The sequence below is a fragment of the Streptoalloteichus hindustanus genome, assembly GCF_900129375.1.
GTDB lineage: Bacteria > Actinomycetota > Actinomycetes > Mycobacteriales > Pseudonocardiaceae > Streptoalloteichus > Streptoalloteichus hindustanus.
Genome location: NZ_FQVN01000009.1, coordinates 112613 through 308266 on the forward strand (window position 1 = coordinate 112613; position 195654 = coordinate 308266).

The 195654-nt window shown below is 74.3% G+C and carries 171 protein-coding genes and 1 pseudogene (1 of these 172 running past the window's edge); 83 read left to right on the forward strand and 89 right to left on the reverse strand.

Annotation, left to right across the window (positions count from 1 at the left end; genetic code table 11):
• Nucleotides 1–2024, forward strand: partial view of a hypothetical protein gene (locus BUE43_RS25170; protein WP_073487724.1) — the 3' portion only. It extends 433 nt beyond the left edge of the window; the window shows 2024 of its 2457 coding nt (coding positions 434–2457); its start codon lies beyond the left edge, outside the window; it ends in the stop codon at nucleotides 2022–2024.
• Between the two features lie 601 nt (nucleotides 2025–2625).
• On the opposite strand, the gene BUE43_RS25175 is transcribed toward BUE43_RS25170, so the two are convergent.
• Nucleotides 2626–3975 (reverse strand): glutamate mutase L, encoded by a 1350-nt coding sequence (locus BUE43_RS25175; RefSeq protein ID WP_073487727.1) that lies wholly within the window; start codon nucleotides 3973–3975, stop codon nucleotides 2626–2628.
• A gap of 110 nt (nucleotides 3976–4085) precedes the next feature.
• On the opposite strand from BUE43_RS25175, the gene BUE43_RS25180 reads away from it, so the two are divergent.
• From BUE43_RS25180 to BUE43_RS25200, 5 genes are all read left to right on the forward strand, one after another.
• Nucleotides 4086–4946: an aldo/keto reductase gene (locus BUE43_RS25180; protein WP_073487729.1), complete on the forward strand. Its 861-nt coding sequence runs from the start codon at nucleotides 4086–4088 to the stop codon at nucleotides 4944–4946.
• Entirely contained in the window at nucleotides 4943–5581 is a 639-nt protein-coding gene (locus tag BUE43_RS25185) for a hypothetical protein (protein WP_073487730.1), read from the forward strand. Before BUE43_RS25180 ends, BUE43_RS25185 begins: the two co-directional genes overlap by 4 nt.
• 247 nt (nucleotides 5582–5828) lie before the next feature.
• Complete coding sequence (locus BUE43_RS25190; RefSeq protein ID WP_073487732.1) at nucleotides 5829–6455, forward strand: SCO family protein; 627 nt, start codon at nucleotides 5829–5831, stop codon at nucleotides 6453–6455.
• 19 nt (nucleotides 6456–6474) lie between these two features.
• Complete coding sequence (locus BUE43_RS25195) at nucleotides 6475–7116, forward strand: copper chaperone PCu(A)C (protein ID WP_073487734.1); 642 nt, start codon at nucleotides 6475–6477, stop codon at nucleotides 7114–7116.
• Nucleotides 7103–8404: a Dyp-type peroxidase gene (locus tag BUE43_RS25200; RefSeq protein ID WP_083960132.1), complete on the forward strand. Its 1302-nt coding sequence runs from the start codon at nucleotides 7103–7105 to the stop codon at nucleotides 8402–8404. Before BUE43_RS25195 ends, BUE43_RS25200 begins: the two co-directional genes overlap by 14 nt.
• A 123-nt stretch (nucleotides 8405–8527) precedes the next feature.
• Here the strand turns inward: BUE43_RS25200 and BUE43_RS25205 are convergent, their stop codons facing one another.
• The 7 genes from BUE43_RS25205 to BUE43_RS25235 all read right to left on the reverse strand — a co-directional run bounded on the left by BUE43_RS25205 (nucleotide 8528) and on the right by BUE43_RS25235 (nucleotide 16430).
• Nucleotides 8528–10048, reverse strand: coding sequence for an amino acid permease (locus BUE43_RS25205; protein ID WP_073487736.1), 1521 nt, complete (start codon nucleotides 10046–10048; stop codon nucleotides 8528–8530).
• Between the two features lie 165 nt (nucleotides 10049–10213).
• The gene (locus BUE43_RS25210) at nucleotides 10214–11140 is read right to left on the reverse strand and encodes a cation diffusion facilitator family transporter (protein ID WP_073487738.1); all 927 of its coding nucleotides are present in this window, start codon (nucleotides 11138–11140) and stop codon (nucleotides 10214–10216) included.
• A gap of 146 nt (nucleotides 11141–11286) precedes the next feature.
• Nucleotides 11287–12537 (reverse strand): mannose-6-phosphate isomerase, class I, encoded by a 1251-nt coding sequence (manA, locus tag BUE43_RS25215; protein ID WP_073487740.1) that lies wholly within the window; start codon nucleotides 12535–12537, stop codon nucleotides 11287–11289.
• Between the two features lie 729 nt (nucleotides 12538–13266).
• Complete coding sequence (locus BUE43_RS25220; protein WP_073487742.1) at nucleotides 13267–14346, reverse strand: SIS domain-containing protein; 1080 nt, start codon at nucleotides 14344–14346, stop codon at nucleotides 13267–13269.
• Between the two features lie 7 nt (nucleotides 14347–14353).
• Nucleotides 14354–14590, reverse strand: coding sequence for a Trm112 family protein (locus BUE43_RS25225; protein ID WP_073488088.1), 237 nt, complete (start codon nucleotides 14588–14590; stop codon nucleotides 14354–14356).
• 19 nt (nucleotides 14591–14609) lie between these two features.
• The gene (locus tag BUE43_RS25230; protein ID WP_073487745.1) at nucleotides 14610–15959 is read right to left on the reverse strand and encodes a phosphomannomutase/phosphoglucomutase; all 1350 of its coding nucleotides are present in this window, start codon (nucleotides 15957–15959) and stop codon (nucleotides 14610–14612) included.
• A 120-nt stretch (nucleotides 15960–16079) separates the two neighbouring features.
• Nucleotides 16080–16430: a DUF3499 domain-containing protein gene (locus BUE43_RS25235; protein WP_073487747.1), complete on the reverse strand. Its 351-nt coding sequence runs from the start codon at nucleotides 16428–16430 to the stop codon at nucleotides 16080–16082.
• Between the two features lie 91 nt (nucleotides 16431–16521).
• Here BUE43_RS25235 and BUE43_RS25240 point away from each other — a divergent pair, with 91 nt between their 5' ends.
• Nucleotides 16522–17061 (forward strand): metallopeptidase family protein, encoded by a 540-nt coding sequence (locus BUE43_RS25240; protein WP_083960160.1) that lies wholly within the window; start codon nucleotides 16522–16524, stop codon nucleotides 17059–17061.
• Here BUE43_RS25240 and BUE43_RS25245 read toward each other — a convergent pair.
• Together BUE43_RS25245 and BUE43_RS25250 are read right to left on the reverse strand one after the other, a co-directional pair.
• On the reverse strand, nucleotides 17022–20498 hold the full coding sequence (locus BUE43_RS25245; protein WP_234995910.1) for a glycosyltransferase: 3477 nt from the start codon (nucleotides 20496–20498) through the stop codon (nucleotides 17022–17024). The genes BUE43_RS25240 and BUE43_RS25245 overlap by 40 nt on opposite strands.
• Nucleotides 20499–20604: 106 nt before the next feature.
• Complete coding sequence (locus BUE43_RS25250; protein ID WP_073487751.1) at nucleotides 20605–20919, reverse strand: WhiB family transcriptional regulator; 315 nt, start codon at nucleotides 20917–20919, stop codon at nucleotides 20605–20607.
• A 175-nt stretch (nucleotides 20920–21094) separates the two neighbouring features.
• On the opposite strand from BUE43_RS25250, the gene BUE43_RS25255 reads away from it, so the two are divergent.
• From BUE43_RS25255 to BUE43_RS25270, 4 genes are read left to right on the forward strand one after another with little or no spacing between them, the layout of a single operon-like run.
• Nucleotides 21095–21847: a site-2 protease family protein gene (locus BUE43_RS25255; RefSeq protein WP_073487753.1), complete on the forward strand. Its 753-nt coding sequence runs from the start codon at nucleotides 21095–21097 to the stop codon at nucleotides 21845–21847.
• A gap of 49 nt (nucleotides 21848–21896) precedes the next feature.
• Nucleotides 21897–22907 (forward strand): 2-phospho-L-lactate transferase, encoded by a 1011-nt coding sequence (cofD, locus tag BUE43_RS25260; protein ID WP_073487755.1) that lies wholly within the window; start codon nucleotides 21897–21899, stop codon nucleotides 22905–22907.
• Nucleotides 22900–24255 (forward strand): coenzyme F420-0:L-glutamate ligase, encoded by a 1356-nt coding sequence (locus BUE43_RS25265; protein WP_073487757.1) that lies wholly within the window; start codon nucleotides 22900–22902, stop codon nucleotides 24253–24255. Before cofD ends, BUE43_RS25265 begins: the two co-directional genes overlap by 8 nt.
• Nucleotides 24252–24800 (forward strand): NUDIX hydrolase, encoded by a 549-nt coding sequence (locus BUE43_RS25270; protein WP_073487759.1) that lies wholly within the window; start codon nucleotides 24252–24254, stop codon nucleotides 24798–24800. Before BUE43_RS25265 ends, BUE43_RS25270 begins: the two co-directional genes overlap by 4 nt.
• On the opposite strand, the gene BUE43_RS25275 is transcribed toward BUE43_RS25270, so the two are convergent.
• Nucleotides 24785–25645 carry a DNA-3-methyladenine glycosylase family protein gene (locus BUE43_RS25275; protein WP_073488092.1) on the reverse strand — a complete coding sequence of 287 codons (861 nt, stop codon included), beginning with the start codon at nucleotides 25643–25645 and terminating at the stop codon, nucleotides 24785–24787. The two genes, BUE43_RS25270 and BUE43_RS25275, sit on opposite strands and share 16 nt — an antisense overlap.
• A 185-nt stretch (nucleotides 25646–25830) precedes the next feature.
• Entirely contained in the window at nucleotides 25831–26934 is a 1104-nt protein-coding gene (gene manB / locus BUE43_RS25280; RefSeq protein ID WP_073487761.1) for a mannose-1-phosphate guanylyltransferase, read from the reverse strand.
• Nucleotides 26935–27045: 111 nt separating this feature from the next.
• On the opposite strand from manB, the gene BUE43_RS25285 reads away from it, so the two are divergent.
• The gene (locus tag BUE43_RS25285; RefSeq protein WP_073487763.1) at nucleotides 27046–27423 is read left to right on the forward strand and encodes a hypothetical protein; all 378 of its coding nucleotides are present in this window, start codon (nucleotides 27046–27048) and stop codon (nucleotides 27421–27423) included.
• A gap of 108 nt (nucleotides 27424–27531) precedes the next feature.
• Here BUE43_RS25285 and BUE43_RS25290 read toward each other — a convergent pair whose 3' ends face one another.
• From BUE43_RS25290 to BUE43_RS25300, 3 genes are all read right to left on the reverse strand, one after another.
• Complete coding sequence (locus tag BUE43_RS25290) at nucleotides 27532–28410, reverse strand: glycosyltransferase family 2 protein (protein ID WP_073487765.1); 879 nt, start codon at nucleotides 28408–28410, stop codon at nucleotides 27532–27534.
• 61 nt (nucleotides 28411–28471) lie between these two features.
• Nucleotides 28472–29602: a glycosyltransferase family 4 protein gene (locus tag BUE43_RS25295; RefSeq protein WP_073488094.1), complete on the reverse strand. Its 1131-nt coding sequence runs from the start codon at nucleotides 29600–29602 to the stop codon at nucleotides 28472–28474.
• 122 nt (nucleotides 29603–29724) lie between these two features.
• A complete protein-coding gene (locus BUE43_RS25300) occupies nucleotides 29725–30861 on the reverse strand; it encodes a glycosyltransferase family 4 protein (RefSeq protein WP_073488096.1) in 1137 nt (378 codons plus the stop codon).
• 450 nt (nucleotides 30862–31311) lie between these two features.
• On the opposite strand from BUE43_RS25300, the gene BUE43_RS25305 reads away from it, so the two are divergent.
• The 3 genes from BUE43_RS25305 to BUE43_RS25315 all read left to right on the forward strand — a co-directional run bounded on the left by BUE43_RS25305 (nucleotide 31312) and on the right by BUE43_RS25315 (nucleotide 36131).
• Nucleotides 31312–32292, forward strand: coding sequence for a glycosyltransferase family 2 protein (locus BUE43_RS25305; RefSeq protein WP_234995911.1), 981 nt, complete (start codon nucleotides 31312–31314; stop codon nucleotides 32290–32292).
• A 235-nt stretch (nucleotides 32293–32527) separates the two neighbouring features.
• Nucleotides 32528–35044, forward strand: coding sequence for a glycosyltransferase (locus BUE43_RS25310; RefSeq protein ID WP_073488100.1), 2517 nt, complete (start codon nucleotides 32528–32530; stop codon nucleotides 35042–35044).
• Entirely contained in the window at nucleotides 35031–36131 is a 1101-nt protein-coding gene (locus tag BUE43_RS25315; RefSeq protein WP_073487767.1) for a glycosyltransferase family 4 protein, read from the forward strand. The genes BUE43_RS25310 and BUE43_RS25315 overlap by 14 nt, the downstream gene beginning before the upstream one ends.
• A gap of 105 nt (nucleotides 36132–36236) precedes the next feature.
• Here the strand turns inward: BUE43_RS25315 and rfbD are convergent, their stop codons facing one another.
• Nucleotides 36237–37145 carry a dTDP-4-dehydrorhamnose reductase gene (gene rfbD, locus BUE43_RS25320; protein ID WP_073487769.1) on the reverse strand — a complete coding sequence of 303 codons (909 nt, stop codon included), beginning with the start codon at nucleotides 37143–37145 and terminating at the stop codon, nucleotides 36237–36239.
• A 57-nt stretch (nucleotides 37146–37202) separates the two neighbouring features.
• Nucleotides 37203–38198, reverse strand: coding sequence for a dTDP-glucose 4,6-dehydratase (gene rfbB / locus BUE43_RS25325; protein ID WP_073488102.1), 996 nt, complete (start codon nucleotides 38196–38198; stop codon nucleotides 37203–37205).
• A gap of 355 nt (nucleotides 38199–38553) precedes the next feature.
• Here rfbB and BUE43_RS25330 point away from each other — a divergent pair, with 355 nt between their 5' ends.
• From BUE43_RS25330 to BUE43_RS25340, 3 genes are all read left to right on the forward strand, one after another.
• Nucleotides 38554–40401 (forward strand): LCP family protein, encoded by a 1848-nt coding sequence (locus BUE43_RS25330; protein ID WP_234995912.1) that lies wholly within the window; start codon nucleotides 38554–38556, stop codon nucleotides 40399–40401.
• Between the two features lie 137 nt (nucleotides 40402–40538).
• Nucleotides 40539–41939, forward strand: a complete 1401-nt coding sequence (locus BUE43_RS25335) for an LCP family protein (protein WP_234995913.1) — start codon at nucleotides 40539–40541, stop codon at nucleotides 41937–41939.
• Nucleotides 41940–42049: 110 nt separating this feature from the next.
• A complete protein-coding gene (locus BUE43_RS25340; protein ID WP_073487772.1) occupies nucleotides 42050–42811 on the forward strand; it encodes a TIGR03089 family protein in 762 nt (253 codons plus the stop codon).
• Here the strand turns inward: BUE43_RS25340 and BUE43_RS25345 are convergent.
• The 5 genes from BUE43_RS25345 to BUE43_RS25365 form a co-directional block, all read right to left on the reverse strand.
• The gene (locus tag BUE43_RS25345) at nucleotides 42780–43217 is read right to left on the reverse strand and encodes a DoxX family protein (protein ID WP_073487774.1); all 438 of its coding nucleotides are present in this window, start codon (nucleotides 43215–43217) and stop codon (nucleotides 42780–42782) included. The two genes, BUE43_RS25340 and BUE43_RS25345, sit on opposite strands and share 32 nt — an antisense overlap.
• An 823-nt stretch (nucleotides 43218–44040) precedes the next feature.
• Nucleotides 44041–45204, reverse strand: a complete 1164-nt coding sequence (locus tag BUE43_RS25350) for an acyl-CoA dehydrogenase family protein (RefSeq protein ID WP_073487776.1) — start codon at nucleotides 45202–45204, stop codon at nucleotides 44041–44043.
• A gap of 239 nt (nucleotides 45205–45443) precedes the next feature.
• Nucleotides 45444–45920: a 5-(carboxyamino)imidazole ribonucleotide mutase gene (gene purE / locus BUE43_RS25355; protein WP_073488107.1), complete on the reverse strand. Its 477-nt coding sequence runs from the start codon at nucleotides 45918–45920 to the stop codon at nucleotides 45444–45446.
• Between the two features lie 156 nt (nucleotides 45921–46076).
• Nucleotides 46077–47261, reverse strand: a complete 1185-nt coding sequence (locus BUE43_RS25360; RefSeq protein ID WP_073487778.1) for a 5-(carboxyamino)imidazole ribonucleotide synthase — start codon at nucleotides 47259–47261, stop codon at nucleotides 46077–46079.
• A gap of 328 nt (nucleotides 47262–47589) precedes the next feature.
• Nucleotides 47590–47796, reverse strand: a complete 207-nt coding sequence (locus BUE43_RS25365; RefSeq protein WP_073487780.1) for a hypothetical protein — start codon at nucleotides 47794–47796, stop codon at nucleotides 47590–47592.
• 226 nt (nucleotides 47797–48022) lie between these two features.
• Here BUE43_RS25365 and BUE43_RS25370 point away from each other — a divergent pair, with 226 nt between their 5' ends.
• Together BUE43_RS25370 and BUE43_RS25375 are read left to right on the forward strand one after the other, a co-directional pair.
• The gene (locus BUE43_RS25370; RefSeq protein WP_073487782.1) at nucleotides 48023–50491 is read left to right on the forward strand and encodes a sigma-70 family RNA polymerase sigma factor; all 2469 of its coding nucleotides are present in this window, start codon (nucleotides 48023–48025) and stop codon (nucleotides 50489–50491) included.
• Nucleotides 50492–50578: 87 nt separating this feature from the next.
• Nucleotides 50579–51124 (forward strand): GtrA family protein, encoded by a 546-nt coding sequence (locus tag BUE43_RS25375; protein ID WP_073487784.1) that lies wholly within the window; start codon nucleotides 50579–50581, stop codon nucleotides 51122–51124.
• A 100-nt stretch (nucleotides 51125–51224) separates the two neighbouring features.
• On the opposite strand, the gene BUE43_RS25380 is transcribed toward BUE43_RS25375, so the two are convergent.
• Both BUE43_RS25380 and BUE43_RS25385 read right to left on the reverse strand, forming a co-directional pair.
• Nucleotides 51225–52502, reverse strand: coding sequence for a sensor histidine kinase (locus tag BUE43_RS25380; protein ID WP_073487786.1), 1278 nt, complete (start codon nucleotides 52500–52502; stop codon nucleotides 51225–51227).
• 22 nt (nucleotides 52503–52524) lie between these two features.
• Nucleotides 52525–53193 (reverse strand): response regulator transcription factor, encoded by a 669-nt coding sequence (locus BUE43_RS25385; RefSeq protein WP_073487789.1) that lies wholly within the window; start codon nucleotides 53191–53193, stop codon nucleotides 52525–52527.
• Between the two features lie 32 nt (nucleotides 53194–53225).
• Here BUE43_RS25385 and hisN point away from each other — a divergent pair, with 32 nt between their 5' ends.
• Nucleotides 53226–54011 carry a histidinol-phosphatase gene (gene hisN, locus BUE43_RS25390; protein ID WP_073487791.1) on the forward strand — a complete coding sequence of 262 codons (786 nt, stop codon included), beginning with the start codon at nucleotides 53226–53228 and terminating at the stop codon, nucleotides 54009–54011.
• Between the two features lie 217 nt (nucleotides 54012–54228).
• Here hisN and BUE43_RS25395 read toward each other — a convergent pair whose 3' ends face one another.
• Genes BUE43_RS25395 through BUE43_RS25410 form a run of 4 tightly spaced genes read right to left on the reverse strand, consistent with a single transcriptional unit; the run spans nucleotide 54229 to nucleotide 58223 of the window.
• Nucleotides 54229–54501, reverse strand: coding sequence for a hypothetical protein (locus BUE43_RS25395; protein WP_073487793.1), 273 nt, complete (start codon nucleotides 54499–54501; stop codon nucleotides 54229–54231).
• Complete coding sequence (locus tag BUE43_RS35665; RefSeq protein ID WP_073487795.1) at nucleotides 54498–57392, reverse strand: glycohydrolase toxin TNT-related protein; 2895 nt, start codon at nucleotides 57390–57392, stop codon at nucleotides 54498–54500. Before BUE43_RS35665 ends, BUE43_RS25395 begins: the two co-directional genes overlap by 4 nt.
• 10 nt (nucleotides 57393–57402) lie before the next feature.
• Complete coding sequence (locus tag BUE43_RS25405) at nucleotides 57403–57729, reverse strand: hypothetical protein (RefSeq protein ID WP_073487797.1); 327 nt, start codon at nucleotides 57727–57729, stop codon at nucleotides 57403–57405.
• On the reverse strand, nucleotides 57726–58223 hold the full coding sequence (locus BUE43_RS25410) for a YbaB/EbfC family nucleoid-associated protein (RefSeq protein WP_073488108.1): 498 nt from the start codon (nucleotides 58221–58223) through the stop codon (nucleotides 57726–57728). The genes BUE43_RS25405 and BUE43_RS25410 overlap by 4 nt, the downstream gene beginning before the upstream one ends.
• 278 nt (nucleotides 58224–58501) lie before the next feature.
• Here BUE43_RS25410 and BUE43_RS25415 point away from each other — a divergent pair, with 278 nt between their 5' ends.
• Nucleotides 58502–58966 carry a MaoC family dehydratase gene (locus tag BUE43_RS25415; RefSeq protein WP_073487799.1) on the forward strand — a complete coding sequence of 155 codons (465 nt, stop codon included), beginning with the start codon at nucleotides 58502–58504 and terminating at the stop codon, nucleotides 58964–58966.
• Here the strand turns inward: BUE43_RS25415 and BUE43_RS25420 are convergent.
• From BUE43_RS25420 to BUE43_RS25430, 3 genes are all read right to left on the reverse strand, one after another.
• Nucleotides 58932–59639 carry an adenosylcobinamide amidohydrolase gene (locus BUE43_RS25420; protein ID WP_456114875.1) on the reverse strand — a complete coding sequence of 236 codons (708 nt, stop codon included), beginning with the start codon at nucleotides 59637–59639 and terminating at the stop codon, nucleotides 58932–58934. The two genes, BUE43_RS25415 and BUE43_RS25420, sit on opposite strands and share 35 nt — an antisense overlap.
• Nucleotides 59636–60166 (reverse strand): PH domain-containing protein, encoded by a 531-nt coding sequence (locus tag BUE43_RS25425; protein ID WP_073487802.1) that lies wholly within the window; start codon nucleotides 60164–60166, stop codon nucleotides 59636–59638. The genes BUE43_RS25420 and BUE43_RS25425 overlap by 4 nt, the downstream gene beginning before the upstream one ends.
• Before the next feature lie 107 nt (nucleotides 60167–60273).
• The gene (locus BUE43_RS25430; RefSeq protein WP_234995914.1) at nucleotides 60274–61116 is read right to left on the reverse strand and encodes a biotin--[acetyl-CoA-carboxylase] ligase; all 843 of its coding nucleotides are present in this window, start codon (nucleotides 61114–61116) and stop codon (nucleotides 60274–60276) included.
• Nucleotides 61117–61195: 79 nt separating this feature from the next.
• Between BUE43_RS25430 and BUE43_RS25435 the strand changes: the two genes are divergently transcribed.
• The 9 genes from BUE43_RS25435 (at nucleotide 61196) to BUE43_RS25475 (ending at nucleotide 70513) form a co-directional block, all read left to right on the forward strand.
• Nucleotides 61196–62842 (forward strand): acyl-CoA carboxylase subunit beta, encoded by a 1647-nt coding sequence (locus BUE43_RS25435; RefSeq protein ID WP_073487804.1) that lies wholly within the window; start codon nucleotides 61196–61198, stop codon nucleotides 62840–62842.
• Nucleotides 62839–63084 (forward strand): acyl-CoA carboxylase subunit epsilon, encoded by a 246-nt coding sequence (locus BUE43_RS25440; protein WP_234995915.1) that lies wholly within the window; start codon nucleotides 62839–62841, stop codon nucleotides 63082–63084. Before BUE43_RS25435 ends, BUE43_RS25440 begins: the two co-directional genes overlap by 4 nt.
• A 62-nt stretch (nucleotides 63085–63146) precedes the next feature.
• Nucleotides 63147–63380 (forward strand): DUF6364 family protein, encoded by a 234-nt coding sequence (locus BUE43_RS25445; RefSeq protein WP_143174373.1) that lies wholly within the window; start codon nucleotides 63147–63149, stop codon nucleotides 63378–63380.
• A gap of 260 nt (nucleotides 63381–63640) precedes the next feature.
• On the forward strand, nucleotides 63641–65560 hold the full coding sequence (locus BUE43_RS25450; protein WP_073487808.1) for a Xaa-Pro dipeptidyl-peptidase: 1920 nt from the start codon (nucleotides 63641–63643) through the stop codon (nucleotides 65558–65560).
• Between the two features lie 177 nt (nucleotides 65561–65737).
• Nucleotides 65738–66376, forward strand: coding sequence for a PadR family transcriptional regulator (locus BUE43_RS25455; RefSeq protein WP_073487810.1), 639 nt, complete (start codon nucleotides 65738–65740; stop codon nucleotides 66374–66376).
• Entirely contained in the window at nucleotides 66373–68067 is a 1695-nt protein-coding gene (locus BUE43_RS25460) for an MFS transporter (RefSeq protein WP_073487812.1), read from the forward strand. The genes BUE43_RS25455 and BUE43_RS25460 overlap by 4 nt, the downstream gene beginning before the upstream one ends.
• 73 nt (nucleotides 68068–68140) lie before the next feature.
• Nucleotides 68141–68782, forward strand: coding sequence for a Maf family protein (locus BUE43_RS25465; protein WP_073487815.1), 642 nt, complete (start codon nucleotides 68141–68143; stop codon nucleotides 68780–68782).
• A gap of 299 nt (nucleotides 68783–69081) precedes the next feature.
• A complete protein-coding gene (locus BUE43_RS36045; RefSeq protein WP_143174386.1) occupies nucleotides 69082–69159 on the forward strand; it encodes a putative leader peptide in 78 nt (25 codons plus the stop codon).
• A gap of 49 nt (nucleotides 69160–69208) precedes the next feature.
• A complete protein-coding gene (locus BUE43_RS25475; RefSeq protein WP_073487819.1) occupies nucleotides 69209–70513 on the forward strand; it encodes a dicarboxylate/amino acid:cation symporter in 1305 nt (434 codons plus the stop codon).
• A 196-nt stretch (nucleotides 70514–70709) separates the two neighbouring features.
• Here BUE43_RS25475 and BUE43_RS25480 read toward each other — a convergent pair whose 3' ends face one another.
• Nucleotides 70710–71435, reverse strand: a complete 726-nt coding sequence (locus BUE43_RS25480; protein WP_073487821.1) for a hypothetical protein — start codon at nucleotides 71433–71435, stop codon at nucleotides 70710–70712.
• Nucleotides 71436–71567: 132 nt separating this feature from the next.
• On the opposite strand from BUE43_RS25480, the gene BUE43_RS25485 reads away from it, so the two are divergent.
• From BUE43_RS25485 to BUE43_RS25520, 8 genes are all read left to right on the forward strand, one after another.
• Nucleotides 71568–73361 carry an acetyl/propionyl/methylcrotonyl-CoA carboxylase subunit alpha gene (locus BUE43_RS25485; protein ID WP_073487823.1) on the forward strand — a complete coding sequence of 598 codons (1794 nt, stop codon included), beginning with the start codon at nucleotides 71568–71570 and terminating at the stop codon, nucleotides 73359–73361.
• A gap of 128 nt (nucleotides 73362–73489) precedes the next feature.
• Nucleotides 73490–73870 carry a DUF1707 SHOCT-like domain-containing protein gene (locus tag BUE43_RS25490; RefSeq protein WP_073487826.1) on the forward strand — a complete coding sequence of 127 codons (381 nt, stop codon included), beginning with the start codon at nucleotides 73490–73492 and terminating at the stop codon, nucleotides 73868–73870.
• On the forward strand, nucleotides 73863–74756 hold the full coding sequence (locus tag BUE43_RS25495) for an HAD family hydrolase (protein ID WP_073487828.1): 894 nt from the start codon (nucleotides 73863–73865) through the stop codon (nucleotides 74754–74756). Before BUE43_RS25490 ends, BUE43_RS25495 begins: the two co-directional genes overlap by 8 nt.
• 80 nt (nucleotides 74757–74836) lie before the next feature.
• On the forward strand, nucleotides 74837–75391 hold the full coding sequence (locus BUE43_RS25500) for a GNAT family N-acetyltransferase (RefSeq protein ID WP_143174374.1): 555 nt from the start codon (nucleotides 74837–74839) through the stop codon (nucleotides 75389–75391).
• Between the two features lie 423 nt (nucleotides 75392–75814).
• The gene (locus BUE43_RS25505) at nucleotides 75815–76429 is read left to right on the forward strand and encodes a DUF3558 domain-containing protein (RefSeq protein ID WP_083960138.1); all 615 of its coding nucleotides are present in this window, start codon (nucleotides 75815–75817) and stop codon (nucleotides 76427–76429) included.
• A 158-nt stretch (nucleotides 76430–76587) separates the two neighbouring features.
• Nucleotides 76588–76938 (forward strand): transcriptional regulator, encoded by a 351-nt coding sequence (locus BUE43_RS25510; RefSeq protein ID WP_143174375.1) that lies wholly within the window; start codon nucleotides 76588–76590, stop codon nucleotides 76936–76938.
• A gap of 19 nt (nucleotides 76939–76957) precedes the next feature.
• Nucleotides 76958–78349 carry a PPE domain-containing protein gene (locus tag BUE43_RS25515; RefSeq protein ID WP_073487837.1) on the forward strand — a complete coding sequence of 464 codons (1392 nt, stop codon included), beginning with the start codon at nucleotides 76958–76960 and terminating at the stop codon, nucleotides 78347–78349.
• Nucleotides 78346–79143, forward strand: coding sequence for an ESX secretion-associated protein EspG (locus tag BUE43_RS25520; protein WP_234995916.1), 798 nt, complete (start codon nucleotides 78346–78348; stop codon nucleotides 79141–79143). Before BUE43_RS25515 ends, BUE43_RS25520 begins: the two co-directional genes overlap by 4 nt.
• A gap of 71 nt (nucleotides 79144–79214) precedes the next feature.
• Here BUE43_RS25520 and glpD read toward each other — a convergent pair whose 3' ends face one another.
• A complete protein-coding gene (gene glpD / locus BUE43_RS25525) occupies nucleotides 79215–80927 on the reverse strand; it encodes a glycerol-3-phosphate dehydrogenase (protein ID WP_234995928.1) in 1713 nt (570 codons plus the stop codon).
• Nucleotides 80928–81218: 291 nt separating this feature from the next.
• On the opposite strand from glpD, the gene BUE43_RS25530 reads away from it, so the two are divergent.
• Complete coding sequence (locus BUE43_RS25530) at nucleotides 81219–81959, forward strand: MIP/aquaporin family protein (RefSeq protein ID WP_073487843.1); 741 nt, start codon at nucleotides 81219–81221, stop codon at nucleotides 81957–81959.
• Nucleotides 81960–82032: 73 nt separating this feature from the next.
• The gene (gene glpK, locus BUE43_RS25535; protein WP_073487846.1) at nucleotides 82033–83538 is read left to right on the forward strand and encodes a glycerol kinase GlpK; all 1506 of its coding nucleotides are present in this window, start codon (nucleotides 82033–82035) and stop codon (nucleotides 83536–83538) included.
• Nucleotides 83539–83624: 86 nt separating this feature from the next.
• Here the strand turns inward: glpK and BUE43_RS25540 are convergent, their stop codons facing one another.
• On the reverse strand, nucleotides 83625–85028 hold the full coding sequence (locus BUE43_RS25540; RefSeq protein WP_073487849.1) for an NAD(P)H-quinone dehydrogenase: 1404 nt from the start codon (nucleotides 85026–85028) through the stop codon (nucleotides 83625–83627).
• A 157-nt stretch (nucleotides 85029–85185) separates the two neighbouring features.
• On the opposite strand from BUE43_RS25540, the gene BUE43_RS25545 reads away from it, so the two are divergent.
• Nucleotides 85186–85638: a gamma-glutamylcyclotransferase gene (locus BUE43_RS25545; RefSeq protein ID WP_073487852.1), complete on the forward strand. Its 453-nt coding sequence runs from the start codon at nucleotides 85186–85188 to the stop codon at nucleotides 85636–85638.
• A 437-nt stretch (nucleotides 85639–86075) separates the two neighbouring features.
• Here BUE43_RS25545 and BUE43_RS25550 read toward each other — a convergent pair whose 3' ends face one another.
• From BUE43_RS25550 to BUE43_RS25560, 3 genes are all read right to left on the reverse strand, one after another.
• Nucleotides 86076–87389 carry an amidohydrolase gene (locus BUE43_RS25550; protein ID WP_073487856.1) on the reverse strand — a complete coding sequence of 438 codons (1314 nt, stop codon included), beginning with the start codon at nucleotides 87387–87389 and terminating at the stop codon, nucleotides 86076–86078.
• Complete coding sequence (locus BUE43_RS25555; protein ID WP_073487859.1) at nucleotides 87386–88627, reverse strand: M20 family metallopeptidase; 1242 nt, start codon at nucleotides 88625–88627, stop codon at nucleotides 87386–87388. Before BUE43_RS25555 ends, BUE43_RS25550 begins: the two co-directional genes overlap by 4 nt.
• A gap of 228 nt (nucleotides 88628–88855) precedes the next feature.
• Nucleotides 88856–89212 carry a hypothetical protein gene (locus BUE43_RS25560; protein ID WP_073487862.1) on the reverse strand — a complete coding sequence of 119 codons (357 nt, stop codon included), beginning with the start codon at nucleotides 89210–89212 and terminating at the stop codon, nucleotides 88856–88858.
• Between the two features lie 733 nt (nucleotides 89213–89945).
• On the opposite strand from BUE43_RS25560, the gene BUE43_RS25565 reads away from it, so the two are divergent.
• The 3 genes from BUE43_RS25565 (at nucleotide 89946) to BUE43_RS25575 (ending at nucleotide 94516) form a co-directional block, all read left to right on the forward strand.
• Nucleotides 89946–91904: a serine/threonine-protein kinase gene (locus BUE43_RS25565; protein WP_073488116.1), complete on the forward strand. Its 1959-nt coding sequence runs from the start codon at nucleotides 89946–89948 to the stop codon at nucleotides 91902–91904.
• A 162-nt stretch (nucleotides 91905–92066) separates the two neighbouring features.
• A complete protein-coding gene (locus BUE43_RS25570; protein WP_073488118.1) occupies nucleotides 92067–92843 on the forward strand; it encodes a purine-nucleoside phosphorylase in 777 nt (258 codons plus the stop codon).
• The gene (locus BUE43_RS25575; RefSeq protein WP_234995917.1) at nucleotides 92840–94516 is read left to right on the forward strand and encodes a phospho-sugar mutase; all 1677 of its coding nucleotides are present in this window, start codon (nucleotides 92840–92842) and stop codon (nucleotides 94514–94516) included. The genes BUE43_RS25570 and BUE43_RS25575 overlap by 4 nt, the downstream gene beginning before the upstream one ends.
• A gap of 266 nt (nucleotides 94517–94782) precedes the next feature.
• Here the strand turns inward: BUE43_RS25575 and BUE43_RS25580 are convergent, their stop codons facing one another.
• From BUE43_RS25580 to BUE43_RS25590, 3 genes are all read right to left on the reverse strand, one after another.
• On the reverse strand, nucleotides 94783–95781 hold the full coding sequence (locus BUE43_RS25580) for an aldo/keto reductase (RefSeq protein ID WP_073487865.1): 999 nt from the start codon (nucleotides 95779–95781) through the stop codon (nucleotides 94783–94785).
• On the reverse strand, nucleotides 95778–96173 hold the full coding sequence (locus BUE43_RS25585; RefSeq protein ID WP_073487869.1) for a MerR family transcriptional regulator: 396 nt from the start codon (nucleotides 96171–96173) through the stop codon (nucleotides 95778–95780). Before BUE43_RS25585 ends, BUE43_RS25580 begins: the two co-directional genes overlap by 4 nt.
• A 78-nt stretch (nucleotides 96174–96251) precedes the next feature.
• Complete coding sequence (locus BUE43_RS25590) at nucleotides 96252–96746, reverse strand: DUF4188 domain-containing protein (protein ID WP_200797667.1); 495 nt, start codon at nucleotides 96744–96746, stop codon at nucleotides 96252–96254.
• 53 nt (nucleotides 96747–96799) lie between these two features.
• Between BUE43_RS25590 and BUE43_RS25595 the strand changes: the two genes are divergently transcribed.
• Nucleotides 96800–97396, forward strand: coding sequence for a TetR/AcrR family transcriptional regulator (locus tag BUE43_RS25595; protein WP_073487872.1), 597 nt, complete (start codon nucleotides 96800–96802; stop codon nucleotides 97394–97396).
• A 70-nt stretch (nucleotides 97397–97466) separates the two neighbouring features.
• On the opposite strand, the gene BUE43_RS25600 is transcribed toward BUE43_RS25595, so the two are convergent.
• From BUE43_RS25600 to upp, 3 genes are all read right to left on the reverse strand, one after another.
• Nucleotides 97467–99416 (reverse strand): glycoside hydrolase family 18 chitinase, encoded by a 1950-nt coding sequence (locus tag BUE43_RS25600; RefSeq protein ID WP_073487874.1) that lies wholly within the window; start codon nucleotides 99414–99416, stop codon nucleotides 97467–97469.
• A gap of 969 nt (nucleotides 99417–100385) precedes the next feature.
• Complete coding sequence (locus BUE43_RS25605) at nucleotides 100386–101024, reverse strand: winged helix-turn-helix transcriptional regulator (RefSeq protein ID WP_073487877.1); 639 nt, start codon at nucleotides 101022–101024, stop codon at nucleotides 100386–100388.
• A gap of 229 nt (nucleotides 101025–101253) precedes the next feature.
• Nucleotides 101254–101877 carry a uracil phosphoribosyltransferase gene (gene upp / locus BUE43_RS25610; RefSeq protein ID WP_073487880.1) on the reverse strand — a complete coding sequence of 208 codons (624 nt, stop codon included), beginning with the start codon at nucleotides 101875–101877 and terminating at the stop codon, nucleotides 101254–101256.
• A gap of 31 nt (nucleotides 101878–101908) precedes the next feature.
• Between upp and BUE43_RS25615 the strand changes: the two genes are divergently transcribed.
• From BUE43_RS25615 to BUE43_RS25630, 4 genes are all read left to right on the forward strand, one after another.
• Nucleotides 101909–102568: a maleylpyruvate isomerase family mycothiol-dependent enzyme gene (locus BUE43_RS25615; protein WP_073488124.1), complete on the forward strand. Its 660-nt coding sequence runs from the start codon at nucleotides 101909–101911 to the stop codon at nucleotides 102566–102568.
• 63 nt (nucleotides 102569–102631) lie between these two features.
• On the forward strand, nucleotides 102632–103639 hold the full coding sequence (deoC, locus tag BUE43_RS25620) for a deoxyribose-phosphate aldolase (RefSeq protein ID WP_073487883.1): 1008 nt from the start codon (nucleotides 102632–102634) through the stop codon (nucleotides 103637–103639).
• A 2-nt stretch (nucleotides 103640–103641) separates the two neighbouring features.
• Nucleotides 103642–105102, forward strand: coding sequence for an aldehyde dehydrogenase family protein (locus BUE43_RS25625; RefSeq protein WP_073487886.1), 1461 nt, complete (start codon nucleotides 103642–103644; stop codon nucleotides 105100–105102).
• 134 nt (nucleotides 105103–105236) lie between these two features.
• Nucleotides 105237–106091 (forward strand): aldehyde dehydrogenase family protein, encoded by an 855-nt coding sequence (locus BUE43_RS25630; protein WP_456114876.1) that lies wholly within the window; start codon nucleotides 105237–105239, stop codon nucleotides 106089–106091.
• Nucleotides 106092–106220: 129 nt separating this feature from the next.
• On the opposite strand, the gene BUE43_RS25635 is transcribed toward BUE43_RS25630, so the two are convergent.
• The gene (locus BUE43_RS25635) at nucleotides 106221–106802 is read right to left on the reverse strand and encodes an SMI1/KNR4 family protein (RefSeq protein WP_073487890.1); all 582 of its coding nucleotides are present in this window, start codon (nucleotides 106800–106802) and stop codon (nucleotides 106221–106223) included.
• A gap of 201 nt (nucleotides 106803–107003) precedes the next feature.
• On the opposite strand from BUE43_RS25635, the gene BUE43_RS25640 reads away from it, so the two are divergent.
• The 6 genes from BUE43_RS25640 to BUE43_RS25665 all read left to right on the forward strand — a co-directional run bounded on the left by BUE43_RS25640 (nucleotide 107004) and on the right by BUE43_RS25665 (nucleotide 111515).
• Entirely contained in the window at nucleotides 107004–107330 is a 327-nt protein-coding gene (locus BUE43_RS25640; protein ID WP_073487893.1) for a type VII secretion target, read from the forward strand.
• 26 nt (nucleotides 107331–107356) lie between these two features.
• Nucleotides 107357–108565 carry a bifunctional WXG100 family type VII secretion target/C40 family peptidase gene (locus BUE43_RS25645; protein WP_073487896.1) on the forward strand — a complete coding sequence of 403 codons (1209 nt, stop codon included), beginning with the start codon at nucleotides 107357–107359 and terminating at the stop codon, nucleotides 108563–108565.
• Between the two features lie 19 nt (nucleotides 108566–108584).
• The gene (locus BUE43_RS25650) at nucleotides 108585–108992 is read left to right on the forward strand and encodes a YbaB/EbfC family nucleoid-associated protein (protein WP_234995918.1); all 408 of its coding nucleotides are present in this window, start codon (nucleotides 108585–108587) and stop codon (nucleotides 108990–108992) included.
• The gene (locus BUE43_RS25655; protein WP_073487900.1) at nucleotides 108989–109567 is read left to right on the forward strand and encodes a YbaB/EbfC family nucleoid-associated protein; all 579 of its coding nucleotides are present in this window, start codon (nucleotides 108989–108991) and stop codon (nucleotides 109565–109567) included. The genes BUE43_RS25650 and BUE43_RS25655 overlap by 4 nt, the downstream gene beginning before the upstream one ends.
• 77 nt (nucleotides 109568–109644) lie before the next feature.
• Nucleotides 109645–110916, forward strand: coding sequence for a primosomal protein (locus BUE43_RS25660; RefSeq protein WP_073487903.1), 1272 nt, complete (start codon nucleotides 109645–109647; stop codon nucleotides 110914–110916).
• A 242-nt stretch (nucleotides 110917–111158) separates the two neighbouring features.
• Entirely contained in the window at nucleotides 111159–111515 is a 357-nt protein-coding gene (locus BUE43_RS25665; protein ID WP_073487907.1) for a YbaB/EbfC family nucleoid-associated protein, read from the forward strand.
• Between the two features lie 64 nt (nucleotides 111516–111579).
• Here the strand turns inward: BUE43_RS25665 and BUE43_RS25670 are convergent, their stop codons facing one another.
• Nucleotides 111580–112668 carry an adenosine deaminase gene (locus tag BUE43_RS25670; protein WP_073487910.1) on the reverse strand — a complete coding sequence of 363 codons (1089 nt, stop codon included), beginning with the start codon at nucleotides 112666–112668 and terminating at the stop codon, nucleotides 111580–111582.
• 398 nt (nucleotides 112669–113066) lie between these two features.
• Between BUE43_RS25670 and BUE43_RS25675 the strand changes: the two genes are divergently transcribed.
• Nucleotides 113067–114263, forward strand: coding sequence for an apolipoprotein A1/A4/E domain-containing protein (locus tag BUE43_RS25675; protein ID WP_073488130.1), 1197 nt, complete (start codon nucleotides 113067–113069; stop codon nucleotides 114261–114263).
• A gap of 487 nt (nucleotides 114264–114750) precedes the next feature.
• Here BUE43_RS25675 and BUE43_RS25680 read toward each other — a convergent pair whose 3' ends face one another.
• From BUE43_RS25680 to BUE43_RS25705, 6 genes are all read right to left on the reverse strand, one after another.
• Nucleotides 114751–116046: a thymidine phosphorylase gene (locus BUE43_RS25680; protein WP_073487913.1), complete on the reverse strand. Its 1296-nt coding sequence runs from the start codon at nucleotides 116044–116046 to the stop codon at nucleotides 114751–114753.
• A 119-nt stretch (nucleotides 116047–116165) separates the two neighbouring features.
• Nucleotides 116166–116552, reverse strand: coding sequence for a cytidine deaminase (locus tag BUE43_RS25685; protein WP_083960168.1), 387 nt, complete (start codon nucleotides 116550–116552; stop codon nucleotides 116166–116168).
• Nucleotides 116553–116648: 96 nt separating this feature from the next.
• The gene (locus BUE43_RS25690) at nucleotides 116649–117908 is read right to left on the reverse strand and encodes an ABC transporter permease (RefSeq protein ID WP_073488135.1); all 1260 of its coding nucleotides are present in this window, start codon (nucleotides 117906–117908) and stop codon (nucleotides 116649–116651) included.
• A gap of 11 nt (nucleotides 117909–117919) precedes the next feature.
• Complete coding sequence (locus BUE43_RS25695) at nucleotides 117920–119041, reverse strand: ABC transporter permease (RefSeq protein WP_073488132.1); 1122 nt, start codon at nucleotides 119039–119041, stop codon at nucleotides 117920–117922.
• Nucleotides 119041–120630: an ABC transporter ATP-binding protein gene (locus tag BUE43_RS25700; protein ID WP_073487918.1), complete on the reverse strand. Its 1590-nt coding sequence runs from the start codon at nucleotides 120628–120630 to the stop codon at nucleotides 119041–119043. Before BUE43_RS25700 ends, BUE43_RS25695 begins: the two co-directional genes overlap by 1 nt.
• Before the next feature lie 263 nt (nucleotides 120631–120893).
• On the reverse strand, nucleotides 120894–122033 hold the full coding sequence (locus BUE43_RS25705; RefSeq protein WP_073487921.1) for a BMP family lipoprotein: 1140 nt from the start codon (nucleotides 122031–122033) through the stop codon (nucleotides 120894–120896).
• A gap of 324 nt (nucleotides 122034–122357) precedes the next feature.
• On the opposite strand from BUE43_RS25705, the gene BUE43_RS25710 reads away from it, so the two are divergent.
• The 5 genes from BUE43_RS25710 to BUE43_RS25730 all read left to right on the forward strand — a co-directional run bounded on the left by BUE43_RS25710 (nucleotide 122358) and on the right by BUE43_RS25730 (nucleotide 127030).
• Nucleotides 122358–123101: a hypothetical protein gene (locus BUE43_RS25710; protein ID WP_143174376.1), complete on the forward strand. Its 744-nt coding sequence runs from the start codon at nucleotides 122358–122360 to the stop codon at nucleotides 123099–123101.
• Between the two features lie 450 nt (nucleotides 123102–123551).
• Nucleotides 123552–123998: a succinate dehydrogenase, cytochrome b556 subunit gene (gene sdhC, locus BUE43_RS25715; RefSeq protein ID WP_073487927.1), complete on the forward strand. Its 447-nt coding sequence runs from the start codon at nucleotides 123552–123554 to the stop codon at nucleotides 123996–123998.
• A 3-nt stretch (nucleotides 123999–124001) separates the two neighbouring features.
• Complete coding sequence (locus BUE43_RS25720) at nucleotides 124002–124427, forward strand: succinate dehydrogenase hydrophobic membrane anchor subunit (RefSeq protein WP_073487930.1); 426 nt, start codon at nucleotides 124002–124004, stop codon at nucleotides 124425–124427.
• Between the two features lie 27 nt (nucleotides 124428–124454).
• Nucleotides 124455–126242, forward strand: coding sequence for a succinate dehydrogenase flavoprotein subunit (gene sdhA / locus BUE43_RS25725; RefSeq protein ID WP_073487933.1), 1788 nt, complete (start codon nucleotides 124455–124457; stop codon nucleotides 126240–126242).
• Nucleotides 126242–127030, forward strand: a complete 789-nt coding sequence (locus tag BUE43_RS25730; RefSeq protein WP_073487936.1) for a succinate dehydrogenase iron-sulfur subunit — start codon at nucleotides 126242–126244, stop codon at nucleotides 127028–127030. The genes sdhA and BUE43_RS25730 overlap by 1 nt, the downstream gene beginning before the upstream one ends.
• A gap of 326 nt (nucleotides 127031–127356) precedes the next feature.
• On the opposite strand, the gene BUE43_RS25735 is transcribed toward BUE43_RS25730, so the two are convergent.
• Together BUE43_RS25735 and BUE43_RS25740 are read right to left on the reverse strand one after the other, a co-directional pair.
• Complete coding sequence (locus BUE43_RS25735) at nucleotides 127357–127704, reverse strand: hypothetical protein (protein WP_073487939.1); 348 nt, start codon at nucleotides 127702–127704, stop codon at nucleotides 127357–127359.
• A gap of 35 nt (nucleotides 127705–127739) precedes the next feature.
• The gene (locus BUE43_RS25740; protein ID WP_073487941.1) at nucleotides 127740–127982 is read right to left on the reverse strand and encodes an SCO4848 family membrane protein; all 243 of its coding nucleotides are present in this window, start codon (nucleotides 127980–127982) and stop codon (nucleotides 127740–127742) included.
• Between the two features lie 61 nt (nucleotides 127983–128043).
• Between BUE43_RS25740 and BUE43_RS25745 the strand changes: the two genes are divergently transcribed.
• On the forward strand, nucleotides 128044–129360 hold the full coding sequence (locus BUE43_RS25745) for a D-alanyl-D-alanine carboxypeptidase family protein (protein WP_073487944.1): 1317 nt from the start codon (nucleotides 128044–128046) through the stop codon (nucleotides 129358–129360).
• Between the two features lie 280 nt (nucleotides 129361–129640).
• Here BUE43_RS25745 and yhjD read toward each other — a convergent pair whose 3' ends face one another.
• From yhjD to BUE43_RS25810, 13 genes are all read right to left on the reverse strand, one after another.
• Nucleotides 129641–130690, reverse strand: a complete 1050-nt coding sequence (yhjD, locus tag BUE43_RS25750; RefSeq protein ID WP_073487948.1) for an inner membrane protein YhjD — start codon at nucleotides 130688–130690, stop codon at nucleotides 129641–129643.
• Between the two features lie 28 nt (nucleotides 130691–130718).
• Nucleotides 130719–131708, reverse strand: coding sequence for a tryptophan--tRNA ligase (gene trpS, locus BUE43_RS25755; protein WP_073488137.1), 990 nt, complete (start codon nucleotides 131706–131708; stop codon nucleotides 130719–130721).
• A gap of 117 nt (nucleotides 131709–131825) precedes the next feature.
• On the reverse strand, nucleotides 131826–132119 hold the full coding sequence (locus tag BUE43_RS25760) for a hypothetical protein (RefSeq protein ID WP_143174377.1): 294 nt from the start codon (nucleotides 132117–132119) through the stop codon (nucleotides 131826–131828).
• 239 nt (nucleotides 132120–132358) lie between these two features.
• A complete protein-coding gene (locus BUE43_RS25765; RefSeq protein WP_073487954.1) occupies nucleotides 132359–134857 on the reverse strand; it encodes a bifunctional FO biosynthesis protein CofGH in 2499 nt (832 codons plus the stop codon).
• Between the two features lie 187 nt (nucleotides 134858–135044).
• Entirely contained in the window at nucleotides 135045–135671 is a 627-nt protein-coding gene (lipB, locus tag BUE43_RS25770; RefSeq protein WP_234995919.1) for a lipoyl(octanoyl) transferase LipB, read from the reverse strand.
• Between the two features lie 108 nt (nucleotides 135672–135779).
• The gene (locus BUE43_RS25775) at nucleotides 135780–136580 is read right to left on the reverse strand and encodes an exodeoxyribonuclease III (protein ID WP_073487958.1); all 801 of its coding nucleotides are present in this window, start codon (nucleotides 136578–136580) and stop codon (nucleotides 135780–135782) included.
• A gap of 71 nt (nucleotides 136581–136651) precedes the next feature.
• Complete coding sequence (locus BUE43_RS25780; RefSeq protein ID WP_073488141.1) at nucleotides 136652–136969, reverse strand: hypothetical protein; 318 nt, start codon at nucleotides 136967–136969, stop codon at nucleotides 136652–136654.
• A 304-nt stretch (nucleotides 136970–137273) separates the two neighbouring features.
• Complete coding sequence (locus BUE43_RS25785; RefSeq protein WP_073487961.1) at nucleotides 137274–138494, reverse strand: NADP-dependent isocitrate dehydrogenase; 1221 nt, start codon at nucleotides 138492–138494, stop codon at nucleotides 137274–137276.
• 150 nt (nucleotides 138495–138644) lie between these two features.
• The gene (locus tag BUE43_RS25790) at nucleotides 138645–139427 is read right to left on the reverse strand and encodes an ESX secretion-associated protein EspG (protein WP_073487964.1); all 783 of its coding nucleotides are present in this window, start codon (nucleotides 139425–139427) and stop codon (nucleotides 138645–138647) included.
• A gap of 58 nt (nucleotides 139428–139485) precedes the next feature.
• Nucleotides 139486–140922, reverse strand: coding sequence for a PPE domain-containing protein (locus tag BUE43_RS35670; RefSeq protein ID WP_073487967.1), 1437 nt, complete (start codon nucleotides 140920–140922; stop codon nucleotides 139486–139488).
• On the reverse strand, nucleotides 140922–141512 hold the full coding sequence (locus tag BUE43_RS25800) for a DUF3558 domain-containing protein (RefSeq protein WP_083960145.1): 591 nt from the start codon (nucleotides 141510–141512) through the stop codon (nucleotides 140922–140924). The genes BUE43_RS35670 and BUE43_RS25800 overlap by 1 nt, the downstream gene beginning before the upstream one ends.
• A 58-nt stretch (nucleotides 141513–141570) precedes the next feature.
• Complete coding sequence (locus BUE43_RS25805; protein ID WP_083960146.1) at nucleotides 141571–142185, reverse strand: DUF3558 domain-containing protein; 615 nt, start codon at nucleotides 142183–142185, stop codon at nucleotides 141571–141573.
• Between the two features lie 3 nt (nucleotides 142186–142188).
• Nucleotides 142189–142656 (reverse strand): PE domain-containing protein, encoded by a 468-nt coding sequence (locus tag BUE43_RS25810; RefSeq protein ID WP_073487976.1) that lies wholly within the window; start codon nucleotides 142654–142656, stop codon nucleotides 142189–142191.
• Nucleotides 142657–142814: 158 nt separating this feature from the next.
• On the opposite strand from BUE43_RS25810, the gene BUE43_RS25815 reads away from it, so the two are divergent.
• The 4 genes from BUE43_RS25815 to BUE43_RS25830 all read left to right on the forward strand — a co-directional run bounded on the left by BUE43_RS25815 (nucleotide 142815) and on the right by BUE43_RS25830 (nucleotide 144681).
• Nucleotides 142815–143642: a metal-dependent hydrolase gene (locus BUE43_RS25815; RefSeq protein ID WP_073487979.1), complete on the forward strand. Its 828-nt coding sequence runs from the start codon at nucleotides 142815–142817 to the stop codon at nucleotides 143640–143642.
• A 55-nt stretch (nucleotides 143643–143697) separates the two neighbouring features.
• Entirely contained in the window at nucleotides 143698–144090 is a 393-nt protein-coding gene (locus tag BUE43_RS25820; protein WP_073488143.1) for a hypothetical protein, read from the forward strand.
• 80 nt (nucleotides 144091–144170) lie between these two features.
• Complete coding sequence (locus tag BUE43_RS25825; protein WP_073487981.1) at nucleotides 144171–144365, forward strand: DUF1918 domain-containing protein; 195 nt, start codon at nucleotides 144171–144173, stop codon at nucleotides 144363–144365.
• A 121-nt stretch (nucleotides 144366–144486) separates the two neighbouring features.
• The gene (locus BUE43_RS25830) at nucleotides 144487–144681 is read left to right on the forward strand and encodes a DUF1918 domain-containing protein (protein ID WP_073487984.1); all 195 of its coding nucleotides are present in this window, start codon (nucleotides 144487–144489) and stop codon (nucleotides 144679–144681) included.
• Nucleotides 144682–144885: 204 nt separating this feature from the next.
• On the opposite strand, the gene BUE43_RS25835 is transcribed toward BUE43_RS25830, so the two are convergent.
• Complete coding sequence (locus tag BUE43_RS25835) at nucleotides 144886–145569, reverse strand: TetR/AcrR family transcriptional regulator (RefSeq protein ID WP_083960148.1); 684 nt, start codon at nucleotides 145567–145569, stop codon at nucleotides 144886–144888.
• Between the two features lie 96 nt (nucleotides 145570–145665).
• Between BUE43_RS25835 and BUE43_RS25840 the strand changes: the two genes are divergently transcribed.
• Complete coding sequence (locus BUE43_RS25840) at nucleotides 145666–146685, forward strand: medium chain dehydrogenase/reductase family protein (RefSeq protein ID WP_234995920.1); 1020 nt, start codon at nucleotides 145666–145668, stop codon at nucleotides 146683–146685.
• Between the two features lie 108 nt (nucleotides 146686–146793).
• On the opposite strand, the gene BUE43_RS25845 is transcribed toward BUE43_RS25840, so the two are convergent.
• The 5 genes from BUE43_RS25845 to BUE43_RS25865 form a co-directional block, all read right to left on the reverse strand.
• Nucleotides 146794–147081 carry a DUF3017 domain-containing protein gene (locus BUE43_RS25845; RefSeq protein ID WP_073487987.1) on the reverse strand — a complete coding sequence of 96 codons (288 nt, stop codon included), beginning with the start codon at nucleotides 147079–147081 and terminating at the stop codon, nucleotides 146794–146796.
• Complete coding sequence (locus BUE43_RS25850; protein WP_073488149.1) at nucleotides 147078–147935, reverse strand: bifunctional methylenetetrahydrofolate dehydrogenase/methenyltetrahydrofolate cyclohydrolase; 858 nt, start codon at nucleotides 147933–147935, stop codon at nucleotides 147078–147080. The genes BUE43_RS25845 and BUE43_RS25850 overlap by 4 nt, the downstream gene beginning before the upstream one ends.
• Nucleotides 147936–148161: 226 nt before the next feature.
• Nucleotides 148162–149169, reverse strand: coding sequence for a DMT family transporter (locus tag BUE43_RS25855; protein ID WP_327083487.1), 1008 nt, complete (start codon nucleotides 149167–149169; stop codon nucleotides 148162–148164).
• Nucleotides 149166–150404, reverse strand: coding sequence for an MFS transporter (locus tag BUE43_RS25860; protein ID WP_073487990.1), 1239 nt, complete (start codon nucleotides 150402–150404; stop codon nucleotides 149166–149168). Before BUE43_RS25860 ends, BUE43_RS25855 begins: the two co-directional genes overlap by 4 nt.
• Nucleotides 150405–150487: 83 nt before the next feature.
• Complete coding sequence (locus tag BUE43_RS25865; protein WP_143174379.1) at nucleotides 150488–151084, reverse strand: pentapeptide repeat-containing protein; 597 nt, start codon at nucleotides 151082–151084, stop codon at nucleotides 150488–150490.
• Nucleotides 151085–151236: 152 nt separating this feature from the next.
• Between BUE43_RS25865 and BUE43_RS34805 the strand changes: the two genes are divergently transcribed.
• The 6 genes and pseudogenes from BUE43_RS34805 to BUE43_RS25895 form a co-directional block, all read left to right on the forward strand.
• The gene (locus tag BUE43_RS34805) at nucleotides 151237–151800 is read left to right on the forward strand and encodes a hypothetical protein (protein WP_200797668.1); all 564 of its coding nucleotides are present in this window, start codon (nucleotides 151237–151239) and stop codon (nucleotides 151798–151800) included.
• The gene (locus tag BUE43_RS34810) at nucleotides 151797–153296 is read left to right on the forward strand and encodes a TNT domain-containing protein (protein ID WP_073487995.1); all 1500 of its coding nucleotides are present in this window, start codon (nucleotides 151797–151799) and stop codon (nucleotides 153294–153296) included. The genes BUE43_RS34805 and BUE43_RS34810 overlap by 4 nt, the downstream gene beginning before the upstream one ends.
• Entirely contained in the window at nucleotides 153293–156082 is a 2790-nt protein-coding gene (locus BUE43_RS25880) for a glycohydrolase toxin TNT-related protein (protein WP_073487998.1), read from the forward strand. The genes BUE43_RS34810 and BUE43_RS25880 overlap by 4 nt, the downstream gene beginning before the upstream one ends.
• A gap of 71 nt (nucleotides 156083–156153) precedes the next feature.
• On the forward strand, nucleotides 156154–157923 hold the full coding sequence (locus BUE43_RS25885) for a hypothetical protein (protein ID WP_073488001.1): 1770 nt from the start codon (nucleotides 156154–156156) through the stop codon (nucleotides 157921–157923).
• Nucleotides 157924–158004: 81 nt separating this feature from the next.
• Nucleotides 158005–159486: a TNT domain-containing protein gene (locus BUE43_RS25890; protein ID WP_073488003.1), complete on the forward strand. Its 1482-nt coding sequence runs from the start codon at nucleotides 158005–158007 to the stop codon at nucleotides 159484–159486.
• 63 nt (nucleotides 159487–159549) lie between these two features.
• Nucleotides 159550–160164 (forward strand): annotated as a pseudogene (locus tag BUE43_RS25895) (carbon-nitrogen hydrolase family protein); the annotation flags it as partial.
• Nucleotides 160165–160254: 90 nt separating this feature from the next.
• On the opposite strand, the gene BUE43_RS25900 reads toward BUE43_RS25895, so the two are convergent.
• From BUE43_RS25900 to BUE43_RS25955, 12 genes are all read right to left on the reverse strand, one after another.
• Complete coding sequence (locus BUE43_RS25900) at nucleotides 160255–163692, reverse strand: error-prone DNA polymerase (protein ID WP_073488009.1); 3438 nt, start codon at nucleotides 163690–163692, stop codon at nucleotides 160255–160257.
• A gap of 340 nt (nucleotides 163693–164032) precedes the next feature.
• Nucleotides 164033–165706, reverse strand: coding sequence for a Y-family DNA polymerase (locus tag BUE43_RS25905; protein WP_073488155.1), 1674 nt, complete (start codon nucleotides 165704–165706; stop codon nucleotides 164033–164035).
• Between the two features lie 189 nt (nucleotides 165707–165895).
• Nucleotides 165896–166669: a hypothetical protein gene (locus BUE43_RS25910; RefSeq protein ID WP_073488012.1), complete on the reverse strand. Its 774-nt coding sequence runs from the start codon at nucleotides 166667–166669 to the stop codon at nucleotides 165896–165898.
• Nucleotides 166670–167150: 481 nt separating this feature from the next.
• On the reverse strand, nucleotides 167151–168743 hold the full coding sequence (purH, locus tag BUE43_RS25915; RefSeq protein ID WP_073488015.1) for a bifunctional phosphoribosylaminoimidazolecarboxamide formyltransferase/IMP cyclohydrolase: 1593 nt from the start codon (nucleotides 168741–168743) through the stop codon (nucleotides 167151–167153).
• On the reverse strand, nucleotides 168740–169357 hold the full coding sequence (gene purN / locus BUE43_RS25920) for a phosphoribosylglycinamide formyltransferase (RefSeq protein WP_073488157.1): 618 nt from the start codon (nucleotides 169355–169357) through the stop codon (nucleotides 168740–168742). Before purN ends, purH begins: the two co-directional genes overlap by 4 nt.
• Nucleotides 169358–169657: 300 nt before the next feature.
• Complete coding sequence (locus BUE43_RS33690) at nucleotides 169658–170362, reverse strand: lipoprotein (RefSeq protein WP_143174380.1); 705 nt, start codon at nucleotides 170360–170362, stop codon at nucleotides 169658–169660.
• 424 nt (nucleotides 170363–170786) lie between these two features.
• Nucleotides 170787–172376, reverse strand: coding sequence for a cell division protein PerM (locus BUE43_RS25930; RefSeq protein ID WP_073488018.1), 1590 nt, complete (start codon nucleotides 172374–172376; stop codon nucleotides 170787–170789).
• A gap of 135 nt (nucleotides 172377–172511) precedes the next feature.
• Complete coding sequence (locus BUE43_RS25935) at nucleotides 172512–173288, reverse strand: DUF5336 domain-containing protein (protein WP_073488021.1); 777 nt, start codon at nucleotides 173286–173288, stop codon at nucleotides 172512–172514.
• Between the two features lie 200 nt (nucleotides 173289–173488).
• Nucleotides 173489–174379: a succinate--CoA ligase subunit alpha gene (gene sucD, locus BUE43_RS25940; protein ID WP_073488024.1), complete on the reverse strand. Its 891-nt coding sequence runs from the start codon at nucleotides 174377–174379 to the stop codon at nucleotides 173489–173491.
• A 13-nt stretch (nucleotides 174380–174392) separates the two neighbouring features.
• Entirely contained in the window at nucleotides 174393–175559 is a 1167-nt protein-coding gene (sucC, locus tag BUE43_RS25945) for an ADP-forming succinate--CoA ligase subunit beta (protein WP_073488027.1), read from the reverse strand.
• 746 nt (nucleotides 175560–176305) lie between these two features.
• Entirely contained in the window at nucleotides 176306–176713 is a 408-nt protein-coding gene (locus tag BUE43_RS25950) for a coenzyme B12-dependent isobutyryl CoA mutase small subunit (RefSeq protein ID WP_073488029.1), read from the reverse strand.
• Between the two features lie 181 nt (nucleotides 176714–176894).
• Nucleotides 176895–178763 (reverse strand): hypothetical protein, encoded by a 1869-nt coding sequence (locus tag BUE43_RS25955; RefSeq protein ID WP_143174381.1) that lies wholly within the window; start codon nucleotides 178761–178763, stop codon nucleotides 176895–176897.
• A gap of 354 nt (nucleotides 178764–179117) precedes the next feature.
• Here BUE43_RS25955 and BUE43_RS25960 point away from each other — a divergent pair, with 354 nt between their 5' ends.
• Nucleotides 179118–180083: an esterase/lipase family protein gene (locus BUE43_RS25960; RefSeq protein WP_234995921.1), complete on the forward strand. Its 966-nt coding sequence runs from the start codon at nucleotides 179118–179120 to the stop codon at nucleotides 180081–180083.
• A gap of 232 nt (nucleotides 180084–180315) precedes the next feature.
• On the forward strand, nucleotides 180316–181098 hold the full coding sequence (locus BUE43_RS25965) for a M23 family metallopeptidase (RefSeq protein ID WP_234995922.1): 783 nt from the start codon (nucleotides 180316–180318) through the stop codon (nucleotides 181096–181098).
• 1202 nt (nucleotides 181099–182300) lie between these two features.
• Here the strand turns inward: BUE43_RS25965 and BUE43_RS25970 are convergent.
• Nucleotides 182301–183053 (reverse strand): thioesterase II family protein, encoded by a 753-nt coding sequence (locus tag BUE43_RS25970; protein WP_073488034.1) that lies wholly within the window; start codon nucleotides 183051–183053, stop codon nucleotides 182301–182303.
• Nucleotides 183054–183372: 319 nt separating this feature from the next.
• Between BUE43_RS25970 and trxA the strand changes: the two genes are divergently transcribed.
• Complete coding sequence (gene trxA / locus BUE43_RS25975; protein ID WP_073488036.1) at nucleotides 183373–183705, forward strand: thioredoxin; 333 nt, start codon at nucleotides 183373–183375, stop codon at nucleotides 183703–183705.
• A 156-nt stretch (nucleotides 183706–183861) separates the two neighbouring features.
• Here trxA and pcrA read toward each other — a convergent pair whose 3' ends face one another.
• On the reverse strand, nucleotides 183862–186327 hold the full coding sequence (gene pcrA / locus BUE43_RS25980) for a DNA helicase PcrA (RefSeq protein WP_073488038.1): 2466 nt from the start codon (nucleotides 186325–186327) through the stop codon (nucleotides 183862–183864).
• Between the two features lie 243 nt (nucleotides 186328–186570).
• On the opposite strand from pcrA, the gene BUE43_RS25985 reads away from it, so the two are divergent.
• On the forward strand, nucleotides 186571–187242 hold the full coding sequence (locus BUE43_RS25985) for a DedA family protein (protein ID WP_073488041.1): 672 nt from the start codon (nucleotides 186571–186573) through the stop codon (nucleotides 187240–187242).
• A gap of 306 nt (nucleotides 187243–187548) precedes the next feature.
• Nucleotides 187549–187860: a chorismate mutase gene (locus BUE43_RS25990; RefSeq protein ID WP_073488044.1), complete on the forward strand. Its 312-nt coding sequence runs from the start codon at nucleotides 187549–187551 to the stop codon at nucleotides 187858–187860.
• A 37-nt stretch (nucleotides 187861–187897) separates the two neighbouring features.
• On the opposite strand, the gene BUE43_RS25995 is transcribed toward BUE43_RS25990, so the two are convergent.
• From BUE43_RS25995 to BUE43_RS26005, 3 genes are all read right to left on the reverse strand, one after another.
• Nucleotides 187898–189283: a PucR family transcriptional regulator gene (locus BUE43_RS25995; protein WP_073488047.1), complete on the reverse strand. Its 1386-nt coding sequence runs from the start codon at nucleotides 189281–189283 to the stop codon at nucleotides 187898–187900.
• 57 nt (nucleotides 189284–189340) lie between these two features.
• Entirely contained in the window at nucleotides 189341–190099 is a 759-nt protein-coding gene (locus tag BUE43_RS26000; RefSeq protein WP_073488050.1) for a 3-hydroxybutyrate dehydrogenase, read from the reverse strand.
• 105 nt (nucleotides 190100–190204) lie between these two features.
• Nucleotides 190205–191338 carry an arginase family protein gene (locus tag BUE43_RS26005; protein ID WP_234995923.1) on the reverse strand — a complete coding sequence of 378 codons (1134 nt, stop codon included), beginning with the start codon at nucleotides 191336–191338 and terminating at the stop codon, nucleotides 190205–190207.
• A 96-nt stretch (nucleotides 191339–191434) separates the two neighbouring features.
• Here BUE43_RS26005 and BUE43_RS26010 point away from each other — a divergent pair, with 96 nt between their 5' ends.
• The 4 genes from BUE43_RS26010 to BUE43_RS34385 all read left to right on the forward strand — a co-directional run bounded on the left by BUE43_RS26010 (nucleotide 191435) and on the right by BUE43_RS34385 (nucleotide 195048).
• Nucleotides 191435–191740, forward strand: coding sequence for a hypothetical protein (locus BUE43_RS26010; protein ID WP_073488053.1), 306 nt, complete (start codon nucleotides 191435–191437; stop codon nucleotides 191738–191740).
• 443 nt (nucleotides 191741–192183) lie between these two features.
• Nucleotides 192184–192921, forward strand: a complete 738-nt coding sequence (locus BUE43_RS26015; RefSeq protein ID WP_073488055.1) for a PIG-L deacetylase family protein — start codon at nucleotides 192184–192186, stop codon at nucleotides 192919–192921.
• A 27-nt stretch (nucleotides 192922–192948) separates the two neighbouring features.
• On the forward strand, nucleotides 192949–194031 hold the full coding sequence (locus BUE43_RS26020; RefSeq protein ID WP_073488057.1) for a hypothetical protein: 1083 nt from the start codon (nucleotides 192949–192951) through the stop codon (nucleotides 194029–194031).
• Between the two features lie 156 nt (nucleotides 194032–194187).
• Entirely contained in the window at nucleotides 194188–195048 is an 861-nt protein-coding gene (locus tag BUE43_RS34385; RefSeq protein ID WP_073488059.1) for a hypothetical protein, read from the forward strand.
• Nucleotides 195049–195654: the final 606 nt, after the last annotated feature.

Consider the following 195654-nt stretch of genomic DNA (forward strand, 5'->3'; position numbering starts at 1 on the left):
CGCAGTGGGCGGTGGTGTGCCTGGACCTGGTCGCGGCGCAGTGCCTCGCCCCCGGCGCGTCCTGCCTGCCGTCGGCCCCCGACTGGCTGCGCGAGCTGACCGTGCTCCGTGCGCTGCTGGGCATGGCGCCGGTGGCGCTGGTCGTCCTCGGGCTGCACCGGGTCTCGGCGGTCGACTGGAGATCGCGCGAGACCCGGCTGACCGCGCCGGCGCGTCAGCTCCGGCGGATGCCGGCGGCCAGCGTCGTCGCCGACCCCGACACCCCCGCGCTGCGGTCGCTGCACACGACCGCGGCACTCGCCGTCACCACGCTCCTGACGACCGGCGGGCCGACAGGCCCGGCGGTCGGGGGCGCGGTCGCGGTGCTGTGGTGGGCGTCGGTCGCCCTGCTCCTGGCCAGCGTGGCCGGTGTGCTGGCGCTGGACGACCCGACGGGCGCCGCCGAGGAGGACCGGATCCGCCGCGTTCTCGGCCCCGGGCCGCGCGCGGTGCTGCTGACCTGCGCGGGCGTGTTGTTCGCGCTCACCGCCCTGACCCCGCCGCCGATGACCGGCGCGCTGCCCGGGTCGGACGACACGGTGCTCGCCGTCGCGGTCGGGCTGGCGGTGTGCTGCGGGCTGGTGGCGGCGCTGCTGGCGCCCGCGGCGTGGCTGGCGCGCGGCGAGTGGGCGGGGCAGCCCCGCGATTTGCGCCCGTGGGCGGGTGGCTGGATGGCCGCCCCGGTGCTGGCACTGGCCGGACTGCTCGGCGGCGGGTTCGGCGCGGGCGTGGCGATCACCACCCGGCAGGTTCTTCGGTCACCGGAACTGGTGCTGCCCCCCGGCTACACCGGGATCACGTTGCTGTGGGGCGCGGGCGCGGCGCTGGGCCTGGTCGCCACCCTCGCGCTGGTCGCCGTCCTCGCGGTGCTGCGGCGGATCGCCGAGCGGCGGGGCCGGTTCGTGCCGCCGGAGGTGGAGCTGCTGCACGCCGGCCGGCCGGAGGACGCGCGGGTGGCCGCGCGCGCCTGGTGGCTGGCCGAGCTGCAACGCCGGTACGGGCACCGCGTGCTGGTGGGGTTCACCGGGCTGCTCTCGGCCGGCGCGATCACCGCCGGCGCGATCAAGCTGGGCGGCCGGGGAATGCCAGGGTGGGCCGCGCCGCTGTCCGGCATCGGCGTGGTCGCGCTCGCCGCGCTGGCGGTGGGGTTGCTGCGGATCGTCTACGTGGCCGCGTGCCGGCCGGACGCCGCGCGCCGGGTCGGGCTGCTCGCCGACCTGGCCTCGTTCTGGCCCCGGGAGGCGCACCCGACCGTGCCGCCCTGCTACGCGTTGAAGGTGGTGCCCGAGCTGACGGCCAGGGCGCTGGAGCACCTGGACCGGCCCGGCACCCGGGTCGTGCTGGTCGGCCACAGCCAGGGCAGCCTGCTGGCGACGGTGACGGCGGCCAGGGTGCTGCAGGCGCTGCCGGAGTCGGAGCGGGGCCGGATCGGCCTGGTCACCGCCGGCTCGCAGCTCCAGTGGGCGTACCCGAGGGCGTTCCCCGCCGTGGTGCCGCACTCCTCCCTGGTGGAGCTCAGCGGCGAGCTGCGCGGTCGCTGGCGGTCGCTGTGCCGGGGCACCGACCCGCTGGGCGGCGCGGTGTCGACGTGGAGTCGCCAGGTCTACGGCGGCAAGCTGCTCGGCGTCGGGTTCCGCCAGGACGGGGCCGAGGGGCCGTTGCCGTCGGCGGTCCGCAGCGACACGGGCGCGCTGGTCCTGGGCGGGGACCACTGGCTGCCCGACCCGCAGGCAGCCCCGGTGGACGGCCGGCGGTGGACCCCGGGCGTTCTCGGCCACCGCGACTACTTCGCCGACCCGGAGTGGGACCGGGCGATCGCGATGGCAGCGGGCCTGGAACGGCCGCCGACGCCCCGGGAGCGCAAGCGGACCACGCCCGAGCCGCCCCCGTCCGGCGCCCTGCCCAGGACCCGGACGGTCCTCACCCGGCCAGCGGTCCTGCGGCCGCCCGTCCCGGAAGTGCCGGAACAGGCGAAACCGCACTAGGCAACCAGTTCGCGCCGCACGCGGGCATCCCGTAGGAGTTCCTGGCGCAGCAGTGGGAACACGGCTCTGGCATGACCCGTGAGCGGCTGCTGCGGAGCTGGCAGGCCACAGGAGTGCGGCAGCGACGGCACGAGCTGCCGGTGGCGAAGACTTGTGGCACAGGGCATTCCACGATCACGACGTGCGTGGAAGTCCTGCACGCCGAGTTGGGCCGGCCAACCGGCGCAAGCCCGGCCGAACGCCGAACGCCGAACGCCGAACCGATGGTCACCGAGGGATTCCCAGCCTGGCCTGCTCGGACACCCGCGTGCGAGAGCTCGTTCCAAACTGACCACTGAGTCCACTGAGGACAAATGTTCGTCAGTGAATGACGGCCTGCAGAAGCAGGTCAGCTCAGAACGAGCTGGCGTGACGGCTTGCTTGTGACGCAGGACGTTCCGCGTTCATTCCCTTCCCAGAACCCCCGGCGTCACCTCATCTTCCGCCGCGGGTCGACCGGCTTTGGTGTGGACAGCAGTGTTTCCGTCGACCCCGCCTTGCACACCGGGCGCTCAACCGATGGTCACCGGGCCGAGCTCCAGGCCGTTCGAGGCTTGCTCGATCAGACCGCGAGTCGCCCCGCGGTGGCGAGGTGCTCGCGGAGCAGACCGTCCGCGAGGTCGGGCTGGTCGGCGGCGAGCAGCCCGGCCGGGGCGAGGACGTACCGCCGGTCCACGACGACGGCCGCGTGCCGCAGGACGGGACGGAGCACCGGGTCGGCGCGCAGGGTCTCCTCGACGGCGGCCAGCGCGGCGGCGTCGGCGTGGCGGAACACGCCGCCCGAGAGGACCAGCAGGCCGGCGCCGCGCGGGCCGAGCCGGCCGTCGACCAGCCGCAGGTGCCGGCGCAGCGCCACGACGGCGGCGAGCGCGGCCAGACGGGTGTCGTACGCGACCTCCTCGGGGTCGTCCGCGCCGGCGGGCACCCAGTGCACCCGCTCCGCGCGCCGGTCGGCCGCCGACCGCAGGAGCTCCGCCTCGCCGGGAACGAGCAGCCGCTCGGCCTCGGCCTCGGCCACCACTCCGGGCGCCGACCACCGCATCCCGAGGTCGCCCTCGACCGTGCGCCGGTCCGGCGGCAGGTCGACCGTGCGCCGCCCGCGCTCTTCGTCCACTGTGGACACAGCGGAGTAGACGTCGGTGGTGGCCCCGCCGACGTCGGTCACCAGCACCGCGCCCGGGGCGTCGGCGCCGTCGGCGAGCACGGCCGCGAGCCGGGACACGCCGTGGAGGACGGCGTCCGGGGTGACGGCGCGCACCAGGCTCCGGAACCGCGGCCCCCGGGACAGGCCCTTCCCCCCGATCACGTGCCGGAGGAAGACCTCGCGGATCGCGGTCCTGGCCGGCCCCGGCGCCAGCTCGCCCACGTCGGGCAGCACGTTGTCGGTGGGGACGACGGTGCGGCCGGTGGCCAGGAGGAGCGCCTCCGCCTCCGCGCGGGCCTCGCGGTTGCCGGCGAGCACGACCGGGCACCGGACGCGGTTGGCGGCCAGCCGCCGGGCGTTGTGCAGCAGCACCCTGGTGTCGCCGCCGTCGGTGCCGCCCACCAGCAACACCACGTCCGGAGCCGCCGCGCGCAGCGCCCGGATCCCGGCGCCCGTGAGCTCGCCGGAGGACACGTGCACCACCCTCGCGCCGGCCGACAGCGCGACCCGGTGCCCGGCCTCGGCGCTGACCAGCCGCTCCTGGCCCACGACCGCCAGCCGCAGGCCACCGCCCGCCGAGGAGCAGGCGAGCACCGCACAGTCCGCCGCGCCCAGCTCGTCGACCAAGGACCGCACCCCGTGCAGCACCTCGGGCGGGGTCGTCCGGTGCTGCGCCGTGCCCACCAGCGCGCCGGCGGCGTCGACCAGCGCGGCCTTGGTCCACGTCGACCCCACGTCCAGGCAGAGCAACCGCCCTCGTCCGCTCATCCGAACGCCCCGTCCGCCGACGACAACGAGGAGGTCATGTCCGGCACGCTACCGCTGGCGGGCGGGCCGCGGTTGGGAAAAGCTGGTGGCGGGACCGGCGAGGAGGAGCGATGCAGCGACGCAGTGTCGGCGGCGTGCCCGTGTCCGAGATCGGCCTCGGCGCGATGCCGCTGTCCGTGAACGGCCGCCCGGACCGGCAGCGGGCGACCGACACCGTCCACGCCGCCCTGGAGGTCGGGATCACGCTGGTCGACACCGCCGACGCCTACTCGCTGGGCGCCGACGACTTCGGGCACAACGAGGAGCTGGTCGCCGAGGCGCTGCACAACCACCCACTGGGCGTGGACGTGCTGGTGGCCACCAAGGGCGGGCACACCAGGGGCGCCGACGGCTCGTGGGAGCTGGACGGCCGGCCCGAGCACCTGGTGGCCGCGTGCGAGGCGTCGCTGCGCCGGCTCGGCCTGGAGGCGGTCGGGCTCTACCAGTTGCACCGCCCCGACCCGAAGGTGCCCTTCGCCGAGTCGGTCGGCGCGCTCGCCGAGCTGCTCGACGCCGGCAAGATCCGGCTCGCCGGGGTGTCCAACGTGGACGTCGACCAGATCCGGGAGGCCAACGCGGTGCTGGGCGGGCGCCTGGCCGCCGTGCAGAACGAGTTCTCGCCGCGGTTCCGGGGCAGTGAGCCGGAGTTGCGGTTGTGCGCGGAGCTGGGGATCGCGTTCCTGCCGTGGGGTCCGTTCGGCGGCATCGACGAGGCCGGGGAGCTGGGCCGGCGGCACGCGGCGTTCGCGGAGGTGGCCCGGCGGCACCGGGTCAGCCCGCACCGGGTGTGCCTGGCCTGGCTGCTCGCGAAGGCGCCGGTCGTCATCCCGATCCCCGGTTCCACGCGTCCCGAGACCGTCCTGGACTCCGCGGCGGCGGCGGAGCTCCGGTTGACCCCCGAGGAGATCGCGGCGTTGGACTCCCCGGCGTGACCCCGCCACCGAAGCTGTGCCCCAAGGTGATCCTGGAGGGCACCCGGCTGACGGGGAAGACCGACCTCGCGTTCGCGCTCAACGAGCACCCCCGGGTGGTCGGGCCCCGGCGTTACCGCTACCACTCGCCGCTGGTGTCCGCGGAGTGGTGCGGCTTCACGAACCGGCCGTGGGGCCGCGGCCTGATCAACTTCGAGCCGGCGGAGGAGGAGCTGGCGCTGGAGACCTACCGCACCTGGGCGCGGATGTTCGAGCTCCAGCGGTACTACTCCTGGATCGTCGACCGGTTCCACCTGTCCACGCAGGCGTTCCAGGCGCGCGCCGGGCGGCGCTACGACTTCGGGTGGCTGGAGGACCGGTTGCGCCCGCTGAACTTCGGGCTGGTGTTGTGCGTCCGCGACCCGGACACGTTTCCCGAGGCCCGACTGGAGCGGCTCGCGGTCTCCGGGAACCCGGCGCAGTACGACGACCTGTCGGTGTTCGTGCGGGAGCAGGAGGAGCTGCGCGCCCTGGCGGCGCGGAGCACCCTGCCGGTGCTGGAGCTGGAGGTGTCCCGGCGGTCCGTGGCGGAGCTGGCGGACGTCGTGGCCGACTGGCTGGCCGAGAACGACCTGCTCGGGCTGCGCGACGAGTGAGAGCGCCCGCGATGGGCGCGCTGCGGCCCGGAACCCCGTAATCCATAAGCGGAAACCCGCTCGCCGGCGCCAGCGGTGCGCCCGGGTGATCCACCCTTCAACGATCTTGCCGGGCCCGTGTGAGCTGGGTCGCGGGTGGCCCCCTCACCCCGGATAACCACCGGTCGGATGAGTAGGCTGCCGAGAGGTTGCCGACCGGCGGCCGCGACGACGCGGCGGGAGACGCCGCGCATCCTGGAGGAGGAACGTGCGAGCACTGCGCTGCGTGGTGTCGGCCCTGCTCGCCGGGCTGTTGCTGGCGTCCTGCGGTGACGCGGGCCCCGCTCCGACCGGCGCCACGACGACGAGCACGCCCCCGCTCAAGGCGGCCGCCTTCCCCTCGCCGCTGGACGCGCCCAAGCAGAACCTCGTCGACCTCCAGGGCCGGCCGTTCGACTTCGGCCAGCGCCTGCGCGACCGGGTCACCCTGCTGTACTTCGGCTACGCCAACTGCCCCGACGTCTGCCCGACCACGATGGGCGACATCTCGCAGGCGATGCGCGGGCTCGACGAGGGGCAGCGGAAGCGGGTCCAGGTCGTGATGGTCACCTCCGACCCGGCCAGGGACACCCCGGAGGCGTTCGGGACCTGGCTGCGCCAGTTCGGCCCGGACTTCGTCGGCCTGACCGGGAAGATCGACGACATCGTCGCCGCCGCGCACTCCGTGAACATCGGCATCGAGCCGCCGAAGACCGACGCCGGCGGCGACTACGAGGTCACGCACGGCGCGCAGGTCCTGCTCTTCACGCCGGACGGGAAGGGCGCCGGCTACTACCGCAGCGGCACCAGCTCGGCCGACATGCTGAGCGACCTGCGCACGCTTCTCAACCGTTGACCGGAAGGAGAACCCACCCATGGCGCACGCCAGAACCCGGCTGGCCCCGCTGGTGGCCGCGGCGGCCGTGGCGGCCGGCGCGTTGCTCACCGCGTGCAGCAACAGCGAGGAAGCCAGCACGCTGACCACCACGGTCACCCCGCCCAGGGCCACGAGGTCGGTCGCCGACCCGAGCGGGACGGCGCCCGCGCCCGCGCTGGCCAGCGCCACCGCGGACACCCTCCAGATCAGCGGCGGGTGGGTGAAGCTGCCGCCGAAGAAGGACGTCACGGCCGGCTACCTCAAGCTGCGCAACGCCGGCCCCGCGGCCGACGCCCTGGTCGGCGTGACCACCGACGTCGCCACCAAGGCCGAGCTGCACACCATGCAGCCCACCGGCAACGGCGCCGAGAAGATGGTGCAGGTCAACGAGATCCCGCTGCCGCCGGGACAGGAGATCGAACTGCGCTCCGGTGGGCTGCACCTCATGCTGGTTGGCATGAAGAAGGACCTCGTCGCCGGTGAGCAGGTCCCGGTCGAGCTGGCCTTCGCCAGCGGGAAGAAGGTTCCGCTGCGGCTCCCGGTGCTCTCGCCGGAGCAGGCGCCGCGGGGTTCCCAGCAGACGCCGTCCGGCGGGGCGGCGACGCCTTCGGCGGGTGGCAGCGGGCATGGCGGGCACTGACGAGCCCTCGGCCGCGGCCGAGCAGCCGGCGACTCGGCAGAGCCCGCCCGTGGTGGGCCGCCGCCGGCTGTTCGGCCTGCTCGGCGCCGCCGGCGTGACCGGCGTGGCGCTGGGCGGCTCCGCCGGGGCGGGGATCACCGCCTCGCGCCTCGCGCCGGAGGCGGCGCCAGCGGCGGCCCAGCCCTCGTCCGCGCCCGCGCCGGCCGCCGCCGACCCCCGCCGCCAGCCGGGGGTCGCCACCCCCCTTCCGGCCCAGCTCCGGATGCTCGCCTTCGATCTCGACCCGGCCGTCGCCGACCGCCGCGACCGCCGCGCCCTCGCCACCGTGCTCACCGGGTGGCGCCGGCTCGCCGAACGGCTCCGCGCCGGCGAACTCGCCCGCGAGGCCGAGGCGCTGCCGATGGCCGGGCTGCCGACCGAGAACGCCACCCTCACCATCGGGTTCGGCCCGAGCCTGCTGACCAGGCTCGGCCTGGACGCCCAGCGCCCGGAGGCGCTCGCCGACCTGCCGGTGTTCCCCGGCGACCAGCTCGACCCCGCGCGCTGCGGCGGCGACGTGCTCGTGCAGGTGTGCGCCGAGGACGAGCTGGTGGCCAGCGGCGTCGCCGACCTGGTGCGCAGGCAGGCCGCCGGCGTGCTGCGCCCGCGCTGGTCCCAGAACGGTTTCCGCGCGCTGAACGCCGCGCCGCAGCCCAATCCCCCGGCTCGCAACCTGATGGGCCAGGTCGACGGGATCAACAACCCGCAGCCGGGCAGCGGTCTGTTCGACACCACGGTGTGGGTGCCGGAGTGGGAACGTCCACAGTGGATGGTGAACGGGACCTACCTGGTGGTGCGGCGGATCAGGATGCTGCTCGACGAGTGGTACGCGCTGCCGGTGGACCGCCGCGACGAGGTGATCGGCCGGCACACCGGCTCCGGCGCGCCACTGGGCCGCCAGTCGCTGACCGACCAGATCGACCTGGTCGCCAAGCGGCCGGACGGCCAGCCGCACATCCCCCGGGACGCCCACGTCCGCGTGTCCAACCCGAGCACCAACGGCGGCGCGCGGATGTTCCGCCGCCCGTTCAACTACGACGACGGCGCCCGTCCTGACGGGACACGCGACGCCGGGCTGCTGTTCCTCGCCTTCCAGGCGGACCCGCGGCGCGGGTTCGTGCCGGTGATGCGCAGCATGGCCACCGGCGGCGACGCGCTCAACCGCTTCATCGTGCACGAGGCGAGCGCGTTGTTCGCCATTCCACCGGCCGGCGACGGCTACGTGGGCCAGCCGCTCCTCGAAGGCTGACCCGACGCCGTTCCGGTCCCCCGACTCGGACCGCGCCACCGAGAACGCCGAAGCGGGTCCCGTCCACATCGGACAGGACCCGCTTCCGGCGTGATCAGCGTCAGCGTGATCCGTGGGCCGGGGTCAGCCGCCGGCGATCTCCGTGCCCTCCCGCTGCCGGCGCGCCAGCACCGAATGCGTTCGCCCGTAGGCGAAGTAGACGACCACGCCGGCGACCATCCACAGTCCGAACCGGACCCAGGTCATCACCGTGAGGTTCAGCATCAGCCACACGCAGGTGAGGATCGCCAGGATCGGCACCACCGGCACCCACGGGGTGCGGAACGCGCGCGGCAGGTCGGGGCGGGTCCTGCGCAGCACCAGCACGCCGGCGGAGACCAGCACGAAGGCGAACAACGTGCCGACGTTGACCATCTCCTCCAGCTTCGTGGCCGGGAAGAAGCCCGCGGCGACGGCCACCACGGCGGCCACCAGGACCGTGGCCCGCACCGGGGTGCCGTGCTGGCCGGTGCGCGCGAGACCGCGCGGCACGAGGCCGTCGCGGGACATGGCGAACAGCACCCGGGTCTGGCCCAGCAGCAGCACCATGACCACCGTGGTCAGGCCGGCGAGCGCGCCGACCGCGATGATCTTCGCGGCCCAGTCCACGCCGTGCGCGGCGAACGCGGTGGCCAGGTTGGCCTTCTGCTTCGTCCCGTCCGGCAACGTCTTCGTGGCCAGGTCCTTGTAGGACTGCATCCCGGTCAGCACGAAGGACACCGCGACGTAGAGCACGGTCACGATCGACAGGGAGCCGATGATGCCGCGCGGGATGGCGCGCTGCGGGTTGCGGGTCTCCTCGGCGGTGGTCGCCACGATGTCGAAGCCGATGAAGGCGAAGAACACGATGGACGCGCCGGCCAGCAGGCCGTAGACGCCGAAGTGGCTGGTCTCCCCGCCCAGGATCAGGGAGACGAGGGACTGGTCGAGCCCGGTGTGGCCGGCGCTGGCCTCGGCGGCCGGCGGCACGAACGGCTTGTAGTTGTCGGTGTTGACGTAGCCGATGCCGAGCACGATGACGAACAGCACCACCGCGACCTTGATCGCCGTGATCACCTGGCTGACCCGCGAGGACAGCTTGGTGCCGATCGCGAGCAGCAGGCAGAGCACGCCGACGAGCAGCACCGCGCCCCAGTCGAAATCGATCCCGCCGATGTGCACCACGGTCGGCACCCGCACGCCGAACAACGTCGTCGTCTGGTCCAGGTACCCCGACCAGCCCTTCGCGACCACGGCGGCGGCCAACGCGAACTCCAGCACCAGGTCCCAGCCGAGGATCCAGGCGACGAACTCGCCGAAGGTCGCGTAGGAGAAGGTGTAGGCGCTGCCCGCCGCCGGAACCGTCGAGGCGAACTCCGCGTAGCACAACGCGGCGAGCCCGCACGCGATGGCGGCGAAGACGAACGACAGCGAGACGGCGGGACCGGCGACGTCACCCGCCGTGCTCGCCGCCACCGTGAAGATGCCCGCTCCGACCACGACCGCGACCCCGAAGACCGTGAGGTCCCACGCCGTGAGGTCCTTCCGAAGTCGCGTGTCGGGTTCGTCGGTGTCCGCGATGGACTGCTCGACGGACTTGGTGCGCCAAAGTCCTGTGCCCGGCACGAGTGCCCTCCTGTCGTGGTCCGGATCACGTACGAACGAGGGAACACCCTAGCCGGCCTGTAGTGATGTTTCGCACCCAGTCCCTGGGAACCGTCCGATTAACGGACACTCCGCCGGCGCAAATCGGGTGAGGTGTCCGATAAACGGACACCTCACCCGGTCGGCTCAGCCGTTCGTCGTGAGCCGATCGCGGTACAGGTCGGGTTCCAGGTAGATGAGCCGCGCCTCCGGAACCCGGGCGCGCACCCGGGTCTCCGCGTCGTCGATCGCCTGGGCCACGTCCTCCACGGACAGCCCCGGCACCATGGCCACCTTCGCCGCGACCAGCAGCTCCTCCGGCCCGAGGTACTGCGTCCGGATGTGGATCACCCGGTCCACCCGGCCCGCCTCCAGGGCGTCGGAGATGACGGAGAGCACGTCCGGCGTGACGCCCTCGCCGATCAGCAGGCTCTTGGTCTCCACGATCAGCGTGATCGCGATCAGGCCCAGCAGGACGCCGATGCACAGCGTGCCGATCCCGTCCCAGACCGGGTCGCCGGTGGCCAGCGTCAGGCCGACGCCACCGAGCGCGAGCACCAGGCCGAACAACGCGCCCGCGTCCTCCAGCAGCACGACCGGCAGTTCGGGCGTCTTGGCCTGCCGGATGAACTGGACCCAGCTCGCCCCACCCTTGAGCTCGCGGGACTCGACGATCGCCGTCCGGAAGCTCCACGCCTCCAACGCGATGGCGACCACCAGGATCACCACGGCGACCACCGGGTTGTGCAGCGGCTCCGGGTGCTCGATCTTGTGGATGCCCTCGTAGACGGCGAACACCGAGCCCAGGGTGAACAACAGCAGGGCGACGACGAAGGAGTAGAAGAACCGCTCCCTGCCGTAGCCGAACGGGTGCGCCGCCGTCGCCGCGCGCCGCGACTTCTTCCGCCCCAGCAGCAACAGTCCCTGGTTCGAGGTGTCCGCCACCGAGTGCACGGCCTCGGCCAGCATCGACGACGACCCGGTGACCGCGAAGCCGACGAACTTGGCGACCGCGATGCCCGCGTTGGCCAGCAACGCGGCGACGATCGCCCGCGCACCGCCTCCTGCAGCCACGACTACTCCTCAGTGTGTCTCGGGGCCTCGCGGCCGCCGTGCCCGGATTGTCGGAGTGACCCTAGAACAGGACCAGCCGTTTCTCCGGTCGATCGGCCGGATGAGCACTGTGGACACAGCTCACAGGACCGGCGGCGGGACGGTCGTCAGGACACCCCCGCCGTGGCGCGGAAGAGCTGGACCCGGCCGCTCGCGGCGAGGTCGACCGGCTGGACGAGCACCGGAGGGTCCCCGGCCGCCACCCACACCGACTGGCCCCTGACCACCTCGATCTCCCGGCCGTCGGCCGTCGTCAGCCGGGCTCGGCCGTGGGCGCACAGCAGGATCTGCGGCCCGGCCGAGTCGATCCACTCGCCCTCGGCGTCGTCGCCCTCGGCGGAGCCGCCCACCGACCAGTCCAAAGTGGACAGATGGAACTCCGGAGCCGGAGTCCGGTACGCGGTCTGGTGTCCCACGACGTCGCCCCGCAGCACCGGCACGTCCCCGCAGCGGAAGTCCAGCACCCGCAACAACTCCGGCACGTCGACGTGCTTCGGCGTCAGCCCGCCCCTGAGCACGTTGTCGGAGTTCGCCATGATTTCCACGCCGGTGCCGTGCAGGTAGGCGTGCAGGTTCCCGGCCGGCAGGTAGATCGCCTCGCCCGGGTGGAGCACGATCCGGTTCAGCAACAGCGCGGCGAGCACCCCGGCGTCGCCCGGGTACGCCTCGGCCAGCTCCAACGCGCTGCGGCACTCGCGGTCGAACGGGCCGTGCTCCTTCAGGTGCGCCACGCAGCCGTCCAGCACCTGCGGCACCAGCTTGTCCAGCGCCGGCTGCGGCAGGGTGATCCAGGTCGTGAACAGGGCGCGCAGCCCGTCGGCGTCCGGCTGGGCCGCGAGCAGCTCGATGTGCGCGCGCAGCGCCGGCACCTCCAGCGACTTCAACAACTCCAGCGTGCGGTGGGCGTCCCGGAACCCGGCCAGCGCGTGGAACTCGGTGAGCGCGCAGATCAGCTCGGGCTTGTGGTTGGGGTCCTTGTAGTTGCGGTTCGGCGCGTCCAGCGGGATGCCGGCCGCCTCCTCCCTGGCGAACCCCTCCGCGGCCTGGGCGGCCGACGGGTGGGCCTGCAGGCTCAACGGCTCCTCGGCGGCCAGCACCTTCATCAGGAACGGCAACCGGTTGCCCCAGCGGTCCGCGCAGTCCGAGCCGAGCTGGCCCTCCGGGTCCTCGGTCAGCCGGTCCAGCAGCGAGACCTCCGAACCGTCCGCGCCGACCAGCAGGGACGGGTCGGCCGGGTGCGCGCCCAGCCACAGCTCCGCCTCGGGATGCGGCGCCGGCACCGGGCGCCCGAGCAGGTCGGCGATCGCGGTACGCGACCCCCACGCGTAGGGGCGCACCGCGTTGCGCAGCAGATCCACGATTGTCGTCTCGCTCCTTAGTCCGGCGGCCGCCACGCCCTGCCGGGCGTCGAGGTCGCTACCTGCCCTCCGGCCACCCGGTGCCTCCGGGCGGCGGGGCCGTGCTGAGCCGGTCGTCGCCGGCCGTCAACGCTCCTGTGGTTCACGGGCACGCCCTCGCGGCGCCGACCGCCGGCCGCGCGACCCGGGATCCTCCGGGCGACATCTCCGCCGGCTCGCCGGGCCGCCGCAGCGCCACGCGCCCCGGGACACCGACCACTCCCCGTCCGCGGGCCCGAAGCCCTCCCGACCAGTCATGGGACGTCCTCCACAAAGCCGTCCTGCGGCACCCACCCGGCCCCGCGCGTCCAGAATGCCGGCCGAGCACGGGACAGGTCCCGCACAAGCCCCCCGGTCCAGCACCGAACGAACGCCCGCGCACCCACCGAACCGCACCCACCCGGCCCTCGCCACGGGACTCCGGAGGGCCATCCGGCTGGACGTGGGGCGCAGCCGCACAACCGCCTCGAACCGGCGCCGGGCGGTCCCCCGAATCCACCGCGGGCACCCACCCGGCCCCGACCGAGGAGGTCCTGAGGCCACCCCAGCCGAACGTGGAGCGGATTCCGCGGAACCGCCCCGTTCCGCGCGGAGAAACCCCACGAAACCCACCCAGCGGTACCCACCGACCCCCCTGCCAAGGAGGACCGGGGGGCACCCCGGCCGGGTGTGGGGCGGGCCCCACACGTTTCAGTCCACAACGGCGCTGAGGACACCGGGGCCGCCCAGCGCGCCCGTCGCGAGTCCCAGGTAGAGCGCGGCGGTGTCGAACCGCGAGGCCAGCACCGCGGCGCACAACGCCTCGTCCCCGGTCACCTCCTCCGGCACGGCGACGACGTCCGCCCCCGGCAGGGTGTCGGCGGCGGCGGCCCTGGCGGCCTCGGCGGCCGCGCCCCGGCGCACGGCGAGCAACAGCACCCTGGGCCGCCCGGCCGGGGTCTCCTCCGGGTCGGCGAACAGGTCCTCGCCCGAGCCGGACCGCACCGCGGAGCGGTGCAGCACCGGCCGGGACATCGCCCGGGGGTAGCCCACGGCGTCCGCCACCACGCCGGCGAACCCGGCCAGGGCGTCCGCCGCGTGGCCGGCCACCGCCGTCGCGACCGGGTCCAGCCCCCACAGCAGCGGGGTCCGCTCGGCCAGCCGGAACGCCAGCGCCTTCGCCGGGTTGACCAACGACTCGTGCGCCACGTAGTTGCGCTCCGCCTCGCGGTCCAGCTCGTCGGCCAGCGCCGCCAGGTCGGTCCGCAGCAGCCCGAGGGCGGTGACCGCCAGCAGCCCGCCCGCGAAGGCCCTGCTGAACGTCAGTCCCGGCGGGGAGGACACCCTGGGGGCCAGCAACACCGCCTGACCAGCGGCGGCCGCCGCCACCGGTCCCTCTCCCGGCGCGGTGAGCAGCACCCGGCAGCCCCGCCGCGCGGCCAGGTCGACCGACTCGGCCAACACCGCGTCGCCGGGGTCGTCGGTGTGCGCCACGACCGCGTCCAACGCGCCGACCCAGCTCGGCGCCGCGTCGGACAGCACCACCGGCACCGGGCAGGACGGCCCGAGCATCGCGGCCAGCAGGCGCGCGGCGGTCGTGCCCGCGCCGGGTCTGGTCAACAGCACGAGGGCCCTCGGCCGCTCACCGCCGAACGCGTCCAGGCCGGCCTCGGCCGCGCTCTCCACGGTGGACCGGACCTGGGCGCCCGCGCTGGCGGCCGCCCTGAGCAGCCCGCCGGTGTCCGCCGCGGCCAGTCGGTCGGGGTCGTCGAGCAGGCTGTCGTCCAGCACGGCTACCTCACCCCACCGCCGGGTCTCCGTCGCCCGTCCCGTCCGGCGCGCCCGCCGGCGGTCGCTCGGCCTCGTCGAGCAGCAGCACCGGGATGCCGTCCCTGACGGGGAAGCGACGCCCGCAGGCGGTGCAGGTCAGGTAGTCCGCCTGCGCGTCCTCCGGGGTCCCCACCCGCAGCGGGGCGTGCTCCGGGCACGGGCAGGCCAGGATCTCCAGCAGCTGGGGGGCCAGTCGCACGGCCACGGTCTCTCCCTCCCGCAGGTCAGCCACGGACGATCGCCAGCACCGCGTCGCGCAGCGCCGCGACCGCCTCGGCGTCCCTGGCCTCGACGTTCAACCGCAGCAGCGGCTCGGTGTTGGACGGGCGCAGGTTGAACCAGGAGCCGTCCGCGAACTCCACGGTCAGGCCGTCCAGGTCGTCCACGGTCACGCCGTCCCTGCCCTCGTGGGCGGCCCGGACCGCCGCCATCCTCGCGGCCTGGTCGTCCACCGTCGAGTTGACCTCGCCGGAGCTGGCATAGCGGTCGAAGACGCTGGTCAGCTCGGACAGCGGGCGCTCCTGCTCGCCCAGCGCGGCCAGCACGTGCAGCGCGGCCAGCATGCCGGTGTCGGCGCGCCAGAAGTCGCGGAAGTAGTAGTGGGCGGAGTGCTCGCCACCGAAGATCGCGCCGGTCTCGGCCATCTTCTCCTTGATGAAGGAGTGGCCGACGCGGGTGCGCACGGGCTTGCCGCCGTGCTCCGCGACGATCTCTGGGACCGCCCTGGAGGTGATCAGGTTGTGGATCACCGTGCCGCCGGGGTCCTTGGCCAGCTCGCGCACGGCGACCAGCGCGGTGACGGCGCTGGGCGAGACCGGGTCGCCGTTCTCGTCCACCACGAAGCAGCGGTCGGCGTCGCCGTCGAAGGCCAGGCCGGCGTCCGCGCCCGTCTCGCGCACCTTCGCCTGCAGGTCGACCAGGTTCTTCGGGTCCAGCGGGTTGGCCTCGTGGTTGGGGAACGTGCCGTCGAGCTCGAAGTACATCGGCACGACGTCCACCGGCAGGCCGGCGAAGACCTCGGGCACCGTGTGGCCGCCCATGCCGTTGCCGGCGTCGACCACGACCTTCAGCGGTCGGATCCCGGACAGGTCCACCAGCGTGCGCAGGTGCGCGGCGTACTCGACGAGCATGTCGCGCTCGGAGACCGAGCCGCGCTGGCCGAGGAACTCCGGCACGCCCTGCTCGACCATCTGCCGGATCTCGGCGAGGCCGCTGTCCTGACCCACCGGAGCCGCGCCCGAGCGGCACAGCTTGATGCCGTTGTACTGGGCGGGGTTGTGGCTGGCGGTGAACATCGCGCCGGGCAGCTCCAGCCGGCCCGAGGCGAAGTAGAGCATGTCGGTGCTGGCCAGGCCGATGCTGACCACGTCGACGCCCTGCGCGGTGACGCCCTCGGCGAACGCGGCCGCCAAGCCGGGCGAGGAGTCGCGCATGTCGTGGCCGACGACCACCGCGGGGCCGCCGACGAGTCGGGCGAACGCGGCGCCGATGTCCCGCACCACGTCCGCGTCGAGCTGGTCCCCCACAACGCCCCTGACGTCGTAGGCCTTGACGATGCCGGACAGGTCGCGCACGCCTTCTCCCGTTGCTCCTCGCTCGTGCTGCCAGCGGCAGCCTACCGACGGGAGCTGATCGCGCGCTGCGCCACCGGTGGGCTCGTCACCTCGTACGACACCGCGGACGAGGTTGCCGCCTCAATCATCGGCCGGGTTGGGCAGCACCCGGAGATGACCCCGTCGACCGGTGCCGCTGGTCGGCTCCGGCGTCTCCACCGGCCGGTCCGCCCGACCGGCCTCCCGCACCGCCTCGGCCAGCGCGGTCAGGTCGTCCACCGAGGGCTGCGGGACGGCGAACTCACCCTCATGCCGCACCACCTCCCAACCGCGGGGGACGGTCAACCGCATCGCGTGCTGCTCGCACAGGTCGTAACTGTGCGGCTCCGCGTACGTGGCGAGTGGACCGACCACGGCTGTGGAGTCGGCGTAGGCGTAGGTGAGCGTCGCAACGGCCGGGTTCGTGCACCCGGTCCGCGAGCACCGCCTCACGCTCCGCACGGTGGCGACGATAGCGCCACCGGGTCCCCGAGCGTGGCAGGCACGCGGGTGACACGCACGGCGTACCCTCTCCGCCGTGGTGATGGCACGCGGTTCGGCCGGCTCCGCGGGACACCCGTACCCGGGCCCCGCGCGACACCCGCACCCGGGCGCGGCGGGGCGACCGCGGCCGGGCGGCGGCCGGCGGCGCCGGGACCGGCGCGGCCGGGGGCTGCGCGGCCCGCTCTACCCCGCGTCCCTGCCGGCGGCCAGGACCAGGGCCGAGCGGTTCGACCAGCTCGTGCTGGAGGCGCTGGAGCCCATCGAGCAGCGCTGGCACACCGAGCTGACCCAGCTCGACGTGGCGGTGGACGACGTCCCCGAGGTGAACGTCACCTCTCCGGAGGACCTCATGTGGGGCAGCGACGTCGTCGAGGACGGCAACGTGCCCCTGGCCCGGCTGGTGCCGGCCGGCGTGGACGGGCGCGGGCTGCCCACCCGGGCGCGCATCGTGCTCTACCGCCGGCCGCTGGAGGCGCGCGCCAGGGACGGCAACGACCTGGCCGACCTCGTGCACGACGTGCTCGTCGAGCAGGTCGCCACCTACCTCGGGCTGGACCCCGACGTCGTCGAGGGCGAGTAGGCCGCCGACCGCCCGGCGGCGTCGTCCCGGCCCCGACGCGTCGGGATGGCCGTGACCACGCCGAACAGGGCGACCGCGAGCTGGGCGAGCAGCAGGAACGGGCGGGCCCCGCCCGGAGGGGACAACCGGACCTCGGCCGACCGGGCGGGCACCGGCACCGCCACCTGGTGCCCCCACGCGGTCGCCAGCGGGACCGGGACACCGTCGACCGTCGCCCGCCACCCCGGCTCCCGCTCCGCCGCGAGGACCAGCAGCCGGCCGTCCGCGCCCTCCGACACCCGCACGCCGAGGGCGGGCGGAACCGCGGCGACGGGCGCGACGCCCGGGTCGTCCGGCTCCGCGGGCGGCAACCCACCCGTGCGAGCCCGGATCGCCTGCTCGGGTGAGAGCACCGCCGCCGGGGCGTTGGGCAGCAGCAGCCGGAGCACCGGCCGCCCGTCCGTGGTCGGCGGCGCGTCGGTCACCCGCTCCCCGGCGAGGGCCCGCACCCGGTCCGCCGGCTCCCGCTCGGGCAGGACCACGAACCGCACCCCGGCCGCGGCCAGCTCGGCGACGCCGGCGCGCACCTCGTCCTCGTCGCCGTGGAGCAGGTGGTCCGCCCAGCGCTCCAGCCGCCCGGGGACGGCAGGGAGCGGGGCGAGGTCGTCGTCCCCGAAGGCGGGGAGGCGGCCCGCGCTGAGCCCGGTCCGCTCGTCACCGACCGTCAGTACTCCACACCCGCTTCGGGTGACCTCTTGCGCGACCGGGCCCGCCAGGGCGGGACGTCCATCCATCCGGAGCGGACCGCCCCGTCCGGCGAGCAGGACGCCGGCGGCCAACGCCAGCAGCACCGCGCCCCCGACGACCACCGCGGTCTTCGGCGAGAGCGCGGGCACCCATTTCGCGGTCGGTGTCACACCCTCCTGGCAGACCGCGAGCGCGGCCCACAGCAAGCCACAACCGAGCACCAACAGGGGAACACCCGCCCATCCCGGCTGGGCGGGACCTCCCGCCACCGGGACGGCGGACACCGTCCGCACGACCACGAGCGCCAGGGTCGCCAGACCCGCGACGGCGAGCCCCGGAAGCGCCGCCCGGCAGGGACGGGCCGCCACCAGCGCCAGCGCTCCGAGGAGGACGAGCGCGCCCGCCCAGGAAGCGCCACCAGCACCACCGGGGTGGAGCGCGACCAGCGCCGTCACGGGAGCCGGCTCCTCCGGGACGACCGCGCCCACGCCGTGCAGCACCACCGCGGGGTACCGCACCACCTGCGCCGGCCAGGGCAACAACAACGCCACCGGCGCGAGCACCACGGCGAACAGGGCCGCACAGCGGCGCCGGCCGTCGCCCCGTCGTCCTGGCAGCGCGACGAACCCCACCAACGCCACCACCAACACGAGGAGGTGGGTCAGCGGCGAGAACGCCCCGATCGCGCCGAGCGCCAACGCGGTCCCGGCCGCCACGGGCAGCCAGGCCGCCGAACCCTCCGCGCGGCGCGGGGGGCGCACGCTCGAGACCACGCCGGCCAACACCGGTGGGAGCAACAGGTGCACGACCACCGCGTCGAGCCGTCCCTCGATGACGCCCACCGTCGCCGCCGGCGCCAGCGCGTACACCGCCGCGAGCGCGGCGCGGACGGGTCGCCGGACCCGAGCCCGGCGCGACGCGACGTAGGCGGCGAGCCCGGCCAGCGGCATCTCGCACAGGAGGAGGACGGCGATCGCGGCGGGCGGCCCGCCGAACACCCCGAGCAGGCCGACGAAAGCGAGCGCTGGTGGCGCGGGCGCGGCGGTGCCGCCCGCGACGGGGTGCCACGGGGCCAGGTAGGCACGCCAGGTCCCGGCGAGGTCCGCGAGCGGCAGGAGTCGTCCGCCCGCGGGGTCCAGGCCGAGGCGCCCGGCGTGCGTGGCGAACGCGAGCACCGCGAGCGCCACGACCAGGAGCACGGGCGGGGCGAGCAGGAACTCCCGCGCCAGTCGGCCGGCCCGAACGTCGACCACCACGAGTTCGGGGGAGGGCGACGGGGGACGGCCGTCCCGTGGCACGGGTGAAGGTCGTTGCGCCGCACCGGAATCCCCGTCGTCCCGCGCGTTCCCGACCGGGACCACCACGGTCCTCGCGGGGCGGCGCATCCCTCCGGCGACCGGCCGTCGGGTCCTGCCCAGCGCGCCGGCCGGCAACGCCTCCGGTCCCACCGGTGTGCGCTGCCGCAGGAGCTCCGGCGGTGTCCACACGGCGAGCCGTCCCGCCTCCGCCGGTAACCGCCCGAGCGCGACGTCCGCCTGCACGCGCCGTCGGACCATGTGGGTCACCGCGCGGTGGAAGGCGTTGCGGAGCCGGGTGATCCGTCCCGTCAGCAGGCCGCGCACATCCCCCTGGTCGGAGCCCCGCGAGGGCCCCCGACTTCGGCGTGCGGTCCGCAGGTTCGCGGCCCCGCCGAGGAGGTGCGCGACCGCGACCAGTTCCGCCCGCGCGCGGCCGAACCGCCGCGTCACGGCGAAACCCAGTGCCCGCAACAAGGTGAAGACGGTCAGCCGGGGAACGCCGACCAGGAATGACATGAGGGAACAACGCGTGAGGAACGTTCGGATCCCGTGAGCGCGATCCGCGCTCCAGGGGCGGCCCCCGCGTGCGGGGCGAAGCCGTGACGGCAGTGCGTCGAGCGCGCGTTCACCCCGGAAACCCGCGCGGGCGTGGCGAATCCGCGCGGCCGGGACGCACAGCACCACGTGCCCCGCCGAGTTGGCCCGCCACCCGAAGTCGACGTCGTCCCACAACATCGGCAGAGCCGGGTCGAAGCCGCCCAGGTCGGTCCAGACGTCGCGGCGGACCAGCATCCCGGCCGACCCGACGGCGAGCACCTCCGTGCTCTGCTCGAAATGCCCGCCCAGGACGGGAAATCCGACGTCTCCCCCGTCGGCTCCCGCCCACAGCCGGGCCCAGTCCGGCTCCGCCGGGCCGATCCCGGTCTGCCGGTGGCCCGCCGCGTCGGCGGACAGCCCGGCCTCGACCACCAGCCGCGGATCGGCCCAGTCGAGCCCGAGCGGGCCGAGCACGGCCGCCGACGGCGCGGCGTCGGCGGCGGCGAGCAGGGCGACCAACGCGTCCGGTTCCGGAGCGCAGTCGTCGTGCAGCAACCAGATCCACCGGCCGGGGTCACCCCACCGCTCGACCGCGTGATCCACCGCGTGCCGCACGGCGGCGCCGAAACCGGTGTCCCGCGCCAGGGTCAGCACACCGTCGACCAGACGGTCGCCGGGCCCGCCCTCGGCCGCCTCGGCGAGCAGACGCGGTCCGCCGTCCCGGGAACCCGTGTCCACCACCAGCAGGTGGCGGGGGCGAACTGTCAGGCGCCGCAACGCCAACAAGGCGGTGGGCAGCCACGGTTCCCCGTCGTGGCACACCAACACCGCCAACACCGGCGCGGTCCGCAGCAGGGGCGGGGTTCGTCTCGACACCAACCTCTCCCCGTCGCCTCGGTCAGCCAGCTCGGGGGTCTCCCCTACCCCGTGTGGCTGCCCACGGTACGACTTCGGGAGGAAGCCGGGACGTGGCCCCGCTCACTCACACCGCGCGTCGCTTGAGCTTCCGCCGCTCCCGCTCGGACAGACCGCCCCAGATCCCAAAGCGCTCGTCGTGCGCCAGTGCGTACTCCAGGCACTCGGCACGGACCTCGCACCCCGCGCAGATCCGCTTCGCCTCCCTGGTCGATCCGCCCTTCTCCGGGAAGAACGCCTCCGGGTCGGTCTGCGCGCACAGAGCGCGTTCCTGCCAGTCCTGTTCCTCTGCCGCGCCGAACAGTTCAGCCAGCACGTCCACGCTGGCCGGTTCGGCGCCCCCCCGCTCCGTCACCAGGCTCCCTAGGATCCACTGCTGCATGTCGTCCGCCTCCTCGCCTTCCGCACTCCCCGGTTGGCGGACTCGCCGTCCCTACAGCGAATGACACCGATGTGATTACACCTGTGTCACAGCAACGACGCAAGCGGGGAACACCCGTCCGGGGAAGACTCCGAACGGAGTAGGTGGAGCTCCGCTAGCTGGGCAGACTGGACCAGTGACGCGTTCTCACGTCCGACCGAGCCCCCTGTTCCTCGGCATCCTCGCCGCCACCGCGGCGGGGGGTGTCCTGTCCACTCTCGCCACCCCGACCGCGCGGACCGCCGGCATCGTCGTCCTGGTCCTCGGCGGGTGGGCGGTCTCGCTGTGCCTGCATGAGTTCGGGCACGCGTTCGTCGCCTACCGCGGCGGCGACCACGCCGTGCGCGCGAAGGGCTACCTCACCCTCGACCCCCGCCACTACACCGATCCCGTCCTGAGCCTGCTGATCCCGTTGCTGCTCCTGGTGGTCGGCGGCGTTCCGCTGCCCGGCGGCGCCGTCTGGATCAACCACCACGCGCTGCGCTCGCGGGGCGTGGAGTCCCTGGTGTCGCTGGCCGGACCGCTGGCGAACCTCGTCGTGGGCGGGCTGCTCACCGCGGTGGTCGCCGCGGTGGACCTGCCGACCGGGTTGTGGTGGGGGCTGTCCTACCTGGCGCTGCTGCAGATCGCGGCGTTCGTCCTGAACATCCTCCCGGTGCCCGGACTGGACGGTTTCGGCGTCCTGGAGCCCTACCTCTCCTACGGGGCGCGCGAGTTCGCGGCGAAGGTCCGCCCGTGGGCGCCGCTGGCGCTGTTCGCGGCGCTGTTCGCCGTCCCCGAGCTCAACGCCCTCTTCTGGGATCTGGTGTTCACCGTGTTCGACACCGTGGGCGGCGACTTCCGCGGCGCGGCGAACGGCATGCGCGAGTTCATGTTCTGGCGGCGGTGACCCGTCCGGTCCCGGATCGGGCCGCTCCGCCGCGTGCGAGGATCGCGCCGTGAAGGTGGTTGTGCTGGTTGGGGGCGTGGGCGGCGCGCGTTTCCTCATGGGCGTGAAGGCCGCGTTGGGCATGCCCGCTGTGGGAACAGCGGAAACGGCGGGCGGGCCCGGGGACGGTCCGGCGCACGAGGTCGTGGCGGTGGTCAACACCGGCGACGACGTGTGGATGCACGGGTTGCGGATCTGCCCCGACCTGGACACCTGCATGTACACCCTCGGCGGTGGCATCGACACCGAGCGGGGCTGGGGCCGGGCGGGCGAGTCCTGGACGGTCAAGGAGGAGCTGGCCGCCTACGGCGCCGACCCGACCTGGTTCGGGCTCGGCGACCGGGACATCGCCACCCACCTGGTCCGCTCCCGGATGCTGCGGGCCGGCTACCCGCTCTCGGCGGTGACCGAGGCGTTGTGCGACCGGTGGAAGCCCGGGGTGCGGCTGCTGCCGATGACCGACGAGCGCGCGGAGACGCACGTCGTGGTCGACGACCCGGACAGCGGGGAGCAGCGGGCGATCCACTTCCAGGAGTGGTGGGTGCGCCACCGCGCCGGGCTGCGCGCGCACGCGTTCGTGCCCGTGGGCACGGACGAGGCCGAGCCGGCGCCCGGCGTGGTGGAGGCCATCGCGTCGGCGGACGCGGTGCTGCTCGCGCCGTCCAACCCCGTGGTGAGCGTCGGCACCGTCCTGGCCGTGCCGGGAATCCGCCGGGCGCTGCTGGAGGGCCCGGCGAAGATCGTCGGGCTGTCGCCGATCGTGGGCGACCGGCCGCTGCGGGGAATGGCCGACGCCTGCCTGGACGCGATCGGCGTGGCCACGACGGCCGAGGCCGTGGGCCGGCACTACGGAGCCAGGGGCCAGGGCGGGATTCTGGACGGCTGGCTGGTGCACGAGGGCGACCGGGCCGAGGTGCCGGGGGTGACCGTGCGCGCGGTTCCCCTGCTGATGTCCGATGTGGACGCGACCGCCGAGATGGCGCGGGACGCGTTGCGGCTGGCGGGGGTGTGGCATGACTGAGCGGGTGCCCGGCGACCACGCGGCCGACCGGATCGAGCTGCTGCCGGTCCTCGGCCTGCCCGAGTTCCGGCCGGGCGACGACCTCACGGCGGCGATCGCCGAGGCCGCGCCCTGGCTGGCCGACGGCGACGTCCTCGTCGTCACCAGCAAGGTCCTGTCCAAGGTGGAGGGACGGCTGGTCCCGTCTCCCGACGACCCCGAGGAGCGCGACGCGCTGCGCCGGCGGCTGGTCGAGCAGGAGGCGGTGCGGGTGATCGCCCGCTTCCGGCGCACCCTCATCACGGAGAACCGGCTGGGCATCGTGCAGGCCGCCTCCGGGATCGACTCGTCCAACGTCTTCGGCAACGAGCTCGCCCTGCTGCCCGAGGACCCGGACGGCTCGGCCGCCCGGTTGCGGGCCGGGCTGCGGGAGCGGCTCGGCGTCGAGGTCGCCGTCGTCGTCACCGACACGATGGGCCGCGTGTGGCGGGTGGGCCAGACCGACATGGCGATCGGCTCGTCGGGGCTGTCCGTGCTGCACCGCTACGCCGGCCGGGTCGACGCGCAGGGCAACGAGCTGGCGGTGACCAGCGTCGCGGTGGCCGACGAGGTGGCCGCCGCCGCCGACCTGGTCAAGGGCAAGCTGGGCGGGGTCCCGGTCGCCGTGCTGCGCGGTCTGTCCTATGTGGACGACGGCTCCACGGTGCGCGACCTGCTGCGGCCGGTCGAGGAGGACATGTTCCGCCTCGGCACGCGGGAGGCGATCGCCCAGGGCCGCCGCGAGGCGGTGCTGGTGCGCCGTTCCGTGCGCTCCTTCGCCGACGAGCCCGTCGACGAGGACGCGCTGCGGCGCGCGGTCGGCGCGGCGCTCACCGCTCCCGCGCCGCACCACACCCGGCCGGTGCGGTTCGTCTGGCTCCGCGACCGTCCACTGAGGACGAAGCTGCTGGAGGCGATGCGCGCGGCGTGGCGGTCCGACCTGGAGCGCGACGGGCTGCCCCCGGAGCGGGTCGAGCGGCGCGTGCGGCGGGGCGACCTGCTGTTCGCCGCGCCCGAGCTGGTGCTGCCCTTCCTCGTCCGCGAGGGGGCGCACGACTACCCCGACCCGCGGCGGGCCGCCGCCGAGCGGACGATGTTCACCATCGCGGGCGGCGCCGCCGTGCAGGGCCTGCTGGTCGCGCTCGCGGCCGAGCAGCTGGCCTCCTGCTGGGTCTCCTCGACCCTCTTCTGCGCGGACGTGGTGCGGTCGGTGCTCGACCTGCCCCCGACGTGGGAGCCGCTGGGCTCGGTCGCGGTGGGCCACCCGGCCGACAACCCGCTGGAGCCGCGCCCGCCGCGGGAGCTGACCGAAGGACTGGTGGAACTGTGACGAACGCGCTGCACGCCGACGCGGTGCGCACCCTCACCGGGTGGCGGACGGGCGACAGCGGCCAGGAAGCGCTCCGGCACGGGTTCCTCGCCTTCCTCGCCGCGCGGGAGGACGGCTGCCTGCGGTCCTGCGCGCCCGGGCACCTGACCGCATCGGCGCTCGTGGTGGACGCCGACGCCGAGAACGTGCTGCTGACCCTGCACCCCCGGGTGGGGCGGTGGCTCCAGCTCGGCGGGCACTGCGAGCCGGAGGACGACTCGCTGGTCGGCGCCGCGCTGCGCGAGGCCACCGAGGAGTCCGGCATCGCCGGGCTGGAGATCGACCCGACGCCGCTCCAGCTCGACGTGCACCCGATCACCTGCTCGCTCGGCGTGCCCACCCGGCACCTGGACGTGCGGTTCCTGGTGCGGGCGCCGTTCGGCGCGGCGGCGGTGCGCAGCGACGAGTCGCTCGACCTCCAGTGGTGGCCCGTCGACCAGCTTCCGTCCAATGTGGACACCGTGCCGGAGCTCGTCCGGCTCGCGCTGGCTCAGATCGCGCGGTAGTCGCGGGCGCCGAACCGGGGTCCGCGGCGCTCGCGGCGGACCCCGGACGCCTCGACGTAGCGGACGGCGCGCTGCCGCTGCGGCGCGTAGGGCGCGAGCACCGCCAACATCCCGTCGTCGTCGAGGGGCCGCCCGAGCAACGCGTGCCCCACCACGCTCGGGACGTGGTAGTCGCCGACGCTCACCGCATCCGCGTCGCCCCAGGCCCGCTGGGCGACCTCCGCCGCGGTCCACACCCCGACGCCCGGCACGAGCCGCAGGAGCCGCCGCCCCTCCTCACCCCGCAGCAGCACCGCGCGTTCGAGCCGGTTCGCCACGCCCGCGACGGCGATCAGCGTGCGGCGGCGCGCCCCGTCGACCCCCGCGCGGTGCCACTCCCAGTCCGTGACGGCCCGCAACGCCTGTGCCGTCGGCGGGACGCGGGTGCCCTCCGGCGCCGGCCCGGGCGCGGGAGTCCCGAACCAGCGGCACAGCTCCCGCCACGACCGCCACGCCTCCCGCAGGGTGACCTTCTGCTCCAGCACGGCGGCCACGAGCACGTCCCACACCCGACCGGTCGCTCCGAGCCGCAGCCCCGGATTCCGCCGGCGCGTCTCGGCCACCAGCGGGTGGTGCGCCTCGAAACCGCTGTCGTCGTCGTGCGCGCCGAGCAACGCGGGAACCCCGTCGAGTGCCCACGCCGCGCCCGGCCCCCACGCCGTGGCGTCGACCGCGTCAGCCGCGCGCCGCACCAGGAGGGTCGCCGGCCCGGCGGGCGTCGTCATCGCCCGCCACACGCCTCCGCCGCCGTCCACCCGGAACGCGGGGTCGCCCGAGCCCTTCCGCAACGGGCCCAACACCGCCATCAGGTCCAGCGGGAACTCCGGCCGCCACAACCGGCTCGCCGGCCGCTCGCCCACGACCCCGACAACGCTGACCACCCGCGAAGTCTAGGACCGCCGCGCACCGCCCCCGCACCGCGCTCCACCGCGCTGAGCTCGATCAACGTGCCCGTCGCGGTCCCCGAGCCGGTGCGGGCGGACCCGGCGGGTCAGGCGTCGGTGGAGAAGCGCACGGCGCCGTCGGGCAGGGAGACGCCCGGCCAGACGCGGGCGCCGTCGAGCAGCTCGCAGCGCGCGCCGATGACCGCGTCGTCGCCGATCACGACGTCCCGCAGGACCGCGCCATCGCCGATCCGCGCGTTGGCGCCGACGACACAGCGCTCCACGACCGCGCCGGCGCCCACGACCGCGCCGTCGAACAGGACCGAGCCGTCGATCCGGGCGCCGGAGCCGACCATGCAGCCCGCGCCGACGGTGGAGCCGCCGACCAGCGCGGCGTCATCCCGCACCAGAGCGCCGTCCAGCACGATCGCGCCGCCCGGCTCGCCGGGGAGCGCGGCCGAGGGCGCAATGCCGCGCACCAGGTCCGCGCTGCCCTGCACGAACGCGGCCGGCGTTCCGAGGTCCAGCCAGTAGGAGGCGTCCACGTGCCCCTGCAGGCGCGCGCCGGCGGCCAGCAGGCCGGGGAAGGTCTCCCGCTCCACCGACACCGGGCGCCCGGCGGGGATCTCTTCGATCACCTCGCGGCGGAACACGTAGCAGCCGGCGTTGATCTGGTCGGTCGGCGGGTTCTCGGTCTTCTCCAGGAAGGCCGTCACCCTGCCCTCGGCGTCCGTGGGCACGCAGCCGAACCGGCGGGGGTCGGTCACCTTCACCAGGTGCAGCGTGACGTCCGCGTTGACCTCGCGGTGCGTGCCGACCACGGCGGGCAGGTCCACGCCGGAGAGGATGTCGCCGTTGAACACCATCACGTCGTCGGCGCGCAGGCGGTCGGCGACGTTGCGGATGGCGCCCGCGGTGTCCAGCGGCTCGCTCTCGACCACGTACTCCAGGTCCAACCCCAACGCGGCCCCGTCACCGAAGTGCTCCTCGAACACCGACGCCTTGTACGAGGTGCCGAGCACCACGTGCGTGATGCCGGCGGCGCGGATGCGGGAGAGCAGGTGGGTGAGGAAGGGCACGCCCGCGGTCGGCAGCATCGGCTTGGGCGCGGACAGCGTGAGCGGGCGCAGCCGGGTGCCCTTGCCACCGACCAACACGACCGCGTCCACCCCCCGCAGCGGTTCCGGCGACGGACGCTGGGTGGCCGACATGCCGTTGACTCCTCCTCATTCCTACGGGACCCCGTTAGGGGGAATACTCTGGCAGAGCAATCTCAGCACGCGGGCGTCGGACCCGCCGCAATACACCTGGAGAGGTCAGCGATGGACCCTCGCGAGCGTGCCGACGAACTCCTGGCGAGGGCCAGGGCCCGTGGTGGCTTCGTCGTCACGCCGGACTCCGCCACCTCGCCGATGGACGCGGCGAACACCATCCAGATTCCGCGCATCGTGGTCGACTCGGTCGATCCGCGCAACGCGGGCGACCTGGAGTCAACGCTCATCCTCCCGCCGACACCGTCGCCGGCCCGTCCCCCGGCGCCCGGAGCCGGCGGCCAGAACCCGGCGCTGCCGCCACCGCCCGGCCAGTCCGGCCACCTCGCGCCCCCACCCGGCCAACCCGGCGGGTTCGGGCCGCAGGGCTCGCAGGCGGCCCCGAAGCCGTACACACCCCCGCAGCGTCGGCCGCAGGGCGGTCGCTGAACTCCCCCCTCGCATCGCTCCCCGGGCATGATGACGTGACCCGGGGACCTCGGGTGGCCCTCACCAGGGAAAACGTGGTGAAGGCCACCTCGGGAGCCGGACCGCGCCTCAGCGCTCACCGGCGCGCGCCTCCAGCCGGGACCGCACCGCGAGCCCCGCCTTCACCGCCAGCCGCAGCGGCGCCCAGACCGGACCGCGGTGCCGGTCGGCGATGAACTGGTAGGCGCTGTCGTGGTGCGCGGCGAGCATCCGGGCCGACGAGTGCCGCGTGGAGTGGCCGCCGATGTGCGTCACCTCGGCCGTGGGCACGTAGACGTTCTGCCACCCGGCCCTGGCGAGCCGGTCCCCGAGGTCGACGTCCTCGAAGTACATGAAGTAGCGCGGGTCGAACCCGTCGACGGAGTCGAAGGCCGTGCGCCGCAGCAACAGGCACGAGCCGGACAGCCACCCGGCGGCGCGCTCGACGACCGCCGTGTCGGACTGGCGGTAGGCCCGGCTCCACGGGTTGGCCGGCCAGACCCTGCCGAGCACCGCGTGGCCGACACCCTTGCCCAGCGAGGGAACCAGCCGCGCCGACGGGTAGACCGCACCATCCGGCTCCCGCACCAGCGGCCCGAACGCGCCGCCGCGCCGCCACCGCCCGGCCGCCGCCAGCAGCTCGTCCAGCGAGCCGGGCGCCCACTCGACGTCCGGGTTCGCCACGACGACCCAGCCGACCTCGGGGGGAAGCTGCGCGATCGCCCGGTTCGCCGCCGTGCCGTACCCCAGGTTCGCGCCGGTGCGGAACAGCTCGACGCCGTCCCGCTCCGCGGCGCGCTCGGGCGCGCCGTCCACCGAGCCGTTGTCGGCGAGCACCACCCGGACCTGGCGCGTTGTCGCCGTGGCGAGGGTGTCCAGGAAGCGCTCCAGCGCCTCTCCTGGCGAGTAGGTGACGGTCACGACGGCGAGCTCGTCGCCGTAGGGCGTGGTCTGCTGGGGCTGGCTCACGCCGCCACATTCTGCCGCTGCCGCGTGGCGGCCACCCGCACCGCCGTCCCGCCGGGCACGGTCACCGACCGCGGCGGCGCAGCACGTGCGCCCGCCCGTACGCCTCGCGGTGCCGGACCGAGCTCGCCGCCCAGGAGAACTCCTTGGACCGCCGCTGCGCGGCGCTGGCGAGCGCCGACCGGCGCGCGGGGTCGTCCAGCAGGTCGCCGAGCGCGCCGGCGATGTCGCCGGCCCCGACGCCGCAGTAGGCCACCGTGTCCCCGCCCACCTCGGGCAGGCTCAGCCGCCGCGTGGTCAGCACGCACGCGCCGCAGGCCATCGCCTCCAGCACCGGCAGGCCGAACCCCTCGCCGAGGCTCGGGTAGGCGACCAGCTCCGCCCCGCCCAGGAACCCGGCGAGCCCCTCGAACGGCAGGTAGCCGGCCCGGATCACCCGGACCCGGTGCGGCACGGTGTCCAGGGCGCGCTCCACCTGGCCGTCCCAGCCGGGCTGGCCGGCGAGCACGAGCGCGGGCGCGTCGGCCCTGCCCTGGCAGGCCCTGGCGAACCCGCGGATCAACGCGGGCACGTTCTTGCGCGGCTCCAGCGCGCCCAGGAACGCCACGTACGGGGTTCCCTCCAGGGCCAGGTCGCGCCGGACGGCGGCGACCTCCTCGGGCGTCGGCGGGTGGAACCGCTCGGTGTCGACGCCGTGGTGCGCGACCTGGAGCGCCCTGCGGTCGGCCCCGGCCACCCGCACCAGCTCGTCGGCGGTGGCCCTGCTGGGCACGATGTTCAGCTCGGCCCGCCGCAGCGACGCCCTGGTCCACGCCCGGAAGAACCGGGCCTTGACCGAGGAGTGCAGACCGGCGTCGGTGAAGAAGGTCGCGTCGTGCAGCGTAACGACGGAGGCGACCGGATTGGCCAACGGCGTGGTGTAGTGCGGTGAGTGCAGCACGTCCACGTTCAGTCGGCGGACCAGCCTGGGCAGGGTGGTCTGCTCCCAGGTGAGCCGGGCGGTGCGGGTGGCGACCGACTCGGCGGCCGGCACCACCCTGGACCCCGGCGCGAGCCGGGTGAACAACTCGGCGTCCCTGGGCTGGCAGACGACCGTCAGGCGGGCGCCGTCGGAGTCCAACGCGGCCACCAACGCGTCCACGTAACGGCCGACGCCACCGCGGTCGGCAGGGACGGCGGTCGCGTCGACGAGCACGCTGGGGTCGGCGAGTGGCACCAGGGAAGCCTAAGGCTCGCGGTGACCGGCCAGGTCCCGTTTGGTCGAGTCGCGCACCACTTGGCGGCACCCCCGGCGCCGGCGCGGCCGGCCGTCGTCGCTCAGCGCAACCCCCCGCGCCGGGCTCCGTGCAATTCCAGGTGTACTCGCCAGACGGCCTCGGCCGCGCTGGTCCACGCGAACCCGGCGGCGCGCCGCCGTCCGGCCTCGGCCATCTCCGCGCGCCGTGCCGGGTCGTCGGCGACCGCCCGCAGGGCGCGGGCCAGCCCGGCGGCGTCGCCCCGCTTGACCACCACCCCCGCGCCGCCGGCGACCTCGACCAGGGCCGGCGCGTCGGAGTGCACGACCGGCACGCCGGCGGCCATCGCCTCCAGCACCGGCAGGCCGAACCCCTCGGCCATGCTCGGCGCGGCCAGCACCCTGGCCCGGTGCAGCACGACGGCGAGCTCCTCGTCGCTGACCCGCCCCAGCACGACCAGGCGCTCCGCCGGCAGGTAGTGCCGCCGGGCCAGCGCCACCGGGTCCACCCCGCCCCAGCCGGGCGCGCCGGCCAGGACCAGCGGCAGGTCCGGCGCGTCGGCCCGGCCCATCGCCTCTACCAGGGTCTCGACGCCCTTGCGCGGCTCGATCGTGCCCACCGCGAGCACGTACTCCGCGGGCAGCCCGAGCCGGGCCACGACACCGTCGGCCACCCCGGCCGGCGGCGGCGTCGCGAGCGCCGCGGGCACGCCCTCGCCGACCACGTGCACCCGGGCCCCGCCCGGGGCGTGCCGGCCGAGCTCGGCGGCGACGGCGGACGTCGGCACGACCAGGGCGTCCGCCCGGTCCGCCGCCCGCCGGATCACCTTCCGGTGCCACAGGGCGCCCCGGCGGGTGAGGGTCTCCGGGTGGGTCCACGGCACGGTGTCGTGCACCGTCACGACCAGGGGGCGGTTCCGCCGGCTGGCGGGCGGCGCGAGCGGCGTCGGCGCGTGCACGGCGTCCCCACCCGGCCACAGCGGCACGCCCTGCTCCCATGCGGCCACCAGGGCCCGGCGGGGCAGCGGCAGCACCCGGGGGCCGGCCACGCCGGGGATGACCGCGGCGGACGGGTCGGCGTGCCGGGAGACCACCCCGCCGACCTCCCAGCCCGCCGGCGCGGTCGCGGCCAGCGCCGCGGCCAGTTCCGCGGTGTAGCGGCCGGTCCCGCCCGGCACCGGGGCCAGGAGCTGCTCGGTGATCACGACGAGCTGGGGCACGGCGGCCAGCCTCCCACAGGCGGACGCGCACGGCGGGCACCGCCACCGCGCTCCCCGCGGCCAGTCGGCGGTCCCGCCGACCTCGTCCCGTCGGCCCGTTCCCACCCGACGGCCGGCCCATGCCCAGAACCAGGGCGTGCTCGCGGGGGTGATGCGAGAGAAGGCATCGTCGACCAGTAGGCCCTTGGTGATGGCCTCGCGATTGCCGCTGGTCAGTCACATCGTCAGAAGAACGCCGTCGCCCGCACTGATCAGTTGGCACGTGCGGCCGGGGCGAGCCCGGTCGACGCGCGAAGGGGCACAGCGCCGCCATCCCGGGAGCGGGGGCGCCACGGCGTGCGGAGCTGGCCGGGGGCCACCTCGATCAGCGGGCTCGATCGGGGGGTGGGTCGGACGGCGGAGCCACCCGGGGCGCGCCCGGGCCGGAAGCGGCTCCTAGGGTTTCCGCCCGTGGCGGAACAGGCGGAACAGGCCGCGCAGGTGGAACACCGGACGGCTCGCACCACCGTGGTGGTCGTGACGTGGCGGGGCCGCGAGCACGTCGGGGAGTGCCTGGACGCGCTCGCCGCCCAGGATCGTCCACACCGGACACTCGTGGTCGACAACGCCTCCGACGACGGCACCGCCGCGGTGCTGGCCGCGCACCCCGGCCGGCCGCACGTGCTCCGCCTCGGCCGCAACCTCGGGTACGCCGGCGGACTCGCCGCAGCTCTGTCCACTGTGGACACTCCGCTGGTCGCGTGGCTCAACGACGACGCCGCCCCGGAGCCGGGCTGGCTCGCCGCGCTGGAGGACGCCCTCGACGCCGACCCCGGCGTCGCCGCCGCCGGCTCGCTCCTGCTGTCCGCCGACGGCTCCGTCCAGTCCGCCGGCGTGCGGCTCACCGCCGACGGGCACGGCGCGGACCTGCCCGAGCCCCCGCCCAGCGACGACGAGCCGTTCGGCTTCTGCGGCGGCGCGGCGCTGACCCGCGTCGACGCGCTGCGCGCGGTGGGGGGCGTGCCCGCCGACTTCTTCTGCTACTACGAGGACACCGACACCGCGTGGCGGCTCCGCCTGGCCGGCCGGCGGATCGTGACCGTCCGCACCGCCAGGGTCGGCCACCGGCACGGGGCGAGCAGCCAGCCCGGTTCTGTGCGGTTCCACCGGTGGAACGAGCGCAACCGCCTGCTGATGCTGCTGCGCTGCGCGCCGGCCGGCGTCGCGGCCCGGGAGCTGGCCCGCTTCGCGCTGATCACCGCCCTGCTCCCGGCGCGCCGCGCGCTGGGCCGTCCGGTGCCCGACGCCGCGAACTTCCGCCTCTCCCTGCGCCTGGGCGTGCTGGGCCAGGTGCTGTCGCGGCTGCCGGCGACCGTGGCCGCCCGGCGGGAGATCGGGCGGCACGCCGCTGTGAGCCGCGCCACCGTCTGGCGGCGGTGGGCCGGCCGCTGAGCGGCTTCCCCGGCTGGTGCGGGTGGCCGCCCGACGCGGACCGTGGCCGACGTCACGGGGCGCGGGCGCGGGCCGACCGGCGGTCGGCGGACCAACCTTCCGGTACCCGCCCCGCCACCCGACGTGATGAGGCACGCTATGCGCACCGAAGAACCGCCCGTGGGCCCAGCGCCGGCGACGTCGGTTCGAGGGGGAACCGACGTGACGGAAGGAGCCCGAGGTGCCGGAGCAGGGGATGCTGCCCCTGGTGTCCGTGGTGGTGGTCAACTACCGCGGGGCCGACGACACCATCACCTGCCTGCGCGCCCTGCGCTCGGAGGTGGACTACCCGGCCGACCGGCTGCAGGTGATCTGCGTCGACAACGCGTCGGGTGACGGGAGCGCTGAGCGCATCCGCCAGGCGGTGCCCGACGTCGACCTGATCGAGTCCGAGGACAACCTGGGCTTCGCCGGTGGCTGCAACCTGGGCGTCGGGTACGCCAGGGGCGAGGTGCTCGCCTTCCTCAACAACGACGCCCGCCCCGACCGCGACTGGGTGCGCGCGGCGGTCGCCGCGCTGCGCGCCGAGCCCACGGTCGGCGCGGTGGCCAGCAAGGTCCTCGACTGGGACGGCACGACCGTCGACTTCGTCGACGGCGGCCTGACCTGGTTCGGCATGGGCTACAAGCGGCACGCGGGGCAGCCGGTGGCCGAGGTCTCCCCCGACCAGGTCGACGCCCCGAGGGACGTGCTGTTCGGCACCGGGTCGGCGATGTTCGTGCGCACCGAGCTGTTCCGCGAGCTCGGCGGGTTCGACGACCGCTACTTCATGTTCTACGAGGACGTCGACCTGGGCTGGCGGCTCAACCTGCGCGGCTGGCGCGTGCGGTACGAGCCGCGGTCGCTGACCTACCACCGGCACCACGGCTCGATGGGCGAGGTGCACTCCGCGCGCGAGTTCTACCTGCTGGAGCGCAACGCGCTCGCCACCCTCTACAAGAACCTCTCCGACGAGAGCCTGGCCAGGGTGCTGCCCGCCGCGCTGGCGCTGGCCGTGCGCAGGGCGACCGCCAGGGGCGACCTGGACGCCACCCAGCTGGAGATCACCCGCCGGCCGGCCAGCCGCGCCGAGGACGAGGCCCCGGTGGCGGTGCCCAGGGAGGCGCTGGCCGGCGTGCTGGCGATCGACCAGTTCGTCGAGCTGCTGCCGTCGCTGGCCGAGTCGCGGCGGGTGGAGCAGGCCTCGCGCGTGCGCACCGACGCGGACCTGGTCCCGTTGATGCGCAAGGCGATGGAGCCCGCCTACCCGCTGCCGCGCTACCTCGCCGCGCACGACGTGCTGGTCGAGGCGTTCGGGCTGGAGGAGGTGTTCGGCCGGCCGCGGCGGATCGTCGTGATCACCGGCGACGCGATCGGCGAGCGGATGGCCGGCCCGGCGATTCGCGCGTGGCACATGGCCGACGTGCTGTCCGGCGAGCACGACGTGCGCCTGGTGACGGTGAACCCGCAGTGCGCGCCGCCGCGCTCGGCGTTCCCCGTGCTGCACAGTCGGCCCAGGGATCTGGGCGAGCACGTCGACTGGGCCGACGTGGTCGTGCTGCAGGGCCACGTGCTGGAGATGGTGCCCCAGCTCAAGCAGGCCGACTCGACGAAGATCGTCGTCTGCGACGTCTACGACCCGATGCACCTGGAGCTGCTGGAGCAGGGCAAGGACGGCGACGACGAGCGGCGCCGGCTGGACCTGATCGGCGTGACCAACGTGCTCAACGCGCAGCTCCAGCGCGGGGACTTCTTCCTGTGCGCCTCGCAGCGGCAACGGCACTTCTGGCTCGGCCACCTGGCCGCGCTCGGCCGGCTCACCCCGGCGCTGTACGACACCGACCCCACCGTCCGGTCGCTGCTCGCCGAGGTGCCCTTCGGCCTGCCGGGCAAGGCCCCCGAGCGCACCCGGTCGGCGATCAAGGGCGTCGTGCCGGGCATCGGCGAGGACGACAAGGTCGTGCTGTGGGCGGGCGGCGTCTACAACTGGTTCGACCCGCTCACGCTGGTCCACGCGGTCGACCGCCTGCGCGGCTCGCACGACGACGTGCGGCTGTTCTTCCTCGGCATGAAGCACCCCAACCCGGACGTGCCCGAGATGGGGGTCGCCGGGCAGACCCGCCGGCTGGCCCAGCGGCTCGGCCTGGTCGACCGGCACGTCTTCTTCAACGAGACCTGGGTCCCGTACCACGAGCGGCAGAACTGGCTGCTGGACGGCGACTGCGGCGTCACGACGCACTACGAGCACGTGGAGACCGAGTTCGCGTTCCGCACCCGCGTGCTGGACTACCTGTGGGCCGGGCTGCCGATCGTGACCACGGACGGCGACTCGTTCGCCGACCTGGTGCGCCGCGAGCGGTTGGGCGTGGTGGTCCCCGCCGAGGACCCCGAGGCGCTGGCCGACGCGTTGGAGCGGGTCCTCTACGACACGGAGTTCGCCGCCGGCTGCCAGGAGCGCATCGCCCTGGTGCGCGAGCGGTTCACCTGGGAGCACGTCCTGTCCCCGCTGGTCGACTTCTGCCGCAACCCCCGGCCGGCCGCCGACCGGCTGCGCGGCAGCCACGCGCCGCTGGTGCGCCCGGCGCCGCTGGGCGTGTCCGGCCGCATCCGACGGGACCTCTCGCTGGTCAAGGAGTACCTGGACGCCGGGGGCGCGGCCGAGGTGGCCAAGCGCGCCACCGGTCGGCTGCGCCGGATCGCCTCGGAACGGTTGCGCGGCAATGGCTCGCGGTAGCCGACGGGTGCGGGTGCTGCTCGACGGCACCCCGTTGTTGGGGCACCGCACCGGAATCGGCCGCTACACGGCCGCGCTCGCCGAGGAGCTCGCGAGTATGTCCACTGTGGACGTACGTGCGGTGGCGTTCACGGTGCGGGGCTGGCGGGCACTGAGGTCCGTGCTGCCGCACGGGTTGCGGGCGCGGGGCCTGCCCGCGTCGGCCCGCCTGCTGCGGCAGTGCTGGCTGCGCGGCCCCTTCCCGCCGGTCGAGCTGCTCGCCGGCCCGGCCGACGTCGTGCACGCGACCAACTTCGTGCTGCCGCCGGCCGTGCGCGCCGGCGGCGTGCTGACGATCCACGACCTGGCCTTCCTCGACCGGCCGGACGAGCTGCCCCCGGTTGAGCGGGACCTGCCCGAGCTCGTCCGGCGCTCGGCCCAGCGGGCCGCCGTCGTCTGCACGCCGACCGCGGCCGTGGCCCGCGTGGTGGTGGACCGGCTGGCGGTGCCGGAGGACAAGGTGACGGTGACCCCGCTGGGCGTCGACCCGGCGTGGTTCGCCGCGCGCGCCCCCGGCGAGCAGCTCCGCCGCCGCCTCGGCCTGCCGGAGCGGTACCTGCTCTTCGTCGGCGCGGACGGGCCGCGCAAGGGGCTGCCGCACCTGCTGGCCGCGCACCGGGCCCGCCCCGAGCTGCCGCCCCTGGTGCTCACCGGCCCGAGCGGCGGGCTTCGCGTGTCCAATGTGGACGGTCGCGTGCTGCGAACCGGCTACCTGTCCGATGTGGACCTCAGGAGCGTCGTCGCCGGGGCCGCCGCGCTGGTGCTGCCCTCCAGGGACGAGGGTTTCGGGCTGCCCGTCCTGGAGGCGCTGGCGTGCAGCGTGCCGGTGGTGTGCTCGGACGTCCCCGCGCTGCGGGAGGTGGCCGGCGGCCACGCCTGGCACGTGCCCGTCGGCGACGTCGAGGCACTTGGCGCGGCGTTGACCGAGGCCCTGGAGTCCACCGAGGACGCCCAGACGTTGGCGGCCCGCCGCGCCCGCGCGTCGGAGTTCACGTGGCGTCGGTGCGCGGAGACCACCATCGCCGCCTACCACCGCGCCGCGCCCTGACCGGTCCGGGTCCGGTGGTGGCGCGCGCCGCCGGACCCGGTCAGCCCCCGTCAGAACTCCGGGGGCAGAACTCAGCGGCCGGAGCCGAAGAGTCGGAGCTGGGGGTCAGGCGAAGGCGCCCGCGGCGAACGCGGCGGTGAGCGCCTCGCGCCAGGGCCGCAACGGCGTCAGGCCGGCGTCCCGCCACGCGGCGCCCGAGAGCACCGAGTAGGCCGGGCGCGGCGCGGTCCGCGGGAAGTCGGCGGTCGTGCAGGGACGGACGCGGGTCACGTCCGCGCCCAACTCCTCGAACACGGCGCGGGCGAGCCCGAACCAGGTGGTGTCGCCGGCGTTCGTGCAGTGCAGCACCCGCGCGGCCGGGCCACGGCCGACGGCGACCGCGCGCGCCAGCTCCAGCAGGCCGGCGGCGAGGTCGGCCGACCAGGTCGGCGTCCCGCGCTGGTCGTCGACGACGGCCAGCGTCTCCCGCTCCCGCTCCAGCCGGCACATCGTCTTCACGAAGTTGGCGCCGTGCGCGCCGTAGACCCAGGCGGTGCGCACCACCCAGCCGCGCTCGCAGCCCCGCAGCACCTCCCGCTCGCCGGCGAGCTTGCTGCGCCCGTAGACCGACTGCGGCCCGGTCGGGTCCTCGGGCTCGTAGGGCCGGTCGCCGTCGCCGGGGAACACGTAGTCGGTGGAGACGTGGAGCAGCGGGACGCCCTGCGCGGCGCACGTCGTCGCCAGCAGCCGCGGCCCGTCCGAGTTCACCTGGAACGCCCGCTCGACGTCCGACTCGGCCGCGTCCACCGCCGTGTACGCCGAGGCGTTCACCACCACCGGCCGCAGCCCGGCGTCCCGCGCCGCCGCGGCCAGGACGGCGACCGCGTCGGCGACCGCCTCCCGGTCCGTGACGTCCAGCTCGCCGGAGCCGGGGGCGTGGGCGAAGCCCACCTCCGGGGCCGCGTCGGCCAGGACGGCCAGGTCGCGGCCGAGCTGACCGCGGCCCCCGGCCACCAGGAGTGCCAGACCCGTCATCACGAGACCTGCCTACGGGATCGAGTTCGGTGTGCGGACCGGGTGGGCGCTCGGCGCTCAGCCGCGACCGAGCGCCGAGCGCCGCTTGAGCGGCTCCCACCACTCGCGGTTCTCGCGGTACCAGGCCACCGTGCGGGCCAGGCCCTCCTCGAACGGCACGCGCGGCCGGTACCCCAGCTCGCCGGAGATCTTGCTGATGTCGACCGAGTACCGGCGGTCGTGGCCCTTGCGGTCGGTCACGTGCTCGACCATCGACCAGTCGGCGCCCATGGCGGTCAGCAGCCGCTCGGTGAGCTCCCGGTTGGTCAGCTCGGTGCCGCCCCCGATGTTGTAGACCTCGCCCGGCCGGCCGCCCTCGACCACGAGCTGGATGCCCCGGCAGTGGTCGTCGACGTGCAGCCAGTCCCGCACGTTCAGGCCGTCGCCGTAGAGCGGCACCTTCGCCCCGTCCATGAGGTTGGTCACGAACAGGGGGATGACCTTCTCGGGGAACTGGTACGGACCGTAGTTGTTCGAGCACCGCGTGACGCAGACCGGGAGGCCGTGCGTGCGGTGGAAGGCCCTGGCGAGCAGGTCGGAGCTGGCCTTGGACGCCGAGTAGGGCGAGTTCGGCTCCAGCGGGTGGTCCTCCGGCCAGGACCCGCTGTCGATCGAGCCGTACACCTCGTCCGTGGAGACGTGCACGAACTTGCCCACGCCGGCCTCCAGCGCCGCCTGCAGCAGCGTCTGGGTACCCAGGACGTTGGTGAGGACGAACTCGGCGGAGCCCAGGATCGAGCGGTCCACGTGCGACTCGGCCGCGAAGTGCACCACGACGTCGACCTCGGTCATGAGCTTGCCGACCAGCTCGGCGTCGCAGATGTCGCCCCGGACGAACCGCAGCCGGTCGCCGGCGTCGGCGACGGGAGCGAGGTTGGCCTCGTTGCCGGCGTAGGTGAGCTTGTCGAGCACGACGACCTCGGCGTCGGCGAACGCCGGGTAGGCGCCCCCGAGCAGCTCCCGCACGTAGTGCGACCCGATGAAGCCGGCACCACCCGTGACCAGGACTCGCATGTCACCCTTCCTCGCGCCGCTGGCGAGCGTCGGCGTGTCGTCGGCTCGCGCGTCGACCCGGGCGGACGCGCGGAGCGCGTCGCGACATCCGAGCCCGACCTCCTGCCCCCGGGTGATTCCACGGGTTCCTCCGTGTCGGAACACGGGCCCACGGGCAGTCCTCCGGTGCAGTCTGTCACGTCCGAGACAACCCGTACGGCGGGGGCGACGTCTAGTTGTGACGAGAAGCTGCCACGGATCTCACACCGGGTCGTTAGCCTGAACCCCACCGGCCCGGGCTTCGAGCGCCCCGGGCCGGCTTGCGATGTCCTGACGGCGGACACGACGGCGGACGCCGGCTCTGGGAGGTGCACGCGTGAACGAACGGCCACCGCGGCCGGGGGGATCCGGTGGGTTCCCCGGTCAGGGAGTTCCGCCACGCGGACCGGGACCGGCTCGGACGCCGCCGGCCGGCCCCCCGCCGGCCGCCCGGCCCGGTGGTCCGGTCCGCGGCCAGGGTCAGGGCCGACCCGGCCCGCCGCCGGCCGGAGACCCGACCGTCGCCCGCTCCCGCGCCGGCCGCGTCCCGCCGCCCGCCGTCGAGCCGCCCGACCCGAGGACCTCACGTCCGGGTGAGCCGATCGCCCGGCCCGAGCGGATTCACCCCCGCCCCACGAAGGCGCTGCCGACCAGGGCGCTGTCGACCGGCGGGGACCGCCGCCCCGACCGCGACCCCGCCCCGGCGCGGGAGCGGGACCGGCCCCGGCACGGCCTGCGGGCCGTCCTGGTCGCCGGCAAGACCGCGGTGACGCTGGTCTCGGTGGTCGTGCTGGGGGTCACCGGCTACGCGTGGGCCACCTACAAGGACCTCAGCAGCGGCATGACCACCACGAACGTCATCGCCAAGCGGGAGGGCCCGAAGCCGGCCGACGGCGCCACGGACATCCTGCTGGTGGGCAACGACAGCCGCACCGACCCCCAGGGCAACCCGCTGCCCAAGGACGTGCTGGAGCAGCTGCGCGCCGGCGCGAACGAGGGCGAGCTCACCGACACGCTGATCCTGCTGCGCCTGCCGAACGACGGGCGCAAGGCGGTGGCGTTCTCCTTCCCCCGCGACTCCTACGTCCACATCCCGGGCGGCTACGGCCAGCACAAGATCAACTCGGCGTTCGGCCGGTCCAAGCGGGACGCCTTCGAGCGGCTGACCAAGCAGGGCGTGCCCAAGCAGAAGGCCGAGCAGGAGGCGCAGGCCGAGGGCCGCAAGACCACGATCCAGACGATCGAGCAGGTCAGCGGCGTCAAGATCGACCACTTCGCCGAGGTCAACCTGCTCGGCTTCTTCAAGATCACGCAGGCCATCGGCGGCGTCGAGGTCTGCCTCAAGCGCAACACCAAGGACTACAAGTCGGGCGCGGACTTCAAGGCCGGGGTGCAGACCATCTCCGGCGGCGACGCGCTCGCCTTCGTCCGCCAGCGCGAGGACCTGCCGCGCTCGGACCTCGACCGCGTGGTGCGGCAGCAGGTGTTCATGGCCGGTCTGGCCAAGAAGATGCTCTCGGCGGGCGTGCTCACCGACTCGAAGAAGCTCAACGAGCTCATCGAGGCCCTGAAGCAGACGGTGGTGCTGGACGAGGGCTGGGACGTGCTCGGCTTCGCCCAGCAGATGCAGGGCATCACCGGCGGCAGCATCAGCTTCGAGACCATCCCCACCGGACGGCCCGACCTGCCCACCGGCGACGGCCAGGCGGTCCAGGTCGACCCCGCCCAGGTGAAGGCCGCGGTGGCGAAGGCCATCGGCGAGGAGAACGCCGGCAAGTCCGGCGGCTCCCCCTCGCCGACGCCGGCCGCCGACAACTCGCGGGTCACCGTCGACGTGCGGAACTCCTCCGGCGCGGTCGGACTGGCCACGCGGGTGCTGGACTCGTTGGGCGCCAAGGGTTTCACCGCCGGCGACGCGGCGAACGCCCCGTCCCGCAAGGCGTCGGTGGTGCGGCACGCCAAGGGCGAGGAGCCGGCGGCGCGACGCGTCGCCGACGCGCTCGGCGGCCTCGCCGTGGAGCCCGACACCAACCTGCCCGCGGGCCGGGTCCGGGTCTTCCTGGGCGCCGACTACGCCGGCCCCGGCGCGAACGGACTGCTGGCCGGGGGCCTGTTCCAGGCCGAGGCGCCGCAGTCGCCCGCGGAGCCGCAGATCACCGCCAACGGGGTCACCTGCGTCGACTGACCCCGCTCCGGGGCGGGAGTCCGGTGACCCACCGCTCCCGCCTCACCCGGTCGCCCGATCACGAGTACCCTCGTTCGGTTTACCCTCTTTCAGGGGGAAGCACAGGCCGCCGCGTCGCGGCGGGAGAGGGGCAGAAGGTGGAGGACCGGCCCACGCGGACCGGCCCGGACGACGGGCTGCCGGAGGGGGAGGCGCCGTCGGCGCCGGTGGCGCCCGACGTCGTCGAGGCCGCGGCGCCCGCCGCGCGCCGCCCCGGCCGGGGCGGGAAGATCGCGTTGGCGGCCGCGCGCACGGTCGTGGCGCTGGCGTCGGTGGCGGCGCTGACCGTGACCGGTATCGCGTGGTCCAAAGTGGACAGTTTCAACGAGGAGCTGCCCACGACCGACATCCTCGCGAACATCCCGGTCCCGCCCAGCACACCGGCCGACGACGGTGCCGTCGACATCCTCCTGGTGGGCAGCGACAGCCGGACCGATGTGCAGGGGAACCCGTTGCCGGCCAACGTTCTCCGCAAGCTGCGCACCGAGGGAACCGCCACCCTCAACACCGACACGGTGATCCTCGTGCGGGTGCCGCGCTCCGGCGGGCAGGCGCACGCGGTGTCGATCCCGCGGGACACGTCCGTGCCCATCCCGGACTACCGCGAGGACAAGATCAACGCGGCGTACGGGGTCACCAAGGCCCGTGCGGCGCAACGACTCCGGGACCAGGGCGAGCGCGACTCCGCCCGGGTCGAGCAGGAGTCCGACCAGGCCGGCCGGCGCGCGCTGGTGCAGGTCGTGCAGGAGCTGACCGGCGTGCGCGTCGACCACTACGCCGAGGTCAACCTCTACGGGTTCTACCTGCTCACCGAGGCGCTGGGCGGAGTGGACGTGTGCCTGCTGCACGCGACGAGCGACCCGAACTCGGGCGCCCGGTTCCGGGCGGGCCCGCAGACCGTCTCCGGCGGGGACGCGCTGGCCTTCGTCCGCCAGCGGGACGGGCTCCCCCGCTCCGACCTCGACCGGATCGTGCGGCAGCAGGCGTTCCTGGCCTCGGCGGTGAACAAGGTGCTGTCCACCGGCACGCTCACCGACCCGGACCGGCTGTCCGGGCTGCTGGAGGCCGCGCGGCGGTCGGTGGTGCTGGACCAGGGCTGGGACGTGCTCGGCTTCGCCCAGCAGATGCAGGGCATCACCGCCGGCAACGTGGACTTCACCACGATCCCGGTGGGCCAGGTGGGCGTCCTGAACGAGCGGAAGCAGAGCATCATCACCGTCGACGTCGACCAGGTGCGGCGGTTCGTGGCCGGGCTCGCCCCGACCTCGGGCGGCTCGCCCGCCGGGTCGTCCGCGCCGAGCGCGACCTCCTCCGCCAGCGCCCCGCCGAGCTCGGGGGCGCCGGGGACCCCGGATGGCGGGCAGCGGTTGGCGGGCGGGACGATGTTCCGGCCGGACGGCCTCGGCCCCGTCGCGGGTCGGGGAGCGCGCATCCAGCCGGCCGCCGACCCGAACAACGCGGCGCCGATCGCGGCGGGTGGCGTGCCGTGCGTGAACTGAGCTGAGCCAGCGGTGGACCGCGGGCAAGGGATGATCACGCGCGTGGAGCGCGTGGCGGTAGGAGCACGACGCGGGCGACCGGGACGCGGGCGACAGGGGAGCGGACGACGATGAGCATCACCGACAGGCTGCTGGGCGCGCTGCTCGCGGCGGACCCGGGTCGACCGCTGATCACCTACTACGACGACGCCACGGGCGCGAGGGTGGAGCTGTCCCGCGCGACCATCGCGAACTGGGCGGCCAAGACGGCCAACTGGCTCGTGGACGAGCTGGACGCGGAGCCGGGCAGCCCGGTGGCCGTGGCGCTGCCGGCGCACTGGCAGACCGTGGGCGTCCTGCTCGGCGCCTGGTGGTGCGGCGCCGAGGTGACCGACGACCCCGCCGGCGCGCTGGTCGCGTTCACGCGGCCGGACGCCGAGTCGGTCGCGGCGGCCGGCGCGGCCGACCTGGTCGCCGCCGTCGCGCTGGACCCCATGGGGCGCGGGCTGACCGAGCCGCCGGCCGGGTCGGTGGACTACATCTCCTCGGCCAGGGTGCACGGCGACGCGTTCCGCCCCCCGCTGCCGGTCGACGGCGACACCCCCGCCCTCGTAGGGTCCACTGTGGACGAGGTACTGGCCGCGACTCGGGGCCGTGCCGAGGAGTTCGGTCTCGGCGCCGACGACCGCGTTCTGTCCACTGTGGAATGGGAGCTGCCGGGCGGCGTGCTCGACGGCCTGCTCGCGGTGCTGGCGGGCAGCGCCTCGCTGGTCCAGGTCGGCAACCCGGACGTGTCGGCGCTGCCCGCCAGGGCGGCCAGCGAGCGGGTGACCGCGACGCTGGGGGTCGAGCTGCCCGGCGTCAGGCGGCTGCCGGCTCCGACGCGCGGCTGACCGCGCGGCGTCCGAACAGGACGCGGTCCAGGCTGTAGGCGCCGCCGTTGAAACCCAACGCGATCGCGGCGGCGGCCAGCACCAGGACGTACTCGAAACCCTTCGGCAGGAACAAGCCGTTGGAGTGCACGAAGAACAACGCGCCGAACATGGCGAACGCCTGGAGCAGGCCGACCAGCGGGAGCAGGAGCCCGACGATCAGCGCCGCCCCGCCGGCGAACTCGACGAGCGCGGTGAACCAGGCCGACAGGGTCGGCAACGGAATGCCGATCTTGTCGAAGCCCGTCGCCGTGGCGCCCATGCCGTTGGTGACGAGCTTCTGCCACCCGTGGGCCATGAAGACCACGCCGATGGCGATGCGGGCGAACAACAATGCGAGGTCACGGATCCACGCCGGCAACTGCATCTGTCATCTCCTCGGATGCTGGGTGGTGGCAGGCGACCAGCCAGATCGGGGACGCCCGTTCGGGAACGAGGGATGTCGAGCCACGGCGGTCCGCCGATCAAACCGCAGCGGGCGCGACGGGCACAAGACTGCCCGGGGTTAGGTGAAATTTCAATCAAACCGGTCGGTCCGTGGCCCCGGTCACGCCTCCGGCCACGGCCCACGGGATCGTCGCGCCCTGGAGCCGCACGCCTTCGGCTCTGGCGAGCGAAAACCGGCGAGAGCTCACGCCGTGTGCCTGCCGGTCGCGCGGTGGTGGCGTGCAGTAGCGGCGCGTCGCCCACTGGCGTGGTGCTGTGTCTCCCGATCCGGTGATGACGCGTTCACCCGTCAGGACTGGCGGGAACGGCGGGTGATGCGTGCTCCGGAGGGGAGGTGTCTGTCATGGAGCCGTTCGAGGAGATCACACCGTGTGAGCCGGACGTGGTGCCGGTTACTGGTACCGCGTCATACGTGGTTGCTGTCATCCGCGGCCACGGGCTCGGGTCACAGCACGAAGAAGGGGCGGACCAGACATCCACCCCTTCCTGTTGACCCCGCCGGCCGGAACTGGCGACGCCTGCCGAAGTCCTCGCAGGGTCAGCCGGTCAGCGCGGCGATCCGCCATCCCGACTGGCCGAGCCCGGGGGGGCGCTCCTAGTGGAACACCGAGCGCCTCCAGCACTTCCGCGTGGGCCAACGTGGCCGTGGGCGGACTGTTCACGACCCCGGAACGACCGACGGCCCGGAGGCGTCCCGAACACGAGGAACGGGGAGCCTCCGGGCCGTCGGCGAGATCGTCGACCTAGCCCCGGAGCAGGGCGCGGGACATGACGACCCGCTGGATCTGGTTGGTGCCCTCGTAGATCTGGGTGATCTTGGCGTCGCGCATCATGCGCTCCACCGGGAAGTCCCTGGTGTAGCCGGCGCCGCCGAACAGCTGCACCGCGTTCGTGGTGACCTCCATCGCCACGTCCGAGGCGAAGCACTTGGCGGCGGCGGAGATGAAGCCGAGGTTCGGCTCGCCCCGCTCGGCCCGCGCCGCCGACACGTAGACCATGTGCCGCGCGGCCTCGACCTTCATCGCCATGTCGGCGAGCATGAACTGCACGCCCTGGAAGTCGCCGATCGCGCGGCCGAACTGCTTGCGGTCCCTGACGTAGGCGATCGAGGCGTCCAACGCGCCCTGCGCGATGCCCACCGCCTGCGCGCCGATCGTCGGCCGCGTGTGGTCGAGGGTGGCCAGCGCCGTCCTCAGACCGGTGCCGGGCTCACCGATGATCCGGTCCACCGGGATCGCGCAGTCCTGGAAGTGGATCTCCCTGGTCGGCGAGCCCTTGATCCCGAGCTTGCGCTCCTTCGACCCCACCTCGAAGCCGGGGTCGTCCCTGTGCACCACGAACGCGGAGATCCCCTGCGACGGCTTCGCCGCGTTCGGGTCGGTCACCGCCATCACGGTGTACCAGGTCGACTCGCCGGCGTTGGTGATCCAGCACTTGGTGCCGTTGAGCACCCAGTGGTCACCGTCCAGCCGGGCCCTGGTGCGCATCGAGGCGGTGTCCGAGCCGGCCTCCCGCTCGCTCAGCGCGTACGAGGCCATGGCCTCCCCGCTGGCGACCGAGGGCAGGACCTGCTTCTTCAGCTCCTCCGACGCCGACAGCAGGATCGGCATCGTGCCGAGCTTGTTGACCGCGGGGATCAGCGAGGACGAGGCGCAGACCCGCGCCACCTCCTCGATGACGATGCACGTCGCCACGGAGTCCGCGCCCTGGCCGTCGTAGGCCTCGGGCACGTGCACGGCGGCGAACCCGGACTTGACCAGGGCGTCGTGCGCCTCGACCGGGAAGCGCTCCTCCTCGTCGACGACCGCGGCGTGCGGGGCGATCTCCTTCTCGGCGAGCGCGCGAACCGCCTCCCGCAGCGCCTCGTGCTCCTCGGCGAGCTGGTAGGTGCCGAAGCTCGGGTTCACCTGAGTTACCTCCCAGTAGCCACTTCGCTGACCAGGATGTTAGCCCTCGTTCACCGGAGGACGTCTGTGCCCTGCGTCGCAACCGCCAGCCTGCCACGATCGGGGGAAGCGCGGCGAGAGCCGCGCGGCGCCAGGGCGGGCGAGCCCACCCGGGCGCCGGGACCAGCCAGAACCCGAACCGTGCCGGGCCGGATCGAGCCAGATCGGATCGGGCCGGATCGGATCGGGCCGAACCGCCGTCAGGAGCCGGTGACCCGCTCCCGCAACGCGGCGTCCTTGCCCAGCACCATCCGCTCCAGGTCGGCCTGGAAGGCGGCCATCTTCTGCTGCAGGGCGGGGTCCGTCGCGGCCAGCACGCGCACCGCGAGCAGACCCGCGTTGCGGGCGCCGCCCACCGAGACCGTCGCCACCGGCACGCCCGCCGGCATCTGCACGATCGACAGCAGCGAGTCCATGCCGTCCAGGTGCTTCAACGGCACCGGCACGCCGATCACCGGCAGGACCGTCGCCGAGGCCACCATGCCCGGCAGGTGCGCGGCGCCGCCGGCGCCCGCGATGATCACCCGCAGGCCCCGCCCCGCGGCCTCCCGCGCGTAGTCCAGCATCCGCTGCGGGGTGCGGTGCGCGGAAACCACGCCCACCTCGAACGGCACGTCGAACTCGGCGAGCGCCTGCGCCGCCGCCTCCATCACGGGCCAGTCGGAGTCACTGCCCATGATCACGCCGACCAACGGGTTGTCCGCCACGCCCTACTCCTTCCGTGGGACCCCACGACCGCGGGGTACGTCTGGTTCCGGCGCCGACCGCCCCCAGCGCCAGCGCCAGCGCCAGCGCCGCCGGACGCCAGGCGCCGGGCGGTCCGGCGGCGGGGCTCAGTGGATCTGGTGGCCGTCCAACCACACGGCGTGCGACAGCCAGTGCGCCGCCAGGCGGGCCTTCTCCCGCGCCTGCTCCATCCGCTCGCCGAGCACGTTGACGTGGCCGACCTTGCGGCCGGGGCGCTCCGCCTTGCCGTAGAGGTGGACGTGCGCGTCCGGGTACCGGGCGAACAGGTGGTGCAGCCGCTCGTCAACGCCCATCTCGGGGACGGTCGGCGCGCCGAGGACGTTCGCCATCACCACCGCGGGCGCCACCGGGTCCGTCGCGCCGAGCGGGTAGTCGAGCACGGCCCGGAGGTGCTGCTCGAACTGCGAGGTCAGCGACCCGTCCATGGTCCAGTGGCCGGAGTTGTGCGGCCGCATGGCCAGCTCGTTGACCAGGATGCCCGCGTCGGTGTCGAACAGCTCGACCGCCAGCACGCCCACGACGCCCAGCTCGTCGGCCACCCGCAGGGCGAGCTCCTGCGCGGACTCCGCCAGCTCCAGGTGCACCTCGGGCGCGGGCGCGAGCACCTCGACGCAGATGCCGTCCTTCTGCACCGTCTGCACCAACGGCCACGCGGCGCCCTGCCCGAACGGGGAGCGGGCGACCAGGGCGGCGAACTCCCTGCGCAGCGGCACGCACTGCTCGACGAGCAGCGGGGTGCCGGCCTCCAGCAGCTCGGGCACCACCCGCTGCGCGCTCTCCGGGGTGTTGAGCATCCACACGCCGCGGCCGTCGTAGCCGCCGCGCGCCGCCTTCAGCACGCACGGCCAACCGAACTTCGCGCCGAAGGCCGTCACGTCGTCCAGCCGGGTGACCTCGGCGAACGGCGGCACGGGCAGGCCGAGGTCGGCGAGCTTGCGCCGCATCACCAGCTTGTCCTGGGCGTGCACCAGGGCGTCCGGGCCGGGGTGGACCTTGACGCCGTCCGCGACCAACGCGTGCAGGTGCTCGGTCGGCACGTGCTCGTGGTCGAAGGTCAGCACGTCGCAGCCGCGGGCGAAGGCGCGCAACGCGTCGAGGTCGGTGTGGTGGCCGAGCACCACGTCCCTGGCGACCAGGGCGGCCGGATCGCTGTCGGAGACGGACAGCACGCGGAGGGACTGGCCGAGCGGGATGGCGGCCTGGTGGGTCATCCGGGCGAGCTGCCCGCCGCCCACCATGCCAACGACGGGGGTGCCGGTGCGGGGGTCCACGGGTTCGTCAGCCTAACGGAGCAGGGCGGACGGTCCGAACGGCACCGCCCGACTCCGCGTCGCGCGCCCGGCGCGCCAGCTCCTGGAGGCCCTCGGGCGCCCCGCCGGGCCGCCTCCCACCTCTCCCGGGACAGCCCCCACCCGCCCTGGGGGGCGAGCCCTGCTCCAGCCTACCGATCACGGCCCGGCCGCCGCAGGACACGAACCCCGACCTGTGGACAACTTGAGCACCTGTGGACAACTCGCCCCCGGGTCAACACGGAGGGTGAGACCCGACCCCTCCGCCGGGTACGAAGCCACGACAACCGGAGGACACTCCGAAACCTGGTCATTTCCCGGGAGCGGCCAGCACCACACCAGCAGCGACAGGGGAGACCAGCGGGCGCTCCCGCCTCACCCGGTCGGGGCCGGCCGACCACGCCTTCGGGTCAGCCGACCACCGTTGAACCACCAGTACCTTGATCATCGCCTGCTGGACGCCGAGCTCGTCGTCACGCCCCGCGAGCACCGCGGCCACGGACGGGCAACCGATCACGGGGCTCTCCCCGCGCCGAACACTCCCCGCCACCGGACCCCCGGGCCACGGGAAACCACCACCGGCGGTCCCCCGAAACGATCAACGACGGCCCGCTCCTCCCCCGACCTCTGGGCCGAATACACCAACGGGGTGACGGTGTCCGCCCCAATTCGTGACACCGTTCGGCGTGACGAAATCCGGTCCCGTTCGTCACACTGAGCGAGCAGGAGAGGGGAGGAACCGGGTGTCCACTGCCTCCGCGGACGTCCACGGCCCCAGCGACGGCGAACTGATCTCGGCCGTCCGAGGCGGAACCGTCGACGCATACGGCCAGCTCTACCAGCGACATGTCACCGCAGCCCACAACCTCGCCCGCCAACTCTCCCGCTCGTCGGCGGAGGCGGACGACCTCGTGTCCGAGGCGTTCGCCAAGGTGCTGGACACGCTCCGTACAGGGGGCGGCCCGGACACCGCGTTCCGCGCCTACCTGCTGACCGCGGTCCGGCACACCGCCTACGACCGGACGCGCCGGGAGCGCCGCGTCGCGCTGTCCGGTGACAGCACCGACGTCACCGCCGTCGCCCCACCCGCCCTGACCAGCGTCCCGTTCCGCGACACGGCCGTGGCCGGGCTGGAGCGCTCGCTGGCCGCGAAGGCGTTCGCCCGGCTCCCGGAGCGCTGGCAGGCGGTGCTGTGGCACACCGAGATCGAAGGACAGTCCCCCGCCCAGGTCGCCCCCCTCCTCGGGCTGACGCCCAACGGGGTGTCCGCGCTGGCCTACCGCGCCCGCGAGGGGCTGCGGCAGGCCTACCTCCAGGTGCACCTCGCCGAGACCGGTGGCCGGCGGTGCCGCGCCACCGTCGACCGGCTCGGCGCGTGGACCCGGGGCGGCCTGTCCCGACGGGAGACCGCCCAGGTCGAGAAGCACCTCGACGAGTGCGAGCAGTGCCGGGCGCTGGCCGCGGAGCTGGCCGACGTCAACGGCGCGCTGCGCGCGTTCGTCGCCCCGATCGTGCTGGGCGGGGCGGCCACCGCCTACCTCGCCTCCGCGGCGAAGCCGGCGGGCGGGGCGGGCGGCGCTGCCGCGACCGCCACCAGCACCACAGCCACCGGAACCACCGCCGGCGGACCCACGACGAACACCGGCGGAGCGGCCCGTCCACCCAGTTCGCTGCCCCGCCAGGCGGCGGGCACGGCGGCCTCCACCGCCGCGCTGGCGATCGTGGTGGCCGTGGGCCTGGTGGCCGGCCCCGCCGGCATCGAACTGCGGCTCGCCGAGCCACCGCCGCCGCCACCGAGAACCGGGCAGGCGCCCCCGGTCGCCCCGCCGCCGGCGCCCAGCTCCTCCGAGCCGTCGTCCGTCACCCCGCCACCGGTGGTTCCGCGAACGCCGGCCCCGCCACCGGTCGCGCCACCGAACCCGCCCGCACCGGAACCGCAGACCCCCGCGCCAGCACCAGCGCCGGCCCCGGCGCCACCGCCCCAGGACGTCGCGCCTCCCGACGACGCCCCCGGGCCACCCGTGCCCCCGGACCCGGCGAAGCCGGTGCCGAGCCTGGCGCTGAGCGCGCCCAGCTCGGTGTCCCTCGGGCCCGACCAGAGCGTCGAGCTGCCGATCACGGTGACCAACACCGGCGACAGCCCGTCCGACCCGGTGCGGCTCACCCTCGCGCTGCCGGAGGGCGTCACCGCCTCCCAGTCCCGCCCCTCGACCGCGCGGCTGCTCGCCGCCGGGCCAACCGACGGCGCCGCCACACCACCCACCGTGAGCTGCACCGGCAACATCGAGTGCGTCGCGGACCGCGGCCTGGCCGCGAAGGAGCAGATGACGTTCACCCTGCTGCTCGCCGCCGGGCCCCAGGTCAGCGACGGCACCATCACCGGCGACGTCCGGAGCGGGCCCACCGCGGCCATGCCGGTCACCGTCGGGCTCACCGTCCCGTCCCGCCGGCACGGCGTCGACCTCGACGTCCGGGTCGTGCGGTGGGGCCTGCCGCCGGCCACCCGCCTGGAGATCACCGCGCGCAACACCGGCGGCGTCACCGGCCGGCCGACGGTCACCGTGGAGACGCCGTGGCAGCTCCCGCCGATCACCGTGCAGCCCGGCTGCGCGCACAGCGGGCGCACCATCACGTGCACCGCCACCAGGGACGTGCGCCCCGGCGAGGAGTACCGCTTCTCCACGTGGTTCGTGGGCTGGAACACCCGCGGTCTCGTGCGGGTCGCCGCGCGGCTCGGCGACGCCGCCGCCGACCGGTCCGTCACCGTCGAGCACGGCGGCCCGGACGAGCCGGACACGGCACGCGCCACGCCGGAGCGCCTGCCCGCCGGCCCGGCCCACCCCCGGACCACGCCGACCACCTCGCCCGCGGGCCCGAGACCGACGGACGGGCCGGCGGCGCCCACCCCGAGCCCGAGCGACGCGGTCCGGCCGAGCCCCTCGACCACGTCCCCGCCCGCCCAGCCGACGCCCACGACGAGCGGGCCGCCGCCGACGACCAACCCCCCGCCCACCACCAACCCGCCGGCGACCACGACACCGGCCCCGACGACCACACCGGCGCCCAGCACCACGCCGGCTCCGTCGTCGACCGCGCCCGCCCCCGGGCCCCCGGCGGGAGCCACGCCCGCGGTGCGGTGCCAGGAGCCGACCGATCCCTCGCTGGCGCTGGCCCAGGGCGACCGGCCCTGCGACCCGCTCGCCCCGCGCTGACCGGAGAACTGCGACGAGAATCACGCCGTCCAGCGGGGAATGACGGTTGCGGGAACCGATCAAGTCGGTCTCCGTACACTCATCGGAGTGTCCGTCGCCGATACCGTGATGAGCCGAATCCCGCCCCGACTGCGGGAAGTGGCCTACAAGCACCGGGAGCTGTTGAAGTTCGCCATCGTCGGCGGAACCACCTTCGTGATCGACACCGCGATCTTCTTCCTCCTGAAGACCACGATCCTCTCGCCCAAACCGGTCACGGCGAAGGTGCTCGCCACGCTGGTGGCGACGATCGTGTCGTACATCCTCAACCGGGAGTGGTCCTTCCGGGAGCGCGGCGGGCGCGAGCGGCACCACGAGGCCGCGCTGTTCTTCGTGCTCAACGGCATCGGACTGGCGCTCAACGCCGCGCCGCTGTGGGTCTCCCGTTACGTCTTCGACCTCCAGGAACCGGACGTGAGCCGGTTGGTCCAGGAGATCGCGGACTTCGCCAGCGCGCAGATCGTCGGAACCCTCGTGGCGATGGTGTTCCGGTTCTGGGCCTACCGGAAGTGGGTTTTCCCCGACGAGAACGGGCGCTCCCGGCGGGGCAGCGTGCAGGAGGACGCGACCGTCGAGGAACTCGGGCACTCCTGACGCGTCGGACTCGGACAGGGGCGGTGTGCGGTTCTCCGCACACCGCCCCTCTCCGTTCTCCCACCCGAACCGAGCGGGAGACCGCCGTCGCCTTCGGCGGTCAGCGCGGGGTCGCGTCGGCGCGCCAGGGAACGCCGAGCACGTCGTCGGCCCGCGCCACCCGCAGGAAGACCGAGAAGGTGGCCGGGCGCGGCGAGTTCAGCTCCAGCCGACCGCCGTCCGCCTCCACCAGCGCGCGGGCCAACGCCAGGCCGACCCCGGTCGAGCCCGCGCCCGACACGCCCCGCTCGAAGATGTGCGGCACCAGCTCGTCCGGCACCCCGGGGCCGGAGTCGGTGACCTCCACGACGACGGTGCCCTCCCCGCGCCGCGCGGACAACGTCACCGTCCCGCCGCCGTGCCGGAGGGCGTTGTCCAGCAGCACCCCGATCGCCTCGCGCAGCCGGGCACGCGTGGCCCTGGCCAGCAGCCCGGGCGGCACCCGCAGGCGCAGCACCCGGCCGCCGGCCCGCAGCGGCTCCCGCCAGTCCTCCCCGATCGCCGGCAGCTCCTCGGCGAGGTCGAGCGGCTCGGCGCCGACCTGACGCGCCGCCCGCGCCGAGGCCAGCAGCTCGTCGAGCGCGCCGGAGAGCCGTTCGGCCTGCTCCAACGCGGCCCGCGCCTCGTCGGCGGTGGCCGGCTCGGGGTGCGTCGCCAGCGCCTCCAGCCGGAGCTGGAGCGCGGTCAGCCGGCTGCGGAGCTGGTGCGAGACGTCGCCGACCAGGTTGCGCTCCCGCTGCAGGAGCTGGGCGAGCGCGGTCGCCGAGGCGTCCAGCGCCTCGGCCACCCGGTCCAGCTCGGCCACACCGTGCCGCTTCGCGTCGGGCCGGAAGTCGCCGGCGCCGAGCCGGGCGGCGCGCCGGGCCACGTGCCGCAGCGGCTCGGCCATGCGGTGCGCGGTGAGCGAGGCGACGATCATGCCGACGCCGACCGAGAGCACCACGAGCAGGCCCACGAGCAGGGCGACCTCGGTCTGGGAGTTCCGCAGCGGGCCGGACGGGGCGGACAGCTCCACCCGGCCCTCGTGCACGATCGGGACCGTCTCGACCAGGGCGTCGGGCCCGGGGTCGACGCCGTACCGCTCCTCGCCGGAGGTGCGCGAGGTGACCACCAGCCGGCCGCCCTGCGGCACGGCCAGCTTCACCTCCTCCAGGTTGACCTCGGCCAGGGTGGCGAGCTGGTTGTCCATCGTCGCCGCGATCTGCTGCGCGCGGTTCTTCAGCTCGGCCCTGGTGATGTCCTCGACCACCCGCATCGCGGTGTAGCCGAGGGGCAGGCCGAGGGCCACCGCGGTCACCAGGACCGCGAGGAGGGTCCCCAACAGGATTCGTCGCCGCAACGCCGGTCCCTCGCCGGTGGGGCTAGTCGGCGTTGAAGCGGAAGCCGACACCGCGGACCGTGGAGATGCGTCGTTCTCTGCCGTTGCCGTCACCGATCTTGCGACGCAGCCAGGAGATGTGCATGTCCAGGGTCTTGCTGGCCTTCAGCTCCGGGTCGTGCCACACCGTCGTGAGGATCTCGTCGCGGCTCACCACCTGCCCGGCGTGCTGGATCAGCACCCGCAGCAGCTCGAACTCCTTGTTCGCCAACTGCACCTCACGTCCGTCCACCTGCACGCGCCGCGCGGCCAGGTCCATGCGCACGCCGTTGACCTCGACCGCCTCAGGCATCCGCCGGCGCAGCAGGGCGCGGATGCGGGCCATCAGCTCGGCCAGGCGGAACGGCTTGGCCACGTAGTCGTCGGCGCCGGCGTCCAGGCCGACGACGAAGTCGACCTCGTCGGCGCGGGCGGTGAGCATGAGCACCGGGAGGTCCCGCCCGGCGCCGCGCAGCCGCCGGCACACCTCCAGCCCGTCCAGCTCGGGCAGGCCGAGGTCCAGCACCAGCAGGTCGGCCACCCCGTTCTCGGCCTCGCGCAGCGCGGCGGGACCGTCGCCGACCACGAGCACCTGGTAGCCCTCCCGCTGCAACGCCCGGGACAGGGGCTCGGCGATCGCCGGATCGTCCTCGGCCAGCAGCACCACGCTCACGGCGTCAAGAGTAGGCGTGCGAGCATGCCCCGGTGACCACCCTTGCCGAGGACCTGGACCTCGCCCTCCGGTTGGCGGACACGGCGGACGCGATCACGCTGGCCCGGTTCCGGGCCCGCGACCTGCGGGTGGAGCGCAAACCCGACCGCACGCCGGTGACCGACGCCGACGTCGCGGTCGAGGACGCGGTGCGGGTGGCCCTCGCCACGGAGCGGCCGGCGGACGCCGTCGCCGGCGAGGAGCGCGGCGGCGAGGTCGGCGCCGGGCGGGCGTGGGTGCTCGACCCGATCGACGGCACCAAGAACTTCCTGCGCGGGGTGCCCGCGTGGGCCACGTTGATCGCCCTGGTGGACGCCGGGACGCCGGTGGTGGGCGTGCTCTCGGCGCCGGCGCTGGGCCGGCGGTGGTGGGCAGCGCGCGGGGCTGGCGCCTGGACGAGCGACCTGGACGGCACGCGCCGCCGCCTCGCGGTATCCGGCGTCACCGAGCTCGGCGACGCCTACCTCTCCACCACCCACCTCGGCTCGTGGGTGGAGCACCACTCCCGGGAGTCCTATCTCGCCCTGGTCGACGCGTGCTGGGAGAACCGGGCGTTCGGCGACTTCTGGCAGCACTGCCTGGTGGCCGAAGGCGTGATCGACCTGGCGGCGGAGCCGATCGTCAACCCGTGGGACGTGGCGGCCGTCCAGGTCCTGGTCGAGGAGGCCGGCGGCCGGTTCACCGACCTCACGGGCACCCCCCGCTACGACACCGGGTCGGCGTTGTCGTCCAACGGCGTCCTCCACGACACGGCGCTGGACGTGCTCAAGGCGCGCTGAGCCACCGCGGCCAACAGGCCACTTGCCTTCCCTGAGGCCTGCGCGGCACCGCGCCCTGACGGCGAGCAGCGCTCCGCCCGCTGGAGGCTGTCCTCAAGGTCCCGTCACGCGTCTCCGGTCCCGGTCCCGGTCCCGGTCCCGGTCCCGAACAGCATCCCGTTGATCACCCGACGGACATCAGTCTCCGCTGAACCCCTGGACGGCAGGGCCCGGGGACTCACTCGGCCGGGCGGAGCTGCCCCCGCACGACCTGCGTCCACGCCAACCGGCCGAACAGGTAGAAGCAGGCGACCTGCTCGTTGGAGAAGCGGGCCCAGTCGTAGCGGTTGCCCTGCTCCCGCCAGTACACCTCCCAGGCCGGCTCGCCGTCCTCGCCGAGGTTGTCGTCCCGCACCAGGCACCAGGCGTCGTCGGCCTCAGCGCCGACCGACACCAGCCCGGGCGGCACGCCGAGGGACTCCAGCCAGCTCAGCACGGACTCCGCGTTCACGTCTGCCCCTCCGTCGCGACGCCCCGGCCGCCAGGCGCGGGCGCGTCGCCCCGCTCGCCCTGACCGCGCACGTCGTCCTGTCCTCCGCCCGGGGTGGCGCCCTCCCCGGGGCCCTCCGGCGCGATCTCCTCCAGGTAGCCCATCGCCACGAGCTCCGCGACCGGGTACGTGGCGCGGTAGCGGTCGCCGCCCCCGGGCTGCCCGAACCACGGGGCGGCCGTGGCCCGCCAGACCGGGAGCGCCCGCAGCACCCGGTAGCGGTGGTAACCGCGGTGCAGGTGCTCGGGCGGGAGGCAGCGGAACCGGAAGGGCGTGCCCGCCTCGGCCAACACCCGGCCCTCGGGTCCGCCGAAGCGGTCGAGCACGGCGCCCTCGTCCACCACCCACGGCTCGCCCGGCTCCAGGCCGCCCTCCGGGAACATCTCCGACGGCGGCCAGTTGTACTCCGCCTGCCGCCCGTTCGCCGGGTCGGCCGGCCGCACGAGGAACCGGCGTGGCCAGTCCCGGTCCGACACGTCGCCGAGGGGCTCGTAGTCGGCCGTGAGCGCCTGCACGTCCGGGTGGTCGAACGGCACGCCCGACCCGGGACGTGGCGCTACGTCGCCCGCCCGCGTGCGGCGCAGCGCCTCGGCGTCCTCGACCATGCCGGCCATCGGGTGATCCTGCGGCGCGAACCGCAGGCCCGACGCGAAGTCGGCCTCGGACGCCGGGGCGCGGAGCTGCCGCGCCGGCCGCGTCGCCACCTTCGGCATGTGCCCGATCGGGAACATGTGCAGGTAGAAGGCCATGACCTGCTCGTCCCGCCGGCCGGGCCGGGTCGGCGGACCGTCGGTCGCGGCGGGCGGGGCGTGCGGCGCCAGCTCCCACGGCTGCCCCGGGTAGGGGACGGCAGGACCAGGGACCGAGCCGAACGGCGCGCCGGGGCCGGCCGCGAGCCCGTAGGGGCCGGCGGGCGCACCCGGTCCGGCTGGGGAGTCACCACCGGAATGCGGTACTCCGGCGTGCGGCGGGTTGGCGGGCGCCCCTGGCACCGGTGGCCCCCCGACGCCGGGCTGCGGCACGCCCGGGTGGTGGCCGCCGACCGGGGGCCTGCCCGGGGAAGCCTGGCCCACTGCCGGCTGCTGGGGCGACGGCGCTCCGGGGCTCGGCTGGGCGTTCGCCGAGATCAGCGGAGGGGTCGGCCCCGGCGCGGGGGCTGGCACGGCCGGCGCGGTGAACGCCGGCGGCCGCCCGACCTGACGCAGATCGACACCCGGCCGTTCGGCGGGAAGGCCGGGTCGTTCCACCGGAACGCCCGGACGGTCCACAGGAACAGGGGGGCGTTGTTGTCCCGGCTGCGCGGGCTGCTGCACCGGAAGCGGCGCGCCCCCGGGCCGCTGACCAGCAGCGGGCGGGTTCCCACCGACAACCCCGCCCGCGGGCTGCTGTCCAGCGCCGAGTCCGCCGGGCTGAGCCCCAGCCCCAGCACCGGCACCAGCGCCCACACCAGACGGGACGGCACCACCACCGAGACCGGCGCCACCCACGGAGCCAACACCCCCGAGGCCACCACCCGCCACCGGTCCGAGCGCGGCCCCTGGCGGGCCCACCGGAACGCCCTGCGCCGGTCCGCCCGGAGGCACCGCGCCACCCGCCGGCCCGGCCGGTGCCAGATCGACGGGAGGAACCACCGCCTGAGCCGGCACGCCGGCGGAGACGTTCGCCCAGGCCTGGCCCACCACGGCGGGCGTCTCGACCGGGGCCGACGCGGGCGGTCCCTCGCCGAGCCGGTTCCCGCCGCCGTGGCCACCGCCCAGGCCGGGTCCACCTCCCGGTCCGTGACCGCCGCCCGGTCCCGGTCCGCCCCCCAGCCCGGGTTCGCCCGGACGCGTGGCGGGCCCATCCGTGGCGTGGGGCCCGAGCGCTCCGGCCACCTCGCCCACCCGCTGGTCCACGCCGCGCACGACGGCGGCCACCCCGGGCACCGGGCCGGTGCTGTCCGGGTCGATCCGGCGGAGATCCGCCGGACCCCGGCCTCGCCCCGGCCCCTGTTCGTCTCCGAGCGACAGGTCGTCGGCCGGGCCGGGCACCGGCCCGAGGGAGCCCCTCGCCTGGTCGAGACCGTGTAGACCGTGTGCCGCGCCTTGCGTGACCGCGTCCGCGCCGGTGCGCGCTGCCCCCACTCCGAGCTCGACGGCTCCGCCCGCGGCACCCCTGGCAGCTCCCAGCGCGGTGTCCGTGACGCCGACGGCAGTGTCGGCACTGCCCGCCACAGCGCCCTGTGCGCTGTCGAGGGTCTGGTGCAGCACCCGCTCACCACCACCGACAAGCCCCTCGACGAGCCCGGGCGCCCCACCGGCGGCTCCCTGGCCGTGCGGCGACACCGGCAACGCCAGGTCCGCGACGCTCACCCCGCTCCCGGGCTGGACCGCCCTCGTGAGCACGTCGTGCAGCGCGGCGACGTTGGTCGCCGTCCCGCGCACGGCGGTGTCCAGGCCGAGCAGGGCGTGCGGGTGGCCAGCCGACGCCGCCTGCTCGGCCGCGTCCCGGTTCCTGGCCAGGCCGACGAGCTGGCGCACCATCTCGACCTTGGCCGCGCCCACCTGGTCGGCGGCGTGCTCCAGGCGGTCCGCGGCGGCGTGGCAGTCCCTGGCCACGGCCGACAGGTGGCCGGTGTCCGGCGCGACGAACTCCTCCCAGTGCTGGCGCGCGGCCCGCGCGGCGTCGCCGTCGATGGCGCCCGCCGCCTCCCGCGCCACCCCGTCGGCGTCCCGGGACAGGCCGCTGATCCGAGACGCGGCGGTGCGCCACGCCCTCGCCTGCTCCCGCATGGCGTCCTCGTCGGCCCGCGGCCACCGCACGCCGGCCGCGGCGGCGACGTCGGCGAGCTCCGCCGGCAGCTCGATGCCCATCGCCCGCCTCCTAGCGCCCGTGGCCGACCGCGCGGGCGGCGTCGAGCGCCGCGTCCTCGGCCGCGCGGTAGTCGCGCGCGGTGGCGGCGAACCGCTCGCCGACCGCGCCGAGCTGACCGGCCAGGGCGGTGAGCCGGCCCACGGTGTCGCCGGCCGGCCCCTCGTGCCCGGCCGCGAAGCTCCGGCCGATCTCGTCGCCGCCCCAGCAGGCGCCCGTGGCGGCCAGGGTCGCGGCCAGCTCCTCGGCGATCGCGCCCGCCCGTCCGGCCAACCCCTCGAACTGGCGGGCGCGGTCGGCGAGCAGCTCGTGGTCCGCGCGGAACCCGTCTGCGCTCACGCCGGCCTCCCCCCGTGCGAGGACTGCAACCAGGTGCGGTCCGTGTTGTCGGTCTCGTCCAGGTCGTGGCCGTCGGCCCGGTGCCGGCCGGTCGGGGCGGACGCCGGCCCGGCCGGCCCCGGTTCGTCCCGCCCCAGCTCCTCGGGCCGCAGGTCGCCGGTGCCGGCGAGCACCGCGCCCGGGTCGGCGTCGACGGGCAGCAGCTCGGCGACGGTCCGCTCGGAGCGCTCGGCGGCCGACGCGGCGGCGGACGCCACGAGCCGCACGACGAGTCGGGCCAACGCGTCCGGGCGGTGCCGCCGGTAGGCGTCGTCGGTGAAGGTCAGGTCGACGAGGGCGCCGCCGGGGCCCACTGTCGCGGTGACGGCGCCGTCCTCGCTGGTGGCGGATTCCCGGACGGTCGCGAGAGCGCGGTGCACGGAGGCCAGCCGCTCGCGGTCGCGTCGGTAGGACGCGAGCAGCTCCTCCACCTGGGCGTGGTGGTCGGTCGGCACGGCCACCTCCGGTCTGACGGGCTACCAGGCATGGACACGGGTCGGCTGTTCGACGCCGAAACCGGGGGGTTTGGTTCCGCCGCGGACGGGGAATTCCGCCGACCGTGCCGGCTGTCCCCCGATCGGACGAGTCGGCGGAGAACAGAAGTGAGTAAGGTAAGCCTTACCTAACTTCCGCAGACCCTTCACTGCGGGGCGGGCGCGACGCCCCCGAGGCCGCGCCCGTCCCGCGATTTCTCCCCTCCCGTCACCCGGTCGTCGGATGCCAGGATCGGGCCGTGGCCCACTACGCCTTCGAGGACCTGACCCCCGGCCGGACCGTCGACCTCGGCGAGGTCGTCGTCGACCGGGAGGAGATGCTCGCCTTCGCCCGCCGGTTCGACCCGCAGCCGTTCCACCTCGACGAGGAGGCCGGCCGGCGCTCGGTGCTCGGCGGCCTGGCCGCGTCCGGTTGGTTCACCGCGTCCCTCTGGATGCGCGCGTACTTCGACCACGTGCTCGCCGACTCCACCTCCCAGGGCTCGCCAGGGGGCAAGGAGCTGTCCTGGCTGGCCCCGGTCTTCGCCGGCGACGTGCTGCGCTGCCGGCTGGAGGTCCTCTCCGCCCGCCGCTCCCGCAGCCGCCCCGGCCTGGGCCTGGTCGAGATCACCGGCACCGCGAACCGCGCCACCGAGGACGGCGGCGAGGAGTGCGTGCTGCGGTTCACCTTCATCGGCCTGTTCGGCACCGCCGGACCGGAGTGACGGGCCGGGCGGTCAGGCCGGCCGGAACCTGGGGTCCGGCACCGCCAGACCGGCCCTGACCGCCCCGTGCACCGCCCTGGCCAGCGCCGACCCGACCCGCGACCGGGGGCCGCCGTAGGACTCGGCGGGCCCCGAGGTCGGGCACAGCAGCACCACGGCGTCGGTGCAGGTCCCGGTGCCGGGAACGCGCGTCGAACAACGCCTGCGCCTTGGCCTCGGCCACGGTCGCGACCGCGTTGACCAGGGCCGCCTCGGTCAGCCGGACCGGGAGCCAGCACACCGCGTTGATGGTGCCGGCGACGAGCTGGTCCGCCGGCGCGGTCGCCGGCGCGGCGGCCCACACCGGGTAGCCCACGCCGGTCGTGACGTCGGCCCGGACGCCCTGGTCGGACACCGACACCACGTGCCGCACGTCGACCGCGGTCAGCAGGCCGGAGCCGGGCCCGCGCAACCCGAGCCCCGCGGCCAGCTCCGCGACGTGCGCGTCCGGGTCCTCCCGGTCGTAGTCCCGCCACACGGTGGCGTTCAGCACCCACCGCCGCCGGCCCAGCCCACCGCCGTGCGGCCCGGAGGAGATCGCCAGCCACGGCCGGTCGCACCGCCAGGCCAGCAGGGGCCGCCCCTCCGCCCACGCCAGCGCGGCCGCCGGCGGCACGGGGCGCCGCGCGCTCACGAGCGGCGCGGCTGGTGGCCGGCGTGCGGGTAGAAGTCGTCGTCGGGGTTGTCGTTGACCTCCCGGTAGAGCAGCGAGTGCACCTGCTCCACGTGCGGGATGTCGTCGAACTCGATCGGCTCGTCCGAGGCGGACTCGATCACCAGGGTGCCGCAGCCGAAGACCCGGTCGATCAGGCCGTGCTGGAAGCGCACGCTGTTGATCCGCGACATCGGGATGTCGATCCCGCTGCGGCTCAGCACGCCCTCCCGGTACATGACGCGCTGCGTCGTGACCACGAAGTGGGTCGTGCGCCAGCGGACCAGGGGGACGAGCGAGAGCCACACGACGAGCAGGCCGCCCAGCGCGCCGAGCCCGATCCAGCCGGCGACGTGCCAGGACAGGTCGCTGACCAGTCCCGCCAGGTAGAGCCCGGCTCCGACCAGGAGCAGGAAGGCGAGCACGGGGGCGACCAGGGTCTTCCAGTGCGGGTGCTTGTGCACCACGACCAGCTCACCGTCACTGAGCAGACTGTCGGGGTAGGCCACGACGCTCCCTCCGGGTACCGACGCACCCTCCTGGGGCGCTCACGGTACCCGGGAAGGGGTGCCCCGTCCGGGGAGGACGAGCCGGTTCGGCGACGTGATCCGCCGCGCTACCCGACCGGCCGAACGTGCACGACGTCGCCCGCGGAGACCGGCACCAGCGTGCCCGAGGCCTCGCGGACCACCAAGCGGCCGTCCGCGTCCACGTCGACGGCCGTGCCGTGCAGCATCACGCCGTCCGGCAGCTCGACCCGCACCTGCTGGCCGACGGTGGCGCAGACCTGCCGGAACGCGGCCTGGAGCCCGCCGCCCACCGGGTCGCCGGCCGCCTCCCGCCACTGCGCCTCGGCGGTGGCCAGGTGCCGGAGGAAGGCGATCGCGACCTGCTCCCTGCTCACCCCGGTCACCCCCTCCACCGCCAGCGAGGTCGCCCGCAGCCCGCCGGGGCCGGTGACCAGCTCGTCGACGCGGTGGCTGACGTTGAGCCCGACCCCGACCACCACGGCCGGCTCGGGCTGGACGGCGACGACCTCCGCGAGCACGCCGGCGCACTTGGCCCGGTTCGGCCCGACCAGCAGGTCGTTGGGCCACTTCACCCTGGCCTCGACCCCGGTCAGCTCGTCGATCACCTCGGCCAGCACCAGCCCGGTGAGCAGCGGCAACCAGGCCAGCCTCGGCACCGGCACCCCGCGGGGCCGCCACAGGACGCTGAGGTAGAGGCCGGCGCCCCTCGGCGAGGTCCAGCTCCGCTGCTGCCGGCCCCTGCCGGCCGTCTGCTCCTCGGCGATCAGCACCGTCCGGTCCGCGGCTCCGGCCCGCGCCGCCTCGGCCAGGTCGCTGTTGGTGGACCCCGTCCGGTCCACCACGTCCAGCGCGGCCCAGCGGTTCTGGTCGACCAGCTGCTCGCGCAGCACCTCGGCCCGCAGCGGGGCGCGCACCACGTCCGTCGTCACGCCCACAGCCTGACCGAGCCGCGTGACGTGGGCAACGCGGACGCGGCGGCCCTTCCCACCGTGGCTACGCTGCGAGGCCGTGAGCAGCGCGACGGAGCCGATCGGCCAGCCCCCGGCTGTGTCCGACCCCCAGCCGGACATCCACACCACCGCCGGCAAGCTCGCCGACCTCTACCGGCGCGACGACGAGGCGGTGCACGCGGGCTCGGCCCGGGCGGTGGAGAAGCAGCACGCCAAGGGCAAGAAGACCGCCAGGGAGCGGATCGACCTGCTGCTCGACCCTGGCTCGTTCGTGGAGCTGGACGAGCTGGCGCGGCACCGCTCGACCAACTTCGGCCTGGAGCGCACCCGGCCCTACGGCGACGGCGTGGTCACCGGCTACGGCACCGTCGACGGCCGGCCGGTGTGCGTGTTCAGCCAGGACGTCACCGTCTTCGGCGGCAGCCTGGGCGAGGTCTACGGCGAGAAGATCGTCAAGGTGATGGACCTCGCCCTGAAGACCGGCTGCCCGATCGTCGGCATCAACGAGGGCGGCGGCGCGCGCATCCAGGAGGGCGTGGTCTCGCTCGGCCTCTACGGGGAGATCTTCCGGCGCAACACGCACGCCTCCGGCGTGATCCCGCAGATCTCGCTGATCATGGGTCCGTGCGCGGGCGGCCACGTGTACTCGCCGGCGCTCACCGACTTCACGGTCATGGTCGACAAGACCTCGCACATGTTCATCACCGGCCCGGACGTCATCAAGACGGTGACCGGCGAGGACGTCGGCTTCGAGGAGCTCGGCGGCGGCCGGACGCACAACACGAAGTCCGGCAACGCGCACCACCTGGCCGCGGACGAGGACGACGCCATCTCCTACGTCAAGGAGCTGCTGTCGTTCCTGCCGTCGAACAACCTGTCCGAGGCCCCGGTGTTCGACGCCGGCGCGGAGGCCGGCTCGATCGCGGAGAACCTCACCGACTCCGACCGCGAGCTCGACACCCTCGTCCCGGACTCGGCCAACCAGCCGTACGACATGCACGAGGTCATCACCCGCGTGCTCGACGACGGCGAGTTCCTGGAGGTCCAGCCGCTGTTCGCGCCCAACATCGTGGTCGGCTTCGGCCGCGTCGAGGGCCGCAGCGTGGGCGTGGTGGCCAACCAGCCCACCCAGTTCGCCGGCTGCCTGGACATCGACGCCAGTGAGAAGGCCGCCCGGTTCGTGCGCACCTGCGACGCGTTCAACATCCCGGTGCTGACCTTCGTGGACGTGCCCGGCTTCCTGCCCGGCACCGACCAGGAGTGGAACGGCATCATCCGGCGCGGCGCGAAGCTGATCTACGCCTACGCCGAGGCCACGGTCCCGCTGGTCACCGTGATCACCCGCAAGGCCTACGGCGGCGCGTACGACGTCATGGGGTCCAAGCACCTCGGCGCCGACCTCAACCTGGCGTGGCCGACCGCGCAGATCGCCGTCATGGGCGCGCAGGGCGCCGCGAACATCGTGCACCGCAAGCGGCTGACCGAGGCCGCGCAGCGGGGCGAGGACGTGGAGGCGCTGCGGGCCGAGCTCCAGCAGGAGTACGAGGACACGCTGTGCAACCCGTACGTGGCCGCCGAGCGCGGCTACGTGGACACGGTGATCCCGCCCTCGCACACCAGGGGCCACATCGCCCGCGCGCTGCGCGTGCTGAAGGAGAAGCGGGAGACGTTGCCGCCCAAGAAGCACGGGAACATCCCGCTGTGACCGGGAGCGAGGCCGTGGACGAACAGCCGAGGCGACCCCTGCTGCGCGTGGTGCGCGGCGCCCCCGACGACGTCGAGCTGGCCGCGCTCACCGCGGTCGTCGCCGGGCTGGCCTCGGCGGGCGCGGACGCGGGCACGACCAGCCCCCGCCCGCGCTCGACCTGGGCCGACCCGGCCGCCCGCCTGCGGCACCCCCCGCGTCCCGGCCCCGGAGCCTGGCGCGCCTCCGCCCTGCCGCGCTGACCCCACGACCACCCCACGTGGACCACGTGAGAGTCACGTGGTCCACGTGGAGCAATACGGGCATGGCAAAGCAGAATCTGACAGTTCAACTCGACGAGGACGTCATCCGCCGCGCCAAGGCTGCGGCAGCCAGACGGGGGATGTCCCTGAGCAGCCTGATCGCCCGAGACGTCCGGGCGATCGAGGAGTCCGACGAGCGCTACGAGCGGGCGAAGCAGGTCGCCTTCGACGCGCTGGCCAACGCCGTCGACCGCGGGGGACGGAGCTGGCGCCGAGAGGATCTTCACGACCGGTGACTGAGCCTGAACTGACGTTCGTCGACACAAACGTCCTCGTTCACGCACACAATCCACATGATCCTGTGTGTTCCTCAGTCGCGCGCGCGTTGCTCGAAACACTCTGGACCAGTCGCTCGGGAGTCCTCAGCACCTCGTCGCGAACCCGTTCGCCTGATCATCCGACGAGGTCCCGACGATCGGATCTGCCGGCGGCGTGATCACTCCCCGTAGCGTCCCGAACACCCTGCTGTGGGAGGTGTTCGGTGCGTCGACTCTTCATGGGACTCGTCGCCCTCGCGGCACTGCTCTCGACCCTGGTCGTCCCAGCGGCCGCCGCCACGTCGGCGGCGTTCGCGGTCCGGGACGGGGTGAGCCAGCCGATCCACGACTTCGGCAAGGCCGTGCGGGAGACCGTGTGGGTGGACATCGGCCTCGACGGTGACCGGGACGGGGTGTCGGACCGGGTCGCCGCCGACATCATCCGGCCCCGGGAGCCCGCCAGCCGGGGCCAACGGGTTCCGGTGGTCATGGATGCCAGCCCCTACTACTCGTGTTGCGGGCGCGGCATGGACAGCGAGCGCAAGACCTACGACTCGGCCGGGCGCCCGGTGGGCTTCCCGCTGTACTACGACAACTACTTCGTGCCCCGCGGCTACGCCGTCGTGCTGGTCGACCTCTCCGGCACCAACCGGTCGGAGGGCTGCGTGGACGTCGGCGGTCGCTCCGACATCGCCTCGGCGAAGGCGGTGGTGGACTGGCTGAACGGCCGCGCCCGGGGTTACGACGCGCGCTCGGGCGGACGGCCGGTGCGGGCGAGCTGGGCCTCCGGGGCGACCGGGATGATCGGGAAGTCCTACGACGGCACGATCGCCAACGGGGTCGCGGCCACCGGCGTCGACGGGCTGCGCACGATCGTGCCCATCGGCGCGATCAGCTCCTGGTACGACTACTACCGCTCCGACGGCGTCTCGTTCGGCCACGACCCGGTCGGCCTGGCGCAGCGAGTGGAGGAGAACGGCGGCCGGCGCGACTGCCGCGCCGTGAAGAGCCAGCTCGTCGCCGGGGCGCCGAAGAACGGCGACTTCACTCCACTGTGGACGGAGCGGGACTACGTCCGGCACGCCGACCGGGTGCGGGCCAGCGTCTTCGCGGTGCACGGCCTCGGCGACCTGAACGTCAAGACCATCCACTTCGGACAGTGGTGGGACGCCGTCGCCAGGAGCGGGGTGGCCAGGAAGGTCTGGCTGGGCCAAGCGGGGCACGTCGACCCGTTCGACTTCCGCCGGGCGGAGTGGGTGCGCACGCTGCACCGGTGGTTCGACCGGTGGCTGCTGGGCGTGGACAACGGGATCGAGCGGGAGCCCTCGGCCAGCGTGGAGCGGCAACCGGACCAGTGGGTCGACGAGCCGAGCTGGCCCGCGCCCGGCGTCGCCCCGGTCACGCTGCACCCCCGGTCAGGAGACACCCCGGGGCTGGGCCGGCTGGACACCGAGGCGGCCGCCGAGGGCGCCACCGAGACGTTCACGGACGACCCGCGACAGGACGAGTTCGACTGGGCGCTCGACCCCGACCAGTCGTCCTCGGCCCGGGTGCTGTTCAGCACCGGCCCGCTGACGAAGGACCTCCGGGTGGCCGGGACCGGTCAGGTCACGGTGACCGTCACGTCGTCGACGCCGACCGCCCACGTGTCCGCCGCGCTCGTGGACTACGGGCCGGCGACCATCCGGGACTACCTGGCCAGCGGCGAGGGAATCCGGCCGCTCGACACGCGGTCGTGCTGGGGAGCGGACCGGCAGGGCGACAGCGCCTGCTACCGCGACACCGCCGCCACGACCAAGGAGGTCGACCTGGAGGTGTTCGCCAGGGGGTGGGCCGACATCGCCAACCACGCCTCCCTGGAGAAGGGCGAGCCGCTGCGCCCCGGTCAGCCGTACACGATGACGTTCCGGCTCTCCACCACCGACCACGTGGTGCCCGCCGGCCACCGGCTCGCGGTGGTGGTGGGCGGCACCGACGGCCGGTTCGTCGTCGCGCCGGCCCAGCCGCCGGAGGTGTCGCTCGACCTCGCGGGCACCTCCGTCCGCCTGCCGGTCCTCGGCGGACCTCCGGAGGCCGGCGCCCCGGCCGGGCCGCTCCGGGTCGACCCCGGGCGGGTGCTCGCGAAGCCGGACGTCCGCGTCAACCGGGACACGAACTGACCCCGCGCTGACGAACCCGAGGCCGGCGTGGCGCCCGTTCTCCGGCGCCATGCCGGCCTCGTCCTTTTCGCGCGCGTGACACGCGCCACAGCTCGCGCCGCACATCCCGGGGCGCCATCCTCTCGCCATATAGTCCGCGTGGAGCATTCCACTTCGACTGATCGACATGGAGTCCAGATGGACGAGCCAGCCGAGCGGGCGCTGTCACCGCTCGCGATGGCGGTGCTGGAGCTGCTGCACGAGCGCTCGATGCACCCCTACGAGATCCAGCAGACGATGCGCGAGCGGCAGACGGCGGAGCGGCGGATCGTCAAGGTCCGCGTCGGCTCGCTGTACCACACGATCGAGCGACTGGAGCGGTTCGCGCTGGTCGAGGCCGTGGAGACCACGCGGGAGGGCCGCCGGCCGGAGCGCACGGTCTACCGGATCACCGACGCCGGCCGGGAGGCCTTCGCCGACCGGCTCACCCGGATGGTGGCGTTGTCCGCCGACGAGTACCCGGAGTTCCTGATGGCGGTGGCGTTCCTGCACCAGCTCGACCAGGAGCTCGCGGTCCAGAAGCTGCGGGTGCGCCGGACGCACCTGGCCGGCGAGCTCGCCACGCTGCGCGCCGTGAGCTCGTGCCTGGCCGACGACGTCTCGGAGCGGATGTACTGGCTGGACGTCGACTACCGGGTCGCCATGCGCGAGGCGGAGCTGGCGTGGGTGACCGAGACCCTGGACCGGATCGAGGACGGCGACCTGCGGTGGCCGGCGAGCTCCCCCGCCCTGAGCCCCGGGGGCGGCCCGGACACCACGCCGGAGGACGAGCGGTGACCGGGAGCAGGAACCCGTGGGCGGTGCTCGGCGCGCTCTGCCTCGGCTTCTTCATGATCATGCTGGACGGCACGATCGTGAACATCGCGATGCCGGCGATGCTGACCGACCTGGGATCGTCCCTGGACGAGATCCTCTGGGTGGTCAACGTCTACGTGCTCACCGGCGCGGTGCCGCTGATCGTCGCCGGCCGGCTGGGCGACCGGTACGGACCCAAGCGGCTGTACCTGGCCGGCCTGCTGGTCTTCACCGCGGCCTCGGCGTGGTGCGGGTTCGCCGGCGGTGTCGGCGAGCTGATCGCCGCCCGCGCGGCGCAGGGCGTGGGCGCGGCGCTGCTGACCCCGCAGACCTCGGTCTTCGTCGCGACGCTGTTCCCGCCGAACCGCCGGGGCGCGGCCTTCGGCCTGTGGAGCGGGGTCGCCGGCGTGGCGACGCTGGCCGGGCCGCTGGTGGGTGGGGTGCTGGTGACCCACCTGAGCTGGGAGTGGATCTTCTTCGTCAACGTGCCGGTCGGCGTCGTCGGCCTGGCGCTGGCCGCGGTCGTGGTGCCCGACCTGCGCCCCGGGACCGCGCACAGCTTCGACCTGCCCGGGCTCCTGCTGGTCACCTCCGGGCTGCTCGCGGTCACCTTCGGCCTGCTGGAGGGCGAGCGCTACCACTGGGGTGCGGTTGTCGGACCGCTGAGCATCCCGCTGATCCTCGGCGTCGGCGTGCTCCTGCTCCTGCTCTTCGTCGTGCAGCAGCGCCGCAACCGGCGGGAACCGCTCGTGCCAATGGCGTTGTTCGCGCACCGGAACTTCGGACTGGCCAACGCCGTGGGGCTCGGCGTCGGCTTCGCGATGGTCGGCCTGATGCTGCCGATGACCCTCTACCTCCAGTCGGTGCTCGGCCTGTCCGCGATCACCGCCGGGCTGGTCAGCGCCCCGTCGTCGGTGGTGGCCGGCCTGGTCGGACCGGTGGTCGGCCGGCTCGCCGACCGCGTCGGCGGCAAGTACCTGCTGATGTTCGGGCTGGTCGCCTTCGCGACGGGGTACGGGATCATCGCCGCGACGGCCGAGCCGGGCAGCAACCCGTGGTCGTTCCTGCCCGCGCTCATCCTGGGCGGCATCGGCGTCGGGTGCGTGTTCACCCCGATGGCCAACGTCGCGATGGGCGCGATGGACAAGCGCCTCGCCGGCTCGGCGTCCGGCGTCTTCAACACCACCCGGCAGGTGGGCAGCGTGCTCGGCGGCGCCGCGGTGGGCGCCCTGTTGCAGGCCCGCCTGGTGAGCTCGTTGCACGAGGAGGCGGTCGCCCGGTCCGGCCAGCTCCCGGAGGCGGTGCGGCAGCGGTTCGTCGAGGGGGTGGACCACCTCGCCTCGGGCGGGGTGGAGATCGGCGGGGCCGCCCCGAAGCCCCCGGCCGACCTGCCACCCGACGTGGCCGAGACGCTCGGCCGCCTCGGGACCGAGGTGTTCCAGCACGGGTTCGTCACGGCCATGCGCCACACCGTCCTGCTGCCGCTCGGCGTCGTCCTGGTCGCCGCGCTCTGCTGTCTCGGGATGGCGCGCCGATCACGGCCCGGCCAGCCGGGCCAGCCGGGCGCGGCCGCCGAAGCCAGCGAGGCCGGTGCGGCTGGCGAGGACGGCCAGGACGGCGGAACCACCGCGGCCAAGCCGTCCCCCGCGGCCAGCCCGTCCCCCGCGTCCTGACCCGGGGCCACCGCGGCCGGGCGCGCTCCCCCTTCGGCGGGCGCGCCCGGCCGGGCTCGTAGGCTCGTCAGCCATGCGCCTGGTGCTCGCTTCGGCATCCCCCGCCCGGTTGGCCGTGCTCCGCGCGGCCGGCGTCGACCCCGTGGTCGTCGTCTCCGGCGTCGACGAGGACGCGGTCGCGGCGACGCTGACCGACCCCACCCCGGACGAGCTGGTGACCGCCCTGGCCGCGGCCAAGGCGGCGGCGGTCGTCGCAGGGGCCGCGGCAGAGCACCCGGACGCCGTGGTCGTCGGCTGCGACTCGATGCTCGCGGTCGACGGGCCGGACGGCACGGAGGTCGTCGGCAAGCCGGGCAGCGTCGAGCGGGCGCGCGAGCGGTGGGGCCGGGTGGCCGGGCGGACCGGCCAGCTGGTCACCGGGCACGCGGTAGTGCGGCTGCGGGACGGCGTCGTGGCCGCCGAGGCCGGCGGCAGCGAGCGCACCGTGGTGCGGTTCGGCGAGCCGACGGACGCCGAGCTCGACGCCTACCTCGCGACCGGCGAGCCGCTCGCGGTGGCCGGCGGCTTCACGCTCGACGGCTACGGCGGCTGGTTCGTCGAGGGGGTCGACGGCGACCCGTCGAGCGTGATCGGCATCAGCCTGCCGCTCACCCGGCGCCTGCTCGCCCAGGTGGGTGTGAGCGTGGTCGACCTGTGGCGGCCGACCGCCTCCTGAGGCGGCACGGCATCCCCGTCCGGGCGGACAGAACCCCACACGAGCGGACGGACGGGGACGACGGCACCCCCGGACGCGCCGGGGTCGCGCCCCCGCACCGGCTCCCGCCGGTCCGCCTTTCGATGCGCGTCCGCCCTCCGATACCTCCGGACCAGGGCAAACCGGGCAAGCCCGCGGGGATCATCCCGAGGAGTGAGCGCTACCACAGGTCAGCCAAGATCAACTACAGTGAGTGAGCGTTATCACCCGTAAGCAGGTACGGGAACAGTCAACCAACGCTTAGGGTTTCACCGAGCGTTATGGACACTGGATGGCTTCTCACCGAGCGCCTGCACGTCGACCTCCGACGGCAGGCCAGCGCCATCTGTCCGGTCTGAGCCGATCTCCCGCCTCCCCGTCACCCACCCGTCACCCACGGAGTGCGCAGTGCTCAGCGCCCTGAAGAAGGTCCCGTTCAGCGTGCAGGTGATCGCCAGCCTGGTGCTCGGCGTCGCCCTCGGCCTGGTGGCCAGATCCACCGGCGCCGCCTGGTTGTCCACCACGCTGGCCACCGTCGGCAACACCTTCGTCCAGCTGCTCAAGCTGGCCGTCATCCCGCTCGTGTTCACCGCCATCGTGGTGAGCATCGCCAACCTGCGCGACATCCAGGGCGGTCCCCGGGCGGTCGCCCGCCTCGGCGGCAAGACCCTGCTGTGGTTCGCCGTCACCTCGCTGGCGGCGGTCCTGATCGGCATCGCGACCGGCCTCATCACCAACCCGGGCTCGGGCGTCACGCTGCCGATCGACCAGAACTACAAGCCCAAGAGCACCGGCGGCTGGCTGGACTTCCTCAAGGGCATCATCCCGACCAACCCGGTCGCCGCCTTCGCCAACGGCGAGGTGCTGCAGATCGTCTTCCTGGCGATCGTCGCCGGCATCGCGGCCTACCGCGTCGGCGAGAAGGCCGAGCCCTTCCTCCGGTTCAACCGGTCGCTGCTGGAGATCGTGCAGAAGGCGCTGTGGTGGGTCATCCGGCTGGCGCCGCTGGGCACCCTCGGCCTGATCGGCAAGGCGACCGCCCAGTACGGCTTCGAGCTGCTCCGCCCGCTGGCCACCTTCGCCGGCGCCGTCTACATCGGCTGCGCGCTGGTGCTCTTCGTGGTCTACCCGCTGGTGCTGCGCGTCTTCGGCCGGGTCAGCCCGCTGAAGTTCTTCGCCAACGCCTGGCCGGCCATCCAGCTCGCCTTCGTCTCCCGGTCCTCGGTGGGCACGCTCCCGCTGACCCAGAAGATGACCACCGACAACCTCGGTGTGCCGCGTGAGTACGCCAGCTTCGCCGTCCCGTTCGGCGCCACCACCAAGATGGACGGCTGCGCCGCGGTGTACCCGGCGATCGCCGCGATCTTCGTGGCGCAGGTCTTCGGCCAGCCGCTCGGGATCTGGGACTACGTCCTGATCGCCTTCGTCTCGGTGGTCGGCTCGGCCGCCACCGCCGGCCTCACCGGCGCGATCGTCATGCTGACGCTGACCCTGTCGACGGTGGGCCTCCCGCTGGCCGGCGTCGGCCTGATCCTGGCGATCGACCCGATCCTGGACATGATGCGCACCGCGACGAACGTCGCCGGCCAGATGGTGGTGCCGGTGGTGGTCGCCAGGAGCGAGGGCATCCTGGACGACAAGGCGTTCGAGGCCCCGCGCCGCGACGTCTTCGCGGACGGCGAGCAGGGCTCGGTCCAGCCGGCCGCCGCCTGATCCCACCGCAGACCGGCGCGTCCGCACTCCACGCGCCGACAGACCCGCCAGCCGATGGCCGTGAGCGACCCCGTCGCTCACGGCCATCGCTGTTCCCACGGCTCGTCTCGCCGAAGTTCGTACCGGCAAAGGTCGTCTCGCCGAAGTTCGTCCCGCCGCGGTTCGCCCCGCCAGTCCGAATCCGAACCAGCCGGACCTAGTAGTCGCACCGCACGAGTTGCTCCCGACGGGGCGCCACCCGCGGCCAGCCGGGGAGCTGGTCCCTGGTGGGCGCGGGGCGGGTGCAGCCCACGTCCCCGCCGCCCAGGCTGTGCACCCGGGCGACGACCTGACCGCAGTCCGCGGCGGCGGCGACGCCGCAGGCGCGCTGCACCGTCACCACGTCCGGCAGGCCGTCCGGCCAGCTCGGCGCCAGCTCCAGGTAGCCGGCGTCCGAGCTGTACACCGCGTCGATCCGGGACCACGACCCGGCGTTGCCGACGAACACGTCGGCGAACAGCTCCCCCGCGCCGTTCGCGCCCCGGACCAGGCAGACGGAGCGGGCGAACTCCGTGCACCGCAGCGAGTCGGCCGTCAGCCGGGCCCCGAGCCGCACCGTGTTCGTCTCGAGAACGCTGATCCCGGCCATCCCGGTCACCCGGACCCAGGCGCTGTCGTCGGCGGGGTCGGCGAGCAACTCGACCCGGTCCCCACCCACCTCGGCGGACGCGACGGACCGGCACGGGCCGCCCTCGCACCCCGACGGCACGGCGGCCGCCGACCCGTCGGCGCCGTCGCCCTGCCCACCGCCGGCCACGCCCCCGGTACCCTCCCGGAGCGCGGCCGCCACCACCAGCGCGGCCGCGGTCACCGTGGCCGCCAGGCACATGGCGACCAGCACGGAGCGGGCCTGACCGACCGAACCGGCGGGTCCAGCGGGCACGTTGTCCTCCCTCCGGTCCTCGGACGTGAGGCGGCTCTCGGTCGGCTCGCCCCCGGCTGACCATAAACTCGCCCGAAAACGCCCGCGCAGCAGGACGATGCACGTGGGACGTGCGACACGAGGAGGTAGGGCGTGCCCGAGCCCGCGGAGCACAGCAGCAGCACGCTGACGAAGGTGCTGATCGCCAACCGGGGTGAGATCGCCGTCCGGGTGATCCGCGCCTGCGGGGACGCCGGGCTGGGCAGCGTGGCTGTCTACGCCGACCCCGACCGGGACGCCCCGTTCGTCCGCATGGCGGACGAGGCGTTCGCGCTCGGCGGCGCCACCGCCGCCGAGTCCTACCTCGTCATCGACAAGATCATCGACGTGGCCAGGCGGTCCGGCGCCGACGCCGTGCACCCCGGCTACGGCTTCCTCTCCGAGAACGCCGACTTCGCGCAGGCGGTGCTGGACGCCGGGCTGGTGTGGATCGGCCCGAGCCCGCAGGCGATCAGGGACCTCGGCGACAAGGTCACCGCCCGGCACATCGCGACCCGCGCGGGCGCGCCGCTGGTGCCCGGCACCAAGGACCCGGTGTCCGGGCCGGACGAGGTCGTCGCCTTCGCCAGGGAGAACGGCCTCCCGGTCGCCATCAAGGCCGCCTTCGGCGGTGGCGGGCGGGGCCTGAAGGTCGCCCGCACTCTGGAGGAGATCCCCGAGCTGTACGACTCGGCGGTGCGCGAGGCCGTCACCGCGTTCGGCAGGGGCGAGTGTTTCGTCGAGCGCTACCTGGACAAGCCGCGGCACGTCGAGGCCCAGGTGCTGGCCGACCAGTACGGCAACGTGATCGTCGTCGGCACCCGTGACTGCTCCCTGCAGCGCCGCCACCAGAAGCTCGTCGAGGAGGCGCCGGCGCCGTTCCTGACCGACGAGCAGCGCCGCACCATCCACGAGGCCGCGCGGGCCATCTGCCGTGAGGCCGGCTACCACGGCGCGGGCACCGTCGAGTTCCTCGTCGGCACCGACGGCACGATCTCGTTCCTGGAGGTCAACACCCGGCTCCAGGTCGAGCACCCGGTGAGCGAGGAGACCGCCGGCGTCGACCTGGTGCGGGAGCAGTTCCGCATCGCCGCCGGCGAGAAGCTGCGCTTCGACTCCGACCCGGAGCCGCGCGGCCACTCCCTCGAGTTCCGGATCAACGGCGAGGACGCCGGCCGCAACTTCCTGCCGGCGCCCGGCACGGTCACCCGATTCGTCGCGCCGGCCGGCCCCGGGGTCCGGGTGGACGCCGGCGTCGAGACCGGCAGCGTGATCGGCGGCCAGTTCGACTCGCTGCTGGCCAAGCTGATCGTCACCGGTGAGAACCGCACCCAGGCGCTGGAGCGGGCCCGGCGCGCCCTGGACGAGATGGTGGTCGAGGGCATGGCCACCGTGTTGCCGTTCCACCGGCTCGTGGTGCGCGACCCCGCCTTCACCGGCGAGGACGGCTTCCTGGTGCACACCAGGTGGATCGAGACCGAGTTCGACAACACGGTCGAGCCGTTCACCGGGGGCGCGGACGTCGCCGACGAGGACGCCGCCGCTCGGCAGACCGTGGTCGTGGAGGTCGGCGGACGCCGGCTGGAGGTCTCGCTGCCCGGCGACCTCGCCCTCAACCCGGGTGGCGGCGGCGCGGCCGCGAAGGCCAAGCCCCGCCGCCGCGCCGGCGGCAGGTCGGCCGCCGCCGTCTCCGGCGACGCCGTGACCGCGCCGATGCAGGGCACGATCGTCAAGGTCGCCGTCGAGGAGGGCCAGCAGGTCCAGGCCGGCGACCTGGTCGTCGTGCTGGAGGCCATGAAGATGGAGAACCCGGTGACGGCGCACAAGGGCGGCACGGTCACCGCGCTGGCCGCCGCGCCTGGCAGCGCCGTCAGCCAGGGCACGGTCCTCTGCGAGATCAAGGACTGAGCCGGCACCGTCCTCGTTCTGCGTGAGGGGCGTTTCCGCCTGGGAGCGCCCCTCCGCCGGCTCCGACGGGCCCCGAGGGGCTCCGACGGGCGGGGAGTCGCGCGGCGCGGCGGACGTACCATCGGCGCGTGGCGGACAGTGGGCGGACTCCGGACCTCCGCATCGGCGACGCTGAGCGGGAGCGGGCGGTGTCCGCGCTCTCCCAGCACCTCACCGCCGGTCGGCTGGACATCGCCGAGTACGACGAACGGTGCGCGCGGGTGCTGGCCGCGCGGTACCACGGCGACCTCGCGGCCCTGTTCGCCGACCTCCCCGAGCCCAGGCCGACCCCGCCCCCTCCGCTGAGCCCGCCGCCCCGGCCCACGCGGCGGGGAGGCGGACGGACCGCTCTCCTCGTGGCCCTGGTGGCTGTCGCGGGGATGGCGCTGGTCCTCCGGCAGTGGCTGGTGTTCGGGGCGCTGGCCTTTCTCATGATCATGCTCTTCGGCGCCGGGAGGCGGAGTGGCTGACCACCCCACGTTGTTGTTGCTCGATCTCGACGGTGTGCTGCGGCGGTTCGACCCGGACGACCAGGTCGAGGACGCGCACGGCCTGCCGAGGGGCTCGCTGGCGGCCAGCGCGTTCCACCCCGAGGTCGTGCGGCCGGCGCTGCTGGGCGAGGTCGACGACGCCGGGTGGCAGGAGGCGATCGCCGGCCGGCTGGTCGGGCAGGGCGTGGCGCCGGAGGTGGCCCGGTCGGCGGCCGGGGCCTGGCGCCGGACCGGCTCGGTGGTGCCGGAGGCGGTCGAGCTGGTGCGGCTGGCCCGCCGACGCTGCCGGGTCGCCCTGCTGACCAACGCGACCACCCGGCTGGGCGCCGACCTGCGCGCGCTCGGCCTGGACCGCGAGGTCGACGCGGTCGTCTCGTCGCACCGGCTCGGCGCGGTCAAGCCCGATCCGGAGGCGTTCCGCCGGGCGCTGCGGGTGTTGCAGCACTCCCCGGCGAGGACCCTGTTCTGCGACGACAGCGCCGCGAACACCGCGGCCGCCGCCGAACTCGGCCTCATGGCGGCGCACGTGCCGGACACCGGGGCGCTGCGCGCGGCCCTGGTCGAGCACGGCCTGCTCGACGCGGGCGACGGGCCGGGCGGCGGACGCGACGCGGCCGCGCCGGGCGTGCTCGTGGTGCTGCCGGACCGGGACGAGGCGGAGGAGCTCGCGGAGGAGCTGACCGCCGACGGCTGGTCCCCGTGCAGCGTGCACCGGGACATGCTCGCCGGGGAGGACGACGCGGAGGACGTCGACTGGGTGGTGCTGGTGGAGACCGCGCCGGACGGGCTGCCCGCGTCGTGCTGGCGGGACGCGCTGGACCGCGCGGCCGAGCAGCGCGACGGGTTCACCACCGAGGCCGGCTGAACGCCGGCCCACCGGGGCCGGCCGACGGGGCCGCCGACCAGGGCGGCCGTCCGGTTCGGGGATCGCGTTAGGGTCGGCGGGTGGAATCCGTGGAGATCAACGCCGGCACCTGGTACCTGCGGGGAATCCGCGTCGACCGGGCCTTCGACGACCGGCGGTCCCTCGTGGCGGCCTTCGCCGACGACGCGCACCGGCGGTACGTCCCGGGTCCGCGGGTGGACGGCCTGGAGTCGGCGGGCGAGTACGTCGCGCTGCGCACCGCCGAGTGGGCCGAGGACACCGGCTGCTCGTGGGCGGTCGCGGACACCGTGAGCGGTGAGATGCTCGGCGAGGTCGGCCTCCGGAGCCTCGACCTGACGGCGGGCACCGCCGAGTTGTCCTGCTGGACCCGACCGGAGCACCGACGCCGGGGTGTCATGGCCACCGCGGTGCGGGCGGCCCTGGGGTTCGGCTTCGCCGGCCTCGGGCTGCACCACGTGACGTTCCGGCACACCGCCGACAACGAGCCGGCACGCCGGCTCGCGGAGAAGTGCGGGTTCACTGTGGACGGTCGACTGCGGGAGGCCGCGCTGGTGGACGGCGACCGACAGGACGTCCTGCTCTGGTCGCGCCTGGCGTCCGACTCCGCGCGCTGACCCGGCCGTTCCTCCGGCCCCGCGCTTCGAACACCCTCGGGACAGCCCCCACCCGCCCTGGGGGGCGAGCCCTGCTCCAGCCTATCGGCCCAGCACCCGGCCCCCAAGGCGATCATGAAGCCCTGTGGAGGAAATCGGGTGACTGTGGACAAGTGGGGATGAACACGGCCGAGCACTGTGGATGAACCGCGCCAAGGACGGCCGAACACAGCTGGACCGCCGAACATCGCACGAAGATCCACACCGGCCAGTCGCCAGGCGGCGCCCCAGGACGGGCTCCAGGGAGTGCGCACGGCATCACCGCCACGTCACCCCGACCGGCGATCACCACCCACCCTGACCGGGCACAATGGCCCGGTCGAGCGTCGTCCGGAGCAGTGATCCGCGATCACTTCCGGCAAGTGCTCCGCTACGGTACGCGCCATGCGGAGCGGGTGGCCGACGACGGACGGAGCGCGGGCCGTGCTGGCCGTCCTCCTCGCCGCCGCCACGGCCGGGTGCACCTGGACCAGCAGCAGCGCGCGCTCGAACGGCACGCCCAGGGTCGCCGATCCCCCGCTGCCGGCCACCACCACCCTCGCCCGCTCCCCGCGCCCGGCGGAGATCCCGCTGGACACTGTGGACCCGTGCGCCGTCCTCTCCCCGGACCAGCGCCGCCAGCTCTCCCTCGACGGCCCGCCCACCCCGTACGCGGACTCCCGCTTCGCCAACGCCAGGGCGTGCAGCCTGCGCGACGGCGCGCACGGACTGGTGGCCCGGGTGGCCTTCGTGACCGACCAGGGGATCGAGGTGTGGCACGACGACACCGCCCAGGTGGACGCCGTGAACGCCCAGATCGCCGGCTTCCCCGCCCTCGTCGTCCGGACTCCTGGCCAGGACGCCTTCTGCAACGTGGAGGTCGACATGGCCGACGGCCAGTTCCTCGACGTCCTGCTCCGCGACGGCGGCAACCAGAAACCCCCGCCCCAGGACGAACTCTGCCAGGGCGCCCGCCGGGTCGCCGAGGCCGTCGTCAGCTCGCTCCGCGCCACCCGCTGATCACAACCACTCCGCGTGAACGTCACGCGGAACCCTCCACACCGTCACTCTGTGTGGATACAGTGACCTCGCTTACGTGTCGTTCCGGGAGGGCACCAGTGCCGACGAGCCCAGCGCCGACGAGCCCCACACCGACAGGTCCGACGTCGACGGGCGCGGTGCCCACGACCGGCCAGCAGAGTCCCCTCGCGAACACGCTGCGGGTCGAGCCGTCCTCGATCCCCGAGCTGCGGCGCGCCTTCGAGTCCGCGTTGAACCGGCTCGACCCCCAGGTCGACATGGCCATCACCGACCTGCGCATCCGGCCGTGGGCCGGGGACCCGGTCAGCGCGGAGGCCGCGACGCGGTTCAACGACGCCTCGGTGGACAGCGGCGAGGGCGCGCTGCACGCGTTGCAGAGCTACCAGCGCCAGCTCAAGGCCGCCGCGGACGCGCTGCGGGACGCCGAGGCGCAGTACCGAGCCACCGAGGGCGACAACGCGGCCCTGTGGGGCAAGAAGCACCGCTGAGGCAGCCGGGAGGGCGGGCATGGGCGACCACCGTTGGCGCGGGTACACCCACGAGGAGCTCTACGCGCAGATCCACGCCGGACCCGGCGCGGCGGCGTCCGCCTCCTCGGTGGTGCGCTGGTCGGAGCTGACGCGGGCCCTCGGCGAGATCGACAGCGACCTGACCGCGGCGTTGGAGCGCTGCGGCGGGAGCTGGGAGGGCGCGGCCGCGGACGCCGCCAGGGCCGGCCTCACCCCGCTCGGCGAGTGGGCTTGCGACGCGCGCGGCGGCGCCGAGGTGATGCGGCTGTCCGCCGAGCTGCAGGCCGACTACGTGAGCAAGGCCCGCGCCGACATGCCCCAGCCGGTGGCCGTCACCGCGGAGGAGCCCTCGGCGGTGGTGAGCGGCCTGGTCCACCTCTTCGGCGGGCAGACCGACTACGAGCGCCAGGAGGCGGCCGCGGACGCCGCGGAGCAACGCGCGTTCGAGGTGATGGTCACGTACGAGAGCAGCACCCGGAGCAACACCAGCACGTTGGGAGAGTTCTCCCCGCCGCCCCAGGTCGTGGTGGCGACGCCGTTCGCCACGGTCGCGGTCGGCGCCGGTGTGGCGGGCCTGCTCCGGCGGGCGCCCCGGCCGAGCGGCCCGGTCGTGGGCGGCACCGCGGCGGCCCGCCAACCCTCGACGCCGGCCCCTCGCCCGGCCTCGACGCCGCAGCGGGGCGCGACGCCGCCGCCCCGGCCGGCGCCCCCGGCCCCCGGCACGCCCGCGGTCTCCGCGTCGGCGAACGCGTCGACGGGCGCGCCTTCGACGCCGGCCGGGACGGCCAGCGGTCAGCGCGCCCCGGCGCCGCCGCCTCCCGGGCCGCACCAGCCGACCGTTCCGGGCCCGCGCCCCGCACCGCCGGTCGGCGGGCTCCCGGCGCTCGCGCGCCCACCCGCCCCGCCGCACCCGGTCCCGGCGGTTCCGACAGTTCCCCCGCCGGCCGGCGGAACCGGCCGGTCCACCGTGGACCGTCCAGGCGGCCGGCCCCGCCCGGGGCAGCAGGACGGGCCGACGTCCGGTGGACGGTCCTCCTGGGAGGAGTCCACGACGGACGGTCCACGGGACCACCGGGGACTGGTGGCCGGCCCGTTCGCCGACGCCGGCGCCGGGCGCCAGCACCAACCGAGCGCGCCGGCGCCGGTCGTCGGCCCCGGCGTGCTCCCCGCCTCCGGCGTGATCGGCGCGGAGCACCTGATCGCGGCCCCCGGCACCCCGCCCGTGGTCCAGGCGTCGCCCGCTCCGCACCGGGTGGACGAGGCCGGGCACGACCGCACGAACTACCTGCTGCCCGCCGACGACGTGTTCGGCGACCCGACCCGTCCGACCGCGTTCGGGGCCGGCCGGCGCGTCGTGCCCCCGGTCATCGGCGAGGGCGACGCCCCGTGATCGCTCTGGACGGGACCGCGCTCGACGACCCCCTCACGCTGACCGCGCTGGAGTTCGACGTGCTCTGGGAGCACCTGGAGCTCGGCGCGATGCCGTTGCCGATCAAGGTGCCGTCGCCGGGGCGGACCTGGACCGAGCGGTCCGCGTTGGCCGACCGGGCATGGGCCGACCTGGCCGGGCGCGGGCTGGCCAGCGCGCCGCACGTGGAGGACCGGCTGGCCGACCTGCTGCGGCTGCTCGCCCACCCGGACCGCGAGGTCGACGGCCGGATCTGGCTGGGTCGGCGGATCCGGGTGCTGGCCGCGGCGCGCGGGGACGACGCCGTGCTCGCGGTGCTCGACGGCGACCGGCTGACCCTGCGCGAGGCGGCGTCGACCGGGCTGCCCCGGGAGGCGGTCGGGGTGCTGCCGCCACGACCGGCCGGGCCGGGCCACTCGGTGACCCTGCCCAGCGCCGACCTCGACGCGGCGGCGGGCGCGTGCGACAGCAGCCACGAGGGGCTGGCCGAGGCGCTGCGCGACCGCGGGGTGCGGGCCGAGGACGCCCACGCCCTGGCCCGGATGACGCGGGGCGCGACGCACCTCGGGCAGTTCGGGGCGGCCGCGCGCGACCAGCTCGGCCGGCGGCGGCGCACCGAGTGGGTGGTCGGCTTCTTCGACACGGCGGAGGGCCGGTACCTCCAGGTGCGGCGGGCCAGGGAGGGCTGCGCGCCGTGGAGCACGGTCTGCCCGACCGACCAGCGTCGCCTGGTCGCGCATGTCGAGGAGGCCCTGGCCGAGGCCGAGAACACCTGACCGGGACCGCCTGACCGAAACTGCCTGACCGGGACCGCCGGCCCCGTCCGGAGCCCGGCGGGTGGGTCGGGTCAGGCGACGGGCTCGGTGACGTGGGACCGCGCCTCGGGCGCCGCCGAGCGCCGGGCGTCCGCCGCCTGGTCGTCGGGCTGGGTCTGCGAGTCGCGCTCGGCCTCCACCCGGGCCGTGTAGACCTCGACCTCGCGGGCCACCGTCCGGTCGTCCCAGCCCAGCACCTCGGCCATCAACCGCGCCACGGGCTCGGCGCAGTCGATCCCCCGGTGCGGGTACTCGATGGAGATCCGGGTGCGCCGGGTCAGCACGTCCTCCAGGTGCAGCGCCCCCTCGTGCGACGCCGCGTAGGCCACCTCGACCTGGAGGTAGTCCGGCGCGGCGGGGACGGGCCGGAGCAGGTCCGGCCGGTCCGCGGCGAGCGCGAGCACCTCGTGCACCATCGACCCGTAGCGGTCCAGCAGGTGCCGCACGCGGTACGGGTGCAGCCCGTGCCGCCCGGCGAGCTGGTCGGCCTGGTTCACCAACGCGTGGTAGCCGTCCGCGCCGAGCAACGGCACCTTGTCCGTGATCGACGGCGCGATCCGGCCGGGCAGGTCGGTCGCGGCGGTGTCCACCGCGTCGGCCGCCATCACGCGGTAGGTGGTGTACTTCCCGCCGGCGATGGCGACGAGTCCCGGAGCGACCCTGGCCACGGCGTGCTCCCGGGACAGCTTCGAGGTCTCCTCGCTCTCACCGGCCAGCAGCGGGCGCAGTCCCGCGTACACGCCCTCGATGTCGTCGTGGGTCAGCGGGGTGGCCAGGACCTTGTTGACGTGGTCGAGGATGTAGTCGATGTCGGCCCTGGTCGCCGCCGGGTGCGCGAGGTCCAGGTTCCAGTCGGTGTCGGTGGTGCCCACGATCCAGTGGTTGCTGCGCCACGGGATCACGAAGAGCACGGACTTCTCGGTGCGCAGGATCAGCCCCGAGTCGGAGACGATGCGGTCCCTCGGCACCACGATGTGCACGCCCTTGCTGGCGCGGACGCGGAACCGGCCCCGGCTGCCGGACAGCCGCTGGATCTCGTCGGTCCACACCCCGGTGCAGTTGACCACCACGTGCGCGGCGACGTCGACCTCGCGGCCGTCCTCCACGTCGCGCACCCGCACACCGGAGATCCGGTCCGCCTCCCGCAGCATCCCCACGACCTGGGTGGAGGTGCGGACGACGGCGCCGTAGTGCGCGGCGGTGCGGGCGACGGTCATGGTGTGCCGGGCGTCGTCGGCGTGGGCGTCGAAGTAGCGGATGCCGCCGACCAGTGCGCTGCTCCTGAGGGCCGGCACCATGCGCAGCGCGCCGGCGCGGGTGAGGTGCTTCTGGCCGGGCACCGACCGCGCCCCGCCCATCGTGTCGTAGAGGAGGAGGCCGGCCGCGGTGTAGGGGCGCTCCCAGATCCGGTGGGTGAGCGGGTACAGGAAGCTCACCGGCTTCACCAGGTGCGGCGCCAGCCGGGTCAGCATCAGCTCCCGCTCCCGCAGCGCCTCCCTGACCAGGCCGAACTCCAGTTGCTCCAGGTAGCGCAGCCCGCCGTGGAACAGCTTGCTCGACCGGCTCGACGTGCCGGAGGCGAGGTCCCTGGCCTCCACCAGCGCGACCCGCAGGCCCCGGGTGGCCGCGTCCAGCGCCACCCCGGCCCCGGTCACCCCGCCGCCGACCACCACGAGGTCGAACTGGTCCGCGTCGAGTCGTCGCCACGCCGCCTCGCGCTCGGCCGCCCCGAGCCGTCCGGTGATCGCCTCAGCTTGTCGGGGGTCCGGCTGGGCCACTGCTCCCGCCTCCTCGCCGCGCCGTGCGTGCCGCGCCGTCTCTCGATCGTCAACGCTACCGGCAAGCATGCGACATCCCGACCGTCCCCGCCGGGTGGCCGACCTTCGGGTGGCCGGTCCGGGCCCCACCCGCCCACCATGGTCGTGAGCTGCGACGACCACCACCGGTGAGCCGTCGGGGAGGAGCCCCGGCCCACCCGGCGTGGCCCGCGCCACACCCGGCGTCGCCCGCGCGGGAGACGGACAGGGAGGTCCGCGATGAGCAACGCCGAGGTCGCCGTCTGGGAGCTGCTCGGGACCACGACGCTGCTCCTGCTCGGCGTCGGCGTGGTCGCGAACGTCACGCTGCGGCGGAGCCTGGGGCACGGCGGCGGCTGGCTGCTCATCAGCTTCGGGTGGGGCTTCGCGGTGTTCGTCGGGGCGAGTGTCTCGGCGCCCAGCGGCGCGCACCTCAACCCCGCCGTGACCACCGGCCTGGCCGTGGCCGGCAAGGTCGACTGGGCGCGGGTGCCGGTCTACGTCGCGGCCCAGCTCGTCGGCGCGGTTCTCGGCGCCGCGCTGGCGTGGCTGGCCTACAAGCTGCAGTTCGACACGCACGACGACCCGGCCGGCACCCGGGGCGTCTTCTGCACCGGCCCCACCGTCCCCGGCTGGCCGTGGAACCTGCTGACCGAGGTGATCGGCACGTTCGTGCTGGTCGCCTGGGTGCTGCTCAGCCCGACGGCGCTGGCCGGCGAGCACGGCGTCCCCCGGTTCGGCAACTCGGCGCTCGGCTACGCGGCGGTGGCGTTCGTGGTCGTGGGGATCGGTTGTTCGCTCGGCGGCCCGACGGGGTACGCCATCAACCCGGCGCGCGATCTCGGACCCCGGATCGCCTACGCGCTGCTGCCCATCCGGGGCAAGGGCGACGCGGAGTGGGGCTACTCCTGGGTGCCGGTGGTCGGCCCCCTGCTCGGCGGCGCCCTCGCCGGTCTGCTGTTCCTGGCCCTGCCGGTGTGACCACCGGCCCGACCCCACCGGCACGACCAGCACGACACCGCCGGGAGCACGACACGCGGGAGGAGAGGACTCCATGACGCAGTACGTCGCCGCCGTCGACCAGGGCACGACGTCCACCCGGTGCATGGTCTTCGACCACTCGGGCCGGGTGGTCGCCGCGGACCAGGTCGAGCACCGGCAGATCATGCCCAGGGCCGGCTGGGTGGAGCACGACCCGGCGGAGATCTGGGAGAACGTCCGCCGGGTCACCGCGGCGGCGTTGGCCAAGGCCGACCTCGTCACCGAGGACGTCGTCACCGTGGGGATCACCAACCAGCGGGAGACGACGGTGGTATGGGACCGCGCGACCGGGAAGCCGATCCACAACGCCGTCGTCTGGCAGGACACCCGCACCGACGCGACGTGCCGGAAGCTCGGCGCGCTCGGCGGCGGACAGGAGCGGTACCGCCCGCGCACCGGACTGCCGCTGGCGACCTACTTCTCCGGCCCCAAGATCCGCTGGATCCTGGACAACGTCGAGGGCGCCGCGGAGCGGGCGGAGGCCGGGGAACTGGCCTTCGGGACCATGGACACCTGGGTGCTGTGGAACCTCACCGGCGGCCCGCACGGCGGGGTGCACGTCACGGACCCCACCAACGCCTCCCGCACCCTGCTCATGGACCTGGACTCGTTGTCCTGGGACGAGGAGATCTGCGCCGACATGGGCGTTCCCCCGTCGGTGCTGCCGGAGATCCGGTCGTCCTCCGAGGTCTACGGCAAGGCGCGCGGGCGGGGCCCGCTCAGCGGCCTGCCGGTCTCGGGCATCCTCGGCGACCAGCAGGCCGCGACCTTCGGCCAGGCCTGCCTGTCGCCCGGCGAGGCCAAGAACACCTACGGCACCGGCAACTTCGTGCTGCTCAACACCGGGACCGAGAAGGTGATGAGCGAGAACGGGTTGCTCACCACGGTCTGCTACCAGCTCGGCGACCAACCGCCGGTGTACGCGTTGGAGGGCTCCATCGCGGTGACCGGCTCCCTTGTCCAGTGGCTGCGGGACAACCTGGGGATCATCCGCTCCGCCGGGGAGATCGAGGAGCTGGCCGGGTCGGTGGACGACAACGGCGGGACCTACTTCGTGCCCGCGTTCTCCGGGCTGTTCGCGCCGCACTGGCGGTCCGACGCGCGGGGCGCGATCGTCGGCCTGACCCGGTACGTCAACCGCGGGCACCTGGCCCGCGCGGTGCTGGAGGCGACGGCCTTCCAGACCCGCGAGGTGATCGACGCCATGAACGCCGACTCCGGGGTGCCGCTGAAGTCGCTCAAGGTCGACGGCGGGATGGTCGTCAACGAGCTGCTGATGCAGTTCCAGGCCGACATCCTGAACGTGCCGGTGATCCGGCCCGTGGTGAACGAGACCACGGCGCTGGGCGCCGCCTACGCCGCGGGTCTCGCCGTCGGCTTCTGGTCCGGCCCGGACGACATCCGCGCCAACTGGGCCAAGGACCGGGAGTGGACGCCCCGGATGGACGAGGCGCACCGCGAGGAGCAGTACGCGAACTGGAAGAAGGCCGTCACCAGGACCTTCGACTGGGCTCGCTGACGCCCTCGCCCGCGCCCCGTGGCGCCCGTGCCCCGTCGCCGGTCATTCGGGCGCCACCGACCCGGGCACCACCGACCACCCGGACGTCAGTCCAGGTCGTCGTGCCGCATGAGCTGGCGGCCGGCCTCGGTGATCGAGCCGGACAGCGACGGGTACACCGAGAACGTGTAGGTGAGGTGCTCGACGGTGAGCTGGTTCTGCACGGCCAACGCGATCGGCAGGATCAGCTCGCTGGCCACCGGGGCCACCACGACGCCGCCGATCACCACGCCGGTCGCCGGGCGGCAGAACAGCTTCACGAAGCCGCGCCGCAGGCCCTCCATCTTCGCCCTGGGGTTGGTCGCCAGCGGGAGCATGATCGTCCGGGCCGGCACCTCGCCGCTGTCGATCGCCTGCTGGGTGATCCCGACCGTGGCGATCTCCGGGTTGGTGAAGACGTTCGAGGCCACGGTCTTGAGCTTGATCGGCTGCACGCCCTCGCCCAGCGCGTGCCACATCGCGATGCGGCCCTGCATGGCGGCGACGGAGGCCAGCAGCAGCACGCCGGTGCAGTCGCCGGCGGCGTAGACGCCGGACACCGAGGTCCGCGACACCCGGTCCACCGGGATGTAGCCGCCGCGGCCCAGCTCGATGCCGATCCGCTCCAGGCCGATGTCGGCGGTGTTGGGCACCGAGCCGACGGTCATCAGGGCGTGGCTGCCCTCGACGGTCCGGCCGTCCTGGAGGTGCACGATGACGCCGTCGGCGGTCTTCTCGATCCGCTCGGCCCGCGCGTGCTTCACCACGGTGGTGCCCCGCTCGGCGAACACCTCCTCCAGCACGGCGGCGGCGTCGGCGTCCTCGTGCGGCAGCACCCGGTCCCGGCTGGACACCAGGGTGACCTTCACGCCCATCTCGGTGTAGGCGGAGGCGAACTCCACACCGGTGACACCGGAGCCGACGACGACGAGGTGCTCCGGCAGCGCGGTGAGGTCGTAGATCTGCCGCCAGGTCAGGATGCGCTCGCCGTCCGGCTCCGCGCCCCGCAGCACCCGGGGGTTCGCGCCGGTGGCGATCAGCACCACGTCGGCCGGCAGGGACTCGTGACTGCCGTCGGGCAACTCCACCGACACCTGGTGCTGCGCCAGGCCCGGCTGGTCGTCGCAGAGCCGCGCGTGCCCGGTGAGCAGTCGCACGCCCTCCCGCTGGAGGCGGGCCCGCACGTCGGCGGACTGGGCCAGCGCCAGCCCCTTCACCCGGCCGTGGACCACGGGAACCTCGACGGCCGCGTCCTCGTTCTGGTTGCGGATACCCAGCTCACCGGCGTTGCGGAAGGCCGAGCGGGCGGTGGCCGAAGCGATGAACGTCTTCGACGGCACGCAGTCGTACAGCACACACGCGCCGCCGAGCGCGTCCCGCTCGACCACGGTGACGTCGGCGCCGTGCTGCGCGGCCACCAACGCGGCCTCGTAGCCGGCGGGTCCGCCTCCCATGATCACGATGCGGGTCACGTGGTCCTCCTCGCAGCACACGCCTGGGTCAGGGCCGGGTGCGGCCCGCTTCACCGTACGCGGTGGCCCCCGGACGGAGGTCGGGTGGCCGGACCGGGCCGGTGAACGGATGGTATGCGCCCCGTGTCGCGATCCGAGTGTCGCTACGCTGTGGTTCGTGCCGCTCTACGCCGCTTACGGGTCCAACATGGATCCGGCCCAGATGTTGGAGCGCGCCCCGCACTCGCCGATGGTGGGCACGGGGTGGCTGGAAGGCTGGCGGCTGACCTTCGGCGGCGAGGACGTCGGCTGGGAGGGCGCGCTCAGCACCATCGTCGAGGACCGCGGCTCCCGGGTGTTCGTCGTGCTCTACGACGTCAGCCCCGAGGACGAGCGGAAGCTCGACGGCTGGGAGGGCGCCGAGCTCGGGCTGCACAAGAAGATCCGTCTTCGCGTGCAGACCCTGGAGGGCTCGGTCGTCGCCTGGTTCTACGTCCTCGACGCGTACGAGGGCGGCCTGCCGTCGGCGCGGTACCTCGGGGTGGTCGCCGACGCCGCCGAGGCCGCGAGCGCGCCGGCCGACTACGTCAACGACCTGCGCACCCGGCCCTGCCGGGGCATCGGCCCCTAGGTCCGGGTCCGTGGCCCGGGCTCACGGTTCGAGCCCGAGGTCTGAGCGCTCTTCCCCTCGGAACGCCGCCCGGGTCCGGAGCGGCGTCGAGGGAGCGCGCCAACCAGGGGTCATTCCGACGAGGGACGACCGCCACGGCGGGGTGTCACTCGCCGCGTGGTGCGGGCACGCCTCCGCCCACCGGGCCGCGTTGGCCCGCGTTGTCGCCCACCGTTCACCGCGAATTCCCACAGAACTCTCCCGCCCTGCCGTCGACGACAGCACGAGGCCCCGGGAATGCGTCCAACCAACAGCGGGATTGTTTCTCCGCGGTGAGGAGTGGGATTCACCGATCCCCACGCGGAACACAAGCCGTCGGCGGACGAAACCCCGGGGCCTCGCCACACGAGTTCACATTCCCGCAACAAAAACCGGGTTCCGGGAATCGCGGTCGACCGTCAGGCCAGCACAGATTCACCCGTCAGCGTGGTGAGCGCGGTGTGGACGAGGACCCGGACGCCGGCGAGCAGGGCCCGCTCGTCGAGGTCGAACGTCGGCTGGTGCAGGTCCTTCTTCGGGCCGTGGCCGGGCCACACGCCGAGCCGGGCGAAGGAGCCCGGCACGTGCTCCAGGTACCAGCCGAAGTCCTCGCCGCCGGAGGACTGCTGGGTGCCGGCCAACGCGTCCTCGCCCAGCGCGGTCCGCACCGCCGTCCGCAGCAGGTGCGTGCTCTCCCGGTCGTTCACCACGGGCGGGACGCCCCGCTGGTGGTGCCACTCGAACCCCACGCCGGTGGGCAGGAGCAACGCGTTGACCAGCTCCTTGACCAGCGGCTCCAGCCCGGTCCAGCAGTCGCGGTCGCCGGTGCGCAGGGTGCCGCGCAGGACGCCGTCCTGCGGCACCGCGTTCGGCGCCTCCCCTGCCCGCACCTGGCCCCACACCAGCACGGTGCCCGAACGCGGGTCCACCCGGCGGGACAGCAACGCCGGCAGACCGGTGATCACCGTGCCGAGCGCGTGCACGAGGTCGGCGGTCAGGTGCGGCCGCGAGGTGTGCCCGCCCGGCGAGGTCAGGCGCAGCTCCAGCAGGTCGGAGGCCGAGGTGATGGCCCCGATCCGGGTGCCGACCCTGCCCACCTCCAGCCGGGGGTCGCAGTGCAGGCCGAAGATCCGGTCGACGCCGTCGAGCCCGCCGGCGGCCAGCACGTCCAGCGCGCCGCCGGGCATGACCTCCTCGGCGGGCTGGAACAGCAGCCGCACCCGGCCGGGCAGGGCGGGCGCGCTGGCCAGCGCCAGCGCCGCGCCGAGCAGGATCGTGGTGTGGGCGTCGTGCCCGCACGCGTGCGAGACCCCGGGCCGGGTCGAGGCGAACGGCAGGCCGGTGGCCTCGGCCAACGGCAACGCGTCGATGTCGGCCCGCAGCGCCACGCACGGCGAGCCGCTGCCGATGTCGCAGACGAGCCCGGTGCCGCCCGGCAGGACCCGCGGCCGGAGCCCGACGGAGGTCAGCGTGTCCACCAGGAACCGGGTGGTGGCGTGCTCCCGCCGGGACAGCTCGGGGTTGGCGTGCACCCGCCGCCGCCAGGCCACGACGTCCGCGCCGTGCGCGGACAACCAACCGTCCAACCAGGACGGTCCGCGGCCGGCGCCGAGGTCCTCCACAGTGGACATGGTGGGGTCGGCGACCGCCACCAGCCCGTCGGGCGGGCCGGGGAACGGGTCCGGGTCGGGGTCCGACACCGGGGCGTCGGTCATCGAGTCCAGGACGGTCACACCGCACCTCCTGCTGTCGAAGAGGCGGCCGCGACGGCGGCGGATACCGTCGCCCCGCGCCGCGCGGCCCCGGACAGCAGCCGGGCGCGCTGGGTCTGGTCGGTGGCGGCGGCCACCGCGGTCCACGCCATGGCCAGCGCGCCGTCCAGGACGGCGCGGTCGGCCGAGGGCGTGGCGCAGGCGGCCGCGAACTCGGGTTGGTGGTTCACCGCGTCTCCGCAGTCGATGGCGATGGTCGGGTGGATCCCGGGCAACGCGCGGGTCACGTCGCCCATGTCGGTGCTGCCGGTGGAGCGGGTGCGCTCCTCCTCGGGGCTCAGCGGCCGACGGCCGAGCTCCACGACGGCCGCGCGGTAGGCGTCGGCCAGCCACGGGTCCGGGTCCAGCTCGGCGTACGGCGGTCCGAGCTGGACCACCTCGTGGGTGCAACCGGTGGCCACCGCCCCGGCGTGGAAGCAGTCCCGGATCCGGTTCTCCAGGCGCTGCAGGGACTCGACGTCGGCGGCCCGCAGGTAGAACACCGCCGCGGTGTGCGCGGGCACGATGTTCGGTGCGGCCCCGCCCCTGGTCACGATACCGTGAACCATTTGTTTCGGCTCGAAATGCTGTCGCGCGAGACCGATGGCCACCTGCGCCACGGTGAGCGCGTCGGCGGCGTTCACCCCGAGGTGTGGCGCGGCCGCGGCGTGCGACTCCCGGCCGGTGTACCGGACCTCCAGGTCGGTGATGGCCAGCGAGGTCGGGGAGGCCATCTCCTCCGGCGCCGGGTGCACCATCATCGCGAGCGAGACGTCGTCGAAGACCCCCCGCTCCAGCATCAGCACCTTGCCGCCGCCGGCCTCCTCCGCCGGGGTCCCGATCACCTTGACGGTCAGGCCCAGCTCGTCGGCGACCTCGGCGAGCGCGAGCCCCGCGCCGACGGCCGCGGCGGCGATCACGTTGTGGCCACAGGCATGTCCCACCTCGGGCAGCGCGTCGTACTCGGCGCACAGCCCGACGACGAGATCGCCGGAGCCGTAGGTCGCGGTGAACGCCGTCTCCAGGTCGGCGACGCCGCGCCGCACGGCGAAGCCGGCGCGCTCCAGCGGCTCGACGACCTTGGCGACGCTGCGGTGCTCGGCGAAGGCGAGCTCCGGCTCGGCGTGCAGGCTCCGGGAGAGCCCGACCACCGTGTCGGCGTGCCGGTCAACGGCCGCGCGACAGCGCGCCTTCGGGTGGCTGGCGGGGTCGGTACTCATTTGCCACCATCCTGCATCAGATGTGGATCGTTCATGAACGATCACGGGGGTGTGACGGGTCGTCCGGTCGTCGTGCTGCGCCGAACGGTTCGCCGGACTTCAGCCTGGCAGAACGCCACGCGGATCGGTCGGCCAGCTTTCCCAAAACTTGAGAAGACCTTTCCACGTTGTGTTACGGCCAGATGTCCGGGCGGATCTCTCCACCGGCTCGGCCGAACCGGGGCGGACTCACGAGGAGCGCTTCTTCCGCACCCTGCGCCCGTAGAAGACGATCGCGATCAGGACCGCGCCGATCAGCCCGATCACGAGCCGCTTCTTGTCCTCCGCCAGCTCGCCCGACTGCCGCGCGCCGTCACTGGACCGGTCGGCGCCCGGGGACGGGGTCTGGTCGGGCTGGGCCAGCGCGGCGCCGACGGGGGCGACCAGGTCCGATCCGACTGCCCGCACCGGGACGGCCGACGGCGCGGTGGTCGTCGGCGTGGCGGCCGACGCGGCGGCGCCGTGTCCGACCGATCCGCCCATTCCGACCAGTCCGAACAGGACGGCGACTAACACCGCGAGCGACAGGCGGGACGCGACTCGCATGGGTGCCTCCTCGGGGTCGCCCTCGCGCAGCGGACAGCGGAGGGCGCGGGCCGGGCACCGGCTGTGCCCGACTCCGGTCTTTCTACTCTGGCGCTCACCCGGCCTGACGATCAACTTCACTCTGCCGGCGGCGCGTCGACCACCCGCCGACACCGGGGAGTCGTCCACCTCAGGGTTCCCGTGCTCCACCCGGAAGAATCACCGGCGGTGGCAGAACGTGTCCGACGGGACCGAGATCGCCCAGACGTCGCGCAGCGCGTGGCACACCTCGCCGGCAGCCGCCATCGCCGCCTGCGCCCGTTCAGCGGGTACAGCACCGGCCCTCGGCGGCATGGCGGTCGACGAGATCGCGCCGCCCTGTCCTTACTCCTTCCCTTCTTCTTCCTTCTTCGTCGCCCGCACCCACTCCGCCACGGCGGCACGCAGTCGTTGCGCACCAACGCCTCACGACGAGGTGATCGCGCACGAGAGCGACCCGGCCGCCACGGTGCACGGTCGTCGAGCGGGATGCCCGCGAGGTCGTCGGCCCCGCACGGCACGGATGCCGAAACCGGACTTCGCGGCGCGGTTCCCGCCCTCGGACGGGCGAGTAGGACGGTCGGGTGTCCCCTGATCGGCCATGACCGGCTCCTACTCGTCGGTAACCTCATCAGGTCACCGGTGCTGCTCAGCGACACCGCGACCACCACGCGTGGAGAATGTGTCCGTGCCCACGCCCGCCCCGGACCAGCCGATGCCGTCCGACCACCCACAGCCGCGTCGTGTCGCGGGCCGCTACCGGCTCGACCACGTCATCGGACGCGGCGCCATGGGCACCGTGTGGTCGGCCCACGACGAGATCCTGCGCCGCCGGGTCGCCGTCAAGGAGGTCCTGCTGCCGCCGGGCATCCCCGACCACGAGGCCGACGAGCTGCGGGAACGCACCCTGCGCGAGGCGCGGGCCATCGCCGTGCTCTCTCACCCGAACGTGGTCACCCTGCACGACGTGGTGCAGGAGCACGGCGAACCGTTCGTGGTGATGGAGCTGCTGCCCTCCCGCAGCCTGGCCGCGCTGGTCCGCCGGCTCGGCCGGCTCAGCACCGAGCAGGCCGCGGCGGTGGGGGACGCGGTCGCCGCCGCGCTCCAGGCCGCGCACCGCGCGGGCATCACCCACCGCGACATCAAGCCGGGCAACGTGCTCGTCGGGGACGACGGCCGGATCAAGCTCACCGACTTCGGCATCGCCCGCAACGTCGCGGAGGCGACGCTGACGAGCAAGGGCCTGATGCTGGGCTCGCCGGCCTACATCGCGCCGGAGATCGCGGCGGGCGAGCCGGTCACGCCGGCCGCGGACCTGTGGAGCCTGGGCGCGACGCTGTTCACCGCCGTGGAGGGCGAGCCGCCCTACGACGCCGACGGCAACCCCGTGGAGACGGTCAACGAGGTCGTCCACGGCGAGGTCCCCCGGCCGACCAGGGCCGGCCCGCTGGAGCCGGTCATCACCGGGCTGATGGTGAAGGACCCGCGCCGGCGGATCTCGCTGGGCGAGGCGCGCCGGCTGCTGCACCCGCTGCTGCCGGACCCCGGCGCGCAGCTCTTCGAGCCGGACGACGGCGAGGAGCCGGCGACCGGCGAACGGGGCACCATCCGGGGCGTTCCGGTCGGCTTCCCCGAGCCCGCCGGCGGGCCGCCGCGCCGGCCGCCGACCGGGGCGCCCGGGGCACCAGGGTCAGCCAACCCCTCGGACATCTCCGCCGCCGTGACGGAGCCGGACCTCTCGGCGCCGCTGGCGGCCGACCCGGGGCCGCTCCCGTTCACCCCCCGGCTGCCCACCGACCCGCCGACGCTGCTCACCCCGGACCCGGGGCCGCTGCCCTTCCCGGCCGAGCCGGCCGCCGAGCGGGACGCGCCGGCCCCGCTGGCCGCCGACCCCGGCCCCCTGCCGTTCGCCCCCCGGTCTGCGGCCGCGGAGCCGCCCACGGTCCTGGCGGCCGACCCGGGCCCGCTCCCCTTCCCCGCGCCGCCGGCGGGGCGCACGCCGTCCCGCGGCCGGCGGCGCGCCGCGGTGCTGGCGCTCGCCCTGGTGCTGTTCCTCCTCGCGGCCGGCGGCGGGTTCGCGCTGGCGCGGATGGTGGCCGGCAGGGCGGTGATCCCGCACTCGGTGCGGGTCCTCGTGCAGGACGGCGGGGGCGGCTCGCTGGACCTGGCGACGCGGGAGGACGTGGCGACGAGCACCAGCAACGCCACCGGCGGTCGCTTCTCGATCATGACGCCCCGCGGGTGGCAGCTCTTCCGGGAGGCCAGCCCCGGGGCGCCCGTCCTGCGGTACACCTCCGCCGACGGCCGGCGGGAGCTGGCCGTTGAGCGGCTCACCGACTTCTACCCGCGCGGCAACGTCGGCTCCTACCTCACCTCGCTGCGCAGGTCCTACGAGCGCGGCGGCGGCGCGTTCGACCTGCGGACCAACCAGGCGCTGCGCAGGACCGACGTCGCCCACGGCGCCAACGAGCCGCCCCGCGAGCTCCTGTACCGGACCGAGGAGCGCGGTCACGGCCGGAGCGGCCCCGCCCAGCACCGCAGCACCTTCGCGCACCTGCTGCCCCAGTTCGGCGACCTGTGGGTGGTGCGTCTCACTGTCCCGGTCGAGGAGGAGACCCGGGGCCGCACCGACGTCTTCGACCAGGTCGCGGGCTCCTTCCAGGTGATTGGCTGAGTCCTGGCCGGCGGTGCTCCCCCGTCGCGCGGCGGCCGCGCGGACTACCCTGCGGCCGTGACCGGTAGCAACCCGAACCCGACCAGCGCCCCGAGCGTCGCCCCCGCCGTGGCGCTGCCCTCCAGCGACCCCGCGGTCAACCCGGCCGCCGACCCGACCGGCCTGGCCGCCGAGGCCGCCGCCGTCCTGGCGGAGCGCACCGGCGTGGCCCGGCACGACGTGGCCGTCGTGCTCGGCTCCGGGTGGCGCCCCGCCGCCGACCTGATCGGCGAGCCGGCCGCCGAGGTGCCGGTGGCCGACCTGCCCGGCTTCCTGCCGCCGACCGTGGTCGGCCACGGCGGGACGCTGCGCTCGGTGCCGGTCGCCGGCAAGAACGTGCTGGTGGTGCTCGGCCGCACCCACATGTACGAGGGCAAGGGCGTCGACCCGGTCGTGCACGGCGTGCGCACCGCCGTGCAGGCGGGCTGCAAGCTCGTCGTCCTCACCAACGCCGCGGGCGGCCTGCGGCAGGGCATGCGCGTCGGCCAGCCGGTGCTGATCAGCGACCACCTCAACCTCACCGCCACCTCCCCCCTGGTCGGCGCCACCTTCGTCGACCTGACCGACCTGTACTCGGCGCGGCTGCGCTCGGTGGCCCGCGAGATCGACTCCTCGCTGGAGGAGGGCGTCTACGCGGGCCTGCCCGGCCCGCACTTCGAGACCCCGGCCGAGATCCGGATGCTGCGCGGCATGGGCGCCGACCTGGTCGGCATGTCCACCGTGCTGGAGGCCATCGCCGCCCGCGCGGCCGGCGCCGAGGTGTTCGGCCTGTCCCTGGTGACCAACCTGGCCGCGGGCGTCACCGGCGAGCCGATCAACCACGAGGAGGTGCTGGAGGCCGGCAGGGCCGCCGCCAGCGACATGGGCCGCCTGCTGCGCGAGCTGGTGGAGCGGGCGTGACCCGGGCGGCGGGCGGGCTGGACCCGGCGGCGCGGGACGCGGCGTTCCGCTGGATCGCCGACGACGTCGACCCGGCGGCGCGGGCCGAGTTGCAGCGGGTGCTGGCCTCGGCGCTGGCCGGCGACGCGGCGGCCGCCGCCGACCTGGCCGACCGGATGGCCGGCCCGCTCCGGTTCGGCACGGCCGGACTGCGCGGCCCGCTGCGCGCCGGCCCGAACGGGATGAACCGGGCCGTCGTGGTCCGGGCCACCGCCGGGCTGGCCGAGTGGCTGCGCGCGCACGGCAGGGCCGGCGGCGTGGTCGTGGTCGGCAGGGACGCCCGGCACGGCTCGGAGGAGTTCCACGCCGACGTCGCGGGCGTGCTGGCCGCGGCCGGCTTCGACGTCCGGGTGCTGCCCCGCCCGCTACCCACGCCGGTGCTGGCCTTCGCCGTGCGCCGGCTGGCCGCGGTGGCGGGGGTGCAGGTGACGGCCTCGCACAATCCGCCGGGGGACAACGGCTACAAGGTCTACCTGGACGCGGGCGGGCAGATCGTGCCGCCGGTGGACGCCGAGATCGAGGCCGCCATCGCCGCGTCGCCCGCCTCGGTGGCAGTGCCGCGGTCGTCCGACTGGTCCACTGTGGACGATTCGCTCGTCGAGGAGTACGTGACCGAGGTCGCCGCGCTCCCGACGGGCACCGCCCGCGACCTGCGGGTGGCGTTGACGCCGTTGCACGGCGTCGGCGGGGAGACGGCCGTGCTGGCGTTGCGCGGCGCGGGCTTCACCGACGTGCACGTCACCGCGTCGCAGGCCAGCCCGGACCCGGACTTCCCGACGGTGTCGTTCCCGAACCCCGAGGAGCCCGGCGCCACGGACGCGCTCCTCGCGCTGGCGTCCGAAGTGGACGCCGACATCGCCGTCGCGCTGGACCCGGACGCCGACCGGTGCGCGCTCGGAGTGCGGGACCGGGACGGCGCGTGGCGGATGCTGCGGGGCGACGAGACCGGCGTGCTGCTCGGGGAACGCGTGCTGTCCACTCTGGACCGCTCGGCGCACCCCGACCCCCTGGTGGCCACGACCATCGTCTCGTCGTCGATGCTGCGCTCGGTGGCCGAGGCGCACGGAGCGCGGTACGACGAGACGTTGACCGGCTTCAAGTGGCTGATGCGGGCCGGGGACGGCCAGGGCACCGGACTGGTCTACGCCTACGAGGAGGCGCTGGGCCACTGCGTCGCCCCGGACCTGGTGCGGGACAAGGACGGCATCTCCGCGGCGGTGGCGGCCTGCGACCTGGCCGCCGAGCTGAAGGCGGCCGGGCGGACGCTGCTGGACGCCCTGGACGAGCTGGCCGTCCGCCACGGCCTGCACCTGACCGACCAGGTGTCGGTCCGGCTCGGCGCGATGACCGACGTCCAGCCCGCGATGGCCGCCCTGCGCGAGCGGGTGCCCGACGCGGTGGGCGGCCGGCCCGTCACCGCCGAGGACCTGCGGCCCCGCGACAACACGCTCGCGCTGCGCGGCGACGGCCTGCGGATCATGATCCGCCCCTCGGGCACCGAGCCGAAGCTCAAGGCGTACGTGGAGATCGTGGAGCGGGCGGGGAGCACGGCCGAGCTGGCCGCGGCCCGCGAGCGCGGCCGCGCGACCCTCGCCGCCCTACGGGGCGACGTGGAGGCCCTGCTCCTCGGCTGACAGGCCCTCGACTGGCACGGCCCCTCGACTGGCACTGGTCCTCGCTGACCGGCCGGAGGGCGGTGACAGCGCAGGACAGCGACAGCGCAGGACAGCGACAGCTCAGGGCAGTGGCAGCTCAGGACGGAGAGAGGGGCGCGTCGCCCACCCCCAGGTCGGGCGACGCGCCCCTCTCGTCTTCTGTGTCCACAGAGGACTGTCACGCCACCGTGGCCCTTGATGTCCACTGTGGACATATTGGGCGCCGGCGGAGACCCGGCTCCTCGCTACCGGCGCACGGTGCGCATCCCGTCCTCGTTGTAGCGCTCGCCGGCGACGGCGTCGGCCGGCACCGCGGCCTCGACGCGCGCCAGCTCCGCCTCGGTGAGCTCCAGCGTCGCGGCGGCGACGTTCTCCTCCAGGTACCGGCGGCGCTTGGTGCCGGGGATCGGGACGACGTCGGCGCCCCGGTGCTGCACCCAGGCGAGGGCGAGCTGGCCCGCCGTCACGCCCCGCTCGTCGGCCAGCTCCCGCAGCGCCGCCACGATCGCCAGGTTCCGCTCGAAGTTCCCGTCCCGGAAGCGCGGGTAGTTGTGCTGCCGGAAGTCCTGCTCGTCCAGCTCGGCCGGCGAGGTGATCCGGCCGGTGAGGAACCCGCGACCGAGCGGCGAGTACGGGACCAGGCCGACGCCCAGCTCCCGGCACGTCGACACGACGCCGTCCTCGATGTCCCTGCTCCACAGCGACCACTCGCTCTGCACGGCGGCGATCGGGTGGGTGGCGTGGGCGCGCCGGATGGTCTCCGGCGCCGGCTCGGACAGGCCCAGGTGCCGGACCTTGCCCGCCGCCACCAGCTCGGCCATCGCGCCGACGGTCTCCTCGATCGGCACCGTCGGGTCGATCCGGTGCGCGTAGTACAGGTCGATGTGGTCCACGCCGAGCCGGCGCAGCGAGGCGTCGCACGCCTGCCGGACGTACTCGGCGTCGCCGCGCACGCTCCGCTGCGCGAGGTCGTCGCTCCGCACGATGCCGAACTTCGTGGCCAGCACGACCCGGTCGCGCCGGTCGGCGATCGCCCGGCCGACGAGCTCCTCGTTCGCGCCCATGCCGTACATGTCGGCGGTGTCGAGCAGGGTGACGCCCAGGTCCAGGGCGCGGTGGACGGTGGCGATCGACTCGGCGTCGTCGGTGGCGCCGTAGAACTCGCTCATCCCCATGCAGCCCAGGCCCTGCGCCGAGACCTCCAGGGCGCCGAGCCGTCGCGTGGGCAGGGTGGTGTCGGTCATGCCGTGGCCTCCTCGGGCGCGCCGCCGGGCTGCCGGCGCAGGATCAGGTCGTAGTTGTCGATCTTGTAGTCGAGGATCTCAAGACAGGCCTGGAGCTCGGCGATCCGCGCCCGCACGTCAGCGCGGTGCTCCACGAGCAACTGCTTGCGCCGGCCCGCCGTCGCCTCTCCCCGGTGTCGGAGCTGGGCGTACTCGCGCATCATCCGGATCGGCATCCCGGTCAGCCGCAGCTTGGTCAGGAAGTCCAGCCACGTCAGGTCGGCGTCGGAGTAGACGCGTCGCCCGCCGGAGTCGCGGGCCGGGGGCTCGACCAACCCGATGCGCTCGTAGTAACGCAGCGTGTCGACCGAGAGACCCGTGCGCTCAGCTGCCTGGGCTATCGAGTACGTCACGCCTACGACGGTAGGAGTTGGAGCGCGCTCCAGGTCAACCTGACCGCGTCGACAACCCGGTCGCGGACGGCGCCGCGTTCAGCGCGGGGCGGGGCCGGAGAGCCGCCGACGGGCGCTGGTCGTGGCGGGGGTCACCCGGACCGGTGAGGTCGCGCCGGCCAGCCCGAACGCCGGCATGTTGACGTAGACAGCCTCGGCGGAGCCCGGGCGCGCGAGGTAGGTCTCGTGCCACACCCCGACCGTTCCGTCGCCGCCGACCCGCCGGTTGAAGTCCCGCCACGCCGCCGCGTGCGGGGCGTCCCGGTCGCCCGCGAAGGCCAGCAGGTCCTCCACCCGGCGCCAGTAGGACAGCAGGATCGTGGTCCGGCCGAGCCACGTGTGCGAGCCGAGCAGCCCGGCCCCCGGGTGCTCCGCGAGGTGCCGCAGCATCCGCGGCATCGCCGTGAGCACCGGCCACCACCGGTCCACCCGCAGCGGGCGGTTGATCCGCATCCCGATCAGGAAGACCGCCACGCCCTCCTCGGGCACCTCCGCCGTCCACCGACCAGCCAGCACCGGCATCGCGACCCCCACGTCCAGCAGTTTCAGAACACCGTTATAAAACAGCGTTGCGATACGGTGGTCAAGTGCCACGCCCCAAGATCCACGACGAGGCGCTGCGGGTGCGCCTGCTGGACCGCACCGGCGAGCTGCTGTCCACCCACGGACCGGACGCGCTGAGCCTGCGCCGGCTCGCCGCCGACGTGAACACGTCGACGACGGCGGTCTACTCGCTGTTCGGCAGCAAGGCCGGTCTGGTCGCCGCCGTGCACCGCGAGGCGTTCCGCCGGTTCGGCGCCCGGCTCGCCGAGGTGCGCCCCTCCGACGACCCGGCGCGGGACGTGGTGGCGCTGGGGCACGCCTACCGGGAGAGCGCGCTGGCCGACCCCCACCTCTACGGAATGCTGTTCGGCCGCCCGGTGCCCGAGTTCACGCCGGACGCCGAGGCCAAGGAGGAGTCGCTGGCGACCTTCCTGCCCCTGCTGGACGGGGTGCGGCGCGGCGTCGAGCGGGGGCGCTTCGCGGCCGACCGGCCCGAGCGCATGGCGCTCGCCTGTTGGGGCCTGGTGCACGGCCTCGTCTCGCTGGAGCTCAACGGATGCCTCCCGCCCGACACCGACGTCGACGCCAGCTACGACGCGGCGCTGCGGGCGCTGGTGGCGGGTTGGCTCCGCCGGGACTGAGCGGGGGCACGACAAGGGCCCCTGGGCGCGCGTACCCAGGGGCCCCCTCGCCTCGCGGCGAACTTTTGTCCTACTTGGACAGTCCGTTGTAGACGGCCGTCATCAGCTCGCCGTCGGCGGTGTCACCGTCCAGCGACCAGATCATCGCGCCGCCCAGCCCCTCGTTCCTGGCGTACCGGGCCTTGCGGACCAGCTCGGTGGGGTCGTCGTAGGTCCAGAACGTGGTGCCGTTGAAGATCCACGCGTGGCCGGACGCCTCGTCCCGGTGCAGCGTGTAGCCCTGGCCGAGCAGGTTCTTGAGCTTGCGGTAGTCCTCGATGCCCTTCTCGTAGGTCCCCGGGGCGCCGTCGGTCGCGCTCTGGAACAGCCCGTTGTTCTTGTTGGGCACGCCGGTCCAGCCGCGGCCGTAGAACGGGACGCCCAGCACCAGCTCGTCCTTCGGGGCGCCCTTGCTCGTGTAGGCCTGCACCGCCACCTCGACGCTGAACTTCCGGGCCGGCGGCGACGGGTCGCCGGCCGGCACCTTGACCGCCGACTGGTGGTTCGTGGTGTTCTCCCACGCGCCGTGCAGGTCGTAGCCCTGCACCGTGCCGAAGTCGAGGTAGTCGAAGATCTTCGGGACCTCGAAGCCGGCCTCGACCTTCGCCGGGTCGGCCGGCAGGAACGCGGTCAGCTCGAACTTCCTGCCCACCTGCGCGCCGTACTCGTCGAGCTGACGGCGGAACTCGGCCAGCAGCAGCGTGAAGTTCCGCTTGTCCTCGGGGCGGATCACGTTGCCGGCGTTGCCCTCCGAACCCGGCCACTCCCAGTCGATGTCGATACCGTCGAAGATCCCGGCGGCCGCGCCGGCGCCGCCCTGCGGCTCACCGCCCAGCTTGGGCAGGTTGCCCTTGATGAACAGGTCGAGGCAGCTCGACACGAACGTCCTGCGGGAGGCGTCGGTCAGCGCGGCGTTGGAGAAGTACTTCGACCAGGTCCAGCCGCCCAGGGAGAAGTTCACCTTCAGGTTGGGGTGCTTCGCCTTGAGCTTGCGGATCTGGTTGAAGTTGCCGGCCAGCGGCTGGTCGTAGGTGTCGCCAACGCCGTCCACGGACTCGTCGGCCCGGAACCGGCGCTGGTAGTCGGCCCAGGCGTCGCCCTGGCCGGTCTGGTTGACGACGAAGCACCGGCCGTCCTGGCTGACGTTGCCGAACGCGTAGTTGATGTGCGTCAGCTTCGCCGCGGTGCCCGAGGTCTCCATGTTCTTCACCAGGTAGCCGCGGTCGTAGATGCCCCACTGGGTGAAGTAGCCGACCGTGCGCTGGCCGCCGGGGCCCGGGTTGCCGCCGCCGTCGGTCGTGCTGACCGTGACCGGCTTGCTGTCCGGGGAGACGTTGCCGGCCGCGTCGCGCGCCCGGACGGTGAAGGTGTAGGCGGTCTTGGGCGACAGGCCCGTGACGGTGTGCGAGGTCAGCGCGGTGCCGCCGACCCTGGTCCCGCCCTGGTACACGTCGTAGCCGGTGACCTTGACGTTGTCGGTCGCCGCGTCCCACGCGAGGTCGACGCTGGTGCCCGTGGCCCCGGCGCCGCGCAGGTTGCCGGGGGCGGTCGGCGCCTCGGTGTCCGGCTGACCGGGCGAGCCGTCACACGACGCGCCGTTGACCGAGCACTTGACCGGCGCGACGAAGGCGCCGGAGTAGGACACGCCGAAGCCGAAGCTCACCTCGGCGCCGGGCGCGACCGCGCCGTTCCAGCCGACGTTGCGGACGGTGACCTTCTGGCCGGACACCGTGTGGTTGCCCTCCCACAGGGAGGAGAGCCGCTGGCCCGCGGCGAGCTCGAACTCGACCGTCCAGCCGTTGAGCGCCGTGGCGCCACCGTTCTTGATCGTGTACTTGGCCTCGTAGCCGGCGCCCCAGTCGCCGGTCTTGGTGAAGGTCGCGGTGACGCCACCGGCGGCCTGGGCCGGCAGGCCCGCGACGCCGAGCGCGACGAGCAGTGCCGTGAAGAGCACGGTTAACTGCCATCGACGACGTGGCATGGATGACTCCTTCGGTGCAGGGTGGCCGGGGCGTTACCCGGTTGGAGGACAAGATGTGCCCCGGACCACACCTCGTCAAGGGTCTAGACCATTGGGTCACTCGAATGGCCTAACAGACTCCCGGGTCGCCCGTGGCGCCGCTCCCCTCCCGTCGTCGCCGAAACCTGGGATTCCTTGCCGGCTCGCCAAAAGCACGCGAGGCCGGCGGTTCTCCCCGCCGCCAGAACGCGATCGACAGGAACGGGAGAGAAGTTCACTGGCATGACTGGGGAAGCGGTGACCCCGAGACGCGAGAGGTGGCGGACGCAGCGCGAGCCCGCGCCACGATCCCGGTCCGAACACCGGACTCCCGTTTGTCCACTGAGGACAGTCATGACCCGCTCCGCTTTCCCGGCAAGGCATTCCCGGCCCAGCGAGTGCTCGTTCACCCACGCCTGTCACGTCCACTCGCGCTGGACCAGCGCGGCCGCGCCCGGCGCCGCGGGCCTGCCGGCTACGCCGGACGGGTGACCCGGCTCGCTCCGGCGGAATACCTGACATCGCCGAGTCCGGTTACCGAGTCCGACCGCGCCGTTCAGGGGCCGGTTTCGCCCTCGTGTCAAATGGCTGTCCACAGCCCCGCCGAGTTGTCCACAGCCCGCGGTCGTCGCCTTTGCCGCCGGGTGGTGGGTGGATAGGCTGGTAGCGGGGCTCGCCCCCCAGGGCGGGTGGGGGCTGTCCGCCGGGAGTGCCGGGCGGGGTTGGCGGGCCCGATCGTCGAGGTCGCCGAGGCGGGCGCCGGGGGGTTGGGCCCCGGGGAGGTCCGCCGCCGTTTTGTCCCTCCCCGGGGGGTTCCCACGGTCTTCCGAGCAGCGTGATCAAATCAAGGTCTAGACCAAATAAACGCCCCGTTCGGCCTCATAACAGCCCGTCATAGTGGCGCGGTCGGAACGGGCCAGCCGCGGCGGCCGGGCGGGGCGTCGTGCCTGGTCAGCGCGGGCGGAGCAACCCCTCCAGTCGAGCAACCGCCGCCGGGTCGCCGTCGACGGCGAGCAGGCCGGCCGCGACCGCCTCCGCCCGGTCCAGCCGACCCGCGCCGAGCCGCGCGAAGGTCAGCGGATCGCAGGCGTAGCGCACCGCGGGCTCGGCGACCTCGCCCTCCTCCACCCGCACGCCGTCCGGTCCGGCCAGCACCCGCACGGGCACGTCGCCGACCACGAACTGGTACGCCTCCGGGCGCTCGGGCCGCCGCCCCCGCTCGACGAGCGCGGCCAGCCCCAGCACGGCCCAGCGGGGCCGGAACTCCGCGTCGTCCGGCACCTCGGGGCGCTGCCCCAGGCCGAACCGGGTGAGGGCGTAGGCGACCTCGCGCAGCCCCTCGCCGCGGTCGGTCAGCCGGTAGGGCGCGCGGATCCCGGCGCCGTCCCGCTCCACCAGGCCGGCCGCCTCCAGCGACCGGAGCCGCTCGGCCAGCAGGTTCGTGCCGATCCCCGGCAGGTCGGCGAGCAGCTCGGTGTACCGCCGGGGGCCGAGCAGGAGCTCCCGCACGACCAGCAGGGTCCAGCGGTCGCCGACGAGATCGAGCGCGTGGGCCAGCCCGCAGAACTGGCCGTAGCTCCGCTTCGCCATCCACACCCCTTGACGTGGTCGTCCCGGCGGCTCACGATCACTACACAGTTTTCAAGCTTAGCCAGGGCGGAGGTCGAGTCCGGTGTGTCGCCGCTGGCCCCGCCAACAGACCGCGCCCTGGGAGAACCTTCGTTCTCACCAGGGCGCGGTCGGTGTCGGGACCGACGGGACCAACAGGGCCGACAGGGTCGACAGGACCAACAGGGTCGACGGGACCGACTCGGGCCGGTCAGACCGAGCCGTACTGGCGGTCGCCGGCGTCGCCCAGCCCCGGAACGATGTAGCCGGAGTCGTTGAGCCGCTCGTCAACGCTGGCGGTCACCACCCGCACCGGCAGCCCGGAGTCCTCCAACAGCTGGATGCCCTCGGGCGCGGCCAGCGCCACGACCGCCGTCACGTCGGTCGCCCCGCGGTTGGCGAGCAGCCGGATGGTGTGGACCATCGACCCGCCGGTGGCCAGCATCGGGTCCAGCACGAGCACCGGCCGGTCGGACAGGTCCTCCGGCAGCGACTCCATGTACGGGGTCGGCTGCAGGGTCTCCTCGTCCCTGGCCAGGCCGACGAAGCCCATCTGCGCGTCCGGGATGAGCTTGTGCGCCTGGTCGGCCATGCCCAGGCCGGCGCGCAGCACCGGCACCAGCAGCGGCGGGTTGGCCAGGCGGTAGCCGTCCGTGCGGGCCACCGGGGTGTGGATGCGCTCAATCCGCACGGGCGCGTCCCGCATCGCCTCGTAGATCAGCATCACGGTCAGCTCATGCAGGGCCGCGCGGAACGCGGCGCTGTCCGTACGGGCGTCCCGCATGGTGGTCAGCCGCGCCCTAGCCAGCGGGTGTTCGACGACGAGCACGTCCATGGGCGAGAACGGTAACCGGAAGGAACACGTCTTGTACGAATCGATCTATCGCCAGGCCCGCGAACGCGTGACGGAGATCGCCGCCGGCCTGGACGAGCGGGAGCTCGGCCTGACCGTGGCCGCCTGTCCGGAGTGGACGGTGCGGGACGTGCTGGCGCACGTGGTCGGGGTCGCGGCCGACGTCGTCAACGGGGAGATGGCGGGCCGGCCGGGTCCGGAGTGGACGGCCAGGCAGGTGGCGCAGCGGCGCGACCGGACGGTCGCCGAGCTCGTCGCGGAGTGGGACCGGTACGCCGAGGGCGCCGAGGCCGTGCTGGCGGCCGGCCCGCCCCTCCCCCTGCTGGCCCACGACCTGGTCCAGCACGAGGGCGACCTGCTGGGCGCGCTGGGCAGGGGTCGTCCGCCGCGGACCGCGTGGGAGCCGATGCTGGACAACGTGCTGACCGGTCTGGGGAAGCGCCCCGACCTGCCCGGCGCGCTGACCGTGCTGCTCGACGGCCGACGGCGGCAGGTCGGCGACGGCGTGCCGCTGGCCGAGCTGGATGTCGACGGCTACGACCTGTACCGGGCCGTGTTCGGCCGGCGCAGCCGCGCCCAGATGGCCGGCTGGGCCTGGCTCGGCGAGGCCGGCCCATTCCTCGACCTGATCGCGGTCTTCCCGCCCCGCGCGGACGATCTCGTGGAGGCCTGAGCGGGGTCGTCGCCGCCCGCTCGGCGGGCGGCGAGGCCTGGTGGGCGGCCTAGACTCACCGCCATGGGTGTCCCGTCCACAACGGCGTCGGCGGTGTCGACGGCGTCGGCAGCGGGGGCGGTCAGCGCGCAGCTGCCCGCCCACCTCGCCGACGCCATCCGCGACGACGCCGCGTTGCGTCGTTTCCTGCACGGCCTGCCCGGCGTCGACCAGGTCGGCCTGGAGCAGCGCGCCGCCGGCCTGGCCACGCGCAGCGTCAAGAAGGCCGCGAAGCTGTGGGCGATCGACACGGCGATCCGGATGGTCGACCTGACCACGCTGGAGGGCGCCGACACACCGGGCAAGGTGCGGTCGCTGTGCGCCAAGGCGCGGCGCCCCGACCCGGAGCGGCCCGAGGCGCCCGGGGTCGCCGCCGTGTGCGTCTACCCCGACCTGGTCGAGGTGGCCGTCGCCGAGCTGGCCGGCACCGGGGTCGGCGTGGCCAGCGTGGCGACCGCGTTCCCGTCCGGCCGGTCCTCGCGCCAGGTGAAGCTGGCCGACACGCGGCTGGCCGTGGAGGCCGGCGCCACCGAGGTCGACATGGTGATCGACCGGGGCGCGTTCCTGTCCGGCCGGTACGGCGAGGTCTTCGAGGAGATCGTCGCGGTGCGCGCGGCCTGCGGCGACGCGCACCTGAAGGTCATCCTGGAGACCGGCGAGCTGGCGACCTACGACAACGTGCGGCGCGCCTCCTGGCTGGCGCTGCTGGCCGGCGCCGACTTCGTCAAGACCTCCACCGGCAAGGTCTCGCCCGCCGCGACGCTGCCGGTGACCCACCTGATGCTGGGGGCGGTGCGGGACTGGCACGCCCAGACCGGCGAGGCGCGCGGCGTGAAGCCGGCCGGCGGCATCCGCACCACCAAGGACGCCGTGCGCTACCTGGTGGCGGTGCACGAGGTCGCCGGGCCGAGGTGGCTAGACCCGCACCTGTTCCGGTTCGGCGCCTCCAGCCTGCTCAACGACCTGCTGATGCAGCGGCGCACCCAGCTTGAGGGCCGCTACAGCGGCCCGGACTACGTGACGGTGGACTGAGGATGACGAGCAACGTCTGGGAGTACGCCCCGGCGCCGGAGTCGCGCGACATCGCGAACCTGCGGCCGAACTACCGGATGTTCGTCGACGGCGAGTTCGTCGACGGCGCCGGCGAACCGCTGAAGACGGTCAACCCGGCCACCGAGGAGGTGCTCGCCGAGGTCGCCACCGCCGACGCGTCCGACGTGGACCGCGCGGTGCGGGCGGCCCGGCGCGCGCAGGAGACCGTGTGGGGCCGGATGCCGGGCAGCGAACGGGCGAAGTACCTGTTCCGCGTCGCCCGGCTGATCCAGGAGCGCGGCAGGGAGCTGGCCGTGCTGGAGACGCTGGACAACGGCAAGCCGATCAAGGAGTCGCGCGACGTCGACGTGCCGACCGCGGCCGCGCACTTCTTCCATCACGCCGGCTGGGCGGACAAGCTCGCCTACGCCGGCTACGGCCCCGACCCGCGCCCGGTCGGCGTGGCCGGCCAGGTCATCCCGTGGAACTTCCCGCTGCTGATGGCCGCGTGGAAGATCGCGCCGGCGCTGGCGTGCGGCAACACCGTGGTGCTGAAGCCGGCCGAGACCACCCCGCTGACCGCGTTGGCGCTCGGCGAGATCCTGCAGCAGGCGGAACTGCCGCCGGGCGTGGTGAACATCCTGCCCGGCGCCGGCGACGTGGGCGCCCGGCTGGTGCGGCACGAGGGGATCGACAAGGTCGCCTTCACCGGGTCCACCGAGGTGGGCAAGGAGATCCAGCGCGCGGTCGCCGGCACCGGCAAGCGGCTCACGCTGGAGCTGGGCGGCAAGGCCGCGAACATCGTGTTCGACGACGCCCCGCTGGACCAGGCGGTCGAGGGCGTCGTCAACGGGATCTTCTTCAACCAGGGCCACGTCTGCTGCGCCGGCTCGCGGCTGCTGGTGCAGGAGTCGATCGCCGACGAGCTGCTGGAGCGGTTGCGGCAGCGGGTGACCACGCTGCGGCTGGGCGACCCGCTGGACAAGAACACCGACGTGGGCGCGATCAACTCCCGCGCGCAGCTGGAGCGCATCCGCGAGCTGGCCGCGGCCGGCGACGCCGAGGGCGCGCAGCGCTGGACCAGCCCGTGCCCGGTGCCGGAGAAGGGTTTCTTCTTCGCCCCCACGGTGTTCTCCAACGTGCACCAGGCGATGCGGATCGCCCGCGAGGAGATCTTCGGCCCGGTGCTGTCGGTGCTCACCTTCCGCACACCGGACGAGGCGGTGGCCAAGGCCAACAACACCCCCTACGGGCTGTCGGCCGGGATCTGGACCGAGAAGGGCTCCCGGATTCTCTGGATGGCGCAACGGATGCGCGCCGGCGTGGTGTGGGCGAACACGTTCAACCGGTTCGACCCGACCGCGCCGTTCGGCGGGTACCGGGAGTCGGGCTTCGGCCGCGAGGGCGGCCGCGCCGGCCTGGAGGCGTACCTCGCCAGCGGTGACGAGGGGGCGGGGATCTGATGGGGCGCAACGGAAACAGCGGCAGGAACGACGAGAACGCCAAGCAGGGCAAGAACGTCCGGGACGGCGAGCGCGGCGGGCACACCGGCCACGCCGGGCACACCGGACACGCCGCGCCCGCGGCCGACGGCCGGCTGCCGGTGGCGAAGACCTACAAGCTGTACGTGGGCGGGGCGTTCCCCCGCTCCGAGTCCGGTCGGGTGTACCAGGTGACGGACACGAAGGGCCGATTCCTGGCCAACGCCGCGCAGGCCTCCCGCAAGGACGCGCGGGACGCGGTCGTCGCGGCGCGCAAGGCGTTCCCGAAGTGGTCGGGCGCCACGGCCTACAACCGGGGCCAGGTGCTCTACCGGGTCGCCGAGATGCTGGAGGGCCGGCGGGAGCAGTTCGTCGCCGAGGTCGCCGCCGCCGAGGGCGTGTCGACCAAGCGCGCGCAGGCGGACGTGGACGCGGCGATCGACCGCTGGGTCTGGTACGCCGGCTGGACCGACAAGGTCTCGACGGTGCTCGGCGCGGCCAACCCGGTCGCCGGGCCGTACTTCTGCTTCAGCGTGCCGGAGCCGACCGGGGTCGTCGGCGTGCTCGCGCCGCGGGCCTCGTCGCTGCTGGGCCTGGTGAGCGTGGTCGCGCCGGTGATCGCCACCGGCAACACCTGCGTGGTGGTGGCGAGCGAGGAGCGGCCGCTGCCCGCGGTGACCCTGGGCGAGGTGCTGGCCACCTCGGACCTGCCGGGGGGCGTGGTGAACCTGCTGACCGGCCGCGCCGCCGAGCTGGCGCCGTGGCTGGCCGCGCACGGCGACGTCAACGCGCTCGACCTGTGCGGCGCCCCGGAGGGCCTGCGGGCGGACCTGGAACGCGCCGCGGCCGACACGGTGAAGCGCGTGGTGCGGGCCCCGGCCGCCGAGCCGGACTGGACGCGTCAGCCCGACATCGGCCGGCTGCGGGCCTTCCTGGAGACCAAGACGGTCTGGCACCCCACCGGCGTCTGAGAACGACCGACCGACGCCGCTCGCCGCGTCACGCGCTCGCGTGGCGCGGCGAGCGGCGTGTCAGCCGGCACGCCGACAGCGCCTGTGCCGTCGTCCCGTCACCGCTTCACCCGTTGCCACGCGCGGGAATCAGCGGATGCGCCAGTCCAACCGGCCGTCCCAGGTGACCGACGGCTCGCAGTGGCCGACCCGGGAACCCGTCTCCAGCGACTCGACGATCTCGTCGAGCATCGCGGTCAGGCTCGGCCACTCCGGCTTGAGCACCTGGCACAGCTCGTGGTCCCACTCCAGCACGCAGCCGCGCGCCGCGCCCGGTCTCAGGTCGACCACCAGGTCGTCGCCGCAGCCGTCGAACGCTATCGGCACCCAGGCGGGGTGGTAGCTGAACCCCGCGTCCCCGGCCTCGGGGTCGCAGTCCGGCTCGTCCCACCTATCCCGCCACGTCTTGCGCCAGGACCGCCACGAGTCCAGTGCGCCCGTCACCGAGTAAGGGGTGTAGAACGGCGGGAACAGCTCGGCGAACACGCCGTCCTCCGTCCCGTCGCAGGACCGCCACCACTCCCGTAACTCGGTGGGCAGCCGCTCTTCCAGCTCCCGCTCCAACGCGTCGATGTCCGCGTCGGCCGCTCCCGGCCGTATCACCTCGTACGTCGTTGGTGCGTGCTCGCCGAGCCAGCCGAGCAGGCGGGCCCAGCTCTCCGTCACGCCCATGGGATCATGTTCCCAGCTCCCGGGCCGTTTCCGCTGCCGCCAACACGGCGGTGACAGACGGGCCATCTGGGCGAAGTCGGACACGCCGGACGGTCGCTTCCGCCAAGCTGAGGAACCACCGGGGGACGCCACGCGTCGAAGGGCGCGCGGCACCCCGTCGCACCGCGAGGCACGTGGCGAGCGAAAGGCGCAGGGAACAACATGGGGGAACAGGGCTTCGGCGTCGTCGAGGAGGCGCTCGAGACCTACGCCGGGCGGGTGCCGGGACTGGCCGACGAACTCGGCAAGGTCGGGTCGTCCACTCTGAACGGCGCGACCTCCCTGCCGGCCGACTGCTTCGGCAAGCTCGGCCAGGAGGTCGGGTTGCACGGGGCGTTCCAGCAGGCGGTCCAGGCCCAGGTCGACAGCCTCAGGGCGATCTCGTCGGGACTGGACGGGCTGGCCGGCGCGGTCCGGGGCGCGCTCGGCACGTACCGCCAGCAGGACGCCGACACCGCGCAGGCGATGAAGCGCGCGGGTCGGGTCTGACCGGACCACGGTGACGGGGAGGAACGATGGGCTTCGACGTGGCCGGGTTCGTCGGCGGGCTGGTTCGGCCGATGCGCGAACATCTGTCCAAACTGGACGGTGACACCGGCGGCGCGAGCGCCGCGGGCGAAGCGTTGGGCCGGGCCACGACCGCGCTCAACGACGTCAAGGGCAGGCACACCAGCGAGGCCAACGCCGCGCTCGGCGGCTGGTACGGCGAGAAGGCCAACGCCTTCCAGAGCCGGGTCGCCGCCTTCGACGGCGCCGCGGGCAAGCTCGCCGCGAACACCACGGCGTTGCAGTCGACGGCCAGCGCCGCCGTGAGCGTGGTGACCGCGGCGCGGGCCAACATCCAGAAGCTGATCGACGAGTGCATGGCCGCGGTGACGCCGTACCTGGTGGCCGCCGCCGCGTGCGGGGTGCTGGGCGGCCAGGGGCTGATGTTGAAGGCCTGCGGCGCCGCCAAGAGCAAGGCCGACGAGTACGCCGCGCGCAGCGCCCAGGAGCTCCAGCACGCGCGCGCCGAGCTCGCGCAGCTGATGGGCAAGCTCAACGCGCTCCAGCAGCTCGACGCCGGCGCGCTGCGCGGACTGGGCGACCCGCTGGGCGGCGACGCCGGTCCGGCCGTCACCAACCCCAGTGGCGCGCACGACCGCGACCCGAAGGCTCCCCCGTCGCGAGGTGACGGCGGTGGCGGCCACGGCGGTGGCGGCGGTGGTGGGGGCGGCTACCACGGCGGCGGCGGCGGTGGCGGAGGAGGCGGCGGCGGTGGGGGCGGCGGAGGCGGTGGCGGCAGCAAGCCGCGCCTGCCGGTGGCCGTTCCGCCCCAGCCCGGCAGCGGAGTGGGCATCAACCTGCCCGGCGGCGCGCACGTCGAGGCGCCGAACGAGACCGCGGCGGCGGCCGTGCGCAACGCGTTGTCGGCGCTCGGCACCCCGTACGTGTGGGGCGGCTCGAACCCGCCCCAGGGCACCGACTGCAGCGGCCTGACGAAGTGGGCCTACGGCAAGGCCGGTCTGGAGATCCCGCGGCTGGCCCAGTCGCAGACCGTCGGCGCCGAGGTGCCGAGCATGGACCAGCTCCTGCCCGGCGACCTGGTCGTGTGGAGCGGCCACGTCGCCATGGTGATCGGCAACGGGCAGATGGTCGAGGCCGGCGACCCGGTGCAGATCAACAAGATCCGCACCACCAACGCCGGCCAGAAGTTCGTCGGGTTCTACCGCCCGACGGGCTGAGCGCGGCGAGGAGCGAACGGTGAGCGAGGACTTGGACAGGCAGGTGCGGGACGCGGTGGACCGCGCCGCGGAGCGGGTGGCCGCCACCCAGCGGCAGGTCGCCGACCGGCTCGCCGGCGCCCCGCCGGTGACCGGGCGGGCGTCCTCGGCGGACGGCGCGGTGACCGTGGTGGTCGCCCCCGGCGGCATGCTGCGGACCGTGGAGATCGGGCCGGCGGCGATGGCGATGGGCCCGGAGGCGCTGGCGCGCGAGGTGGTGGAGCTCGCCGGGAAGGCGACCCGCAACGCCGCCGCGCGCATGCACGCCTCGCTGCGGGGCGTGCTCGACCAGTCCGGTGTGCGCGGGCTGGAGGAGTTGGGTCTGCGCCCCGGCGAGGACGACGATCCCGACGACGACGTCGACACGATGCTGCGGAGGGTCCTGTGAACACCGCCGACACGGGCATCGGTCCCGACATCGAGTCGGACACCGACGAGCTGGTCGAGCAGGCTGAGCAGCGGCAGCACGCCAGCGAGCACCTGGAGCGCGCCCTCGACTCGATGACGGGCACCGCGCGGAGCGCGGACGGCATGGTCGTGGCGGTCGCGTCCGCGAGAGGCGAGCTCCGGAAGCTCGACCTGCACCCCGCCGCGCCGCGGATGGGGTCGCAGGCGTTGGGCGAGGCGATCGCGGCGACCGCGCAGCAGGCGGTGCGGGTCGCCGTGCAGCGGTGCTTCAACGTCCTGGCGCCGGCGCTGGGCGACGAGCTCACGACGACGGTGGAGCAGCTGGTCGGCATCGCGCCGGCGCGCGCCGACGGCTGGGACGCCGCGTCCGAGATCAGGGCGCCGATGGTGGCCGGGGTCGGGAAGCCGCGTCCGGCGGGACAGGCGGGCGGGCCCGGGGTCGGCGGTGCCGGCGTCGGGGCCGCCCCGGCGAACGCCGACACCGGCGCCGACTCGGACGTCGACGAGGACGACATCTTCTCGTTCGACCCCGCCAGCCTGCGGTCGGACCGCTGATCGGGTCACGCCCCGCCGGCTCGGTACGCTTCGGCCGCGGCTGATCGCCGTCACGGTGTGGACGCGGAGGTGCGGTAGTGGCGCAGGACATCGTCCCGATCGAGCTCAGCCTGACCGAGGGCGACGTGATCACGCTGTGGGCGCCGCGGTGGCGGGAGGAGGGCGAGGAGTGGGAGGCGTTCCTCGGTGACGAGGACGACCTCTTCGCCTTCCAGGACGCCGCGCATCTCGCCGCCTTCGTGCGCACATCGCGGAACCACGACCTCGCCGACCACCCGGCGTGGCACGTGGTGCCGCAGCTCTCGGTCGACGAGCTGATCCCGGACGACGAGCACCGGTTCGACGTCGTCGGCGTCCTGGAGATGGTCGCCGAGGAGCCGGACACCTGGGTGATCGCCGAGCTCGCCGGCGTCGTGTCGATGGTCCGCTCGCTGGCCGACGTGTGCGAGCTGGAGAAGGTGCACGAGGTGCTCGACTCGGCCGAGGGCTTCGCCCTGCTGGAGCGGGGAACGCTGCCGTTCTCCGGCCGGGACGGCGAGAAGGTCTGGACCGAGCTGGCCAACGTCGTGGCGCAGCGCTGGGACGAGGTGCTGGACGCGCTCGACGAGGTGGTCGCCGAGCCGGAGGTCGACGCGGACGCGTTGGCCACCGCGCAGGACGAGCTGGCCGAGATCGAGGAGGCCGACGCGGTGGCCGACGAGGCCGCCGCCGAGGGGGCCGGAGAGGCCACCGCCGCCGGGACCGCGCGGGACGCGGCGGCCGGGGCGGACGACGAGGACCTGGAAGAGGAGGGGCCCACCGGCTTCTGGGCCGAGGTGGGCATCGACCCGATCCGGATCATCACCCCGCAGGGCGAGTTCTACACGCTGCGCTGCTACCTGGACGACGAGCCGGTGTTCCTGGGAACCAAGGGCCGGATCGACGTGTTCGGCTCGCCGCGCGCGCTGGCGAGGCACCTCGCCGAGGAAGACGTCGAGCACGACCTGCTGGGCGTGGCGACCTGGGACGAGGTCTCGGCCAGGGCCACCGCCGGCGAGCTGGAGATCGAGGTCGACCCGGAGAACACCTACGTCCTGCAGGGGCTGGCCGACGACCTGGCCGACGGGCCGGACGCGGTCGACCCCACGCAGCTCGACCTGGCCGTGGAGCTGCTCTCCGACGCCGCCCAGTGGGCCGGCGACGAGTCGGTCGAGCACGCGCTCGCGCCCTCGGAGCGGCTGGGCTGGCTGGTCTCCTTCGTGCTCCGGCCGGACCCGACCCGGCTGGCGCCGAGCGCGCCCTACGACGCCGAGGTGACCACCTGGCAGGAGCTCGTGGCCGCCTTCGAGGACCGGCTCGTCACGCACTGAGCGGCGCGCTGAGCGCTCCGCGCGGGTAGGCGGCGTCACACGGCGCGCCCGCTGCGGCCCGCGCCCCCTTTCCGGCAGGATCAGGACGCGAAGGGGATTCGCGTCGGAGGGGGCGCGGTGCTCATGGCGCACGTCGTGGAAGCGCACGCACTGCCGGACGGGCAGCGGAACGGGTCGGTCCAGGAGGGCCGGGGCGGCCCGGGGAGCGCCGGCCGGGCCGCTGGCCGGCGCGGCGGGCGGTCGTGACCTCGTCGCCCGGCGGCGACGCGGACCTGGACCGACGGCTGGCGGCCGTGTCCGGCCGGGCCGACAACGCCGACGGCTCGGTGCGGGTGACCGCGACCGCGCACGGCGCGCTGGTCGACCTGCGGTTGGACCGGCGGGCGTTCGAACTGGGGCCGGAGCGGCTCGGCGCGGAGATCGTCCGGCTGACCGCGCGCGCCGCGGTGGCCGCTCTGCGGACCGAGCTGGCCGAACTCGCCAACCTGCTGCCGGACCTGGACGTCGACCAGACGCTGGGCGGCGCCGGAACCGGTGCCGGAACTGGCACCGACGTCGACGCCGGAGAGCCCCGGCGCCGCCCGCCCCGAGCCAGCTGAACGCCGGAGCGGCCGGGGTGGCGGCGGTGGTCACCCGTCCCCGGCGACCACCGCGCCGGCGCGGTCAGCCCATGAGCGCGGCGTAACCCGGCTTGATCACGTCGTTGATCAGCTGGAGGCGCTCGTCGAAGCCGAGGAACGATGACTTCATCGCGTTCACGGTGAACCACTGGATGTCGCCCCAGCCGTAGCCGAAGGCGTCCACCAGCGCGGCGAACTCGCTGGAGAGCGTGCAGTGGCTCATCAACCGGTTGTCCGTGTTCACGGTGACGCGGAACCGGAGCCGCGCGAGCAGGCCGATGGGGTGCTCGGCGACCGAGGAGGCCGCGCCGGTCTGCAGGTTGGAGGTGGGGCACATCTCCAGCGGGATCCGCCGGTCCCGCACGTAGTGGGCCAGCCGACCGAGCCGCACCCGCCCGTCCTGGTCGACCTCGATGTCGTCCATGATCCGCACGCCGTGCCCGAGCCGCTCCGCGCCGCAGTGCTGGATGGCCTCCCAGATCGAGGGCAGCCCGAACGCCTCGCCGGCGTGGATCGTGAAGTGCGCGTTCTCCCGGCGCAGGTACTCGAAGGCGTCGAGGTTGCGGGTGGGCGGGAAGCCGGCCTCCGGGCCGGCGATGTCGAAGCCGACCACGCCGGCGTCGCGGTAGCGGACGGCGAGGTTGGCGATCTCCCACGCGCGGTCGTTCTGGCGCATGCCGCACAGCAGGGTGCCGATCCGGATCCGCCGGCCCGCCTCGGCGGCGCGGCGCTCCCCCTCGCGGAAGCCCTCCTGCACCGCCTCGACGATCTCGTCCAGCCCCATGCCGCGCTCGACGAACAGCTCGGGGGCGTAGCGCACCTCGGCGTAGACGACGCCGTCGGCGGCGAGGTCCTCGGCGGCCTCGGCGGCCACCCGGACGAGCGCCTCCCTGGTCTGCATCACGCCGACGGTGTGGGCGAAGGTCTCCAAATAGCGGACCAGGGAGCCGGAGTCGGCCGCTGCGGCGAACCACGCGCCGAGCTCGGCGGCGTCGGTGGTCGGCAGGCCGGTGTAACCCACCTCACGGGCCAGGTCGACGACGGTGCCGGGGCGCAGCCCGCCGTCGAGGTGGTCGTGCAGCAGCACCTTGGGCGCGCTGCGGATGTTCTCCAGGGTCACCGGGGTCGACATGGCGTCACGCTACCCCGGGCACCCTGGCCTCCCCTGAGCCGCCGGACCCGACTATGATGATCATCTTGTGCGGGGCGGGTGGGGGCAAAACCACTCCGACGGACGCCGGTGTTGTGCTCCGCGCCGAGTTTTCGACACAGTGAGCGATCAGGACGGCCACCCATGATCCTCCGTACGGAGCAGTAACCGCGTACCGAGTAGTCGACAGAAGATCAACGACCACACTGGGACCTCGCCACGCCACCCGAACCGGGTAGCGCGCGGACCGTTCCCCCGCGGGCCGCACCGGGGGCGCTGCGGTGCGCAGCCGATCACTGGTTAGGCTCCCGGAGGTCTCCCCACCCCTCGGAAGGTCAGCCGTGAACGAGAACAACCACGCAGCGTTGTCGTTCGACCGGATGCGCAGCATGCTCACGCGCGCGGCGGAGATCCGCGAGAGCGAGCAGCAGCAGATCTTCGACGCGCTGGACGAGATCCACGCCCGCCTGTCCCCGCTGGAGTCGCTCGGCTCGGTCCGCAAGCGGCTGTCAGAACTGCCCGACCGCACCGAGGTGAGCGTGCTGGCCGAGCGCCTGGACGAGGCGCTGGCCCGGTTGGAGACCCAGGACGGCGCGATCAGCGCCCTGGGCAGGGCGGTGGACGGGCTGGTCGACAAGCTCGCCAAGCCGTTCGCCCAGCTCGACGGCCGGCTCGACGGCGTCGCCGGCCGGTTCGAGGGCGTCGCCGGCCGGATGGACGGCCTGGAGGACCGGATCGCCGGCCTGCACAAGCGGCTGGACGACATCAACGGCCGGTTCGACAAGACCGACCTGCGGCTGGACGGCCTGCCCAGCGCGGTGCACGGCCCGGTGCGGGACCGGTTGGAGACCCTGGAGACCGCGCTGCGCAGCCGGATCGACGAGGTGGACGAGGGCATGCACGAGCACCTCGACGGCACCCGCGAGGCCGTGCAGCGCTCGGTCGCCGAGTCCGGCGAGGCGGTGCAGCGCCAGCTCGTCGAGGCCGGCGAGGCGCTCCGGCGGCACGTGACCGAGTCCGGCGAGACCGTGCAGCGCTCGCTCAGCGAGTCCGTGGCGGCGGTGCAGCGCACGGTGGACGAGGCGTCCGACGCGCTGCGCGGCTCGCTCACCGAGACCCGCGACGCGGTGACCGGTCGGATCGACGAGCTCGACGGGACCCGGCTGGACTCGCTGGCCCAGCGGCTGGAGCAGCTCACCACGCGGCTCAACGACGTGGCCGGCCGGATCGACCAGGTCGAGGACGGCGTGGGCGGCCGGATCGGCGAGCTCGCCGGCACCGTCCGCCAGGGCCTGTCCCGGATCGACGAGTCGCTGGCCGACCGGCCGGACCAGGCGTCGCTCGTCTCGCTGGTGCGCACGGCCAACGAGGAGTCCGAGCGGCGGCAGGCCGGCCAGCTCGACGAGGCCATGGCGACCTTCGCCGAGCTGATCCTCGGCGGCGGCGCGCCGGCCGCCCCGCCGGCGCCGACCACGCTCCCCCGCCCGCAGCGCCGGGCCGCCCGGGGCAAGTCGGCCAAGCGCGACAGCGACAAGGCGCTGGACGACCTCGGCGACCTGGGCGCCGAGAGCGCCTGACCGCTCACGAACCCGGGGAGGGCGCGCCGGACATCCGGCGCGCCCTCCCCGTTTCGCATCGGTCCGTCGTCGACCACGGCCAGCTCGGTCGCTTCGAGCAATGCCGGGCACGGCCTGCCGTGGGCGGATCATGTCCTGCCGACGGCTCGTTCCGCCTTGTCGTGAGTGCCCCTGCACGGCGCGTTGATGTCCACAATGGACAATGGCGGCCGGCTGCTTCCCCGACGTCGGGCCAGCCTTCGGAGGGGTACCCGTCGGGGGGTCCCCCAATTTCAATAGTGCCGAGGGGGTCTGACAGTTCGGCGGGCCGCGGTCGCCCCTGATCGGGTGGACCAGGGGCACCCGCGGCCCGTGTGCCGGAAGAACACCGACTGGCCGTCGGTCGCGGTTTCACCGACCCGGCCGGCAGACGAGGACCAGGACCAGGACCAGCAAGAGCAGCAGCGAGTCGCTGGGGCCCGAAGTACTTTCCAGCCCCGCGAACGGGTCAGCGAACCGTGCCGTGGACGGTGTCGATGACGAGCGGGGTGCGGGCGGGCGCGGCGTCCCCGATCTCGTAGCCGCCCGCCAGGGCCGCCAGCGCCGCCGGGACCGCGTCCGGGGTGTCGGTGCGCAGTTCGAGGAGCGGCTGGCCGGCCTCGACGGCCTCACCGGGCTTGGCGAGGCAGAGGACGCCGGCCGCGTGCTGGACCGGGTCCTCCTTGCGCGCGCGTCCGGCGCCCAGGCGCCAGGCCGCGACGCCCACGGCATAGGCGTCGAGCTTCGTGACCACACCGTCGCGCGGGGCCTCCACCACGTGCGTGTGCGCGGCACGCGGCAGCGGCGCCTCGGGGTCGCCGCCCTGGGCGCGGATCATCCGGCACCAGGTCTCGTACGCCCCGCCGGAGGCGAGCACCGCCGCAGGGTCCACATCGGACAGTCCGGCGAGGGCGAGCATCTCCCTGGCCAGCGCCACGGTCAGCTCGACCACGTCGGCCGGGCCGCCGCCGCGCAGGACCTCCACCGACTCCGCGACCTCCACGGCGTTGCCCACCGCCCTGCCCAGCGGCACGGACATGTCGGTGAGCAGCGCGGTGACCCTCAGGCCGTGCTCGTCGCCGATGCCCACCAGGGCCTCGGCCAGCCGCCGCGCGTCCGCCTCGGTCTTCATGAACGCGCCGGAGCCGACCTTGACGTCGAGCACGAGCGCGTCCGCGCCCTCCGCGATCTTCTTGCTCATGATCGAGCTGGCGATCAGCGGCACCGACTCGACGGTCCCGGTGACGTCGCGCAGCGCGTAGAGCTTGCGGTCGGCGGGGGCCAGGCCCTCGGTCGCGGCGCAGACGACCGCGCCCACCTCGCGCAGCTGGCCGGCGATCTCGTCGGTGGTCAGGCCGGCCCGCCAGCCCGGGATCGACTCCAGCTTGTCCAGGGTGCCGCCGGTGTGCCCGAGGCCGCGCCCGGACAGCTGGGGCACGGCCGCGCCGCAGGCCGCCACGAGCGGCGCCAGCGGGAGCGTGATCTTGTCGCCGACGCCGCCGGTGGAGTGCTTGTCCACCGTGGGCCGGTCCACACCGGACAGCGCCAGCCGCTCACCGGAGTCGACCATCGCCCTGGTCCAGCGCGCCGTCTCGCCGACGGACATGCCGTTGAGGAAGATCGCCATGGCCAGCGCGGACATCTGCTCGTCCGCGACCACGCCCCGGGTGTAGGCGTCGATCACCCAGTCGACCTGCTCGTCGGTCAGCGGGTGACCGTCGCGCTTCGCGCGGATGACGTCGATCGCCGAATGCGTCTGGTTCATCGCCCGATCGTACGAGCCCGCCCGGCGCGCGACCGGCCGCTCGCCCGGCTCAGATCCACCCAGCCCGAATCCACCCAGACCTGGTCCACCCAGCCCAGTTCCGCTCAGCCCAGCTCCACTCAGACCAGGTCCTCGGGGCCGAAGGCCTCCGGCAGCAGCTCGGCGAGCCGCACCGGGCCGCGGGGCGAGTCGACCAGGCAGTCGGGCCCGCCGAACTCGTGCAGCACCTGCCGGCAGCGTCCGCACGGCATGAGCAGCCGGCCCCCGGAGTCCCGGCAGGCGACGGCCACGAACCGGCCGCCGCCGGTGAGCCGGAGCTGGCCGGCCATGGTGCACTCGGCGCACAGGCCCAGACCGTACGAGGCGTTCTCCACGTTGCACCCGGTGACGACCCGGCCGTCGGAGCACACCGCCGCGGCCCCGACCAGGAGGTCGGAGTACGGCGCGTAGCCGGTGGCGGCGGCACGGGTGGCGGTCTCCCGCAGGGCGTCCCAGTCGACGTCAATGTCCACAAGGGACACCGTAACGACCGGAGGGGGCGGCCGTGGCCCACCATGACAGGTGGACGACGGCCGCCCCCTCCGCCGGGCGGTGCGCCGGGGCTAGTCGCCCTCGCCCCGCCGGTAGACCACGCCGTTGGCCGCCGGTGGCCGGAGCCGTTGCGCGGACACGGCGAGCACGATCAGCGTCACGAACTGCGGCGCGTAGGTCGTGAGCTGCTCGGGCAGCTCGTCGGTGTACCAGTAGATCGCGTACAGCACGGTGGCCGACAGCGCGCCCACCACGACCGCGAGCCAGTTCCGGCGGAGGAGCTGGACCACGACCAGCACCGCGATCACCAGCGACGCGCCGTAGAGCAGCGCGTGCACCGTGGCGCCGCCCGAGCGAAGCTGCAGCGCGTCGGCGAAGCCGAACAACGCCGAGCCGCCGAGCAGCCCGCCGGGCCGCCAGTTGCCGAAGATCATCGCCGCCAGGCCGATGAAGCCCCGGTTGCCGGTCTGGCCCTCCAGGTAGCCCGGCTGGCCGGGCTGGAGCACCAGCGCGGCGCCGCCCAGGCCGGCGAGGGCGCCGGAGGCGATCACGGCCAGGTACTTGTAGCGGTAGACGTTGACGCCCAGCGACTCGGCGGCGACCGGGTTCTCGCCGCAGGACCGCAGCCGCAGGCCGAACGACGTGCGCCACAGCACCAGGAAGCTCACCGGCACCAGCAGCAGGGCGAGCATGGTCAGCGGCGAGACGCCGGTGACCAGGCCGCGCAGCATCCCCGCCACGTCGGACAGGCCGACCCGCTGCATGTCCTCCAGCTCGCCGAGCCAGTCGCCCAGCGGCTGCGCCGAGTAGGTGTCGAACTTCGGCACCACCGGCGACTCCCGCGGGTTGCGGGAGACCGGCTGGAACAGCAGCGTCGACAGGTACTTCGTCAGACCCGCGCCGAGCAGGTTGATGGCCACGCCGGACACGATGTGGTTGACGCCGAAGGTCACCGTGGCGACGGCGTGCACCAGGCCGCCGAGCGCGCCGAAGGCCACCGCGGCCACCACGGCGGCCCACGGACCCCACTGGTAACCGGCCCAGGCCGCGCCCCAGGTGCCGAGGATCATCATGCCCTCAAGGCCGATGTTGACCACGCCGGCCCGCTCCGCCCACAGGCCGCCCAGGCCGGCGAGCATGATCGGCAGCGCCAGCCGCAGCGCGGACTGCGTGGTGCCCGAGGAGGTGAGCTGGGGCAGCCCGGTGAGGTAGGACGTCGTCGACAGCACGGTGACCGCGACCGCGACCCACAGCATGCCGACGGCCCAGCCGGGGACGCGGCGGCGACGCGGCGGGACCGGCTCGGTCATCGGCGCGGCCGCCGGGTTCATGTCGAGGGCGGTCACGACGCACCTCCCGCGGTGGCGGCGGCCGGGGTGGCCCCGCCGTTGCCGGTGCCGCCGCCGTTGGCGCCGAGCTGCCGGCCGACCCGGCGGCGCTCGGCCCGCAGCTCGACGCGGCGGACCACCTCGTAGGCGATGACCACGGAGAGCACGATCGAGCCCTGCATGATCGTCACGATCTCCTTCGGCACGCCGACGTTGTCCAGCGCCAGCGAGGACTTGTCCAGGAAGGCCCACAGCAGCGCGCCGAGCGCGATGCCGCCCGGGTGGTTGCGGCCCAGCAGCGCGATCGCGATGCCGGTGAAGCCGTACCCGGCGGGCGAGGTGATCAGGTAGGTGTGGTCCCTGCCGAGCAGCTCGGGCATGGCGACCAGGCCGGCCACCGCGCCGGACATCAGCATCGCGACCAGGATCATCCGCCGGGCGTTGACGCCGCCGGCGGCCGCCGCGGTCGGCGACTCGCCGGAGGCGCGCAGCTCGAAGCCGAACCGGGTGCGGTTCATCATCACCCAGTAGCCCACGCCGATCACCAGGACCAGGAACACCAGGCCGAACAGGGTTCCCCTGTCCCCGAACCCGATGCCGCCGACCCAGCCGCTCTCCGGGATGGTGTGCGTGCCGATGTTGCTGCCCCGCAGCTCGCCGAACATGTCCTCGCGGATCAGCAGCGCGATGACGCCGGCGGCGATCGCGTTCAGCATGATCGACGAGATCACCTCGTGCACGTTGCGGGTGATCTTCAGCAGGGCGGGGATCGCCGCGTAGAGCGCGCCGGTCACCGCCGCCGTCAGGATGACCACCACGGCGTGCAGCCCGGCGGGCAGGTCGATCGCGGCGCCGACGATGGCCGCGGTCACCGCGGCCACCCGGAACTGGCCCTCAACGCCGATGTTGAACAGGTTCATCTGGAACCCGATCGCCACGGCCAACGCGGCCAGGTAGTACACGGCGGCGGAGTTGACGATGTCGACCGCGACGCTGCCCTCGCCGACCTGGGTGACCATGGCGGCGATCCCGCTCGCCGGGTTGGCCCCCGACACCATCAGCGTGACGGTGCACAGCAGCGCGGAGAAGGCGATCGCCAGCACCGGCGGCAGCAGCCTGCCGCGCAGCGTCCCCATCACCGCTCACCCCCTTCGGCGGCCCCGTGGCCCCGCTCGTCGTTCCCGGTGTCGCCCCGCTCGTGGGCGCCGGCGCCGGTCATGGCGGCGCCCAGCTCCTCGGGGGTCACCGTCCTCGGGTCGGCGTCGGCCACCAGCCGGCCCCGCAGCATCACCTTGATGGTGTCGGACAGGCCGATCAGCTCGTCCAGGTCGGCGGAGACCAGCAGGACCGCGAGACCGGCGGCGCGGGCGTCCTTGATCTGCTCCCAGATCAGCGCCTGGGCGCCGACGTCGACGCCGCGCGTGGGGTGCGAGGCGACCAGCACCGCCGGGTCGCCGGACAGCTCCCTGCCGATGATCAGCTTCTGCTGGTTGCCGCCGGACAGCGCGGCGGCCGCCACCTCGATGCCCGGCGTGCGCACGTCGAACTCGCGGACGATCCGCTCGGTGTCGCGCCGCGCGCCGTCGATGTCCAGCCAGCCGCCGCGCCTGGCCACCGGGCGGCGCGTCTGGTAGCCGAGGACGCGGTTGGCCCACAACGGCTGCGTCAGCAACAGGCCGTGCCGGTGGCGGTCCTCGGGGACGTAGCCGATGCCCGCCTCGCGCCGGGCCAGCGTGCCGGCCCTGGTCAGGTCCCTGCCGGACAGCAGCACCTGGCCGGAGGTGATCCGGCGCATGCCCATGACCGCCTCGACCAGCTCGGTCTGGCCGTTGCCCTCGACGCCGGCGATGCCGACGATCTCGCCCGCGCGCACCACCAGGTCGACGTCGTGCAGCAGGTCGCGCAGGCCGTCGGCGCTGCGCAGGCTCAGCGAGCGCAGCTCCAGCACGGGCCGGTCGGTGACCGTGGACTCGCGGGTCTCCGGGCTGGGCAGCTCCGAGCCGACCATCATCTCGGCGAGCTGGCGGTTGCTCACGGTCCTCGGATCCGCGGTGCCGACGGTCGTGCCGCGCCGGATCACCGTGATCGAGTCGGCGATGGAGCGCACCTCGTCCAGCTTGTGCGAGATGAACAGGAACGTGTAGCCCTGCTCCCGCATCGACCGGACGCTGACGAACAGCTCCTCGACCTCCTGCGGCACCAGCACCGCGGTCGGCTCGTCCAGGATGACGATCCGGGCGCCCCGGTAGAGCACCTTGAGGATCTCCACCCGCTGCCGGTCGGCCACGCCGAGCTGCTCGACGACGGCGTCCGGGTCGATGCCGAAGCCGGTCTGCCGGCCCAGCTCGGCGATCCGCCGGCGGGCCCTCCCGCCGATGCCGTGCAGGTGCTCGGCCCCGAGCACCACGTTCTCCAGCACGGTCAGGTTGTCGGCGAGCATGAAGTGCTGGTGGACCATGCCGATCCCGGCCGCGATGGCGTCGGCCGGCGACCGAAAGCGCACCTGCTCGCCGTGGACCTCGATGGTCCCCTCGTCCGGCTGCTGCATGCCGTAGAGGATCTTCATCAGGGTCGACTTGCCGGCGCCGTTCTCACCGCACAGGGCGTGCACCTCGCCGCGCCGGACGGTCAGGTGCACGTCCCGGTTGGCGACCACGCCGGGGAACCGTTTGGTGATCCCGGCGAGGACGACCGCGCTGTCGCCGCCGGGGTGGGTAGTCGTCATCTCGGTTGCTCCTCAAGCGCCGGGGCCCGAGGACGGAGGTGTTCCGCGGGACACCCGCAACAGGATTCTGCGGGACACCCACTCCCGGGTGCCCCGCGGGACACCCATACCGAGTGTCCTGCGAGGCACCCGCACCGGTGTCCTGCGGGACACCCGCACCGGTGTCCTGCGGGACACCCGCACCCGAGCGGCATCGGCGAGCCGGACAGCGTCCTGACTCACCGATGCCTCAGTCCGTCCTCGGGCCCCGGTCGCTCATGCGCTCACTTGCCCGGCTTGTCCGAGACCTTGATCTTCTCGGTGACGATCTGGGCCTTGTAGGCGTCCAGGACGTCCTTGATGTCGTCGACCTTGCCACCGGTGGTGGAGTAGCCGACGGCGTCGACCTTGAGGTCGAACGTCTTCGGCAGGGTGGCCACCTCGTTCCTGGCCACCGCGCGCACGAGGTCGAACACCGCGACGTCGACCCGCTTGAGCATCGACGTGATGATGACGTCCTTCACGTCGGCCAGGTTCGGCTGCTTGGCCTGGTCGGAGTCCACGCCGATGGCGAGGGCGTTGCCGCTCTTGGCCGCGGAGAACACGCCCTTCCCGGAGGCGCCGGCAGCGTGGTAGAGCACGTCGGCGCCAGCGTCGATCTGGCCGCGCGCCGCCTGGTTGCCCTTCTCCGGGTCCTGGAAGCCGGTGAAGTCGCCGGCCCTGGTCAGGTACTTCTTCTCGATCTTGATGTCCGGCGCGGCGGCCTTGGCGCCCTGCACGAAGCCGGCCTCGAACTTCTGGATCAGCGGGGTCTCCACGCCGCCGACGAAGCCAACGCGGCAGGTCTTGCTCTTGTACGCCGCGGCCACGCCGACCAGGAACGACGCCTGCTCCTCCGCGAACACCAGCGGGGTCACGTTCGGCGCGCCCTCGACGGTGGCGTCCACGATCGCGAACCGCGTGTTGGGGAACTGCGGCGCCACGGCCTTGAGCGCCTCGGCGTAGGCGAAGCCGACGCCGATGACGGGGTTGAAGCCGTCCTGGGCCAGCTGGCGCAGCCGGGTCTGCTTCGCCGCCTCGTCCTCGTTCGGCGAGGCGGTGACCTCCTTGACGTTCTCCGGCTTGATGCCGAACTCGGCCCGGGCCCGGTCCAACCCGCTGACCGCCGCGTCGTTGAAGGACGCGTCACCCCGGCCGCCGATGTCGAACGCCAGACCGACCTTCAGCGCGCTGCCGTCGACCTTCTCCGGTGTGGTGGACGAGGTCGCCGCCGTGGCCGGCACGTCCGGCTTGGGGCTCAGCTTGCAGCCCTGCCCGGCCGCGGTCCCGCCACTCGGGCTCTTCCCGCCTCCGGTGTCCTTGGCGCACCCGACCAGCGACAGCGCGCCGGTCAACGCGATGGCCGTGAGGGCAACGCCACGCATTCGACGCACGGCTCGTTCTCCTCCCGCTCCTGACCTCGGACGCGGGTGATCCGCGGTACCGAGCAGTGACTCCCACCCCCGTTGGTGGGTCCGAGGGTTGGGACCGTACCCGCCCGCCCCAGGTGGCCCGCGCAGAAGCCCTGGCGCGTGACCGAATCGTTGGGCCGCGACAGCGCAGCGAGCCCGTCCGATGACACTCCGAAGTGGACGGGCGGATTCCGCAGGTCGGGCGGGATGTCCCACCACATGCGGGTGCTTGTCGTGAAAAATTTCCACACCTGACGGGACTGCACCGCGCAGCGGCTCACGCGTCTACCGGACGTGGTGGAACCACCCAGCCTCGACTGGCACGACGTCAACTGGCACGGCGAGGTCGGGAGCTACCGGAGCGTGGTGCGCGCGGTCGTCGCCGAGGCCGAGGCGGAGGTCGCCGCGCTCGGCCTCCCGGTCGACCCGGCCGACGACCTCGACGCCTTCGCCGAGGCCGTCCCCGACCCGCTGGCCCCGCTCGACCACGCCGGCCTCGGCTGGCTGGCCGAGTCCCTCGCGGCCCTGCGCCCCCAGCTCGACATGCTGGTTCCCGACCGCGTGGCGGCCGGGAGCGGGGTGGCCGAGCTGACGGCCTACGCCGACCAGGTGCGGGACAACGCCACCCTGCTGACCGACCCGGAGGAGCGGGAGCGGTTCGAGACGCTGGCGACCACCATCGACGGCACCGCCACCGTGGTCAGGACCTCCGGTCTGCTGACCCTCGGCACCAGGGACCTGGTCCACGGCCGGGTGGCGGAGCTGGTCGGCGACCTCGTCGGCGAGGGGCTGGCCGCCGCGCTCTCCGGCGTGCCCTCCCCCGACGAGCTGCGCGCCGCGGCCAGCGACCGGGCGGCGTCGCTGGGCGCGGAGCTCGCCGGGCCGATCGGCGCGATGCTCGACGCGCTCGTCCGGCAGTCCGAACGGCTGAGCGAGCTCAACGGCGCCATCACCCTGCTCTCCGAGGGCATCGACGACGAGGATGAAGAAGAAGGAGAAGAGGACGGGGAGCGCGGAGCGAACCCGGCGGACGGCGGCTGACCGCACGCCACGGCGTCCGGCCGCTCGCTCCCTGACACCGCTTCCCGCGCCGGGCCGGCGTTTCCCGTGATCCGGCGGCATCCCGAGCAGCGGACGTCCCAGGCATGAAGACGTCGGGGACGGGGAACGCCCGGGACGGACCGGACTTCCAGAACGGAGGACACCGACACCCACGACGGCGGCCCACCGGCCCGCCCACCCCAACCCGACGTCGCCGAGCCGGCCACCGCCTCCCGGTGGCGCCGACCGCGGCGCGCTCAGGCCCCGGCCCCCACCGTTTCGGGTGGTGGCCGGCCGGGCGCTGGTCAACTCCCTGTCTCGTGGATCACACAGTGGTCGACGCCATTGGGCCGCCCGGACCAGCCAGGACTAGCATCCGGAAGGTCAAGGCCCCGTTTATTCCCGAACGGCGGGGCCGCAGTCCACCAGCGACGTTGGAGGCCGTCCACCATGGCCAGCACCACCGCCGCCGAGGCGGGCACCGCGGACGTCCCCGCGCGGGCGGGCAGCTCCCGCTCCGGCGGGACGCTCTATCGCGGCGACCTCGGCATGTGGTCGTGGGTCGCGCACCGGGTCACCGGGGTGCTCACGTTCTTCTTCCTGTTCGTCCACGTGCTCGACACCGCCCTCGTGCGGGTGTCGCCGAACGCGTACGACGAGACCATCGCCCTGTACAAGAACCCGCTGGTCAACCTCATGGAGGTGGCCCTGGTCGGCGCGGTCCTCTACCACGCGCTGAACGGCGTCCGGGTGCTGCTGGTCGACTTCTGGGCGAAGGGCCCGAAGGTGCAGCGGGCCATGTTCTGGGTGATCGCGGTGATCTGGCTGCTGGTCATGATCCCGGGCACCTACTTCATGCTGCAGCGCACGGTGACCGAGATGATCGGGGGTCACTGACCGATGTCCACGACAGTCGACTCCCCGCTGGAGCTCGCGGCCCCGCGGTCCCCGCAGCGGCGTCCCGCGCGGCGGGGCAACTTCGAGCTCTACGCCTGGCTGTTCATGCGGCTGTCCGGCCTCGCGCTGCTCGTGCTGGTGCTCGGCCACCTGTTCATCATGAACATCCTCGACGGCGGCGTGCACCGCATCAACTTCGCCTTCGTCGCCGGCCGGTGGTCCTCGCCCTTCTGGCAGTTCTGGGACCTGTCGATGCTGTGGCTGGCCCAGCTGCACGGCGCGAACGGCCTGCGCACCGTCATCAACGACTACGCCCGCAAGGACGCCACCCGCTTCTGGCTGAAGATGCTGCTGTACACGGCGACCGTGCTGATCATCGCGCTCGGCTCGTTCGTGATCTTCACCTTCAGCCCGGACGTCGGGTCCTGACGCGTCGGCCGGCAGGGAGAACCAGCGATGCAGTTCCACAAGTACGACGTGGTCATCGTCGGTGCCGGCGGCGCCGGCATGCGCGCGGCCATCGAGTCCGGCCAGCGCTGCCGCACCGCGGTGCTGACGAAGCTCTACCCCACCCGGTCGCACACCGGCGCGGCGCAGGGCGGCATGTGCGCCGCCCTCGCCAACGTCGAGGAGGACAACTGGGAGTGGCACACCTTCGACACGGTCAAGGGCGGTGACTACCTGGTCGACCAGGACGCCGCCGAGATCATGGCGAAGGAGGCCATCGACGCCGTCCTCGACCTGGAGAAGATGGGCCTGCCGTTCAACCGGACGCCCGAGGGCAAGATCGACCAGCGGCGGTTCGGCGGCCACACCCGCAACCACGGCGAGGCCGCGGTGCGCAGGGCCTGCTACGCGGCCGACCGCACGGGTCACATGATCCTGCAGACGCTGTACCAGAACTGCGTCAAGCACGGGATCGAGTTCTTCAACGAGTTCTACGTCCTGGACATCTGCCTCACCGAGACCGAGAACGGCCCGGTGTGCACCGGCGCGGTCGCCTACGAGCTGGCCACCGGTGAGATCCACGTCTTCCAGGCCAAGGCCGTCGTGTTCGCCACCGGCGGCTTCGGCAAGGTCTTCAAGACCACGTCCAACGCGCACACGCTGACCGGCGACGGCATGGGCATCGTGTTCCGCAAGGGCCTGCCGCTGGAGGACATGGAGTTCTACCAGTTCCACCCGACCGGCCTGGCCGGTCTGGGCATCCTCCTCACCGAGGGCGCCCGCGGCGAGGGCGGCATCCTGCGCAACGCCTCCGGCGAGCGCTTCATGGAGCGCTACGCGCCGACCATCAAGGACCTCGCGCCGCGCGACATGGTCGCCCGCGCGATGGCCACCGAGGTGCGCGAGGGGCGCGGCTGCGGTCCGAACAAGGACTACGTGCTGCTGGACCTGACCCACCTCGGCGCCGAGGTGCTCGACGCCAAGCTGCCGGACATCACCGAGTTCTCCCGGACCTACCTGGGCATCGACCCGGTGACCGAGCCGGTGCCGGTCTACCCGACCGCGCACTACGCGATGGGCGGCATCCCCACCAACATCCGCGGCGAGGCGTTGCGGGACAACGACAACGTCGTCCCCGGCCTGTACGCGGCCGGCGAGTGCGCGTGCGTCTCGGTGCACGGCGCGAACCGGCTGGGCACCAACTCGCTGCTGGACATCAACGTGTTCGGCCGGCGGGCGGGCATCGCGGCCGCCGAGTACGCCAGCTCGCACGAGCACGTGGAGCTGCCGGAGAACCCGGCCGACTTCGTGGTCTCGATCGTCGAGGGCGTGCGGGAGTCCAGCGGTGGCGAGCGGATCGCCGACATCCGCTCCGAGCTGCAGACCACGATGGACCTCAACGCCTCCGTGTACCGCACCGAGGACACGCTCAAGCAGGCGCTGACGGACGTGCAGGCGCTCAAGGAGCGCTACGCGCGAGTGTCCATCCAGGACAAGGGCAAGCGGTTCAACACCGACCTGCTGGAGGCCGTCGAGCTGGGCTTCCTGCTCGACCTGGCCGAGATCCTGGTCCAGGGCGCGCTCAACCGGAAGGAGTCGCGCGGCGGCCACGCCCGCGAGGACTACCAGGCGCGCGACGACGTCAACTTCCTGCGTCACACCATGGCCTACAAGCAGGGCATCGAGCCGGGCAGGGCGCACGACAAGTCGCCGCAGCAGGTCCTCACCGCCGACATCCGGCTGGACTACAAGCCCGTCACCATCACCCGCTACCAGCCGATGGAGCGCAAGTACTGATGACCGCGACCGTTGAGACAGCACCCCCGGCGGGCAGCCGCGGCCCGGTGCCGCCGGCGCCGGAGGGGTCGACCACCGTCACTGTCAGGATCCGTCGGTTCAACCCGGAGCTGGACAGCGAGCCGCGCTGGGACTCCTTCGAGGTCCCCGCGCTGCCCACCGACCGGGTGCTGAACCTGCTGCACTACGTGAAGTGGTACCTGGACGGCACGCTGACGTTCCGCCGGTCCTGCGCCCACGGCATCTGCGGCTCCGACGCCATGCGCATCAACGGCGTCAACCGACTGGCGTGCAAGGTGCTGGTCAAGGACCTGATGAGCGGCGGGGGCAAGGCCACCACGATCACCGTGGAGGCGATCAAGGGCCTGCCGGTGCACAAGGACCTGCTGGTCGACATGGAGCCCTTCTTCGAGGCGTTCCGCGCGGTCAAGCCCTACCTGATGACGACGGGCAACGAGCCGACGCGGGAGCGCGTCCAGTCGCAGGCCGACCGGGCGCGCTTCGACGACACCACGAAGTGCATCCTCTGCGCCTGCTGCACCACGTCGTGCCCGGTGTACTGGTCCGAGGGCTCGTACTTCGGCCCGGCCGCCATCGTCAACGCCCACCGGTTCATCTTCGACAGCCGGGACGAGGGCGCCGAGGAGCGGCTGGACATCCTCAACGACGTGGACGGCGTGTGGCGCTGCCGCACGACGTTCAACTGCACGGACGCCTGCCCGCGTGGCATCCAGGTCACCAAGGCGATCCAGGAGGTCAAGCGCGCCCTGCTGTTCCGCAGGGTGTGACCACCGACCCGCCATGTGGTGTGGCCCCTCACCGGACTCGGTGAGGGGCCACCCCGCTTTCCGGGGTTCTTCGCTGTCGGCGCGTGGTCGGCGAACCGCACGGAGGACGGACAGGCCACCAGTCCGAGAAGACGGGGAAGACGCGGCGGCCTCGGGGAAGCCCGAGTGGGCCGGCGGAGCTCCCGGGCAGGCTTGGAGGGTTCGGCCCGGCGTAACGCCCGTAGGACGCCCGCAGTGTCCACAGGCGACACCGGGAGCCGGTGTCGCCTGTGGAAGCGCGCCCGCGGGAACGTCGCCCGGGGAGACGCCGAGAGGCGGGGCGGGGCCTACCGCCAGAAGACGGCGACGCCCGTGTTCAGCACGACGAGCGCGGCCAGCGTGGGCGTCAGCCAGGCGGGGATCGTCTTCTTGCTGGACATGCCGGCGGCGAAGCCGGCGATCACCACCAGCACGACCAGCTTCACACCGATCTTGACGTGGTTGACCTCCCGGTGCGCGGCCTCGGCCACGCCGACCAGGGCGATGCCGGTCAGCAACTGCAGCAGGGAGCCGTGCAGCCACGCCTTGTTGAGCGGACCGCCGGGCGCCGTCCTACGCTGCAACAGGAACGCGGCGACAAGCGCCGCCATCCCCAGCAGGTGCAGGAACACCAGCAGGTTGCGCACGAACTCCACGGGGTCGTCCTTCCTCGGCGTGGTGGGTGAGGCGGTCAGTCGCGGGACCGGGCACGAGCCGCCCGCCACCCGCGCCAGCCCATGACACCGATCACGGTGCCGAAGGCCAGCGAGGCCAGCACGAGCAACAGGTGCACGGTGAAGAACGAGGTGGGGCCACCCCCGTCGGCCCAGGAACGGGGGTCGTTCCAGATGTTGCGCAGGAAGTTCGGCCAGATCACCCAGGTCCACACCGCGAAGGCGAGCAGGAACAGCGATGCGCGGCGGGAGAGGGTCACCGCTCCAGTATCAGTGGTGGCGGGTACCACCGGCCGAGCAGGGGTGGTTAGCCTGGGATCGATGCCTCCCACCAAGGTTCGCCGCTCGGCCGTGGCGCTCCTCGCCGCCGCCGGCGCTCTGCTCAGCACCGTGCTGGTTCCGACGTCTGCCCTGGCCGCGCCGCACCCGCGGGAGGCCGCGCCACGACAGCAGGAACCGCAGAAGACGTGTGACAACCGGACGTCTCCGCCACCACCCGTGGACAACTCGGAGCAGCCCAAGCCGGGCAAGCCCTCGCCGCAGCCACCCTCGGTGCCGGACCAGCCGGTCGGGGGTCCCCGGATGGGCGAGTGCGGTGACGTGCTGCCCGCCGGCGCCCCGACGCCGCCGCCCGAGCTCGCGCCCGCGGCCTCGTGGCTGGTGGCCGACATCGACACCGGCGAGGTCCTCGCCGCCCACAACCCGCACGCGCGGCAGCGCCCCGCCTCCACCATCAAGGTGCTCACCGCGCTGACGGCGCTGCGTGAGCTGAAGCTCGACGACAAGGTGACCGCCACCGAGGAGGACGCCGCGGTCGAACCGACCAAGGTCGGTCTCGTTCCCGGCAAGCAGTACTCGGTGCGGCACCTGCTGACCGCGTTGCTCATCATGTCGGGCAACGACGCCGCCCACGCGATCGGCCGGCAGCTCGGCGGCCAGGAGCAGGCCGTCGCGAAGATGAACAAGCTGGCCAGGGAGCTCGGGGCGCTGGACACCCAGGCCTCGACCACGTCCGGCCTCGACGGCCCCGGTCAGATGACCTCGGCCTACGACCTGGCGTTGATCTTCCGCGCGGCGATGGCCAACACCGACTTCCGCGAGATGGACCGCCAGAAGGTCCTCGACATGCCGAACCTGTCGCCGGCCAGGCGGATCACCAACGACAACAAGCTCATCCACGAGTACCGGCAGGCGTTGGGCGGCAAGACCGGCTTCACCGACGACGCCCTGCACACCTACATCGGCGCGGCCGAGAAGAACAACCGCCGGCTGGTGGTCACGGTGCTGCGCACGAGCAACCAGCCCGCCGCCCCGTGGCTCCAGGGCGCCAAGCTGCTGGACTACGCCTTCGTCTCGCTGCCCAGGAACGCGACGAAGATCGGTGAGCTGGTCGACGGCCCGCCGAAGCCGGCCAGCAACAACTCCGGGGTGACCACCACCGGGCCGGCGCCGCAGCCGGCCGCGAACAAGGAGCAGGACAACCTGGCCGCGCCGCCGGCCAACAACGGGGACAGCACCCCGTTCGGCACGGTCGGTCTGCCGTTGACCGCGCTCGCCGGGGTCGCCGTCCTGGCCGCCGGGTTCATGACCTTCCGCCGCAAGCGCGCGATCGCCCGCCGGCGCGCGATGAGCGGCTGACGCGCGACAGCACCTCGTTTCGGGGCCGGAAGGCGACGCCTTCCGGCCCCGTCCCGTTGTGTCCCGTCTCGTTGTGTCCCGTCTCGTTGTGCCCGCACTGCCCCCGGCGCCAACCCGCCGCGCGGGGCGCTCAGATGGCCGAGAAGCTCCGTAATCCGCGCCCGACAGGGTTTCCCCGGACAGGGGAGATTTCGGGCGCCAGGGGGCGATGAGGGCGTTTTCTCTCCCCCACCAGACTGATCTGAATCCCCGGTCCGGGTGATGCGGGGCCCGGAGGCGGTCAGCTCCGCCGTCGAGCCCGGTTCTTCAGCGCCACACCCAGGAGCACGCCGACGCCCAGCAATCCCAGCGTCGTGCGACCGTCGGGGCCGGACCGCACCGACACCCGTGGGCGGATCACGGCCGGCGGAGGCGGTTGGACCACCGGGCGCCGCTCGTTCTCCGGCGCGGTCGCCGTCCACGCGGTGACGAAGAGCAGGAAGCGGGCCACCAGGTAGACGAACACCAACAGGCCCAGCAGCGAGCCGAACGCCGCGCCGGACGGCGACCCGGTCACCTTGCCGAGGTAGACCGTGCCGACCTGTTTGAGCAGCTCGAAGCCCACGGCGGCGACGAACGCGCCCCGCGCCGCGCTCCGCACGCTCACCGGCTCCCTCGGCAGCCGCGACAGCACCCAGAGGAACACCAGCCAGTTGGCCGCCAGCGCGAGGGCGACCGACGACACCGAGAGCACGACCGAGGCGACGACCCCGTCCCCCCAGCCCAGCCAGTGCACCACGTCGTCGGCGAACCGCGAGCCACCGGCCGTGATGCCGAACGAGACCACCAGCGCGAGGCCGAGCCCGACCAGGGCCAGCAGGTCGACGAGCATGCCGCGCAGGAAGGGCCGGTCGGGGCGGTGCTGGTCCCACTGCGCGGTCAACGCGTCCCGCAGGTTGCTCATCCAGCCCAGGCCGGAGTACAGCGCGACGACGAGCCCGACGGCGCCCACCGAGTACCGCTGCCCCACCGCCTCGCTGACGGCCTTGCTCAACGTCTCGCGGAGGCTGGGGTCGGGCACCACGCCGGCGATCTCGTCCTGCGCCCGCTGGAGCAGCTCGGGCTGGCCGGCGAGCACGAACCCGCCGACCGCGAACGCGATCATCAGCAGCGGCACGAGCGAGAGCACGCTGAAGTACGTGATCCCCGCGGCGTAGTGGTCGCCGTAGCGCCCCTGGTACCGCTCCGCCGCCCGGATGATGTGGTCCAGCCAGCCGTGCCGCTTCCGCAGCCGCTCGACCAGCGACGGTCCGTCCCGCTTCCCGGCCTTCTCCCCGGCTTTCCCGATCACGTCGGGAAGTTACCCAGGAAGCGCCCGTTCAGCTCATCGGCGGGAGGAAGCCCACCCGGTCGTAGACCGCGCGCAGGGTGCGAGCGGCCACCTCGCGGGCCCGCTCCGCGCCCCTGGCCAGCACCTTGTCCAGCTCGGCGGGGTCGTTCAGGTACTCGCGCACCCTGGCCTGCACCGGCGTGACGAACCCGGTCAGCACCTCGGCGAGGTCCTTCTTGAGGTCGCCGTAGCCCCGGCCCTCGTACTCCCGCTCCAGGTCCGCGACCGGCCGGTCGGCGAGGGCCGAGTAGATGACCAGCAGGTTGCTGACGCCGGCCTTGTTCTCCGGGTCGTAGACGACCTCGCGCCCGGTGTCGGTGACCGCCGAGCGGATCTTCTTGGCCGACACCTTCGGGTCGTCCAGCAGGTCGACGATGCCGGCCGGCGAGGACGCCGACTTGCTCATCTTCGACGTCGGGTCCTGCAGGTCGTAGACCTTGGCGGTGTGCTTGACGATGTGGGCCTCGGGCACCACGAGGGTGCGGCCGAACCGGGTGTTGAACCGCTGGGCCAGGTCGCGGGTCAGCTCCAGGTGCTGCCGCTGGTCCTCGCCCACCGGCACCGAGTGCGCCCGGTAGAGCAGGATGTCGGCCGCCTGCAGCACCGGGTAGGTGAACAGCCCGACGGTGACCCGGTCCACGGCCTGCTTGGCCGACTTGTCCTTGAACTGGGTCATCCTGCTGGCCTCGCCGAAGCCGGTCAGGCACTCCATCACCCAGTTGAGCTGCGCGTGCTCCGGGACGTGGCTCTGCACGAACAGCGTGGACCGCTCCGGGTCGATGCCGAGCGCGAGGAGCTGGGCCGCGGAGACGCGGGTGCGCCGCCGCAGCGCCTTCGGGTCGTGCTCGACGGTGATCGCGTGCATGTCCACGACCATGTAGAAGGCGTCGTGGCTGTCCTGCAACGCCACCCACTGCCGCAGCGCGCCGAGGTAGTTGCCGAGGTGGAACGAGTCCGCGGTCGGCTGGATCCCGGACAGGACCCGGGGCTTCGACGGCTGCGCGGGCGCCGGCTCGGCGGTCCGCTGCTCGGTGGGTGGGGGCTCGGTCGGCACGGGCTCGATTCTCCCAGGTCGCTCGGCGTCGGACGACGCCGCCTACTCCTTGCGCTCGTTGGCCGGGTCGACGACGGCGGCGCCCCGGCGGCGGCGCACCACGCCGGCCACCATGCCGCCGACGCCCGCCGCGACCGCGGCCACGCCGACGGTGCCGCCCAGGCTGGTCACCAGCCCGACGGACCGGCTCTCGACGGCCAGCGCCACGTCCGCCGGGGGGGCGGGGTCCGCGGCGGCGCTGCCGGCGGTGGCGAGACCGACGCCGGCCGCGCAGGCGAACGCCGCGAAGGCCGCGGCCACGCACCGCGACACGGCACGAGCTGGTCGGCTGGGCACGGGGGCCTCCCAGAAGGAAATGTCCCTCGAACGGGGGAAGGGACATTGACTTGTCGTCCGCGAAGTTACCCAACTCGTCAACTCCGCAGGGCCGTTCGTGAGATCCCTACGAGATCCCGCGGCGACGCACGGTAACAGCACCGGCGCCGCCCACGATCTCCCACCCCACCTTGGTGTGACCCGGTTCCCGGAGCTCGCCCGGTCGGGGCACGCCGGGGCGGGCCGCCCGCGCGGCGGGGTCAGGAGGCGGCCACCCGCCCGTAGCTGGTGGTGCGCTGCCGGGTCGGCCGGCCGATCGCGGTCGCGATCGCCGTGAGCTGCTCGACGGTGCGCGCCGAGCCGTTGTCGGCGCCCGCCATGCGGCTGATCGTCTCCTCCATGAGCGTGCCGCCGAGGTCGTTGGCGCCCCCGCGCAGGATGGCCGCGACGTTGGCGTCCCCGAGCTTCACCCACGAGCACTGGATGTTGGGCACGCGGCCGTGCAGCAACACCCTGGCCATGGCGTGCACGGCCCGGTTGTCCCGCCAGGTGGGGCCAGGGCGGGCGATGCCGGCCAGGTAGATCGGCGCGTTGGTGTGCACGAACGGCAGCGCCACGAACTCGGTGAAGCCGCCCGTCTCGTCCTGCACCCTGGCCAGGGCGCGCAGGTGGCCGAGCCAGTGGCCGGGGTGGTCGACGTGGCCGTACATCATCGTGCTGCTGGACCGGATGCCCAGCCGGTGCGCGGTGCTGACCACCTCGATCCAGGTGGCCGCCGGCAGCTTGCCCTTGGTGAGCACCCACCGCACGTCGTCGTCGAGGATCTCGGCGGCGGTGCCGGGAATGGTGTCCAGCCCGGCGTCGCGCAGCTCGGTGAGCCACTCCGCCACGCTCACCCCGGCCTTGGCGGCGGCCGAGACGATCTCCATCGGGCTGAACGCGTGCACGTGCATGCCCGGCACCCTGGCCTTGATCGCCCGCACCATGTCGGCGTAGACGGTGACCGGGAGCTTCGGGTCGATGCCGCCCTGGAGGCAGACCTCGGTGGCCCCCACCCGCCACGCCTGCTCCGCCCGGTCGGCGACCTCCGCCACCGAGAGGCGGTAGGCGTCGGCGTCCCGCTCCCGCTGCGCGAAGGCGCAGAACCGGCAGCCGACGTAGCAGACGTTGGAGAAGTTGATGTTGCGGTTGACGACGTAGGTGACGTCGTCGCCCACGGCCTCGGCCCGCAGGTCGTCGGCGAGCCGGGTCAGCTCCTCCAGGACGGGGCCGTCGGCGGTGAACAGGGCCATGGCCGCCGCCGCGTGCCGCTCCGCCAGCAACGCCGCCGGATCGCTGGCCGCCAGGCGCAGGCCCTCCCTGGCGTCCTGGCCGATCCGCTCGGGGGCGCCGGAGCCCTCGGCCACGACCTGGCGCAGCTCGTCCCAGTCGCCGTAGACCGTGTCGAAGTCGCCGCGCCGGTCCTCGCTGCGCCCGGTGGTGTCGATGCTCGCGTGCAGGTCCGTGCGGCCGACCGACTCCAGGCCGCCGTCCGGCTCCTGCCAGGGGCGCCCGACCGGCATCGCCGTCTCGTCGGCCATGCCGGTGTCGTCGGCGAGCGCCACGACGTGGTCGGCCAGGCGGGCGTCGATCCACGGCGTGGTCACGCTGGCGTCGGTGAGCGACCGGACGTAGCGGGGGTAGGCGGTCAGCCGCTCGCGCAGGGCGAAGCCGGCGGAGGCGGTGCGCCGCGCCAGCTCGTCGATCCTCGGCCACGGGCGCTCGGGGTTGACGTGGTCCGGCGTCACCGGCGACACCCCGCCCCAGTCGTCGATGCCGGCCCGCAGCAGCAGGTCGTGCTCCTCGGCGACCAGGTTCGGCGGCGCCTGCACGCTGGTGCCCGGCGGCATCAGCAGGCGGGCCACCGCGATCGTGGCCACGAAGTCGTCGATCTCGGCGTCGGGCATGTCCCGCATCGCCGTGTCCGGCTTCGCCCGGAAGTTCTGCACGATGACTTCCTGGATGTGCCGGTACTGCCGGGCGATGCGGCGGATGGCGTGCAGCGACTCGGCGCGCTCCTGGAGCGTCTCGCCGATGCCGATCAGGATGCCGGTCGTGAACGGCACGCCGACCCGGCCGGCGTCGGTCAGCACCCGCAGCCGGACGGCGGGCTCCTTGTCCGGGCTGCCGTAGTGCGGGCCGCCCGGCTCGGACCACAGCCGCTCCGCCGTCGTCTCCAGCATCATGCCCATGCTCGGCGACACCGGCCGGAGCCGCTGGAACTCGGTCCAGCTCAGCACGCCCGGGTTGAGGTGCGGCAGCAGGCCGGTCTCCTCCAGCACCGCGACGGCGCAGGACCGCAGGTAGTCCACTGTGGACGAGTAACCGCGCTCGTCGAGCCACCGGCGCGCCGCCGGCCACCGGTCCTCCGGGCGGTCGCCCAGGGTGAACAGGGCCTCCTTGCAGCCGGCCTCGGCGCCGGCGCGGGCGATCTCCAGCACCTCGTCGCGTTCCAGGAAGGCGGCGGGCACGCGGTGCGGGACCGTGGCGAACGTGCAGTAGTGGCAGCGGTCGCGGCACAGCCGGGTGAGCGGGACGAACACCTTGCGGCTGTAGGTGATCACCCCGGGCCGGCCCTCCGCCGCCAGGTGCGCGTCGCGGACCTGGCTCGCGGCGGCCAACAGCTCCGCCAGCCACTCCCCTCTCGCGTGCAGCAGCACGGCGGCCTCGGTGACGTCCAGGACGGCGCCGTCCCGGGCCCGGCGGAGCGCTCGGCGCATTGCAGCGTCACTGACCTGAGCAACCACCGGGCCATCCTAAGTGCGCGGCACACCACCCACTTGGCGCAGCACCCCCGCTGAGCTGCGCAAACCACCGCCGAATCCGCGTTTCCGCATGATCCGATTCACACGGCGTGCTGACGGGACGACCGGAACGCCCGACTCGCGACGAGCAGCGCCGACGCCGTCAGAGCACGAGCGCGTCGGCGACCGCGTCCCGCACGTCCGCCTCCGACGGCATCGGGATCCCGCGCTCGTCCGCGACCCGGCGCAGCGAGGTCATGGTCACGTCGTGCAGGCCGCACACCGTGAACCGGTCGAAGGCGGTCATGTCCGGGTCGACGTTCAGCGCGAAGCCGTGGCTGGTGACACCCTGCCGGATGCGCATCCCGATCGACGCGATCTTGTGGTGCTCCGGCGTCCACACGCCGACCAGGCTGGGCGCCCCCGGCGGGGTGTCGCGCCGGAGGGCGGGGAAGCCCAGCCGGCCCAACGCGGCGACGAGCCCGTTCTCCAGCCACCGCACGATGTCCACCGGACCGCGCTCCCGGACGTTGACCACCAGGTAGCCGACGAGCTGGCCCGGCCCGTGGTAGGTCGCGTATCCGCCCCTGTCCACCTCGACCGTACGCACCCCCAGGTCGGCGGGCAGGTCGGCGGCGGACGTCCGCGGCCCGTAGGTGACGACGGGCGGATGGCTCAGCAGGAACAGCCGGTCGCCGGCGATCCCCGCCCGCCGCTCCTCCACCCACCGCGCCATACCCGCGCTCGCCTCGTCGTACCCCACCTCACCGAGGTCAACCCGCTCCAGCACGGCGCCTCCTCCCCTCCCTCTCGGGCACGAACGGCAGACCGTCAGGGCCGTGACTCGGCGATCGGGCCATGCCCCGCGGTTCTTCCCCGCCTCCGCCGACCGCCCTGGCTACGACCAGTCGTAGGTGACGGTGAAGGGGGCGTGGTCGGACCAGCGCTCGGCGTAGGTCGCGGCGCGCTCCACCACCGCGGTCGTCGCGCGCTCGGCCAGGCCGGGCGTGGCCACCTGGTAGTCGATGCGCCAACCCGCGTCGTTGTCGAAGGCCTTACCCCGGAACGACCACCACGTGTACGGGCCCGGCCCCTCCGGGTGCAGCCGGCGCAGCACGTCGACGTAGCCGGCCTCGTCGAACACCCGGCCCAGCCAGGCGCGCTCCTCGGGCAGGAAGCCGGAGTTCTTCTGGTTCGCCTTCCACGCCTTCAGGTCGGCCTCGCGGTGGGCGATGTTCCAGTCCCCGCAGACCAGGACCTCCCGGCCCTCGACGGCCGCCTTCTCCGCCCGCTCGACGAGGTAGGGCAGGAACGCGGCCATGAACCGCTCCTTCTCGTCCTGCCGGGGCGTGCCCACGTCCCCGCTGGGCAGGTACAGGCTGGCGACCGTCACCCCGGGCAGGTCGACCTCGACGTAGCGGCCGCTGCGCTCGAACTCCGGCTCGCCGAACCCGATGCGCACCGCGTCCGGCGCCACCCTGGTGAGCAGCGACACGCCGTTGCGGCCCTTGGCGTCGGAGTGGGCGTGCACCACGTGCCAGCCCTCCGGCTCCCGGACCTCGGGCGGGAGCTGGCCGGGCTCCGCCCTGACCTCCTGGAGGCACACCACGTCGGCCGCGGTGGCCGCGAGCCACTCCTGGTAGCCCTTCTTCGCGGCGGCCCGCAGGCCGTTGACGTTGACGGTCGACACGGTCAGCACGAGCGGGCAGCGTAGTCAGGACCGGCGACAACCCGCCGGACCGTCCCTCACGGCGGTGACGGACCCCACGCCTACTGGCAGGTGTTGCCGGGCGCGGGGGTCAGGAACTCCGCGGCGGCCCACCGGTTGTCGCCGAGCTTGCGGAAGCCGTTCTCGGTCGCGGACTGGCCGGGGACCAGCGCGTTGCCGCGCAGCCGCTCGACCACCCGCTGGTCCGTCGCCGGCCCGGCCCGCACGTTGAGCAGGTCCGCGCTGACCCGGAACTCGCACCGGCCCTTGTCGGAGACCGGCGTCACCCCGTCGCGGTTGCCACCGCCCCCCATGACGACCGCCACCCCGACGGCGACGAGGACTCCCCCGATGACCAGAGGACGCACCGGCAGCGCCACCGCGCTCACCTCCCGAGTCACGAGCCCGACAGAGGACGACGGCGTCACCAGGTATAGCCCGGGGGCCCGGCGCCGGCGAGTCCTCGCCGGGGAACTCCACCCGTCGGCACCCCCGGCGCTCCGTCGCCCGGGCGACCGGCCCCGCCAGCGTGGTCACTCCACGTCACCAAGGCTGGGCGTCACCCGACCCGAACGGCCTCCGCGGTTCCCGGAGACGGCGCCAGGAGACGGCTTCGGGAGGGGGACAGACGCCGGGGCCCGGTCACCGCGTGGTGACCGGGCCCCGGACGGCATCGGGAGCGGCTCAGCCGGCCATCTTCCGCTGCAGGTTCTCGTCCAGCGCGGCGAGGAACTCCTCGGTGGTCAGCCACGGCGTGTCGCCGCCGACCAGCAGCGCCAGGTCCTTGGTCATCTTGCCGCTCTCCACGGTCTCGACGCAGACCTGCTCGAGCTTGGTGGCGAAGTCGGTGACCTCGGGGGTGCCGTCCAGCTTGCCCCGGTGTGCGAGGCCCCTGGTCCAGGCGAAGATCGACGCGATCGGGTTGGTCGAGGTCGGCTTGCCCGCCTGGTGCTGGCGGTAGTGCCGGGTGACCGTGCCGTGCGCGGCCTCGGCCTCGACGGTGCGGCCGTCCGGCGTCATGAGCACCGAGGTCATCAGGCCGAGCGAGCCGAAGCCCTGGGCCACGATGTCCGACTGCACGTCGCCGTCGTAGTTCTTGCAGGCCCAGACGTAGCCGCCCTCCCACTTCAGGGCGGCGGCGACCATGTCGTCGATCAGGCGGTGCTCGTAGGTCAGGCCCTTGGCCTCGAACTCGGCCTTGAACTCCGCCTCGAAGATCTCCTGGAACACGTCCTTGAACATGCCGTCGTAGGCCTTGAGGATCGTGTTCTTGGTGGACATGTACACCGGGTAGTTCCGGGCGAGGCCGTAGGCGAACGACGCCCGCGCGAAGTCCTCGATGGACTTGCGGTAGTTGTACATGCCCAGGGCGACGCCGCCGCCCTCCGGGAACTGCGCCACGTCGAACTGCATCGGCTCGGCGCCGTCGGCCGGGGTGTAGGTGATGGTCAGCGTGCCGGGGCCGGGCACCTTGAAGTCGGTGGCCTTGTACTGGTCACCGTGGGCGTGCCGGCCGACGATGATCGGCTTCTGCCAGCCGGGCACCAGCCGGGGGATGTTCGAGATGATGATCGGCTCGCGGAAGATCACGCCGCCGAGGATGTTGCGGATGGTGCCGTTCGGGCTCCGCCACATCTTCTTCAGGCCGAACTCCTCGACCCGCGCCTCGTCCGGCGTGATGGTGGCGCACTTGACGCCGACGCCGTGCTTCTTGATGGCGTTCGCGGAGTCGATCGTCACCTGGTCGTCGGTGGCGTCCCGGTGCTCGATGCCCAGGTCGTAGTACTCCAGGTTGACGTCCAGGTACGGGTGGATCAGCTTGTCCTTGATGAACTGCCAGATGATCCGGGTCATCTCGTCGCCGTCGAGCTCGACGACGGTGCCCTGAACCTTGATCTTCGCCATGAGGCGGCGTTCTCCTCTCGCGTCCTGTGTCGCGACCGCGCAAGCAAGACAAGCGTACTGGTAAGTCCCCGTGGTCGACGCCTGGCCGGTGACCAGCGCCACGCCCCGGCCCTGACCTGCGCCAACCCACCGGGGCCGGTGCCGGGCCGGTCAGCGCCCAACCAGGTCGCCGACGACCTGGCCGAGCCGCTCCGCCAGCACGCGCTGGTCGGCGGGCACGACCACGGTCCACGGCTGGCCGTCCCCGCCCCTGACCTGGTGCGTGAGGTAGCAGCCCTCGGCCGTGTCCACCATGTTGACCGGATACTCGCACCGCCGCCTGCCGCCGGCGCGGTCGCGGGTGGCCGCGAAGAACTGCCCGGCGGCCCTGCGCGGCTGGGCCAGCAACCGCCGGAGCCGGTCGACCTCGGACTCCCCGCCGCCGACCGACTCCAGCAGGCTGCCGCCGTCGTCGTCCCCGCCGTGCCGCCCCGGCCCGGCCTCCAGCAGCGCCGTCGGCACGTTGTGGTGCTGCCCCCGGATCGGGCGCACCGGGGGCAGGACCGAGACGGCGGCGTCGCACAGCCACTCGGGCGCCACCGGCCGCAGGCGCAGCCGGCCGCCCGCGAGGTGGGCGAGCACGCCCTCCCTGCCGCTCACCGCCGCGACCACCGACTCCGTCGGCCGGTCGCCCACGGCGTACCAGCCGTAGACCTCCACCTCGGGCCGCGCCAGCAGCTGCAACGCCTCCATCAGGTCGGCGTCCGGCCGGTCGCCCTGGGCGAGGCCGAGCTGCTGCAGCTCGCCGACCACCCGGTGGGCGAGCCGCTCCCGCTCGGTCCACGTGGCACCCGGCGACGGGCCGAACAGGGCCACGTGCTTGTCGGCGCCCACTCCCAGCTCCCACAACACGTCGTAGGCGAGCTCGGAAATCACCACGTCGCGGCGCAGCACGGCGCGACTCCCCTCCCCGTTCGTTCCGTTCGCCCGGCCCCGCGAGCCGGGCGTGCCGTCACTCGCCGATGACCGGCGGGGCGACCTTCTGGCCGACGCCGAAGACGTCCTCCGACTCGACGAGGTAGTCGGGGCGCTTGTGCTCGTGGTCCTCCTCGCCCTTGCCACCCCGCGCGCCGGCCATGCCGCCCATGCCACCGGCCATGCCGGCCGGGCCGCGACCGCCGGCGCCACCGGCACCGGCCGGGCCGAACCCGCCGCCACCGGGGCCGCCGGGACCACCGGGGCCGAACCCGCCGACGCCGCTTCGCGCGCCGGGTCCCATGCCGCCGCCCGCGCCACCGGTGCCGGCACCGCCACCGCCCGGGCCGAAGCCGCCCATGCCGCCCCGGCCGGCGCCACCGCCGCCCGGACCACCACCGCCGGGAAGGCGACCTCCGGGGCCGCCACCGCCCGGACGCCATCCCGTGCGCCCCGAGCCGTCCTGACCAGGGCCGCCGGGGAAGCGGCCGGGGCCGCCACCCCCGTAGGGCGGACCACCGCCGTAGGGCGGGCCGTCACCGCCGGGACCGGGTCCGGGCACGGGGCCAGGGCCGGGCAGGTTCCACCCCGGCTGCTTCGGCGGGTTCGGGCCGGGGTGCTGCCAGCTCGGGTCGGTCGTGGCCGGCGGCGGGGTCGGCGGGGTGATCGGGTCGCGTCCCTGCGGCGGGTTCCACCCGCCGGAACCGCCGCCGGGGCCCGGGCCCGGCGGAGGCGGCGGACTGACCTGGTCCCGCCCACCGCCCGGCGGCGACCACGGCCGGTCGGAGGGGTCGACGGTGCCCCGGCCCGGCGGCCGCACGTCGCCGTCGATCGGCTTCCGGTCACCGGGGTTGACCACGTCGACGTCGGCCGGGTTGGTGCTGCCATCGAAGTTCGGCACCGCGCTGATGTTGGAGTTGGTGGCGGAGCCGTAGGTGTTGAGCGCCTGCTGGTTGGCGAGCGTCTTGGCCCGGTACTCCTCCATCTCCCGGGAGATGTCACCGTCCCGGAAACCGAGGAACTCGCCGAACTTCTTCGCCCCGACCTCGAGCATGTTGTCGGCCGGCGCCTCCTTCGGAACCGGCTGGACCGTGTGCCTCGCCTGGTTGAAGCCGCCGCTCTGGCTCTGCAGGACGTTCATGGCCTGGGTCGCGGTGGAACTCGCCTGCTCGGCCGACGCCGCCAGCGGCGACATCCCCGCCTGGGCCGCCTCCGAGCCCTGCCCCTGCCACACCACGCCCGCCTTGTGCATCGCGGTGCGGACGGCCTCGCTGGCGCCCTTCTGGAGCTTCCCGATCTCTCCCCAGTTCCCGCCCGCGCTGTCGACGTCGCGCGTGCCGGCGACACCGTCACCGTGGAACATCTGGTAGATCTCGGCGCCCTGCATGCCCTGCGGTCGCACGTCCGTGTCCGCCGCCTTCTTGGCGAGCCCGACCGCGGCGCCGATCCCCGCGGCGATGAGCGGGACGACCATCACGCACCACCCTTCAACGTCTTCAGCACCTCACCGGCCACGACCTTCGCCCGCGCGCACGGGTTGTCGAAATCCGCCGGCCTGTCCACCCGGTTGAACGTGATGTTCACGCTGAAGCTCAGCCGGTCGGTGACCGCCACCTCGGCGTCGCACTGCCCCCGCAGAACTTCTTCCCCGCCGAGGAGAACACCGGGATACCCCTCGACTTCCACCGGCTCGAAGCGCTTGAACTCCGCGCGATTCCGGTACACCGACGCCAACCCGTCACGATCGGTCGCGATGGTGACCGAGAGGTTCGTCTTCGAGGGGCCGCGCGAGTCGGACCAGTCACACGTCGGCGCCCGTTCCTCCCCGACCTCGCCCTGTGCCGCGACGCCGAAAGCCCGCAGCTGCGCCGCTGTCAGGGCGTCGCACGGGTCCTGCTGGAACTTCGCGGTGTCCAACGCCTCCGGCACGTGCGGAACGCCTGGCGGCAGCCCGTCGGAACCGCCGGCCGGCCGGGCGGTGCCGCCCACGGCCACCGACGAACAAGCGGTGAGCACCAGGAGCCCCAGCACGGGAACAGCGGCCGTCACAGTTCTCTTGACCATGTCCCAGCCCCAGAGATCCCCACCCCAGAAACGATCTTTCGCCAGTGGAAGGCCGTCATCACGACGCCGCCTTCATCGTCTTCAGCACCTCGGCCGCCACGACCTTCGCCCGCGCGCACGGGTTGGCGTAGTCCTCGGGCTTGCTCTTGTCGTCGAGAGCGACCTTCGCGCTGAAGCTCAGCCGGTCAGTGACCGCGACCTCGGCGTCGCACCGCCCCTGCTGGACCTCTTTTCCGCCGAGGAGAACGGCGGGAAAACTCTCGATCTCCACGGGCTCGAAGTGCTCGAAGTTCCGCCGGTTCCGGTACACCGCGGCCAGGCCGTCGCGATTGGTCGCGATCGTCACCGAGAAGTCCATCTTCGACGCGCCCCGCCAGTCCGACCACGCGCACTTCGGCGCTGGGGTCGTGTTGGGCTCGCCCTGCGCGGCGACACCCAGAGCCTGCAACTGCGCCGCCGTGAGCACACCGCACGGTTCCTTCTGGAACCTCGCGGTGTCCAACGCCTTCGGCACCCGCGGAACACCTGACAAAGGACCGGCATCCGAGTTTCCCGTGCCAGCGGCGGAACTGCTGACCGGACGGGCGTCGCCGCCGGTCACACCGCCGGAGCAAGCCCCCAACAACAGCACCCCGAACACCGGAGCCAGCAGCTTCACGACTTTCCTGGGCACGGGTCAGCTCCGCTTCCGGAACGCGGCCTTGTTGGCGTCGTCGGTGTTCTCGTAGGATTTCTTCGCCGCGTCCAGGCTCTCGATCATTCGCTTGATGTCGTCCTGCTGGCGCTTGTTCGCCGCCAGGTAGTTCTCGACCAGCCGAGGCCCCATGCGCTCGGCCGCGTGCGGGCTGAACTGGTCCTTCCCCATCGGGTCGATCTTCTTCGAGTCGTTGGCCAGTTCAGCCGCTTCCCGCAACTTCTTCCTGGCCTGCTCGAGTTCCGCGACGAGCTCGGGGATGCGGTCCGGGTCGACGGCGAAGTGCGCGCCGGCGCCGCCAGCCCCGCCTCCACCTGCCCCGCTGGTCGTGCGGGCGAGGTCGACGGCACGCGTGGCGGCTCCGGCGACCGTCATGGCGGCGCCCACCGGGCCACCGACAGCGGCCCCGGCGGCAGTGGCTGTCCAGAACCCGCTGACCAGTTCAGCCATGTGCACTCTCCCCCAGACGTACGCGCCACAGGCATCCTGCCGTATGACTCCGGACTACAACCCCTGGTTCCCGAAGAATCCACACATTCGCACCGAGTGCCGGCCGGACCACGGGCATGATCGGTACCCTCCGGGCGGAAGATCACCTGGGGGGCGGAATGTCGACGGGTCCGACGCATGCCATCAGCGGCCTGGCAGCGTGGGCGGGGGTGACCGCGCTGGCGAGCGGGCACGCGATCGGCCAGCTCACGCCCCAGGCGTGGGTGGTGGGCGCCGCGTTGTCCTCGGGAGCCGCGCTGCTGCCCGACATCGACCACCCCTCCTCGACGGTGGCGCGCACCTTCGGCCCGTTCAGCCAGGCCGTCTCCGGCGTGGTCAACACGGTCAGCGGGTGGACCTACCGGGCGACGAAGACCCGTCGGGACCCGAAGCGGGACGGCGGGCACCGCGGCCTGACGCACACCGTGTTGTTCGCGTTGGTCGCCGGGCTGGTGACGACGGCGATCGTCCAGGCGGGCAACCGGTACGCGCTGCCGGTGCTGATGTTCGTGTTCTGCGGCCTCGCCGTCCGGGGCCTGATGAACGAGTGGTCCCCGAAGCGGGACGCGTTGGCGATCACCGTCACCTCGGGCGTGTTGACGCTGGCCTGCCTGCGCTGGGTGGTCGAGGCGCCGGAGAACGCGGCAGCCGCCGGCATCGCGGTGATCATCGGCTGCGTGGCGCACTACCTCGGTGACGCGATCACCGAGCAGGGCTGCCCGATGCTGTGGCCGATCCCCATCAGGGGCAAGACGTGGTTCCCGGTCGCGCCGCCGAAGCCGATGCGGATGCGCACGGGCGGCGCGGTGGAGCTGTCGCTGGTCCTGCCGGGGCTGACCCTGCTGGCCCTGTTCCTCTCGGCGGCGGCGTTGCAGCGGACCGGCGCGGCCCCGTGGCTGGGCCTGGACCTCCTGGGGTGGCTGCCGGGAGCCGAGGCGTCCTCCTGACCGTTGTCCCGCCGAGCGCCCCCGCGAGGGCGTGTTGGTCGGTACTGTCGGGTTCATGCGGTTCGCCGGTTCCCGTCCAGCCCTCCTGCTCACCACCGCCGTGGTCGGCCCCCTGCTGGCGCTGGGCCTCTCCGGGTGCGGCGCGCTGGACAGCGCGTCGAACGCGGTCGACAAGGCCCAGATCTGCTCGAAGGCGATCAGCGCGGTGACCGGCTTCAACCCGAGCCTGTCCGACCCGGCGCGCAGCGTGGACGAGGCCCAGAAGAAGGCCGACGAGCTGCGCCGCCTCGCCGACCAGACGTCCGACGCCAACCTGCAGCGCGAGCTGCGGGAGATGGCCGACTCGCTCGGGCAGCTCAAGCTGTCCGACGTGAACCCGCAGAACATGGCCGCCTGGGCGGACCAGAAGGTCAAGCAGCTCGACGACCTCCGCCGGTCCTGCTCCTGACCACCTCATCCGATCACCGCATCGGGCGAGCTGTGACGGCGGCCACGACCTTCTACGCTGTGCCGCGGAGGTGGTAGCCGATGCACGCGACCGTGGGCGACCGGATCCGGATCAAGGGCCGCAACGTCGGGATGAGGGAACACGTCGGCGAGATCGTCGAGGTGCGGGGCTCGATGGGCGAGCCGCCCTACCGGGTGCGGTTCGACGACGGTCACGAGGCCCTCATCTTTCCGGGCCCGGACTGTCTCATCGAGCAGCGCGGCCCCCAGGACTGACTGACCGACCGGCGGCGTGCCGTGGCCGCCGCGGGGCGCCTCCCGCGTCCCCCGTCCGCGCGCACCGGGGTGTGACCCCCACCACCATCCCCTACCCTGGGGGCTGCGGAGGTGGTCAACGATGCACGCGACCGTGGGCGACCGGCTCCACGTGAAGGGCCGGCACGTCGGCGAGAAGGAACACGTGGCCGAGGTCCTGGAGGTTCACGGCCAGGACGGCGCCCCGCCGTACCGGGTCCGGTACGACGACGGGCACGAAACTCTCATGTATCCGGGCACCGACTGCGTGGTCGAGCAGCGCGGCCCGACGGACTGATCAGGACACGCGTGCGGTCGACCCGGCGGCACGCCTCGCGACCGCCGGGCCGACCGCGTCGACGTTCTTCCGGCCCCGACCCCAAGCCTCGATCCCCGAGGTCCGCCGAGCCGGCCGGCCACTCCCCGGCGCGTCGCGCCGGGGAGTTCCTCTTGCCCTCCACTCGCGCCGCCGCTCAGCCGGAACCCCGACGGCGCGGACCGCTCACCAGGGTTCGGCGATCAGGGCGTCGACCTCGGAGCGGAACAGCAGCTCCCCGTCGACGCCCATCGGCCCGAGGTGGCCCTCGATCTCCAGGCTGACGACCCCGTGCAACCGGCTCCAGACGGCCAGCCCCCTCCGGAGCACCGCCGGCGGCAGGTGGCCGGCCCCCTGTCGCTCGCCCCACGCCGCGAGCTGCCGGTCCAGGGCCGAGCGGCGGGGCCGGGTGGCCAGCTCGGGCGGGGCCAGCTCCGCGAGCACGTCGAGGATCGCCGCCATCGTCCGGTGCGCCGCGCCGATCGTCTCCTCCGGAGCCGCGTAACCCGGAACCGGCGTGCCGAAGAGCAGCAGGTACCGGTGCGGTTGGGCGAGCGCCCAGTCGCGCATGGTCGTCGCCATCTCGCGCAGGCGCGTCGCGGGCGCGCGGCGGACCGAGCCCTGGACGGAGCCCGCCACCGCGTCGGCCAGGTCGTGGTAGGCGTCCCGGATCAGCTCGGTGAGCAGCTCGTCCCGGCCGGCGAAGTACCGGTAGAGGGCCGGGCCGGTGATCCCCATGCTCCTGGCGATGGAGTTCAGCGAGATGCCGGCCGGGCCGGACGCGGCGAGCTGCTCCACGGCGATCCGCTTGGCCTCGGACCGCGTCTGCTCCCGGTACCGCTCCCTCGGGCTGCGCGCCTGCTCGGACACGAGCGTCCTCCCTCCGACTTGACACGAACACCGTAACAGCCTCACTCTTGCGTTATAGCTTCTAACTAGAGCAAGAAGTGCTCACGGAGGTGTGGGGTGCGGTCGACCGAGGTGGTCATGACGGGACCGGGCGGGCCCGAGGTGTTGGCGACGCGGGAGCGCGTGGTCGGCGAACCGGGGCGCGGCCGGGTGCTGGTGCGGACGGAGGCGGCCGGGATCGCCTTCGCCGAGGTGCAGATGCTGCGCGGCCGGTACCTCGGGCAGCCGAGGTTCCCGTTCGTCCCCGGCTACGACCTGGTCGGCCGGGTCGTCGCCGTCGGCGCGGGCGTCGACGGCGCGCTCCTCGGGCGACGGGTGGCGGCGATGACGCGGTTCGGCGCGTGGGCCGAGGTGGTCGAGGTCCCAGCGCGACGCCTCGCCCCGGTGCCGGAGGACGTCGACGCCGGCGACGCGGTGGCGCTCGTGACCAACGGGGTGACGGCGTGGCAGATGGTCCACCGGGTCGCCCGCGTCCAGGCCGGGCACACCGTGCTGGTCCAGGGCGCGTCCGGCGGGGTCGGGACCCTGCTGGCGCAGCTCGCCCGGTCGGCGGGCGCCCGGGTGATCGGCACCGCCTCGGCGGGCAAGCACGACGTGCTCCGCGACCTGGGGGCGGAGCCGGTGGACTACCGGAACGCGGACGTGGCCTCGGCCGTGCGCCGGTTGGCGCCCTCGGGGCTCGACGCGGTGTTCGACCACGTGGGCGGGCCGGGGCTGCGGTCGCTCTGGCCGCTGCTGCGCCGCGGCGGCACGCTCGTGAGCTACGGCTCGGAGTCGACGCTGGAGGACGACAGCCACCCCCTGCTGCCGTACCTGCCGTTGGCCGGACGCGTGCTCACCTGGGCGTTGCTGCCGAACGGTCGGCGGGCCAGGCTCTACTACGTCCGCCCCACAGCGACCTTCCGCTCCGACCTGGCGGAGGTCATCGCCCTGTTCCGGGACGGGAAGCTCGACGCCAGGGTCGCCCACCGGCTGCCGCTGGACCGCGCCGCCGAGGCGCTCGGCCTGCTCGTCGGCGGCGGGGTCGCCGGCAAGGTGGTGCTCCAGGCGCGGGCCGGCGCGGACAACGCGAGCTGAGCTGGTCCGCGGAACTCAGACCGTCCACAGTGTCCATCCACTGTGTCCAGTTCAGGTGTCCTCAGTGGACTCGGGTGGTGGGGCGACGCCGGCTCGCCCCACCACCGCTCAGCCGAACAGCCCGCCCTGGATGGTGATGGCCACGACGACGATGGCCACGCCCAGGACCGAGTACAGCAGCACGTCCACGACGCGGCTGCGGATCGCCAGCAGACCGAGCTTGTCCCGCGGAAGCAGCACCCGGAGGCCGGCCGCGAGCAGCATGGCCGCGCCGATCAGCAACGATCCCTTGCGCCAGTGCGCGGTGGACACGAAACCCAGCCCGATCACCACGACCAGCAGGACCAACCCGAACGGCAGGTGCCGCCGGGCGCCGGAGCGCTCCCGCGCGGTCACGCCAGGCCGGCGGCCCGCTCGGCCGCCTCCACGACGTTGGTGAGCAGCATCGCCACGGTCATCTGACCGACGCCGCCGGGCATCGGCGCGAGGTGGCCGGCCACCTCGCGGACGTCCGGGTGCACGTCGCCGACGAGCCCCTGCTCGGTGCGGGTGACGCCCACGTCCAGCACGGCGGCGCCCGGCCGGACCATGTCGGCGGTGATCAACGACGCCTTGCCGGCGGCGGCCACGACGATGTCGGCGCGCCGCACCTCGGCGGCCAGGTCCCTGGTGCCGGTGTGGCACAGGGTCACGGTGGCGTTCTCGCTGCGCCGGGTGAGCAGCAGGCCCAGCGGCCGGCCCACGGTCACCCCCCGGCCCACGACCACCACGTTCGCCCCGGACAGCGGGACGTCGAACCGGCGCAGCAGCTCGACGATGCCGCGCGGGGTGCAGGGCAGCGGCGCCGTCTCGCCGAGCACCAGCCGGCCCAGGTTGACCGGGTGCAGGCCGTCGGCGTCCTTGGCCGGGTCGATGCGCTCCAGCAGCGCGCCGGTGTCCAGGTGGCCGGGGACCGGGAGCTGCACGATGTAACCGGTGCACGCGGGGTCGGCGTTCAGCTCGTCCAGCGTCGCCTCCACCTCGGCCTGGCTGGCGTCGGCCGGCAGGTCGCGGCGCAGGGAGGTGATCCCGAGCCGGGCGCAGTCGCGGTGCTTCTGCCGGACGTAGGCGTGCGAGCCGGGGTCGTCGCCGACCAGCACGGTGGCCAGTCCGGGGGTCAGCCCGCGCTCGGCGAGGGCGGCGACCCGTTTGCGCAGGTCGTCGTAGATCGCTGCCTTGGTGGCCTTGCCGTCGAGGATGGTGGCGGTCACGGCCACCAATCGTGCCAGGTGGCCCCGGCTCGGGTGGACGCCAGCCCCCACCACCCCGCGACCCTGCCCGGCAGCCCTGCCCGGCGTCGTGGCCGCCGGCCTGGCGCCGGCGTTCGTCGGGAACCACGCGGCGGGCAGGGGAGAGCCAGGAGCGACGGTCCCTCGGCGTTCCCCCAGGACGGCGAAGACGTCGGAAGCGACACCGAGAGCGCGCGCGGACCAGGATTCAGGAAACGCCGGCGGAAGACCGTCCGGGCAGGATCGCGAGCACGATCGCGACCAACGTCAGCCCCGTGCCGACGAAGGTCGCGGTGTCGGCCGCCTGGCCCGGGGCGGGTGCGAACACGTCGAGCAGCACGGCCCCGACGAGCTGACCCGCCACCGACCCGAGCCCGAGCACCAGCACGCCGGTCAGCCGGACCACCGCCGCGGCGCTCGCGATGAACACGATGCCCAGCGGCCCGCCGAGGTAGAGCCACCAGTCACCGGGCAGCGCGCCGGGGAACCCGCGCACCGCCAGGTCGACGGCCAGGGCGACCAGCAACGCGACCGTGCCCGTCAGGAAGTTGACCAGGGTGGGCGGCAGCGACGCGCCGGCGGCGACCCGGACCCGGCCGTTGACCGCCTGCTGCCAGGCCATGGCCGCCCCGGCCAGCGCCGGCAGCGCCGCCAGCGCCCACCCGGAGGGCTCGCCGAGCCGCCCGGACACGGCGACCAGCACCGAGGCGACGGCCAGCCCGGCGCCCAGCACCCGGGGCAGGGTCACCGGCTGCGGCCCGGCGGGGCCGACGCCCACCCGGTCCACCAGGAGGCTGCTGCCGGCCTGACCGGCGACGACCGCCACGGTGAACAGCGCGACGCCCAGCGTCGCCACCGCCAACCCCTGGCTGACCACGAAGAACGCGCCGCACACCCCGCCGAGGCACTGCCACGGCCGCAGCGCGCCGCCCCGCAGGGCGTCCCGCACGCGGGCGATGCCGCGGCGGCCCGAGGGCATGGCCGAGACCAGGACGACCAACAGCACCAGCCCGCCGCCGAAGGAGACCACCGCGGCGCCGATCCCGTCGCCCAGCCGGCGGCCCAGCTCGCCGTTGATCCGCGACTGCACGGACATCACCAGGCCGATGCCGAGCGCGGCGGCCAGACCGAGCCAGCGGTGCGCCTGCCCGGGCGCCGGGCGCCCCGCACCGCCGTCGTTCGCCACCAACACCGGAGACTCCCGAACCTGGCTCACGTCCGAGGATCCTCCTGCACCTTCTCGGCCGCCGACCGCGTGATCTTCGGCACCCGACGAACGATGAGCACCCCGGCCCAGGCGGCGACGGAGGCCAGCGCGACGGCCGCCGCCGGGCCGAGCCCGTCGAGCAGCGCGCCGGCGACCGGAGCGCCGAACGCGGCACCGGTGGTGGCCATCGTGGACAGCCAGCCGAACGCCTCCGCCCGGCGGCCGGCGGGCGCCACCTCACCCAACCGGGTGTAGATGGCGCCGATCGCCGGCGCGATGGTCGTGCCGGTCACGACGAGCACCACGCCGAGGACGACCGGGTGGCCGTCGACCACCGGCGGCAGGAACGGCGCCACGAGGAGCTGGCCGGCCGCGGCCAGCACCACCCTGACCACCAGCCCCGGGCCGCCGCCCCTGGCCGCGTGCAGCCCGCCGATGAGCGACCCGACCGCCCACACCAGGGCCAGCACGCCGGCCATGGCGGGCGTGCCCCTGTCCCGCGCCCACGCGACGAGCGCGAGGTCCAGGGCGTTGAAGCCCACGCCGAGCAGGCCGTAGGTGACGGCCAGCGGCAGGACGCCCGGCACCGCCAGGACACCGCCCCGGCGGCGGGGCTCCCCCTCCCCCGCCTCGCCTGCGGGCTCGGCGGGCTCCGGCTCGCTCACCCCCGCCCGGCGCACGGCCCAGGCGAACCCGAGCGAGCCGACCAGGGCCAGCCCGGCGCACAGCAGGACCGCGGCCCGGGCTCCGGACAGCGACACGGCCGCGGCGGCCCCGATCGGCCCGGCGATGAACAGCAGCTCCTGCATCGCGGCTTCCATCGAGTAGACGGAGCCGCGCAGCCCACTCGGGACCATGCGGGGCAGCACGGTCCGGCTGAGCTGGGTCGCCGGCGGCAGGAACAGGCCGGTGACCAGCGCGATCGGCGGCCCGAGCCACCACAGCGACGCGGGGAGGAACGCCAGCGCGGTCAGCCCGCCGCCGTAGAGCACGCCGGTGAGCACCAGCATCGGCGCGGCCGGCCGGCGGTCCACCGCGCGCCCCCGCAGCGGGCCGGCCACCCCGGTGCCCAGGGCCAGCGCCGCGCTCACCACCCCTGCCCACAGGTAGGAGTCGTTCCAGCCGGCGACGTGCAGCGACAACGCGATGCCGGTCCCCGTGACGTGCAGTCGGGCGAGTAACGACCACGCCCACACCGAAGGCAGGCGCGGGACCTTGAACATCTCGACCATCAGAGCCCGCATCGGAAAATACTCGCCGAGTCACCCGAGTTCGGCAGTCGCTTTTTCCGTGCGGCGGGAAGGTCGGCCGGCGGGGCCGGGAGCCGTCAGTCCACGCGCAGGCCGTGCGCGGCGGCGAACGCCAGCGCCGTCGGGAGGTCGATCCGCGCGCCGACGAGCCGCGCCCCCACGAGCCCGTCCGCGTCCAGGCGCGCGCCCCGCAGGTCGGCCTCCTCCATCCGGGCGCCCTGCAGCCGCGCCCCGGACAGGTCCGCCTCCCGGAGGTCGGCGCGGCGCAGGTCGGCGTCGACGAGGTTGGCCTCGCGCAGCCGCAGCCCGCTCAGGTCCATCCCGCGCAGATCCGCTCCGCCCAGTCCGACCAGCGTCAAGTCGACCTCGTCGAGGCGCGTGGAGCGCAGCCGGCAGTCGACGAAGGACGTCCCCAACAGGCTGCACTGCCGGAGCTCGGCGCCGGTCAACACGGTTCTCCGGAAGGTGCAGCCCCGGAAAGCGGTAGCGAGATGCCGCGAGTCAGTGAGATCAGCCCGGCTGAAGTCACACTCCGTGAAGGTGCACCCCCGGGTCTCCCACCTCGAGAAATCCGCTCCGGTGAAGTCGCAGCGGGTGAAGGTGCGGCGTTCCCAGCGTTCGCCGGCCCACACCCCGTCCGCGAGGTCCTCCCCCGTGATCTCGTCGTCGGTCACGCCTGCCACCCTGCCAGTGACCCCCGACACCGACCCGGGTGGAGATGGCGGGGATCGATCCCAGTCGTCCACCCGTTCGCACTAACGTCGCAACCCCGACTCCTGCCGCCGAGGCGGCACCGAACCGCGACCGACACCGGGAGCCCGTCACCATGCACGAACCACCGCACCCAGACCAGCGGGTGGCAGCGCCGGACCCGCAGGAGGACGAGGACCGCACCGACGAGCTGCTCCAGGTGATCGGCGGCGGCCTGCTCGCCGTCGCGCCCGCCGGGTGGCGCCGGATCGATCTCCGGGCGACCGTGGCGAGCACCGTGCACGACCTCACGCTCACCGTGGTCATGGAGGACGGCACGACGCCGGTCTTCGCCCCGCCGCCGCAAGTCACCTCCGCCGCGGTCGAACTGCGTCAGCTCATGTACCAGCCGGGGCTGGGGACCTGGTTCTCCATGCGCTACACCATGGACCCGCCCAGCCAGTTCCACGTCAGCTTCAACTTCGAACACGACCCCCTCTGGGACCCGCCGATCCCCGCCTCGGTGTTCGCCCAGGATCTGGACGCGTTCCCGCGCGACGACGAGCACGTTCCGGCGTGGCTGCGGGCCCGGCTGGCCGGGGCGCGGGAGGCGGCTCCGCAGCCGCCCGCGCCCGGCACGGCGCCCGCCGCTCCGCACACCGCCGCGCAGGGCGCCTGGCAGGAGGACGTGAACCGATGACGGGCCCCAGGCCGCTGAACCCCGTCGACCAGGACCACCTGCTGCAGCAGACCACGGTCCAGCTCGTGCACACCCTCCCGCCGGGGTGGGAGGAGGTGGAGATCGACTACCGCGCCGCCGGCCGGTACGTCGAGATGCCGGTGACCGTCCACTTCGTCACCGGCGCCACGCAGAGCTGGAACCCGCCGCCCGAGGTCGCGCAGCGCTTCGCCGAGCTGCGCGCCGGCATGTACCGGCCCGGCCGGGGCACGTGGTTCAGCGCGCGCTTCCAGCTCAACCACCCCGACCGCTACTCCATCCAGTACAACCGGACCGACGAGCCGGGCTGGCACGGCCAGACCCCGCCGCCCGCGGCGTTCGTCGACGAGCTCCGGTTCTTCCCGAGGGACGAGGAGAACACCCCGGACTGGCTGCGGCAGCGCGCCGGCCAGCTCCGGCCGCCGCCGGCGCCGGCCCCGGTCGCGCCCCCGGCCCCGGTGGCCCAGCCCGGCCCGGCCGCGGCCCCGCAGCCGGGGCCCGCGGGGCCGCAGATCACGCCGGAGGAGGACGCCGCGCTGCGGCGCCTGCGCCAGCGGCTCGACGAGCTGGGCGTGCCGCCGACGGCCTACCGCGTGGGCGGCGCGGCGGAGCGGGCCTGGTGCCTGATCCGCGAGCCGGCCGGCTGGCTGGTCTTCTGGTCGGACCGGGGCGCCCAGCTGCACCCGGTCGGCTTCGAGACGGTCGACCAGGCCGCGGCGCAGCTCGTCGGCACGCTGCTGCTCACGCCGGGGCCCGCCGAGCCGTCGGCGCAGCAACCCGCGCCGACCGCGCCCGTCCCGGCCGCGCAACCGGGTCCGGGGCAGGCCGGACCAGGGCAGGCCGGACCCGCCCCGGTCCAGCAGCAGGTCCAGCAGCCGGCCCAGCCCGCGCCGCCGACGCCCGCCCAGCAGCCCGTCGCGGCGCCGTCGGACGTCACGGCGCCGGTGGCGCCCTTCACGCCGCCGCTGTCCGAGCAGGTCCCGAACGGCCAACGGGCGGAGCCGCCGACCGCCCTGGTGGCCGGCGCGGCCGAGCAGGAGCCGCACCCTTTGGCCGGTCGCCAGCCGGAGCCGGCGCCCGAACCGGAGCCGGAGCGCCCGGAGGAGATCGCGCCGCTGCCGGGGGAGCCGCCGCTGACTCTGTTCCAGGACGTCACGCCCGGCACGCTGCCCGCGGGGACGGACGTCGACCGGTTCGGCACTCCCGAGGGCAACCTCACCTACTCGGCGGGCACCCCGTTCCCGCACCGCTCGCTGCCGGCGGACTGGGTGTCCCGCGAGTACCACGTGTACCGGGTGCTGCGGCCGGTGCCGGTGCTCACCGGCGTCGCGATCCCGTGGTTCGGTCAGCCGGGTGGCGGAACCGCCCACCTCCTGCCGAGGTCCGTCAAGGAGCTGCTGGACGACGGGAGCCTGGCGGAGATCCCCGGGCGCGGCGACCCGACCGGCGACGACGCTCTTGGAGAGGAGTCAGGGTGACCTCACCCCAGCTCACCGAGGAGGAGCAGCTCGCGCTGGAGCAGCGGTGCTGCCGGCTGCTCGCGCGCGTGCTGCCCGCGGACTGGCGTGAGCTGCACTTCCAGCTCGTCGCGGTGCACAGGGCCGACGGCCACGCCTACGAGGTGACCAGGGCCGACGGCGAGACGGTCGCCGGCCGCCTCCCCGACGAGGTCGTCCAGGTCCTCGGCGAGCTGCGGGAGCGGATGTACCAGCCGGGCAGGGGGACCTGGTTCTCCGTGCTGGGCTGGCTGACCCCGCCGAACCAGGCCCGGCTGCGGTACGAGTTCGACGAGGAGCCGGCCTGGGGCGACCAGGAGCCGCCGGCCGCGTTCTACGCCGCCGACCTGGAGCGCTACCCCCGGGACCCGGCCGCGGTGCCGGACTGGCTCCGGGCCCGGCTGGACGAGGCCGCGGCCAGCGCGCCGCCCGCACCGGCACTCGCACCGGCGCCCGCGCCGGTGCCCGTCCCTGACCGCGGCCCGCTCGACGAGGCCCAGCAGCAGGCGCTGCTGGCCAGGATCGCCGAGGAGCTGCGGCCCCTGGCCCCGCCCGGCTGGGAGCGGCTGCGGGTCGTCGCGCAGGTGGTGGGCTACCACGGCGAGTTCGGCATGGAGGTGGCCGGGACGGACGGTGTCCACCGGGTGGACGTCCCCCGGTCGACCGCGATGACGTTCCTCCGCCTGCGGTCGGGGCGGTACGAGCCGGGCGCGGGCACCTGGTTCCGGATGCGCCTGCTGGTCAGGGCCAACGGCGAGCTGAGCGTGGGCTACGACCACGAGGACGAGCCCCAGTGGGGCCGCCCGCCGTCGGCCGCCGACGTGGCCGACGAGCTCCAGCTCTTCCCGCTGCCGCCGGAGCGCGTCCCGGCCTGGCTGGCTCGGCTGGCCCGGCCAGCCGAGCCGGCGGAGGCCGCGGCGGACCGCCCCGGCGACGGGCCGGCGGCCGGCGCGCCCGGGCCCGACCGGCAGCCGGAGGAGCGGCTTGAGCCGATCGGCGCGGGGGACCCGCGTCCCGCCGAGCGCTCCGCGCCCGGCCCCGACGCGGGTTTCGGCGCCGACTCCGGACTCAGCCCTGATTCCGGTTTCGGCACCGACTCCGGTTTCGGCACCGACTCCGGTTTCGGCACCGACTCCGGTTTCGGCACCGACTCTGGCTTTGGCACCGAGCCGCTCCCCGCCCCGCACGAGGAGCCGGTCGGTGCGGTGGACGAGGACCGGCCGCGCCGGCGCGCGGCGGAGCAGCCGTCACGCCGGCCGGAGTGGACCGGGGAGCAGTCCGGGGAGCACCGCACGGGTGAGCCCGTCGAGAACCAGGCCGCGCGGCAGCCGGAACCCCCGACGCACCGGCGCCCGGAGCAGACCGAGATCACCACCCAACCCCTGCCCGCGTTCGGCGCGGCGGCCGAGGACGCGCAGGGCGACCCGCCGCCCCGGTCGCGCCGCAACCGGCGGGTGGACCTCGGCGACGAGCCGGCGGGGGCGTTCCGCTCCCGGGAGCCCCGACCGGAGCGCCCGGGCGCGCACACCGCGGAGCCCGAGCAGGCCACCCACATCCTGCCGGCGGGGGCCCTCCCGCCGGCCGGTGAGCCGGGCCCGGGGGCGCCCGCCGGCGCGGTCGCCCCACACGGGGAGATGGCCGGGCGACGACAGCACGACGCCGAGGACCACGACATGCCGTCTCGACGCGCGGGCGCGCGGCCCGACTTCGAGGGGCACGCCACGGAGTTCGCCGACGTGGACGGCGCTGACCGGGCGGGCGAGCACGTCGTGGCCACGCCACCGGAGCGCCTCGCCCGCCACGAGTCGCCCGACAACGGGTTCCGGGCCCGGGACCGACGGGGTGGCGAGGCGGCGGCCGACGCCACCGCGTACCTGCCGCCGCCGGCCTCGTCCGCGCCCCACGCGGACGCGACGTCCGTTGTGCCGTCGGGGTCCCCCTCGTCCTCCCCGGACGCGCGGACGGCGTTGTTCACCCCGCCCCCGGCCGCGGGCGGCCACGGCTTCGCGCCGGACGGGGACCACCACCAAGCCTCGGGCAGGCACCAGCCCCCGACCGGCGGGTTCTCCCGGCAGGACCGGCGGTCCCCGAACGCCCCGGGCTCGCCCGAGGCGTCCCCGGCGCGCGACCTCGCGGAGCCCTGGCGGACCCCGGAGACGGAGCTCCTCCCGGCGCCGCACCGGATCGACCCGGCCGCGGGCGAGCCCGCCGGCCGTCCGGCCCGCCACGCCGAGCCCGGCGCGGCGGACGGCTCTCCCCTGGTCGCGGCCGGCCCGCACGACCCGGTGGGACCGGGCGGGGAGGCGGCGAGGGCGCGGCAGGACGACCGCTCGCGGGCGGAGCGCTCCGCGCCCGGCGAGGCGGGCGCCCGACACGGGGGCGGACAGCCGGAGGCCGAACCCGACCCCTGGCCGGCGTACCCGCTGCCGGGTGAACCGCCGCTGCGGCTGTACCGGGGCAAGCGGGTCGCGACGCTCCCCCCGGACACCGAGGTCGACCGCTTCGGCGGCGACGGCGGCAACGTGGTCTACGCCGCCGGCACCCCGTTCCGCCAGCGGTCGCTCCCCCGGGCGTGGGCGAACCGGAGCTACCGCGTGTACCGGCTGCGCCAGTTCGTCGAGGTGGTCACCGGAACGGCGGTGCCCTGGTTCGGCGAGGTCGGGGGCGGCACCGCCTATGTGCTGCCGAAGGCGGTCGACGAGCTGCTGGCCGAGGGCGTGCTGACGGAGATCGACGCCGCCACCACCCCGCCGCCGCGCCCGCGATGAGCCACGCCACACTGATCACCAGTCAGCGTCCGCCCGCGTTCACCCCACCCTGAGCCCTGAGGACACCCGCGATGCCGCCGTCGACCCAGCAGATGGTCGAGCAACAGGGTCTGCTCGACCAGATCGCCCAGACCCTGGCGCGCTCCGCGCCCGGCCAGTGGCGACACGTCTCGGCCGAGTTCCGCACCGTCGGCCGGCACGTCGAGCTGTCGACCTCGGTGGCGCTCGCGGAGGGGGGCTCCCGGCCGCTGCCGCCGTCGGTCCAGGTCGTCGAGATGTGCGTGGTGCTGCGCCGCAACATGCACAGCAGCGGCACCGGGAGCTGGTTCACCGCCCGGTTCCTGGTGTCGCCGGACGGCCGGATGACCAACGAGTTCGACTACGACACCGAGCCGAAGTGGCAGAACCCGCCGCCGCCCACGGCGTTCGGCGAGGAGCTGCGGGCCTTCCCCCGCCCGGCGGACCGGGTTCCCTCCTGGCTGCACGAGCGGGCCGCCGGCACACCGCCCCCGCCGCCCCGGGGAGCCGGGACCGTGCCCCCGCCGGGGCGCCCACCGGCCGAGCCGCCGCCGTTCCGGGCCGCGCGCACCTTCGACCGCCCGGGGCCCGACGGCCGACCGACCGTGCAGCGCCCCCCGGTGCCGCCGGACCTGCTGCCCAGGATGCTCGACTACCTGGAGCACGCCCCGGTCGTGCACTCGCTCGACGGCCTCGACACCGACCTGCTCGCCCCCGAGCGGACCGAGGCCGTGCCGCTGGTCTTCCACACCGACGGTGTCTGGGTGTGGCCCGGCGCCGTGCCGTACTACCTGCGCCAGCACCGGGTTCCGCCCGACCCCGGCCTGGTCGAGCACATGGTGCGGCGGGGGTTCGAGCTGCCCGAGGTGGACGCCGCGACCGAGGACGCGGCCAGGGCCCACCTGCTCCGCCTGCGGGGTGGCGCGCCCAAGCCGCCGGCCCCGGCGCCTCCGTCGTCCCCGTCGTCTCCGGCGCCGCAGGGCCCCGCCGCTTCGGTCGGCGAGGGGCACGTCGAGCCCGCGCCCCGGGGGCCGGTGGCGCCGCCACCGGGAACCGCTCCCCCGGCCACGTCGCCGCCTCCCGTCGAGCCGCCGTCGGCCGCCGGGCCGGGCGCGCCGTCGGCCGAGCCCGAGCCGGAGCCAGCGCCACCAGGACCGCCGCCGGGGCTGCCGGCGAGGCCGCAGGCCGAGCCGCCCCGGCCCACGCCGACGCCGGACCCGCGAGTCGGCGGAGCGCCGCCGGACGGGCCGCCGGCCACCCCGGAGCCGCCGACCGTCCTGACGCGGCCGGAGGCGGTGGAGCCCGCCGTCGAGGCCACGCAGTGGATCGCGCCCGGGCAGACCCCGCCGCCGGTCGCCACCCCGCCACCGCCACCGCCACCTCCGCCGACGGCGGTGGCCCGGGCCGACGCCCCGGCCCCGCCCGCGCGGACTCCGCAGTGGATCGAGCCGGGCCGCCGGAGCGAGCGCACCCGCCAGCTCCGCCGTCGGGTCGCGCCCGCGCCGATCGGCTCGGCGGTGCTGCGGGAGCTCCAGCGGCTGCTCGTGGTGTTCGACGCCGACCCGGCGAGCTACCGGCTGGGCGCCACCGAGGACGGGACGTGGAGCCTCCTGCACGAGGACGACCGCTGGGTGGTGTTCCGCGCCGACGGCGGGGAGCGGCGGGACGGCGCCGAGTTCGGCGACTGCGAGCCCGCGGCGCGGTACCTGCTCGGCGCGGTGCTGAGCGACATGGCGGGCGCGGCGGAGACGGCGCCGGGCGCCGGGGAGGACGGCCGCGTGCCCGCGGACTGGCCGGAGGAGGACCCCGACCCGGTGCGCTGACGCCAGCCGCCCGGCGTGCGGACCGCCGAGGGTCGACACTGACGCCAGGGTCGGCGTCGCTCGGTGGAGCGGAGGTGGACGGTGTCCGACGAGCCGGAACGGATGAGCCCCGAGGCCGAGGAGCTGACACGTCGACTCATGGGAGCGGTCGGCGCGGAGGCGCCCGAGGACTGGGCGGAGTTGCGGCTGGTCTCCCGACGGGTCGGGAAGCTGGCCGGCGACACGGCGCACGTGGTGCGGCAGCGGGGGGCGACGACGCAGTTCCACCCCTCCCCCGCGTGCGCCGACCTGGTCGACCAGCTCCGGTCGGTGATGCACAACCCCCGGCGGGGAACCTGGTTCACCGCCCGCATCACCCTGGTACGCGGCGGCGAGCCGACGGCGGCGTTCGACCGGGACCGGGAGCCCGACTGGGAGTCGCCGGTCGGCCCCGACGTCTACCGGGAGGACCTGCGGTCCTTCCCGAGGAACCCGGAGCACGTGCCCGACTGGCTGGTCCGCAAGGTGGGCCTGCTGCGGGCACCGAGGGAGGAGCCGCCGGGCTCGCCGTTCCGCAGGGCGTTGACCTTCGACGGGGTCGACGCGACCGGGCGGCCCGCCGTCGACCGGCCGGTGGTCCCGCCCGGCGACCTGGGGCCGCTGCTCAACTACCTCAGCGGCGCGCCGATCATCGGCTCGGCCGGGGTCACCGAGGCCGACCAGCTCGCGCCGGACGCGCCCCAGGTGGTCCCGGCGACCTTCCACACCGACGGCACCTGGATCTGGCCGGGCGCGGTCGTCTACTACCTGCGGCAGCACGGGGTTCCGCCGCAGCAGGAGCTGGTCGAGCACGCCAGGGCCAACGGCTTCGCCGTGCCCGAGGTGACGGAGGCCGCGCTGCACGCGGCGACGATCGCGGTGGGCGGCCGGATCCCCACCCCGACCCCGCCGCCCGCGCCGGACGACGACACGGTGGTGCACGAGGTGCGGCGGCGGCTCGCCGGGTTCGGCGTGCCGGCCAACGCCTACCGGATCGGCGAGACCGCCGACAACGCCTGGTACCTGGTGCGCAACACGCACGACTGGTTCGTGGGCCGGTCGCGGCCGGGGGAGCTGCCCCGCCAGCTCCGGTTCACCGAGCTGGCCGACGCGGCCGCGTTCCTGCTCGGTTCCGTGCTGCTGGAACTGGCTCCGGCGCCCGCCGCGCCCGCGCCCAGCTCGCGGCACGTGGTGGCGCAGCCCATCGAGCCGCTGGCCGGCGAGCCCCCGCTGGAGCTCTACCGCGACCTCCGGCGGATGGTGCTGCCGGTGGGGACGGAGGTGGACCGGTTCGGCTCCGCCGACGGCAACGTCCTCTACGCGGCCGGCACGCCGTTCGGCTGGCGCTCGCTCCCGCCGGACTGGCGGGACCTGGCCCACCACGCGTACCGCGTGCAACGACCGGTGGAGGTGCTGGCCGGCACGGCGATCCCGTGGTTCGGCCAGCCCGGCGGCGGCATCGGCTACGTGTTCCCCCTGCCGCTGCGCGATCTGGTCACCGACGGCACGCTGGTACCGCTCACGGGCTACCCACGACCGCGCTGAGTCCCGGCGGCGGGTCTCTTCTCGCCGCCGGGCGGCCGGCCGGCGGGGCGCACGGTCGTCGTCTTCCCCGAGCTGTCGCTGACCGGGTACGAGCTGGGCCTGGTCGCGTCCGCGCCGGCGCGCGTCACGACCTCCGCCGACGACCCCCCGGTTGGCCCCGGTCCGCCGCGCCTGCGCCAGGACCGCGTGTTCGCCGTGGTCGGCGCGGCGGCTCCGGACGGCGACGACCTGCTGCTCGCCTCCCTGGTGTTCGGCGACGACGGCGAGGTCGTCAACACCTATGCGAAGAAGCACCCGCACGGCCAAGAGCGGGAGCTGTTCCGCGCCGGGGAGAAGCCGACGCTGGTGGACGTGGACGGCTGGGCGCTGGGCATGGCGATCTGCCGGGACGCCGCCCTTCCCGAGCACGCCGCCGAGGTGTTCGGCGCGGGCGCGGACGTCTACGTGGTGAGCGCGCTCTACGAGGCGGGCACCGAGCGGCGCAGGGACGACCACCTGCGGGCCCGGTCCGCCGACCACGGCGGGTGGGCGGTGCTCGCCACGCACGGCGACGAGACCGGCGGGTACCGCACCACGGGCGGCAGCGGCGTGTGGGACCCCGCAGGCCGCCTGGTCGCCCAGGCCGGCGCCGGCGTACCCGACCTCGCGGTCGCGACCCTCCACCCCGGCACGGTCTGACCGTCTCCCCGGGGTCACCGCTGCGTTCGGCTCGGCGGTGGTGGCCACCGGGATCTCGTCAGCTCGATCTGGCCGCGGGCGTGGTCGGCGTCAGCGGAAGTCCCGGGATCGGGAGGGGATGCGCAGGTCGAGCCGTTGCAGGCGGTCGGCGCGGAGGTTGACGACGCCGTCGGCCCGTTCCAGCACACCCCGCACCAGCAGGGCGGGGCTGGACCGGGCCAGCCGCCGGTAGCGGGCCCACACGCCGGGGGTGCAGACGACGTTGACCATCCCGGTCTCGTCCTCCAGGTTGAGGAAGGTGACCCCGCCGGCGGTCGCCGGCCGCTGGCGGTGGGTGACCGCCCCGCCCACCAGCACCCGCGACCCGTGCTCCGCCTCGGCCAGCCGCGCCGTGGGCAGCGCGCCCAGCGCGTCCAGCCGGTCGCGCACGAACTGGGTCGGGTAGCTGTTCGGGGAGACGCCGGTGGCCCACACGTCGGCGACGGCCAGCTCCACCTCGTCCATGCCCGGCAGGGGCGGGGCGGCCACACCGACGGCCGTGCCGGGTAGCCGGTCCGGGCGCTCCGCCGCCACGGCCCCGGCCGCCCACAACGCGCCGCGGCGGGTCGTGCCGAAGCAGTCGAACGCGCCCGCCGTGGCCAACGCCTCGACCTGGGCGGTGGTGAGCCGGACGCGACGGGCCAGGTCGACCATGTCGCGGTAGGGGCCGTTGCTCCGCCGTTCGGCGACGATCCGGCCGGCCAGCTCCTCCCCCAGCCCCCGGACCACGGCCAGCCCCATGCGCACCGCGCGGGGTTCCCGCCGCTCCCGGGGCACGGCGAGCACCTCCCTCCCGTCGGCGGTGCTCAGGGCCACGCCGTCCGCGACGGCCTGCCGGCGGTTGGCCGGCTCCCTGGAGAGCGGCTCGGGCCCCGAGGGGTCCACCGGCTCCAGCGTCGGGTGGTCGAGGCTGGCGTTGACGTCCGGGCCCCGCACCTCCACGCCGTGCCTCCTGGCGTCCGCGATCAGCGACTGGGGCGAGTAGAAGCCCATCGGCTGCGCGCGCAGCAACGCCGCGCAGAACGCCTCCGGGTAGTAGAGCTTGAACCAGGAGCTGGCGTAGACCAGCAACGCGAAGCTCAACGCGTGGCTCTCCGGGAAGCCGAAGTTGGCGAAGGCCAACAACTTGCCGTAGATCCGCTCGGCGAGCTCGCCCCGGATGCCGTTGGCCGCCATGCCCTCGAACAGCCGCCCCCTGATCCGCTCCATGCGTTCCGCCGACCGCTTCGAGCCCATCGCCCGGCGCAGCTCGTCGGCCTCGGCCCCGGTGAACCCGGCGACGTCCACGGCGATCTGCATCAGCTGCTCCTGGAACAACGGCACGCCCAGCGTCTTCCTCAGCGCCCGCTCCAGCAGCGGGTGGTCGACCGTCGCCGCCTCCCGCCCGTTGCGGCGGCGGATGTAGGGGTGCACCGAGCCGCCCTGGATCGGGCCGGGCCGGATCAACGCCACCTCGACCACCAGGTCGTAGAACTCCCTGGGCCGCAGCCGGGGCAGGGTGGCCATCTGGGCGCGGCTCTCCACCTGGAACACGCCGACGGCGTCGGCGCGGCAGAGCATCTCGTAGACCGCCGGGTCGGCGAGGTCGAGGCGGCCGATGTCGACCCGCACGCCGTGGTGCTCGGTGACCAGGTCGACCGCGTAGTGCAGCGCGGACAGCATGCCCAGCCCGAGCAGGTCGAACTTGACCAGGCCGACCGCCGCGCAGTCGTCCTTGTCCCACTGGAGGACCGTGCGGCCGGGCATCCGCGCCCACTCGACCGGGCACACCTCGCTCACCGGGCGGTCGCAGATGACCATCCCGCCGGAGTGGATGCCCAGGTGGCGGGGGAACCCCTCAAGCTGGTCGGCCAACGCCACCACGTGCGGCGGGATGTCCGTGTCGTCGGTGGCGTCGCGCAGCGGCCCCCACCGGTCGATCTGCCCGCTCCACGCGTCCTGCTGGCCGGGCGAGAAACCGAAGGCCCTGGCCACGTCCCTGATGGCGGACCGGGCGCGGTAGGTGATCACGTTCGCCACCTGCGCCGCCCGGTCGCGCTCGTACCGGCGGTAGACGTACTGGATGACCTCCTCCCTGCGGTCGGACTCGATGTCCACGTCGATGTCCGGCGGCCCGTCCCGCTCCGGCGCGAGGAACCGCTCGAAGAGCAGCTCGTACCGGACCGCGTCGACGTGGGTGATGCCCAGGGCGTAGCAGACCGCGGAGTTGGCCGCCGAGCCCCGGCCCTGGCACAGGATGTGGTGCTTCTGGCAGAACTGGACGATGTCGTGCACCACCAGGAAGTAGCCGGGGAAGCCCAGCCCCTCGATCACCGCGAGCTCGTGCTCGATCTGGCGGTACGCGCGCGGGTTCGCGTCCGGTGGGCCGTACCGGTCCGCGGCGCCCCGCATGGTCAGCTCGCGCAGCCACGTGTTCTCCGTGTGCCCCGGCGGGACCGGGAACGGGGGCAGCTTCGGCGCGACCAGCCGGAGGTCGAAGGCGCACGAGCGGCCCAGTTCGGCGGCGGCGCGCACCGAACGGGGGTGGCGGGCGAACAACGCGGCCATCTCCGCCCCGGACCGCAGGTGCGCGGCGGCCGAGGGCGGCAGCCAGCCGTCCATCTCGTCCAGGCCCCGCCGGGCGCGGACGGCGGCCAGTGCGGTCGCCAGCGGGTACCGCGCCGGCGTGGCGTAGTGCACGGCGTTGGTGGCCACTGTGGACAGTCCGGCCGCCGCGGCGAGGTCGGCGAGCGCGTCGTTGCGGGCGTCGTCGTCGGGCAGGCCGTGGTTGGTGAGCTCGACGTGGACGTTCTCCGCGCCGTACAGGGAAACCAGCCGGTCCAGCTCCCGTGCCGCGGCCGAGGGGCCACCGGTCTCCAGCGCCGCGCGGACGGCGCCCTTGCGGCACCCGGTGAGCACCGCCCAGTGCCCGTCCGCCCGCGCGGCCAGCTCCTCCTCGTCGTAGACCGGGCGCCCCTTCTCCTCCCCCCGGAGCTGACCGGCGGTGATCGCCCGGCACAGCCGCGCGTAGCCCTCCGGGTCCCTGGCGAGCACCAGCAGGTGCCGGCCCTCCGGGTCGGCGACCCCGTTCTGCGGCCGGGAGAGCCCGAGGCTGAGCTCGGCGCCGAACACCGTGCGCACCCCCAGCCCGGCTGCGGCCTCGGCGAACCGGACCACGCCGTACACGCCGTCGTGGTCGGTCAACGCGATCGCCTCCAGCCCGAGTCGGGCGGCCTCGGCGGCCAGTTCCTCGGGATGGCTCGCCCCGTCGAGGAAGCTGAAGTTGGAGTGGCAGTGCAGCTCGGCGTAGGGCACGTGCCGGTCCGGCGCGGGTGGGGTGTCCCGCGGAGTGTCCGGTGGGGCGGTGTACCGCGCCCGCCGACGTCCCCACGCGGGGCTGTCGCCGCCGTCTCCGGGGTGCGCCTCGTCGCGGGGCAGCTTTCCCCCGGCGTGTCCGGACAGTGCCCGTTCGAACTCGTTCCAGCTCAACGGCGGGTTGTTCCACCCCATGCGCCACCTCCTCACGTTTCCCGCTCGCCCCTGCCCGGGGTTCGCCGCTCTGGCCCCTTCGTCGTCGCCGGCTGTCTGCCGTTTCCGCTTTCCCTGTCTGTGTTTGGGCTCCGGGTGCAAGCGGACGAGCGGCAGCCGACCCGAAGCGGTGGAAGATTCATTCCTTTGTGGACGGTGTTGTCCACAGGGTCCCGGGTTGTCCACAGCGGACTGTTCTGGTCTGGTGGCGCCCTGGCGCCGGCCGATAGGCTGGAGCGGGGCTCGCCCCCCGGGACGGGTGGGGGCTGACCTCAGGCGGGGCGCGGAGCGGCGGGCGCGGCGGAGGGCATCTCCGGCGAGGTCAGTCGTAACGGCCCTCCACCCACCACTCGCCGGACTCGCGGACCAGCAGCAACGCGAGCTGTCCCGCCTCGTCGCCCTCGGCCGCGAGCACGACCTGGAGCCGGGCGGCCCGACGCGGGCCGGCCAGGGGCTCCGCGCCAGCCCCGGGCGCCCCCAGGACCGGCGGCTCGGCGGCCGCAGCGGCCAGCCACCACCGTTCGTGCACCGGCCATGGCCCCGCCCACGCCAACACGCGCCGCGGCGGCTCCCCCTCCACCCGCACCGACTCCGGCGCAGCGCTGATCACGTGCCGCCCGCTGACCCCCACCGGCCGCCCGGCCCCGTCCAGCACCTCCGCGGGAGTCGGCCGCTCGGGCACCACCGTCGGCGACGGCGCCGGCAACCGTCCCGGCCACGGCGGCTCCGGGTCCAGCGCGGGCCGCCGCTCGTCGCCCCACGGCACCCACCGCACCCGGTCCGCGGGGCCGCGCCCGCCGCCCACCACCGGGGTCAACACCGCGTCCGGCCCGAGCAGACCCTGCACCCTGACCAGCGCCCGCGCCGCCCGCTCGCCGTCCGGGGTCTCCCCGCGGAAGAGGTCGAGCTGCAACGCGGCGGCGCCGACCACCTCCTCCGGCGCCAACCGCAACGACACCACGCCGGCAGTGGGGCGCGCCGCGCCGCGCCCCGTCAGCCAGCCGTCGAGCTGCCACCGCACCCGGTCGGCGGTGCCGGACGGGGTCAGCGGCTCCGCGCACCGCCACACCCGCGCCAGTTCCTCCCCGTGCCCGGTCCGCGCCTCGATGCGCAGCCGGGTGCAGGCCAGGCCGAGCCGCGTCAGCCGGGCGTGCAGCCGCTCGGCCAACGCCCTGGCGGCGAACGCGGCGGCGTCGACCCGGTCCACCGGCGGGTCGAGCTCCTCGGCCACGGCCAGCTCGGGCGGCGGGCGGCGGCGACCCGGTGGGCGCTCCTCCAGTCCGCCGGCCAGCCGGTGCGCGAGCACCGCGTCGGCCCCGAACCGGGACGCGACGTCCCCAGCCGGCACCGCCGCGAACGCGCCCAGTGTGCGCAGACCAAGGCGGCGCAACAGATCCACCAACCTCGATCTGTCCGAAGTGGACGGTTTTGTTCCCTCGTCGGACAACAGCTCGGCGACGCTCATCGGGGCGAGGAAGCCCGGGCTGTCCCCCGGCGGCACCAGCACGCCCCGGCGTGCCGCCAGGGTCGCGGCGAACAAGCCGTCCGCCACGCCCACCTGGCACTCCGCGCCGGAACGCGCCGCGACGTGGTCGACGATCCGCTCCGCCGCGGCCTCCTCACCCCCGAAGTACCGGCCGGGCCCCCCGGCGGGCACCGCGACCAGCCCCGGCCGCACCACCTCGACGCCGGGCGCGAGCTCCTCGACCGCCGCCACCACCGGCTCGAACAACCGGGCGTCCCGCTCGCGGTCGTCGTCGAACACCAGCAGCCGGGGACACCGCGCCTGGGCCTCCCGCTTCCGCAGGCCGCGCCCGACGCCGTCGGCCCTGGCCGTGGCGGACGACGCGACCACCCGGTTCGCGACGAGGACGGCGGCCGGCGCGTGGGGCGCGGCCCCCGCCGCCGCGCACGCGGCGACCACGGGCCAGTCCGGGCACCACGCCACCAGCGTGCGCACCGCGGCCGGTCCCCGCCCGCAGTTCTCAGCGCTCATCGCGGCCACCCCGCTTTCGCGGCCACACCACCCTCAACCACCAACCGCGGCCGCAGGACACCCACACCACTGACACCACCGGCCGGGGAGAGCACACTGCCCGCAACAGCAAACCAGGAGATCCGATGCCCGTCCCCGGCGCGAGCGGACCGCGACGGATCGGGTCGTCACGTCGTCCGGCCACGACGCTCACCCCGCCACCATCGGCAACACGCGCCCGCCGTCGGGCAACGAGTCAGCCAACGGGTCAGTCACCGAGTCGGCCCACGGCGCGAGCACGTCCGCATCGCGCCGCGACTCACCGACCTCCGCCGGACTCGACTCCCGCCGCTCGGCCGCGGGTGCCATCAGTCGGGTGAACCGGGGCCGCGCGGCGCCGCCCCGCCCGCTCACCCGCACCAGAATCTCGCGTTCCCGCAGGTAGCCGTGGCCGGCGCCGAGTCCGGACCACCGCCCGTCGGCACAGCTCAGCTCCAGGTCGGCCGCCGGCCAGGGACCCAACGGCATCAGCACCGCGCCCCGCTGCCGGGCCCGCGCGGACAGCCGCTTGGTCGTGGCGGGGCTGATCCGCTCCGGTTCAGCCACCACGACCAGGTCGATCCCGTCGAGCAACGCGGCGACCACCGCCACCAGCTCGTCACCCGGCCGTGGCACCAGGGCCAGCCGATTCGTCGCCGCTCCCGCCTCGGCCGCGGCGAGCGCACCCAGCCCGGGCATCCCCACGACCGCGGCCCACGAGCCGGCGGCGGTGGCTTCGGCCAGCGTGGCGAGCAGGAGCGAGGTCGACCCGCGCACCGCCACCGTGCTGCCGCGGCGCAACCCACCCCACGGCAGCACGGCGGCCAGTTCCGCCCGCACCGGCAGCACCCGCCTCGTCAGGCGGTCGCCGGAGGCCACGGCGACCCCGGATGCCGTGACCACCCCGTCCAGCGACCTCAACGACGCGACCACCGCACCGGACACCGGCCACTCCTTCCCCTGGAGACGCGCCCGCACCCTGGGCACGTCACCGCCGTGGGGAAGCCAGCGGTGCTGCGGATGTGATCACCCTCGGGAGGTTCGACCACTCCGTTCATTCGAACACCCGTTCGAACAACACCTAGTAAACCGAGCCGGACCGCGCCCGTCAACCCCCACTGAAGAGTGAACTCGGACGGGCTGACAGCGGCCGCTCGTCGACATCGGGCACGCCGGACACCGCCCTGCCCCGACAACCCCAATTGCCACCAAAAGCACAGGTCACAGCACCGCACTCGCCAGCGGAGCGCCTTCGGAGCCCGGCACGGCGCCGAAGGCGGCAGGGCGCGGCGACCAGCCATCTCAAGATCATTTCACCACGGCGGAGCGGCGCGTCCGACCAGGGCCCCGCACGCGGCCCCACAACGCCGGAGGGGGCTGTCCGCCGTGGCGGACAGCCCCCTCCGGAGCGAGACCGGTCGAACCGTCAGTGCGCGAAGTGCCGCGTCCCGGTGAGGTACAGGGCGACGCCGGCCTCCTCGGCCGCCGCGATCACCTCCGCGTCCCGCACCGACCCGCCCGGCTGCACCACGGCCCGCACCCCGGCGTCCAGCAGCACCCGCAGGCCGTCCGGGAACGGGAAGAACGCGTCCGAGGCCGCGACCGCGCCCCGGGCCCGGTCGCCCGCACGGGTCACCGCGAGCCGGGCGGCGTCCACCCGGTTCACCTGACCCATGCCGACGCCGACCGTCGCGCCGCCGTGCGCCAGCAGGATCGCGTTGGACTTCACCGCGCGGCAGGCCCGCCAGGCGAACCGCAGGTCGCCCAGGGTCTCCTCGTCCACCGGCGTGCCGCAGGCCAGCGTCCACTTCGCCGGGTCGTCGCCGGGGGCGTCGATGGCGTCGGCCGACTGCGCCAGCAGACCGCCCGAGACCGCGCGGGTCTCCAGCCCGCCGCGCGCCGGCGGCTCGGCCACCAGGATGCGCACGTTCTTCTTGCGCGACAGCACCTCCACGGCGCCGTCGGCGTAGGACGGGGCGACGATCACCTCGGTGAAGATGTCCGCCACCTGCTCGGCCATCTCGACGGTGACCTCGCGGTTGGCCGCGATCACACCGCCGTAGGCGCTCACCGGGTCGCACGCGTGCGCCCTCCGGTGCGCCTCGGCGACGGCCCCGTCACCGTCCACAGTGGAGATCGCGATGCCGCAGGGGTTGGCGTGCTTGATGATCGCCACACACGCGTCGTCGTGGTCGTGCGCCGCCCGCCAGGCCGCGTCGGTGTCGACGTAGTTGTTGTACGACATCTGCTTGCCGTGCAGCTGCCGGGCGCCGGCCAGCCCACCGCCGGAGCCCGAGACGTACAGCGCGGCCCTCTGGTGCGGGTTCTCGCCGTAGCGCAGCACCGCGGCCCGCTGGTAGGTCGCGCCCATCCAGCCCGGGAAGCCGGAGCCCTCGTCGTCCGGCGCCAGCTCCTGGCCGATCCACGAGGCCACCGCCACGTCGTAGGACGCGGTGTGCCGGAACGCGGCCGCGGCCAGCGCCTGCCGGTCGGCCAGCGTGAACCCGCCGTCCCGCACCCGCTCCAGCACCCAGTCGTACCGCGACGGGTCGACCACGACCGCCACGTTGGCGTGGTTCTTGGCCGCGGCGCGGACCATGGCCGGGCCGCCGATGTCGATCTGCTCGACGCACTCGTCCTGACCGGCGCCCGAGGCGACCGTCCTGGCGAACGGGTAGAGGTTGACCACCAGGAGGTCGAACGGCGCGATGTCGAGCCGCCGGATCTGCTCGACGTGCTCCTCGCGGCGGACGTCGGCCAGCAGCCCGGCGTGCACCCTCGGGTGCAGCGTCTTCACCCGGCCGTCCAGGCACTCCGGGAAGCCGGTCAGCTCCTCCACCGGCGTCACCGGCACGCCGGCGTCGGCGAGGGCACGCGCCGTGCCCCCGGTGGACACGATCTCCACGCCGGCGGCGTGCAACCCGGTGGCCAGCTCCAGCAGGCCCGACTTGTCCGACACGCCGACCAACGCGCGTCGCACGGGCCGCCTGCCCTCCACGGGGGACTGGGTCGCGGTCACGGGATCCTCACCTCTCGTCCGGTCACGGTGCAGCCCTCGCGGGCCAGCCGGGCGACGACATCCACCAGCATTCGTCGCTCCACGGTCTTGATCCGCTCGTGCAGGGCGGCCTCGGTCTCCCCCTGGCGCACCTCGACCGGCTCCTGGGCGACGATCGGCCCGGTGTCCACGCCGGCGTCGACCAGGTGCACCGTGCAGCCGGTGACCTTCACGCCGTAGGCGATGGCGTCCCGGACCGCGTGCGCGCCGGGGAAGGCGGGCAGCAACGCGGGGTGGGTGTTGACCACCCGGCCGCCGAAGCGCCCGAGGAAGCGGTGGCCGAGGATCTTCATGAAGCCGGCGGACACCACGAGGTCGGGCTCGTGGTCGGCGACGGTCCCGGTGAGCGCGGCGTCCCACGCGTCGCGGTCGGCGTGGTCGGCCAGCCGCACCGCGTGGGTGGGCAGGCCCAGGCGCTCGGCGCGGGCCAGGCCCTCGATGCCGGCGCGGTCGGCGACCACGGCCACGACCCGGGCCGGGTAGTCGGGGTCGGCGGCCGCGTCGAGCAGGGCCTGCAACAGGGTCCCCGAGCCGGAGACGAGGGCGACGACGCGGGCCGGGTGGGGAAGCCGCAGGCACGTGCCGGACTGCCGCTCGGCCTCGGACGGGACGGCCCCTCCGGACTGTCCCGGCTCTCCGGACGCGACCGACCCGGTCGTGGGCACAGGACGGGCAGGGCGTGCTGTGTGCTCGGACGCGGGGCCGGCGTCCACACTCGACGGGCTCAGCTCGGTCTCCTGCCTGGGCTGCTGGGTCGCGCGGGTGTCGGCGTCAGCGTAGGCGGTGCGTTGTCGATCTTGACGAAGAGGTCCGACCTCCCCGGACGGCACGCCGTTCTCCCCGCACCGGTTTCCCGGCGCGTGACCGAACCCGACTCACGACACGGGCGTCATGCTCTGCTTCGCGAGCGCGTGCGCGGGAACCATTCCCCGGTTCTCGTCGGCGTCCAGACCGTCGAGCGCCACCAACACCATTCCCCGCGGCGCATTCACCGCCACGACGCGTTTGCGGGTCCGCATCTCCATCGCCGGGTACTCCTGGGCGTAGGTGACCTCCGCGGCGGTCATCCCGCCCACGGTGAGTTCCCGGTACTGCTGCTCACTGAGGTTCTTCTCCCCGCCGAGGAACTTCTCCAACGCCTGTCGGGGAACGCCTCCCGGCTGGTCGGCGACCCACACCCGGAGGAATCCGAGGTGCCCGGCGCCCTTGGCGTCGATCTCGCATTTGAGGCCGAAGCCGCCCTTGCGCCCCAACTGGACCGCCGGCCCGGAAGCGTCGACCTGGACGGACTGGGCCTTCCAGGACTTCGCCAGGTCGAACGCCACCGGAAGCGCGCACGGCGTGTCGGAACCGCCGATCTTCCCGGCGCTCGGCTCCGGCCTGACGTCGTCGTGCCAGGGCGCGCCGGCCTGGGCGGGTTGCGCGTTTCCCGAGCTGGTCGCCGACGGCGAAGCCGTCGTGGAGCCAGAAGACGACGCCGGCGCGGAGGACGCCGCACCGCCACCCTGGCCGCCCGAACAGCCAGCCGACAACACACCAATGACCACAGTGGACAGCGCGAGAACAGTACGTGCGCGCATGAGAACCTCGTGCCCCCTCGAAAAGATCCGCGAGGACCGTAGCGCCGGAGAAGCCTTTCCCCCACCGCTTTCCCGGGCCGCGTTCGCCGCAGGCGCCCAACTGGCCCAACACGGGCCCACTCAGCCCGGGAAAACCACCCGGCCGTCACGCGCCACCTTCTCCGCGCGCCCCACTCCCCCGTGGACAGCCCCCACCCGCCCTGGGGGGCGAGCCCCGCTCCAGCCTACCGATCAACACCCGGCCGCCGCAGAGCAGAAACCCCAACCTGTGGACAACTCCGAGCCTGTGGACAACCAGTGGTCTGTTGCCCGCTCAAGGCACAGCAGAAGTACGGTTCTCGCTCGACTAAACCCCGCAAACCACCGTTCGGGGCCGGCACCTCACCCCACTACCGGCCCCACCGACCAAGATCCGAAATACAGATCAATTCGCGGGTGAACGTCTCTTGTCATCCGTGTCCCGAGCACTCCGCGCACCACGATCGGTGACCCGGTCATCCGACGGCACGTCCTCGGACTCCGAGACGCCCTCGGCGATCCTCTCGGGAGCGCCCGCCTCGTCCTGCCCGGCCCCGTCCTGCCCGGCCCCGGTCTCAACCGCTTCGTCCTCAGCCACCTCGTCCTCAATGGCTTCGTCCGCGCTGGCGTCGTCCTCCAGCTCGTCCCCGGCACCGTCCACCTCGGACCCGACCTCGGACCCGACCACGACCTCGACCTCGGCCTCGGCCTCGATCCCGCCCCCGGTCTCGGCATCCAACCCCGCGCCGGTCTCGTCATCGGCCTCGGCACCAGACCCGTCACGGGACTCGACATCCGCGTCGGCCACGCCGCTCGCAGGCGACACGGCCCGCGCCGGCCGAGGCCCGCCGAACCAGGCGACGACAGCCCCCGGGAACGAGATCCAGCAGAACGCGGCGACCGCCACCAGCCCGGCCGGCACGGTCACCGGGTCGAACGCCCCGCTGCCCAACCGGCCCCCGGCCAGCGCGGCCACCAGGAAGCTCGCCAGCCCGACCACGGCGGCGGCCACCGCCACCACCCGCAGTCGCGCCAGCGGGTTCGGGTCGCACCGGCGGCACACCCAGCCCACCAACACGCCGACGGCCAGCGGAGCCACGAACGCGAGCGCCCACCACCGCTCGGCCTCGGCGGCGGGCAACGCGGCCAACAGGGGCATCGGTGGCACCGCCCCCGGCAGCGTGCTCAGCGGCGACACGGCCATCTGACCGATGGCGAAGCCCGGGCCGACGAGGAAGGCCACCGCCGCGGTCACCGCGTTGGGGAGGTAGGACACCGACAGCAACCAGAGCCCGAACGCGCTCCCCGCGTCCGGCGCGACCTCGGCGAACAGCTCGTGCGCCGTGCCGGCCGACAGCAGCAGCCCGAGTGTGGTCAGTGCCGCGCCCGCGGTGAACAGGGCGATCAGCCCGAGCGCCCCCGCCCGCAGTCCGCGCACGGCGGCGGGATCGGCTCGACGACGCAGCCGCGCGCGGGCGCCGGCCCGGCGGAGGATGCCCACCGCCGCCCCCACCCCGGCGACCAGACCGCAGCCGAAGAACGCCGTCGCGGCCTCCGCCGTCACCGGGCCGGCCGCGAGCCCGGCCAGCACCGCGCCGAAGACCCCGTGCGCGCCGCCGACCGCGCTGACGATGATCGCCGCCTGCTCCCAGGTCCGGGGCCGGACCCGCTCCGTCGCCAGCCCCGCGGCCCGGAGCGCGAGCAGCACGACGAGCAGCGTGGGCAGCAGCGGCAGCGCCCCGAACGGCACCCCCCGCACAACCAGGGGCACCTGGTGCGCGGCCAGCCACATCGGCGCGGCGCCCCGCAACACGGCCTCGCTCGAGAAATCCGCGCCGGGCGTGGCGGACAGCACGACGGCGACGACCGTGGCCGCCGCCGTGAAACCGGTGAACAACGGCCAGACCGCCGCGGCGGCCATGGCCCGCGCCCACTCGACGCGGGTCGCGCCCACGGGTTCGGCGACCCCGTGCGGAACGGGCTGGATCGCGGTCACGTCATCCACCATCGCACCGGGGTTGAGCCATCCGAGTGAGGCACGCCGAAACGGGGTCCAGCGGACGGTGACCGCGAAACGGCAGTGGGCCCGTCACCCCTCCCGGGGGTGACGGGCCCACTGGCGAGAACGAGATCAGTGGCCGGGAGCGCCGAAGCCACCGGGCGGGGTGCCGGGCTGGAACTGCTGGGTGCCCTGCGGGCCCGCCGGGCCCGCGCCGAACTGGCCGGGGTCCTGGCCGGGCTGACCCGGCTGCCCGAAGTGCCCCGGCTGGCCGGGCTGCTGCGGCTGGCCGTACTGCCCGGGCTGACCCGGCTGCGCGGGCTGGCCCGGCTGACCGAACTGCCCCGGCTGCTGCGGCTGGCCGAACTGGCCGGGCTGGCCGTACGGTCCCGGCTGACCCGGCTGACCGAACTGACCGGGCTGCTGCGGGAAGCCACCGCTCTGCGGGTTCCACCCGCCCGGCTGGCCGAACTGCGGCTTGGGCTCCGGCTGCTTGAGGATGCCGACGTCGAACAGGAACGCGGCCACGGCCGCGATCGCCTGCAGCCAGCCGAAGATCAGGATCAGGATGGTGCCGGTGCCGAGGTCCACGGACGTCGCCAGCGCGCCGAAGGTCAGCGCCAGGATCATCGGCACCGTGATGGCCGCCGGCAGGATGCCCGGCTTGTGGTCTCCCGGCACGACCACGGACGCCGCCACGACGCCGGCGATGCAGAACAGCGCCGGAATCGCCAGGGGCGTCAACGCCCCGTAGAAGGACTCGGGGCGGAAGTCCAGCATCTTGGCGAAGCCGAGGAACAGGATCAGCAGGCCCAGGCCGGCGGTGGCGAGGTGCAGGATCTTGGCCAACCCGAAGCCGGAACCCGGCTGGGACGGGGCCGCACCCGGGGCACCGGTGGGGAAGGTCATCGTGAGCTCTCCCTGGGAGTCAGCAGTGTCGGCAGGTCTGGTCGACGCCCTCACGTGGCTAGGCGAACGCTAACCGATCACCCGTACTGGGACGCAGGGCGGCTCGCCCAAGTTCCCCCGCCACGCCGACCGAATCGCCCATGTGACGGGGCCGGGCCCCCGAATGGCGGCCCGGCCCCGTCCGACTGTCGCAGCGCTGGTCAGCCCAGCGACTTCATGATCTCGCGCATGAGCTCCGCGGTCTCGCTCGGCGTCTTGCCGACCCGGACCCCGGCGGCCTCCAGGGCCTCCTTCTTGGCCTGCGCGGTGCCGGCCGAGCCGGACACGATCGCGCCGGCGTGGCCCATGGTCTTGCCCTCGGGCGCGGTGAAGCCGGCCACGTAGCCCACCACCGGCTTGGTGATGTGCTCCTTGACGTAGGCCGCGGCCCGCTCCTCGGCGTCGCCGCCGATCTCGCCGATCATGACGATGGCGGCGGTCTCCGGGTCGTCCTGGAACGCCTGCAGGGCGTCGATGTGGGTGGTGCCGATGATCGGGTCACCGCCGATGCCCACGCAGGTGGAGAAGCCGAAGTCCCGCAGCTCGTACATCATCTGGTAGGTCAGGGTGCCGGACTTCGACACCAGACCGATCTTGCCGGGGCCGGTGATGTCGGCCGGGATGATGCCCGCGTTGGACTTGCCGGGCGAGATGACGCCCGGGCAGTTCGGGCCGATGATGCGGGTCTTGTTGCCGGTCGCCTGGGCGTGCGCCCAGAACGCGGCGGTGTCGTGCACCGGGACGCCCTCGGTGATCACGACGGCCAGGCCGATGCCGGCGTCGATGGCCTCGATGACCGCGTCCTTGGTGAACTTCGGCGGAACGAAGATCACGGTGACGTCGGCGCCGGTCTTCTCCATGGCCTCGGCCACGGTGGCGAACACCGGCAGCTCGGTGCCGTCGAAGTCGACGGTGGTGCCCGCCTTGCGCGGGTTCACGCCGCCCACGATGGTCGTGCCGGCCTTGAGCATGCGCCGCGTGTGCTTGCTGCCCTCGGAGCCGGTCATGCCCTGGACGATGACCTTGCTGTTCTCAGTCAGGAAAATGGCCACAGCAGATCGCTCCTCAGTTCGCCGCGGCGAGCTCGGCGGCCTTGCGGGCCGCGCCGTCCATCGTGTCCACCAGGGTCACCAGCGGGTGGTTGGCCTCGGCCAGGATCCGCCGACCCTCGTCGACGTTGTTGCCGTCCAGGCGGACGACCAGCGGCTTGGTGGCGTCGTCGCCCAGGATCTCCAGCGCCTGCACGATGCCCTTGGCGACCTGGTCGCACGCGGTGATGCCGCCGAAGACGTTGACGAACACCGAGCGCACGTCCGCGTCGTTCAGGATGATGTGCAGGCCGTTGGCCATGACCTCGGCCGACGCGCCGCCGCCGATGTCGAGGAAGTTGGCCGGCTTGACGCCGCCGAACTCCTCGCCGGCGTAGGCCACCACGTCCAGCGTGGACATGACGAGGCCGGCGCCGTTGCCGATGATGCCGACCTGGCCCTCGAGCTTGACGTAGTTGAGGCCCTTGGCCTTGGCCTCGGCCTCCAGCGGGTTCTCCGCGGCGACGTCCACCAGCTCGGCGTGGTCGGCGTGCCGGAACGAGGCGTTGTCGTCCAGCGTGACCTTGCCGTCCAGGGCGAGGATCTTGCCCTGCGGGTCGCGCACCAGCGGGTTGACCTCGACCAGGGTCGCGTCCTCGCGGACGAAGGTCTCCCACAGCTTCACGATCACGTCGGCCACCTGCTCGGCGACCTCGGCCGGGAACTTCGCGGCGGCGACGATCTCACGCGCCTTGGCGAGGTCCACGCCGGCGATCGGGTCGATGGCGACCTTGGCCAGCGCCTCGGGCTTGGTGGCCGCCACCTCCTCGATGTCCATGCCGCCCTCGACCGAGGCCATGGCCAGGAAGTTCCGGTTGGCGCGGTCGAGCAGGAAGGAGAAGTAGTACTCCTCCGCGATGTCGGACGCCGGGGTGATCAGCACCTTGTGGACGGTGTGACCCTTGATGTCCAGGCCGAGGATGTCCTCGGCCCTGGCGCGGGTCTCGTCCGGGGTCTTGGCCAGCTTCACGCCGCCGGCCTTGCCGCGGCCCCCGGTCTTCACCTGGGCCTTGACCACGACCGTGGTGCCGAGTTCCTCGGCAGCGGCACGGGCCTCGTCGGCGGTGGTGGCCACGGTGCCCGGCAGCACCGGGACGCCGTAGCGGGCGAAGAGGTCCTTCGCCTGGTACTCGTACAGGTCCACTCGAGTCTCCTGCGACGTCGGTGTCGGACTCGGCCGTGTCCGGGGGTCTTGTCCGGCGGGCTCCCGTCGCCGCGCGTGCCGGCAGTCCGGAACTGCCACGCACGTCGGCCGGCTGGAAGAACCCGGCGCGCCGGGTGGCGCCTGGCGGCGCGGCGGTCCGCGCGGGGTGCACCCGCGGCGGTCCACCGCCGGGCCAGGCGGCCACCTGACGCGCCGGATGCACCCTGGCGGAGGCCCGCCGGATGCGGCCAGCGCAGACCCTATCGACCTGTGTGGACGGTAGGGCCTTCATGCCCGGTGAGGTCTGTCACCGTGAGCGATGACACCTGGCGCGGGCCCCTCCGCACGGTACCGCCGGGGCACCGGGCCCGCCGGGTGTTTCCCCTGGTCGGACCGGTCGCGTGACACTCAGTGCTCGCTGCGGAGCCCGTGCTGGCGGGAGCCGCGGAGCCCACCGGTCTCCGCCCGTGGCTGACCGCCCCCGGGTCCGGTCTCAGGCATGCGTCGGCGCGCTTTCGCGTCCCGCTCGGAGGACGCGGCCGGAAGAGCCGAACCGGGTCACGTCGGAATCACCGGAACCGTCCGGATCCGAACGCCCGGCACGACGAGCCGCCGCCGCGACCGGTGGCAGAGACCCGCTGTGGCCCAGCCGATGACGAGGCCTTCGGCCCGAGCACCGGCGGGCTGAGTCCGCCCGGACGCCAGAGGGCTGACATCGCCTCAAGCGCCGGCGGGCTGGAACTGCCTCAAGCGCCGGCGGGCTGGCCGACGTGGGTGCGCACCCAGTCCACGATCTCGTGCGTCGGCGCGCCCGGCGTGAAGACCTTGGCCACGCCCAGGCTCGCCAGCTTCGGGATGTCGTCGTCCGGGATGATCCCGCCGCCGAACACCACGACGTCCTCCGCGCCCTTCTCCGCCAGCAGCTCGACCACCCTGGCGAACAACGTCATGTGCGCGCCGGAGAGCACCGACAGGCCGACCGCGTCCGCGTCCTCCTGCAGGGCGGTCTCCACCACCTGCTCCGGGGTCTGGTGCAGCCCGGTGTAGATGACCTCCATACCGGCGTCCCGCAACGCCCTGGCCACCACCTTGGCGCCCCGGTCGTGGCCGTCCAGCCCCGGCTTGGCCACGACGACACGGATCCGACCGCTCATGGCAACCCTCCCACGGCTCGACCCACGCCCAGGTCCCCGCACCGATGGACCAGCGAGCAGGTCACGCCAACGCCCATTCCGTCCCACAATGGTGCCCGGCCGCGGTGACCGGGTGAGTCGCGCGGAGCCGCGCGCGCCGCCCGCCGTGCGAACGATCGCTAACCACCCCGCGAGGCGGAGACTAACGCGTCACACCGCGTCGCGGGGAGCGTCGTGCGCCACTCCTCGCCGAGACCGCGCCCGTCAGGAGCAACACGAGGCACGCCACCGCGCACCAGAAGCCGAGACCGGGGCCGGCGTCGCCGACCCGCCCCGCGCCGAGCGGGTACTCCAGCAGGCGCACGCCGACCAGGCCGGCCGCGCCCAGCAGCAGGGCCGCCGACCGGAGGGGTCGGCTCCTGACCGCGACGGCCGAGGCGACGAGCACCGCGAGCATGCCGGCCAGCAGGCCCCAGGACGCGGTGCGGAACTGCGTCCACACCCCGGGAGCCGCGTAGGCGGGGGCGTCGGTCAGCGGGAGGCCGAAGGCGCCGAGGGCGGCCACGGCGGCCAATCCGCCGACGACCACCAGCGGCCGGTGGACGGTCAGCGCGGTGAGGTCGACCTCGTCCCGCTCCACGCCTCCGGCGAGCGCGGCGCAGCAGCCCGAGGCCAGGGCGAGCAGGGCGGCCAGCCCCGCCGTCCACGCCCCGGCGCCCGCCCGCACGCCCGGCAGGTCGGTCGCGGTCAGCACGCCGCCCAGCACCGAGACGGCCGTCATCGGGACCGCCACCCAGGCGACGGCCAGCGCCGGGCGCGTCGTCGCCGCCGCGGACCGGGCCAGCAACGCCGCGCCGAGGGCGGCGACCAGCGCTCCGGCCGGCGCCAGCGGGCGCGCGGCGTCGTTGGCCGGTTCCGGAAGGCCACCGGGCAACGAGAGCTGCGGGAGCAGCGGGCTCACCAACGCCACGAGCCCGGCGGCCAGCCCGAGGCCGCCGGCGATCACGTGCAGCCGCGCGGCGGCCGGGAGCGCCAGCTCGGTGGCGGGTGCCCGCCGGCCGTCCGCCCCGCCGCGTCCGGCGGCGCCGGCCACCGCGACGAGTGACGCCGACGCCAGGAGCGCGAGCACCGGGCCGGCCCGGAGGTGCACCGCCGGCATGGCGAGCGCGGCGAGCAGGGGCGGCGCGGCGACGGCGCCGACCCCGAGGGCCACCCCCACCAGACCGCCCTGGGCGGCGTCGGGCTCACCGGCCCCCGCCGCCAGGGCCGTGGTGAGCGGGACCGCGAGCACGACGAGCAGACCGCCGAGCAGCGCCCAGACCGGGGCGTCGACGACGGCCTGCGGCCACAGGAAGGCGTTGTCCGAGGCGAACGGGCTGGTGGCGAGCCCGAGGGCGGCGGCGGCGGCGGCGCAGAGGGCGAGCGTGAGCAGGCCGTGGCGGCGGCCGGCGCCCTCGGCGCGCGACCCGACCGAGCGGGCGGCGAGCCGGAACGCGAGCAGGCCGGCCACGCCGACCGCGACGTCGCCGGCGAGCAGCAGGAACCACCCCGCGCCGACGCCCGGCGGCACGAGGCTCGTCGGCACGAACAGCTCCGGGCGCGCCGTCCTCGTGGCGTCCACCGCGATCTGCGCGTCGACGAGGAGTCGGCCGGGCACGAGCACCGCGTTCGCCGCGAGCACGCCCGCCGCGACCAGGGGGCGCCTCCTGGCGGCGAGCCACGCGGCGACCACCGGCGGGAGCAGGTGGAGCACGGCCAACCACGGCCAGGAGAGAAAGCCGGGGGAGAGGCCCGCGACGACGCCGACGACCGGAGCGAGGGCGGACAGCACGGCGCCGAGCGCCGCGACCGCGATGACGGGCCGGAGGGCGACGAGCGACTCCTCGTCCACCGGCACGTCCCGGATGTCGTGGTGCCCGGACGCCGGTCGCGCGGGGACTCCCGAGTGCCGGCGTCCGTCCCGCTGACGGCGGGTCTGCGGTCTGGGGATTCCCCGCGCGGGACCGGGAATCCGACGCTCGCCGGGGGCGGGGCCCGGGGAACTGCCCTGGTTGCTGCGCCGCGAGGTCATCGGGGCGACGCTAGCAAGCACGCCGGGGCCCGGCCGAGCGGACTGGTGATCTTGCTCGCTCCCGCTGGTCCGGGGCTCGCCGCCCCGCTCCGGGTCGGTTCGGCGGCCCGCGGAGACGGCGTCACGGACGCGGGGACGTCGATCGCGCGGGCGTTCTGGGCGGTCCGACGCACCGGCTCGACCGCCGACCGGCCGCCTACTAGTAACCCGATCGGGTGGGAATCACCTGGCGGGACGGTGGGCATCTCCCCCGTGGAAACCCCCGGTGGCCCGAGCACCGGGAGCGCCCCGATGTCGACACAGTCCGGCAACTCCCCCGACCAGGTGTAGCGCAGGTCACTTATCTTCATTCGAGTGGGGAAGATCGTGCGAACGACCGGCGAGTCCGCGTTAGCCGACCACGCGACGCGGGGTAGTCGGCTGCTCACCTACCTGGTTGACGCCGCGACGCGGCACGCGGGCGACGCCGCGCGCACCCTCACCCGGCCGAGCACCCTCCGAGGACTGACGGTCGAGGCCGCCTGGCTGGCCGCCCGGGCACTCCTCTACCCCTGGGGAGCCCGGGAGGCCGCGCTCGAACCCGGGGAGCACCTGCGGCACTACCGCACCGACGACCTCCCGCCCTGGCGACGCGGCCAGTTCGTCACCGCGCTCGCCGCGGGAGCGGAGCCGGCGCGTCCCGTCGTCCTGGTGCACGGCATCGTGGACAACCGGTCCGCCTTCACCGTGCTCGCCCCCGCGCTGCGCCGTCGCGGGTTCGCCGTCGTCCACGCCGTCAACTACGGCGTCCTCACCGCGGTCAACGGCGACGTCCGCCAGGCCGCCCGCGCGCTCGGCGAGCAGGTCGACCAGGTCAGGCTGGCCACCGGCAGCGACCGGGTCGACGTCGTGGGGCACTCGCTCGGGGGCCTCATCGCGCGGTACTACGTCCAGCGGCTCGACGGCGACCGCCACGTCGACACCCTCGTCACCCTGGGCGCACCGCACGCGGGCACGCTGACCGCACACCTCCTGCCCACGCGCCTGGCCCGCCAGCTGCGCCCCGGCTCCCCGTTGCTCGCCGAGCTGGCCGAGCCCGCGCCGGGCTGCCGAACACGCTTCGTGGCCGTCTGGAGCGATCTGGACCAGGTGGTCCTGCCCAGGGAGAGCGCGCGGCTGACCCACCCGGATCTGACGGTGGAGGTCCACCGGGTGTGTGATGTCGGGCACCTGTCCCTGCCCATGGCAGCACGGGCCGTGGCCGTTGTCGTGACCGCCCTCACTCGATCGGCCGAATCCCCACGGGATGGCCAGCCGGCAGGCACGTGCATGGACCTGTGATCAACCAATTACTTTCCGTCAGCACCGGCCCATGACGTGGTGAGATCGCCGCCCGTTCGGCAGATGCCGTCCGGAGGGGTTTGCCCTCCAGGGTTGACCTTGGTTACTGTCCCCCGGTCCGTTGTCACAGTCTGGTCACAACGTGGACATGGAGTTGGTTACCCCGACCAACGCCCCGGGATCCCCCGCCCGGCCGTCCCGACCGGACTCCCCGAAGACGGAAGGGCAGGCCTTGGCTCGACACCGCTCCCCCGGCGGCGAAGGACCTACCCCGGCTCTCGATGAGGCGCTGCGCGAGACGGCGCCCCGAACCCGGGGCGCACACCGCCTCCCCCCGCCGCCGTCCGCGCTGCGTGGGCGCGTCGCGATCGCCGCGGTCGCGGCCGGCGCGTTCGTCGCGGCCGGCCAGACCCTCGACGCCTCGGCGAACACCGCCACCGACGGTGTGACGCCGCTGGCGAACGGCAGGGACGCCGCCGCCGCGATGGGCATGGGCGGCTCGGCCCCCGCGCCCGAGGTGCTCCCGGTCGCCAAGACCGGCGACCCCTCCGTGGAGGTGCAGAAGCTCGGCAAGAGCGGACGCATCCAGGCGGAGCGGGCGGCCCGCGAGGCCGAGGCCCGCAAGCCGCTGTTCGTCAAGCCCGCCGAGGGCACGTTCACCTCCGGTTACGGCGGTCGGTGGGGCACCTTCCACTGGGGTGTCGACATCGCCAACCGCGTCGGCACGCCGATCTATTCCGTCGCCGAGGGCGTGGTCATCAGCTCCGGCCCGGCCAGCGGTTTCGGCCTGTGGGTCCGGGTGCAGCACACCGACGGCACGATCACCGTCTACGGCCACGTGGACCGCACCCTGGTCCGCGAGGGGCAGAAGGTGGCCGCCGGGCAGCAGATCGCCACGATGGGCAACCGGGGCTTCTCCACCGGCCCGCACCTGCACTTCGAGGTGTGGAACGCCGGCAACCAGAAGATCAACCCCGTTCCCTGGCTCGCCGAGCGCGGCATCGCCCTCGGCTGAGGCGCCCTTCGCACCCAACTCCCCGCAACCCCCCGCACCGTTCTCCCCGCACCGTTCTCCCCGTACCGGCCCCGCGCCGGCGCGCTCACCCGAACCCGTTCCCCGCGTCGCCGCCGCCCCAAACACGGCTGTCCCCGGGAACGTCCGAACGCGCCCCGAAACACCCCGTTCGGCCCAGCACCGGCAGGCGGGGCAGTGTTCGTCGGCGTTCGTCAAAGTTCGTCAGCGCGGTTCGTCAGGTAGGGCTCGCCAGCGCGTGGGTTCGGTCCGGGTAGGGCCCAGGCGTGCCGCACCGTTCCCCCTGGGCACAGCGCGCCTGGGCCACCCGCTCCCGAACGGCACGGCCGTCCGGTCGTCGTCCTCGCCGTCGTTCGTCCCCCGCCACCTCGCTCTCGCCCGTCGCCCCCGGTCAACCTCGAACTGGTCAGCGGATGCGCTCCCCGGGCCTCACCCCCAGCGACGCCCGAGGCGGTGGCGTCCGCCTCGGGTGATCAAACCGGGCACCCCTGACAAAATCTGCCGCGCGGCCACGAGGCGTGTCCGACCACCACCTACACGGGGACTAGCGCCGCAAACATCACCCTCAGCGGTGAACTCCAGCGCCACTTCCTTCAGCACTGCGTGGTTGCCGCGCCCTTGCCACTTCCCTCGGTAGGGGGAACTTGTCCCCCCGTGGCGTAGTGCGGGCGGGACGCACTACCGCAACCACAGTCGCTACGTCTAGCGTCCGACCCGCTACTTCTGGTCACCACCAGCGGTCGGCCGCCGCTGGCGGCCCGACGTGCGAGGCAGTGAGGAGAATCAGGTTGGGCGCTCTGGCGACCGGCGGCTTGGTCCTGCTACTCGTGGGATTCCTTCTGGTCATCGCGGCGGGGCCGCAGCCGGCCCCCGCGCCCACCCGGCGAGGCGCGCACCGCGCCAGCCGGCGGCGGCCGGCCAAGTCCGTCGTCTACTGGCGGTTGCAGTGGGCCGTCTCCCGAACGGGGTACTCCCGGGGGCGATGGACGCCGTGAGCCGGGTCGACGACAGCTGATCGCCGGGGCCTGGTCGGTGCGGGTGCTGCTCGTGCCCGGCGCGCCCCGGCGCCCTCCCACCGGGCCGGCGACACGGCCCCCGCCCCGTTCCTCCGGGCAGGGCGGCCCGGCACGGCGTCCGGCCGGTCTCCGTGGGTGGGACGCCGGCCGCCGGCCCTCGGGGTCCGCTCAGACCGCGGCCCACCGGTCGACCACGTCCGCGACGACGGCCCGCTCCTGGCCGGTGAGGTAGAAGTGGCCGCCAGGGAAGACCCGCCCGGCGAAACCCGCCGTGGTGACCTCGGCCCACTCGGCCATCTCCTCGGCCGTCACCCTCGGGTCGTCCTCGCCGGTGTAACCGACCACCGGGCTGCGCACCGGCTCGACCTCCCTCGGCAGGTAGGTGCCGACGACCTCGTAGTCGGCCCGGATCGCCGGCAGGACCAGGTCGCGCAGGTCGGGGTCGTCCAGCACGGCCGAGCGCTCGGGGTCGAGCGCCCGCAGCTCGGCCACCAGCTCCGCGTCCGGCCGGGTGTGCAGGTCGTCCGGGTCGAGCCGGTGCGGGGCCTGCCGGGCGGAGACGACCAGCAGGTCCAGGACCACCCCGTGCCGGCGCTCCAGCCGGGTGGCGACCTCGTGGGCCAGCGAGGCCCCCATGCTGTGCCCGAAGAACGCCAGCGGCCGGTCCAGCAGCGGCGGCAACGCCGCCACGACGGCGTCGGCGAGCGACTCCATCCGCACCAGGCACGGCTCGCCCAACCGGTCCTCGCGGCCGGGATAGCGCACCGCCAGCAGCTCGACCTCCGGCGGCAGCAACCGGGCCCAGCCCCGGAAGGCGCTCGCCGCGCCGCCCGCGTGCGGGAAGCACACCAGGCGGCGGGCCGGCGCGGCCGACGTGGTGTGGCGGCGGAACCACAGGTGATGGGCGGCGGCGGAGCTCACGCGGACACCTCCGGGAAGTCGCGGACGGACGACGGCGACACTAGGTCATCACCTGTGGGCGGGCGGTGACTCCGACAGTTTCGCCGCGGGCCCGTGCCGTTGGCCCGCTCACGTCGGCGGTCGGATGGGGAACAACGTCCACCTACGATCGGTTGACGTGTCTGCGCCGGCCCACCCGGGCGGCGCGGGCGGAGACGGACATCCGGGATGTTCGGAGGTGGCGCACCGCACCGGCACGCGGAGCGCCGTGGCCAGTGGCCGGCCACCGGGCGCCGCCCGAGCTCCCGCACAGACGCCCAGCACCCGCAGAGGAGAGAGCATGACCTCCAACACCGCGACCGTGACCGTGACCGACAAGTCGTTCGTCGAGGACGTCCTGCAGAGCGACAAGCCGGTTCTGGTCGACTTCTGGGCGACCTGGTGCGGTCCGTGCAGGATGGTGGCGCCGGTGCTCGAGGAGATCGCCGCCGAGTACAAGGACAAGCTGACCATCGCCAAGCTGGACATCGACCAGAACCCGCAGATCGCGCGGGACCTGCAGATCATGTCGGTGCCGACCATGATGGTCTTCCGGGGTGGCAAGGCCGTGAAGACGATCGTGGGCGCGAAGCCGAAGGCCGCGCTGCTCTCCGACCTGCAGGAGTTCATCTGACAGCTCGGCTGGCGCCGGCTCCGGAGCACCCCTCGGGGTGACTGACCGGAAACCGCGCCAGACCACGCTCAGACCACGGGGCCCGTGGCGGACTGCCGTCCGCCACGGGCCCCGTCGCGTCAGCCGCCGCTCAACCGGCCGCCCGGCGCCGGCGCGTCAGAGCTTGACCATCGGCACCCCGCCGATGAGCATCAGCCGGACGGTGCCCGCCGAGCCGAAGTCGATCGTGGCGGTGGCCCTGGGCCCGCTGCCGTCGGTGGCCACGACCGTGCCCAGGCCGTACTTGTCGTGGCTGACCCGGTCGCCGACCTCCAGGCTCAGCGCCGGGGTCTGCTGCCAGCCCTGGAACGGCGTGGAGCGCATGCCCCTGGCGGCGATCCCGGCCTGCGCCGAGTCCTCGCCGGTGCTCGCCCGGCGCCCCCAGCGGGTGGCGGCCGCCGGGCCGGACCGCTCGGGCTCCACGCGACGCCACTCCAGCAGGTCGCCGGGGATCTCGTCGAGGAACCGGGACGCCGGGTTGGTCGAGGGCTGGCCCCACGCCGAGCGCACCATCGCCCGGGACAGGTACAGCCGCTGCCGGGCCCTGGTGATGCCGACGTAGGCCAGCCGCCGCTCCTCCGCCAGCTCGGCCGGCTCGCCCAGCGCCCGCATGTGCGGGAAGACGCCGTCCTCCCAGCCGGTGCAGAACACCACCGGGAACTCCAGGCCCTTGGCGGTGTGCAGGGTCATCAGCGTGACCACGCCGTCCTCGTCCTCCGGCACCGAGTCGGAGTCCGCGACCAGCGACACCCGCTCCAGGAACGCCGAGAGCGACCCCGGCTCGGGCAGGCCAGCCGCGGCCTCGTCGTCCTCGTCGACCTCGGCGTCGACCTCGGCCACGACCGGCGCCGCCGCCTGGTCCTCGGTGAACTCGCGGGCGACGGTGATCAGCTCGTTGAGGTTGTCCAGCCGGGTGCCGTCCTGCGGGTCGTCGCTGGTCTCCAGCTCGGCCCGGTAGCCGGTGCGCTCGAGCACGGCCTCCAGCACCTCGGCGACGTCCTGCCCGGCCAGCACCAGGGACCGCAGCTCGTCGAGCAGGTCGACGAAGCCGGCGATCGCCTTCTGCGAGCGGGGGTTCAGCAACGCGACCCGGCCGGCCGCGGCGTCCCGCAGCGCGGCGGCGAAGGAGATCCGCTCCCGCTCGGCGTGGGTGGCCACGCAGGCCTCGGCCCGGTCGCCGATGCCGCGCTTGGGCACGTTGAGGACGCGCCGCAGGCTGACGGTGTCGTCCGGGTTGTCCAGCACCCGCAGGTAGGCGAGCGCGTCGCGCACCTCGCGCCGCTCGTAGAAGCGCACCCCGCCGACCACGCGGTAGGGCAGGCCGAGCCGGATGAACACCTCCTCGAACACGCGGGACTGGTTGTTGGTGCGGTAGAAGACCGCGATGTCGCAGGCGCGGGCGTCGCCGGAGTCGACCAGCCGGTCGATCTCGCCGGCCACGAACGCCGCCTCGTCGTGCTCGTTGTCGGCGACGTAGCCGACGATCCGGTCCCCCTCGCCCAGGTCGGTCCACAGCCGCTTGTCGCGGCGGTCCGGGTTGCGGGCGATGACCGCGTTGGCCGCGTTGAGGATGGTCTGGGTGGAGCGGTAGTTCTGCTCCAGCAGCACCGTGCGGGCGTCGGGGAAGTCCCGCTCGAACTCGACGATGTTGCGGATGGTGGCGCCGCGGAAGGCGTAGATCGACTGGTCCGCGTCGCCGACGACGCACAGCTCGGCCGGCGGCACCGCGGGCGCGGCGCCCCCGTCGTCGCCCGCCCCGCCGACCAGTTCCCGCACCAGCACGTACTGCGCGTGGTTGGTGTCCTGGTACTCGTCGACCAGCACGTGCCGGAAGCGGCGGCGGTAGTACTCCGCGACCTCGGGGAACACCTGGAGGAGCTCGACCGTCCGCATGATCAGGTCGTCGAAGTCGAGCGCGTTGGCCAGCCCCAGCCGCCGCTGGTAGCCCGCGTAGACCTCGGCGACCCGGCGCTCCAGGTCGTTCGCGGCCCTCGCGGCGGCGGTGTCCGGGTCGACCAGCTCGTTCTTCAGGTTCGACACGTGCACGGCCAGCGTGCGCGCCGGGTAGCGCTTGGGGTCGAGGTCCAGCTCGCGGGCCACGATGGTGATGAGCCGGCGCGAGTCGTCCGCGTCGTAGATCGAGAAGTTCGAGGTCAGGCCCAGGTGCTTGGCCTCGCGGCGCAGCACCCGCACGCACATGGAGTGGAACGTCGACACCCACATGGCGTTGGCCCGCGCGCCGACCAGGGCGGAGACGCGTTCCCGCATCTCGGCCGCCGCCTTGTTGGTGAACGTGATGGCCATGATCTGGCCGGGGTGCACGCCCCTGGCCGCGAGCAGGTGGGCGATGCGGTGCGCCAGCACCCTGGTCTTGCCCGAGCCCGCGCCGGCGACGATGAGCAGCGGCGAGCCCGCGTGGAGCACCGCCTCGCGCTGCTGCTGGTTCAGCCCGTCGAGCAACGCGTCGGGGTCCTGGTGGTGGGGGCGGGCCACGGGCGCCGCGGTGGGCCGGGCCGAGCGGTCCTGCTGGCCACCAGCACCCAGCGGGGAGGTGGGCTCCGGGAGGTCGAAGAGGGTGCTCATCGTTGCCTCACGGTACCCGCGCGCGCCGCTCCGCCGCCCGAGGCATGACCCGGCGGAGCGCCCACGGGTGGCGAGGGGCTTCCGGTGGGCGCATCGGCGGGGGCGACGCGTGCGGCCCCGGGGGCGGTCCCTGGTGGTCGGGCCGCCGTCGTTCAGGGTCGATCGCGGGGTCTTCCCTGATCTGGCGGGACGTCTCCGGCGCGACGGTGGAGAGGTCCTGCCCGTCGACCCGCGAGGGACCCGATGCCGACCGCGCTCACCGACCTGATCCCGGACCCGACGACGTTGTCCGTCCCGGTCATGGTGCTGCTGCTCACCGCCGTCTGCGTGGTCGAGGCGACACTGCTGCTGGGCTCGTTGGTGCCCGGCGAGCTCGTGGTGGTCGCCGCGGCGGGCGCGGCGGGCGTGGAGTGGTACCCGCTGGTGCTGGCGGCCGCGGCGCTGGGTTCAGTGCTCGGCCAGCTCGGCGGTTACCTGCTCGGGCGCGCGTCCGGCGACTGGGTGCGGCACGGCTGGCTCGGCCGTCGGCTGGGCGAGCGCCGGTGGGCCAGGGCCGAGGCGGTGGTGCGCGGGGCCACCCCGCTGACCATGATCGCGGTGCGGTTCGTGGCGGTGGGGCACACCCTGGCGCCGGTGCTGGCCGGCGCGGCCCGGATGCAGCCGCGGCGCTTCCTGCACCTGGCCGCCGTCGGCTCGGCCGTGTGGGCCGGGGTGTGGGCGGCGTTGGGCGTGGCCGCCCGGCAGGCGGGCGAGCTCGCCGGGAGCTGGTACGTGGCGACCGGGATCGGCCTGGTCGGGATGGTGCTGGCCGGCGCGACGCTCAGCCGCGCGATCCAGCGGGCCGGGCTCGACGCGCCCGCCGGCGACCGGGCGCCCGAGCGGGCGGCGGCCGCGGACCTCCCCGCCAGGGCGTGAGGGGCAGGGGTCGGTCAGGGCTCGTCCCGCCGGCGGTCGGGAGGTGGCCCGGGTGGCGGACGGCGGCGGCCCAGCCGTCCTGACCGGTGGGACACGCCGGGCCCGCGCCTCGACCGGCCGAAGCCGGCTGTGGCAGACTTGCCGCGTGCCGCAGCGCGTTTTCGACTTTTACTACGGGTGCCGGACTCCGGTGCCCGTGGTCGCGTAGGCGCAGACGAAGCCACCACGACGCCCCTGGAGTCCACGGACCCGGGGGCGTCGTCGCTTCCCGGTCCGGGTTCCCCAAGCACCAGCCGGAGGAGACCCATGAACGCCACGCTCGGTGACAGCGCGGCCGGGAGCGCCACCGCGACCGGCCCCGACGGCAGGACCGGCGCCCCCGACATCGACGCGCTGCGGCACGAGATCGACCACCTGGACGCCGAGATCCTGCGGCTCGTCCAACGCCGCAGCGAGGTGTCCAAAACGATCGGCGCGGCCCGGATGGCGGCCGGCGGACCGCGCATCGTCTACAACCGGGAGATGGACGTGCTGGCCCGCTACCGGGAGCTGGGCGCCGAGGGCCGGGAGCTCGCGCTGATCCTGCTCCGGCTGGGCCGGGGACGACTCGGCCACTGACCGGTCCGGCCCGGACCGGCCGGACCGGCGCTCCCGGTCAGCGGTCCGACGACTCGGGCAGCAGGTCGAGCAGCCGCACGGCCAGCTCGACCTGCAGCAGCCGGTCCGGCCGGCGCCAGTCGGGCCCGAGCAGCGCGGTGATCCGCTCCAGGCGCTGCACCACCGTGTTGACGTGCACGTTCAGCGACTTCTTCGCCCGTCCCGGGCTGCGCCCGGCCGCGAAGTAGGCCCGGAGCGTGCGCACCAGCTCGGTGCCCCGGGCGGCGTCGTGGTCCAGCACCGCGCCGAGGGTGGCGCGGACGAACCCGCCGGGATCGGCCCGGTCGGCGAGCAGGAGGCCGACGAACCCCAGCTCGCCGGCCGAGGCCGCCTCCCCGGCCCTGCCCAGCGCGACGAGCCCGCGCAGGCACCGCTCGGCCTCCTGGTGGGCGGACGGGACGGCCGACGGCCCCCGCACCGGGCCGGCCGCGCCCGCGGTGACCGGCCGGCGCAGCGCCGTGGACAACGACCACGAGCAGCGCCGGGCCAGCGCGGTGGCGTCCCGCCCCGGCAGCAGCAGCACGGCCCGGCCGCGGTGCTGCACGCCGAGGCCGCCGAGCAGCCGGGCGTGGCGGGCGGCGGCCTGCCCCAGCCGTTGCCGGGACACCTCGGCCTCCGCGACGACCACGCAGTGCGCGTGGTCGAGGTTCACGCCCAGCCGGCGGGCCCGGTCCCGCACCACCGGGAGTTCCCGCTCCGGCTCGGCCAGCAGGTCGGACAACAGCTCGCCCCGCACCCGCTCCTCGGCGGCGGCCGTGGTGCGCAGCAACAGCAGCACCAGGGCGGCCACCACGCCCGCGCGCTCCAGGATGCTCAGGTCCGGCCCGGCCAGGTCGGGCCGGCCGACCAGCACCAGGTCGCCCAGCGCCTCGTCGCCCGCGACCGCCGGCACGAGCCAGTGGTCGCCGGACCGCTCGGCCCGACAGGCGCGGTCGCCGGACCGCCCCCGCGACCCGGCCGGCGCCGGCGGCGGCAGCGCGTCGAGCCCCGCCGCCTCACCGACCACCGCGATCGGCCCGCCGTCGCTGTCCCTGATCACCACCGCCCCGCCGAGCACGTCGACGACGGCGTGCGCCAGCTCGGTCACCTCGCCCCCGTCGAGCACGAGCCCGGCGAGCCGGTCGTGCGCGGCGGCCGCCCGCTCCACCGAGGCGAGCTGGGCGCGCAGCAGCGCGTTGAGCCCGGCCAGGCCGTGCAGCCGGCCGTGGACCCGTTCCGCGTCGCGGACCGCCTCCCGCACCGCGTCCCGCTCGGCCGGCGGCAGCCCGGCGGCCGCGTGCGCCTCGGCCGCCAGCGCCGGCAGGTCGCCGTCGGCGGCGAGGACGGCCAGGAGCCCGCGGAGGAGCCGGGCGGCCCGTTCGGTCCCCGGGGAGGGCTCGGTCACCCGGGCATTCTCGCGACGCCGGGCCGAGCAGTCAGCCCCCGCGGCGGTCCGGCGGCCTCAGTTGGCGGTCCAGCCGCCGTCCATGCTGAACGACGCCCCGGAGACCGAGCGGGCGTGCGGCCCGCACAGCCAGGTGACCAGCTCGGCCACCTCCTCCGGCTCGACCAGCCGCTTGATCGGGCTGCGGGCCAGCAGCACGTCGTCGAGGACCTGCTCGGGCGGGATGCGGTGCGCGACGGCCTGGTCGGCGATCTGCTGGGCCACCAGGGCGGTGCGGGTGTAGCCGGGGCAGACGCAGTTCGAGGTCACCCCGTGCGGCGCGCCCTCCACGGCGACGACCTTGGACAGCCCCTCCAGCCCGTGCTTGGCGGCCACGTAGGCGACCTTGAACGGGGTGGCGCGCAGCCCGTGCACCGAGGAGATGTTGACCACCCGGCCCCAGCCCCGCTGGTACATGCCGGGCAACGCCGACCGGACGATCCGGAACGGCGACTCCAGCATGACCCGGAGCAGCAGGGAGAAGGTGTCCGGCGGGTAGGTGTGCACGGGCGCGACGTGCTGCGTCCCGGCGTTGTTGACCACGATGTCGATGCCGATGCCGAGGTGGGCGGCGGCGTCGGGGTCGGCGAGGTCGACGCCGACGGCCGAGCCGTCGATCTCGGCGGCCACCCGGGCGGCGGCGTCGCCGTCCCGGTCGGCGACCAGCACCGCGGCCCCCTCGGCGGCGAGCCGGCGGGCGATGGCGGCGCCGGTCCCGCTCGACCCGCCCGTGACGAGCGCACGCCGGCCGGCCAGGGTTGCGGAGCGCGGTTCCATGTCGACACAACGTATGCGTGAGCCAGGTCTCAGCCCATGGTTCGCCCGCATACACCACGCTTTTGGCCGGTGGTTCCCCGTCCCACCGGCGGCGTCACCCGCCGGTCACCAACCGAGCTCCGGCCAGTGCCCGGCGAGCGCGGAGCGGACCGCCGCCAGGTCGGCGTCGGTGCGCTCGGGACAGAGCGCCGACTCGTCCGGCAGGTAGACCAGCGGGTCGGCCATCAGCGGCTCGGACACGCCCACCAGCCCCTCCACCAGCGCGTGCAGGCACAACGCCGCGTACCCCCTGAGGTAGCCGCCCTCCTGCGTGAGGACCAGGCGTCCCGAGGTCAGCTCCTCGGCGAGGGCCGCTGCCCGACCACCCAACGCCCGGTAGCCCGCCATGGTCACGTTGTGCCGGCCGTTCGGGTCGAACGTCGAGGCGTCGAAACCGGACGCGCACACCAGGAAGTCGGGCCGGAACGCGCGCAGCAGCGGAGCGGCGACCTCGTCGACCGCGCGGAGGTAGGCCGCGTCGCCGGCGCCCAGCGACAGCTCGACGTTGACGTTGCGCCCCACGCCCTCCGCGACGCCCAGTTCGTCCGGGGCACCGGTCTGCGGGTGGTTCGCGCCCCACGAGCCGTGCCGCATGTGGATCGACACGGTGAGCACGTCGGGATCCGCGTAGAACGCCTCCTGCGTGCCGTTGCCGTGGTGGACGTCCCAGTCCAGGACCGCCACCCGCAGGCCGGCGGCGCGCGCCCTGGCCACCGCCAACGCCGGGTTGTTGACCAGGCAGTAGCCGTCGGAGGTGGCGGGCTGGGCGTGGTGGCCGGGCGGCCGGACGAGGGCGTAGGCGATGCTCGCCGAGCCGTCGAGGACGGCGTCTGCCGCGGCGAGCGTGCTGCCGGCCGCGGCCAGGATCGCCGGCCACGACCCCGGGCCCACCACCGTGTTCACGTCCACCGCGACCCGCTCCGGACCGCCGCAGGCCCGTCGCACGTGCGCCAGGTAGTCCCGGTCGTGCACCGCGGCCAGCTCGTCGAGGTCGGCTAACCGGCCCTCGCGCCAGCGCAGGTGCGGGGCGACCGGGCCCCGCCGCAGCACCGAGCGGAAGGTCCGGAGGCGGGCGGCGCTCTCCGGGTGCGGCTCCGGCTCGTCCAGCCACGGCCAGTGGCCGGGCAGCTCCCACAGCCCCTCCCCGGGGTCGTGGGCCAGGCAGGCGTCGTGCCAGAACACGTCCACGGTGCGGCTCACGACCGCCGAGGGTAGGCGGGTCGGCCAGCCGAATCAGGGGAATATCGGGGTCCTCACCCATGCCGCGACCGCCGGTGGCGCGGGCAGACTGGGGCCATGCTGGATTTCCTGGCGACGGTGGTAGCGGTGTTGGGCCTGCTGGCCGCGGTGGCCAACGCCGGATACCTGGCGATGCTCGGGTCCGCCGCGAGGCGGCGGGCCGGCGGTGAACCGGTGGCCCAGTTCGTCCGCGGCAGGTGGCCGCTGGCCGTGGTGACCACCGTGGTCACGTTGTTCGCGCTCGCGCTGTCCCACGGCGGCGCCTTCGCCGACGTGCTGGCGATCATCGCCGGCGCCGGTGGCGGCGTGGGCGCGGTGAAGGCGTTGGAGGGGACGCGCGAGCGCTTCCACCGCAACCTGTGATTCCCCGGACCGGAAACTGACAGAGCCTGACGCTGATCGCGGCACACGGCGTTCCTCCCGTGTGCCGCGATCGTCGTGTCGGCTCTTTCGCCCCCGACTCCCGCGAACAAGTCCCGCGCACGAAAACGACCAGACGCCCGCAACCCGCTGACTCTTCGGCACGCTGACTGCCTGACTTCCGGCACGTCGGAACTCTCGCGGTGGACGCGGATGACGACTCCCGAATGTCGGAGTCGAAGACGATTCACGAACGGTCGACCACCGGGCAGAAGGGCTTTCCCCCGCTGTTCGGGATCTGTCGGCGCGGCACGGCGCGCTCCTTCACCTGGTCGCGTCCTGCTCTCGGCGTCCAGTTCGCCCTTCCGGGTATTCCCGGCGACCGGCCGCGCGACCCGCCCCGGAATCACTCCAGTGGCACCTACCACCGGCCTACCCTGTCGCCAATGACCGATGCCTTAGACGAGCCCACGAGGGACGTGCAGCGCGTGCTGGTGGTCACCGCCCATCCCGACGACGTGGACTTCGGCGCCGCCGGGACCGTCACGACCTGGACCGCGAGCGGCATCGAGGTCGTCTACTGCGTCTGCACCTCCGGCGAGGCGAGCGGGGACCCGACCACGCCCCCGGAGACGACGGCCAGGACCCGCGAGGCCGAGCAACGGGCCGCCGCCGCGACCGTGGGCGTGCGGGAGGTCCTCTTCCTCGGCCACCCCGACGGCCGGCTGACCCCGTCCCTGGAGTTGCGGCGCGACATCACCCGGGTGATCCGACGTTTCCGGCCGCACCGGGTGCTCACCTGGTCGCCCGAGATCAACTGGGAGTTCCTGGTCACGTCGCACCCCGACCACCGCGCCGCCGGCGAGGCCGCGCTGGCCGCGGTCTACCCGGACGCCCGCAACCCGCACGCCCACCCCGAGCTGCTGGTCGACGAGGGCCTCCAGCCGTGGGTCGTGCACGAGCTGTGGCTGGCCGACGGCCCGCCGGAGCGCCGGAACCGCGTGGTGGACGTGACCGACGTGTTCCCGACGAAGCTCGCCGCGCTCCGCGCGCACCGGTCGCAGACCGGCCACCTCCCCGACCTCGCCGGGGACATCCGGGGCTGGCTGGCGGAGACGGCCCGGCGGTCCGGACTGCCGGAGGGCCGGTTGGCCGAGACGTTCCAGGTGGTGAGCACCGCGTAACGAGGTGGAGCCACCCGATCGACGGGGGTGAGGAAGGTCGACACGCACAGCGGGCACGAGGCCGCACGCCCTGCGGGACCGCGGGGGGGCGGGGCCGACCCGACCGGCGGCCGATCACGGCCCGTCCGGGGCCGGCCCGAAGCGCCCCCGGCCGACCCGTCCGCCCCCGTCCCGGCGGCCCGGCGGCCCGGCGGGCGGCGGCGCCCCCCCGGAGGCCGACCCGCCGCCTCCCGCGAGTGCGCCGATCCCCCGGCCGCCCTCGCCTCCGCCCGGGCCGCCGAGCCCGAGCCGACCGGGCTGCGGAGCTTCGACCTGGGCTCGGTCCCGGCCTCGGTGACCCCGCCCCGGAGCTGGCGGCGGGCGGCGTGGCTCAGCGGCGCGGTCGGCGGCGGCGTGGCGGTGGCGCTGCTGGTCCTGGGCTCGGTCCTGGCCGGCCCCGGCCGGGTGAACCGGATCGAGGGGCTGCCGGGCTACCCCAGCGAGTTCCGCTTCCCGGAGTCCCGGGCGGGCACCCCCACCCCCCGCGCCGGCCACCGCCCGCGCGGACCGGCGCCGGCCCGTCCGGACCCGGCGCCGAGCGAGCCGGAGGCACGCCCCGGCGACGGCGCCGTCGTCCTGGTCGCCTCCCCCGCCCCGAGCACCACCGGGAGCACGTCCGCCAGCCCGGACGAGGTCGTCCCGCCGGCCGGCAGGGGTCTGCCCACCGCCAGCCCGACCACCCGCACGCCCGAGCCACCCCGGGGGACCCGGCCGCCGAAGGCCACGACGACGCCGAGTCCCACGGCCCCCATCGCCGACCCGGACAAGCTCCGGCGGGCCACGGTGCAGTTCTACGACGGCATCGGCGGCGGCGTGGACGGCATCGCCCACCTGCTCGCCGACGACCTGCGCCGCGACGGGGCCGCCGTGCTCGCCCAGCAGTTCGGCGACGTGGTCGGCACCCGGCTGGACGAGATGGTGATCGACCCGGCCCGGGGCGTGACGGTCTCCGTGCTCCGGGTGGAGCGCCGGGACGGGACCGTCCGCGTGGAACGGCGGGAGCTGCGGTTCGTCGACGCGTCCCGGCCGCTGATCAGCGGCGAACAGCTCCTCGGGGGCGCCCAGCGGTGAGCCGGGGACATCGCGAGCGGTAGCCGTTGCTCCGCGCGGGTGACCCGTTCGCACCGCTCGTCGCCTCGGAGGGGTGAACCGGCGCGCCTCCCTGGCGCACGCAGGGCTGATCACGATACGAGTTCTGCCGACCACAGACGGTACGGAGGCAGGACCGTGGACCCTTCGCCGAGCGGTCGCCGTCACCCCAGGGCGGGCTCGATCAGCGTCGCCGAGCTCATCGGCCAGCACCCCCGGCCGGTGCGCGTCCCACCCCCGCACCTCGCCGAGGCGGACCGGCTGGTCGAGGAGCTCCTCGGCCCGGCCCCGACCGCCGAGGAGGACGAGGAGGAGGGCCCGCGCCGCGTGGGCAGGGTGGCCAGGATCGTCGGCCTCACGGTGGGCGCGCTGGTGTTGTGCGGGGCCGTCGCCGCGGCGGCGATGATCACCGGGTCGCCGCCCCACGGCGGCGCGACCACCGCGACGCCCAGCACACCGAGCCAGATCAGCGGGGTGGCCGCGCTCCGGCCCGACGTGCTCGACGGCGGGCTCACCGGGCGGCGGGACACCGCTGTCGCGACGGGGGCGGCCACGGCCGGGGCGACCCGGACCCCCGGCGCGGCGACGACCACGGCCATGACTCCCACCCCAACCCGGGTCGGCGGACCGACCTCGACCACCTCCGGGGTGGGGACCCGGCCGATCACGACGGACCCGTCGGCGGGCGGGCTCGGCTCCGGGGTGGAGGTGGTCCGGGAGTTCTACCGCCTGCTGGCCGTCGACCCCAACGCGGCGTTCGCCCTGCTCGACCCCGGTCTGCCCGGGGGCGACGCGACGGGTTTCGCCACGTCGTGGCGCGGCGTGCGCGCCGTGCGCCTGGAGGACGCGACACCCAGGCTCGACGGCGCGGTGGAGGCGCGGACGGCGATCCAGCAGGCGGACGGCGGCTGGCTGCGCGTCCGGCAGCTGTTGTTCGTCAGCGAGACGAACCCGCCGCGGATCACCGGCGCCCGACTGCTCTCGGCGCAGCGGGGGTGACCTGGGAGACATCACGAGACCCTTCGGACCAGCGCGTTGCGCCGAACAGCGGTGACGCCCGGTTCGCTTCCGCTCCCGCCCTTGGAACTGTCAGCGGCTTCGGGTAACCAGGATCGAGGACGACGGCCACCGGCGTGCGCCACACCACGCTCAGGCAACGCTAACGCCGCGCACGTCGTCGGGGACTAAATGAGAAGACCACCACCGGGCGCGACAACCGGTCGGATGTTTGGATGTCTGGCTGGGCGGACTAGCCTGGCGACGACCGGCTCCACGCGGCGGGTGGTGGTCCGACGGCGGATCGTCCCCCCGTATCGTTGGGTGCGGTGGTGCTGTCCGTCACGGGGTGATCGAGGAGTGTTTTGCGGATCTTGCAACGGGATCCCCGGAACACCTCCGGGCACCGTCACCCCCAGCACAGAGACAGAACCCAGTCCGATTCCACTGGTGTTCAGATCGGCCCACCCGCGCCCGGCGGGGCCGAGGCCGGCCTGAGCGCCGTGACCTTCACGGGGAGCCGCCGGTGAGCGACGAGGGTCGCCTGGTCGCCGGACGCTACCGGTTGCTGCAGCGCATCGGCAGCGGCGCCATGGGTGTCGTCTGGCA

Coding starts and splice junctions, on each gene's coding strand:
- BUE43_RS25175 (WP_073487727.1), bottom strand. CDS start 3,975: ATGAGCGGACGAGGGCGGTTGCTCTGCCTGGACGTGGGGTCGACGTGG.
- BUE43_RS25180 (WP_073487729.1), top strand. CDS start 4,086: ATGCAGCGACGCAGTGTCGGCGGCGTGCCCGTGTCCGAGATCGGCCTC.
- BUE43_RS25195 (WP_073487734.1), top strand. CDS start 6,475: ATGGCGCACGCCAGAACCCGGCTGGCCCCGCTGGTGGCCGCGGCGGCC.
- BUE43_RS25200 (WP_083960132.1), top strand. CDS start 7,103: ATGGCGGGCACTGACGAGCCCTCGGCCGCGGCCGAGCAGCCGGCGACT.
- BUE43_RS25240 (WP_083960160.1), top strand. CDS start 16,522: ATGGCACGCGGTTCGGCCGGCTCCGCGGGACACCCGTACCCGGGCCCC.
- BUE43_RS25250 (WP_073487751.1), bottom strand. CDS start 20,919: ATGCAGCAGTGGATCCTAGGGAGCCTGGTGACGGAGCGGGGGGGCGCC.
- BUE43_RS25265 (WP_073487757.1), top strand. CDS start 22,900: ATGACTGAGCGGGTGCCCGGCGACCACGCGGCCGACCGGATCGAGCTG.
- BUE43_RS25275 (WP_073488092.1), bottom strand. CDS start 25,645: ATGGCGGTGTTGGGCCCGTTGCGGAAGGGCTCGGGCGACCCCGCGTTC.
- manB (WP_073487761.1), bottom strand. CDS start 26,934: ATGTCGGCCACCCAGCGTCCGTCGCCGGAACCGCTGCGGGGGGTGGAC.
- BUE43_RS25285 (WP_073487763.1), top strand. CDS start 27,046: ATGGACCCTCGCGAGCGTGCCGACGAACTCCTGGCGAGGGCCAGGGCC.
- BUE43_RS25310 (WP_073488100.1), top strand. CDS start 32,528: ATGCTGCCCCTGGTGTCCGTGGTGGTGGTCAACTACCGCGGGGCCGAC.
- BUE43_RS25315 (WP_073487767.1), top strand. CDS start 35,031: ATGGCTCGCGGTAGCCGACGGGTGCGGGTGCTGCTCGACGGCACCCCG.
- rfbD (WP_073487769.1), bottom strand. CDS start 37,145: ATGACGGGTCTGGCACTCCTGGTGGCCGGGGGCCGCGGTCAGCTCGGC.
- rfbB (WP_073488102.1), bottom strand. CDS start 38,198: ATGCGAGTCCTGGTCACGGGTGGTGCCGGCTTCATCGGGTCGCACTAC.
- BUE43_RS25340 (WP_073487772.1), top strand. CDS start 42,050: ATGAGCATCACCGACAGGCTGCTGGGCGCGCTGCTCGCGGCGGACCCG.
- BUE43_RS25345 (WP_073487774.1), bottom strand. CDS start 43,217: ATGCAGTTGCCGGCGTGGATCCGTGACCTCGCATTGTTGTTCGCCCGC.
- purE (WP_073488107.1), bottom strand. CDS start 45,920: ATGGGCAGTGACTCCGACTGGCCCGTGATGGAGGCGGCGGCGCAGGCG.
- BUE43_RS35665 (WP_073487795.1), bottom strand. CDS start 57,392: ATGGGCATCGAGCTGCCGGCGGAGCTCGCCGACGTCGCCGCCGCGGCC.
- BUE43_RS25445 (WP_143174373.1), top strand. CDS start 63,147: ATGGCAAAGCAGAATCTGACAGTTCAACTCGACGAGGACGTCATCCGC.
- BUE43_RS25450 (WP_073487808.1), top strand. CDS start 63,641: ATGGGACTCGTCGCCCTCGCGGCACTGCTCTCGACCCTGGTCGTCCCA.
- BUE43_RS25455 (WP_073487810.1), top strand. CDS start 65,738: ATGGACGAGCCAGCCGAGCGGGCGCTGTCACCGCTCGCGATGGCGGTG.
- BUE43_RS25465 (WP_073487815.1), top strand. CDS start 68,141: ATGCGCCTGGTGCTCGCTTCGGCATCCCCCGCCCGGTTGGCCGTGCTC.
- BUE43_RS36045 (WP_143174386.1), top strand. CDS start 69,082: ATGGACACTGGATGGCTTCTCACCGAGCGCCTGCACGTCGACCTCCGA.
- BUE43_RS25505 (WP_083960138.1), top strand. CDS start 75,815: ATGCGGAGCGGGTGGCCGACGACGGACGGAGCGCGGGCCGTGCTGGCC.
- BUE43_RS25515 (WP_073487837.1), top strand. CDS start 76,958: ATGGGCGACCACCGTTGGCGCGGGTACACCCACGAGGAGCTCTACGCG.
- BUE43_RS25530 (WP_073487843.1), top strand. CDS start 81,219: ATGAGCAACGCCGAGGTCGCCGTCTGGGAGCTGCTCGGGACCACGACG.
- glpK (WP_073487846.1), top strand. CDS start 82,033: ATGACGCAGTACGTCGCCGCCGTCGACCAGGGCACGACGTCCACCCGG.
- BUE43_RS25555 (WP_073487859.1), bottom strand. CDS start 88,627: ATGAGTACCGACCCCGCCAGCCACCCGAAGGCGCGCTGTCGCGCGGCC.
- BUE43_RS25560 (WP_073487862.1), bottom strand. CDS start 89,212: ATGCGAGTCGCGTCCCGCCTGTCGCTCGCGGTGTTAGTCGCCGTCCTG.
- BUE43_RS25565 (WP_073488116.1), top strand. CDS start 89,946: ATGCCGTCCGACCACCCACAGCCGCGTCGTGTCGCGGGCCGCTACCGG.
- BUE43_RS25580 (WP_073487865.1), bottom strand. CDS start 95,781: ATGACCGACACCACCCTGCCCACGCGACGGCTCGGCGCCCTGGAGGTC.
- BUE43_RS25600 (WP_073487874.1), bottom strand. CDS start 99,416: ATGCCACGTCGTCGATGGCAGTTAACCGTGCTCTTCACGGCACTGCTC.
- BUE43_RS25605 (WP_073487877.1), bottom strand. CDS start 101,024: ATGGCGAAGCGGAGCTACGGCCAGTTCTGCGGGCTGGCCCACGCGCTC.
- upp (WP_073487880.1), bottom strand. CDS start 101,877: ATGGACGTGCTCGTCGTCGAACACCCGCTGGCTAGGGCGCGGCTGACC.
- deoC (WP_073487883.1), top strand. CDS start 102,632: ATGGGTGTCCCGTCCACAACGGCGTCGGCGGTGTCGACGGCGTCGGCA.
- BUE43_RS25625 (WP_073487886.1), top strand. CDS start 103,642: ATGACGAGCAACGTCTGGGAGTACGCCCCGGCGCCGGAGTCGCGCGAC.
- BUE43_RS25635 (WP_073487890.1), bottom strand. CDS start 106,802: ATGGGCGTGACGGAGAGCTGGGCCCGCCTGCTCGGCTGGCTCGGCGAG.
- BUE43_RS25640 (WP_073487893.1), top strand. CDS start 107,004: ATGGGGGAACAGGGCTTCGGCGTCGTCGAGGAGGCGCTCGAGACCTAC.
- BUE43_RS25645 (WP_073487896.1), top strand. CDS start 107,357: ATGGGCTTCGACGTGGCCGGGTTCGTCGGCGGGCTGGTTCGGCCGATG.
- BUE43_RS25670 (WP_073487910.1), bottom strand. CDS start 112,668: ATGTCGACCCCGGTGACCCTGGAGAACATCCGCAGCGCGCCCAAGGTG.
- BUE43_RS25675 (WP_073488130.1), top strand. CDS start 113,067: ATGCGCAGCATGCTCACGCGCGCGGCGGAGATCCGCGAGAGCGAGCAG.
- BUE43_RS25680 (WP_073487913.1), bottom strand. CDS start 116,046: ATGAACCAGACGCATTCGGCGATCGACGTCATCCGCGCGAAGCGCGAC.
- BUE43_RS25690 (WP_073488135.1), bottom strand. CDS start 117,908: ATGAACCCGGCGGCCGCGCCGATGACCGAGCCGGTCCCGCCGCGTCGC.
- BUE43_RS25695 (WP_073488132.1), bottom strand. CDS start 119,041: ATGGGGACGCTGCGCGGCAGGCTGCTGCCGCCGGTGCTGGCGATCGCC.
- BUE43_RS25700 (WP_073487918.1), bottom strand. CDS start 120,630: ATGACGACTACCCACCCCGGCGGCGACAGCGCGGTCGTCCTCGCCGGG.
- BUE43_RS25705 (WP_073487921.1), bottom strand. CDS start 122,033: ATGCGTGGCGTTGCCCTCACGGCCATCGCGTTGACCGGCGCGCTGTCG.
- sdhC (WP_073487927.1), top strand. CDS start 123,552: ATGGCCAGCACCACCGCCGCCGAGGCGGGCACCGCGGACGTCCCCGCG.
- BUE43_RS25720 (WP_073487930.1), top strand. CDS start 124,002: ATGTCCACGACAGTCGACTCCCCGCTGGAGCTCGCGGCCCCGCGGTCC.
- sdhA (WP_073487933.1), top strand. CDS start 124,455: ATGCAGTTCCACAAGTACGACGTGGTCATCGTCGGTGCCGGCGGCGCC.
- BUE43_RS25730 (WP_073487936.1), top strand. CDS start 126,242: ATGACCGCGACCGTTGAGACAGCACCCCCGGCGGGCAGCCGCGGCCCG.
- BUE43_RS25745 (WP_073487944.1), top strand. CDS start 128,044: ATGCCTCCCACCAAGGTTCGCCGCTCGGCCGTGGCGCTCCTCGCCGCC.
- BUE43_RS25765 (WP_073487954.1), bottom strand. CDS start 134,857: ATGCGCCGAGCGCTCCGCCGGGCCCGGGACGGCGCCGTCCTGGACGTC.
- BUE43_RS25785 (WP_073487961.1), bottom strand. CDS start 138,494: ATGGCGAAGATCAAGGTTCAGGGCACCGTCGTCGAGCTCGACGGCGAC.
- BUE43_RS35670 (WP_073487967.1), bottom strand. CDS start 140,922: ATGGTCGTCCCGCTCATCGCCGCGGGGATCGGCGCCGCGGTCGGGCTC.
- BUE43_RS25800 (WP_083960145.1), bottom strand. CDS start 141,512: ATGGTCAAGAGAACTGTGACGGCCGCTGTTCCCGTGCTGGGGCTCCTG.
- BUE43_RS25810 (WP_073487976.1), bottom strand. CDS start 142,656: ATGGCTGAACTGGTCAGCGGGTTCTGGACAGCCACTGCCGCCGGGGCC.
- BUE43_RS25815 (WP_073487979.1), top strand. CDS start 142,815: ATGTCGACGGGTCCGACGCATGCCATCAGCGGCCTGGCAGCGTGGGCG.
- BUE43_RS25820 (WP_073488143.1), top strand. CDS start 143,698: ATGCGGTTCGCCGGTTCCCGTCCAGCCCTCCTGCTCACCACCGCCGTG.
- BUE43_RS25825 (WP_073487981.1), top strand. CDS start 144,171: ATGCACGCGACCGTGGGCGACCGGATCCGGATCAAGGGCCGCAACGTC.
- BUE43_RS25830 (WP_073487984.1), top strand. CDS start 144,487: ATGCACGCGACCGTGGGCGACCGGCTCCACGTGAAGGGCCGGCACGTC.
- BUE43_RS25860 (WP_073487990.1), bottom strand. CDS start 150,404: ATGCGGGCTCTGATGGTCGAGATGTTCAAGGTCCCGCGCCTGCCTTCG.
- BUE43_RS34805 (WP_200797668.1), top strand. CDS start 151,237: ATGCACGAACCACCGCACCCAGACCAGCGGGTGGCAGCGCCGGACCCG.
- BUE43_RS34810 (WP_073487995.1), top strand. CDS start 151,797: ATGACGGGCCCCAGGCCGCTGAACCCCGTCGACCAGGACCACCTGCTG.
- BUE43_RS25885 (WP_073488001.1), top strand. CDS start 156,154: ATGCCGCCGTCGACCCAGCAGATGGTCGAGCAACAGGGTCTGCTCGAC.
- BUE43_RS25900 (WP_073488009.1), bottom strand. CDS start 163,692: ATGGGGTGGAACAACCCGCCGTTGAGCTGGAACGAGTTCGAACGGGCA.
- BUE43_RS25905 (WP_073488155.1), bottom strand. CDS start 165,706: ATGAGCGCTGAGAACTGCGGGCGGGGACCGGCCGCGGTGCGCACGCTG.
- BUE43_RS33690 (WP_143174380.1), bottom strand. CDS start 170,362: ATGCGCGCACGTACTGTTCTCGCGCTGTCCACTGTGGTCATTGGTGTG.
- BUE43_RS25935 (WP_073488021.1), bottom strand. CDS start 173,288: ATGACCTTCCCCACCGGTGCCCCGGGTGCGGCCCCGTCCCAGCCGGGT.
- BUE43_RS25950 (WP_073488029.1), bottom strand. CDS start 176,713: ATGAGCGGTCGGATCCGTGTCGTCGTGGCCAAGCCGGGGCTGGACGGC.
- BUE43_RS25955 (WP_143174381.1), bottom strand. CDS start 178,763: ATGACCTCGCGGCGCAGCAACCAGGGCAGTTCCCCGGGCCCCGCCCCC.
- trxA (WP_073488036.1), top strand. CDS start 183,373: ATGACCTCCAACACCGCGACCGTGACCGTGACCGACAAGTCGTTCGTC.
- pcrA (WP_073488038.1), bottom strand. CDS start 186,327: ATGAGCACCCTCTTCGACCTCCCGGAGCCCACCTCCCCGCTGGGTGCT.
- BUE43_RS25985 (WP_073488041.1), top strand. CDS start 186,571: ATGCCGACCGCGCTCACCGACCTGATCCCGGACCCGACGACGTTGTCC.
- BUE43_RS25990 (WP_073488044.1), top strand. CDS start 187,549: ATGAACGCCACGCTCGGTGACAGCGCGGCCGGGAGCGCCACCGCGACC.
- BUE43_RS26000 (WP_073488050.1), bottom strand. CDS start 190,099: ATGGAACCGCGCTCCGCAACCCTGGCCGGCCGGCGTGCGCTCGTCACG.
- BUE43_RS26010 (WP_073488053.1), top strand. CDS start 191,435: ATGCTGGATTTCCTGGCGACGGTGGTAGCGGTGTTGGGCCTGCTGGCC.
- BUE43_RS26015 (WP_073488055.1), top strand. CDS start 192,184: ATGACCGATGCCTTAGACGAGCCCACGAGGGACGTGCAGCGCGTGCTG.